Here is a 224,131-nt window from a genome sequence, read left to right on the forward strand (position 1 = left end):
TTCGGCGACACCGCGATCCACATGATCCTCTGGGAACACGTCTCCAGCCTTGGTGAAGCCATCGAGCAGGACAGTTCGCTGGCCCTGTTCGCCTTCCTCGAGCACTTCCCCTTCTCGGGCTTCATCTCGCTGATCGCCATCATCATGGTGGTGGTGTTCTTCGTCACCTCGGCGGACTCCGGCGCGTTGGTGGTGGACATGCTCGCCTCCGGCGGCCAGCAAGGCACTCCGGTCTGGCAACGCATCTTCTGGGCCGCATCCATGGGTGGGGTGGCCATCGCGCTGCTGCTCGCCGATGGCCTGACCGCGCTGCAGACGGCGACCATCGCCAGCGCCCTGCCCTTCACCATCGCGCTGCTGTGTTCGATGTGGGGTCTGCTCAAGGCGCTGCGCCTGGATGCCACGAAGCAGGGGCTGCGCTACCAGGCCCTGAGCACCTCGCCCAGCGCACCGCGCAGTGCCGGTGGCTGGCAACGTCGCCTGCGTACGCTGATGCTGTTCCCGCGACGCGCCCATGTGGTGCGCTTCATCACCGAAGTGGTGCGTCCGGCCTACGAGGACATCGCCGAGGAAATGCGCAAGCAGGGCTATGCGGTGGACATCAGCGAAGGTGATGATCGTCGCTTGCGCTTCGAGATCACCCACGAAGGCGAGCCAGACTTCATCTACGAAGTGCGCCCGCGGGCCTACGCCATGCCGAGCTTCGTCGCCACCAGCGAGGACGACGAGCGCGAGGAGCGCAAGTACTTCCGCGCCGAGGTGCATCTCAAGGAAGGCGGCCAGGATTATGACGTGATGGGCTGGAGCCGCGAGGATGTCATCAGTGACATCCTCGGCCAGTACGAGAAGCACATGCACTTCCTGCACATGGTTCGCTGAAGCCGAGCTGCGTCCTGGCGCCGGCCAGGACGCGGTCGATCAGTGTGCCAGGCCGGCTGCCAGTCGCTCGGCGCTCATGAAATGCAGCAGCTCGGCCAGCGGCAACGGCTGGCTGACCAGATAGCCCTGCACCTGCTGCGCGCCGAACTGGCGCAGCAGCTCGAGCTGCTCGGTGGTCTCGACACCCTCGGCCACCACATCCAGATCGAGGTTGTGCGCCAGGCCGACCATCGCCTGCACCAGCTGCGACTTCTCGGGCCGCACGACCATGCCGGCGACAAAGCTCTTGTCGATCTTCAGCAGGGTGATCGGCAGGCTGGACAGGTGCACGAACGACGAGAAGCCGGTGCCGAAATCGTCCAGCGAAAAGCGCACGCCGAGCTCGCCCAGCGCATGCATGGCGCTCTGCACCTGCTCGCTGCGGCGCATCACTGCGGTTTCGGTGAGTTCGAATTCCAGCCAGTGCGGGTCGATGCCGCGCTCGTCGATCAGCCGGTTGAGCGTCGGCAGCAACTGACTGTCCTGAAACTGGCGGAACGACAGGTTGATCGCCATGTGCAGTGAATCCGCGCCGCCCTCATGCAGGCTTTGCAGATCGCGCAGCGCGCGGGCGATCACCCAGTAGCCGAGCGGCACGATCAGGCCGCTCTCCTCAGCCATGGGAATGAAGGCATCCGGCCCCAGCAGCCCTCTTTCCGGGTGCAGCCAGCGCACCAGTGCCTCCAGTCCGACGATGCGCCCGCTTTCCAGGCACAGCCTCGGCTGGTAGTGCAGCTCCAGCTCACCGCGACGCAACGCACGGCGCAGCTCGCCTTCCTGATCGGCGAGGCTGCGCGCGCTGCGGCTGACCTGTTCATCGTAGAAACACCAGGTGCAACCCTGGGCCGCCTTGGCCTGGCGCATGGCGATCTGCGCGTGCCAGAGCAGCGGATCGGCGTCGATCCCCTCGCTGGCACGCGCCAGTCCGACGCTGCAGCCCAGCATCAGGCTCTCGCCCTCCACCCAGTAAGGCTCCGCCAGTGCTTCGACGATGCGATCGGCGACCGCCACAGCGCGCTCCGGATCGTTGCGGGTATCGAGCAGCAGGGCGAACTCGTCGCCGCCCAGCCGCGCCAGCATGTCGCCGACCTCCAGCTGCGCCTTGAGCCGCGCCACCACCTGCAGGATCAGGTGATCCCCGGCCTGGTGGCCGAGGGCATCGTTGACGTGGCGGAAGTTGTCGAGATCGAGATAGCCAAGCACCAGGTCCTGTTCCTGATGCTCGGCCAGGGCATCGAACAGCAGCGCCTGGAAGCCCTGGCGGTTGACGATGCCGGTATGCGGGTCCTGCTCGGCCAGCCTTTGCAAGGTTCCCTGCAGGTTGCAGCGCTCGCGCACGTAGCGCAGGCAGCGGCGCAACACCTCGGCACTGAGCTGGTCGCCCACCAGCCAGTCGACCGCGCCTTCCGGCATCTGCGTCGGTTCGTCGTCGAGCAGCAGGATCAGCGGCCAGGGGAAGCGTTCGGCGAGCGCCTGGCATTCCGGTGTCGCCAGCAGCAGGCAGGGCGTTTCCAGATACGCACTGGCCGTGTCCCAATCCGCCGCAATGATCAGCCGTTCCTTGCTGTGCGAGCCCTGCAGGCAGGCGCGCAGCCGCTCGGCCCATTCGGGTCGATCAGCCAACAGCAACAGCGGCATGGATTGAGCGGGCGCTGGCAAGCGGCCTCCGGACTCGGTGATTTGCAAGACGGGCGCTACACGCCCGATTTCCCGCACAGCCCTATGCAAACGCCCTGCCTCCTGCAGCGCGCACAAGACTAATCCATTATTTCGATCAGCCAAGCCCCAACTGCGACGATCGGTGATTTATTGAACCTGCAACGGGCCAGCATCGGCGCGGCAGCCTGTTAAACTCCCGCCCCCGCTTCGAATGACCTGAACACCATGTCCCGACTCAACCCTCGGCAGCAGGAAGCCGTGAACTACGTCGGCGGCCCACTTCTGGTGCTCGCCGGTGCCGGCTCCGGCAAGACCAGCGTGATCACCCGCAAGATCGCCTATCTGGTGCAGCATTGCGGCATCCAGGCCCGCCACATCGTCGCCATGACCTTCACCAACAAGGCCGCGCGCGAGATGAAGGAGCGTGTCGGCAGCCTGCTCAAGGGCGCCGAGGCACGCGGCCTGACCGTGTCCACCTTCCACAACCTGGGCATGAACATCATCCGCAAGGAATACGCACGGATGGGCTACAAGCCCGGCTTCTCGATCTTCGATGACGGCGACATCAAGGCGCTGCTCACCGACATCATGCAGAAGGAATATTCCGGGGACGATGGTGCCGACGAAATCAAGAACTACATCGACAGCTGGAAGAACGACCTGATCCTGCCCGACGAAGCCCTGGCCAACGCACGCAACCCCAAGGAGCAGACCGCCGCCATCGTCTATCTGCACTACCAGCGCACGCTCAAGGCGTACAACGCGGTGGACTTCAACGACCTGATCCTGCTGCCGGTGAAACTCTTCCAGGAGCACGCCGACATCCTGGAGAAATGGCAGAACCGCATCCGCTACCTGCTGGTGGACGAATACCAGGACACCAACGCCAGCCAGTACCTGCTGGTCAAATTGCTGGTCGGCATGCGCAACCAGTTCACCGTGGTCGGTGACGACGACCAGTCGATCTACGCCTGGCGCGGCGCGCGTCCGGAAAACCTGATGCTGCTGAAGGAGGACTACCCCTCACTGAAGGTGGTGATGCTGGAGCAGAACTACCGCTCCACCAGCCGAATCCTCAAGTGCGCCAACATCCTCATCGCCAACAACCCGCACGTGTTCGAGAAGCAGCTGTGGTCGGAGATGGGCCACGGCGACGAGATCCGCGTGATCCGCACGCGCAACGAGGACGCCGAGTGCGAGCGCGTGGCGCTTGAAATCCTCACCGAACACCTGCGTACTCAGCGCCCCTACAGCGACTTCGCCATCCTCTACCGCGGCAACTACCAGGCCAAGCTGATGGAGCTGAAGCTGCAGCACCACCAGATTCCCTATCGCCTGTCCGGCGGCACCAGCTTCTTCGCCCGCCAGGAGGTGAAGGACCTGATGAGCTACTTCCGCCTGCTGGTCAACCCGGACGACGACAACGCCTTCCTGCGGGTGATCAACGTGCCGCGCCGCGAGATCGGCTCTACCACCCTGGAGAAGCTCGGCAACTACGCCAGCGAGCGCGGCATCAGCATGTACGCCGCCGCTGACGAGATCGGCCTCGGCGCCCATCTGGACAGCCGCTACGCCGAGCGCCTGTCGCGCTTCAAGCACTGGATGGACAACGTGCGCCAGCAGTGCGCGCAGAACGACCCGATCGCCGCCATCCGCAGCATGGTGATGGACATCGACTACGAGAACTGGCTCAGGCAGAACGCCTCCAGCGACAAGGTGGCCGACGCGCGCATGGGCAACGTCTGGTTTCTCGTCGACGCGCTGAAGAGCACGCTGGACAAGGACGAAGACGGCGACATGACCATCGAGGACGCCATCGGCAAGCTGGTGCTGCGCGACATGCTCGAGCGTCAGCAGGAAGAGGAAGAAGGTGCCGAAGGCGTGCAGATGATGACCATGCACGCCTCCAAGGGCCTGGAATTTCCCTCGGTGTACATCATCGGCTTCGAGGAAGAAATCCTGCCGCACCGTTCCAGCATCGAGGCCGACACCATCGAGGAAGAGCGGCGCCTGGCCTATGTCGGCATCACCCGTGCCAAGCGCAACCTGGCGCTGACCTTTGCCGCCAAGCGCAAGCAGTACGGCGAGGTGATCGACTGCACGCCGAGCCGCTTCCTCGACGAGCTACCGCCGGAGGACCTGGTCTGGGAAGGCCAGGAAGACGCGCCGGTGGAGGTCAAGGCCGCGCGCGGCAACGACGCCCTGGCGGCGATGCGGGCGATGCTCAAGCGCTGATCGCAGCGCCTGGGTTCGAGGAGCGTTCAACGCCGGTTTGTATCCCGTCACCTAACCGCGGCATGCTTGGCCGATCGCGGTTTCTGGAGGGATTCGATGTACCACGGTGAACGCTTCAATGCCTGGACGCACCTGGTCGGTGCACTGCTGGCCTGTCTGGGCGCCATCTGGCTGCTGGCGCTGGCGGCGCTCGATGGCGAGCTGGCGAAGATCGTCAGTGCCGCGATTTACGGCCTCAGCCTGATCCTGCTCTACAGCATCTCGACGCTGTACCACAGCCTGCGCGGGCGGGCGAAGGTGGTCATGCGCAAGCTCGATCACCTGTCGATCTATCTGCTGATCGCCGGCAGCTACACGCCATTCTGTCTGGTCGCTCTGGCCGGCCCCTGGGGCTGGACGCTGTTCGGCATCGTCTGGGGCCTGGCGGTGATCGGCATGCTGCAGGAGATCAAGCCGCGCTCCGAGGCGCGGGTGCTGTCACTGGTGATCTACGCGGTGATGGGCTGGATCGTGCTGGTGGCGGTCAAGCCGCTGCTGGCGGCGCTCGGCGGTGCCGGCTTCGCCTGGCTGCTGGCCGGCGGCATCTGCTACACGGTGGGCATCGTGTTCTTCGTCTTCGACGACCGTTTCCGCCACTGGCATGGCATCTGGCACATCTTCGTGATGGTTGGCAGCCTGCTGCACTTCATCGCCATTCTGTTCTACGTGATCTGACTCAGCGCGGCTCCAGCGCCGCCGCGCTGCCGAGCACCGCTTCCAGCTCGCTCGCCGCGGCGCGCAGCCGTGGCACGAACTCCAGCAGCTGCGCCATCGAGCACCGAATCACCGGTGCATGGCTGAACAGGCAGGCCAGCAGCTCGCCGTCGGCATCACGCACCGGCACCGCACAGGCGACCATGCCGTCGAGGAACTCCTCGGAATCGGTGCCCAGCTGCTCTTCCCGCACCCGCGCCAGGTCGTCACGCAGCGCGCTGAGGTCGGTCAGGGTGTTGCGCGCCATCCGTTGCAGCGGCAGGCGCGGCAGCACTCGTTCCAGTTGCTCCGGCGGCAGCGAGGCGAGGTAGAGCTTGCCGCTGGCGGTGCACCAGAGCGGCGTGTGGCTGCCGATGGGCAGGTTGATCTGCAGCGGCCAGTTGGTCTGCACCCGGTCGAAATAGAGCATGTCCAGCCCATCGGGGATGGCCAGCCCACAGGTCTCGCCTATGGCTTCGGAGAGCTGGCGCAGGATCGCCTGGCGCAGCGCCTTGTGCCGGCTGCTGCGCAGAATGTTCAGCGCCGCGACATGCAGGCGCTCGCCCGGCAACAGCCCACCGCGCAGGCCGAACTGCAGGAAGCCTTCCTTTTCCAGCGTCTGCACCAGCCGGTGCGCGCTGGCCTTGGGAATGTCTAGCCGTTCGGCCAGGGCCGTCGGACTGAGCGGCTCCTTCGCCGCAGCGACCGCCTCGATGATTTCCAGCACGCGGGTGATGGAGGAGCCTTTCTCGCGGGGAATGCTGCGCATCGTCTGCCTTGTCGTTCAATGAGCTGAGCGCCCCGCAGGGCGCGCACGAGTGTAGCGACCGGCACCGTCTGTGCAACGGTGCCGCGCGGGTTACTTCATGGTCGGCATGGCGAACTCGGCACCGGCGCGGATACCGGTGGGCCAGCGGCGGGTCACGGTCTTCATGCGAGTGAAAAAGCGCACCCCATCCGGGCCGTGCATGTTCAGCGGACCGAATACCGAGCGCTTCCAGCCGCCGAAGCAGTGGAAGGCCATGGGCACGGGGATTGGCACGTTGACGCCGACCATGCCGACCTTGACGTTTTCCTCGAACTGCCGCGCGGTGTCGCCGTCGCGGGTGAAGATCGAGGTGCCATTGCCGTATTCATGGTCGTTGATCAGTTGCAGCGCCTCGTCGAAGCTCTTCACCCGCACCACAGCCAGCACCGGGCCGAAGATTTCCTCACGGTAGATGCGCATGCTCGGCGTGACACGGTCGAACAGCGTCGGGCCGACATAGAAGCCGTTCTCATGGCCCTCGACCTTGATGCCGCGACCGTCGCAGACCAGCGTCGCGCCCTCTTCCACGCCCAGATCGATATAGCCGCTGACCTTCTGCTGGTGCTCGCGGGTCACCAGCGGGCCCATGTGCGGCTCGGGCTCGATGCCCAGGCCCGGGCCGGTGCGCATCTGGCCGATCTCGTCTTTGAGCATGCCGACCAGCTTGTCCGCCACCTCGTCACCGACGCACACCGCCACGGAGATCGCCATGCAGCGCTCGCCGGCCGAGCCGAAGGCCGCGCCGATCAGCGAGCTGACCACCTGCTGCGGATCGGCGTCGGGCATCACCACCATGTGGTTTTTCGCTCCGCCCAGGGCCTGGCAGCGCTTGCCGTGGGCCGAGGCGGTGGCATAGATGTATTCGGCGATCGGCGTCGAGCCGACGAAGCTGACCGACTGCACGCGCTCGTCGGTGAGCAGCACGTCCACGGCTTCCTTGTCGCCGTTGACGATGTTCAGCACGCCGGCCGGCAGCCCGGCTTCGGCCAGCAGCTCGCCGAGCAACATGGTCGCGCTCGGGTCCTTTTCCGAGGGCTTGAGCACGAACGTGTTACCGCAGGCGATGGCCACCGGCAGCATCCACAGCGGCACCATCGCCGGGAAGTTGAACGGGGTGATGCCGACGCAGACGCCGAGCGGCTGCATCAGCGAGTTGGAATCGATGTCGCGACCGACATTGGAGGAGAACTCGCCCTTGAGCAGGTGCGGGATGCCGCAGGCGAACTCCACCACTTCCAGCCCGCGGGTGACTTCGCCCTGGGCGTCGGAAAAGACCTTGCCGTGCTCGCTGGTGATCAAGCGGGCGACGTCGTCACGACGTTTTTCGAGCAGCTCCTTGAACCGAAACATGACCCGCGCGCGCACCAACGGCGGGGTCTTCGACCAGCCTTCGAAGGCGGCTTGGGCGGCGGCGATGGCCTCGCGGGTTTCGTCTGCCGAGGACAGCGAAACGTACAGGCGCGGCTCGCCGGTGGCCGGATTGTAGACGGTGGCGTGGCGCTCGGAGCGGCCGGCAACGGCCTCGTTGTTGATCAGATTGCCGAGGGTCTGCATGGCTTCACTCCTGGTTCCAGACGGTTTCGTAGAGGTCGATGATTTCCGCTTCCGTGGGTACGCGCGGGTTGTTGCCCGGCGAGCCGGAGGCCAGCGCCTGGCGCGCCATGGTCTCGCGCAATTCGAAGAAGCGTTCGCGGGTGATGCCGAACTGTTCCGGGCTCGGCACTTTCAGTTCCTGATTGATTGCGCGCAGCTCGGCGAGCAGCTTGTCGTTCGCCACCTCGACGCTGTCGGTCTGCGCGGCGACGCCCATCGCCCGCGCGCAATCAGCGTAGCGCTCCGGCGCGGCGGGAATCGAGAAGGCGGTGATCGCCGGCAGCAGCATGGCGTTGGACAGCCCGTGCGGCACATGGAAGAAGGCACCGATCGGCCGGCTCATGCCGTGCACCAGCGCCACCGAGGCGTTGGAGAAGGCGATCCCGGCCAGCGTCGCGCCAAGCATCATGGCCTCGCGAGCGGCGCGGTCGCCCGGCTCGTGGAAGGCTGAGCGCAGATTCGGCGCCAGCAGACGCATGGCTTCAAGCGCCTGGGCATCGCTGTAGAGGCTGGCCTTGCGGCTGACATAGGCCTCGATGGCGTGGGTCAGTGCATCGATACCGGTGTCGGCGGTGACCCGCGGCGGCAAGGAGAGGGTGAGCTCGTAGTCGATCAGCGCGGCGATCGGCATGAAGCCGAGGCCCGCGCAGAGCATTTTCTCGTCGCTGGTCTCGTCGGTGATGATGGTGAAGCGCGTCGCCTCCGAGCCGGTGCCAGCAGTGGTGGGGATGGCGATCAGCGGCAGGCCGGCTTCGCTGACATCGCGTGGGAAGCGGTAGTCGCGCATCTCGCCGCCGAACTTGCCGAGTATGCCGATGGCCTTGGCCGAATCGATCGGGCTGCCGCCGCCGAGGGCGACGATGGAGTCGAAGTCGCCCTGACGGACCATTTCCACGCCCGCTCGAATCGAGGCAGCGGTCGGTTCGGGCAGGGTATCGGCGAAGCACTGGCTGGCGATGCCGGCCTCTTCCAGCTGACCGGCGATACGGGCGACATAGCCGAGCTCGACCATCATGCGGTCGGTGACGATCAGCGGGCGATTGCAGCCCAGCTCCTTCAGCACGCGGGCAAGTTGCTGGCTGGCGCCGGCGCCGACTTCCATCAGGCGCGGCAGGACGATGCGATGACTCATGGGCACTCTCCGAAAATGGACTGCCTGGCGAGCTGGCAGCTTCTTATTTTGAGACTCAATGTCTCACTATGAATTGGAGAGTAGGTAGAGCAAGCAGCCGCCGTCAACCCGAAACGAGACCTTTCGTCTCAGGGTCAGGGATGTGCTTATTGGAAAACGGGATCAGCGTGCGTTCAGCCGATCGCGAAGCTGAGTCGTTTGCTGGCGAAGGCGTTCACAAGCGGACTGCACATCGGCCCGCGCCTGGGCATCCAGCTCGTCCATATCAGCCTCGACATTGAGCAGCACGGCATCGACGCAGGCGCTCAGCAACAACACCGCCGCCTCGACATCACAGCGCAGCGACGGCTCGACCATCGGCAAGGCGCGCTCGGCGATGCCCAGTGCCTCCACGCAGGCATGTGCCGTCGCCAGCGGCACTGCGCAGGCCTGGCGCGACAAGTCAGGCTTCCGGCCTTCGTCGTCCTTCAGATAGTCGGAAAAGACCGCCACGTCATCATCGGCAAAGGCACCGGGACGACCAAGCAGTGATCGGGCTTCGGCCAGCAGCGCCTCGCAGGAAGCATCGCCGTGCGCCGCACTGACCCGCAGCGCCTTGACGATCAGCGCCACAGCGAGGTCAGCAGTCACCGCCGCGACCGCACCGCAGCCGGGTAAGGCGCGCTCGGCAACGGCATGGCGAAACTGCGCGAGGCTCAGCTGCCAGAGCCCCTGCCCCGCGCCCGGTCTGTCGGCTTCGGCCATCAGGCCGACTTGGCTCCGTCCCAATGCAGCAACACATCGAGCATGCGGTTGGAGAAGCCCCACTCGTTGTCGTACCAGGCCATCACCTTGACCAGCTCGCCCTGCACACGGGTCTGGCTGAGGTCGGCGACGCAGGACGCCGGGTAGCCGTTGAAGTCGCAGGAGACCAGCGCTTCCTCATTGCACTCCATGACACCGGCCGGCATCTTTTGCGCACCTTCGCGCAGGATCTGATTGATCGCCTCGACGCTGTCCGGCGCGTTCTCAGCGATGAAGGTCAGGTCGACCAGCGAGACGTTCGGCGTCGGCACCCGCACCGAGAGGCCGTCCAGACGCCCGGCCAGCTCCGGCAGCACCAGGCCGATAGCCTTGGCCGCACCGGTGGTGGACGGAATCATCGACAACGCCGCGGCGCGCGCGCGGTAGAGATCGCTGTGCGCCTTGTCCAGCAGGTTCTGGTCGTTGGTGTAGGAATGCACAGTGTTGAGCAGGCCCTGACGAATGCCGACTGCCTCGTGCAGCACCTTGGCCAGCGGCGCCAGGCAATTGGTGGTGCAGGAGGCATTGGAGACGACGCGCTGATCGCCGAGCAGCTGGTGGTTCACGCCGTAGACCACGGTCAGGTCGCCGCCATCCAGCGGGTGCGAGGCGAATACCCGACCTGCGCCCGCCTGTAGATGCTGCTCGATCAGCGCACGTTTCTTGAACTTGCCGGTGCACTCCAGCACCACATCCACGCCCAACTCCTTCCACGGCAGCTGGGTTGCATCGCGCTCGGCCAGCAGGCGGATCGCTTGGCCGCGCACCACCATTGACTCACCGTCCAGTTCCACCGGTTCGGGAAAGCGACCGAAGGTCGAATCGAAGCGCGTCAGATGCACCAGCGTTTTGTGGTCGCTGAGATCGTTGATGGCAACGACCTGTACCCGATCCTGCAATCCACGCTCGAACAGCGCTCGTACGACGGCGCGACCAATACGTCCATACCCATTGATGGCAATACGCAGCATGGCAAATCTCCTCGGAGGGGGTTGAAAGTCAGTAGTTAGCTTAGGCGGAGTATCCACCCTTGCGTTCATCGCCGAACGACCAGGATCAATTAAGTGGCGAACCCATGTGCCGTTGGCCAGTCGTAAACCTGACGAGGCGGCGGTGCAGGGCCGGCCGCGACCTGAGGCAAATCAGGGGGTGCGTAGCAATGAGCGAGACAACCCGAACACCGTGGTGGATGGGCGCGACCGTTTATCAGATCTACCCGCGATCCTTCGCCGACAGCAACGGCGACGGCATTGGCGACCTCAATGGCGTGCTGCGCCACCTCGATCATCTGCAGCAGCTGGGCGTCGATGCCCTCTGGCTATCGCCGATTTTTTGCTCACCGATGGCCGACGCCGGCTACGACATCAGCGACTATTGCGATATCGATCCGCTGTTCGGTTCGCTGGACGATATCGACCGGCTGATCACCGAAGCCCATGCGCGCGATATCCGTGTGCTGCTGGACTTCGTGCCCAATCACACCTCGGATGAGCATCCCTGGTTCGTCGAGTCGCGCAGTTCGCGGGACAACCCCAAGCGCGACTGGTACATCTGGCGTGACCAGCCGAACAACTGGCGCGCCGCGCTGGGTGCCGGCAGCGCCTGGACGTGGGACGAGCACACCCAGCAGTACTACCTGCACCTGTTCCTGGCCAAGCAGCCGGACCTCAACTGGCGCAACCCCGAGGTGGTCGAGGCCATGCACGACGTGCTGCGCTTCTGGCTCGACCGCGGCGTGGACGGCTTTCGTATCGACGTCATTCATTGCACCGGCAAGGACCCGAGCTTCGCCGACGACCCGCGCTGCGGGGCTGGCCAGCCGCTGTCGGACTTCAACGATCAGCCTTACAGCCACGAAGTCCTGCGCGGCCTGCGCAAGCTCGTCGACAGCTATCCTGGCGACCGCATGCTGGTGGGCGAGGTGAACATCCGCTCCACCGAGCGCGTGCTGCAGTACTACGGCGCTGGCGACGAGCTGCATCTGGCCTTTAACTTCAACCCGCTCGATGCGCCCTGGGACCCGGTGCTATTTCGTACCTGCATCCGCGAGGTCGAGCACTGGCTGCAGCCGGCCGGTGCCTGGCCGACGTGGGTGCTGTCCAATCACGACAACGTGCGCCAGCGCAGCCGTTATCAGGGCTCCGAGCGCGCCGCCCGGGCGGCTGCGGTAATGCTGCTGACGCTGCGCGGTACGCCTTTCATCTATCAGGGTGAGGAGTTGGGGCTGGAAGACGCGGTTATTACCGCCGAAACCCGAACCGACCCGGGCGGCCGCGACGGCTGCCGGGCACCGATCCCCTGGCAGGCCGAACCGCCACATGGCTGGCAAGGTGCAGAACCCTGGCTGCCCTTCCCGCCTGACGCCAACGAGCTGGCAGCCGAGCGGCAGACTGGTGAGGCGAACTCCATGCTCGCGCTCTACCAGCGCCTGCTGGCCACGCGCAAAGCCAGCCCGGCGCTGCATCACGGCGATTTCGAAGAGTTGCCTTCGCACCCCGAAGTGCTTGCCTACCGCCGGAATTTCGGCGACGACCGCCGTCTGGTCTGCATCAACTTCTCCGACCAGCTCCACGCTCATCCGCACGCTGGCGAATGGCAGGTCGAGATCGCCAGTGACGGCATCGGTGAAGGCGATCCCTACAACGGCACCCTAAAGCCAGGGCAGGCCGTCGTGCTGCGCCCAATGGAGAACTGAGCATGCGTCCACTCTGGTACCGCAACGCGGCGATCTATCAGATCGACCCCACTCTATTTCGTGACAGCAACGGCGACGGCTGCGGCGACCTGCGCGGTATCACCGAGCGCCTCGACTACATCCGCGGCCTCGGCTGCACGGCCGTATGGCTGATGCCGTTCTATCAATCGCCATTCGACGACGCGGGCTACGACATCACGGACCATCTACAGGTGGACGAACGCTTCGGTGATCTGGCCGACATCGTCGCGCTTTTGGAGAAGGCCGAAGAGCTGGGCCTGCACGTCATCATCGAGCTGGTAGTGCAGCACACCTCCATCCAGCACAAGTGGTTTCAAGAGGCGCGCCGCGACCGAGACTCGCCCTACCGCAACTACTACATCTGGGCCGACGAGCCCGACGACTTCATGGAGCCGATTTTCCCGACGGTCGAAGACAGCATCTGGACCTGGGACGAGGAAGCCGGCCAGTACTACCGCCATCTGTTCTACAAGCACGAGCCGGATCTTGACCTGACCAACCCGAAGGTCATCCACGAGATCGAGCGGATCATGTCGTTCTGGCTGCGTCTGGGTGTCTCCGGTTTCCGCATCGACGCCGCGGTGCACATGGTGCGCCAGGCCGGCGGCGGCGAACTGGAAAAGGGCTACTGGCTACTCGAACACATGCGCGACTTCGTGACCATGCGCCGGCCCGAGACCGTGCTGCTCGGTGAGATCGACACTGATCCGGAAAAATACGTCGAATACTTCGGCGACGAGGCCGATCGCGTCACTCTGCTGCTGGATTTCTGGACCAACAATCACCTGTTCCTGGCCCTGGCACGGCAGCAGGCCGAGCCGCTGGTGCGCGCCCTGAACAGCCAACCGCTGCCGCCCAGTCATTCGCAATACGCGCTGTGGATCCGCAACCACGACGAGCTGAGCCTCGACCGGCTGGAAGAGGATGAGCGCAAAGAGGTGATGGACACCTTCGCCCCCGACGAGAACATGCGCGCCTACGATCGCGGCATTCGCCGGAGGCTCGCGCCGATGCTCGACGGCGACGAGCGACGCATCGCGGCCACTCATGCGTTGCTGTTCTCGCTGCCCGGCACGCCGATCATCCGCTACGGCGAGGAAATCGGTATGGGCGATGACCTCGACCGCCCCGAGCGACTGGCCGTACGCACGCCCATGCAGTGGTCCAACGAACCCAACGCCGGGTTCTCCTGTACCAAAGGTGAGCTGGCCGCACCGGTGATCGACGAAGGGCCCTTCTCGTACGAGAAGATCAACGTGTTCGCCCAAACCCTGCGCAGCAACTCGCTGATGGCGCGCACCGGCAACATGATCCGCACCCGCATCGGCCTGCGCGAGATTGGCATCGGCAAGCGCACGACTGTCGAAGTGGATGATCCGGCGGTGTTCGCCATCCGCCACGACAACGGCTCCACGGTGCTGATGCTGGTCAATCTTGCCGACAAGGAAACCACCGTCGAGATCACCGAGGACGACCTTCAGGACATGGTCGATGTGCTCGCCGACTGCGATTACGGGCAGCCGGAAGGTTCGCCGCTGAAGATTCGCCTCGGGCCCTACGGCTATCGCTGGCTGCGGCGCAAGCAGCAACTGTTCGGATGAGGAGTGGCTGATGAATCTCGACGCAGCACAATGGCACGCCTGGCACGGCGCAACCTTTCCCGACGAAAGCTGGTACCGCGACGACGATGAACAGCTGTGTGCCATTGTCGGCGCCCCGCGGGTCGACCTGGTCTCGCGCGAGCGCTATGGCGATTTCATCCTGCAGTTCGAGTTCGCCCTACCGGTGGGCGGCAATTCCGGGGTCTTCTACCGCGTCGACGAAAGCGCCGGCCTCGCCTGGCACAGCGGGCCGGAAATGCAGCTGCTGGATGATGCCGTTCACCCCGACGGCGAAGAACCAACCACCCGCAACGGTGCCCTGTATGGCCTGCTCGCGCCCGAACAGGAAACCCGGGTCGAACCCGGCAGCTTCATGCACGCAGCGCTTGTCGTGCGCCAGGGTGCGGTCGAGCACTGGCTGGGCAATCGTATGGTGCTGAGTTATCGCCTGGACGACCCAGCCCTGCACACGCTGATCGAATCCAGCAAATTCGCCGACAAGCCGCTGTTCGCCAAGGCGCCAGCCGGGCATATCGTCCTGCAGCACCACGGCGAGGCGGTGCGCTTTCGCCGCCTGTCGATCGAAGCGCTGGGCTGAACGTCGGCCTTGGATCGGCACGCCGAATTGAGCGAGAATGCGCGGCTTTTCCAGGCTGCGAAACGCAGTGACGGCAGAAGCGCCCCGGCGCCAAGCGTCAGGCAAGCCGCGGCCGCCCACGCTTGAGGTAGCGTTCGTGGAACAGCTGAAAGATAAGATTCGCAGTCAGGGCATCGTGCTTTCCGACCGGGTACTCAAGGTCGACGCGTTCCTCAACCACCAGATCGATCCCGTGCTGATGCAGGCCATCGGGCAGGAATTCGCCCGCCTGTTCCGCGATGCCGGCGTCACCAAGATCGTCACCATCGAAGCCTCCGGCATTGCGCCGGCCGTCATGGCCGGCCTGGAGCTGGGCGTGCCGGTGATCTTCGCCCGCAAGCACCAGTCGCTGACGCTGCAGGACAACCTGCTAACCGCCACGGTCTATTCGTTCACCAAGCAGGTGGAAAGCACCATCGCCGTGTCCACCCAGCACCTGTCCTCGAACGACCGCGTGCTGATCATCGACGACTTTCTCGCCAACGGCAAAGCCGCCAAGGGCCTGATCTCGATCATCAACCAGGCCGGCGCCAGCATCGCCGGCCTTGGCATCGTCATCGAAAAGGCCTTCCAGGCCGGTCGTCAGGAGCTGGAAGAAGCCGGTTACCGCGTCGAGTCCCTGGCTCGCGTCGCCTCGCTGGCAGATGGGCAAGTGCAATTCATAGACTGAGTGCAGGTCATTGGCTGAGTGCAGGTCATAGTCCGGGCGCAGCTCAACCGACCGGTGGCGCGTCTGCGCGCCATAGCGCCACCAGCGCACCCTGCGTGCCTGCCAGCGGATCGCTGATGGGCACGCGGACTTGGGCAATTCGCTCACGCGCCTGATCATGGGTGGCCGCGTCAGGCCGCTGCATGTCGTACTGCTGGCCGACCGGATAACCCGCCACCACCTGAAAATCTGTGCTGGCCTCGAGCGCGCAATGCCCCGTCCCGGCCGGTAGCACCAGCGCGTCGCCCGCCTTCAGCTCGACCTCCTGACCGTTATCACCACCCAACATGATCCGCGCCCAGCCGCTGGCCACGCCGAGCGCTTCGTGGGCGGTGGGATGGTAGTCGTAAACCGTCCCACGCCAGGCAGACGGCCACAGATGGCTGTCAAACAGTCGCTCGAAGGCTTCTGCGGGGCTTGGTCCGGCCAATGGCAGCTGGCGGTAGATCAGCACCGGATGCGGGCTGTTGGGCGTGCGCCCGTCACTGGCCAGGTGCAGCTGTTCGGGTTGTGGTGCGGAACTGGGCATGCGGGGCTCCTCTGTCGTCACGGGAATCCGACCGGTAGGCCGTATCGAATTCGACTCGAGAGCTGCCTGCTTTGCTCACCGCAGAAACGACAAAGCCGCCCGGAGGCGGCTTTGCTGGTGACGCCTGGCGCTCGATCAGAGGCCGGACATGTGCTGGATAGCGGCCTTCAACTCGTCATCGGAGCAGTCGCCACAGGTGCCCTTCGGCGGCATGGCATTGATACCGCTGATGGCGTGCTTGAGCAGGCCGTCCAGACCACCGGCAGCATCGGCACGGGCCGTCCAGGCTGCACTGTCACCGGTCTTCGGCGCGTTCAGCAGGCCGGAGCCGTGGCAGGCAGTGCAGAACTTGCCGTACACGTCGGAACCGCTACGGGCGGCACCACCGGCGGCTGCGGCAGCGCCGGCACCAGCGGCTGCGCACTCTTCACCTTGAATACATACTTCGCCCACCGGCTTGAGGCGCTCGGCGATTGCTTCGTCGGTCGCAGCCTGAGCGCTCATTGCCCACAGGGCCAATACGGCAGTCTGTGCTACCAGGATCTTCTTAATCAGGTTCACCTTACACCCTCATTGTGGCTAGACACGCCCGCGGCCACGGTATCGCGAGCGGCGGTCAGTATAACGGCAAGCCATGCCAGCCGAAACAATACGAAAGGCCCGGCGTTTCTCCGCGACGCTTTGTCGCAGCGCAACTTTCGGATGAACCAAGGCCGCTGCGGTTAAAAGTTCGCCGGCGTCGTCGCGCTGATCAACCGTGCCGGCGCGTCGTACGGATTGCGGAAACGATGCGGCTTGCTGCTCTCGAAGTAGTAGCTATCGCCGCTCTCCAGCACGTACACCTGACCGTTCACGGTCAGCTCCAGACGGCCTTCGACCAGCATCCCGGCCTCCTCGCCCTGGTGCGAGAGCATGTCCATTCCAGTGTCGGAGCCCGGCGGATAGGTCTCGTCGAGAAAGGCGATGGCTCGTCCCGGATGCGCCTTGCCCACCAGTTTCATGCTCACCGCGCCGTCGGATATATCGATCAACTCGCCGGCCTTGTAGACCACCTGGGTGTCGCTGTCCTGCTCGAAGTCGGGGGAAAAGAACTCCACCAGCGACATGGGAATCCCACTCAGCACCTTCTTCAGCGAACTGATCGAGGGGCTGACGCTGTTCTTTTCGATCATGGAAATGGTGCTGTTGGTAACGCCGGCACGCTTGGCGAGTTCACGCTGGGACAGACCCTTGAGCTTGCGGATGGTTTGCAGTCGAACGCCAACGTCCAATACGGGAGCCCCCTTTCAAGAGCGATGCGAAGAGGGGGCTATCATGGCAATGGCGTTCAGAATTTACAACACTGGCTCCGGACGAGCCGTCGCCCGGCACGCGCGGCTCTCCCAAGGGTCAGAGGACCGGGCCGGCGAGATCTGGCATGGCAGCGACGACGGTGATCTCGACCCGCACATCCGGCGAATACATCAGGGCCTGAACCGTGGTCCGTGCCGGCGCCGTGCCCGGTGTGATCCATGCATCCCACACCTCGTTCATACCGGCGTAATCGGCGGCGATGTCCTTCAGGTGAATGGTTGCCGAAAGCAGGCGCGTCTTGCTGGTACCCGCCTCGTCCAGCAAGCGTTCGATGCTCGACAGCGTTTCGCGGGTCTGCTCGCGGATATCACCGGTCAGGTCATCGGCCAGTTGCCCGGAGAGATACACCGCGCCGTTGTGGATCACCGCTTCGCTATAGCGGGTTTCAGTGTGCAGCCGCCGGATGGGCATGTTTACGGGTCTCCTTGTGCTTGCCGTAACGGAAGATATCCAGCCCCTCGGTGCTGATCTGCGGACGCTTGGACGCCAGCAGGTCAGCGAGCACACGGCCGGAGCCGCACGCCATGGTCCAACCAAGGGTGCCATGGCCGGTATTGAGGAACAGGTTGCGATAGGGTGTCGCGCCGATGATCGGTGTGCCATCTGGCGTGGCCGGTCGCAGACCGGTCCAGAATACCGCGTCAGACGGATCGCCGCCCTGCGGATAGAGGTCGCCCACCACCATTTCCAGAGTTTCCCGCCGGCGCGGGTTGAGCGACAGATCATGCCCGGCGATCTCCGCCATGCCACCGACACGGATGCGCTGATCGAAGCGGGTGATGGCGACCTTGTAGGTTTCATCGAGTACGGTCGACTGCGGTGCCATCGCCGGATCGCTTATCGGTACGGTCAGCGAATAGCCCTTGAGCGGGTACACCGGTGCACGAATGCCCAGTGGCTTGAGCATCTGCGGGCTGTAGCTGCCGAGCGCCAGCACGTAGCGATCAGCCGTCTCCAGTTTGCCGTCGATCCACACACCGGCCAGCCGGTCGCCGGCGTAGTCGAGGCGTTGAATATTCTGTTCGAAACGGAACTCGACCCCGAGCGCCACGGCCATTTCCGCCAGGCGCGAGGTGAACATCTGGCAGTCGCCGGTCTGGTCATTGGGCAGCCGCAGCGCACCGCTGAGCTTGTGCGAAACCTTCGCCAGAGCCGGCTCTACCCGTGCAATGCCGGCGCGATCGAGCAGCTCGTAGGGCACTCCGGAGCGCTGCAGCACAGCGATGTCCTTGGCGGCGGCATCAAGCTGCGCCTGGGTGCGGAACAGCTGCGTGGTGCCGAGCTGACGACCTTCATAGGTGATGCCGGTTTCCGCGCGCAGCTCATCGAGGCAGTCACGGCTGTACTCGGACAGCCGCACCATGCGTTCCTTGTTCACCGCGTAGCGGGCCGCCGTGCAGTTACGCAGCATCTGCGCCATCCACAGATACTGGTCGACGTCACCGGTAAGCTTGATCGCCAGCGGCGCATGGCGCTGCAACAGCCATTTCATCGCCTTCAGCGGGACGCCAGGTGCCGCCCACGGCGAGGCATAGCCGGGCGAGACCTGCCCGGCATTGGCGAAGCTGGTCTCCATCGCCACCGCCGGCTGCCGGTCGACCACCACCACTTCGAAACCGGCCCGCGCCAGATAATAGGCGCTGGCAGTACCGACCACGCCGCTACCCAATACCAGTACACGCATTGCAGCCTCCCACCCGCTCGAACGGGCTTTTCCGGATCACTATTGAAACGGAGTATAAAAATGCTCAAGCAGTGTTATTCACCATATAAAAAGCTATCTTTGGCCGCTATTCACGCCATCGACGCTTTATTTGGAGGGCATATCCCTTGAGAACCCGGCATCAGACGCGCCGCGAACTGGACAAGATCGACCGCCACATCCTGCGCATCCTCCAAGCCGAAGGGCGACTGCCCTTCACCGAGCTGGGCGAACGCGTCGGCCTGTCGACCACGCCGTGCACCGAGCGGGTCCGGCGCCTGGAGCGCGAAGGCATCATCATGGGCTACTCGGCGCGGCTGAACCCGCAGCATCTGAAGGCGGGGCTGCTGGTATTCGTCGAGATCAGCCTGGCGTACAAGTCCGGCGACATCTTCGAGGAGTTCCGCCGCGCCGTGCTCAAGCTGCCCCACGTGCTCGAATGCCACCTGGTGTCCGGCGACTTCGATTACCTGGTAAAGGCGCGGATTTCGGAGATGGCCTCCTACCGCAAGTTGCTCGGCGACATCCTGCTGAAGCTGCCGCACGTTCGCGAATCGAAGAGCTATATCGTGATGGAAGAGATCAAGGAATCCCTCGACCTGCCGGTCCCGGACTAGAGCCGATGACGGCCAGTTCTGCAGCCTCGTCGGGCAGCCTGCGAGGCACCGCTGGTCATGCCTGGCTTTGCTCCGCGGCCTCGCTCCGGTCTACCCTAGGCGCATGCAGACCTCTCATGACACCTTGATGAATCACCGCGCATCCGCGCCGAACGGCGCCGTACATGCACCCTCCTACTATGCCGCGAGCGTCAATCGCGAACTGGCCTTCGAGCCGTTGCAGGGCGAGCAGCGGGCCGACGTATGCGTCGTCGGCGGTGGGTTCTCCGGCCTCAACACGGCCATCGAACTGGCCGAGCGGGGCCTCAGCGTCATCCTGCTGGAAGCGTACCGAATCGGCTGGGGCGCCAGCGGGCGCAACGGCGGGCAACTGATCCGCGGCGTCGGTCATGACGTCGAGCAGTTCAGCAAGATCCTCGGCGAAGAAGGCGTCGATGAACTCAAGCGCATGGGCTTCGAAGCCGTCGACATCGTCCGTCAGCGCATCGAGCGCTACGCCATCGACTGCGACCTGACCTGGGGCTATTGCGACCTGGCGACCAAGCCACGGCATCTGAAAGGCTTCGACGAGGAGTACTCCGACCTGCTGCGCCTCGGCTATCCGCATCCTCTGCAGCGCGTGTCGCGTCCCAACCTGGTCACGGTGGTGGGCTCGCAGCGTTACCTCGGCGGCCTGCTGGACATGGGCTCGGGCCACCTGCACCCGCTGAATCTGGCACTCGGCGAGGCGGCGGCGGCGCAGTCGCTGGGCGTGCGGCTGTTCGAGCAGTCGGCGGTCGAGCGCATCGAGTATGGCCCGCAGGTCAAGGTGCATACGGCTCAGGGCGTGGTGCACGCGGACAACCTGGTGCTGGCCTGCAACGCCTACCTCAACGGCCTGCAACCGAAGCTCGCCGGCAAGGTGCTGCCGGCCGGCAGCTACATCATCGCCACCGAGCGGCTGCCCGAGCCGCTCTGCCGCGAGCTGTTGCCGCAGAACATGGCAGTCTGCGATCAGCGCGTGGCGCTCGATTACTTCCGTCTCAGCGCCGATGGCCGTCTGCTGTTCGGCGGCGCCTGTCACTATTCCGGCCGTGACCCACAGGACATCGCCGCCTACATGCAGCCGAAGATGCTCGAGGTATTTCCGCAGCTGGTCGGCATCGGCATCGACTATCAGTGGGGCGGGATGATCGGCATCGGCGCCAACCGGCTGCCGCAGATCGGTCGCCTGGCTGAAAATCCCAACGTGTTCTACGCCCAGGCCTATTCCGGCCACGGGCTGAATGCCACGCACTTGGCCGGTCGCCTGCTTGCCGAAGCCATTGCCGGCCAGCAAAGCAGCGGCTTCGATCTGTTCGCCAAAGTGCCGCATCCGACCTTCCCCGGCGGACCGGCACTGCGCTCGCCACTGCTGGCGTTGGGCATGCTCTGGTATCGACTGAAGGACCGATTCTGAATTTTCGGACGAAGCGCAACGTCCAAGCATGAATGAAAGGATGCATACCCGGAGAAACCTTGCGCACTTACCTGACGCTCCTGCTGCTACTGCTGCTGGCCGGTTGTGCCAGCCACCCCACGCCAACCGAGTCCTATTCCGTGGCTCCGGACGCGTCGCCGCTTGGTCGGCGCATCCAGCAGCTCGCCACCGAGCACGCGTACGGCCACTCGGGTTTTCGCCTGCTACCGGAGAGCACCGAAGCCTTCGCCGCACGCACCGAGATGATCCGCGCGGCGCAGGTCAGCCTCGATATCCAGTACTACATCGTCCATGACGGCCTCACCACACGTGCGCTGATCGACGAAGTGCTGCAAGCCGCCGACCGCGGCGTGCGCGTGCGGCTGCTGCTGGATGACACCACCAGCCATGGCGAGGACTACCGCATCGGCACTCTGGCCGCGCACCCCAATATTCAGATCCGCGTCTTCAACCCGCTTCACCTCGGCCGCAGCAACGCCATCACCCGATCCATGGGACGCCTATTGCACCTTTCGCTGCAGCATCGGCGCATGCACAACAAGCTGATGCTGGTCGATGGCAGCCTGGCCGTCGTCGGTGGACGCAATCTCGGCGACGAGTACTTCGAGGCCGACCAGGCGATGAACTTCACCGACATTGATCTGCTTGGCGCCGGCCCGGTCGCCGAGCAACTCGGCAAGAGTTTCGACCGCTACTGGAACAACCAGCTGAGCGTGCCTATCCAGCATTTTCTCTGGTGGCAACCGAAACCGCGCCAGCTGGACAAGGCGCGCCAGCAGCTGAGCGACTATCTGCAGCAGGCCAAACAGGAAAACAGCGAGCAGTACCAGCGCCTGATGCAGTACAAGCAGGGCCCGCAATTGCAGCAGTGGCTGGACGAACTGATCTGGGCACCGGGCAGGGCGATGTGGGACGCGCCGGAAAAACTGCTCGCCGAAGGCGTACCGGCGGCATCGCTGCTGCTGACCACGCAACTTGCACCGACCATGCAGGCCGTGAGCAGCGAGCTGACACTGGTTTCGGCCTACTTCGTGCCGACCGATAGCGGCGTGGACTACCTGGCGGATCGCACCGGTGCGGGCGTGACCGTGCGTATCCTCACCAACTCACTGGAGGCCACTGACGTGCCGGCCGTGCATGGCGGCTATGCGCCCTACCGCGAGGCCATGCTGGAACTCGGCGTGCGCCTGTTCGAACTGCGCCGGCAGCCGGAGCAGGAAGCCTCTTACAGTTTTCTCGGCGAGTCGGAATCCAGCCTGCATAGCAAGGCAGCGGTATTCGACCAGCAAAAGGTTTTCATCGGCTCGCTGAATCTCGATCCGCGCTCGGTGCTGTGGAACACCGAGGTGGGGATTCTGGTGGAAAGCCACGAACTGGCCCGCGAGGTCCACCGCCTCACGCTGGAGGGTATGTCGCCGGCACTGAGCTACGAAGTTCGCCTGGTGGAGCGCGACGGCCGCAAGCAGCTCACGTGGATCGCAGAGGATGGCGGCCGGCTGCGCACCATCGAAAAGGAGCCAGGCGGGCTCTGGCGACGCTTCAACGCCTGGTTCGCCGACGTCATCGGCCTGGAGAAGATGCTTTAGTGGCCTGTTTGGTAAGTTCGGTTGGTCATTTCGGCGCCCATGGCCCGATACCGCGTTGCTGCTCCTTGCCATAGGCCCGCTATGACCCGTCGCAGCGCCTTGCCCCGGAGTCATGTTCAGCCGAACTTGCCTCAACCAACTCACCGCACAGGCCACTAGGTTCGCAACAAGCTGCCGCACGATGTCGTCCGTTTGGCTACAAGCCGTCACAAATCATTCTTTGGGGTGATACCACTCGGCCAGCAGTCCGTTAGGCTCCAGCGTGCTGCTGCCATGCACGCATAGCTTCTATAAAAATAAAAAGGAGCACGACAATGGACCGTTTAACTCGCTTCTGGCTATTGCTGATACTCGTAATGCTGCCCGGCTTTACCGAGGCGGCCCCGCCCGAAACCATCTCTGCGCTGCAGAACTTGCAGATCCACGCCAATCGCGCGACCAGCAGCCTGCTGCTCTACCGCGGCGAAGGCTTTCAGAAGGCGCACCTGTTGCGTCTGGAAGACGACATCCGCGCGCTGAATGCAGCCCTACTCAATGTCGCCAATCCCACCAGCGCCCTGCGCGAAAGCCACCAGGCGCTTCAGGCTCGGCTGCGCGAAGGCGCCGGCTTCGGCTACGAAGAGGACGACATGCCCTGGGGCTGGCCGCTGGAGATGAGCAAGGCACTGCGCGACTTCCTCACCGCCGTTCGCGCTCAGCAAGGGGCGGACGCTCAGGCCGAACTGCCGGCCAAGGTTGAATACCTGGCCGTTCAATACCTCAGCCGTGCCTACATCGGCTCGTTCGAGATCGCTCGCGAACAGCCGGACACCTATCTCGGGCAGGACGAGCGCCACCTGGTGCCGGCGATCGACGCTCAGCTGGCCGAACTGGATGGCAAGCGCGATCCCGCGCTGGCCAAACTCAAGACCCGCTGGGATTTCCTCAAGGTGGCGCTGGAAGACATGAACAGCGGCAGCAACAACTTCACCACCGCCTCAGGCCGGCCGTTCGCGCCAATCATGGTCGACCGCCATGCGCGCAGCCTCAGCGATCAGTGGATGGCGGCGAAGCCCTGACTCAGCCGTGGGCGGCTGAGTCGCGCAGACGCACAGGACCGACCCGCGCCTCGATGGCGAGGCGCAGCGGCTCGCGCAGACCGAGCATGAAACCAAGCTCGGCAGCGACGAACAAAGGCCCGATGATCAGCCCGGTGAGATCGTCGACGAACGCCGGCTTGCGACCCTCGAAGTAGTGCCCGATGAACTGGATGATCCAGCCGAGCACGAACAATCCCGCGCCAACGCCCAGCCACAGCGCCATCGTTGCGCCGGCCAGAACTGCGCCCAGCCATACGCAGAGCAGCAGCACGGCGCTCATCAGCAAGCCGTAACGCAGATCCAGGCGAAGGTAGAAAACCGCAGCGGCGAGCGACACCAGTGCCGCCGGGCTTAGCCACAACCCGGCCCATTCGATGCCCGGCCGCGACAGGAGGATCGCCACCGCCAGCACGATCAGCGGAATGCCGATGAAATGGGTCAGGAGGTTGCGTGGATCGCGATGATAGGCCGCGTACTGTGCCAAATGATCGGTGAGGGTCTTCATTGGCGGCATCTCCGGAAGTCGCGTCTCACCAAGCTTAGCCGGTCGCAGCGGCTGGAGCACCGCCGGACACAGGGCGATCGCGCCAACATCGGTGGTTGCCGGGCTATTGCTCGGGACGATAGCCCAGCCGCAAGCCGCCCCAGTGACGCCCACCGACCATGATCGGCACGGACAGGTCATGCATCAGCTCCCCGGTATCGCGACTGTAGGTCTGCAACAGCAGGCGGCGCTGATGACTGCCGCAGCGCCCGCCGGTGCGGTCGTTGAACAGGCGCTTGCTACGGCTCTTGACCCGGTCTATTTCCGGGTTGCCCACCGGTGGCTGGCTGAACGCGCGGTTGTGGGTCGGCACGTAGCCCTCCGGCGTCGTGGCGATGGCGTAGACCAATGCGGCATGCTTCTGCAGCACCGGCTCCTGAATCGCCGGCAAAACCTCGTCGGCATAGCGGTCGAAGCGGGTCTGATACTTCACCGGATCGGTATTGGCCTGCGCCCGGTAATTGCGGTCGAACAGGTCATCGAGACTGACGCGTCCGGCCTGGATATCGGCCTCGAAACGCGCGCTGATGGCCGCAGCCCCCTGACGCGCCAGGTCGAACATGGTCTGGTGATAATCGTCGAGCTGGACCTCGGCCAGTTGCTCGCTGGCGCTTTCGGCCTGAGCCACCAGGCGTTCCGCCGCCAGCTCGAGCTGGCGGGTCTGCTCCTCGCTGTCCAGGGCATCGGTACGCAGCTGATCGAGGGCGACGAACTGTCCGGTCAGGCGCTGATGGTTGTCGGCGGTGCCGGTGGTGATCTGCTCGACCTGGCTTTCGACGCTGCCGGCCAGTTCGGCGATGCCGCTGAGCTGCTCACCGGTGGTGGCGATCTGCTCGGCCGCGGCGTCCAGCTCGTTGCCTTGACGCTGGATGTAACTGACCACCGCTTCGCTCTGCTGGCGAATGTCGGCCACCATGCGACCGACCTCCTCGGTAGCGCTGGAGGTGCGCGCCGCCAGACTGCGTACTTCGTCGGCGACCACGGCAAAGCCGCGGCCGGCCTCACCGGCACGGGCGGCCTCGATGGCTGCGTTGAGAGCCAGCAGGTTAGTCTGGCTGGCAATGGACTGGATCACGTCGGTAATGCGGCGGATTTCCTCCGTCCGCGCCGAAAGCCCGTCAATCAGCTCGCGGCTGGCGTGGGTCTGAGCACTCAGTTGCTGCATGCGTTCGATGGCGCGCTGCAGTTCGGCTTGCCCGGTATCGCTGCGCTCGCGCACCGCTTGCGCGGCATCCAGTGTGTGGCGGGCCCGCTCGGCGCTGTCCTGCTCGGTGGCGGCGATAGCCTGGGCACCATTGGCGATTTCGCTGACGGCCTGCAGCTGTGACTTCAGGCGGATGGCCAGCTGCTCGGCGCTGAAGGCGACCTGAGCAGCCGACAGCGCGTTGTGACAGGTATTGCGCGAGAGATTCTTGGTCAGCTCGGCGAAGCTCTGTGGCGCCTCGTCGGCAGCCGTGGCGCCGCCGGCCACCGCCCCCCACGAGGTGAACCAGGGCCAGAGCGCCGCCAGCATCAGCAGCGCACCGGTCACCAGCAGGGGCGGTGCCAGCCAGTAATGCACGAGCAGCAGACCGATGATCAGCACGGCATGGAACACGGCGGCCTTCGGATGGCGGTAGGCGGGGCTCATGGTCGGCCTCTTGTTCTTGTCGGATTGATCCGACGTTGTACCCATACCCTCCAATAAAGAACAGTAGTGCCTTAGTAGCAACGTGCCGTCATCGGAGGCTTACTCCAGGCTTAACGGCCGCGCCCACACAAACTGAAGCGATGGACCTCCTTCTCCGAGCACCGCCGGTCGTCAGTCGGCAACCGGACGATCAGGCGCGGTCAGCGGCAGGCACAACCGCACGCGCCGGCGCAGCCAGGGACTGGGGCGATAACGTGCCTCGCCGCCATAGCAACCCTGCATCGCCTCAAGGATGGCGAGAATTCGGCCCGCACCGTAATGCTCGGCAAAGCCCAGCGGCCCTTTCGGATAGCCAAGCGCCAGGGTGATTGCGCGGTCGAGTATCTGCGGGTCGGCAATGCCCTTCTGCGCGCTCTCGCAACCGAGATTGACGATGCTCGCCACCACCCGCTGACTGACGAAGCCGGGCGAGTCGTTGATCACCTCCACCGGCACGCCATCGTGACTCAGGGCCTGTTGCGCCTGTGCCTCGAGCGCGGGGTCGAGCGCCGGTTGGCGCATCAGTACCCGGCGCCGATCGAAGTCAGCGAACAGGTCGAAGGCGATACTGCGGGTGGCGGGCAGATCAAGCCTGGCGATCATCGTGCTGGCATCCTCGCCCAGCGGGGTGATCAGGCAGATGGCGCGCTCCGACGGCGCCTCACCGGTTTCCAGCTGGGTACCGGCCTCGCGTAACAACGCCGCCAGCCGGCCACGCAATTCGGCATCCTGACTGTCCAGCCAGAACGGGCGCTCGACGACTATCGGCCGCCATTGCGGCTCCGGCGTGCGGATCTGCTGGCCGTTGTCGTAGCGGTAGTAACCCTGCCCGGTCTTGCGTCCGAGCAACCCCGCTGCGACCCGCTGCGCCGCCTGGTAAGACGGTGTATAGCGCGGGTCCTGATAGAACTGCTGATACACCGACTCCATCACTGCATGGGAAATATCCAGGCCGGTGAGATCGAACAGCTCGAACGGCCCCATGCGAAAGCCCGGCCCGTCGCGCAGGATGCGGTCGATCTGCTCGGCATCGGCGATACCCTCGGCAAGGATGCGCTGCGCCTCGGTGCTGTAGGCGCGACCGGCGTGATTGACCAGAAACCCGGGGGTATCCGGCGTGATTGCCGGAAAATGCCCAGCCTCTTCGGCCAGTTTGACCAGCCGCTCGATGACCTGCGGATCGCTGCGCTCACCGCGCACCACCTCCACCAGCTTCATCAGCGGTACCGGGTTGAAGAAGTGAAAACCGGCTACCCGCTCCGGGTGCTGGCAGGCCGCCGCGATGCGCGTGACCGAAAGCGACGAGGTGTTGGTCGCCAGCACCGCATCTTCGGCGAGCAGCGACTCCAGCTTGATGAAAAGCGCCTGCTTGGCCTCGAGATTTTCGACGATCGCCTCGATCACCAGATCGCAGCCGGACAGATCGGCCAGCGCGGGTGCAGCCTGCATGCGGGCCAGCGTGGCGTCGAGCTCGGCGATGCTCAGCCGCCCCTTGGCCACGCCGCGTTCTAGCAGCTCACGGTTGAAGCGCAGCGCCTCGCTGATCGACGCGCTGCGTGCATCGTGCAACCAGACCTGCTTGCCGGCGCTGGCGAACAACTGCGCGATCCCGCGGCCCATGGCGCCCGCGCCGACGATGCCGATACGCTCAAACATGCAAACCTCCTAACGAGCAATGCGATATTCCGCAGTGCGGAACAAGATTCCATCGAATTGACCATGAGCGTAAAGACTGCCAATCTCCAGCGCAAGTCAGCCGCCGAACCCGCTCGCTCATGTCCGATCAGCCCTATCCAGCCGCCACACTGCAACAGGTCGAAAGCTCGTTGACCGGGTTCTTCCAGGACCTCGGTTGCCACCTCAAGGAGTACGGCCCGGAGCGCGCGGTGGTCGAACTGCTGTTGTTGCCGCGCCACCTGAACAACGCCAGCAACCTGCACGGCGGCGTCACGGCGACCCTGCTGGACGTGGCGATGGGCCTCTGCGGGACCTGGGTGGAACAGCCGGAACAGCGCCGCGTGGCGACCACGCTGTCGATGAACGTCAGCTTCAGCGCACCGGCACCAGTCGGCAGCCGCATCCGCGCTGTCGCAGTCTGCCGCTCCGCCGGGCACAAGGTGTTCATGGCCAGCTGCGACCTGCTGGACGAGAAGGGCCACTTGCTGGCCTTCGGCGAAGGCGTATACAAGCGCGGCAAGCTGCGCAGCGAGCTGCCCTGAGCGATGCTTGCCCTGCTCCCGCTGGCGCTTGTCTGTGAGCTATTCGCGCTGGTAACGCGCCTGCCGCTGCTGAGTGTGGTCAGCGGTGCGCTATTGGTGCTTTTCTTCGCCTGGCACTGGCGCTCGCTGATGCCCTATCCGCGCCGGCTCGGGCTGGTCACGCTGGGGCTGTTCGCCTACTGGGCACTGCTCCGTGACCCCGACTGGCAGCAGACCCAGCGGATGCTCGGCGCCGCGGCCTACTACGGCGCGTTCATCGGCGCGCTCGGGCTTGCCCATTGCGCGGTCAGGAGGATGCCGCAACTTGGCGAGCTGCATCGATTGCTGTTGCGGCAACCTGTTTCCAGCCTCTACCCGAGCTATCTGTTCAGCACCTTTGCGATCAGCTCAGTGCTGAGCTTCGGCATGCTCAACCTAGTCTGCGGTTCACTGGAACGTTATCTGGATCGGCAGCCGTACAGCCCGACCCAGCGCCGCGAGGGCGCCAGGGGTGTGATGGTAACGGCCCTGCGCGGCTTCGCTCTGGTGCCCTTGCTGGCACCAACCAGCGTGGCAGTGGCGATCCTCACCCGCGAGTTGCCGGGTCTGAGCTGGAGCGCCCTGCTGCCATTCGGCCTGCTCTGCGGGGCAATCCTGCTTTTAGTGGGCTGGCCGATGGAAAACCATCGTCTGCGGCAGCTGCGAGAAACCGATGCCCCGGCAAGCGGCTCGAGCACTGCCGGGTCGGCAATGGGGCTGCGCAACCTGCTTTATGGCAGCGTGCTCGGCATCCTGCTGATCGCGCTGCTGGCCAGCCTGACCCCACTGTCGGCGACCCAGGCCGCCATGCTGCTGGTGCCGCTCGCGGTGGTCGGGCTGCTGCTGTATCAGGGTGGATCGCCAACAACGGTCTATGCCGAAGTACGCGACACCCTGGCCGGCATGCGCAACGAAACCTTCATCTTCGCCTGCTCGGCACTGCTTGGCGGCCTCACGGCTGCGCTGGTCCCGGTCGAACGACTCGCCAGCCACTTCAGCAGCACGCCGTTGGCGCTGTTCGGTCTTGGCAGTGCCGGCATGCTGGCGATGATTGCCCTGGCCCTGCTCGGTGTCGCGCCGATCATCTCCCTAAGCCTGTGCGCCGCACTGCTCGCGCAGCTGGCCGGACACGGCGTGGCGATCATGCAGCCGGCAGTGGCGCTGCTGATCGGCTTTTCGCTGGCCATGCTGCTGTCGCCCTATGGCCCCTCGGCACTGATGCTGGCGCGCCACGCGCAATTATCTCCGTGGCGCATCGCCTTCGGTTGGAACGGCCGTTTCGTGCTGCTGGTGCTCGGCCCACTGCTGCTGGTGCCGCTGCTGGCGTAGCGCTCACATCCAGCCGTGCTCGGCCATCGACAGGGGCTCGCCGTCACCGACGATGAAGTGATCGAGCACCCGCACATCAATCAGCGCCAACGCCTCTTTCAGCGTCAGGGTCAGCTGACGATCCGCCTGGCTCGGCTCGGCCACGCCCGATGGATGGTTGTGCGTGAGGATGACCGCCGCCGCATTCTGCGCAAGGGCACGTTTAACCACTTGCCGCGGGTAGACGCTGGCGCCATCGATGGTGCCGTGGAACAACACCTCGAAGGCCAGCACGCGATGCTTGGAGTCGAGAAACAGGCAGCCGAACAGTTCGTGCGGCTCATGCCGCAGCCGCGCCTTGAGGTAGTCGCGTACCGCCTGCGGCGACTCCAGTGCCGAATCGCGGCGCAGCCGCTCGGCCAGATGCCGGCGGCCCATCTCCAGCACCGCCTGCAGCTGGGCAAATTTCGCCGGCCCCAGGCCCAGATGCGCGCTGAACTGATCGAGCTCCGCCTCCAGCAACGCGCGCAGGCTGCCGAACTCGGCGAGCAGGTGTCGGGCCAGATCCACCGCGCTTTTGCCGGCAACCCCGGTGCGCAGGAATATCGCCAGCAATTCGGCATCGGAAAGCGCGGCAGCGCCCTGTTCGAGTAGCTTTTCCCGCGGCCGCTCCGCCGCCGGCCAGTCACGTATGCTCATGTCCTCTCCCTGTCGAGCAAGCCCACTTTTCCGCTGTGGGCGCTGTGCTATCTTAGCCCGTCATTTTTCCGGGGTATCGGGCGTGTTCTGACCTGGTTCTCACTCCGGAGAGTCCCTACGAGATTACAAGGCAGGCCTATGCAGCGGCTGTATCGTAAACGCATCGTCTTGGGCGTCGGCGGCGGTATCGCCGCTTACAAGAGCGCCGAACTGGTCCGTCGCCTGCGCGACCACGGTGCCGAAGTCCGGGTTGTTATGACCCAGGGCGGACGTGAGTTCATCACGCCTCTCACCCTGCAGGCGCTCTCCGGCCACCCGGTTCATCTGGATCTGCTCGACCCCGCCGCCGAAGCGGCGATGGGTCACATCGAACTGGCGCGCTGGGCCGACCTGGTGTTGATCGCGCCGGCCACCGCCGACCTCATGGCACGCCTGGCCCAAGGCGTCGCCAATGATCTACTGACCACCGTGGTGCTGGCGACCAATGCCCCGGTCGCCCTGGCGCCGGCCATGAACCAGGCCATGTGGGCCGACCCGGCCACTCAGGCCAATCGCGAATTGCTGTTGAAACGTGGCATTCGTCTGTTCGGCCCCGGCTCCGGCAGCCAGGCCTGCGGCGATGTCGGCATGGGCCGCATGCTCGAGGCCGACGAACTCGCCCAGGCCGCCGCGGACTGCTTCGCGACCGGCCTGCTGACGGGCAAGCACCTGCTGATCACTGCAGGTCCAACCCAGGAAAACATCGACCCGGTTCGCTACATCACCAACCACAGCTCCGGCAAGATGGGCTTCGCTCTGGCCGAGGCGGCCGCCGAGGCCGGTGCGCGGGTCACGCTGGTGACCGGCCCGGTGTTCCTGCCGACGCCCGATCGCGTGCAGCGCATCGACGTGGTCAGCGCCCGCGACATGCTTGCCGCGTGCGAAGCGGCGATGCCCTGCGACATTCTCGTCGCCGCAGCGGCGGTAGCCGACTACCGCCCGGAAGTGGTGGCACCGCACAAACTGAAGAAAGATCCCACGACCGGTGACGGCCTGCTGCTGCAGATGGTGCGCAACCCGGACATCCTCGCCACGCTGGCCAGCCGCACGGACCGTCCGTTCTGCGTCGGTTTCGCCGCAGAAACCGAGAATCTGCTGGAGTACGCCACGCGCAAGCTGCGCGACAAGAATCTCGATCTGATCGTCGCCAATGACGTGGCCAACCCCAGCATCGGCTTCAACAGCGAAGACAACGCCGTCAGCGTGATCGACCGCCAGCAACACGAAACCCGTTTCGGCCAGGCCAGCAAGGGACATATCGCCCGCGCGCTGGTGGCCTTCATTGCCGACCGCTACAAAGAGTCCTGACATGCACGCACTCCAAGCCAAGATTCTCGACCCTCGCCTCGGCCAGGAGTTCCCCCTTCCCGAATATGCGACACCGGGCTCTGCCGGCCTCGACCTGCGCGCCATGCTGCAGAGCGACACGGTGCTCGAGCCGGGCCAGACGCTGCTGATTCCCACCGGCATTGCCATCCACATCGGCGACCCGGGACTTGCGGCCCTGATCCTGCCGCGTTCGGGCCTGGGCCATAAGCACGGCATCGTGCTCGGCAACCTGGTCGGGCTGATCGACTCGGACTACCAGGGCGAGCTGATGGTGTCGTGCTGGAACCGCGGCCAGAGCGCCTTCACCATCGCCGTCGGCGAGCGTATTGCGCAGCTGATGCTGGTACCGGTGGTACAGGCCCGCTTCGAACTGGTCGACAGTTTCGACAGCAGCGACCGCGGCGCTGGCGGCTTCGGGCACTCCGGCAGCCACTGAGTCACCGCGCACCGCTTACCTTTCAGGATGATTCGAGGAGCTTCATGGCACTCTTCAAGCGCACCGCCAAGGATTCAGGCGTTCTGAACCCGGCCGACACCCGCAGCAAGCGCGGCGGTTTCACCCTCAAGCCATTGCTCGGTGGCCTCGCAGCCAGCCTGATCGGGCTCGGCGCCGCCGCCGCGCTGATCTGGCTCGGTCAGCAGGGCGCTCAGCAGCAGCAACAGACACAACTCGCCGAGGCCTGGAGCCAGAGTCAGGCAAGCGCATTGCAGCAGGCGCTGCGGCGGCTGCGTGCCGATACCCAGACAGCGGTGGAGCAGCAACGCCTGGTGGACGTCGTCCGTGCTGACACCGAGCTCAGACGCGAAGCCGAACAGCGCCTGCTGGAGTTGCCCGGCGTGGTCGACGCGCACCTCAATCCACGCGGCCGGGTGGTGCCGGACACCAGCCGCCCGGGCCCGCTGAACTTCGCTGCGCTCGATCTGCTACAGCGGGTCGAAGCAGGCCAGTCGGCCGCTCTGGAAGCCTACAAGGTCGACAACCGCTGGCTGCTCTACAGTGCGATTCCGCTGCGCGCCGAGGGTGAGCAGGCGATTCGCGGCACGCTGCTGCTGGTCAGCGATCTCCAGCACCTGTTCGCGACACTCCCGACGCTGCCCGACGAAGCCGGCCAGCTGCGACTGACCCAGCAATTCTCCGGCGCACCCGAACAGGTGCTGCTGCAGCGCGGCACCGCGGCCGACAATGCTTCGGCACTGACCCTCGCCAGCGGCAACGCCAACTGGAAGCTGGCCTACCTGCCCGGCGCCATCGATCAGCTGACCCTCATGCCGCTCCTCCTGCTCGCGGCCGCCCTGGTGGCGATTGCCGGCGTGCTGATCGGTCTGCAGCTGGTGCTCGGCGGCCAGCAGCGCAGGCTGCGCGAAGACGTGTTGCAGATGAGCCGCCTGCTACAGGAACTCTCCACCGGCAAGACCATCCAAATACCGGCCTTGAGCCTGCCGGTCCTCGACGCACTGGCCAGGAACATGGTCCGACTGCCTGTCCGCCAAGCTGGACCGGCTCCGACTCAGGCACCCGCCGCGGCTCCAGCCGTTCGGCCCGCCAAACCTACCGAGTACGTCGATCCGCGCTTGCCGGACACCGATATTCTCGACATCGATATTCTCGACGAGGACCAGGACATCTTCGGCCTCGACACCAAGGAGCGAGAACCCGCAATGAGCAGTGCCAAAGCCCCGAATTTGCCCGCCAGTATCTTCCGCGCCTACGACATCCGTGGCGTTGTCGGCGACAGCCTGACTACCGAGACCGCCTACTGGGTCGGCCGCGCCATCGGGTCCGAGAGCCTCGCCAAGGGTGAACCCAACGTTTCGGTTGGCCGCGACGGGCGCCTGTCCGGTCCCGAACTGGTCCAGCACCTCATTCAAGGTCTGCTCGACAGCGGCTGCGACGTCAGCGATATCGGCATGGTGCCGACGCCGGTGCTCTATTACGCCGCCAACATTCTCGCCGGCAAGTCCGGCGTGATGCTCACCGGCAGCCACAATCCGCCGGACTACAACGGCTTCAAGATCGTCATAGCCGGCGACACCCTGGCCAACGAACAGATCCAGACCCTGCGCAAGCGCATCGAAACCAACGACCTGTCCAGCGGCGTGGGCAAGGTCGAGCAGGTCGATGTACTGGAACGCTACTTCGAGCAGATTCGCAATGACATCGCCATGGCCAAGCCGATGAAGGTGGTGGTCGACTGCGGCAACGGCGTCGCCGGCGTCATCGCCCCGCGCATGATCGAAGCGCTGGGCTGCACCGTGGTCCCGCTGTACTGCGAGGTCGACGGCAACTTCCCCAACCACCATCCGGACCCGGGCAAGCCCGAGAACCTGGTCGACCTGATCGCCAAGGTGAAGTCGGAGAAGGCCGATCTCGGTCTGGCTTTCGACGGCGACGGCGACCGCGTCGGCGTGGTGACCAATGTCGGCACCATGATCTATGCCGACCGCCTGCTGATGCTCTTCGCCAAGGATGTGGTATCGCGCAATCCCGGCGCCGACATCATCTTCGACGTCAAATGCACCCGTCGCCTCACTCCGCTGATCAGCGGTTACGGCGGCCGGCCGGTGATGTGGAAGACCGGCCATTCGCTGATCAAGAAGAAGATGAAGGAGTCCGGCGCGCTGCTCGCTGGCGAAATGAGCGGGCACATCTTCTTCAAGGAACGCTGGTTCGGCTTCGACGACGGCATCTACAGCGCCGCGCGCCTGCTGGAAATCCTCAGCCAGGACAAGCGTGACGCCGAGCAGGTGTTCGCCGCATTCCCCTGCGATATCTCGACACCGGAGATCAACATCACGGTGACAGAGGAAAGCAAATTCACCATCATGGACGCCCTGCAACGTGACGCTCAGTGGGGCGAAGCCAACCTGATCACCCTCGACGGTGTACGGGTCGACTATCCCAAGGGCTGGGGCCTGATCCGCGCCTCGAACACCACACCGGTTCTGGTGCTGCGCTTCGAGGCCGACAGCGAGGAAGAACTCAGCCGCATTCAGGACGTTTTCCGCGCACAGCTGCTCAACGTTGCACCCGATCTCAAACTGCCGTTCTGATTTGCGGAGCCCTGCATGACCCTCAGCCGTGAAGCTGCCACCCAATTCGCCAAGGTACTTTCCGAGGCGCTGCCCTACATCCGCCGGTTCGTCGGCAAGACGCTGGTCATCAAGTACGGCGGCAACGCGATGGAAAGCGAGGAGCTGAAAACCGGCTTCGCGCGCGACATCGTGCTGATGAAGGCGGTCGGCATCAATCCGGTGGTGGTGCACGGTGGCGGTCCGCAGATCGGCGACCTGCTCAAGCGGCTGAACATCGAAAGCCACTTCATCGACGGCATGCGGGTCACCGACAGCCAGACCATGGACGTGGTGGAGATGGTTCTCGGCGGGCAGGTAAACAAAAGCATCGTCAGCCTGATCAACCAGCATGGCGGCAGCGCCATTGGCCTGACCGGCAAGGACGCCGGCCTGATCCGCGCCAAGAAGCTCAAGGCGACCCGCCAGACACCAGAGATGACCAAGCCGGAAATCATCGACATTGGCCATGTCGGCGAAGTCACCGGCGTCAATGCCGAGCTGCTGGAAATGCTGGTGCAGGGCAACTTCATCCCAGTAATCGCGCCGATTGGCGTGGGCGAGAACGGTGAGTCCTACAATATCAACGCCGACCTGGTCTCCGGTAAGGTGGCCGAGGCGCTGAAGGCCGAGAAGCTCATGCTGCTGACCAACATTGCCGGCCTGATGGACAAGCAGGGCAGCGTGCTGACCGGCCTGTCCACGGCCCAGGTCGACGCACTGATCGCCGACGGCACCATCTACGGCGGCATGCTGCCGAAGATCCGCTGCGCGCTGGAAGCGGTGCAAGGTGGTGTCAACAGCGCCCACATCATCGACGGTCGCGTACCCAACGCGGTATTGCTGGAGATCTTCACCGATGTCGGCGTCGGCACACTGATCACCAACAGCCAGGGTTGAAGCAGACGCAAAAGAAAAGGGAGCCTAGGCTCCCTTTTTTCATGCCGTGCCGTCAGCCAATCAGAGATCGATACGGAACGACTCGAGCATCGCCGGGATGCCCGGGAACATGCCGATACCCAGCATCACGGCGCAGAGCACGATGAAGACGATCGTCGGGATGACCCAACGATGCAGGTGGCTCAGGGACTGACCACGCTCCTTGTCACCGATCAGCCCGAGATTGTCGAGCAGCACCGTCAGCGACCAGCCGAACACCGGATTAACCAGCGCCGAGGAAAAGATCACGATGGCCGCCGACTGCGAGGTCTTGCCTTCACGGGTCATCTGCATACCGGCTTCCAGCAGCGGCAGGAACACGCCGACCATCAGCGCCACGCTCAGTACCGGCGGCCAGATCGCCAGATCCATCGGGTAACCCCAAAGCGCCGCAACCACACAGAGCAGGCCGGTGAGCAATGCACCGGCGGGAATCGGGCGCTTGGCGATGGCGGCCGGCACCATGAAGGTGCCCCAGGATGAGGCCAGGTTACCGCCACCCAGCGACGTCCCGACGATCTGTCGTGCCGCCGCAACGCACATGGTGTCATCGATGTTCATCAGCACCTTCTTCGCCTTCGGCGGATAGTTCAGCTGCTGGAACACACGATGCCCAAGGAAGTCCGGCGACCACATGGCTACCGCCAGCACGGCAAATGGCGCGACAGCAATGAAGTGATGCAGCTCGGGCAGACCGATCTGCCAGCCGGTAGTCTCGCCCCACCAGTACATCGGATTCAGGTTGGGCACACCCGGCTCGGTGGTGAACTCGAACGGAGCGCCCAATGCAAATGCGATCACGGCCGCCAGCGCCGAACCCAGCGGAATAGCCAGCCAGCGCATGCGGATATGTTCTAGATAGGCGTACATCACGATGGTGGCGAACACCACGATAAACGCGATGTAGCCCATGTCGAAGCTGTCGGCCCAACCGAACAGCTTCTTGATCTGCGAGGTAATGCCGATGAAACCCAGATACAGCAGCAATCCGCCACAAACACCATCACTAGTCAGACGCGCCAACAGACTGCCGCCCTTGAAGACACCGAGGGTGAAACCGAGCACACCCACCATGATCCCCAGCGCCATAGGATGCCCGCCCGATGCGACGATCAGGGGAATCAACGGAATCAGCGGGCCATGGGTCCCGGCCAGGTTGGCCGTGGGATTGAGGAAACCGGAGAACACCACGACAAACAGCAGAGCTGCGATCAGCATCTCGTAGCGCGCGTTCTCGATCACGAACTCGTTGGAAAGCCCCATCGGGCCGGCGAAAGCCGCAACAACAGCCGCCACCATGACGATCTTGCCGATGGTCGCCGCCATGGCCGGCACCCAATCTTCGTACTCGAAACGGTAGTCACGAAACGGCAGGTTTATTCCCCAGCGCTTCGGCGCCATGATCTCCAGTTCGTGCTCGAGGTATTCAGAGCGAGTCGCGAAATTTCCCTTCGGCTTGTGAAGCTCCCGATAACTGCGTAGGTCCCTACCATTCATGCTAGTCAGCCATACCGAAAAATTTGCGCCACGGTACAGACTGACCCCAAGCAACTCATCACGACCTTGAAACTATTGAGCTAGAGCGGTCTTTTGTGATAGCAAGCAAGCTATTTATCGAGCTATTGGCATAGCAAATAGCCACGCCAAGTATTTTGAAACAAGGGAACAGGGATCAGCGTTTTACTGCTTTTGCCCTAGCAGTTCGGCAATCCGCTGGCGATCACTGGCAAAGCTGACTTCCGCATCAGCGCGCGCCTTTTCGAAACGCTTGAGGTCGCGCTGCAGACTCTGCTCTTCCTTTTCAAGGTTCTCGATCTGCGCCAACAGGTTGCCCGGAACCTTGCGACCGGCGCGCTCATGGTTCGCCGCCTGCTTGCGCAAGCTCGCATGCTGGTTGCGTATCGACTGCAGGTTGCCGCGGGCCAAGCCCATCACGCTATCGAGCTCGGAAAGCTTGCGCGTTTCGGCCCGCTCCACATCCTCGACACTGGCATACAGACGCAGCAGCTGCGCATCCGATGCAGCACGGGCCTTCTGTGCCTGCAACCGGGCAAATTCCTCCGCGGTCGGTGCCGGCGGCACCTCGCGGACCACTCGCCCTTGCTCGTTGAGCACCTGATATCCACGCGAAATGTGTTGCGGCGGCACGCCATGGCGATCGAGTACGACCACGCCGCGGTCGTCCACATAGCGATACAGCTCGGCAGCCGAGGCCAATACCGGACATATGACTCCCAGCAGGAGCAACGTACGAGCGGCTACCGATTTACGCATGGCGCATTACCTACCCTGGGTCAGATTCCGTACTGCTCGCGATAAGCCTGTACCGCGGGCAGGTGCTGTTTCAGCTGAGCGTCGTCGGCGAGATATTCCAGCACTTGCTCAAGGGACACAATACTGATTACCGGCATTCGATAATCACGTTCAACTTCTTGAATCGCCGACAGCTCGCCCTGCCCTCTTTCCTGTCGATTCAAGGCGATGAGTACGCCGGCGGCCTCGGCTTTCTGCGCCTGGATGATCTGCATCACTTCGCGGATCGCGGTGCCGGCGGTGATCACGTCATCGACGATCAGCACACGCCCCGCCAGCGGTGCACCGACCAGCGTGCCACCCTCACCATGATCCTTGGCTTCCTTGCGGTTGAAGCACCAAGGCAGGTCGCGCTGATGCTGCTCGGACAGCGCGATGGCGGTGGCTGCGCCTAGCGGGATGCCCTTGTAGGCCGGGCCGAAGATGACGTCGAAATCCAGACCGCTCTCGATCACCGCCGAGGCGTAGAACCGCCCGAGCTGTGCCAACGCGCTGCCGCTGTTGAACAACCCGGCATTGAAAAAATAGGGGCTGATGCGTCCCGACTTGAGAGTGAACTCACCGAAACGCAGAACACCGCGTTCGATGGCGAAGCGAATGAACTCGCGCTGGTACGCCTGCATGAAGAAATTTCCCGGAAAACCACTGTTTTAGCTAATTGCGAAGAGCTTGGGTTATCATACACGCACGTGTTTTTAGGGGCCATTTATGCGGATCATCAGCGTCAACGTGAATGGCATTCAAGCGGCGGCACAGCGGGGATTGCTCAGCTGGCTGCAAGCGCAGAATGCCGATGTCATCTGCCTGCAAGATACCCGCGCCTCTGCCTTGGAACTCGACGATCCGGCCTATCAGCTGGACGGTTACTTTCTCTATGCCTGCGATGCCGAGATTCCGGAGCAGGGAGGCGTGGCGCTCTATTCCAGGCTGCAGCCGAAGGCCGTCATCACCGGACTGGGCTTCGAGACGGCGGATCGCTACGGGCGTTACCTGCAGGCGGATTTCGACAAGGTCAGCATCGCCAGCCTGTTGGTGCCGTCCGGCCACGGCGGCGATGCCAACCTGAACCACAAACTCAAGTTCATGGACGACTTCGCCCACTACCTGGACAAGCAGCGCCGCAAGCGCCGCGAGTACATCTATTGTGGCTCACTGTATGTCGCCCACCAGAAGCTGGACGTGAAGAACTGGCGCGATTGTCAGCAGGACCCAGGGTTTCTAGCGCCCGAGCGCGCCTGGCTGGACGAGATTTTCGGCAATATGGGCTATATCGACGCCCTGCGCGAAGTCAATCGCGAAGGCGATCTGTTCAGCTGGTGGCCGGACACCGAGCAGGCCGAAATGCTCAACCTCGGCTGGCGTTTCGACTACCAGATCCTGACATCCGGTCTACGCCGCTTCGTGCGCACTGCTCGCCTGCCACGGCAGCCACGCTTCTCCCAGCACGCGCCGCTGATCGTTGACTACGACTGGACGCTGAGCCTCTGAGGCTCAGCGGTTTGCCCTACTTGACCAGCCGCCAGCAGAACGGATAGCGGTAGGGCTTGCCCTCGTTGGCGCGAATGCCGGCGATAACCACCAGCACCAGCGCCACCACGCTCACCAACACCATTAGCGGAAAGCCTATGAGGATCCAGGCCAGCACGCCGCAGATCATCATCGCGATGCTGAAGGTCAGCTGAAAATTCAGCGCCTCCCTACCCTGCTGATCGACGAAGGGATCCATGTCCTTCTTCAGCTGCCAGACGATGAGCGGGCCGATCACATTGCCGATCATCGGCGCCAGAAACCAGAAGAACGCCGAGTAGTGGCAGAACATCGCCCACTGGCGCGCTTCGCGACTGGGTAACGGCACAAGATCCTGATCGGTCATTTCGCGCTACCTCTTGCTCAGTCCGCCAGCGCCGCGCGCTGTAGCTCGAACAGCTGGCGCACGCCATCATGGGCCAGAGCCAGCATCGCATTGAGCTCCTCAGGATGGAACGGTGCCCCCTCGGCCGTGCCCTGCACCTCGATAAAGCCGCCCGCGTCGGTCATCACCACGTTCAGATCGGTTTCGGCCGCCGAATCTTCCAGATAATCCAGATCCAGCACCGGCTCGCCCTGATAGATACCAACCGAAACCGCCGCGATCATCTGCTTGATCGGGTCGCCCGACTTCAGACCGCCACGTTTCTTTAGCACCTTGAGCGCATCGATCACCGCCACCATGGCACCGGTGATCGACGCCGTGCGCGTACCGCCGTCGGCCTGGATCACATCGCAGTCGATGAACAGCGTGTTCTCACCGAGCTTGCTCATGTCGAGCGCCGCACGCAACGAACGACCGATCAGGCGCTGGATTTCCAGGGTGCGCCCACCCTGCTTGCCGCGCGAGGCTTCACGCTGGTTACGCTCGCCCGTAGCGCGCGGCAGCATGCCGTACTCGGCGGTCAGCCAACCCTGCCCCTGCCCTTTCAGGAAACGCGGCACGCCGGACTCGATGCTGACCGTGCAGATCACCTTGGTGTCGCCGAACTCCACCAGCACCGAGCCCTCGGCATGCTTGGTGTAGTTGCGGGTGATGCGGATCGAGCGCAGCTGATCGGCGGCACGGCCACTGGGTCGCTTCATGTATAGGTCCTGCTAGATGGGAAATTGACCGGCATTATAGAGCCCATTGGCGCGGAAAAGGGTCGCGGCCGTCCGGCCATCGCTGCCGCGACACCCTGTTTTCCTTTACAATCCTTCGCCTTTCGCAGCCCGCAATCGAGAGGTATCCCCGATGGTCCACAGCATGACGGCCTTTGCCCGCAGCGAGCAGGCCGGCACCCATGGCACCCTCAGTTGGGAAATCCGCTCGGTCAATCATCGCTATCTCGAGCCGCACCTGCGCCTGCCGGACGCCTTCCGCGACCTCGAAGGCGCGGTTCGCGATGCCCTGCGCAAAGGCATCTCGCGCGGCAAGGTGGAATGCACTTTGCGCTTCGCCGAGGAAAACAACCGCACCGCCCTGCAGGTCGACCGCGAGCGCGCCAGCCAGTTGATCGCCGCCGCCGAAAGCGTTGCCGCACTGATCAGCCAACCCGCACCGATTGACCCGCTGCAGGTACTTGGCTGGCCGGGCGTACTGGTCGGCGACGCGGTCGACCCACAGACACTCAACCAGAGTGCCCTGCAGCTCTTCCACAGTGCGCTCGAGCAGCTCAAGGAAGGCCGCCGGCGTGAGGGCGACGAACTGGCCAAGCTGCTCAACGAGCGTCTGGACAGCATCCTCGAAGAAGTTGCCACGCTGCGCGAACAGGTGCCGCAGATGCTCGCAGCCCAGCGCCAGAAGGTGCTCGACCGCTTCAGCGAAATGCAGGCAGAGCTCGACCCACAGCGCCTCGAACAGGAGATGGTCCTGCTGGCACAGAAGAGTGACGTTGCCGAAGAACTGGACCGCCTGAACACCCATGTGACCGAAGTGCGACGGGTACTCAAGACCGGCGGCGCGGCCGGACGCCGGCTCGACTTCCTCATGCAGGAACTCAATCGCGAAGCCAACACCCTCGGCTCGAAAGCGTTCGACCCGCGCAGCACTCAGGCCGCGGTCAATCTCAAGGTATTGATCGAGCAGATGCGCGAGCAGGTGCAAAACCTCGAATAACCATCAGCCACCACAACGGCTGGTCTATTTTTGTCCCACAGCATTAACAGCGCTTTTCAGGAACCCGTCATGTCCGCCACCACCGGTACGCTTTATATCGTTTCCGCGCCTTCCGGGGCCGGCAAGACCAGCCTGGTCAAGGCGCTGGTCGATGCACAACCGCAGGTGCGGGTGTCGGTTTCCCATACCACCCGGGCCATGCGGCCGGGCGAGGTCGACGGCGTCAACTATCACTTCGTCAGCCGCGAGGATTTTCTCGCGCGACTGGAGCGCAACGAGTTTCTCGAGCATGCCGAAGTGTTCGGCAACCTGTACGGCACCTCCCAGCGCTGGTTGGAAGACACCCTGGCCGAAGGCTTCGACCTAATCCTGGAGATTGACTGGCAGGGCGCGCAGCAGGTGCGCCGCCTGATGCCCCAGGCCAAATCGATCTTCATCCTGCCACCGACCCAGGAAGCACTGCGCCAACGCCTCAACAACCGCGGCCAGGACAGTGACGAGATCATCGACAAGCGCATGCGCGAAGCGGTCAGCGAAATGAGCCACTACGTCGAATACGACTACCTGGTGATCAACGACGACTTCGCCCACGCCCTGATCGACCTGCAGTCGATCTTCCGCGCCAACCAACTGATACAGAAGACCCAGCAACAGCGCCACGCCCGCCTGCTTGGCGAATTGCTCGCGCAGGTCGGTTGACGCACAGCCCGCAGAAACAGCGCTTCCATTAAGGCTGGTGATTTTTTAGACTACTCCGTCCGCTCGCCCATTCGGGCACGCTCTACCGCTATTGATGAGGAACACCATGGCCCGCGTTACCGTTGAAGATTGCCTGGACAACGTCGATAACCGCTTCGAGCTGGTCATGCTCGCTACCAAGCGCTCGCGCCAGCTGGCCACCGGTGGCAAGGAGCCCAAGGTCGCATGGGAAAATGACAAGCCGACCGTCGTCGCCCTGCGCGAGATCGCTTCCGGCCTGGTCGACTACGATGTCATTGCACAAGACGAGATCGTTGACGACGAGCCTCTCTTCACCCAGTACGAGGAAGAGCCGAACGAGGCCATCTGAATAAATGCCAGGTCGAAGTCGAACCGATAACATCGAAGCCCGCTGGCAAGGAGCACTGTCTTGCCAGCCATAGACGCGCTTGCGGATCGCCTATCGACCTACCTCGGCCCGGATCAGGTCAATCTGGTCCGTCGTGCATATTTCTACGCCGAGCAGGCCCACGACGGTCAACGCCGGCGCAGCGGTGAAGCCTACGTCACCCATCCTCTCGCGGTAGCCAACATCCTCGCCGACATGCACATGGACCATCAGAGCCTGATGGCCGCGATGCTGCATGACGTCATCGAGGACACCGGCATTCCCAAGGACGCACTGGTCGCGCAGTTCGGCGAAACCGTTGCAGAACTGGTCGACGGGGTCAGCAAGCTGACCCAGATGAACTTCGAGACCAAGGCCGAAGCGCAGGCCGAGAACTTCCAGAAGATGGCCATGGCGATGGCCCGTGACATCCGCGTGATCCTGGTCAAGCTCGCCGACCGCCTGCACAACATGCGCACGCTGGAAGTACTGGCCGGCGAAAAGCGCCGCCGCATCGCCAAGGAAACCCTGGAGATCTACGCACCCATCGCCAACCGGCTGGGCATGCACACCATGCGCGTGGAGTTCGAGGATCTGGGCTTCAAGGCCATGCACCCGATGCGCTCGGAGCGCATCCGCGCCGCCGTACGCCGCGCCCGCGGCAACCGCAATGAGATCGTCGACAAGATCGAACAGTCGCTGATTCACTGCCTCGAACGCGAAGGGCTGGAAGGCGACGTACTGGGCCGCGAGAAGCACCTGTACAGCATCTACAAGAAGATGCGCGGCAAGCGCAAGGCGTTCCACGAGATCATGGACGTCTACGCCTTCCGCATCGTGGTGGACAAGGTCGACACCTGCTACCGCGTGCTCGGTGCGGTGCACAGCCTGTACAAGCCGCTGCCGGGCCGCTTCAAGGACTACATCGCGATCCCCAAGGCCAACGGCTACCAGTCCCTGCACACCACCCTGTTCGGCATGCACGGCGTGCCTATCGAGATCCAGATTCGCACCCGCGAGATGGAAGAGATGGCCAACAACGGCATCGCCGCGCACTGGCTATACAAGTCCCCCGAGGACGAAGTGCCAAAGGGCACCCACGCCCGCGCCCGCCAGTGGGTCAAGGGTGTACTGGAACTGCAGCAGCGCGCCGGCAACTCGCTGGAATTCATCGAGAGCGTGAAGATCGACCTGTTCCCCGACGAGGTCTACGTCTTCACCCCCAAGGGCCGCATCATGGAGATGCCCAAGGGTTCCACCGCCGTCGACTTCGCCTACGCGGTGCACACCGACGTCGGCAACACCTGCATCGCCTGCCGCGTCAACCGTCGCCTGGCGCCGCTGTCGCAACCACTGGAGAGTGGCTCGACGGTGGAGATCGTCACCGCACCAGGTGCGCGTCCGAATCCGGCCTGGCTGAATTTTGTCGTCACCGGCAAGGCACGCACGCATATCCGCCATGCGCTCAAACTGCAGCGTCGTTCGGAGTCGATCAACCTCGGCGAGCGCCTGCTGAGCAAGGCGCTCAGCGGCTTCGAGACCAGCCTGGACAAGATCAGCGCCGAGCGCATCCAGCAGGTACTGACCGAATACCACATGGAGTACGTCGAGGATCTGCTGGAGGATATCGGCCTGGGCAACCGCATGGCCTATGTGATCGCGCGCCGTCTGATATCGCACGACAATGAGGAAGCACCGGCACTCGAAGGTCCGTTGGCGATTCGCGGCACCGAAGGGCTGGTGCTGAACTACGCCAAGTGCTGTACGCCGATTCCCGGCGACCCCATCGTCGGGCATCTATCGGCCGGCAAGGGCATGGTCGTGCACCTGGAAACCTGTCGGAACATCGCCGATGTGCGGCACAACCCGGACAAGTGCATCCAGCTGTCCTGGTCGAAGGATGTCACCGGCGAGTTCAATGTCGAGCTCCGGGTCGAGCTGGAGCACCAGCGCGGCCTGATCGCCCTGCTCGCTGGCAGCGTCAATGCCGCCGACGGCAACATCGAGAAGATCGGCATGGACGAGCGCGACGGCCGCATCAGCGTCGTCCAGCTGGTGGTCAGCGTGCATGACCGCGTGCACCTGGCCCGAGTCATCAAGAAGCTGCGCGCGATCAAGGGCGTCACCCGCATTACCCGCGTCAAGGCCTGACCTCCTCCGTCGACTTCGACCTGTCTGCAAAACGCCACGGCTGGCCGCTCTCGCCATCAGCCATTATGCTGGCTGCCCGTTGCCCAACCCTCAGAGGAGTCTCCATGAGCAAGACCGTGATCAACACCGACAAGGCGCCGGCCGCCATTGGCACCTACTCCCAGGCCATCAAGGCCGGCAACACCGTCTACCTGTCCGGGCAGATCCCGCTGGATCCCAAGAGCATGGAGCTGGTGGAAGGTTTCGAAGCGCAGGCGGTGCAGGTTTTCGAGAACCTCAAGGCGGTGGCAGAAGCGGCTGGCGGCTCGCTGAAGGACATCGTCAAGCTCAACATCTTCCTTACCGACCTCGGCAACTTCGCCACCGTCAACGAGGTGATGAGCCGCTACTGCCAGCAGCCGTACCCGGCGCGTGCCGCCATCGGTGTCTCCGCGCTGCCCAAGGGTGCGCAGGTTGAAATGGACGCCGTTCTGGTCATCGACTGATCGGATCGTCTGTCGGCGCGGCGCCAGTCGCCGCGTCATCGACCTCAACGCACCAGAATTTCGACTCGCCGATTGCGCGGCTCGGCCGTGGCATCCGGCGTCGCTATCAGAAGATTGCGCTCGCCGTGGGATTCCACCCGCAACTCCATCGCTTCCAGCCCCTTGGTGCGCAACAGCTCGGCGACCGCTTGGGCGCGACGCAAACCGACCTGCTCGTTGGCCGCACGATGACCCAGCGTATCGGTATGGCCGATGACTGTTACCACCGGATAGTCCCGACGCTGGGCTGCCAGCAGAACGCTGTCCAGCAGTTGTTCAGTCGTGCTGTCCAACGCGCCGGATGGCGCGATATGAAGGCTAAATCGCTCGGGCAATGCCGGCTGGGCAGCCAGCGCCTTGTCGAAGTCCGCCTTGCGGCGCATGTCCGGTACGACATAGGCCTGACCGGTACCGGCAATTGCCATGCCCTGGCCAGACGCGTCCAGCCGACGCTGCCCTTCCTCTCCAAGCATCACACCACCGCGCCCACCACTGTCGTCCGCCAGCATCACGTAGGAATGCTGCGCGCAGCCCGCCACTGCCGTCATCGCCAGCAGCACCATCGTTTGCATCAGCGTAATCGGCTTCACGGGCTCACCTTCATCAACACCTGGCCACCGCGCACACCGATGCGGCCGTCCGGCGTGTCGACAGCGATGGCCTGTGGATCGAGGCGGGCCATGTCGCCCGCAATCAGGTTGAGCGTGCCGCGATTGAGCGTCGCGCGCAGGCGCAGCTCATCCAATGCCGGGGCGAAGCGATAGTCGTCGAGGGTCAGCTCGCTGTGCGGGCCGAACGCCAAAACACTGCCGTCGCCGAGGATCACCCCCAGCGCACCTTCGGCGCCGGTGCTCAAAGCCACACCCGGCACGATTGCCTGGCCGACCTTGGCGGCGTTGGTATAGCCGCGGCTGCTGATGTACGCAGCGCCTTCCACCCGCGCCACATGGCCTACCGGTTCGGGTAGGTTCTCGGCGTTGGTAGGCGCAATCCAGACGGCGGCGGCCATGCAGAAGGCACGTAGCATGTAGTTATTGAAGCAAGTCATCGAATTCTCGAATCGCCAGGAGTGCGGTTGGAGCGATACCGCTCCACTGGACTAAGGCAGTCCAAACCGGCAAAAAATCCCCTGCCGCTTCATTTTCCGGCGACTTGTTGATCGGACCGGTGCCACGCGACTACCCCAAGGTCGATGAGCTCGGCCAACAGGCGTTTATCAGAATCCGCCAGACGAAATCTAAGAGGCAGTGTGGGCAGGCCCCACGGCGGCAGCCTGCGTTAGCCAGATGCCTCACCGGCACGCCTCATTCATGCTTGGTAGTGATTCGATCCGATTGCAGGTAGAACTTGCCGAAGGGGTCGATCACCCGTCCCCCGGTAGCGTGAAACGCCTTCAGTTCACGTAACGCTGCGCCGCCTGCTGCAGCAGCCCTTCCTGCTTCATCTGGTCGAGGGTGCGCTGCAGCTTCTCGACGACTGCATCCGGCGTTTCCTTGTTCAGCGCCAGATAGAGGTCGACACGGCTCAGGGTCAGCGCCACGGCCAGCGGGCCGACGCCGGCCTGCTTCGCCTCGTATTCGCCGGAGGGGTTGGTGGTCGCCCACAGATCGAACTGACCGGCCTTCAGCTTGGCCGGGGTGTCGATCAGCGAACTCTGCACCTCGATGCCACGGTTGATCAGGTACTGACTGCCCACGCTGCCATCCTTCGAGCCGATTCGATACTGCTTGGCAACATCCAGGCTGGAGACCTGAATCTGGCTCTCCGGAGTCTTGAGCAGCACGATCTGGATCTCGCTGAGCGGACCGACCCACTTGTACTTGGGCTCGCGCTCGGGGGTACGGCTGAGGGAGAACACAGCGAAGCCCGGGGTCTTCTCGGCCAGCTGCTGCAGGCGGCTCCACGGGAAACGCAGCGTCATCGCATAGGGCACGCCCGCGCGCTTGAACAGAGCGGCCACCACCTCGGCATCAATGCCGCTGATCGCACCCTCCTTGGCGAAATTCTTGCCATCGTCGGCCATGCTGAACGGCGGGAAATTCTGCGTGAGCAGGTTGATGGTTTCCCCGTCGGCGCTGGCCGAGGCGATTGGCAGGAGGCTAATCAGCGCGCCCAGAAAAGCGCAGCGAAGATACTTCTTGTTGGTCGGCATGTTGAAGTCTCGGGTCGATCGGACGTTGTTTTTTCCGCACCGGCATCGGTTCCGGGCGGCTGTCGGCAGGTTCTTATTGCGCCCGGTTCGGGACAAGCGACCGCGCGGCGATGAACCCTAACAGGGCCTTGCGGGACAATCTCTCCGCCGGATCACTTACGTGAGATGCCGTGCTCCGCCAGTCCCGCCGGGCGTCGCGGCACGTCATCCGACGCACACTTTCGTTCCCCGCGCAGCCGGTCATTCGTCGAAAACCTGCTCTCCGTTCGTCGCGTAGCCGCCCCCATGGTGGCACTTGCCGTATTCTCGCCGGCTATCGGAGTCTGCCGATCCGAGACACAGTCGGGCATATAAATCGCATCCAACACATCCGAACTGTGGCGCGCCATGCAAATGGCGCCGCGGGGTTTCCCGCGAACAACTGTGGTCCGCCTCCTGGCGGTGGTTTGTCGAAACGTCGGGTTTCCCGATTGGATGTGAAATGAAAACACCCCGTCTGCTACAAGGTCGCCGCGGCCCTGTACTTCTTATTTTCCTGCTCCTGCTGATCGCCGCCAGCGTCGCCTATTGGCAGTTGCGCCCCAGCGCCCCGTCGACGCCAGCCACTGGCGCGGCGGCGAGCATGCTCGAAGCCTTGCAGGACTCCACCGAGCCCTGGCAGGCCAATCGCCGCGATATCTCGGTGCTGATGAACGATCTGCGTGGCGCCAGCATTGCCAGCGCCGCATTGGGTAAGGATGCGGTCTACGTCAGCTTGCACGAGGGCCTGCTCTACTGGGTGCCGGACCAGTCCGGACGCGTCGCGAGACTGCTGCTCGAGCAGTACGCGCAGAGCAGCGGCGAGCTGTTCCCGTTGGCGATGTTCCAGACCGACGCGGAAAAGCCGTTTTACAAGATCCTTCTGCCCTACTCACCGATCGCCCTGCTGCTGATTGGCGCGGCGGTGTTCTTCGCCATGAAGACCCGGAGCTTTGAAGTCCAGCGCAAGGGCAGCGGCGTGACCTTCGCTGATGTCATCGGCGCCGCCGAGGCCAAGCAGGCGCTCAGCGACGTCACCGCCTACCTGCGCGACCCCGCCGCCTACGCCCGTCTTGGCGCCCGCCCGCCAAAGGGCGTGCTGCTGACCGGCGAGCCCGGCACCGGCAAGACCCAGCTGGCCAAGGCGCTTGCGAGTGAATCGAATGCCAGCTTCATCCAGGTCACCGGCAGCGACTTCTCCTCGATGTATTTCGGCGTTGGCATCCAGAAGGTCAAGGCGCTGTTCCGCACCGCCCGCAAGCAGGCGCCGTGCATCATCTTCATCGACGAAATCGACGGCATCGGCAAGCGCGCCGAGCAGACACGTTCCAGCGATGCCGAAAGCAACCGCATCATCAACCAGTTCCTCGCCGAGATGGACGGCTTCGATGGCGCCGCCGGCGTGCTGGTGCTCGGCGCCACGAACTTCCCCAACTCGCTCGACCCGGCGCTGGTACGTGAAGGTCGTTTCGACCGCTCCATTGCCGTAGGCCTGCCAGGGCTCGATGATCGCGAAGCGCTGTTCCGCCTGTACGCCGGCAAGATCACTGCCGCGGCGGGTCTGGATTTCCCGCAACTGGCGCGCAACACCGTCGGTCTGACGCCGGCCGCGATCGCCTACATCGTCAACCATGCAGCGTTACTGGCAGCGCGCGGCGGGGCAAATCAGGTCGAAATGGCCCACTTCGTCGATGCCGTGGAAACCTGCCGCATCGGCGAACAACCCTCCGGCGTGACGCCGATGTCGCCGACCGATCGCAAGCGCATTGCCGTGCACGAGGCTGGCCACGCGCTGGTAGCGGCGGCGCTGAAGGTCGGCCGCGTTGAGAAGGTCACCATCCTGCCGCGTGGCCAGGCGCTGGGCGTGACCCTGGTGACGCCAGTGGAAGACAAGCGCCTGCACATGTATTCGGAACTGCGCAATCGCATCCAGATGCTGCTGGCCGGGCGCGGCGCCGAGCAGCTGTATTTCCACGAGGTATCGTCCGGTGCCGGGCAGGATCTGCAGGAAGCCTCGAAGATCGCCCTTTCCATGGTCGGAGCCCTCGGCATGGGCCCGCGCGGCTCGCTGCTGAGCCTGCAGGCCGTGCGCGACGCACATCTGGACAGCGATCCGCGCGAGGCGCTGGAAGCGGCCGACGAGCTGCTGCAGCAGCTCAATCAGGAGTGCCTGGGACTGCTGCAGAGGTTGAAACCGGCGCTCGACCACATCACCGAACGCCTGCTCGCGGTGGAAACCGTGCCTGGAGAAGAGGTGCTGGCGGCCATCGAACGGTTGCCCGTGCACCATCACGAAGCCAGTGTCAGCTCGATCATCGGCCATGCGCTGAACAGCATCGACCGCGTCGCGGCCAGTGCCATGGACAGCACCGACAGCTTCGAACTGTCGCCGGTGGTATCGAGCGAGCCGGAAGACGACGGCCCGACCCGGCTCTGAGCCGGAGGGCATAACGATCCCGGCGGACGGCACATCCGCTGGGATCAGTGCACGGCCGGCGCCACCTGCTGCAGCGTGGCGATGCCATCCAGGCGCCGCGACAACACGCCGAAACGTCGCCGGTATTGCGCCGGCGTGAGGCCGACCTTGCGCCGAAACAGTCGACCGAAGAAGCCGGCGTCCTGATAGCCGACCTCCCAGGCGATCGCTTCAACCGACAGCTCTCCGCTTTCCAGCAGTTGCTTGGCCTCCTCCAGCCGCAGGGTATGGATGTAATCCAGCGGCGTCAGTCCCGTGGCCAGGGCGAAGCGGCGCTGGAAGGTCCGTTCCGGCAGGCCGCTGATGCGCACCATGGCGCTCACCGGCGCCTCTTCCTCGTAATGCTGCGCGGCCCATTCCTGACAACGCGCGATCACCGGATCAGCCAGCTGGCCGGTGCGCATCATCGCGGCGTAGGCCAGCGGGCTCGTCGCATCCCAATCGAACAGGTTCATCCGCGCCACCTCCATCGCCTCCCGCGCACCGACGAAACGGGCGATGAGAAACAGTCCCAGCGCATGCCAGCTGCTGCCACTGCCGGACATCACCAGGCGCTGGCCGACGCCGGTGCCGACCAATGCCTTGTCCGGATGCCAGTGCACGTCCGGGTATTCGCGTCGCAGGCAATCGCAGTAGCCCCAGTGCGAAGTCCCTTCGCAGCCGGCCAAGAGCCCGGTGCGCGCCAGCAGCATCGCCCCGGAGCAGGCAGCGGCCAGCGTCGCGCCGGCCGCGTAGCGCTCGCACAGCCATTGCGCCTCGGGCGCGTAGCGATCATCCAGCGGCTCCCAGGGGCTGACCGCCAGGTTGCTGACAATCACCACATCGGTCGGCGGCGCATCGTCCAGACTGGCGTGAGGGTGGACCGGGATATCGTTGTAGACCCGCAGCGAGCGTCCGTCGCGGCTGACGATCAGCGGCAGGAAAGGCGACGCCACGTCGGCGCGGTGCAGCAGTTGCTGCCAGTCGCGACGGGCACCCAGCAGCAGATCGTAGAGGCCGAACAGCGTCGAGGCCGTACTGTCCGGCGTCGCCAGCAGGGCGACGGTCAGCGGCGGGCGTTCGGCGATCTCTGAGCGGGCCATGGCGGAAATAGCCGGTTTGTTTCCAGGATGACTGGGGTCCAACGTAAGCCAAACCCCGAGTATGGGCGCGTTGGCCGATGCCAACGAACCGGACTCATGGAGCATAGAACAATGAAAGACGCACACGGGTACCAACTGACCGGCTGCAATAGCGAGGCGCAGGCCCTGCTCGATCAGGCGCTCGCGCAGTTTCGCTGCCTGCACGCCGAATCGCTGGCGACCACCGAAGCCACACTGCAGGCCTCGCCGGAACTGGTCATGGGCCATGTCCTGCACGCCTGGCTCTACCTGCTCGGCACCGAAGCGGCCGCCCTGCCGGTGGCCCGCACCTCGTACGAGCACGCCTTGGAGCTGCCGCACAATGACCGCGAGGCCCGCCACCTGCAGGCGCTGCGGCAACTGCTGGATGGCCGCTGGCACGCCGCCGGACGCGTGCTGGAAGACCTCAGCATCGACTATCCCCACGACATGCTGGCGCTGCAGGCCGGACAGCAGATCGACTTTTTCACCGGCGATGCGCGCATGCTGCGCGACCGCATTGCCCGTGTGCTGCCGGACTGGTCACTGGAGCTGCCTGGCTATCATGCGTTGCTCGGCCTGTACGCGTTCGGGCTGGAAGAATGCGGCGACTATCGGCTCGCCGAGCGCTATGGCCGTGAAGCAATCGCCCTGCAACCCGCCGACGCCTGGGCACAGCACGCGGTCGCCCACGTTCTGGAAATGCAGGGACGGCGCGAGGAAGGCATCGCCTGGATGCGCGGCAATCCGGGCTGGCAGCAGGACAGTATGCTGGCGGTGCACAATTGGTGGCACCTGGCGTTGCACCACATCGAGCTCGACGATTGCGGCGCGGCCCTGGACCTGTTCGACGGCCCGGTGAATGGCCATCAGAGCCCCCTGGCGCTGGAGCTGATCGACGCCAGCGCACTGCTCTGGCGGCTGCAACTGCGTGGCGTGGATGTCGGCGACCGCTGGACTGGCGTGGCCGAGCGCTGGGCCGCGATGGCGGCGGACGGCAACTATGCGTTCAACGACTTTCACGCCGCCATGGCCTTCGCCTGCGCCGGCCGCGGCGACCTGCTGGGCCTGCTGCGCGCAGCCCAGCAACGGGCCTGCGCGCGGGACGATGACAATGCGCGCTTCACCACCCAGATCGGCGCCCCAGGCGTCGAGGCAGTAGTCGCCTTCGTCGAAGGCGACAACACGCGGTGTGTGGAGCGGCTGCGCTCGATCCGCAATCAGGCGCAGCGTTTCGGCGGCAGTCATGCACAACGCGACCTGGTCGACCAGACACTGATCGCCGCGGCCGAGCGCGGCGGTCAGCAGCGCCTTGCGCGCGCCCTGCAGCGCGAGCGCCAGCTACTTGCCGAACAGCGGCGCATGCAGTGAAAGGATGGCGCCCACGGGCGCCATCGCTGCTGGAGAATTAAGGCAACACCACCAGCCGGTTCGGCAGTTCGTTGCGTTCGTGGGTCTTCGGCACATGCTGCGCCAGCAGCGCCCCACTGGCTTCGATGCAGCCAAGAAAGCCTTCGAGCACCTGCCCCTGCTTCACCCGATCGGTGAAGCAGGCGACGACCGATTCCCAGGCGGCATTGTCGATGCGGCTGGAAATGCCGCGGTCGACCAGAATCTCCACATAGCGCTCTGCTTCGGAGACGAAGATCAACACTCCGGTGTCGCCTTCGGTGTGATGCAGATTGAGTTCGATGAACTGACGCCGCGCCAGATTGCAGGCACGCCAGTTGCGCACCGAACGGGGGATCAGATGGCTGGTCAGCGCCGGCATGCGGAACAGCACCGCGAGCACGATAAACGTTGCCCACTGCACCAGCAGCAGCTGCCATGCGCCAAGCCAGCCACTGAAGAACAGCAGCGCTCCGGGTAGCAGCAGCGCGATCAGGCCGGCCCACAGCAGCGGGATGTAGTGGTAGTCGTCGGCCTGCGCGGCCAGCACCGTGACCAGCTCGGCATCGGTGCTGCGCTCGACGCGCTCGATCGCTTCGGCTACCTGTTGCAGTTCGCTTTCGCTCAGTAAGGTCATCGTTCATCCATCATTGATTTACCAGCCGCCGGAAGCGCCACCGCCGCCGAAACCGCCGCCGCCCCCACCGAAGCCACCGCCGCCGAAACCACCACCACCGCCCCGCCCCATACCGCCAAGCAAGGCGCCCAGCAGCAAGGCACGACGACCACCACCGCGGCCACCGCGCCCCCCGCCGATAACGAAGATCGCCACCAGCATTAGGAAGAAACCGAGAATCCCGAGGCCGCCGGGTTGCTCCTGCACCATCGGCATCACCGGCCGCAGCTCGGCCGGCAGCGGGTCGCCGCCGAGCACGGTGACGATCGCCTCCGCACCTTCGGTGATCCCGGCCGTGAAGTCGCCGCGCTGGAATGCCGGCGCGATGATCCGGTTGATGATGACCGAGGACTGCGCGTCGGTGAGCCGGCCTTCCAGACCGTAGCCGACCTCGATGCGAATCTTGCGATCATCGCGCGCGACGATCAGCAGCGCACCGTTGTCCTCGCCCTTCTGGCCGATGCCCCAGGTACGGCCAAGCTCCAGACCGAATTCCTCGATGCTGCGCCCGCCCAGGTCCGGCACCGTGACAACGACAACCTGCTCACCGGTCGCCTGCTCGTGGCCGGCCAGCATGCTGGTCAGCCGCGCCTCGGCCTGGGTGTCGAGCAGCTCGGCACGATCGACCACGCGCCCGGTCAGCTCCGGGACCTCGGCTTCCTGGGCGACGAGGCTACCGGCCCAGAGCAGCAGGATCAGCAGTAGCGGAAACCTGGAGGTCATTGAAACTGCACTTGTGGCGCTTGCTCGGCATTCTCGGCGGTAGCCTCGAAGTTCTCGCGAATCGGCATGTCGCTGTACATCAGGGTGTGCCAGATACGACCGGGGAAGGTTCGAATCTCGGTGTTGTAGCGCTCGACCGCGGCGATGAAGTCGCGACGTGCCACCGCGATGCGGTTCTCGGTGCCTTCGAGCTGCGATTGCAGGGCAAGGAAGTTCTGATTGGATTTCAGATCCGGATAGCGCTCGGATACCGCCATCAGCCGGCTCAGGGCGCCGGTCAGCTGGTTCTGCGCCTGCTGGAACTGCTGCAGCTTCTGCGGATCATCCAGGGTGCTGGCATCGACCTGAATCGACGTGGCCTTGGCCCGCGCTTCCACCACCGCGGTGAGGGTTTCCTGCTCCTGACGGGCGAACCCCTTGACCGTCTCGACCAGGTTGGGAATCAGGTCGGCACGGCGCTGGTACTGGTTCTCCACCTGCGACCAGGCGGCCTTCACCTGCTCGTCATAGGTTGGGATGTTATTGACCCCGCAGCCGGCCAGAAGCCAGGACAGGAGGACGACAACCGTCAGTTGCCAGGTGTAGCGAAAACGCTGCGTATGCATGATGCGCTTGTCCATTCTGTTAACCAGTACTCAGATAAGAATAGCCAAACGCCATAAGAGTTCAGGCGCGAACAAAAAGCTCACAGCTCAAGCACGGATAACGGGTCTAAATGAGATGCCAGGGGGCGCGCGCCAACAGCGCCTTGCAACGTGTCTGCAGATGTCCATGCAGCAGCCGCACCGGCTTGCTCAACTGCGCGCGATGGGCGCAGAGCAGGCTGAGTGGCGCCGCCTCGCCAAGACAGTCCGGCAACAGCACCTGTAGACGGCCCGCGGCCACGTCGTCGGCAATGTCCAGCCAGGACTTGTAGGCCAGCCCGCTGCCGGCCAGCGCCCAGCGACGCACCACGTCGGCATCGTCACTGACCCGGTCACCCCTGACCTGCACGGTGACCGCCCGTCGTCCTTCCTGAAAGCACCAGCGGTCATGCACGCGCCCGGCGAGCATGAAGCGCAGGCAGTTGTGCGCCGCCAGCTCGTCCAGCCGTCGTGGCGCGCCGTGCCGTTGCAGGTAGGCAGGCGAAGCGCACAGCACCCGGCGGTTCTCGCCAGCGACCGGCAGCGCGACGAGGCTGGAATCCTCCGGCGCGCCATAGTGCAGGACGATGTCCACCGGCTGACGGAACAGATCGGTCAGCCCGTCGCCCAGCAGCAGGCGCACCTGCAACTGCGGATGACTCGCCTGGAATTCGTCGAGCCACGGCAGCAGCACGTTGCGCCCGAAGTCGGACGGCGCCGACAGCTGCAGCACACCACTGATCGCCTCGCGACCACCAGCGAGCGCCTGTGCCCCCTCGTCCAGGCTGGCCAGTGCCGCCCGGGCATGTAGCAGATAAGCCTCGCCCTCGGCGGTCAGACGCAGGCTGCGGGTGGAGCGCACGAACAGCCGCACACTCAGGCTCGCTTCCAGGCGCTTCAAGGCCGCACTGGCCACTGCGGGCGACACGTCGAGCCCGCGCGCGGCCGCGGAAAGGCTGCCGCTGTCGGCGGTACGGACGAACAGCTGCAGGTCGTCGATACGCAACATTTTCAAAATCCTGTTGAAAGAGCCTCGCTTATTACCCCGTTTTTCCGCCGCGTCAAATAGCTGAGCATGCCCTCCCACAGAACCCATACGGAGCAACAGAATGAAAGCGGTCGCCTACTTCGAATCCCTCGCCATCGACGATCCCCGTGCCCTGCAGGACGTGGAGCTACCAGAGCCGGTGCCCGGCCCGCGAGACCTGCTGGTGGAGGTGCGCGCCATCTCGGTCAACCCGGTAGACACCAAGGTACGCCGCAACACCCAGCCCGAGGCCGGTCAGCCGAAGGTGCTGGGCTGGGACGTCGCCGGCGTGGTGGTCGGGGTGGGCAGCGAAGTCAGCCTGTTCAAGGTCGGCGACGAGGTGTTCTACGCCGGCTCCATCGCCCGCGCGGGCGGCAACAGTGAACGCCATCTGGTGGACGAGCGCATCGTCGGACGCAAGCCGCAGAGCCTGAGCTTCGCCGAGGCCGCCGCACTGCCGCTGACCGCCATCACCGCCTGGGAGCTGCTGTTCGAACGCCTGCAACTGGTGGAAGGCCAGAGCGCCGGGCAGCAGCTGCTGATCGTCGGAGCCGCCGGCGGGGTCGGTTCGATCATGCTGCAGCTGGCCCGTCAGCTCACCGAGGTCAGCGTGATCGCCACCGCCTCGCGTCCGGAAACCCAGGCCTGGGCCCGCGAACTTGGCGCCCATCATGTCATCGACCATAGCCAGCCGTTGCACGCCGAGCTGCAGCGCGCCGGTTTCGCCAGCGTCAGCCATGTCGCCAGCCTGACCCAGACCGATCAGCACTTCGATCAGCTGGTCGAGGCGCTGACGCCGCAGGGCCGCCTGGCACTGATCGACGATCCAGCCCAGCCGCTGGACGTGATGAAGCTCAAGCGCAAGAGCCTGTCGCTGCACTGGGAACTGATGTTCACCCGCTCACTGTTCGAGACGCCGGATATGATCGAGCAACATCACCTGCTGCAGCGCGTCAGCCAGCTGGTTGATCTGGGCGTGCTGCGCACCACCCTCGGCGAGCACTTCGGCACCATCAACGCGGCCAATCTGCGCCGCGCCCATGCCCTGCTGGAAAGCGGCAAGGCCAAGGGCAAGATCGTGCTGGAAGGTTTCTGACAGCTTTTAGATAACCCCGGCCTGGCGCAGGCCGGCGATCTGCTCGTCATTCATGCCCAGCAGGCGCTGCAACAGCGCCTCGCTGTGCTCGCCGAGCAGTGGCGGCGGCATGCGGTAATCCACGGGTGAAGCAGACAGCCGCAGCGGGCTGGCCACCTGCGGCACGCTGCCGGCCAGCGGATGCGGCATCTCGACCCTGAGGCCGCGATGCTGCACCTGCGGGTCGGCGAATACCTGGGCCAGATCGTTGATCGGCCCGCAAGGCACGCCAGCCTGCTCCAGCGCACCGACCCATTCGGCCGTCGTACGGAACACCGTGACCTGGCGAATCAGCGGAATCAGGTCGGCGCGATGGGCGACCCGCGCGCGGTTCGTGGCGAAGCGCGGATCGTCCGCCCACTCCGATCTTCCGGCCACCTCGCAGAACTTGCGGAACTGACCATCGTTGCCGACCGTGAGAATGATGTCGCCGTCGGCGGTGGGGAAATCCTGGTAGGGCACGATGTTCGGATGAGCGTTGCCCATACGCTTCGGCGCCACGCCGGTGGTGAGGTAGTTGAGTGCCTGGTTGCCGAGGCAGGCGACCTGCACGTCGAGCAGCGCCGTATCGATATGCTGGCCTTCGCCGCTGCGTTCGCGATGTGCCAACGCGGCAAGCACGCCGACGGTGGCGTACAGCCCGGTGAGGATATCGGTCAGCGCCACACCGACCTTGACCGGCCCGGCGCCCTCCTCCGCATCGCTGCGGCCGGTCAGGCTCATCAGCCCGCCTAGGCCCTGAATCATGAAGTCGTAGCCGGCGCGAGTGGCATAAGGCCCGTCCTGGCCGAAGCCGGTGATCGAGCAATAGACCAGCCGCGGATTGATCGCCTTCAGACTGGCGTAGTCCAGACCATAGGCGGCCAGCCCGCCGACCTTGAAGTTCTCCAGCAGCACGTCGCACTGCGCCACCAGCTCGCGGATGATGCGCTGGCCCTCGGGCCGGGTGAAGTCGACGGTCAGCGACTGCTTGTTGCGGTTGGCGGTCAGGTAATAGGCCGCCTCCGAGGTGTTCTCGCCGTGCTGGTCCTTGAGATAGGGCGGGCCCCAGTGGCGGGTATCGTCGCCCGTGCCAGGGCGCTCGACCTTGATCACCTCGGCGCCGAGATCACCGAGGATCTGCCCGCACCAAGGCCCGGCGAGCACGCGGGACAGATCGAGAACGCGGATATGGGACAGGGCGCCGGGCATGGAAAACCTCACAGGCTATTGGAAGGTGAAAGCACCCTAGCCCGGTGGGAGAGGGCCGGGGTGAGGGAACCATGAGCAGTGCCAAGCACCCTCACTCCCAGCCCCTCTCCCAGAGGGAGAGGGGAGCAGTTTCAGAAGAACGCCTGAATGCCGGTCTGCGCGCGGCCGAGGATCAGCGCGTGCACATCGTGGGTGCCCTCGTAGGTGTTCACCACCTCCAGGTTGACCAGGTGCCGGGCCACGCCGAATTCGTCGCTGATGCCGTTGCCGCCGAGCATGTCGCGAGCCATGCGGGCGATATCCAGCGCCTTGCCGCAGCTGTTGCGCTTCATGATCGAGGTGATTTCCACCGCGGCGCTGCCCTCGTCCTTCATCCGGCCGAGGCGCAGGCAGCCTTGCAGGGCCAGGGTGATCTCGGTCTGCATGTCGGCCAGCTTCTTCTGGATCAGCTGGTTGGCAGCCAGCGGCCGGCCGAACTGCTGGCGGTCGAGCACGTACTGGCGCGCGGTGTGCCAGCAGAACTCGGCGGCGCCCAGCGCGCCCCAGCTGATGCCGTAGCGGGCACTGTTCAAGCAGGTGAACGGCCCCTTCAGCCCGCGCACATCGGGGAAGGCGTTCTCTTCCGGGCAGAACACGTTGTCCATGACGATCTCGCCGGTAATCGAGGCGCGCAGGCCAACCTTGCCGTGGATCGTCGGGGCGGACAGCCCTTCCCAGCCCTTTTCCAGCACGAAGCCGCGAATCTCGCCGGCGTCATCCTTGGCCCAGACCACGAACACATCGGCGATCGGGCTGTTGGTGATCCACATCTTGGCGCCGGACAGGCGATAACCACCATCGACCTTCTTCGCCCGGGTAACCATGCTGCCCGGGTCGGAACCGTGATTCGGTTCGGTCAGGCCGAAGCAGCCGATATATTCGCCGCTGGCGAGCTTTGGCAGGTACTTCTGCCGGGTCGCCTCGTTGCCGAACTCGAAGATCGGCACCATCACCAGCGAGGACTGCACACTCATCATCGAGCGGTAGCCCGAATCGATGCGCTCGACCTCGCGGGCGATCAGGCCGTAGCACACGTAGTTCAGCCCGCTACCACCGTAGGCTTCGGGGATGGTCGCGCCGAGCAGGCCGGTCTCGCCCATCTCGCGGAAGATCGCCGGGTCGGTGCGCTCATGGCGGAAGGCTTCCAGCACTCGCGGCGCCAGCTTGTCGGCGGCGAACTGCGCGGCGCTGTCACGCACCATGCGCTCTTCTTCGGTCAGCTGCTGCTCGAGCAGCAGCGGGTCGATCCAGTTGAAGCTTGCTTTGCCGGCCATTCGGGAGGCTCCTCTTGTTGTCTTCGGCACCGCGGGCGCGCGGGCGGGATGGGCTGATCCTAGGCGCCGCAACGGTGCGTCGCAAACGAGGATTTCGCACCGAGCTGTGCGTTTCGCTCACTCCGAGATAAGCTTTGGTCCGATTATCAGGCTCATCACGTGAGGTCTTTGCATAATGCGCCGCAAGATTCCCAGCACCGCCGCGCTGATCGCCTTCGAGGCCGCCGCCCGCCACGAGAGCTTCACCCGCGCAGCCGACGAGCTGGCGCTGACCCAGAGCGCCATCTGCCGGCAAATCGGCGGGCTGGAGGAATTCCTTGGCCTGGCGCTGTTCCGCCGTTCGCGGCGCGGCGTGAAGCTGACCGCCGCCGGCCAATCCTACGCCCGTCGCATCGCCGCGCAGCTGGACGCGGTGGAGCGCGACACGCTGTCGGTGATGGGCCAGCAGGGCGCCATGAGCCTGGAGCTGGCCGTGGTGCCGACCTTCGGCACCCAGTGGCTGGTACCGCGCCTCAGGCATTTCCAGGCGCTGCACCCGGAGATCACGGTGAACCTGACCAACCGCACCCGGCCCTTTCTCTTTGCCGATACCGAGTTCGATGCTGCCATCTACTTCGGCGATGCCGACTGGTCCGGTACCGAGGCGCACTACCTGATGCCCGAGGACCTGCAGCCAGTCTGCAGCCCCGCCCTGCTGCGCGACGCTCAGCCGTTCACGACCCAGGCCCTGAGCGAGCTGCCGCTGCTGCAGCAGACCACCCGGCCCTATGCCTGGCGCCAGTGGTTCGATTCGTTGGGGCTGAAAGTCGCCCGCGACATGACCGGCCCGCGGCTGGAGCTGTTCTCCATGCTGGCGCAGGCGGCCGAGCATGGCATGGGAGTAGCGCTGATCCCGCCGTTCCTGATCCAGCGCGAACTGGCCGAGGGGCGGCTGTTGCTGGCGCATCCGCACGCCTATCGCAGCGAGACGCGGGCGTACTACCTGATGATTCCCGAGCGCAAGGTGGAGTCGGCTGGGCTGGTCGCGTTCCGGGACTGGCTGAAGGAGGAGGCGAGGGTTTGGAGGGGCAAGCTCCTAACGAACTCATTGCCGCCCCAAGAGAATCAGGCAGCTAACCTTAATAGGCAGCCACTTATGGCCGTGCCGCCACGACAGGCTCAGGAATAAAGCCTTCGGCCGTCAACGTACGAATGACGCCCCGAAGCAGGTAGTTGTTCGTGAAGCCCAGGGTGTACTGACGGGAGTTGGGCTGAATCGGGACCAGCATTCGTCTGTCAACCAACTTCTTGATTTGATAGGTCCGTTGCGGCCCGTTCAGGTCAGGCATCGCATCCGCTAGGTCTCCAGACTTCGCCACTCCGCTGTCAGTGTCCAGAAGTCGACGAAGAATTGAGTGCTCCTGGCCGGTGATGTGTTCTCTCTCACGAGAGAAGGCGAGTGCCGGCTGCAGGATTCTGGCTTTAAGGTAGCCATAGTCACACAGCCGATCGAGCTTGCTCAGCTCTGTGAGGATGCCCTGGAGTACATAGATGCACCACCGTTCCAGACCTAGCTGTGTACCGCGATCAGCCTCGCCCAGCATCTCGTAGTAACGCTCACGATCATTGCAGAACACTGCAGTGGGGTTCAGCAGTCGACCGCCGGCGGAGACATCGAATCCGTACTTGATGAGCATCAGGTACGTCAACAAACGAACCACCCGGCCATTGCCATTGGCAAACGGGTGAATCCATCCGAATCGGTGGTGCGCGAGCGCCACTTTCATAAGGTGATACTTCTGCGGATCGTGAGCATTTATGAACGCCACCAACTCATCCATGTACCCAGCAACTTGCACGGCGTCCGGCGGAAGGTGCTTCGATTGCGCGATGCGAACCTGGGTCGTCCTGAACTGACCGGGATTCCGGTCTCCCTCTCTGTCGAGCCCCCCTACGGTAATGGCGTGCAATTCTCGAATGAGATGGAGGCTGACGTCGTCTCCTTCCTTGAAATGTTGCTCGATGAAGCTCATAGCTCTCTCGATGTTGGAGATTTCGCGCAGTTGATCGGTAGCCGTGTCATCTCCCTCCATCTTGCTTTCAACGTAATCAGCGAGAGTTGTGTGGTTGCCTTCAATGCGGGCAGACCCAAGGCTTTCCAAGATGTGGAAAACATTCTTGAGTTGGAAGAAAAGGCTTGCTGGAGTCGTACCCGCCAGCCTGTAGCGGCGTAGGTGCTCCAGCTCATTCAGGACATCGACAAGTGGTGAGTCAAAGGCTGGATTGAGGAGGGCCAAGTCGTAATGAGTGAAATCCGGCATGTTGAAAATCTCCAACCCGCTCAACAATTAAGTCGACACAATGCCACGCAAACCCGCAAAAATACTAGACAAGGCCTAGATTCAACCCACACCACAAGTCAACTCATGCATTCAGCGAACTTAAATTTGAGTTACGACCAAGTCAAAGCTGATCCGCTCAGGCATGGACGCCCTACGCGGTTTTCCACCCTACGGTTCTTGGCCGGACATGAGAAGGTGACGCGACAGGGTCACTTCTTCTTACGAGGCTTCAGATACTTCATCAATCCCTGAAACCACATCACCAGAGCCGGATTGCCCTGGATCTGGATGTCCTTGTTCTGAATTCCCTGCATGAACGCCAGCTGCTTGTTCTTCGCCGTCATGGTGGCGAAGCCATAGGCGGCATCCTTGAACCCCAGGGAGAAAGCCGGCTCGCTCGCCGGGCCGCGCTTGCTGGTGACGCGCTGGTTCTTCACCACGAAATGCCGGGCGACCTTGCCGTCCAGAGTGTGCAGCTGGAAGCTCAGGTCCTTATCGCCCAGCTGCTGCTGGAACTCGGGATTGGTGCGGCTGGCCTTGGCCATCAGGCGGCCCAGCATCCAAAGCAGAAAGCGGAATTTCATGACGTGTAGTCCCGACCGGTACGAGAGGAAGGCCGCATTGTAGTGGCTTGATCGGCGGGGGGAAGGACGGGTACGAACGGGTCCGGGGCGGACCGGCTGGTCAGGTTTACCCGGAGCCGATCGGCTCCGGGTCGGCGCAGCGTCAGTTGACGGCGTCTTTGAGCATCTTGCCCGGTTTGAACGCGACGGTATTGCTGGCCTTGATGGTTACCGGTTGCCCGGTCTGCGGGTTTTTCCCGGTGCGGGCACCACGGTGGCGCTGAACGAAGGTGCCGAAACCAACCAGGGTCACGCTGTCCTTGCGGTTCAGCGCGTTGGTGATTTCATCCAGCACGGCGTTGAGTACGCGATTGGCCTGGTCCTTGGACAGATCGGCCTTCTCGGCAATGGCTGCGGCGAGTTCCGGTTTACGCATTGGGAGCCTCTGAGACGTTTTTGTTGTTGTGTCCGTACTGTTCACAAGAACAGCGCTAAAGGCGCTGCAACAGCTCTAGGCTGGGGCAGACCCATGGAGAATGGCACGGCGCTAGCACCTGCGCCAGTCCCTGTAGGCGGCTCGCCAGCTCAGCCGGGGGACTTTAGCGACAGAATTTGCGGTAGTTCCGCCAGCACCGGCGGCAGCTGCTTGTTCAGCCCCAGCCGCTCCTGCACCGCCGCGCCCGTCAGGGCGTAGCCGAGCAGCTGCCCGGAAGCGCCGAGATAGAGCGCTTTGACATCATTACCCTCGGCCTCCACGGTCCAGCTGCCGACACTATCAAGCGCAGGCAGTGAGACCACCACCGGGCATGCCGGGGTCTTTACGGTGACCGGCATGGGGCCATAACTGACAAAGGTAGGATTGCCAAACAGCGTTTTAGCCAGGGCCCGCGCACCAGCCATGAGCGGCATCACGTAGAGCAGGTTCAACCCCTCCACTTCCGCACAATCGCCGAGGGCGTAGACGTGGGCCGCCGAGGTCTGCAGCAGACGATCAACGACGATGCCGCGCTTGACCTCAAGCCCCGCCTCGGCAGCCAGCTCGGTGCGCGGGCGCAGGCCAACGGCGCTGACCACCAGATCGCAGGCCAGGCGATTGCCATCGGAAAGCTGCGCCTGCAGGCCGTCGTCACTGCGTTCGAGGCGCTGCAGCGTGGCGCCCAGATGGAAGCGCGCGCCTATGCCCTCCAGGCCACGCCTTACCGCCTGGGCCGCCTGCAGCGGTAGCAGGCCGGGCATGACCTGCTCGCTCGGCGCGACCAGATCGACCTCGTGGCCGCCCAGCAGCAGGTCGTTGGCGAACTCGCAGCCGATCAGCCCGACACCGAGGATCAGCACGCGGCGCTTGCCGGCGACGGCGGCGCGGAAGCGGCCGTAATCGTGCAGGTCGTTGATCGGGAATACCGCGTCGGCGGCATCGCCTGCGACCGGCACCTGGATCGTCTGCGCCCCCCAGGCCAGTACCAGATCGCGATATGAGACCGGTTCATTGCCGATCCACACGCGCCGATTCGCCGGATCGAGGCGGGTGACGCGGGTATGGATGCGAATCTCGGCGTTCAGCTGCTCGGCCATGGCACCGGCGGTGGCCATGCCCAGGCTTTCGGCGTTCTTGTTGGCGGCGAAACCGGTGGACAGCAGCGGCTTGGAATAGGAGCGCCCGTCATCGGCGGTAATCAGCAACAGCGGCGTCTGCGTGTCCAGCTTGCGGAATTCACGGGCCAGGTTATAGCCGGCCAGGCCGGTGCCGATGATGACTACAGGTGCGCTCACGATCTTGTTCTCCAGAGAAGCGTTGCGAAAGCGATCAGCCGATGGCGATCATTTCGAAGTCCATCTTGCCGACACCGCAGTCCGGGCAAACCCAGTCTTCCGGCACGTCTTCCCAGGCAGTCCCGGGCGCGATGCCTTCTTCCGGTACGCCCAGCGCTTCGTCATAGATGTAGCCGCACACCACACATTGCCATTTCTTCATGGGTAACCTCGATGCTCTTTCGACTGCGACGCACGCTATACCAGAACAGCGCGCCGCACCAATCCCACAAATGAAAACGGGCGGCCTGGGCCGCCCGTCGCGCTTACCGCCAGGCTTAGCCTGCGGTACCCGCCAGCGGATCGCTGATGCCCATCACGTAGAACCCGATCAGGCCGATGGTGCCGGCCAGGATGAGGTAGTACAGGGTCGGCAGCATGGTCTTGCGCAGGGTGATCCCTTCGCGACCGAGCAGGCCTACCGTGGCCGAAGCCGCCACCACGTTGTGAATGGCGATCATGTTGCCCGCCGCCGCACCCACCGACTGCAGCGCCACCATCAGTGCACCAGACAGGCCGAGCAGCCCCGCGGTGTTGAACTGGAACTGCGACAGCATCAGGTTGGATACGGTGTTGGAACCGGCGATGAAGGCGCCCAGCGCACCGACTGCCGGAGCGAAGAACGGATAGACGCTACCCACGCTGTTGGCCACCAGCTGCGCCATGGCCACCGGCATGGACACCAGATCGGAGCCGTTCACGCCCGAGTTGATCAGGATCCGCACCATCGGGATAGTGAAGATCAGCACGAAGCCCGCGCCAAGCAGGGTCTTGCTCGACTCGGAAATCGCCGCGCCCAGTTCACCGGCCTTCATCCGATGCAGGAAGAAGGTGATCAGCACCACGATGCAGAGAATGCCACCCGGCAGGTACAGCGGCTCCAGCGTACCGGACACGCCGGTCTCACCGAGGATGTCCTTCCAGCCGAAGGTGAACGACATCAGCAGCGCCTTGAAGTCCGGGAATACCCGCGACGCCACCAGCAACGCGGCGAGCACCAGATACGGCGCCCAGGCCATCGGCACGGAGATCGGCGTCTTGCCGGCGACGTCCTCGATCTTCATCTCGATCTTGCCCATCCACTCGGATGGCCACTCGCTCGCCGGGGCGAAATCCCAGCTGTCCTTGGGCAGCAGGAAACCGGCCTTGGCCGCCGGCACGACGATGGCCAGACCGACCAGCGCACCGATCATCGACGGGAATTCCGGACCGAGGAACACGCCGGCCGCAGCATACGGAATGACGAAGGCCAGACCGGTGAACACCGCGAACGGCGCAATCGCCAGACCTTCGGTCCAGGATTTGTTGCGACCGAAGTAGCGGGTCATGATGCTGACCATGATCAGCGGCATGAGAATCCCGCACAGCGCATGAATGATCGCGACGCGCGAGAAGATCAGGTGGAAGAACACCTCCCAGTTACTGCCCACCGCTGCCAGCTGCTCGCTGATGCCGGTCTTGTCCAGACCCGCGCCGACGCCGACCAGAATCGGCGTGCCCACCGCGCCGAAGGATACCGGCGTGGACTGCACCATCATCCCCATGACCACTGCCGCCAGCGCTGGGAAGCCCAGCGCGACCATCAGCGGCGCCGCCACCGCGGCCGGGGTACCGAAGCCCGAGGCCCCCTCGATGAAGCAGCCGAACAGCCAGGCGACGATCAGCACCTGGACCCGACGGTCAGGGCTGACGTTGGAGAAGCCGCGCCGAATCGAACTGATTCCCCCGGAGTGTTTCAACGTGTTGAGCAGCAGAATCGCACCGAAGATGATCCAGAGGATCGCCGCGGTAAGGATCAGGCCCTGCAAGGTCGAGGCGATGACCCGGTTGAGGGTCATGTCCCAGGCCAGCAGGCCGATCACTGCAGTGAGGACGAAAACCAGCGGCATGGCGTACTTGGCCGGCCAGCGAAAGCCGATCAGCAGCACACCCGCCAGCACCAGCGGCACGAAGGCCAGGATGGACAGTAGTGTTTGACTCATTTGTTGGGTCCCTGCTTTTTTGTTGTGAACCGCTTCTATTGTGTCCGGGCATGCCCGGTGCCTCGCATGAAACGCCCCCTCACGGCGCGCCTCGCAGCGACCAGGCCGAAACCTCGTCGCTCATGCTCGAAAGCCCCGGGCGCCGTGGAGCGCCTGGGGCTTCTGTCCTTTACCGCATGCGCCGGGCTTCCGGCAGCACGCGGCTGATCCTGCCTGTCAGCCCTGGGCCGCCTTGAAACGCTGGCGCCAGGCGTGCAGCAGAGGCTCGGTATAACCGGCCGGCTGCTCGCGCCCCTTGAACACCAGATCACAGGCCGCCTGGAAGGCCGCCGACTGAGTGTAGTCGGCAGACATGGCGCGATAGAGCGGATCACCGGCATTCTGCTGGTCGACCACCTTGGCCATGCGCTCCAGGGTTTCCTGCACCTGCTCGCGGGTCACCACGCCATGGTGCAGCCAGTTGGCCACGTGCTGGCTGGAGATACGCAGGGTGGCGCGGTCCTCCATCAGGCCGACGTTGTGGATGTCCGGCACCTTGGAGCAGCCGACGCCCTGCTCGACCCAGCGCACCACGTAGCCGAGGATGCCCTGGCAGTTGTTGTCCAGCTCCTGCTGCTTCTCCTCAGCGCTCCACTTGTCCTCGGCGACCACCGGGATGGTCAGCAGGTCGTTGAGCAGCTGATCGCGCTCGGCGGCCAGATCAATCTTTTCCAGCTCGCTCTGCACGGCCTGCACGTTCACCTGGTGGTAATGCAGTGCATGCAGGGTGGCGCCGGTCGGCGACGGCACCCAGGCGGTGTTGGCACCGGATTTCGGATGGCCGATCTTCTGCTCGAGCATGGCCGCCATCAGGTCCGGCATGGCCCACATGCCCTTGCCGATCTGCGCCTTGCCGCGCAGGCCACAGGCCAGGCCGACCAGCACGTTGTTGCGCTCGTAGGACTGGATCCACGGAGTGGACTTCATGTCGCCCTTACGCAGCACAGGGCCGGCTTCCATGCAGGTGTGCATCTCGTCGCCGGTACGGTCGAGGAAGCCGGTATTGATGAAGGCCACGCGGTGCTTGGCGGCCGCGATGCAGGCCTTGAGGTTGGCGCTGGTACGGCGCTCCTCGTCCATGATGCCCATTTTCAGGGTATAGCGAGGCACACCGATCAGGTCCTCGACGCGACCGAACAGCTCGTCGGCGAAGGCGACTTCCTTCGGCCCGTGCATCTTCGGCTTGACGATGTAGACGCTGCCGGTGCGCGAGTTGCCCTTACGCTTGAGGTCATGCTTGGCGATCAGGCTGGTGAACACGCCGTCCATGATGCCTTCCGGGATCTCGCGACCGTCTTCCAACAGGATCGCCGGGTTGGTCATCAGGTGACCGACATTGCGGATGAACAACAGCGAGCGACCGTGCAGCTTCAGCTCACCACCATTGGGCGCGCTGTATTCGCGGTCCGGGTTCAGGCGGCGGACGAAGCTCGAACCACCCTTGGCGACTTCTTCGCTGAGGGTGCCCTGGGCGATGCCCAGCCAGTTGCGATAGGCCAGCACCTTGTCTTCGGCGTCGACTGCGGCGACCGAGTCCTCGCAATCGAGGATGGTGGAAACCGCGGATTCGACCAGCAGGTCCTTCACGCCGGCGGCATCGGTCTGGCCGATCGGGCTGTTCGGATCGATCTGGATTTCGACGTGCAAGCCGTTGTTCTTCAGCAGCACGGCCTTCGGCTCGACCGCTTCACCCTGGAAGCCGACGAACTTCTCAGGCTGCTGGAGCCCGGTGACGCTGCCGTTCTCCAGGGTGACCTTCAGTTGGCCATCCTGCACGCGGTAGGCGGTAGCGTCGGCGTGGCTGCCCTGCGCCAGCGGCGCGGCCTGATCGAGGAAGTTGCGCGCGTAGGCGATGACCTTGGCGCCACGGACTTCGTTGTAGCCCGGGCCCTTCTGCGCGCCGCCCTCTTCGGAGATGGCGTCGGTGCCGTAGAGCGCGTCGTACAGCGAGCCCCAACGAGCGTTGGCGGCGTTCAATGCATAGCGGGCGTTCATGATCGGCACCACCAGCTGCGGACCGGCCTGGGTGGCGATTTCGCTGTCGACGTTAGCGGTTTCGATCTTCACCTCACCCGGCACCGGCAGCAGGTAGCCGATGGATTCGAGGAAGGCGCGGTAAGCCGCCATGTCCTTGATCGGGCCCGGATTGGCCTTGTGCCAGCCGTCCAGCTCGACCTGCATGCGGTCGCGCTCGGCAAGCAGCTCGCGGTTCTTCGGCGCCAGGTCATGGACCAGAGTGTCCAGGCCCTGCCAGAAGGCGGCGGCTTCGATACCGGTGCCCGGCAGGACTTCGTCTTCGATGAAACGCTGCAGATTGGCCGCAACTTGCAGGCGGCCCAGGGTTACACGCTCGGTCATCAGTCGTTCTCCTTGTCTGTTCAGTTGGCCAGGGCAGCGACGCCGGCCTTGGCGATCTGGGCATCCTGCGCGGCGGTCACGCCGGAGACGCCGACCGAACCGATGACCTGACCGTCAACCACTACCGGCACGCCGCCTTCCAGCGAGCAGACCACCGGCGCGGAGAGGAAGGCGCTGCGGCCGCCGTTGACCATGTCTTCGTAACCCTTGGTTTCGCGACGGCCGAGGGCCGAGCTGCGGGCCTTCTCGGTGGCGATGTAGGAGGCGATCGGCGCACAGCCGTCCAGACGCTCCAGCGCCAGCGGGTGGCCGCCGTCGTCTGCGACGACGATGGTCACGGCCCAGCCGTTGGCCTGCGCTTCGGCACGGGCGGCGGCGAGGATGGTGGCGACTTCGGTCTGGCTCAGTACGGCTTTGCTTTTCATCTCGATTCTCCTGTCTTCGTAATTCGGTTGTTCATTGGCCGCCCGGACTGGGTGGCAGAACCATGAGGTATTGCTACTGCATCGATTCTTCGACCACTTCGATCCAGTGCTTGACCGGCGTACGCCCGGCACCATCGAGGTGGGTCTGGCAGCCGATGTTGGCGGTGACGATTACTTCCGGCTTGCCGCTCTCCAGCGCGTTGAGCTTGTTGTCGCGCAGCTGGTGGGAAATCTCCGGCTGGGTGATCGAATAGCTACCCGCCGAGCCACAGCACAGGTGCGCATCCGGCACCGCGGTGAGCTGGTAGCCCAGGCGGGTGAGCACGTCTTCGACCGCGCCGCCGAGCTTCTGTGCGTGCTGCAGGGTGCACGGGCAATGGAAGGCCATGCGCTTGTCGGCGCGCACATTGAGCTTTTCCAGCTCGGCGCTGCGCAGCACTTCGACCAGATCCTTGGCCAGCTCGCTGACCCGCGCGGCCTTGGCGGCGTAGGCCGGGTCATCCTTGAGCAGATGACCGTATTCCTTGACGAAGGCACCGCAGCCGCTGGCGGTCTGCACGATGGCTTCGGCACCAGCTTCGATGGCCGGCCACCAGGCGTCGATATTGCGCCGCGCCCGGTCCAGACCGGCATCCTGGGCGTTGAGGTGGTAGTCCACCGCGCCACAGCAGCCGGCTTCGCGCGCCGGGCTAACGCTGATGCCCAGGCGGTCGAGCACGCGTGCAGCAGCGGCGTTGGTGCTCGGCGACAGGCTCGGCTGCACGCAGCCTTCGAGCATCAGCACGCGGCGGCTGTGCATCACCTGCGGGCGCGGCTTGGCCGGGCGGATCTCGCGCGGCAGGTGATCCTTGAGCGAGGCCGGCATCAGCGGCTTCAGCGCGTTGCCGGCGCCCAGCAGAGCCTTGAACAGGCCGGGACGCGGGATCACCGTACGCAGGCCGCCGCGCACGATGCGCTCGCCCAGCGGGCGCTGCACCTGCTGCTCGATGAAGTCGCGGCCGATGTCCAGCAGGTTGTGGTACTTCACCCCGGACGGACAGGTGGTCTCGCAGTTGCGGCAGGTCAGGCAGCGGTCCAGGTGCAGCTGGGTGCTCTCGGTCACCTCGCCGCCTTCGAACATCTGCTTCATCAGATAGATGCGCCCGCGCGGGCCGTCCAGCTCGTCGCCCAGCAACTGGTAGGTCGGACAGGTGGCATTGCAGAAGCCGCAGTGCACGCAGGAGCGCAGGATGCTTTCGGCTTCCTCGGCGCGCGGCAACCGCTTGGCCGCTTCGCTCAGATTGGTTTGCATATCAGACCTCGGAATACATGCGGCCGGGGTTGAATATCCCCTGCGGATCCAGCGCTGCCTTGAGCTGGCGGTGATAGCGCAACAGCGGTGCCGACAGCGGCTGGAACGGATTGGTCGTGGCGCCTTCGCTGAAGCAGGTGGCGTGACCGCCGACTTCGATGGCGATGCCGCGGATGGTCACCGCGTCGGCATCGGACTTCAGCCAGCGCTGGGCGCCGGCCCAGTCCACCAGCTGATCGCCCGGCAGCGCCAGCACCGGCGTGTTGTTCGGCAGCGACAGGCGCCACAGCGGGCGCGGATCGGCAAAGAACGCCAGGCGCTGTTCGCGCAGGTCGTTCCAGTAGCCGGGGTCTAGACCCTCGCCACCGATACGCTCGCGCGCCGCGCCCACCGAGCCTTCGCCACCTTCCAGACGCAGGTGCAGCGCCTGGCCGTCATGGCTGGCGGCGCTGATCGGGATCGGCTGCTGGCCCCACTCGGCAAGCTTGAGCAGCGCGCGGTCGAGGTCGATTTCCAGACGCAGGCTGGTGCACAGGCGTGGCTTGGGCAGCACCTTGAGCGAGACTTCAGTAAGTACGCCGAGGCAACCAAAGCTGCCGGCCATCAGACGTGACAGGTCGTAGCCAGCGACATTCTTCATCACTTCGCCACCGAAACGCAGGTGCTTGCCCTGGCCGGTAATCACGCGCGAGCCGAGGACGAAATCACGCACCGAACCGCTCCACGGGCGACGCGGGCCGGACAGCCCGGCGGCGATCATGCCGCCAACCGTGGCACCTTCGCCGAAGTGCGGCGGCTCGCAAGGCAGCATCTGCCCGGCGGCATCCAGCGCGGCTTCCAGCTCCGTCAGCGACGTGCCGGCGCGAACGGTGACCACGAGCTCGGTAGGGTCATAGCTGACGATGCCGCGGTGCTCGCGGGTATCGAGCAGCACACCGTCGGCCTGCCGCCCGAGAAAGCTCTTGCTGCCGCTGCCCTGAATGCGCAGCGGCGTGTTGGCGGCAAGTGCCTGGTTGACCTGGTCCAGCAACTGCGCGCTGGCGTCGTTGGCGATTACGGACATCAGAAACGCTCCAGTTCAGGGAAAGGCAGCTGGCCGTTGTGGATGTGCATGCGGCCGAATTCGGCGCAGCGATGCAGGGTCGGGATGTTCTTGCCCGGATTGAGCAAGCCGCTCGGGTCGAAGGCCGCCTTCACCGCGTGGAACAGCGTCAGTTCGTCGGCGTTGAACTGCGAGCACATCTGATTGATCTTCTCGCGGCCGACGCCGTGTTCGCCGGTAATGCTGCCGCCGACCTTCACGCAGAGTTCGAGGATCTTGCCGCCCAGGTCTTCGGCGCGCTCCAGCTCACCGGGCTGGTTGGCATCAAAGAGAATCAGCGGGTGCATGTTGCCGTCGCCGGCATGGAACACGTTGGCCACGCGCAGGCCGAACTGCTCGGAGAGGTCGGAAATGCCTTTCAGCACGCCCGGCAGCTCGCGCCGCGGGATAGTGCCGTCCATGCAGTAGTAGTCCGGCGAGATGCGCCCGACCGCCGGGAAGGCGTTCTTGCGCCCGGCCCAGAAACGCACGCGCTCGGCTTCGTCCTTGGCCAGGCGCACTTCAGTGGCGCCGGCCAGTTTCAGCACTTCGCTGACCCTTGCGCAGTCGTCGTGCACGTCGGCTTCCACGCCGTCCAGCTCGCAGAGCAGGATGGCCTCGGCATCCACCGGGTAGCCGGCATGGATGAAGTCTTCAGCAGCGCGGATCGACAGGTTGTCCATCATTTCCAGGCCACCGGGGATGATGCCGGCGGCGATGATGTCGCCCACCGCACGCCCGGCCTTCTCCACCGAGTCGAAGGCGGCGAGCAGCACCTTGGCCACCTGCGGCTTGGGCAGCAGCTTGACCGTCACCTCGGTGACGATGCCGAGCATGCCTTCGGAGCCGGTGAACAGCGCCAGCAGGTCGAAGCCTGGCGAATCCAAGGCGTCGGAGCCGAGCGTCATGCGCTCGCCTTCGACGGTGAGGATGTCCACCTTGAGCAGGTTGTGCACGGTCAGGCCGTACTTCAGGCAATGCACACCGCCGGCATTCTCGGCGACGTTACCGCCAATGGAGCAGGCGATCTGCGACGAAGGGTCCGGCGCGTAGTACAGCTCATAGGGGGCCGCGGCCTGGGAGATCGCCAGGTTGCGCACGCCGGGCTGGACCCGAGCGAAGCGCCCAGCCGGGTCGACTTCGAGAATCTTGTTGAAACGCGCCATGACCAGCAGGATGCCCTGCTCCAGTGGCAGCGCGCCGCCAGACAGGCCGGTACCGGCGCCACGGGCAACCACCGGCACGCCGCGCTGATGGCAGAGCTTGAGCAGCGTCTCGACCTGCTCAATGCGCTCGGGCAGCACCACCAGCAGCGGCGCGGTGCGGTAGGCGGACAGCCCATCGCACTCGTAGGGCTTGAGGTCTTCGCTGCGGTGGAGGATGTCCAGGTCGGGCAACTGCGCCTGCAGCTCGGCCAGCAGGGCGGCCTTGTCGACCTTGGGCAACGCACCATCGACGCGTTCGTCGTAGAGAATGTTCATGGCAGGTTCCGGTTCTCGTGGGTTGCAGCCAGCGCGAACGACTGCGGTGGAATGACGCATCTTTAACGTCGAAGATGGTCCCCAGTCCATGACCTAGACAACTGGTCCTACCAGTTTTTTGTAGTCGCCCGATAAAAGGCACTACCGAATAGTCCTCCAGACTGCGCTGCTACTGGTATTCAGGCATTCAGGGTAAACTCCCGCCAAACTGGTCCTACCAGTGAGAGAACGAAGGACATGCAGAACGAAAACCACAATGACCGTCGTCAAGTCGCCGATGTCGTCGCCGAGCGTATCGAACGGCTGATCGTCGACGGCGTATTGAAGGTCGGCCAGGCGCTGCCATCGGAACGCCGCCTGTGCGAGAAGCTGGGCATTTCCCGCTCGGCGTTGCGCGAGGGCCTGCGGGTGCTGCGCGGGCGCGGCATCATCGAAACGTCCCAGGGCCGTGGCTCTTTCGTCGCCGAACTGTCCGGCAACCACGACGCCAGCCCGCTGATGCACCTGTTCAACTCGCAACCACGCACGCTCTACGACCTGCTGGAAGTACGCGCGCTGCTGGAAAGCGAGTCGGCGCGGCTGGCCGCCCTGCGCGGCACCGACGCGGATTTCGTGCTGCTCGGCCGCCGCTACGAGGAAATGCTCGCCGCCCACGCCAGCGAGGACGGCGCCGACCCCCGCGAGCACGCCCGCCTCGACCACGCGTTTCATCTGGCGATCTGCGAGGCCTCGCACAACCCGGTGCTGGTGCACACGCTGCAGTCGCTGACCGACCTGATGCTCAGCACGGTTTTCGCCTCGGTGAACAACCTCTACCACCGACCGGCACAGAAGCGCCAGATCGACCGCCAGCACTCGCGTCTCTATCACGCGGTGATCGAGCGTCTGCCGGAACAGGCCCAGCGTGCGGCACGCGACCATATCCACGGCATTCGCGACAACCTCAAGGAGATCGAGCAGGAGGAGCAGCGCCTGGTGCGCGCCACCATGCGTCTTGAAGGCTGGACCTGAGGCGTATGTAGCGTTTACCGAGCGCGGCTACAGCCTGGCCGGACAGCCCGCACCCGTGCCGCGCCCAAGTCGCATGCTAGACTCGCCGCTCTTTTCCGCTAGCTCTGACGCACCGTGTCCGAAATTCATGACTGGCTAAGTGCCGACCGCCTCCCCTCCCCCCTCGATCCCGCCCTGCACGACTGGCTCTACGTCGACAAGGGCTCGCTCACCCGCCGCCTGACCGAGCTGGCCGATGGCGCCTTCAGCGTGACGCCGCTACACGAAGCCTGGCAGCCCCTGCGCGCCGACGAGTGCGCCGCGCTTGGCGTTCCGGCCGACAGCGAGGGCTGGGTGCGTGAGGTCTATCTGTGCGGTCAAGGCCAGCCCTGGGTGTTCGCCCGCAGCGTCGCCGCGCGAGCGCAGCTGGAGGACTCCGGCCTCGACCTGCAGCGCCTGGGCAATCGTTCCCTGGGTGAGCTGTTGTTCAGCGATCCGCCCTTTGCCCGCGGCACGCTCGAGGCCTGTCATTACCCCGCGCGCTGGCTACCGGATGCGTGCCGTGTCGACGGCCTCTGGGCGCGGCGCTCGTGCTTCCGCCAGAATCGGCTCGGCGTGCTGGTCGCCGAGGTGTTCCTCCCCGAGCTGTGGCAGGCCGCCGCCGTCACGCCCTGAGCGCGCCGCTCTGCATGCCCCCTTCCGCCAAGGAGAGCCGTTGATGTATCTGAAACTGCTGCAATCGTGCAATCGCCTGCACCCGCGCGCCTGGGACTTCATCCAGCTGATGCGCCTGGACCGGCCCATCGGCACCTATCTGCTGTTATGGCCGACGCTGTGGGCGCTGTGGATCGCTGCCGAAGGCGTGCCCAACGCGAAGAACCTGTTCATCTTCGTCACCGGCGTGATCCTCATGCGCGCCGCCGGCTGCGTGGTCAACGACTTCGCCGACCGCAACTTCGATGGCCACGTGCAACGCACCCAGGCGCGCCCCATGGCCACCGGCAAGATCAGCTCGCGCGAGGCCTGGACGCTGTTCGCCGTGCTGGTGGGCCTGAGCTTCGGCCTGGTGCTGCTGACCAACGCGACCACCGTCTACCTGTCCTTCGGCGCCCTGGCGCTGGCCGCCTGCTACCCGTTCATGAAACGCTACACCTTCTATCCGCAGGTGGTGCTCGGCGCGGCCTTCTCCTGGGGCATGCCGATGGCCTTCACCGCGGAGACCGGCAGCCTGCCGCCCGAGGCCTGGCTGTTGTTCATTGCCAATCTGCTGTGGACGGTGGCCTACGACACCTACTACGCCATGGCCGACCGCGAGGACGACCTGAAGATTGGCATCAAGTCCACCGCCATCCTCTTCGGCGAAGCGGACCGCGTCATCATCGTCACCCTGCAGGGCCTGGCGCTGTTCTGCCTGCTCCTTGCCGGCGTGCGCTTCGAGCTAGGCCAGTGGTTCCACCTCGGGCTGGTGGTCGCCGCCGGCTGCTTCGCCTGGGAGTTCTGGAAAACCCAATCGCGCAAACCGCAGATCTGCTTCAAGGCGTTCCTGCACAACCACTGGGCAGGACTGGCGATCTTGGCGGGCATCGTGCTGGACTACGCTACCAAGGCTTAAGCCCAGGCGCGCCGGGCTAGAGCGCCGGAGCACGGCAGCCTGTTGCCGTCTGCCTGTCACATGGCTGCAATAATTCCGTTATCTAATGCCGGACGACAAGAACAGACCCGAGGCTTGACCATGAACGGCAAGAGCATACTGATCGTCGATGACGAGGCGCCGATCCGGGAGATGATCGTCGTCGCCCTGGAAATGGCCGGCTATGACTGTCTCGAAGCAGAGAACACCCAGCAGGCCCACGCGCTGATCATCGACCGCAAGCCGGATCTGATCCTGCTTGACTGGATGCTGCCCGGCACTTCCGGCATCGAACTGGCCCGCCGCCTCAAGCGTGACGAGCTGACCGCAGACACGCCAATCATCATGCTTACCGCCAAGGGTGAAGAGGACAACAAGATTCAGGGCCTGGAAGTCGGCGCCGACGACTACATAACCAAACCCTTCTCACCGCGCGAGCTGGTAGCGCGCCTGAAGGCCGTGCTGCGCCGTGCGACGCCGGTGGACAGCGAATCGCCGATCGAGATCGGTGGCCTGCTGCTCGACCCGGTCAGCCACCGCGTCACCATCGACGGCAAACCGGCCGAAATGGGCCCCACCGAATACCGTCTGCTGCAATTCTTCATGACCCACCAGGAGCGCGCCTACACCCGCAGCCAGCTGCTCGATCAGGTCTGGGGCGGCAATGTCTATGTCGAGGAGCGCACTGTCGATGTGCATATCCGTCGGCTGCGCAAGGCGCTCGGTGAGGCCTACGAGAACCTGGTGCAGACGGTACGCGGCACCGGTTATCGTTTCTCCAGCAAAAGCTGAGCGCGCCGGGTGAGCATGCGTCCCAGCGTCATCCATCCCATCATCGCCACCTCTCTGGAGTGCATCGGTTGAATCAGGACTGGCAAGGAGCCCTCGTGCGTCGCCTGCTGCTTCTGCTGGGCGGCTGCCTGCTGCTGGGACTGCTGACCGGCGAATATGCCTGGGCGCTGGTCCTTGGCCTGACCGGCTACCTGATCTGGACCCTGCGCCAGCTGCTGCGCCTGCAGCGCTGGCTGCGGCGTGCCGACCCGGACGAAGCGCCGCCGGATTCGGCCGGCATCTGGGGCGATATCTTCGATAGCCTCTACCAGCTGCAGCGCCGCGACCTGCGCCTGCGCGGCGAACTGCAAGGCATCATCGATCGCGCCCAGGGCTCTACCGCCGCACTCAAGGATGCGGTGATCATGCTCGACAGCGATGGCAATCTGGAATGGTGGAACCCCGCCGCCAACCGCCTGCTGGGGCTGAAGAAGCCGCAGGACGCTGGTCACCCGATCGGCAACCTGGTGCGTCATCCGGCCTTCAAGGAGTACTTCGACGGCGGCAACTATGACCAGCCGCTGGAGCTGGCCTCTCCCGTCGATGACCGCATTCGCCTGCAGTTCAACATCACTCGATACGGCAACCGCGAGCACCTGCTGCTGGTCCGCGACGTCACCCGCCTGCACCAGCTGGAGCAGATGCGCAAAGACTTCGTCGCCAACGTATCCCACGAGCTGCGCACGCCGCTCACCGTCATCGCCGGCTATCTGGAAACCCTGCTGGAAAACGCCGATGCGGTGAACCCGCGCTGGCTCCGGGCGCTGCAGCAGATGAATCAGCAGGCCGGGCGCATGCAGCACCTGCTCAACGACCTACTCCTGCTGGCTCGTCTGGAAACCAGCAGTCGCCCGACCGACAACCAGCCGGTGGCGGTGGGCCTGCTGCTGCAATCGATCATCAGCGATGCCCGCGCACTATCTGGCAGCCGCGGCCACCTGATCAGCCTCGATGCCGACCCGGCGCTGCTGCTCAAGGGCAGCGAGACGGAGCTGCGCAGCGCCTTCTCCAACCTGGTGTTCAATGCGGTGAAGTACACACCCGATGGCGGCAGTGTGCATGTGCGCTGGTGGGCCGACGAGGTCGGTGCGCACCTCAGTGTCGAGGACAGCGGTATCGGCATCGAGCAGAAGCATTTGCCACGCCTGACCGAGCGTTTCTACCGCGTCGACTCCAGCCGTGCCAGCAGCACCGGCGGCACGGGACTGGGGCTGGCCATCGTCAAGCACGTGCTGCTGCGCCACCAGGGCCGCCTGGATATCAGCAGTACACCTGGCCAAGGCAGCCGCTTCTCCTGCCACTTCCAGAACAGCCAGGTGTCCGAACGCTGACCCGCTGCCAGCGCGAGCCGGAAAAATCCCGGCTCATCGCTTGAAAAGCCGGCCCGCCGCCGCCATCCTGTCGCGATCATTGGCTACCCGACCCCTTCATGGACCCCTCCCCCAGTTACGCCGCCTCGTCCTATTTCGCCGATTTCGGTCTGATTCTCTTTGCCCTGTTCCTCGTGCTGCTCAACGGCTTCTTCGTTGCCGCCGAGTTCGCCATGGTCAAGCTGCGCTCCACCAAGGTGGAAGCGATTGCCAGCCGGCACGGCTGGCGCGGGCACATTCTGCGCACCGTTCACGCTCAGCTCGACGCCTACCTTTCGGCCTGCCAGCTAGGCATCACACTGGCTTCGCTCGGCCTCGGTTGGGTCGGCGAGCCGGCGTTCGCGCACCTGCTCGAACCGCTGCTGGCCAGCATCGGCATCCAGTCCCAGGCGCTGGTGCACGGCATCGCTTTCTTCACTGCCTTCTTCATCATTTCCTACCTGCATATCGTGGTTGGTGAGCTGGCACCGAAGTCTTGGGCGATCCGCAAGCCGGAGCTGCTATCGCTGTGGACGGCCGTTCCGCTGTACCTGTTCTACTGGCTGATGTACCCGGCCATCTACCTGCTCAATGCCAGTGCCAACGCCATTCTCCGCATTGCCGGCCAGGGCGAGCCGGGGGCGCACCACGATCATCACTACAGCCGCGACGAGCTCAAGCTGATCCTGCATTCCAACCGCGCCCGCGACCCCGGCAACCAGCAGATCCAGGTGCTGGCCTCGGCGGTGGAAATGAGCGAGCTGGAAGTCGTTGACTGGGCAAACTCCCGCGAGGACCTGCTGCAACTCGAGCACGATGCGCCGCTGAGCGAGGTCCTCGAGGTCATTCGCCGCCACAAGTACAGCCGCTACCCTGTCTACGACAACCAGCAGGGCGAGTACGTCGGCTTGCTGCACATCAAGGATCTGCTGCTGGCGCTGGCCGCCGATGATCACCTGCCCGAGCACTTCTGCCTGAACGAGCTGCTGCGCCCACTGGAACGGGTGTCCAAGCACATGCCGCTGGCCAGCCTGCTCGAGCAGTTTCGTCAGGGAGGGGCGCATTTCGTACTGGTCGAGGAAGGCGACCACAAGGTGATTGGCTTCCTGACCATGGAAGACGTGCTCGAAGTGCTGGTTGGCGACATCCAGGACGAACATCGCAAGACCGAACGCGGCGTGCTTGCCTACCAGCCCGGCAAGCTGCTGGTCCGCGGCGACACCCCGCTGTTCAAGCTGGAGCGCCTGCTGGAGATCGATCTCGATCACGTCGAGGCTGAAACCCTTGCCGGTCTGGTTTACGAGACGCTGAAACGTGTCCCCGATGAAGACGAAGTGCTTCAGGTCGATGGCCTGCAGATAGTCATCAAGAAGATGCGCGGACCGAAGATCGTCTTGGCCAAGGTCCTTCGTTTTCCGGGATAGATCGCCCGCCATTGCTGGCCAACCATAGTTACCTTTTCGTTTACATACCGCTCGCTAATCCTTGATTTACAAGTATTAACGACCGCCCATCGTGATACGCAGAATTATTTTCAGACAGCGCCAGTCCACGCCATAGGCGGCTCGCTTGAGCCGCCACCGATTTCTTATCGAATGACGATGGAGCTTCCCGCATGCGCATCAATGGTTTGACTACCACAACCGCCTTGGCCCTGTGCCTGGCAGCCACCTCCCAGGCTTTCGCTCAATCGGCCACCGGCCCGATCTCCACGTTCGGCGTCATTGGCTCGCACAATCAGTACAAGCTGACCGTGAACGACGAAAGCGACAAGGAGCGCCTCAACCAGGGCGGGCTGTACTACAACTTCGGCAACAAGATGACCGGACAGGAAGGCTTCATCTACCAGGCCGGAATCGAAGGTCAGTACCGTGAAAAAGACGATGTGGAATATCTGTCCGCTCGCGCCGATCTCGACCTGGGCCTGCGCGCAGCCCTGAGTACCAACAACTATGTCGACCTGATTGTCGGCGGCGGCTACGACTGGGGACGCATCGAGCAGGATGACGTGCGCGTCGGCATATTCGAGGAAGACGTCAAGCTGACCACCCGCTCGCCATTCGCCAAGGCAGGTATCGGCTACAACTACCTGACGCCCGACTACACCGTGCGCCTTGAAGTGGGCGCCCGCTATTCCATTGAAGCGGACAGCAAGCTGAAGGTTGGCGGCGAAAGCGACACCGTCGACCTCAAGGACAAGGTCAACCCCTACGGTGAGCTGAGCGTGCTGTGGAACAAGGGCATCAACAACATGCCAATCAGCACCAGCCTGTACTACACCCAGACCCGCTACGAGATCGACAGTGACAGCGAGTTTGCCGAAAACAGCAAGCTCAAGCAGGAACAGGTCGGTTTGAAGGTCGGCCTGGCATTCTGAGTTGCTGAAATTGCCGACCTGTCATAAACGGACCGGTGAGCGGCCAGCGCGGCTACTCACCCCCCACGGCGAAATTCGGCAGGCTGTTGACCGGCTGCGAGAAGTCGAAGGGAATCGACTCGATCGCCAGGCCGACGTTGCGCTGCACCACGAAGTGCAGGTGCGGCCCGGTGCTGTTGCCGGTATTGCCGGAACGCGCGATACGCGTACCACTCTCGACGCGCTGTCCCTCGCGCACCGCTACCGACCCTTTCATCAGGTGCAGGTAGACGCCCATGGTGCCGTCGTCATGCATGATGCGCACGAAGTTGCCGGCCGGATTGTTGCCCCGCCCGCTCTGCTCGTTCTCGATCTTCACCACCATGCCGCCGCGCGCGGAGACGATGGGCGTGCCTTCGGGCATGGCGATGTCGACCGCATAGCGGCCCTTCGGCGTGAAATGGCTGTACTGGCCGTTGGCGCCCTGGGTCAGGCGGAACGGACCGCCGCGCCATGGCAGCGGATACTTGTAAGGTTTGGGCAGCAGGCGCGGATCGCCTAAGGCATGGCGAAGCTTGGGCGTGTATTTGAGTGGCTTGCTGGCATCGCGCGGGGCCAGCGTGGCCAGCCGAATCTGACTGCGCGGCGGCAATACCCAACGAATCGGCTTGGCCGGTGCGCCGACGGCATTGACGACGTTTTCCAGCTTCAGCTCGATATCGACCGGCGCGAACAGGTCGTTACGCACCAGCAGCGTCTCGCCCGCCGCGTGCTTGCGGGTTTCCAGTTTGACCTGGGTGTCGAGCTTTTCCACCATGCGGTCACTGAAGACGAAAACCTGCGCGCCAGGCGCAGCCTGGTCGCTGTAGGTCACGACCCCATTGGCGTCGGTGTATTTGTAGATGGTCAGGGCCAGCGCCGGCGTAGCCAGCAGCGGCAGCCCGAGCAACAGAAGAATGCGCCCCAGCATAACGGCAGTTTCTAGTGGTTATAGTGTTGGAGCGGGAAGACTAGCAGTGCCGAAGAACCTGTGCGAGCCACCGACCGTCGGGGTGTGATGCTCGTCAGTTTGTCTGCGTGGCCAGGCGCCGAACGGTCACCTGGCCGGGTCGAATCAGGCGCCTGGAACGAAGTGCCGCTGCGCGGTACCACGGGCGATCAGGCGCGACAGGTAGTCCATCTTCTGCGGATCGCGATCAACGAAGCGGAACGACAGCTGCAGCCACTCGCTGTCGGGCTTGGGTTCGAACGCGGCGACGGCATGCAGGTAGCCATTGAGACGGGCGACCTCACCGCCCTCGCCCTGCTCGAGATCGAGCACGGCGCTTTCCAGCACCTGCGGCAACTGCTCGCCGCGTTTGACCACCAGCAGCGCTTCCTTGAGGCTCAGCGCCTTGATCACGCAGGCGACACTGCCGTTGGCCAGGCGCAACTGGCCCTGCCCGCGACCAGACGCGGCACCGGCTGGTGCGCTGGCAGGCGCTGCACTGGGCTGAATCAGCGGCGAGGCCTTGGCGTCGGCGGCCGGAGCGGCGGGTCGTACCACCTCGGCCTTGCCGCCCGTCAGCGCGGCCAGCGAGTCGTTGGCCATGCCGGTCGCCAGAGTTCGCGTCGGCGCGCTGGCGGCCAGGGCATCCAGCTTGCCGGCGCGGCCGAGGGCCTTGCGTACCTTGCTGGTGAGCTGTTCGTTGGAAAACGGCTTGCCGATGAAATCCGAAACGCCGGCCTGAATGGCCTGTACCACGTTCTCCTTGTCGCCACGGCTGGTGACCATGATGAACGGCGTGGTCTTCAGCGCATCCTGCGTGCGGCACCAGGTCAGCAGCTCCAGACCTGACATCTCCGGCATTTCCCAATCACAGAGGATCAGGTCGAAGCGCTCACGGCTGAGTATTTGCTGGGCCTTGCGCCCGTTGACCGCATCCTCGATGCGAATGCCGGGAAAGTGACTACGGAGCGCCTTCTTCACCAGATCCCTGATAAAGGGCGCGTCATCCACCACCAGCACACTGACCTTGCTCATCCTTAACTCCTGCTCGAATGCCGGCAAGCATAGCCGCAGGATCGGATCGACAAAAGCACGAGTGGCCATTGCCCGTGAAGTTGTTGCGCCCGATCAACCCAGCGACGCGGGTCACGGGCGGGACATGCCCCCGCGGCCACGGCATACTTGCGCCTTTCGCCAGCTTCGCGAGGCCGCCCATGCTTCAGCACAATCGGGTTCAGCACATTCTTGTCGCCCACGATCTCAGCCCGGACGCCGATCTCGCGCTGCAACGTGCCGCCGGCCTGGCGCGCCAGACCGGTGCTCGCATCAGCCTGCTTTACGTACTCGACGAGCGCGACGCCGGGAGCGACGAACAGCAGGCACGCGCACTCCTGCAGCAACGCCTGCAGGAGAACGGGCTGGGTCAGCTCGAACCCTGGATTCGCCGCGGGCAGCCGGTGGAGGAGATCCTCACCCAGGCCGAGGGGCTGGAGGCCGATCTGCTGGTGCTGGGCCGCCATCACAAGGGGTCGAGCCAGGGATTCGCCGGCACCACGCTGGAGCGCGTCATGCTGGAAAGCCGGGCGCCGCTGTTGCTGGCTATCACCCCGGCAGAGGCCCCGTATCATCGCGCCGTGGCTGCGCTGGATTTCTCCCGCTGCGCCACGCGCGCCATGCACTGCGCCTGGGAGTTGCTGGGCGAAGGTGCCGAGCTGCACGCTCTGCACATCGACGAGATGGCCGAAGTACACGGCCCCGATTACGAAGGTCTGTCGCTGCAGCAGGAGCTGTTCGACCAGCTGATCGAAGATATCCAGCCGCAGCTGCCGGATACCGGCGCGCTGCTGAGCTACAGCCTGCATCAGGGCGAGCGCAACAATTGCATGGACGAGGCGCTACGCGACCTGCAACCGCAGCTGCTGGCCCTTGGCAGTCACAGCCGCGGTGAACTGAGCAGCGCTCTGCTTGGCAGCCTCGCCCGGCAGTTTATCGACAACCCGCCCTGCGACATCCTGATCGCGCGCTGAAGCGCATCTCTGCCCGCCTGCGCCCGACGGCTCGGGTGCATGCAGGCACAGCATCACTGATCGGCACGCCACCATCAGGTTGCGTCCTTGCAAACCCCTGCTACGTTTAGAGCCAGAACAACAATAAGAAGAAGACGCCCATGAGCCTCGCTTCGACTCGTTTCTGGTCCCGCTTTCCAGCTCCCATCTCTGCGACTTTCCACGACGACGTGATGCCCCGCGCACGAGTGCGTTCGCCGTGCGTGCATCAATGCCTGGCCGCTGCATTCAGCCCGCCGGCGATCCACGGCATTGCGCGCCTGACCGTCTGCCCAGCTTTCCCCTAACCCGCCCATACGGACCGCTTCGCATGGGGCGAACCCGTATGCCGAGCAAACCGTGCAAGGAGATACGCATGAAGCTTTCAGCAATCGCAGCGGCAACCCTGACGGCAGTGGTCGCCGTACCCGCCTCGGCCGAGATTTCCGACGGCAAGGTGAAGATCGGCATCCTCAACGACCAGTCCGGCGTGTATGCCGATTTCGGCGGCAAGTGGTCGTTCGAGGCAGCGAAGATGGCTGCAGAGGACTTTGGCGGCAAGGTACTCGACGCGCCCATCGAGATCGTCACCGCCGATCACCAGAACAAGCCGGACATCGCCTCCAACATCTCGCGGCAGTGGTACGACCGCGAGCAGGTCGACTCGATCATGGAGCTGACCACGTCCTCGGTGGCGCTGGCGGTACAGGGCATTTCCAAGAGCAAGAAGAAGATTAACCTGGTGACCGGCGCCGCCACCACGGAGCTGACCGGCAAGCAGTGCTCACCCTATGGCTTCCACTGGGCCTATGACACCCATGCGCTGGCGGTCGGCACTGGCGGCGCACTGGTTTCCCAGGGTGGCGACAGCTGGTATTTCCTCACCGCCGACTACGCCTTCGGCTACTCGCTGGAAGAGCAGACTGGCAAGTTCGTCAAATCCAAGGGCGGCGAAATCAAGGGCGCGGTACGCCATCCGCTGGCGAGCACCGATTACTCGTCGTTCCTCTTGCAGGCGCAATCCTCCGGCGCCAAGGTCATCGGCCTGGCCAACGCTGGCCTGGACACCGCCAACAGCATCAAGCAGGCCGCCGAGTTCGGCATCGTCGCCGGCGGCCAGCGCCTCGCCGCGCTGCTCTTTACCCTCGCCGAAGTGCACGGCCTGGGCCTCGACGCCGCCCAGGGCCTGACCCTGACCGAAAGTTTCTACTGGGACCGCGACGACAAATCCCGCGAGTTCGGCGAACGCTTCTTCAAGCGCACCGGCCGTATGCCGAACATGGTCCACGCCGGCACCTACTCCGGCGTCATGCAGTACCTCAAGGCGATCGAGAAGGCCGGCACCGACGCCACCGAGCCGGTCGCCAAGGCGATGCACGAGATGCCGGTGGACGACGTTTTCGCGCGCAACGCCAAGGTAGGCGCCAATGGCCGACTGATCAGCGACGTCTACCTGATGGAAGTGAAAAAGCCTGAGGAAAGCAAGCGCGCCTGGGACTACTACAAGGTGCTGGCCACGGTGCCGGGCGACGAGGCCTACATCAAGCCGGCCGATAGCGGCTGTGAACTGGTCGGGCAGTGAGCATGGCTGCAGCGCAAAGCCTAAACGCCGGCGGACCGACCGCCGGCACAGCCACGGACGCGCCGGTCATGCTCTCGGCGCGAGGTCTACGCAAGGAGTTCGGCGGCTTCGTCGCCGTCAACAACGTCGACCTGGACGTGCGCCATGCACAGGTGCACGCCCTGATCGGTCCCAACGGTGCTGGCAAGACCACGGTGTTCAACCTGCTGACCAAGTTCCTGCAGCCCACCAGCGGCAGCATTCGCCTGCTCGACCATGACATCACCCGCACCGACCCGGCCAAGGTGGCACGCATGGGGCTGGTGCGCTCGTTCCAGATCTCGGCGGTATTCCCGCACCTTAGCGTGCTGGACAACGTGCGCGTTGCCCTGCAGCGGCCGGGCGGGCTGGCTACGCAGTTCTGGCTGCCGATGCGCTCGCTCAACCGCCTCAACGAGCGCGCCATGCAGCTGATCGAGTCGGTCGGCCTGGCCGACAAGCGCAACGAGCTGGCGGCTGATCTCTCCTACGGTCGCAAACGCGTGCTGGAGATCGCCACCACCCTGGCGCTGGAGCCCAAGGTATTGCTGCTGGACGAGCCCATGGCCGGCATGGGCCACGAAGACGTGCATGTGGTGGCAGAGATCATCCGCGAGGTCGCCACCCAGCGCGCGGTGCTGATGGTCGAGCACAACCTCAAGGTGGTCGCCGACCTCTGCCATCAGGTGACCGTGTTGCAGCGCGGCGAAATCCTTACCTCCGGCGACTACCGCACGGTCAGCCAGGACGAGCGCGTACGCGTGGCCTACATGGGGACCGACGATGACTGAACCCTTGCTCAGCGTGCGCGACCTCAACGCCTGGTATGGCGAAAGCCATGCCCTGCACGGCATCGACCTCGACGTGCACCAGGGCGAGACGGTGACCCTGCTCGGCCGCAACGGCGTCGGCAAGACCACCGCGCTACGCTCGATCGTCGGCATCATCCGCAAGCGCAGCGGCAGCATCCGCTTCGACGGCAAGGACATGCTGCGCGTACCGCTGCACCGCACCGCCCGCCACGGCATCGGCTACGTTCCGGAGGAACGCGGCATCTTTTCCACCCTCACCGTCGAGGAAAACCTCACCCTACCGCCGGTGATCGCCAAGGGCGGCATGACCCTGGCTGAGATCTACCAGCTGTTCCCCAACCTAGAGGAGCGCCGCAAGAGCCCCGGCACCAAGCTTTCCGGTGGCGAGCAGCAGATGCTGGCCATGGCGCGCATCCTGCGCACGGGCGCCAAGCTGCTGCTGCTAGACGAACCCACCGAAGGCCTGGCACCGGTAATCATCCAGCGCATCGGCGAGGTGCTGCAGACGCTCAAGCAGCGCGGCATGACCATCCTGCTGGTCGAACAGAACTTCCGCTTCGCCAGCAAGGTGGCCGACCGCTTCTATGTGGTCGATCACGGCAAGGTCATCGATTCGTTCGACGTCGCCGATCTGCCCGGCCGCATGACCACGCTCAACGAAGCCCTGGGGGTCTGATGACGACGATTTTCGATGTACCGATCCAGGCGTTCCTCGGCCAGCTCTTGATCGGTCTGATCAACGGCTCGTTCTACGCCATGCTCAGCCTGGGCCTGGCGATCATCTTCGGCATGCTGAAGATCATCAACTTCGCCCACGGTGCGCAGTACATGATCGGCGCCTTCGCCGGCTACCTGCTGCTGGCCACCCTGGGCATCGGCTACTGGCCGGCGCTGATCCTTGCGCCGATCGTCGTCGGCCTGTGCAGCGCGGTGATCGAGCGCCTGGCGCTATCACGGCTGTACAACCTCGATCACCTCTACAGCCTGCTTTTCACCTTCGGCCTGGCGCTCGCCCTCGAAGGCGCGTTCCGCTACTTCTACGGCTCCTCCGGGCAGCCCTACGCCGTGCCGAAAGAACTGGCCGGCGGCTACAACCTGGGCTTCATGTTCCTGCCCAAGTACCGCGCCTGGGTGGTGCTGGCCTCACTGGTGATCTGCATCGCCAGCTGGCTGCTGATCGAGAAGACCAAGCTCGGCGCCTACCTGCGCGCCGCCACGGAAAACCCGACGCTGGTGCGCACCTTCGGCATCAACGTGCCGCTGTTGCTGACCTTTACCTACGGCATGGGCGCAGCGCTGGCCGGCCTGGCCGGCATGCTCGCCGCGCCGATCTACCAGGTCAGCCCGCTGATGGGTTCGAACCTGATCATCGTGGTGTTCGCGGTGGTGGTGGTCGGCGGCATGGGCTCGATTCTCGGTGCGATCATTACCGGCTACATGCTCGGCATCCTCGAGGGGCTGACCAAGGTGTTCTATCCGGAGGCTTCCAACATCGTGATCTTCGTGATCATGGCGATCGTACTGCTGGTGCGCCCGGCCGGCCTGATGGGGAGGGACGCCTGATGAACAGCCAGGTGAACGTCACGCCGACCACCAAACGCCCGCTGCTGCGCCTGGAGACCGTGCTGATCCTGATCGGCGTGGTCGCGCTGGCACTGGCACCGTTCTACTTCTACCCGATCTTCCTGATGAAGGTGCTGTGCTTCGCCCTCTTCGCCTGCGCCTTCAACCTGCTGCTCGGCTATACCGGCATCCTCTCCTTCGGCCACGCGGCGTTCTTCGGCGGCGCGGCGTATTTCACCGCCCACGCGGTGAAGGAATGGGGGCTGCCTCCGGAGTTGGGCATTCTCGTCGGCGTCGCCGGCGCGGCGTTTCTCGGGCTGATCATCGGCTTCCTGGCGATCCGCCGGCAGGGCATCTACTCGACGATGATCACCCTGGCGCTGTCGCAGATGTTCTTTTTCTTCTGCCTGCAGGCTTCGTTCACCCACGGCGAGGACGGCATTCAGAACATCCCGCGCGGGCACCTGTTCGGCTTCATCGATCTCGAGGAGCCGCTGTACATGTACTTCTTCGTGCTGTCGGTGTTTCTCGCCGGGATGCTGCTGATCTGGCGCGTGATCCACTCGCCGTACGGCATGATCCTGCGCTCGATCCGCGAGAACGAGAACCGCGCCATCTCGCTGGGCTATTCGGTGTCGCGTTACAAGCTCGGCGCCTTCGTCATGTCCGCCGCGCTGGCGGGGCTGGCCGGCGGGCTGAAGGCACTGGTGTTCCAGTTCGCCACGCTGACCGATGTCAGCTGGCAGATGTCCGGCGAGGTGGTGCTGATGACCTTGCTCGGCGGTATTGGCACGCTGGTCGGCCCGGTTTTTGGCGCGGCGCTGGTGACCACGCTGGGCAATTACTTCGCCACATCGGAGCTACCGGTGACGCTGGTCACCGGCATCATCTTCATGGTCTGCGTACTGGTGTTCCGGCGCGGGATGATCGGCGAACTCTATGCCTCGCGGCTGGGCAAGAAGCTGGAGCGGCGCCCTGAGGACTGAAGCCGAACCGGCTCAGCCGTTCGCTTCGAGCAGTTCATGCAGTTCGACGAACTGCTGGCTCAGCTTGTGCCGCGGGTCCAGGTAAACCAGCGGCGTGCAGGCCTGGTGCGACTCGCGCATCTTCACCGAACTCATCAGGTAGACCGGTAGCACCGGAAGACCCTCGCTCAGCAGTTCATCGATCATTTGCTGCGGCAGCGCGGCACGCGGCTGGAACTGATTGACCACGATGCCCTCGACCTCGAGCGTCTCGTTGTGGTCTTCCTTCATCTCCTCGATCTCGTCGAGCAGGCTGTACAGCGCCTGGCGGGAAAAGCTGTCGCAGTCGAAGGGAATCAGGCAGCGATCAGCTGCGATAAGCGCAGAGACCGTATAAAAATTCAGCGCCGGCGGGGTGTCGAGGTAAATCCGGTCATAGTCCTCTGCAAGACCGTCGAGCAATTTTCGCAGCTTGTTGATCTTGTGCTTGGCCTCCAGCTTGGGCTGCAGGTCGGCCAGCTCTGCCGTCGCGCTGATCAAATGCAGATTGTCGAAGGCCGTTTCTAGAATGGGCGGGCGCGCCTTCTTGCCAGCGGTACCGCCGGCGAGAATCTGCTTGAAGAAATCGGCGATGCCGGTGGGAATGTCATCGCCGGTCAGCCCGGTCAGGTAATGCGTGGAGTTGGCCTGGGCGTCCAGATCCACCAGCAGCGTGCGGTAGCCCTGCGATGCACTGACCGCTGCCAGGTTGCAGGCGATGCTCGACTTGCCGACACCGCCCTTCTGATTGAACACGACCCTACGCATGATTCGCCTCCCGACAGTCCCTGAGCGGTCGAGTCTATACGGCAAACATGACAGCCGGGTTATCCACGACGGCAAAACCGACCAAAGTCAGACGGCAACGGGTGCCTTGATGTGCGGATGCGCTTCGTAGCCAACCAGTTCGAAGTCCTCGAAGCGGAAGGCGAACAGGTCCTTCACGTCCGGATTGAGCTTCATGGTCGGCAGCGGCAGCGGCTCGCGGGTCAGCTGCAGGTCGGCCTGCTCCAGGTGATTGGCGTACAGATGGCAGTCGCCGCCGCTCCAGATGAACTCGCCCGGTTGCAGGTCGCAGACCTGCGCCACCATCAGCGTCAGCAGCGCATAGCTGGCGATGTTGAACGGCACGCCGAGGAAGATATCCGCCGAGCGCTGGTACAGCTGGCAGCTGAGCTTGCCGTCGGCGACGTAGAACTGGAACAACGCGTGGCATGGCGGCAACGCCATCTGCTCGACCAGCGCCGGGTTCCAGGCCGAAACGATCAGGCGGCGCGAATCCGGGTTCTTCTTGATCATCGCCAACAGGTTGGCGATCTGGTCGATGGATTCACCGTTCGGCGCCGGCCAGGAGCGCCACTGATAGCCGTAGACCGGGCCCAACTCGCCGTTCTCGTCGGCCCACTCGTCCCAGATGCGCACGCCGTTTTCCTTCAGGTACTTGATATTGGTGTCGCCCTGAAGAAACCACAGCAGCTCGTGGATGATGGATTTGAGGTGGCACTTCTTAGTGGTGACCAGCGGAAAGCCTTCGGCCAGATCGAAACGCATCTGATGGCCGAACACGCTGTAGGTGCCGGTGCCAGTGCGGTCGGTCTTGAAGGTGCCGTGTTCGCGCACGTGGCGCATCAGGTCGAGGTACTGTTTCATCGATTGGCTCGAAGCAGGCGCCGAAGCGCGGTGAAAAAAGGCTGCGCGAATAGTAAAAGGCCTGCGCCCCGCTTGTCGCCCTTATGGCGACAGGCAGGGCAACGGAATCAGGCCGGAGCCCGGCCGGCGTCGCGGCGATAGGCCCAGGCGATCATCCCGGCACCGAGCAGCACCATTGGCACGCAGAGCAGCTGGCCCATGGTCAGCCAGCCGAACGCCAGGTAGCCCAGCTGTGCATCCGGCACACGGACGAACTCGACGATGAAGCGGAAGATGCCGTAGCACACCGCGAACAGTCCGGAGACCGCCATGGTCGGCCGCGGCTTGCGCGAATAGAACCAGAGGATCAGGAACAGCGCGACGCCCTCCAGGGCGAACTGATAGAGCTGCGACGGGTGCCGCGCCAGTAGCTGCGGGTCGGTCGGGAAGACCATCGCCCAGGGCACATCGGTGGCCTTGCCCCACAGCTCGGCGTTGATGAAGTTGCCGATTCGTCCGGCGCCCAGACCGATCGGCACGAACGGCGCGATGAAGTCCATCAGCTCGAAGAAGCTCTTGCCGTTGCGCCGGGCGAAGATCCAGCTGCACAGCAGCACGCCGATCAGGCCGCCGTGGAAGGACATGCCGCCCTTCCACACCTGCAGGATCAGGCTCGGCTGGTTGATGTAGGCGGCCAGGTCATAGAACAGCACATAACCCAGACGGCCACCGACGATTACCCCCATGGCCACCCAGAACACCAGGTCGGAGAGCTTGTCCTTCGGCCACTCGGGTGCGAAGCGCTGCACCCGCAGCGAAGCCAGCCACCAGGCGCCGCCGATGCCGATCAGGTACATCAGGCCGTACCAGTGAATCTGCAAGGGGCCGATGGCGACGGCCACCGGATCGATCTGCGGATAGGGCAGCATCCGTTACTCCTCAAACCAGAAAATTGATGCCGACGCTCAGCAGCAGCAGAGCGAACAGCCGTTTCAGAACATTGGCCGACAGACGATGCGCCAGCTTCGCACCCAGTCTGGCGAAGAACATGCTGGTTGCCGCGATGCCGAGCACGGCCGGCAGATAGACGAAGCCCAGACTCCAGTCAGGCAGTTGCGCCTCGTGCCAGCCGACCACCATGAAGCTCAGCGCCCCGGCAATGGCGATCGGCAGGCCGCACGCCGCGGAAGTCGCCACCGCCTGCTGCATCGGCACGCTGCGCCAGGTCAGATAGGGCACAGACAGCGAGCCGCCACCGATGCCGAAAATCGCCGAAGCCCAGCCGATCACCACGCCCACCAGCGACAGCTCCGGCCGTCCCGGCGCCTGGCCGGTGGCCTTGGGCCGCAGGTCGAAGCCCATCTGCACCGCCATCGCCAGGGCGAACACACCGATGATCTTCTGCAGCATCGGACCCTGGATCGCCGCCGCGGTCAGGCTGCCCAGAGCAGCGCCAAGGAGGATGCCAAAGGTCATCCACAGCACCATCGGCCAGCGCACCGCACCCTTGCGATGGTGGGTGAGAATTGAATTGACCGAGGTGAAGACGATGGTAGCCAGGGATGTCCCAACAGCCAGGTGGGTGAGGATTTCCTGAGAGAATCCCTGCGCGCTGAAACTGAATACCAGCACCGGTACGATGATCAGCCCGCCGCCCACGCCAAACAGCCCGGCCAGCACTCCGGCGAAGCCGCCAAGCAGCAGATACAGCAGAAACTCCATGTGCCCCGTCCCGGCGAAACAAAGCGGCATGTTAGCGGAAAATGCGCCCGCCCCGCGCGCCCGACGTTGACCGCTAAAACCCGGCAGTGGCTCATACGCCGGTCGCGCCTGTACTCTTGGCGGTCCGGACATAGTTTGGCCTTCCCATGTGCCTGATCGTTTTCGCCTGGCGCCCCGGCCACACCCAACCGCTGGTGGTAGCCGCCAACCGCGACGAGTTCCACGCCCGCCCGAGCCTGCCGCTGGGGCACTGGGAGGATGCACCATGGATCGTCGGCGGGCGCGACCTGCAGGCAGGCGGCACCTGGATGGGCGTCACCAGCGGCGGACGCTTCGCCGCACTGACCAACATTCGCGCACCCGGCCAGGTGATCGGCTCACGTTCACGCGGCGAGCTGCCGGAACAGTACCTGCGCGGAAACTTGCCGCCGGCTGACTACCTCGCCGAGCTGACCGGCCGCCGCGCCGACTACGCCGGCTTCAACCTGCTGGTCGGCGATCGGCAGGCACTCTGGCACCTGAACTCACGCAGCGGTGAGGCGACGGAGTTGCAGCCCGGAATCTACGGCCTGTCCAACGCCAGCCTCGACACGCCCTGGCCCAAGCTGAGAAAAGCCCGCGCAGCACTGGCGACCAACCTTGACCCGGCGACTCCTGAGAACCTGCTCGCCCTGCTGGCGGACCCAAGCCCAGCGGCCGAGCATGAACTGCCGCAGACCGGCGTGCCGCTGGAATGGGAAAGGCGGCTGTCGAGCGTCTTCATCGCCAGCCCGGAGTACGGCACGCGCGCCAGCACAGCGCTGATCCGTCATGCCGATGGAGCGCTGGACATCCTGGAGCGTAGTTTCGGCCCGGACGGCCCAGTGGGCGAGGTGCGCTACCGCCACCCGCCAACGAGCTGATTGGCGAGCGGCGGATTGCTCAGACGGCGGCGGACGGGTTGATCAGCTTGCTCAGGCCGAGGTTGCGCAAGGTCAGCTGGACCGTGCTGTGGATGACCTGCGGGCTGTCCAGCAGCATGACCCGCGCCAGCAGCTGCTGAGCAGTATCCATGCTGATCTGACGCAGCAGCCATTTCACCTTGGGCAGGTTGGTAGCGTTCATCGACAGGCTGTCGAAGCCCATAGCCAGCAGCAGCATGGCCGCCGCCGGGTCGCCCGCCATCTCGCCGCAGATGCTCACCGGCTTGCCCTCGCCATGGGCTTCCTTGACCACGCGCTGCAGCGCCTCGAGCACGGCCGGATGCAGATAGTCGTAGAGATCGGCGACCCGCGGATTGTTGCGATCCACCGCCAGCAGGTACTGCGTGAGGTCGTTCGAGCCGACCGAGATGAAGTCCACCATGCGCGCCAGCTCGCGCGTCAGGTAGACCGCCGCCGGCACTTCGATCATGACGCCGACCGGCGGCATGATCACGTCCAGCCCCTCGTCGCGCACCTCGCACCAGGCACGGTGAATCAGATGCAGCGCCTCTTCCAGTTCGCGGATGCCGGAAATCATCGGCAAGAGGATGCGCAGGTTGTTCAGCCCGGCGCTGGCCTTGAGCATGGCGCGGGTCTGCAGCAGGAATATCTCGGGGTGGTCGAGGGTGACGCGGATACCGCGCCAGCCGAGGAACGGGTTTTCCTCCTTGATCGGGAAGTACGGCAGGCACTTGTCGCCGCCGATGTCGAGGCTGCGCATGGTTACCGGCAGCGGATGGAAGGCTTCCAGCTGCTCGCGGTAGATCGCCATCTGCTCCTTCTCGCTTGGGAAGCGCTCCTTGATCATGAACGGCACTTCGGTGCGATACAGACCGACGCCCTCGGCGCCGCGCTCCTGCGCGCGCACCACATCGGCGAGCAGGCCGGTATTCACCCACAGCGGAATGCGATGACCGTCGGTGGTCTCGCACGGCAGCTCGCGCAGCACGTCGAGCCCGGCGGAGAGCTGGCGCTCCTGCTCGGCCAGCACTTCATACTGCTCGCGCAGGACCTTGCCCGGGTTGGTGATGATCTCGCCGCGATAGCCGTCGATGATCAGCTCGATGCCGTCGACCTTGGAATACGGCAGGTCGACCGCGCCCATCACCGTGGGAATGCCCATGGCACGGGCGAGAATGGCGACGTGGGAGTTGCTCGAGCCGAGCACCGAAACCATGCCCACCAGCTTGCCCTCGGGCACCTCGCCGAGCATCGCCGGCGAGAGCTCCTCACTGACCAGGATGGTCTTGTCGGGATAGGTCAGCGTCTGCTGACGCGCCTCCTGCAGGTAGGAAAGCAGGCGCCGGCCGATGTCCTTGACGTCCGATGCGCGCTCGCGCAGGTAGGCGTCGTCCATCATCTCGAAGCGCCGCACGTGTTCGCTGACCACCTGGCGCAGCGCGCCCTGCGCCCACTGACCAGTACGGATGACCTTGGTCACTTCGCCGCCCAGGGCGGAGTCGTCGAGCATCATCAGGTATACATCGAACAGCGCGCGCTCTTCCTTGCGCATCTGCGTGGCGAGCTTTTCCGAGAGAGTGCGCATGTCGGCGCGCACGGCCTCCAGCGCAGCTTCGAAGAGCGTCAGCTCGGCATCGATGTTGTCGATGTTCTTGTCCGGCACCACATCCAGATCAGCCGGCGGCAGCACCACCACGGCGGTTCCGACGCCGGCGCCTGGCGCACCCGGAATGCCGATGAAGCGGGTTTCCTGGATGCCCTTGCCTTGCCGGCCAAGCCCGCGGATCGAACCGGTCGCCTCGGCATGGGCGATAACACCGGCAAGCTGCGCGCTCATGGTGACGAGGAAGGCTTCTTCACCCTCGTCGAACTGGCGGCGTTCCTTCTGCTGGATGACCAGTACGCCCATCACCCGACGGTGGTGGATGATCGGCGCACCGAGAAAGGAGGCATAGCGTTCCTCGCCGGTTTCGGCGAAGTAGCGATAGCGTGGGTGTTCGGAGGCGTGTTCGAGGTTGAGCGGCTCTTCGCGGGTGCCGACCAGGCCGACCAGGCCTTCGTTGGGCGCCATGCTGACCTTGCCGATGGCGCGCTTGTTGAGGCCTTCGGTGGCCATCAGGACGAAGCGTTCGGTTTCCGGATCGAGCAGATAGACCGAGCAGACCTGGCTACCCATGGCCTCCCTGACTCTCAGCACGATGATGCCCAACGCCGCCTTGAGGTCCTTGGCGGCATTCACTTCCTGGACAATCTTGCGCAGCGTGCCGAGCATGCTCAGAGGCTTTCTCCCCGAATCTCAGTCCCGCACCGGTAAACGCGGTGCGAGTTCTTTAAGTGCGCGACGATAGACCTCGCGCTTGAAGGTGACCACCTGTCCCAGCGGGTACCAGTAGCTGACCCAGCGCCAGCCGTCGAACTCCGGCTTGCCGGTCAGGTCCATGCGTACACGCTCTTCGGCGCTGGTCAGGCGCAGCAGGAACCATTTCTGTTTCTGTCCGATGCACAGCGGCTGGCTATGGGTACGCACCAGGCGTTGCGGCAGACGATAGCGCAACCAGCCACGGGTGCAGGCGAGGATATTCACATCCTGCTCTTCCAGGCCGACTTCTTCGTTGAGTTCGCGAAACAGGGCTTCTTCCGGCGTTTCACGGGCGTTGATCCCGCCTTGCGGGAACTGCCAGGCATCCTGATTGATCCGCCTGGCCCACAGCACCTGACCGACATCGTTGGTCAAGATGATGCCGACGTTCGGGCGAAAACCATCGGAGTCGATCACGGCATACAACCTCGCAGACGCATGTCGCGGCATTGTTCCACAAAACCGCGATAAGCCGAAAGCACGGCAAGCCGCCGTTCGGCACGTACCCGCGCGCTCGGCGAGGGGCCGCCCGAGGCTGCGCGCAAGACGCTGCAACCGGTATGCTTGGGGCTGCCCTGACCATCATCGAGGAAAACATCCGTGCGCCTGGCTCTATTCGATCTCGACAACACCCTGCTGGCCGGTGACAGCGACCACGCCTGGGGCGAATACCTCTGCCAGCGCGGCATCGTCGATCCGACCCAGTACAAGGCACGCAACGACGCCTTCTATCAGGATTACCTGGCCGGCAATCTCGACGTGCACGCCTATCAGAATTTCTGCCAGGAACTGCTCGGCCGCAGCGAGATGGCGCAGCTGCAGCAGTGGCACGACGAATTCATGCAGGATTTCATCGAGCCCATCGTGCTGAGCAAGGGCGAGGCCCTGCTACGCCAGCATCTGGAGGCGGGCGACAAGGTAGTGATCATCACCGCCACCAATCGCTTCATCACCGGGCCGATCGCTGCACGCCTGGGCGTCGATACCCTGCTGGCGACCGAATGCGAGATGCGTGACGGGCGCTACACCGGTCGTCTAACCGACATCCCCTGCTTCCAGGAAGGCAAGGTCCAGCGCATCGAGCGCTGGCTGGCGGAAACCGAGCAGACTCTCGAAGACGCCTATTTCTACAGCGACTCACGCAACGACCTGCCGCTGCTGCAGCGCGTCCCTCACCCAGTGGCGGTGGATCCGGACCCGGTGCTGCGCGACTTCGCCACCGAACGTGGCTGGCAGATCATCTCGCTGCGCTGAGCCAGCGCAGCAGTCATGCCCGAGCCGGTCGAATCAGACCGGCTTGGCGCCCATCAGGGCGGTGATGGCAATCAGCACGACCAGCACCAGCACAGCATAGATGCCGGCGTTACGCGCCGCAGTGGCGTTGCCCGGCGCCTGCCAGGCGGCAAGACGCCCGGCCAGCAGCAGAACCAGCGGGATCAGCACGAGGAACAGCACGGAGCTGGCCAGCAACCAGAACTGGCCCAGCGGCCACCCGGCCAAATGTGTCAGCCACCAGCCGGTCACCGGCAGCGACAGGCCGATCACGGCCAGCAGCGGCAAGGACAGTCGGCGGGTGCGCTGCAGCTTGCGTTGCAGCACAGCCTGATCGCCACCGCGGCCGGCCTTCCACAGCATCAGCAGATGCACGATGACACCCAGCAACAACAGCACCGCCGTCGCACCATGAATGATTCTGAGGGTGAGGTAGTGGTCCATTTGCCTTCCTTTAGGTTCGCTTAGCCGAGAAACAGCTTGTAAGCCGGATTCTCGCTTTCGTCCCAGTAGCGGTAGCCGATCTTGTCCAGCGCGGCCGGTACCAGATGGCGCTCGTCGGCCGGCACCTGCAGCCCCGCAACTACCCGGCCGTCGGCGGCACCATGGTTGCGGTAATGGAACATCGAGATGTTCCAGCGCCCGCCGAGTTTGTTGAGAAAGTTGAACAGCGCGCCGGGGCGCTCGGGAAACTCGAAGCGCAGCACCATCTCGTTGCTGACGCCGGCGGCGTGGCCACCGACCATGTGCCGCGTGTGCAGCTTGGCGAGCTCGTTATCCGTGAGGTCGAGCACCGGAAAGCCCTTGTCGCGCAGCCCCTGCACGAGCGCCGCACGCGGGTCGTTCTCAGGGTGCGTCTGCACGCCGACGAAGATGTGCGCCTCGCGGTCGGTGTGGAAACGGTAGTTGAACTCGGTGATCTGGCGTTTGCCGATCGCCTCGCAGAAGGCCTTGAAGCTGCCCGGCTGCTCGGGGATGGTGACGGCGATGATCGCCTCGCGCTTCTCGCCCAGCTCGGCGCGCTCGGCGACGTGGCGCAGGCGGTCGAAATTGACGTTGGCGCCGGAGTCGATGCCCACCAGCACCTGGCCGCTGATGCCTTCGCGCTCGACGTATTTCTTGATCCCGGCCACGGCCAGCGCACCTGCCGGCTCGGTGATCGAGCGGGTATCGTCGTAGATATCCTTGATCGCCGCGCAGATCTCGTCGGTACTGACGGTGATCACTTCGTCGACATGATCCTTGCAGAGCTCGAAGGTGTGCTGACCGATCTGCGCCACCGCCACGCCGTCGGCGAACAGCCCGACCTGCTCGAGCACCACACGCTCGCCAGCGGCCATTGCGGCCTGCAGACAATTGGAGTCGTCCGGCTCGACGCCGATCACCTTGGTCTCTGGGTAGAGGTACTTCACGTAGGCGGCGATGCCAGCCACCAGGCCGCCGCCGCCCACCGGAACGAAGATCGCGTCGATCGGCCCCTGGTGCTGACGGAGGATCTCCATCGCCACGGTACCCTGCCCGGCGATCACATCGGGATCGTCATAGGGGTGGATATAGACGTAGCCTTTCTCTTCCACCAGCTTCAGCGAGTAGGCCAGCGCCTCGGGGAAGGCATCGCCATGCAGCACCACCTTGCCGCCGCGGGCACGTACGCCCTGGACCTTCAGCTCCGGCGTGGTTCGCGGCATGACGATGGTGGCCTTGATCCCCAGCTGCTTGGCCGCCAGCGCAACGCCTTGGGCGTGATTGCCAGCCGATGCCGTGACCACGCCACGCGCCAGCTCCTCGGCGGACAGCTGCGCCAGCTTGTTGTAGGCGCCGCGGACCTTGAAGGAGAACACCGGCTGCAGATCCTCGCGCTTGAGCAGAATCTGGTTGCCGATTCGTTCGGAAAGCTGGCGGGCGGGCTGCAGCGGGGTTTCGATGGCGACGTCGTAGACGCGGGAAGTGAGGATCTTCTTGACGTAATGTTCGAGCATTCTGGCTGTCTTGGCAGGCATTGCGAGGGAACGAGGAGTCTACCCCCCGCACGCCCCCGGCGACCACCGGCAATCCACCACGGCTTCGGCATGACAAGACCCGCCGCCGGCAGAGGGCTATAATCCGAGCCTTCGTCTTTCCCGCCCGGATTCCCGCCATGACCCAGGATCAGCTCAAGCAGGCCGTCGCCCAGGCCGCCGTCGACCATATCGTCCCGCACCTCAGCGATCGCAGCATCATTGGCGTCGGCACTGGCTCCACCGCCAACTTCTTCATCGACCTGCTGGCCAAGCACAAGGGCTTCTTCGACGGCGCCGTGGCCAGCTCCGAAGCCACCGCCGAGCGTCTGAAGCAGCACGGCATCCCGGTCTACGACCTGAACTCGGTGAGCGAACTGGAGTTCTATGTCGACGGCGCCGACGAGGCGAACAAGCACCTGGAGCTGATCAAGGGCGGTGGCGCCGCCCTGACCCGCGAGAAGATCGTCGCCGCGGTAGCCAAGACCTTCATCTGCATCGCCGACGGCAGCAAGCTGGTCGAGCAGCTGGGCGCCTTCCCGCTGCCGGTGGAAGTCATCCCGATGGCGCGCAGTCATGTTGCCCGCGAGCTGGTCAAGCTCGGCGGCGACCCGGTCTACCGCGACGGCGTGGTCACCGACAACGGCAACGTCATCCTCGACGTGCACAACCTGATGATCGGCTTCGCGCCGGAACTGGAAGGCAAGATCAACGACATCGTCGGCGTGGTCTGCAACGGCCTGTTCGCCATGCGCCCGGCGGATTTGCTACTGCTCGGCACCAAGGACGGCGTGCAGACACTCAAGCGCTGATCCGCCGCGGCGAAGCGCAACGGCGCGACGCCGAACTGGCGACTACGCTTTAGGTGCGCTGCGACGAGTCCGCCGCAGCTCATCACAGGAGGTGTCGCCATGTCCGGCAAATTCCAGTTGAAGAAATCCAGCAACGGCCAGTTCCATTTCAATCTTCTGGCCGGCAACGGTCAGGTCATCCTGTCCAGCGAGCAGTACAAGGCCCATGCCTCGGCGCTCAACGGCATCGATTCGGTGCGCAAGAACACGGTGCGCGAAGGTGCGTTCGAGGTCAAGGAGTCGAGCAACGGCAAGTACTTTTTCGTGCTCAAGGCAACCAACGGGCAGGTCATCGGCCAGAGTCAGATGTACGCCAGCCTGCACAGTGCCGAGCAGGGTTGCGACTCGGTACTACGCCACGCACCGAATGCCGCCCTGCAGGACGAAAGCGCGTCGGCCGCCTGACCGCCTTCAAAGCCGGTGATCGAGGCGGTAACCGATCACCTGGCCTGCTTGCTGAACACGTAGAACAGGTTCGGCTCGCTGACTACATACAGCGTGCCGTCCGGCCCCATCGCGATGCCTTCCGCCTGCGGCACATCCTGTTCCAGCCCATGCTTGCCGGCGTTCAGTGCCAGGCTGCTGAGTGGTTGGCCCTTGCTTCCCAATTCGACCACCAGCCGCGATTCGTCGGACAGCGCCAGCAGATGTCCGCTGCGCTCATCGAACTGCAAACTGGACAGATCACGCACGAACAGTCTGGCTTCGTGTTCATTGATATGTACTGCTGGCGTTTCGGCAGAATAGGGAAAGCCCGCGATTTCAAAAATCTTGACCGGGTTGCGCTCTTTAGCGACGAACAGGCGTCCGCCGGCCGTATCGTACGCGAGGCCCTCGAAGCCCTTGTTGCCGTTGAGGTCGATGCCCAGCGAAAGCTGTGAGGCGTGCGTGGCATCAATAATGGTCGTCTGCTCGTCGACTTCGACCCGAAACAGGCGCTGCCGGCGCTCGTCGCTGATCACATACACGCCGGCAGAGATGTACTCGACAGCCTCCGGGTCGCCGAAGCCAACGAGCGGGATCGCGCGCAGCAGATCGCCCTCCAGGCTGAGTTCGAGCAGGTGTGGATTGCCATTGGTGACGGCGATCAGACTGTTGCGATCCGGGTCGAAAGTCAGCGCCGAGAGATCGTCGTCGATTCCTTCGACCACCTTGCCCTGGATCGTCACCTGGTAATCCGGCAGCCACAATGAGGCGTCCTCCGCCGGTTCACCGCGATGCCACTGGTTGAGATGGAACCAGCCACGCTCGAACAGGCGGTAATGAATGCCGGCAGCGACGGCCAGCAACAGCGCCACAGCCAATGATGCCGCCGTAAACAATTTCAACGCACGCATAGAGACCTACTGTTGTTCTGATGGGCGAGCGATTGTCTTCAGTCAGGCTTACACCAAGCTTAATGCGGCCATTCAGCGCCTGCGGCTGAATACGTAGAAGCGGTTGGGCTCGCCGACCACGTAGATGTTGCCTTCGCCATCCATCGCCACACCTTCGGCCTGCTCGATCCCATGTACCAACCCATTGAGTCCGCCGAACAGGCTGATGAAGCTGCGCGGCTTGCCCTGCAGGTCCAGCTCCACCAGCAGCCGCGACTCGTCGGAAAGCATCAGCGTGTGGCCGCTGCGCGGGTCGATGGCGACGGAGGAAATGTCACGAACCAGCAGCCGTTGCCCGGGCACGGCCTGCAGCGCCCCGGCGGCGCCGTCCTCGCCGGGGAATGGGAGCTCGAACAGGCCCTGCGGATCACGTTCCTTGGCCAGCAGCAGGCGCTGCGTACGCGGGTTCCAGGCCAGTCCCTCGAAGCCCTTGTTGCCGGCATCGGCGAAGCCCAGGTCATAGCTGGCCAGATCATCGAGATCGAGGCTTTCCACGCCGGGCTCCAGACGGAACACCGCCACCAGCCGACGGCGCTCATCGACGATCGCCAGACGGCCGTCACCCAGGGCCTCCACCGCCTCGGGATCGGCGAAGCCGGTCAGCACGACGCGCCGCAGCACGACGCCAGCCGGGGTGAACTCGACCAGTTGTTCGCCGGTTACGGTGAACAGCGTGCCGGTCAGGGGATTCCAGGTCAGTCCTGAAGTTTCCTCGTCTTCCAGGCCGGCCAGGGTGGTTTCCAGGGTCAACTCGTAATCCGGCAGCCAGATGCTGGCTGCACGCTGTTCGGCGCTGACCGAACGCTCACCCCAGTACAGCTGCAGCTGATCGTCCCAGTGCAGCAGGCGCGTGGCGACGAGCAGCGCTATAAAAAGCAACAGCAGGATGGCGGCGACGATCAGACGCCAGCGGGAATAACGAACGGGCATGAACAGCGCTCCGGCGGAAGGTGCCGGATTACAACACGAGAGCGGTTCGCACAGAAGCAGCAGACGCGGCGGGTTTGCCCCGCCGCGCGCAGGTCAGATCACGCGGCTTTCGAAACGCGACAGCCCGATCAACTCCAGCACCAGTTGATCGCCCTGCTTGAGCGGGCCGACACCGGCCGGCGTGCCGGTCAGCACAACGTCGCCCGGCTGCAGACTGAAATGCCCGGCAATGTGCTGCAGCAGCGGCAGGATGGCATTGAGCATCTGGCTGCTGTTGCCGTCCTGGCGGACTTCGCCGTTGATGGTCAGGCGGATGCCGATGTCGCCCAGATCCTCCACCGCATCGCCCGGCACGAACGGCGCCAGCACGCAGGCGCCGTCGAAGCTCTTGGCGATTTCCCACGGATGGCCCTTTTCCTTCAGCTTCGCCTGCACGTCGCGCAAGGTCAGGTCCAGCGCCGGGGCGAAGCCGGAGATGGCATCGCGCACCTCTTCCTCGTTCGGTTTGCGCGACAGCGGCTTGCCGATCAGCACGGCGATTTCCGCTTCGTAATGCACGGCGCCGCGGTCGCTCGGAACGCTGAAGCCGTCGTCCAGCGGCACCGTGCAGCTGCCGGCCTTGATGAACAGCAGCGGCTCGGTCGGCACCGGGTTATTCAGTTCCTTGGCGTGCTCGGCATAGTTGCGGCCAATGCAGACCACCTTACCCAGCGGATAGTGGATCGGCGTGCCATCGGTGTAGTGGTGCTGGTAGCTCATCGAAGACTCCTGGTAATCCGTGGGCCGTTCAGGCCGCGAAAATCTTGCCCGGGTTCATGATCCCGTTGGGGTCGAACACCGCCTTGACTGCCTTCATGTACTCGATTTCCGCCGGCGAACGGCTGTATTCGAGATAGTCGCGCTTGGTCATGCCGACGCCGTGTTCGGCGGAGATCGAGCCGTTGTACTTCTGTACGGTTTCGAACACCCACTTGTTCACCGTGGCGCACTTGCCGAAGAACTCGTCCTTGTCCATCGCATCGGGCTTGAGGATGTTCAGGTGCAGGTTGCCGTCGCCGATGTGGCCGAACCAGACGATCTCGAAGTCCGGGTAGTGCTCGCCGACGATGGCGTCGATCTCCTTGAGGAAGGCCGGCACCTTGGCGATGGTCACCGAGATGTCGTTCTTGTACGGCGTCCAGTGACTGATGGTCTCGGAGATGTACTCGCGCAGCTTCCACAGGTTCTGCAGCTGCTGCTCGCTCTGGCTCATCACGCCATCGAGCACCCAGCCCTGCTCGACGCAATGCTCGAAGGTCGCCAGCGCCTGATCGGCGCGCTCCTCGGTGGTGGCCTCGAATTCCAGCAGCGCGTAGAACGGGCAGTCGGTTTCGAACGGCGCCGGCACGTCGCCACGCGCCAGCACCTTGGCCAGCGCCTTGTCGGAGAAGAACTCGAAGGCGGTCAGGTCCAGCTTGTCCTGGAAGGCGTGCAGCACCGGCATGATCGAATCGAAATCCGGGGTGCCCAGCACCAGCGCAGTGAGGTTGGTCGGCTGGCGCTCCAGGCGCATGGTGGCCTCGACCACGAAACCCAGGGTGCCCTCGGCACCGATGAACAGCTGGCGCAGGTCGTAGCCGGTGGCGTTCTTGATCAGATCCTTGTTCAGTTCGAGCACGTCGCCCTTGCCAGTTACCACCTTCATGCCGGCGACCCAGTTGCGGGTCATGCCGTAGCGAATCACCTTGATGCCACCGGCGTTGGTGCCGATGTTGCCGCCAACCTGGCTGGAGCCGGCGGAGGCGAAGTCCACCGGGTAGTACAGCCCCTTGTCCTCGGCGAACTGCTGCAGCTGCGCAGTGACCACGCCCGGCTGGCAGACGGCGGTGCGATCCATCTCGTTGAATTGGAGAATCTGGTTCATGTAGTCGAACGACACCACCACCTCGCCATTGGCCGCCACGGCCGCTGCGGAAAGCCCGGTGCGACCGCCCGAAGGCACCAGCGCGACCTTGCGCTCGTTGGCCCAGCGCACGATGGCCTGAACCTGCTCGATGCTCTTGGGAAAGACGATGGCCGAGGGCGCCGGAGCGAAATGCTTGGTCCAGTCCTTGCCGTAGGCATTCAGCGAATCGGCGTCGGTCAGCACTTTGCCGGGCTCGACCAGGGTTTTCAGCTCATCGATCAGGGCGGGGTCGGTCATCACGGGAACTCTCATACGATTCATGGTCACCCTGAGCACGCTTCAGCACAGGGGTGGGGGTGTTTCGCGGGGCTCGTATGCTAGCATACGCACCCCTTTGAAACGTGCCTCGGCAGACTCCCGACACCGCTAATGACGGGTCGGCCAGCCTTCGCTGGACACTTCAGTCCTATCCTTCGGCCTTAAGGTTTTAATGCAGATGAGCCAGACCTCTCTCGACAAGAGCAAGATCAAGTTTCTTCTTCTCGAAGGCGTGCACCAGAACGCCGTCGACACCCTCAAGGCGGCCGGCTACACCAACATCGAGTACCTCAAGGGCGCGCTGTCCACCGAGGAGCTGAAGGAGAAGATCGCCGACGCCCATTTCATCGGCATCCGCTCGCGCACCCAGCTCACCGAGGAAGTCTTCGAGGCCGCCAAGAAGCTGATCGCCGTCGGCTGTTTCTGCATCGGCACCAACCAGGTCGACCTGAACGCTGCCCGCGAACGCGGCATCGCGGTGTTCAACGCGCCCTACTCCAACACCCGTTCGGTGGCTGAACTGGTGCTGGCCGAAGCCATCCTGCTCTTGCGCGGCATTCCGGAAAAGAACGCCTCCTGCCATCGCGGCGGCTGGATCAAGTCGGCGGCCAACTCCTTCGAAATCCGCGGCAAGAAGCTCGGCATCATCGGCTACGGCTCCATCGGCACGCAGCTGTCGGTACTGGCCGAAGCGCTGGGCATGCAGGTCTTCTTCTATGACGTGGTGACCAAGCTGCCGCTGGGCAATGCCACCCAGATCGGCTCGCTGTACGAGCTGCTGGGCATGTGCGACATCGTCTCGCTGCACGTTCCGGAGCTGCCGTCCACCCAGTGGATGATCGGCGAGAAGGAAATCCGCGCCATGAAGAAAGGCGCCATCCTGATCAACGCCGCCCGCGGCACCGTAGTCGAGCTGGATCACCTGGCCGCCGCGATCAAGGACGAGCACCTGATCGGCGCCGCCATCGACGTATTCCCGGTCGAGCCGAAGTCCAACGACGAGGAATTCGAAAGCCCGCTGCGTGGCCTGGACCGCGTGATCCTGACCCCGCACATCGGCGGTTCGACCGCCGAAGCGCAAGCCAACATCGGCCTGGAAGTCGCCGAGAAGCTGGTCAAGTACAGCGACAACGGCACCTCGGTGTCCTCGGTCAACTTCCCGGAAGTCGCCCTGCCGTCGCACCCGGGCAAGCACCGCCTGCTGCACATCCACCAGAACATTCCGGGTGTGATGAGCGAGATAAACAAGGTCTTCGCCGACAACGGCATCAACATCTGCGGCCAGTTCCTGCAGACCAACGAGAAGGTCGGCTACGTCGTCATCGACGTGGACAAGGAGTACTCCGACCTGGCGCTGGAAAAGCTGCAGCACGTCAACGGCACCATCCGCAGCCGCGTGCTGTTCTGATTCGCTGACGCGGTGCGTTGAAAGGGAGGCTTCGGCCTCCCTTTTTCGTTCATGCGCACTGACTCAACCCGAGCGCTCTCCGCTAGCTGCGCAGCACCCGATTACCCGCAGCATCGACATCCGCCCCTGGCTGCTCGTCACGCGGCTCGGGCGTCGGCGGCACATCGGTCTCGATTGGCGCCTGGCGCGGCTGCAGCACCGGTGCTTCGATCTGTTCCATCTCGTCCGATTGCTGATCCGACTGCGGCCGCGGCTCGCGGTTGTCCAGCGGATGTTGACGCGCCTTTTCCGGATTGGTCGGCCCGGTAGTCTCGGCCAGGGCGCTCGTTGCGCCCAGCAGTGGCACCAGCAGAATGCTCATACGCAGCAGGTCCATCGTGCACCTCCCGATCTTTGCTCTTGCAGGTTCGGCACGCCGGCACCGACAAAGGTTTCCGCACAACTGCCGGCAACGGCCGAGCGGTCAGGCTGAACGCAGAACGGCCCGGCAAGCTGAGCCTGCCGGGCCGTTCAGGTGCAACCGATGGATCAGTAGGCGCCGCGTTCACCGCCCTCGCCGCCCGTACCGGTCGTACCCTGCTTACCAGCCGCACCATCGCCGCCAGCATCGACGCCGGTACCGTGATCGCTACCGTGTGTGGTCGCCGGGCGCTCAGTCTCGTCCGGCATCTTGCCGGTATCGGAGGTCGAATCCATTCCGTTGCCCGTGCCGCCCATGGTTCCAGGCTGCTCGGTACTGTGTCCCTTCGAATCACGGTGGCCGGTATCGGCGCCGGTACTGGTATTGCCGGCAGCGAATGCCGCGCTGGAAAGCAGTCCCGCCAGGGTGAATGCCGCAATCTTGTGCATGTTCATGATGACTCCTGCATATTTTCAGGGGGTTCATGTAATCCGGCAGCGGGACGGGTCAGGGGTTTCGTCGTCAGCATTTACAAAACGTGACAGCCCTGTAGAACGCCCGGCCAGAGCGGCTAGGCACTAGGACCGTCGGTCGCCTGCGGCCGGTCACCGAGCAGATCCTCAACGTAGAGCATGCGCACCAGCACCATGCCGACAGCTGCCAGTGGCGTCGCCAGCAGCAGACCCAGAGTACCGGCCAGAAGGCCGAACAGAAGTTGCACGGCGATGGTCAGCGCCGGCGGAACCGAGACGATGCGCTGCTGCATCCACGGCGTGAACACATAACTTTCCAAGGCCTGGATGAACAGATAGAGCGCGGCGACGTAGAGCACCGTGCGCCCGCCCTCCAGCGATGCCAGCAGGAGCGCCGGGATCACCGCCAGCACCGGACCGATATTGGGAATGAACGACAGCAGACCGGCGATCAGGCCGAGCACCAGCGCCAGCTCGATGCCCAGCAGCCACAGACCGAGCGTGGTCAGCACGCCGATCAGCAGCATTTCCAGCAGCTTGGCCAGCAGCCAGGCCCGCAATGTCGAGCCGCTTTCGTCGAGCACCTCCGCTGCGCGCGGTCGATAGCCCAGCGGAATCAGCTTCAGCAGCCCGCGCACGTATATCTGCGGATTGATGGCGAGGCAGATGCCGATGGCGAAGGCAATGGCGAAGCTGCTCAGCGCACCGACGATCGAGCCCATCACCTTGGTGACCACGCTGAACGCGCTAGAGCCGTCGGGCAGCGAGTCCTCCAGGCGTTCGCGCTGCTGCAGCAGTTCATTCGCCCAAGGCAACTGCTCGGCACGCTCACGCAGGCGCTCCACGGCCTCGGGCAGCGAATCGGAGAGCGCATCGGCCTGTTCGGCGATGCTCGGCGCGACCAGCCAGCCGCCGCCCCCCAGGCCGAGCAGCAAGAGCACGAAGAACACCGCCATGGACAGATTGTAGGACAGCGCCGTCTTGCTGCAGAGCCAGCGGCTCACGCCGTGAATCAGCACACCGAAAAGAATCGAGGCGAACAGCAGCAGGATGAAATCGAACGCCAGCCAGGCGACGATGCTCAGCAGCACCACGACGGCCAGCACCGCGGCCTGCACAATCGTGCGATTGGCGACCGTCTTGGCATCGTTCTGCGGTGTCGACGTGGACATGATGCTCCCCCTCGTGAGTACAAGAGGTACGACAGACCGCGCCGCGCATTAATTCAGCTGTTGCCGCCAATCAGCGCAGCAGCTGCCAGAGCGAGGCGCCGACGCCGGCCATGCTCTCGCCCGCCACCAGGCCAGCCGCGGCGACAATCACGAAGCGCTCGCCGAGACTGCGCCAGCGTGACGCGAAGGCCCAGGCGAGCACGGCACCGAAGGTCATCATCAGCGAAATCGACGCCGGAATGATGAATGCCAGGCCGAGCGCCGCGGAGCTCGGCAACCAGCGCAGCCGGCGTTCGGGCAGCAGCCCTTCCAGCGTCCCGAGCAGCACCCCGCAGAGCGCACCAGCGAGCATCGCCCAGCGAATGTCGGCAGCGAGCGCGCCCAGGCCGCCGGTCAAGGCTTCGGCCACTGCTTTCCAGGTGGCAACCGCCGGAGCCGGCCATTCGGGTGTGATCAGCATGCTCTGTGGATCGGGAATCAGCAGCTGATAGGCCAGTACGCCGACCACGCTGCCGAGCAGAATGCCGAAGCACTGCGCCAGCGCCTGACGCCCCGGCGCAGCGCCGATGGCATGCCCGACCTTGAAGTCGTTGAGCAGATCGGTGCACTGCCCCGCCGCGCCACCGGCGGTGTTGGCGCTCATCAGATTGACCGGCACCTGGCCCGGGGCGAACACGCCGAAGCTCAGCTGCGACAGCTGGCCGATGGCGCCGATCGGCGGAATCCCGGTCGCGCCGACGACCCGCGCGGCAACCATCGCCAGCAGCAGCGCCAGCGGAATCGACAGCGCCGCCAGCCAGGGGTCGATGCCGAACAGGCTGACCTGCAGCGCCAGCACCAGTCCTACCGACAGCGCAAAACCGGCCGCTGGCCAGCCGTGCGGGCGCCGCAGCACCGGCCGCCGGCGTGTCATTGGCGAGCGTGAGCGCAGCAGGCGCAGGCCCAGCGAGGTCAGCGTCGCGCAGACCATCAGGCTCACGCCCGGCCACAACAGCCATTCGATCAGCGCGGCGAACTGCGGCCCCTGGGCGGCAGCCGGCAAGCGCACCAGTCCCTCGGCCAGCAGCCAGGGCGCGATCAGGCCCCAGGCCAGCACGGCGCCGAGCAGCAGCGACAGGCCGACGCGCAACCCGATGATGCCGCCGAAGCCGAGCAACAGCAGCGAGGGTTCGAAGCTGAACGTCAGGCGTTCCAGCTGCGCCGAAGGGGCCCAGCGCGGCAGCGTCCAGAAAAAGATATCGACCAGTTTGCTCCCGGCGGCCAGCACGGCGGCACCGCCCAGTACCCAGAGCCGGCGCCCGGCCTCGGCGCCATGACTGTAGATCTGCTGCAACGTCGCCAGGGTCGCCATGCCCTCGGGAAAGCGCAGCCCCGACTCGACGATCAGCGAGGGTCGCAGGTACCAGGCCACCCAGACCCCGAGAAAACTCACCGAGAACACCCAGGCCATCAGCGGCAGGCTGTCCAGCTGCTGACCGGTGAGCAGGGTATAGGCGGGAATCGGTGCCACCAGCCCGCCGGAGATGATCGAGGCGCAGGACGAGGCGGCGGTCTGGTTGATGTTGCTTTCCAGCAGCGACCAGCGCGGGCGGCCGAACGCGACGGCAATGCTCTGCCAGAACGCGAAGCCGATCAGCAGCGCGATGATCGACATATTGAACGACCAGCCGATCTTGAGGCCCGAGTAGACATTCGACGGTGCCAGCAGCGCACCCAGCAGCAGACCGGTGAGCAAGGCACGCAGGGTCAGTTCACGAGACGAAACGGCAGAGGTGGTCGCGATCATTCCCCTACCTTAGCAGCCGCCCGGTGCAAAAACGCGCGCCCTTTCCGATGCCTCGCGTTCGACCTGGCGGAGTTGTGCACGTGCTGGCTGGATAATGCCCGTTCGCCATCTCTCGGCTGAACTTCGCTGCAAGGTGCTGGTCGTTTAGTAACTTTTTAATCAATCACGCCCGACTGACTAGGTACCGAACATGGACGCGGAGCTTACACGGGACACATCCTCCCCAACTGTCACGCTGTTAACCGGCAATGAACTGCTTGGGTTGTTCTTTCGCCACTTTCTAGGCGAACAGGCGCAAGTCGAAGTTGCGCTGACCGGACTGCAATCACCGGACAATCGCGGAGCCGACCTGTTTCTGGTCGACGCCGGCCATAGCGAAGCCGAACAGATATCCAGCCTGATCGACCAGCTCGACGAGCACACACCGGTGGCGCTGGTGAATATCGTCCCCGAGCAGGCCGAGCAGCTGGTCGAAAGACACCCGGTGATTCGCGGGGTGTTCTACAGCCACGCCACCCGCGAGCACCTGCTCGAGGGCATCCGCGTGCTGCTCAAGGGTGGCGACTGGCTGCCACGGGTCCTCACCGAGAGGCTGCTGGGCCAGTGGCGGCGCATGCGCCAGCTCGCTGAAACCAAGTCCAGCCTGACGCTGCGCGAGCGCGAGATCCTGAGCCTCGCCGGCAAGGGGCTGTCGAATGCGGAAATCGCCGAGCAGCTGTGCCTCAGCCCGCACACGATCAAGAGTCATATCCACAATCTGCTGCGCAAGATCGGCGCCTCCAATCGGGCCGAGGCGGCGTACCTGCTGCGTAGTCATCTCGACTGGGACAAGTCCTGTAGCGCTTGAGTAGCGTCCCGCAGCGACGGGCGGCCTAACGGAACGTCACTGAGACGCTCTGGCACGGTGCGAAAGCGTCACGCCCGTGCCAGGCATTAATCCCGAGCGAATTGCTCGTGCTACGTCTTTTACATCATCCGATGGATGTTCAAGGGTGTCCGCCGCGTTCAAGAATCGCGACCACTGTCATCCGGTACACGCCAATGGCCCGTTACGCCCTGCCCCGCGCCACATCACTGTCTGCCCTGGTTGCCTGCTTGGCCTGCGCGCCGCTGATGGCCGCCGACCTGATGGACAACGGCGATCTTTCACCCCTTGGCACCACCGCCACCCAGCTTGCGGTTCAGCTGACCGACGCCAGAGCCGCCTATATTCAGCAGCTCGGCCAGGGCAACCTCGCCGAGCTGACTCAGAACGGCCAGGCGTTGAGCGCGCAGATGCTGCAGCAGGGCGGCGATCAGGAAGCCTTTATCCTGCAGCACGGCGATAACCTGATGGCGGTCATCGAGCAGGTCGGCCAGGGCAACTACGCCGAAATCCGCCAGACCGGCAGCGACAACCAGGCCAGCATTAGCCAGTACGGCGCCTATAACGATGCGCGCATCGAGCAGACCGGCCAGGGCCTGCACAGCGCGGTGACGCAATACGGCGTCGGCCAGCAGATCAATATCGTGCAGGGTCGCTAGCGATCAGGAGAGTTCATGTTCAAGCCTACGGCAATTGCCACCCTGCTCACCCTCGCCGCCACTCAGGCCATGGCGCAGAACAGCATCGAACTGGAGCAGGTCGGCACGGACAATGTCGCCGAGCTGCAACAGATCGGCCTGGTCGAGTCCAGCACCATGGACGTCAGCCAGATCGGCAACCTCAACACCGCCAGCATTACGCAGATCGGCGAGGCCTACTTCAAGGTCGCCAACCTGCAGCAGATCGGTAACGCCAACGTCGCCACCATCGAACAGACCGGACGTACCAGCACGGTCGATGCCAGCAGCATCGGCAACGGCAACCAGATCACCGGCAGCCAGACCGCCTTCGTCACCGCACAGATCGAGCAGCGCGGCGACGACAACGTGCTGACCTTCGACCAGCAGGGCTACTTTGAAGGGTCGCGGATGATCGTGTCCCAGGACGGTCTGGGCAACCTGGCCGACATTTACCAGGGCGACGGCAATCGCATGAACATCGCCCAGGCCGGCACCTACAACATCGCCGAGATTCAGCAGAACGACTACCACAACGAACTCGACTTCACCCAGAGCGGCGACAGCAACCGGCTGACGGTCGACCAGAACGGCTTCGGCGGCCGCATCAGTGGCTCGTCGACCGGCAGCGGTAACAGCGTCGACATCGCCCAGAGCTTCATGTCCAACCAGGCCACGGTGATCCAGAACGGCAACGACAACCTGGCGAGCATCGAACAGGGCAACTACGGTCATCAGGCCACCATCACCCAACTGGGCAGCGCCAACGAGGCGATGATCCGCCAGAGCCTGCCGGCCAATGACTTCACCCGCCTGCCCGGCGTCGCGACGATCCACCAGAGCGGCACCGGCAACAGCGCCACCATCGTCCAGCAGTAGCGCAACTACCCTCCAGCCACGGACCGGCTTCAACGGAAACAGAACGGATGCTGACCATGACCCTCACCACTTGGCTGCTCGCAGCCACCCCCGCCCCTGCCGATGCACCGGTAGCCGTCAGTTTCGAGCTGCAACCGGCCGAGCAAAGCCGGCTTTCGCTCGCCCTGTGCTTCAAGGGCAGCGGGCAGCAGGTCCGCTTTCGTCTGAAGGTGCGCTCCAGTGGCAGGGCCGGCAATGCCCAGACCGCGCAGAGCGGCACGCTGATCGCCACCCCGACGCAGCAATGCCCGCTGAACAACCGCCTCGGCATCGCTGACGACACCCGTGTCGAGGCCGAGCTGCAGTGGTGGATCGACGATGCCGAGCAGCCGCCGATCCTGCGCAGCTACCCGGACGACGACGCCGATGTGGGCGACGAAAGCGAGCCGGAACAGATCGCGTGAAGGCCGAAAGCGGACCGACGGCGCACCAGGTGGCGCTCGTTCAGCGCAGGTTCAGCTGGGGTTCAGCCCGACTGACCGAACGGCACTCCCGCACGGCCCTGGCCGCTGCTAGAGTTCGCTGCCGAGCTATCTGCAGCCCATTGGAGGGCGCATGTCACTGGATGACCGCAAGAAACTCGTCCGTCAGCACATCGACCTGACCTGGAACCGCGGGCGCCTGGCGCTGGCCGAGCACCTGCACAGCAAGGATTTTCTCTACAAGAGCTCCTTCATCGGCCGGCCGCTCGCCAGCGCCGAGTTTCTCGACATGGTCCGGCAGATCCGCCACGCCATGCCGGAACTGGAAGTGGTGGTCGAGGAATGCATCGCCGAAGGCAACCGGGTGGTCACCTGGAGCACGCTGATCGGCACCATCGAGCAGCCGGCGTTCGGCTATCCGCCCAGCGACAAGGTGCTCAGCATTTCTGCCATGGCCTTCTGGAGCATCACCCCGACCCAGCAGGTGCAGGAAATCTGCACCATGTTCGACATGGAAAGCTTTCGCGCCCAGCTGGGCCTGGATACCCGGCCCTACGCCGAAAAAGCCCTGCCCTGATCCGATCGCTCACCACAGCCAGCCGAGCCACAACAGCGCCACCAGCAGCCAGGCGCTTAGGGTCAGCGCGCCGCGTTCCCACTGCCGATTCCAGCGCCGTTCGCGCGCCCGCCAGCGGTTCCGCTCGAGCTGCATCCCAGGTACTGGCAATGGCGGCTGGCGCAGCAGGCGGGTGAGATACAGCGATGCCCACAGTGCAGGATTGGGCAACTGCGCCAGCCGCGACGGCACCCTCCAGCCACGGCGCAGCGCCAGCAGCGTCAGACCCAGAGCTGCCAGCAGCGGCCAGAGCGCCGACCACAGGCCCGCGGGATACACCCCAGCCAGCAGCGCTTCGCGCATGGTCGGCCAAAACCAGGGCACGGATAGCGACGCCATGCTGAGCAGCGCCCACGGCAACCACTGGCCGAGCGGCGCGCGTGCACTGGCGTGCTGCTGGTCGCGCCACATCAGCCAGAGCGCGCGCCAGAGCAGCAACGCGGTGACGAAGCTGGCCAGGGTCAGCCAGGGCAACCAGGCGACGAAGGCGCTTTCATGCCAGGCCTCTTTCAGCAGGTACTTCACTGCCGCGCCGCTGGTGAACGGCGCGCCCATGATCGCCAGCGCCGGCAGCATCAGCAGCACCCAGCCCAGACGCGACAGCCGCCCTTCGTGGACCATCCCGGCGGCGAGGAACAGCGCGCCCTTGGCCAGCCCGTGATGCACGCCGAACAGCACCAGCACCGTCAGCAGCGCCGCAGACGGCGCCTCCGGGCTCCAGGCCAGTGCCAGGATCATCAGCATCCAGCCCATCTGGCTCACCGAGGACCAGGCCAGCACCGCCTTGGACTTGGCCGCGCACAGCCCCAGCGCAGCCGCATAGAGCGCGCCGAACAGGCCGGCGATCAGCAGCGGCGTGCTCCAGGCCGCCAGCGTCGGATCGCTCTCCGGCAGGCAGCGCCAGATGCCGAGAATGCCGGCCTTGAGCATCGCCCCGGAGAGTACCGCGCTGGCGGATGCCGGGGCCTGCGGATGGGCCAGCGGCAGCCAGACGTGCAGCGGCCAGAACCCAGCCTTCAGGCCGAGCCCGAGCACCAGCAGGGCCAGGGTCAGGTGGTCGATCGGCTGCGCCTGCCAGGTGGCGAAGTCGAAGGCCTGTTCGGTGCTGTGACTGCGCAGCAACAGCCCGGCGAGCAGCAGCATCTCGCCGCAGATCGCCAGTTGCAGATAGAGACGTCCGGCCCGCCGCGGTCCCGGTCCACCGCGCTGCACGATCAACCCGTAGGCCGCGAGGCTCATGGCGCTGAAGCCGAGGTAGAAGCTCAATGCGTCGGTGGCGATGATCAGCAGCAGATTGCCGGCCAGCGCCAGTTGCCAGAACGCCCAGAAGCGCAGCCGCTTCCGATCGGTGGCCAGGCTGCTGTTGGCAAAGATCGCCGCGCAACTCCAGAGCACGGCGGTAAAGCCCAGCCAGGCGCGGGTCAGCGTATCGCTGGCGCCCCAGCGCACACCCTCCCAGAGCCACGGCAACTCCAACGCTGGTGGCGGTTGCAGCGCAGCCAGCAGCGCCGGCGCACAGGCCAGCCACAGCCACGGCAGGCTGCGTTCGCGCAGCCACAACAGCAGAACGCCGCCGAGCAGCGGTGCGAAGGGCACCAGCAACCAGAGCCAGGCGTTCATATGGCGAACTCCCGCTCGACGATCAACTGGCTCCAGCCCAGCGGGCTGAGCGCGGTGGCCGCCAGCAGGCCGACCAGCAGCGACAGTAGCGCCGTGAGCAGCGGCGGCAGCAACAGCATCCAATGGGTTTCGAAACGCTCATCGGCCCAGCGGTTCTGGTGCCAGTCCGCCGGCTCGGCGAACCAGCCCCGCCACAGCAGCGGCAGGAAGTAGGCAGCGTTCAGCAGCGCCGAACCGAGCAGCACCAGCAGCACCCAGTCCTGACCGACCTCCAGCGCGCCGAGGCCGAGCGTCCATTTGCTGATGAAGCCGGCAATCGGCGGAATGCCAATCATGCCCAATGCGCCGATGGAGAACGCCGTCATGGTCCAGGGCATGCGCCGGCCGACGCCGTCCATCTCGCGGATGCGGTGAATGCCCAGGGTCTCGGCGAAATTGCCCGCGCAATAGAACAGCGTGACCTTCATCAGCCCCTGATGGACCAGATGCACCAGGCCGCCCACCGCCGCGATCGGCCCGAGCAGCGCGACGCCAAGCGTCACGTAGGACACCTGGCTGATGGTCGAGTAGGCCAGGCGCTTCTTCAGCTCCTGCTGCTGCAAGGCGCGCAGTGAGCCGTAGAGAATGGTCGCCGCCGCCAGCCAGAGCAGCGGCGTGGTGAGATCCAGCTGGGTCAGCGCCTCGGCGCCGAAGACGTCGTAGACCACCCGCACGATGCCGAAGGCCCCGGCCTTCACTACCGCCACCGCATGCAGCAGCGCACTGACTGGTGCCGGGGCGACCATCGCCTGCGGCAGCCAGCCGTGCAGCGGGATCAGCGCCGCCTTCACGCCAAGGCCGAGAATCAGCAGGGCGAAGGCCACGCGCAGCCCGACGTCATGCTCGCCGACTGCGTCCAGCAGGTAGCCGGCGGCCTGGAAATCCGGCGTGCCGGCCAGGCTGTGCAGCAAGGCCACGCCCATCAGCACCAGCGACCCACCACCGACGGTGTAGGCCAGATAGACGCGCCCCGCGGCGAGCGACTCCGGCGTGCCGCGATGCACCACCAGCGGAAAGGTGGCCAGGGTCAGCAGTTCGTAGAACAGCAGGAAGCTGACCAGATTGCCCGCCAGCGCCAGGCCCACCGTGGCGCTTACGCAAAGGCTGAAGTAGCCGAAGAAGCGCGAGCGCAGCGGCGAGTTTTCCAGGTAGCCGATGGCATAGATCGTCGTCACCGCCCACAGCAGGGATGACAGCGCGACGAATAGCAAGGCCAGCGCATCGGCCTGCAGTACCAGCGGCACGCCCGGCAACAATGGCACGCTGAAGCGGTACTCGCTGCCCTGGCTGACGCCATAGAGCATGCTGCCGACCAGCACCAGCTTGAGCGTCACGCCGAGCAGGTTGAGGGTCACACGCAGGCGCTGCTGGTCCTCGCGCAGGCCGAAGATCACCAGGCCCGGCAGCAGCGAGCTGAGCACGATGCCCAATGGCAGAAACGCATGCCAGCTCATCGCCCGAGCCCTCCCAGCCAGAGCAGCAGCGGCTCGCTGATCAGCGCCAGCCCCCAGACCAGCAGCGCCGGCAGCAACGCCAGCCACTGCGCCAGACGGTCGGCATGAATGCTCGGTGGATTCGGCCGGGCACGGTCGAAGCCGTGGGCGACGACGCGGAACACGTAGGCCGCCGACATCAGCGTGCCGAGCAAAACACCCAGCGCCCAGGGCCAGTGCTGCGGCCGTTCGAACAGCGGCTGCAACAACAGCCACTTGGCCAGGAAACCGCCACTGGGCGGCAGACCGATCAGGCTGCCGCCGGCCACGGCGAACGCCGCCAGGGCGATCGGCACGTTCTGACTCGCGCCTTTCATGCCGCTCACCCGCTTGCTGCCGAGGATGCTTTGCAACTCGCCGGCCGCGAGGAACATCGAAACCTTGGCCAGCCCGTGGGCCAGCACGAACAGCCACAGGGCCGCATGCAGGCGCGGTTCGTCCAGATGCAGCAACAGCCCCAGCGCCAGCAGCGCGTAGCCCAGCTGGGCGACCGTCGAGTAGGCCACCAGCGTCTTCAGTCGCGGCGCGCGCAGCGCCGACCAGCCGCCGCCGACCAGCGCCAGCACACCGGCGGCGCCGAACAGCAGGCCGGCGTCGCGGCCGAATTCAGCCGGGGCAATCTCGCTCCAGATCAGCCAGAGGATGTACAGCGGCCCCTTGACCACCAGTGCCGAGAGCAGCGCGCTGACCGCAGTCGGTGCCGCGGCGTGGGCCGGCGGCAACCACAGGTGCAGCGGCCACAGCGCGGCCTTGAGCATCAGCCCGAGGGTCATCAGCAGCAGCGCCAGATGGGTCACACCATCAGCTTCGGTCAGTTGCGCCAGCACGGCCAGATCGAGCACGCCGTAGCGCCCGTAGATCAGCGCCACACCGAGCAGGTAGGCCAGCGAGCCAGCCAGCGACAGCAGCAGGTAGTTCAGCGCCGGCTTCCAGGCCTTGCGCCCGGCCAGCGACACCAGCGCCACCGCGACCAGGCTGAGCAACTCCAGCGTCACGTAGAGGTTGAACAGGTCCGCCGACAGCCACAGCGCGGCCAGTGCCGCGTGCAGCAGGCAGGACAATGGCCAGTAATCCTGATTTCCGGCGGCATGGGCGATGCGCGCCGCGTACAGCGCCACCAGCAGGTGCAGCCCGGACGTGAACACCAGCAGCAGCGCGGCCAGTGGGGTCAGGCGGAAACGGATCGCCAACCCCGCCTCCCAGCCACCGACCAGCAGGCTGCGCTCGCCATGATCAAGCACCACCTGCAGCGCCATGATTGCTGCCACCAGCGCGCCCAGGCTCAGCGCGATCACCCAGCGGCCACTGCGCTCCGGGCGCAGCAGGATCAGCAGCAAGGCACCGGCCAGGGGCAGCAGCAGGCTGACCAGGGCGGCGTTCATCGCTCGTGCTCCTTCGACGCGGCCAGTGCACTGCTCAGGCGCAACGCCAGGGCGGTCGCACTCACCGCCACCACCAGCCCGGTGACCACCAGCGCCACCAGCAGCGGATCGCTCGGGTCGTGGCGCGCCGCCAGGGCGATCATCACCAGAAACACACCGCTGCCCATCAGGTTGATGGCAATGATTCGCCGCAGCGCATGGCGCAATGTGAGCAACCCGTGCAGGCCGAGCAGCCAGAGGGCGAAGCCGACGGCGATCCAGAACAGCGTGGCGCTCATTGCTGCGGCTCCGGGTCGTCGCCGATCACCAGCAGGCTCAGGCTGACGGCGATGGAGAGTGTCGCCGCGGCCTCGATGACGACGATCAGCGGCTTGGCCCAGCCGGTCGGGTACTGCAACCAGCCATCGCCAAACCAGGCGCAGGCTGCTGCCACCGCGACGAACAGCAGCAGGCCGATCAGCACCAGCAGGCGCAGCGGCCAGAAGCCCCAGCGCAACGCCGGCAACGCACCGGCCAGACGCAGCAGGACGATGCCGGAGGCCAGCAGCGCGCCGGCCTGGAAGGCACCGCCGGGCGAGGCGGCACCGCGCCAGAGTACATAGCCGCCGGCCAGCACCAGCAGCGGCGCGAGTGTTCGGCCCCAGGCGCGCAGCATAGGCCAGGGCTCGCTCAGCTGCGGCTGCAGCGATCCGAGCTGCCGAGCACCGAGCAGGGCCAGGAGCAGGACGGCCAGCTCGAGCAAGGTGTCCCAGGCGCGGAAATTGAGCAGCACCGCCGTGACCGGATGCTCGACGCCGCTCTGCGCCAGCGCGGCATCGATCTGCGTCGGCACGCTCGGTTGCAGTTCGGCCAGCGGCGCTAGCTGCGGCAACACCATCAGCAGGAGCGGCAGCACCACCGCCACCGCGGCCAGACGCCGGTGGCGCGACAGCTGCGGCTCGCTGCCGGCCCGTGGCTGGCGCGCCAGCGCGGCGAACAGCAGCACACCGGTCAGCCCGGCGCCGATGGCGGCCTCGGCCAGCGCCAGGTCGGCCGCGCCCAGTCGCGCCCAGACCAGCGCCAGCACCAGACCGAAGGCGATGAACAGCAACACGCCGGCATACAGCTGGCGCACATGCAGCGCGCCACCGGCCAGACCGAGCAGCAACAGGCCGAGGACCGCATCCAGCAGCCAGTCAGTCATCGCCGTCATCCTCGTCGGACTGACGAGCCAGCAGCTGACAGGCGGTGGCGCCGGAGGCCAGCACCAGCAGCCAGATCAGCAGCATCTGCGCGACTTCCAGCACGCCGCCGGCGCGCAGCGACAGGCCGGCGACTACCAGGCCGAGGCCGAGGGTGTCGGCCTTGGTCAGCGCATGCAGGCGACTCAGGGTATCGGGAAAGCGCAGCAGGCCGATGCTGCCGGCAGCGAAGAACCCCAGCCCACCGGCCAGCAGCAGCCAGCTGAAGAGGTCGAGCAGTTCACTCATGGCGGCTACGTCGCAGCAGCTGTACCAGAGCGGCGCTGATCATCGCCGCCAACAGCGCCAGCACCAGCGCCGCATCGCGCAGTGCCGGCGAGCCATGCCACTGCGCCAGCACCAGCAGCAGCGCCGTGCCGGTGGTGCCGAACAGCTGCACGGCAAGCAGCCGGTCGACCCGCCGCGGGCCGAGCAGTACGCGCCACAGGCCAATGATCAGGGTCAGCAGCAGAAGTGCGCAGAACACTGCCATCAAGGCCGCCCATCCACGCCAAGCAGCCGCTCCAGGCGCCGTTCCAGTTCGGCCACGGTGGCTTGCCAGGGCAGGCGCTCATCCAGCACGTGCACACGCATCTCGTCGGCATCGACTCGCGACGCCAGGGTCCCGGGCAACAGCCCGACCATCGCCGAGAGCAACAGGCGCACCCGCGGCGACTGGCTGGTGAGCGGATAGGGATGCCACGCCGGCTGCAGCGGACAGCGTGGCTGCAGCGCACGCCGCGCCACGTCCCAGCCACCGAGCAGCATGTGCTTGAGAAAGAAGCCGAGAAACGCCGGCAGCGCCGCCAGGCGCAAGGTCATCGGGCGCAGGCCGAGCCAGAGGCTCAGCGCGACGGCCAGGGTGATCGTCGGCACACCCAGCACCCAGCCCTGCCCGGCAGCGAACAGTGCCCAGAGTGCGGTGTAGAGCAGTGACCAGAAGAGTGCGTCGGTGGCTCCGCGACGCCATGCGGCCTGAGTCATCACAACCTCCTTGGCATTCCGATCTTTGTTACAAGTCGAGGCCAAGAGTTCGCCGCTGTCCACCAAACACCGCGAAGAGCCTTGTATCAGCAGATTGCCGTTCGGCCTGGCCAGCGGTGCTGCACCGCCTGTTTCTCCCAGCTGCGGCGCGTGGCAGGCTCAGCACAGGTGTCTCAGGAACCAGTCACCGGCCAGCCGTGCCACCTCTTCCAACGTGCCGTGCTCCTCGAACAGATGCGTCGCGCCAGGCACCATCACCAGCTGATGCACGCACTGCAGGCGTGCAGCCGCCGCTCGGTTCAGCTCCAGCACTTCGAGGTCGCCGCTGCCGACGAGGAACAGCGAGGCCGCCTTGACCCGCGCCAGCGACAGATCCGCCAGGTCGACCCGGCCGCCACGCGAGACCACCGCGGCGATGTCCGCCGGACGCGAAGCCGCGGTGGTCAGCGCCGCAGCGGCGCCGGTGCTGCTGCCGAACAGACCGATGCGCAGCTCGTGCAAGCGCGCATCGCTGCTCAGCTGGTCGACCACGCCACTGAGGCGCTGACTGAGCAGCGGGATGTCGAAACGCAGCTGGCGAGTGATCTCGTCGATGGGTTGCTCGTGCTTGGTGAGCAGATCGAAGAGCAAGGTCGCCAACCCCATTTCGTTGAAGCAATGCGCCACGCTGCGGTTGCGCGGGCTATGCCGGCTGCTGCCGCTGCCGTGGACGAACACCACCAGACCGGTGGCCGCAGGCGGCAGGCACAGCTCGCCGTGCAGGCGTGCCTTGCCGAGCGTGAAGCGCATGGGTGTCACCGCAAGCGCGGTCATGCCGCCTGCCCTCCCTGGGTCCACGCGCGCTGCAGCAGCTCCACCACCTGACGGTCGGGGGTCTGCTCGAAATGCTCGTACCAGCGGCCGATGGCATACAGGTCATGGGGTACATGCAGGCAGACGACGCGATCCGCCAGTTTTTCCAGCTGCGCGATGCTCTGCGCAGCCGCCACCGGCACCGCAACGGTGATGCACGTCGCGCCCAGGTGGCGCACCGCCTGCACCGCGGCGCGCATGGTCGCGCCGGTCGCCAGCCCGTCGTCCACCAGGATCACGGCACGCCCGGCGATGAGCGGCGGCGGTCGTTCACCGCGATAGGCCTGTTCGCGCCGCTGCAGCTCGTGGGTTTCCTGGGCGATGGTGCCGTCGATCTCGGCCCTGGAGACGTGGATGTACTGCACGATGTCGTCGTTCATCACACGCACGCCGCCGCTGGCGATGGCGCCCATAGCCAGTTCGCGATTGCCCGGCGTGCCGAGTTTGCGCACAACCAGAATGTCCAGCTCGAGGCCCAGCCGCTGTGCCACCTCGAATGCTACCGGCACACCGCCGCGCGGCAATGCCAGGACCAGCGCATCGCGCCAGTCGGCATCCTCCGCCAGGCGCTCGGCCAGCGCCACACCTGCCTGGACTCGATCGTAAAAGGGGATCTTGAAGGTCATGGCAGGCTCCTTGGTTCCGGCACGGGCTGTATTGGAGTCTGGCTCAAGAATCGAGTGCCGGCAGGCCATCTGCGACGAACAACCCGTTTGACTGCCGGGCTTCGCGCACCGCCGATCGGAACGGATGTGGCCAAGATTACAAATTCGTTGCCGCCGGCCCTCTGACGCCATTAAAGTGCCATCACCCGTTGCCGATAACCCGGGCAGACCCGTCGAATGTGCTGCCACTGCGACGGCGGCCAATGCCTGGGATGGATGATCAATGACCGAGAAGAACAACAAACCGGCGCCATGGCGTATGCGCAGCACCCTGCTGATGACGGTCAGCCTGCTGTTTCCCTCAACTCCCGTGCACGCGGCCGAACACCTGACGCTGCTAACCTGGGAGGAATACCTCAGCGAAGCGGTGATCGAACGCTGGCAAGCCGAAACCGGGGTCGAGATCAGGCAGATCTACTTCGATAGCGGCGACAAGCGCGACGAAGTCCTCGCCAAGCCCGAGCATCAGATCGATATCGCCCTGACGGAGCTGATCAGCGCCTCGCGCTTTGGCGCCCGCGGCCTGCTGGACCCGATCGACGACAAGCAGCTGCCGACGCTGCGTCATGTCCCGCAACGCTGGCGCAACAGCTGCGGGCGCTACGGCGTGCCCTACCTGTGGGGCACGCTCGGCATCGCCTATCGCAGCGACCGCCTGGAAAGCGCGCCACGATCCTGGAAGGACCTGCTGCAACCGGCTCGCGCCGACGAGCCACACATCATCATGATGGAGGACCACGAGGACATCCTCGCCAGTCCGCTGATCCTGCAGAACCATTCGATCAACACCTCGAACAACGACGAACTCAAGGCCGCCTTCGATCTGCTCATGGCCCAGTCCAGCGCCGTGCTGACCTACGAGTACGTGATCACTTCACTGCGCAGCCAGCGCTACCTCGACCAGGCCGACATGGCCCTGGCCTACAGCGGCGACCAGCAGGTGCTCAACGAAGTCGAAGGGGTCGACGGCGAGCCCTGGCGCTACGTAGTGCCCGAAGAGGGCACGCTGCTCTGGGTCGATTGCCTGTCGATACCGACCGGCACCGCGAAGAAGGCGCTGGCGCGGCGCTTCCTCGACTTCCTCCAGCAGCCGGAAATCGCCGCCCTGAATGCCGCCGATCTGGGCGTCGCCACACCGAACGCTGCGGCGCGGGCACTGCTGCCGGCGGATATCCGCGCGGATTCGACCATCTACCCGGCGGAAGCGGTACTGGAGAGAAGCCAGGTCTACGAGACGCGACCGCTGGAGGGCACGCAGACGCGGCGGCGCATCATCAGTGCACTGATCAACGCCCATGACGCTAGGTAAACGCACGCTGCTGGTGATCTTTCCGGTCATTCTGATCATCCAGCTGGTTGCCTCGACCACCGCCTACCTGACCCAGCGCGCCTCGCTGCTGGGGCTGGAGCAGGCGCGCCTGGAGCAGCAGCTCTCGGCGCTGACCTCCGCCTACCTGGACTATGAGGCGTTCAATCGCAGCGTGCTCTACTCGATCATGGATAGCGAGGCGCTGCTGCTGTTCCTGCGCGAGTCGGACACCGACTTTCGCAACGACACCCTCGGGCTGCGCATCCAGCAGAGCATCCGCTCGCTATCCAATACCGAGCTGACCTTCGTTTCCCTCGCCGTCGTGCAGCCCGATGGCAGGCCGGCCTACTACTTCGAAAGCAGCCTGTCGCCATTCGCCTCGATGAATGCGAGCCAGCAGCGTATCGTCAGCGAAGCCAGACGGTCTTCGGCATCCGGCAACACCCTCTACGTCGAGCAGGCCAATGACGACCCGCTGCTGATGAACGCCGACTTCATCCTGCCGGCCTCCAGCAGCCGGCCACTGCCAAGCCAGCGCGCCGAGGCCTTCGCCATTCAGCTGGCGGTGCGCCCGGAGCGCTTCCTCAAGCTCAAGCGCAGCCTGGAAAGCGAATACGGTGCGCCTGTCGAAATCTCCGACGAGCCGTTGCCGGCGGTCGCCGGGTTGTCCGCCGGGGTTTCGCTGTCGCGTTCGCTGCATGCTCGGCTGACACCGGCGTCGCACTACACCGCCGAGCGCCTGCAGACCCTGGGGCTCGCCTTCATCGCCGGCGGCGCGCTTATTTGCCTGATCTCCATCGGCCTGCTGCTGTGGCTGATCCGCCGTTCCATTACCGGCCCCATCAGCCAGCTGGACGACCAGCTCACCGACCTGCTGCTGTGCAAGCGCGACGCGCTCGACGAGCCGACCGATGGCGGCGAGATCGGCCGGCTGACGGTGAACATGAAGACCCTGCACGACCGCAACACCGAGGCGCTGCAACGCATCCGCGAAATATCCTGGGAGGACAGCCTGACCCAGGTCAGCAACCGGGCGCACTTCGGCGTGCTGGCCAATGCCATGTACGAGCAGTGCATGCGCAAGCACAAGCGGCTGGCGCTGCTGTTTCTCGATCTGGACAACTTCAAGCAGGTCAACGACCAGCACGGCCACGATGCCGGCGACGCTCTGCTGCGAATCTTCGCCCAGCGTGCCCGCGGCGTGCTCGAACGGCATCGCACCGACTACCCGCAGACGGAAACGGCCCTGGCGCGCCTGTCCGGCGACGAGTTCGCCATCCTGCTGCTGAGCGAAACCGGCGACGGCGGCCTGCAGCAACTGTGCGACGCGCTGCTCGGCCTCTGCCGCGGCGGGTTTCGTCTGGAGGATCGCCTGTATCCGGTCAGCGTCAGCATCGGCACCGCCTGCTACCCGGAAGATGCGGACTCGATCACCCAGCTGCTCACCCGCGCCGACACCGCCATGTACCAGGCCAAGGCCGAGGGCAAGAACACCGCGGTGGCCTTCAGCGGCGAGCTGGAGCGACGCAACGAGCGAATCCGCCTGATCGAAGACCAGCTGCGCGAGCTCGACGGCGACGACCAGCTGCGCCTGGTCTACATGCCGGCGCTGGATCGCGAAGGCGCAGTGGTCAGTTGCGAAGTGCTGCTGCGCTGGCATTCACCAATCCTCGGGACGGTATCGCCCGGCGAGTTCATCCCCATCGCCGAGCGCGCCGGGCTGTTCCCGAAGATTGACAGCTGGGTCATCGATCATGCACTGGCGGAGTACCCGAAGCTGGTGCAGCTGTTCGGCGAAGGGGTGCTGCTGGCGATCAACGTGTCCTCCGCGCAGCTCAACGACGACCGCATCTGCCGCTACCTGGTCGAGCGCGCCGCACACCATGGCGTCGCGCCGGGCCGAATCGAGATCGAGCTGACCGAGACCTACGCCGCCGAGCTGTGCAAGAACACCATGGAAGTGGTCCAGGCCATTCGCCGCGCGGGCTTCCGCGTCGCCATCGACGACTTCGGCGTCGGCTATACCTCGATCCAGCAGCTGCTCGAGTACCCCGCCGACACCATCAAGCTGGACATGGCGATCATCACGCGGCTGACCCGCCCGGAAATGCAGCAGAGCCTGAGTGCCCTCATCGCCTTCTGCCACGCCCAGGGCAAGCGCGTGAATGCCGAGGGCGTCGACAACATGGAAAAACAGTCGGCACTGCTGCAGGCCGGCTGCGACCTGTTCCAGGGCTACCTGATCTCGCCGCCGCGCTCGCTGGCGGCACTGGAGGACTGGATGGCGGTACGCAACCGCGCCCAGGGCGCGCTGCGTCTGGAACAGCTGACGCCATCGGCTAGCCCGCTAGCCAACCCGGCAGCAGTCAGCAGCGACTACTAGATGGAATCCTCCTCGGCAGCCCCGGCAGGATTGGCGCGCGTCGACATGGCGAGGATTTCCGGCACCACGTCGCGCGCGAACACATCGTGCAGCCGGCGCAGCTCGGCGAACGGGTCGGGATGATGGTCGACGCGGATATCCCACAGCGGGTACTCCTCGTTATCGACCACATACACCGTTGCCGATGACTCGCCATGGCGATCGCCGCCCTGGGCATCGCCGGCGGCGATCGCCTCCATCAAACGCTCCACCAGCGGCAGGTGTGCGCTGCGCTCATAGGCTTCGCAGGCGGCCTCCAGCACCTCGCGCCCCTTGAGCCGGTTACCCTGCACACAGAACTGTTCGCCGGCGATCGAGCCCGCCCAGGGCAGGCACTTCTCTCCAGTCCAGCAGGCCGTGCGGCCCTTGCTGTCGATCACCGCGCACTGGCGCTGGCTCATACAGGGATCGGTGCACCGCAGCCGCTCCAGCACCTCGGCCGCCGGGCTGAACTGGCGCAGGAAACGCAGGCCGTCGATACCCAGGTACGGATTGATCTGTGCCTGGGTCGCCACCGCCCCCACATGGGCCGCCGCGTGGGTCAACAACTTGCCCACCGCGGGCATCGCCGTGGCCGCGGCCACGCCGAACTGACCGGTGCGCGGGCAGCGGGCGATGATGGAAAAGGTCATGGGCGTGCTCTCTGGATTCGTCAGGGCTTAGGCCCGGGCCGAGCGGCAAACGTTCAGAGCGGGCGGCTCACTCAGGCAATTCGACACTGACCTTGATCGCCGAATACCAGGCCGTGACCGCGGCGATATCCTCGTCACTCAGCCCGGAGGCGATGACGCTCATCTGCGGATGCTTGCGCTCACCGGAGCGAAAGGCCTGCAGCTGGCACGCCAGGTACAGCTCGCCGTTGCCGGCCAGGTTCGGTGCATCGGCGACCGTGGCGATGCCATCGATGCCGTGGCACGCGGCGCACATCTTGGCCTTGGTCTTGGCAGCGGTCAGATCGGCCGCCAGCGCCGGAAGGCAGGCGCTGCCCACCAGCAATGCCAGCACCAGGAATAGCCACCGCTTGAAATCCATCGACATGCAGAAATCCTCGAATGACGCCGGCTACCGCGAACGGCAGCCCGGCGCAGCGGCAAAGCGGCTCACTTGCCCTGGAAGGAGATGCGGTAGATGGCCCCAGCGGTGTCGTCGCTGACCAGCAGCGAGCCGTCCTTGAGCTGCGCGACATCGACGATGCGGCCGTAGTACTCGCCGGTTTCCTCGTCCAGCCAGCCTTCGGCGAAGGGCACCGTCTCGCCGGACGGACCGCTGCCATCGGCCTCGAACGGCGTGAACATCACCCGTGCGCCAGCCGGCACGGTGCGGTTCCAGCTGCCGCGCTGGGCGCTGAACAGGCCGCCGCGGTACTGCTCGGGAAACTGCTTGCCGGTATAGAACATCAGACCCATGTCGGCGGCATGAGCGGTGGTTTCCACTACCGGCGAAGTCAGGCCCTCGGGCGGGGTCTCGTCGGCGTACTCGTTGGTGCGCACCTGGCCACCGCCGTACCAGGGCATGCCGAAGCGCATGCCTGCCTCTGGCGCATGGTTGATTTCGCCCGGCGGCGTATCGTCGCCCATGCCGTCGACCTGGTTGTCGGTAAACCACAGCTCCTTGCTGGTCGGGTTATAGGTGATGCCCACGGAGTTGCGCACACCGGTGGCGTAGACCTCGCGTTTGCTGCCGTCGCGCTCCATGCGCACGATGCCGCCGATGCCGTGCTTGGCGTACAGGTCGAGCTTGTCCTTGGGTGGCACGTTGTGTGGCTGGCCGAGGGAGATGGTGAGCTTGTTGTCCGGGCCCACGGCACAGACCCGCGCCCCGTGGTTGTAGCTCTCCTCGTCCTTTGGGATCAGCTCGCCGGTCGGCACCACGATGTCCGCTGCCACGTCCGGCCCCTCGTAGAAGAACTCCGCCGCCGGGAACACCAGCACGCGGTTGTGCTCGGCGACGAAGAGGAAGCCGTCCGGGCTGAAGCAGGGGCCGGGCTGGGTGAAGGAAATCGCCGGAGCGAAGCGCTTCACTTCATCGGCCGTGCGGTTCTTGGTGCGGTCGGTGACCGTCCACAGATCGGTCTTGCGGGTGCCGACGAACACGACCCCGCTGGAAGGCCCAACCGCCATATGACGGGCATCCGGAACTATGGCGTAGAGATCAATGCGAAAACCCTCCGGCAGCTTGATGCGCTTGAGGTTGTCGCGGATGGCGTCGGCGGTGGGTCCATCCTGGGGGATGGTCTTCATGTCAAGCGACTGGCCGGTGGTCTTCATCGAGCGCATGCGCTCCAGTGCTTCATCACTGGTCGGTGCCGCAATCGCAACGGCACAGCTCATCGCGAGCAGGGCGCTCAGGGTCAGGCAGGGAATCTTCATGGCACGCACCTCAGGGCACCGCCGCGCGGGGCGGTCATCTTGTTGTTATGGCGTTCCCGGCGACGAGCTGCGCACCGGGCATGCGGCTAGCTGCCTGCTTCAGCGTAGCGGCCGCCTGGCCATTTACCACTTGAGGTGCCGTGCGGTGTGGATCAACCCTGGCGCAGCGAAAGGCCCTTGAGGAAATTGCGCAGCAGCTGATCGCCGCAGGCGCGGTAGTTGCTGTGGCCGGGCTTGCGGAACAGCGCGCCGAGTTCGGATTTCGACAGCTGCAAGTCGGCGGCATGCAGGATCGCCTGCAGGTCTTCGTCGCGCAGCTCGAAGGCCACCCGCAGTTTTTTCAGGATCTGGTTGTTGCTGACCGGCAGCTCCAGCGGCGGTGCCGGACGGCTTTCGTCCTTGCCGCGCTTGAAGTAGATCAGCCCGTCGAGAAAACGGGCCATCGCTTCGTCCGGGCATTCCTGATAGCCGTCCTCGTCCTCGCGGCTGAGCCAGGCGCGAACCTCGGCCTCGTCCACCGTGCAGCCACCCAGGGCGGCAATTTCGGCCATCTGTGCATCACTGGCCTTGAGGGTGTAGCGCAGGCTGCGCAGGACGTCGTTATTGAGCATGTTCGCTCCTCACTGAGAAAAGGCCGGCAGTGTGCGCTTTCGGGCGCCCTGCGGCGAGTCCGATCAACCGTCTTCACGCTCGCCGAGGCGACGGTACAACGTGCGCCGGCCGATGCCGAGCAGGGCCGCGGCGCGGCGCTTGTTGCCGTCCACCAGCTTCAGCACATGCTCGATATAACGCAGCTCCAGCTCCTCCAGAGTCGGTAGCAGCGGGCCATCGCTGAGCTGAGCGAGCAGTTCGGCGCCGGCACTGCGCGCCTTGTCATCACGATAGTCGGCGATGCGGCTGGGCAGGTGCTCCAGCTCGATGCTGCGCCCGTGGCAGAAGGTCACCGCACGCTCGATGGCGTTCTGCAGTTCGCGCACGTTGCCCGGGAACGGATAGCGTCGCAGCTGCGCCAGTGCCGCCGGCGCGATGCCGCGCACCGGTCGCCCGCTGCGCGCGGCAAAGTGGGCGACGAAGCCGGCGGCCAGCAGTTCGAGGTCCTCCTCGCGATCACGCAGCGGCGGCACCTGCAGGATGAAGGTTTCCAGGCGGAAGAACAGGTCCTCGCGGAAGGCCTCACGGCCGGCCTCGGTTTCCAGCGGGCGGTTGCTCGCCGCGATGATGCGCACATCCACGCTCAGCTCACGCTCGGCACCCACCGGGCGGATCGTGCCTTCCTGCAGCACGCGCAGGAGCTTGGCCTGCAGCGGCAGCGGCATCTCGCCGATCTCGTCGAGAAACAGCGTGCCACCGTCGGCCTGCTGGAAAAGTCCCTTGTGCGCGCGGTTGGCGCCGGTGAAGGCGCCAGAGACATGGCCGAAGAATTCGCTTTCCAGCAATTCGGCCGGCAGCCCGGCGCAGTTGATCGCAAGGAATGGCCCTCTGGCACGTTCGCTTTCCGCATGCACGGCGCGGGCGACCAGCTCCTTGCCGGTGCCGCTCTCGCCGATCACCAGCACCGGCCCCTCGGCGCGGGCAAGCTGGCGGATCTGATCGAACAAGCCGCGCATAACCCGGCTACGGCCGAGCATGCCGTGGAAGCGATCATCACTGAGCAGCTGCTGGAAGCGCCGCACCTCATCGCGCAGGCGGCGCGTCTCCAGCGCGCGGGCCACCGCCAGGGCGAAGTGCTCGAGGTCCAGCGGCTTGGTGAGGAACTCGTCGGCGCCTTCCTTGAGCGCCGCTACCGCCTGCTGAATGCTGCCGAACGCGGTGATCACCAGGAATGCCGGCGCCGCCTGCATCGTCCTGACCCGTCGCAACAGCGCCATGCCATCGGCACCGGGCAGGCGCAAATCGCTGACCACCAGCGCCGGCTCCCAGCTTTCCAGCGAGCCGACCGCCTCCTCCGCACTGGCCAGCGCACGCACCTGCAGGCCGCGGTCTTCCAGCTCCTCGACCAGCAACTGGCGCAGGCTGTCGTCGTCCTCGACCAACAGGACCCGATCCTGCGTCACTTCAGTCATGCTCGACCTCCTCGTCGATCAATGGCAATGCGATACGGAAGGCCGCGCCCGGCAGGCCGCCGTCGACCAGTTCGATACGTCCGCCACACTCGCTGACCACGCCATGGGCCACTGCCAGTCCCAGTCCGCTGCCTTCATCCACCGGCTTGGTGGTGAAGAACGGCTCGAACAGCGCGGCTCGGTTCGACTCGGCAATGCCGGGACCGTCGTCCTCGACCTGCAACATCAGCTCGGCACCAGCGCGCCACCAGCGCAGGCGCACCAATCCGCCAGGGCTGGCCTGGGCGGCATTGCGTAGCAGATTGGTCAGCGCCTGCTCGAAACGCGGCGGGTCGACCCGGCAGTACAGGGTTTGCGCCGGTGCCTGCAGCTCCAGACGGACCTGCAGCGCAGCCAGCTCATCGGCCACCGCCGCGGCTGCCGAATGCGCCAGCACCTCGGCGGGCACCTTGCGCAGCGGCGAGCCTGCGGCGCGGCCGAAATCCAGCAGCTGGCGGACGATGGCACTGAGCCGCGCCACCTGCTGGCGAATCTGCAACAGCGCGCGGCGATGGGTTTCGCCCAGCTCGTCGTCGCGCAACACGCGCTGCGCCTTGCCGTCGATCACACTGAGCGGGCTTCCCAGCTCATGCGCGACGCCAGCCGCTAGCCGTCCCACTGCCGCCAGTTGCTGACTCTGGCGCAGGCGTGCCTGCAACTGCTCTTCGCGGGCCTGCTGCTCGGCCACCTGGCGCTCGGCGGTGGCGATGCTGTCGAGCATCTGATTCAAGGCGCCGGAGAGCACGACAATCTCCTGCGGCCCGCTGCGCGGTGCACGATGCTCGCGCTCGCCGGCCGCGACGCGCTCCATGCTGCGCGCCAGCTGCTGCAGATGCTTGCCCACCGCGGAGCGGTGACCGAGCAGGATCACCACCAGCGCCACCCCGGCGAGCAAGCCGCCCAGGCCCGCGGCGATCAGGCGCAGGCGGCGGATGTCCTGCTCGAAATCGCCCCAGCGCCGGGTCACCTGCAGCAGGCCATTGATCTGCCCGCCACTTTCCTCCAGCGGAACGAAGTAGGAATAAACCGGGCGGCCATTGATGCGCTGATAGGTGCCGGTCAGCTCGCCGCCGGCGGTGAGCTGCTGGATCGCCGACTCGTCCTGATCCGGTTCCACCGCACCGGCATAGGCCGCGAGCTTGCCATCGCGGTCGTAAACATAGGCGCCATACACGCGACCGACGCCGAGCACCGATTCCAGCACCTGCTGCAGGGTGCGCTCGTGGTTCTTCTCCAGGCTGGCGCTGAGCGGCAGGCGCACCGCTCGCGCCACCAGCTCGACCTCGGCCTGCAGGCGCCGCTCGCTGCTGCGCTCGACCGTCCAGAGCACCACCGAACTGAAGCCGAACATGATCGCCATGAGCGGCACGATGACCTTGAGCAGAAGCGCGCCACGCAGGCTCGCCGGGCGCTGCCAGATTGATACATGTGTCATACCGGCACACTACATGACCTCGCCACGAGGGGCCACCGCGCGGCGATGAAATGGACAATTAGTTATTTATCAATTGGTTATGCGATAGATGAATACCTGGCACGGCTGCTGCACTGTTGAAGGCGTCTTTAACCGAAGCAGGAATGAACATGACCCAGCACAACGCTCGTCTCGCCTTCGCCGGAATCTTCTCGCTATTCCTCGGCCTGGCTGCCCCCCTTGCATCGGCGCAATCAGCCAACCCGGCCCCCACCGCGCAGCCGGCGGCCGGCGCACAGGCCCAGCAGTTCGGTGAGAAAAAACTGGAAAGCTTCGCCGAGTCGCTCGGCGAGATCATGGAGATCCGCGAGGAATTCACCGGCAAGCTGCAGAAGACCGAAGACGCCGACAAGGCCCGCGATCTTCAGCAGCAGGCCAACGAGAAGATGCTCGGCGTGATCGAGGAAAACGACATCAGCATCGACGAATACAATGCCATAAACGAAGCCGTGCAGACCGACCCGGAACTGCGCAATCGTGTGATCGCGATGATGCAGCAGTGATACACCACTGACGCCGCGCGGCGCTGCCTGAGGCAGCTCGCGCAGGGTAACGAGAAAGCCCCGTTTGGCTGATGCCGGCGGGGCTTCCTGCGTCTGGATGCCAGAACCCTGAAGTTGCTGGATTCAAATGGGTATCTGACGGGAATAACCGGCCGGGCGACCTCCCCAGGCCCTCATTCAGCAAGGCCTATCGCCCTTGGAGCCACTCCCACGCGGATGCACCACCGAACAGGCTAGCGTGCCGCCGACTCAACAGCCGCGGTCTACAGAGGCAAGACGCGCGCGAAAGTCGAAGTAGTGTTCGATCACCCGCTGCGGGGCCTCTACCTGCGGGTAGTGACCGATGCCCTCCAGCAGCACGGTGTCGGGCGTCGGAATCAGCTCGCGGTAGCGCGCCACCATGTGCGCACCAGAGATCGGATCAGCCGCGCCGTCGATCACCCGCAACGGCACATTGCAGCGCTGCATGGCCGTAACCCAGCGCTCGCGTTGCCTGGCCCGCTCGGGCATGTAGCGGATCAGCCGGTGCATCACCGCCGGTCCGTCGCTCTCGGCGATCAGTCGCCAGTAATCGTCCAGCTCAGCGTCGCTCGGCTGCGTCTGCGCACCGAACACCCGGCCGAAGGTCGCCCCGAGCGTACGCCGCGAGAACAGCCTGCCCAGCAGGAAGCCGAACGGCCCGAGCAGCAGTTTCTGCACCCGTACCGGATGATGGGTTTCAGGGAACAGCCCGCCATTGAGGAACACGCAACTGGCCAGCGCGATGCGCCCTTCGCAATGCCGCGCCAGCAGCTCCTGAGCGACGCTGTCGCCATAGTCATGCGCCAGCACATGGATCGCACCGTCTATACCCAGCTCCGCCAGCAGCGCCTGCTGCAGATCGGCCTGCTCGATCAGACTGTAAGCGTGCCCGCGCGGCTTGGCCGAATAGCCGAAGCCGAGCATGTCGCAGGCAATCAGCCGATAGCGCGCCGCCAGCGGCTGCCAGACCTTGTGCCAGTCCCAGCTGGCGGTGGGAAATCCATGGATCAGCAGCAGCGGCTCACCTTCGCCAGCCGTCCAGTAGCGGATGCGATTGCCGCCAAAATCGAACTCGCGAGCGCTGGCGCGCCACGTATCCAGTGCTATGCCGTCGGTGCTACTCATTCGTTTTTCTTGTTTTCGTGGAGACGAAGCCAGTCTAGCGGGCCGGTGTGGCATGACGACTTGCCGTGCCGGCCAGCTTGGTGGCCCGGCGAGTCAGCTGGGCGCTGCTGGGAGGAAAAGGGGGGCGAATCAATGGTTCTGCATACGCGGAAAACGCCATTACTGCGACGGAACCAAGGTTCGCCCAGCCCCTCTCGGTCGCCTGGAACGGTTACCGCCCGACCGCGCCACCAGGTCAGTTCACGGCTGCCCCGCCATGATCCGGGCCACCTCGCCTTCGGCCTGCAGATGCTCGAAGGCGGCCTGGGTGCGCAGCACGGTGTCGTCGTCGGTCTGGCGGCTGTAGGCCATGTAGAGCTGCGTCGAGGTGTGCGGGCTGAAGACCTTCACGACCGTGGCCGGGTCGACGCCGGCCTCGGCGCACAGGGCGAGCATGTCGTGCTCGGGCATCGGCACCAGGTCGACCTGGCCGTTGACCAGGCGTTTGAAGTTGTCGCTGTTGTGCGCACTCACCACGATCTTGCTGAAGCCGTTGGCCTGCAGGTACTGGTGCCGGACGTCGTCGCGCATGACGCCGATCCGGTAGGCCTTGGCCGCCTCCAGGTCCGGCACCCGGATATCGTCCCGCTCGCTGAGTTTGTAGAAGTGGTAGTCGATGCGCATGATCTCGCCGACCCAGCGGAACAGCGCTTCGCGTTCGGAGGTGCGTGCGATCAGGTAGATCAGTACGCCGGGCTCGCGCAGGGCCATGTCATACGCCCGCGCCCACGGGTAGAGGCTGACCTGGTAGTCGTTGAGGCCGGCGCGCTGCAGGGTGGCCTCGACGACCCGGCTCGCCGTGCCGGCTACCTTGCCGTTCTCCAGGTAGCTGTAGGCGGTGTCTTCGGTCACCACGCGCAGCGGACCGGCGTTGGCCGTGGTGGTGCCGAGCAACGCAAGGAAGAAAGCGGTCCAGGCAAACGGATGCATCATGCAGTCCTCATGCGATCAGGCGGAAATGCAGTTGCGCCCGTGGGTCTTGGCCCGATAGAGGGCCTCGTCCGCGCGGTGCAGCAGTTGGTCGAATTGGTCCATGGTGTCCGGATCGAGCACGGCCAGACCGATGCTGAAGGTCACGTAGGGTGAAACGGCGGAAGCCTCGTGGGGCAACTCGCGCTCGGCCAGGCGTTGCTGCAGGCGCACCGCCGCCCGCCGCGCGGCCTCGGCATCGACGCCGGGCAGCAGCACGACGAATTCCTCGCCGCCAAGCCGCGCGACCACCTCGCCGGCGCGGGCGAACACGGACTGCAGCGTGTCGGCGACCATTCGCAGGCACTGGTCGCCCTGGGCATGACCGTAGTGGTCGTTGTAGCGCTTGAAGAAATCCACGTCGCACATCAGCACCGCCAGCGGCTGGTCCTGACGCAGGGCACGGCGGAATTCGACTTCCTTGATCTCGTCGAACTGGCGCCGGTTGGCCAGTCCGGTAAGCGGATCGCTGCGCGACAGCTCTTCCAGTTGCACATTGGCGGCGCGCAGTTCGGCAGTGCGCTCTTCAACCAGCTCGGCAAGGCGGTCCCGGTGTGCGGCCAGGGCCAGCTCATCCTGGTGCTGGCGCTCGAGATAGGCCGAGAGTTTCGCCTGCAGGCTGTTGACGCCGCCTTCCAGCAGGCTCAGCTCGTCGTGCCGCTTCGGCGAACGATCAAGGCGCAGGCTGCGATCGAGATTGTCCGGCGTCAGCCGCGTCAGATGACGGGCAATGCGCCGCACATGCAGGGTGACTGTGCGGTTGAACATCCACATGATCAGCCCGGCCAGCAACAGCGACTGGATGACCTGGGTAATGACGATGTCGTAGACCTCGGCAAGCATGCGCTCCCAGAGCAGTTCTTCATTGCCTTCGAGCACCAGCTCGCCCACCGTCTCACTGGCGCCGGCGTAGGGTTCGTAGCTCAACTGATGCTGCAGGCGCGGCGCGCGGTGCTCGGCCGGCTGCTCACCCCGTTGCCGCTGAACCAGTTCCGGCTCGCGGCCGGCGCGGATGATCCGCAGCTCGACGCGGCCGATGGGCGCGGCCTGCACCACGCTGTCGAGCTGCGAATGCAGGGAATCACTGTCCATTTCCCAGATCGCCTTGGACAGGGTGCTGCGGAACACCTGATCGATCAGTGCCAACTCGGCGTTCATCTCCGCCAGGTTGTTCTGCCAGGCGGTCCAGGTCCGCAGCCCGACGGTGGCGAGGGTGAACAGCAGGCAGAAACCGAGGGTGGCCAGCACCAGCCGGCGGCCGAGCGAACCCACCGGCCGCGGCACCGGCTCGCTGATCGTGGTGGTTGAGTCGTCGTTCATTTCAGCCATTTCGCGACAATCGCGTCGTAGCGCCCATCGGCCCGCACGCGAGCCAGCGCCTGGCGGAAGCGCTCGACGACCTCATCCGGAGTGTCGCGACTGAACGCCATGCACAGGCCATCCGCACCGCCAAGGTCGTCCAGGCTCAGCTGCGGCACCGCCGCCTCGTTCGGATCGCCACTGGCCTGACGCACCAGGTAATGGGCATTGAGTTCGTTGGATATCCACAGATCCACCCGCCCCGCCTTGAGCTTCTGGTAGTTGTGCTCGTACTTGTTGCTCGACTGCAGGTTGCGGCCGACGGCGAAGCCCTTGTCGATCAGATACTGCTCGCCGACATCCGCCTTGACCGTGGCGATCTGGTATTGCCGGGCATCGTCCAGGGTTTTCAGGTCGAACTCGGTGCCGGGCAGCGAGAACAGGAACCAGCGGGTCGGCGCGATCACCCCGACCCACTTGAACAACGGTTCGCGCTGCGGTGTGCGGGCGATGGAATAGATCAGCACGTTCTCGTTGTTCAAGGCGATGTCATAGGCACGGGCCCAGGGCATGGAACGGATGCGCACGTCCTCGCCGGCCTCCTCCAGCACCGCCTTCACCACCTCGGTGCCCATGCCGGTCAGCTCGCCATCGACGGTCATGTTGTAGGGCGGCAGCTCTTCGGTGACCGCGGTGATTGCATGGGCATAGGTGAGCGCGCTATAGACCCCGGACACTAGCAGGACAAGGGCGACGCTCAGATCGCGGAGCCAGGACGAACGCATGCAGTGTCCTCGGAGGGATGCCGGCATCGGGGGCAGGCCACTAGAATCAATCAGATACCCCCTTTCTCGGCGCCAGCCCATCACACTTGAGCAGATGGGCGTGCCCGTCCACAGCTCTCCGACGTATGGCGAGCCCGGTGGGGGCGGGAATGTGGGGGAAGAGGCGCCGCTCACATGGCGTAGATCGCCGGGCCAGCTTGTTCAACCGTCAGCCGGGCTATATCACGCGTTATGCGGTACACCCACGGTTCCCGCTCAGGGCCGCTGTCGCTTGTGCTCGAACGCCTCTACGCAGGCAGGCAAGTCATAGAAGCGAGGCGCACCGCCGGCCCGGTTGCCGTTTTCACCGGCGGTCTTGCGCCGACATTCGGTCTCGGCTCGACTGTTGCGGGTCGTTCTCATGCAGTCCTGAAACGCCGCTTCGCGCAGCGGCGCCAGCTTCGCCTCCCGGGCCGACTCGCAACGCTGGTCGAGCTCGGCCTGGCGCCTGTCGAACGCCTCCCTGTCCTTCTGGAAACCGGCCTGCGCCTGTGTCGCCAACACAGCCAGCAGCACCGTAGCCAACAATCCCTGTTTCATCGAATCGCTCCTTTGAATACCGGTGGCGAGCATGGCGCGGCGGTGGCGGCTTAACAAGCAGCCGCGAGATGTGGCCGCGGGCAAAAGTCTTACGGCACACCTTCCGAGCGTTCAAACCCGCGCCCGCACCTGCCGCGGGCTGATGCCGAACTGGCGTTTGAACGCCGTGGCGAAGTTGGCCGGACTGTTGTAGCCGGCGCGCCAGGCCGCCTCGTTGACGCTGGCACCTTCACATTCCAATGCCTCCCGCGCCAGTTGCAGTCGGCGGGCACGCTGGTACTCGAACACGGTCATGCCCTTGAACAGGCGAAACTGCCGCTGCAGCGTGGTGGCATTGACGCCCATCTCCCGGGCGATGCGCTCCAGCGTCCAGTCGTCGGCCTCACCGCTGTCGAGGAGCGCGAGGAGGCGTTGCAGACGACGGTACTCCTGCGGGCGCAGGCCCTGTTCCGCCGACGCCGAGCCATCACCCAGGCTGATCAGTGCTTCGCAGGCGATGTCCAGTGCGCGGCTTTCCAGGTACAGGCCCTGAAGCAGCGCGCCATAGCCGGGCGGGTTGAGCATCTGCTCGGCCAGGGTCAGCAGCCGCGCCGAGGGCTTCCAGATGCGCGGCGTCAGATGACTGTCCATGAAGCGGCGGATCGCGGCATCACTCGAGTCGACACCCTCCCCGCGCCCTTCGAACCAGTCCGGCGTCAGGCTAACCACCAGCTTGCGGATATGACTGCCGCGGCGCGCCTGGCGGCGGAACAGCACGGGCTCGTTCATCGAAACCGCCACGCCCTCGGGGGCTCGCTGCGACGCCGACTGACCGAGCGTCAGCGACAGATCGCCATAGCTGACCCGGCTCTGGCCCTGCAGAAAGAGCACGAACGATACCCGCGGACCAACCACGTTTTCGGTGACGAAATCCTGCAGCTCTTCGCAATCGGACCAGTGCAGCGACAGGCCATCCCGCAGCTGCGCCCACTTCACCCGGCCGTAGAGCAGGCGGTCGTCATCCTCGTTGGGCAGGCGCAGCCCCGGCCTGCTCATGGCCGGCAACTCATCGCCACGAATGATGTGATCGGCTTGATTCATGCGGCGCTGCGCCTCGAACTGACGGGATTGCAAAGCAAATGTTCGGCCCCGCAAAGGTTCGCGGAGCGGCTGGGTGGCAGACTACGCGCCGACATCTTTTGATGCAAATCATTATCATTAAGAAGCGCGAACGTTTGCCAACACGTCGCCGCCGCTGCGACAGGAGCCGCCCATGGACAGAATTCTCCGCACCTCAAGCCTCAGACCATTGCTGCTCGCCGGCCTGCTCGCCCCGTTTCCGTTGAGCGCCCTGGCGCAGAGTGTCGCCGCTCAGGCCGAGCCGGTGCAGCTGGAGAGCATCACCGTCGAAGGCAACCGCCTGTACGACATGCCGTCTTCGGAGCAAAGCGGAGGCTACACCGTGCCGGCCGCAACCGTCGGCACCAAGACGCCGGCCGAACTGCGCGACATTCCGCAGTCGATCAGCGTGTACACCAGCGATTACATCCGCGACCGCCAGTTCGTGAACCTCGATGACCTGGCCAAGTACTCAACCGGCCTGCGCACCCTGAGCAACGACAGCGGGCGCTCGTCGATCTATGCGCGCGGCTACGAGTACGACGAATTCAACATCGATGGCCTGCCCGCGCCGATGGCCAGCATCAACGGTACGCTGCCGTCGCTGTCGCCGTTCGATCGGGTCGAGGTCATGCGCGGGCCGTCCGGGCTGTTCAACAGCACCAGCGAGATGGGTGGCATCGTCAACATGGTGCGCAAGCGCCCGACCCGCGAATTCCAGGGCAGCCTGACCGGGCGCTACGGCAGCTGGGACACCCATTACCTGGAAGCCGACCTGTCCGGCCCGCTCGACGAGCAGGGGCGCGTGCGCGGCCGTACGGTCATCTCCCGCGCCGACACCAACGGCGAGGTCGACTACAACGCCAACACCAGCGAGAGCTTCTATGGCGCGCTGGACATCGACTTGTCCGACGCCACCGTCATGTCTTTCGGGCTGATTCACCAGACCAAGGACATCCTTCCGCACAACGGCTATCCGGCCGCCATCGACGGCAGCCTGGAAGACTTCAGTCGCTCAACCTACCTGGGCGCCGACTGGGGGGATTTCGACAGCCGCGGCACCGACGTCGTCGCCGAGCTGACCCATCGCTTCGACAATGGCGGCTACGGTCGCGTGGCGGTGCGCGGCTCCAGGCGCGCGACCGATTACCTCTATGCCTTCACCGCGCGCAACGTCAACAGCGGCGCGACCAGCCTGGCCTACACCGCCCGCGATCTGGAGCAGGACACCCTCGCCGTGGATGCCAACTACAGCCAGCCGTTCGAGCTGCTCGGGCAGGTCAGCGAGTTTGTCATCGGCAGCGATTTCAAACGCTACGAGACCGAGTATGCGGACGCCCGCGGCAATCTCGGCGCCATCGACGTCGCCAGCTACCAGCCGGGCGACACCAGCAAGCCGAACGTCACCTTCGGTACGCCGACCGAAACCGACGAGCGCGAAGCCGGCCTCTACGCCAAGCTGACCTTCCGCCCGATCCAGCGCCTGGCGCTGATCGGCGGCGCGCGGGTCAGCAGCTTCGAAGGCGAGAACAGCAGCGCCACGCAGGATGTGCGCGAGTCCGGCTATGTCACGCCCTACGGCGGCCTGGTGTTCGATCTGGATGACCAGCACTCTCTCTACGCCAGCTACTCGCAGGTATTCAAGCCGCAGAGCGAGGCCGGTGTCGACGGTCGCATCATCGACCCGCGCGAAGGCGAGCAGTACGAGGTGGGCATCAAGGGCAGCTATTTCGGCGGCGACCTCAATGCGCGCATCACCGCCTTCCAGCTCACCGACGAGAACCGCGCGGCCGGCGCCATCGATGACAGTGGCGCGCCGATCAGCGGCGTCTACGAGGCCACCGGCAAGACCCGCATCCGCGGTGGCGAACTGGAAATCAGCGGCTACCTGACCCCCGACTGGGAAGTGCTGGCCGGCTACACCTATATGAAAACCGAGAACCTGGCCGGTGACGACTACGCGCTCTTCGCGCTGATGCCCCAGCACCAGGCCTCGCTGTGGACCAAGTACACCCTGCCCGGCGGTGCCCTGCGCGGCCTGGGGATCGGTGGTGGCGTGACCGCGATGAGCGACTACTACATCGAACGCGCCGGCAGCCCGCGCCTCAGCGCACCGGGTTATGCAGTGGTGGATGCCAAGCTGTCCTACCCGATCACCGACAAGCTGACCGGCACCTTCGACGTGAACAACCTGCTCGACCGCAAATACGTTTCCCGGGTTGGCAGCGTCGGCACCTTCAACTTCTACGGCCCGTCGCGCAGCTTCACGGTGGGCGCCCGTTACGAGTTCTGATCCACCTGGCCGCCTGCGCCCGTAGGCGTCGGCGGCTGACTTCCGGAGATCACCATGCCCCAGTTTCACGCCCAGGTGGCGACACCCCGCGCGTCACGCAACATGATGCGGCTGTGCAAACACTTCGCGCACAAGGCCGAAGTCCAGCTGGACGAACGTCAGGCGCAGGTCGAATTCGCCTTCGGCCAGTGCCTGATGCTCGCCGATGACGAGCGACTGCTGATCGACTGCCAGGCCGAGGCCGGCGAGGCGGAAAAGCGCCTGCGCTTCGTTATCGACGACCACCTCCACCGCTTTTCCGGCGAGGAAGCACTGAAGGTGAACTGGCTGGACGGGCCACTGCCGCCACGCCACAGGCAGGTCGAGCCATGAAAGGCGCCCTGCTCGCCCTGCTCGCCAGTCTGGGGCTTGCCGCAGTACAGGCACACGCCGGGGAAGAAGCCGGCTGGCAGCCGGTTCGACTGCCGCACAGCAATCAGCGTGACCTGCATTCGCAACGCACTGGCAAGAACTACCGCATCTTCGTCTCTGCGCCGCGACACGCGCCTCCGCCGGGTGGCTATCCGGTGCTCTATGTGCTGGATGGCAACGCCCTGTTTCCGGGGCTGGCGATCCAGGCCCAGGCCCTGGAGGATCGGCCCGACCCTAATCTTCGCGATTCGGTACTGGTGGTCGGCATCGGCTACCCCGGCGAGGCCCTGTACGACTTCAAGGCGCGCGCCGAGGATTACACGCCCAAAGCCGACGATCGCCAGCGCCTGCCGAGCCGCGAACCGTCGCCATCGGGCGGTGCCGATGACTTTCTGGCCTTTATCGAGCACGAACTCAAACCCCTGATCGCCAAGCGCTACCCGGTAGACGCGCGACGGCAGACGCTGTTCGGCCATTCCTACGGCGGCCTGTTCACCCTCTACACACTGTTCACCAAGCCGCAGGCATTTCAGGGCTATGTGGCCGCCAGTCCGTCGATCTGGTGGTACCAGGGCTACGTCGAACGCACGCTCGAAGCGTTCGAACGGCAGCTCGCGGACCAGCCTGTCGCCGCGCGCCTGCTGGTCACCGCTGGCGGTGCCGAAGAGCCGGCGGCGGATGCCGCCATGGACGACCCGCGCCAGCGCCATATGGCCGAGCGGCGCATGGTCGGCAATGCCCGGGACCTGGTCGACCGTCTGCGCCGGCTGTCCAGCCACGGCCTGCACAGCGAATTCCAGCTGTTTCCGGGAGCCAACCACGGCACCAACGCCGCACACAGCTCGGTCGTGGCACTGGCGTTGGCGGCCGCGATCGGGCGCCAGCCATCCCGCGATCAGGACGACTGAGGATGACGAAAGCGACGAGAACCGACCGGTCAGCCGGCCAGGGCAAGTGCAGGCAAATGCCCGGTGCTAGAGTCGGCGCTGCCTTTTCCATCACTGGAGACACCATGCGTCCTCTTTTCAATGCCCTGCTGCTGGCCCTGCCACTCTCGCTCTCTTCACTGGCCTTTGCCGCCGAATCGCCTGCCGGCCGCTGGCAGACCATCGACGATGAAACCGGCAAGCCCAAGTCCATCGTCGAAATCCAGCAGGCCGCTGACGGCACGCTGAGCGGCAAGGTCGCTGAAATCCTGAAATCGGATCACGGGCCGAACCCGGTCTGCAGCGAATGCGACGGAGAGCGCAAGGATCAGCCCATCACCGGCATGACCATTCTCTGGGAGCTCAAGCCGGACGGCGAACAGGCCTGGAGCGATGGCACCATCCTCGACCCGGCCAAGGGCAAGACCTACCGCGCCAAGGCCAGGCTGGTCGAAGGCGGCGACAAGCTGGAAGTCCGCGGCTACATCGGCATCGAGGCGCTGGGCCGTACGCAGACCTGGATTCGCCAGTAACCTCGCTCGGCATCCGAGAGCCGGACCGCCGCCCGGCTCCCGGACTGCACGGTGGCGCCAGGCCAGGGTCGAACCCTGCATGCACTCACTTGCCCTGCGCCTCCTGCACCCATCGAGCCCCCGCCCTCGCCGCGCACTCTGCCTGGCGATGTTGTTCCTTCTCTGCCCCCTGGCAGTCGCCGATACCCGGCTGACCGCCGTGCTCGCGCAGGCCGAGCGCCTGGAGCAGCTGCAAACCCTGATCATCGCCCAGCGTGGCGAGATCCTTGCCGAGCGCGGTTACCGCGGCCATCGCACGACCACGCCGAGCAACATCAAATCCGCGTCCAAATCGGTGATTTCCGCACTGGTCGGCATCGCCATCGACAAGGGCGTCATCGAGAGCGTCGAGCAGCCCATTGCGGAGCTGCTGCCAGCCGACCTGCCCGGCAAGCCCGATCCACGTCTGCAGCAGGTGACGGTTGGCAACCTGCTGAGCATGCAGGCCGGGCTCGGATCGACCTCCGGGCGCAATTACGGCGCCTGGGTGGCGAGTCGCAACTGGGTTCGCGCCGCGCTGGCACGTCCGTTCGAGGCCGACCCCGGCACGGCGATGATCTATTCGACGGGCTCCAGCCATCTGCTCTCGGCCATCCTCACGCGGCGCACCGGCAAATCCACATTGCAGCTGGCGCGACAGTGGCTGGCGCCGCTCGACGGCTTCGCCATCAGCGCCTGGACGCGCGACCCGCAGGGCATCTACCTGGGCGGCAACGAGATGGCGATGACGCCAAGCTCGCTGTTGGCCTTTGGCGAGCTCTACCGCCGCGGCGGGCTCAGCGCATCCGGCGAGCGATTGCTGTCGCAGGACTGGATAGAAGCGTCCTGGACACCCCGCACCCGCTCGCGCTACACCGGGCACGGCTACGGCTATGGCTGGTTCATCACCGAGCTGGGCGGAGCAGCGGTGCGCTATGGCTGGGGCTATGGCGGGCAGATGATCTTCGTGGTGCCGGGCCTCGAGATGACGGTGGTGATGACCTCCAACACCCAGCAGCCCTCCAGCGGCGCCATGGGGCATCGCGACGCGCTGCACCGGCTGCTCGGCGAGATCATCGGCGCGCTGCGGCTCGCAGAAGCCCCCGGTTCGAATAACTCAACCCTCTCATGGCTGCAGGCCCGAGCTAGGCGAATGCAACGAAGCCTGCCCTGCAAATCGCGTTGCCATTCCGAAATCGTCCTTTGCGACGAACGGAGCGCCTCCGCCCGCATGCCGGCTCAAGTTACTTTCTCGCCAAGCCGACAACTGGGGTAAGCCTCGGCCATGCCATGGTCTTCCAACATCGCTCACCACGCGCGCCCCATTGAAGCAGGTTCGTCACCATGAATATCAAGCAAAAACTGATATGGGCGTTTTTGACCATCGCGTCGGTGCCCGTCATAGCCGTCGCCATCGTCGTCATCCTTAATGTCAGGAGCGATGCACGGCAGCAATTTGTGGATAGCAGTAGCCGCGAAATGCGCCAGGTCGAGAACGCGATGAACCTCTTCTTCGAAGGCATCGAACAAAACGTTGCCTACCTCGCCGCCTTGCCCGAGATTACCGAGGCCCGCGACCTGAAAGATTTCACCACTGCGGACGCGGCCTCAACGCCACTGCCGGAGAGTAATCGCAGGCTGCTCGGGTTGTTCGACCATTTCGCCAAAACCCATCCTGCGACCGCCTACCTGTCGCTCGGTCACACAGATGGCTCCTACGCGGGCTGGCCGGAAGACCCACGCATGAGTAACTACGATCCTCGCGTTCGCCCCTGGTACAAGGAGGCGATGGCCAAGCCCGGACAGATCGTGCAGAGCAGCGTTTACTATTGGGCTCAGGACGATGTGGTGCTGATCAACAGTGGCCACACCGTCACTAATGCTCAAGGCGAGATAGTCGGCGTGTTTGGTCTCGATGTGTCGCTCAATCAACTGACCTATCTGGTCAAGCAGATCAAGTTGGGCGAAAGCGGCTATCTCATGCTGGTGGAGAAAGGCGGCAACGTACTGGCTGACCCCAGCAACCCCAAGCACAACTTCAAGTCACTCTCAGAACTGGGCGGCGCCTACGCCGAGCTAGCCAATGCCAAAGGCTTGCTTGAAGTGGAAATCAACGGCACCACCTATATGGCCAACGTATGGTCGTCAGAGAAGCTCGGCTGGCAGTTCATCGGTCTGATCGAGCGCGACGAGGTCATGTCCCGCGCCAACAGCCTGACCCTTCAGATCGCCATCGTCGCAGCCGTATTGGCGATCGCTTTTGCCATGATAGGCGCCGCCTTCGCAGGCCTGATCGTACGTCCCATTCGCAGCGTGGCCGGTGGTCTGGAAGGAATCGCCCAAGGCGAGGGCGATCTCACGCACAGCCTTGACGTGAGAGGCAAAGACGAAACAGCGGTGCTTGCGCGCTGGTTCAATCAATTCCTGGGCGCGATTCGCAACCTGATACAGCGCATCAGCAACGCATCCACCGATCTGAGCGCCGCCTCCGACAGTGCGACGCGGGTTGCCGCCGACATGCATGATGCCGCTGAGCGTCAGCGCGGAGCGGTCGAATTGGTGTCAACCGCCTTCAACGAAATGGTCGCAACCGCCAATGAAGTAGCTCGATCCTGCAGCGGAGCAGCCACTTCGGCTGACGCAGGGCAGCGGCAGGTTCACGACGGCCAACATCAGATCGACGAGGCTACTGGCAGCGTCTCCCAGCTGAGCGAAAACCTGCTTCACTCAACCCAGTCCATGCAGGAGCTCGAACAGGACAGCCGCAACATCAACACCATTCTCGACACCATTCGCTCAATCGCCGAACAGACAAACCTGCTAGCACTCAACGCTGCCATCGAAGCAGCTCGCGCCGGCGAACAGGGACGGGGCTTCGCCGTGGTGGCGGACGAAGTTCGCGCCTTGGCAAAGCGTACGGCCGACTCAACCGGTGAAATCGACGGCCTTCTTGGCGGTCTCGCCAAGCGCACTCAGGATGTAACCAAGCAGATGCAAAGCAGCTTGGAAATGTCGCAAGCCAGTGTCGCGCGGATACAGAAGGCTCGCGACAGTTTTGAGCATATACGCGGCTCAGTTGACCATATTCGCGACCAGAACGCGCAGATTGCAACAGCAGCGGAAGAACAACATCAGGTTGCCGAGGACATCCACCGGCACATCACGCAGATTCATGAAGATGCCCTGTTGGTAGAGCAACTGGCTGGCTCCGCACAAGCCGATTCAAAGCGCCTGTCAGACATGTCTGGGGAACTGCGCGGTCTGGTTGGACGCTTTCGTACCTGAGAAGCGTAGCGTCAGCCCTGCACCAGCCTTTGCAACGCGGCGCGGTCCAGGCAGCGATAGCGAAACGAGGGCCGGCCGATCTGCCCGTAGTGAAAGGATTCTTCCAGCAGCTGTGCATCGCTCAGATGCTTGAGGTACTTGCGTACCGACACGCGCGACATGCCGGTGGCAGACAGCAGCGTTTCGCTGGTGAAACCGTCCTCGTCCAGCGCCAGGATCGCCTGCGCCACCTGCGCCAGCGATGCCGGTGTCAGCCCCTTGGGCAGGTCGCCGGGGCGGCGCAGGTCGGTGGCGGGCGCCTGGCTGAACAGCCGGTCGATATCGCCCTGGCCGAGCTGATCCGGCAGGCGGGACAGCGCATCGCGGGCACGGCGGCAGGCCTCGACCGCATCGCGGAAGCGCTCGAAACTGAACGGTTTGACCAGGTAATCCCGCGCGCCGAGGCGTTGCGCCGCGCGCACGGTCTCGATCTCCGAAGCGGCGGTGATCAGCACGGCATCGGTGTTGCGGTCCTGCGCGCGCAGATGGCGCAGCACCTCCAGCCCGGAGCGATTGCGCAGGTAGACGTCGAGCAGAAGCAGGTCCACCGCCTCGCGCTCCAGCAACTCGAGCGCGGCCGGCACGCTCTCGCACTGGCCGACCAGCTCGACGCCCTCGAGCCGGGCCAGGTAATCGACGTTCAGGCGCATGACCATCGGGTCGTCCTCGACGATCAGCACGCGCATGACTGCTTTCATGATTCGACGTCTCCCGCGGCGCTCCGATAGGGCAATTCAACCTCGAACAGGCTGCCACGACCGGCCTCGGAATACACCGCCAGGCTGCCGCCCCAGGCCTCGACCTGTTCCTGCACCGCGGCCAGGCCGATGCCACGCCGCTCGCCCTTGGTGGATACGCCGCGCTGGAAGATCTGCTCGCGCACTGCGGCTTCGATTCCGCCACCGCTGTCCTGCACGTGCAGCGAGAGCAGCGCTTCGTCGTAGTCCAGCGTCAGGTTGACCCGTCGCTCGTCCTCGTCGGCCACCGCTTCGAAGGCGTTCTCCAGCAGGTTGCCGAGGATGGTCACCAGGCCATGGATCTGCTCGGGCACGGCGGCCGGCACCGGGTGTTCGACATCCACCTGAAAGAGGATGCCGCGCTCGCGGGCCTCGCTCTGCTTGCCGAGCAGAAAGCCCGCCAGCACCGGTTCACCGATCCCCTCGACCAGTGATGTCGCCGGCGCCAGCTGGTGATCGGCGAGGTCGCGCAGATAGGCGCGCAGGGCATCCAGATCACCCATCTGTGCCAGCCCGAGCAGCACGTGCAGCTTGTTCTTGAATTCGTGGGTCGCCGCCCGCAGCGCTTCGGCATAGCGGCTGACACCGGTCAGCTGCTCGGCCAGGGCGTTGACTTCGCTCTTGTCGCGGAAGGTCGCGATGGCGCCGATCACCCGGCCCTGATGACGGATCGGCGCACGATTGGCGAGGATCGCCCGACCGTTGAGGCTGAACTCACGATCCCGCTGCTCGGTTGCGCTGGCCAGCACCTCGGGCAGGCCACTGTTGGGCAAGTATTCGGCGATCGGCCGGCCCAGCGGTGGTTTGCCGAGGCCGGTGCTGGCCAGCAGGCGCTCGGCGGCGGGGTTGACCAGGGTGATGCGCGCCTGGTCGTCGACCGCCAGAACGCCTTCGCGCACCGAGGCCAGCATCGCCTGACGCTCCTCCACCAGCCAGGTGATCTCATAGGGTTCCAGCCCCAGCAGCACGCGCTTGATATAGCGTGCCAGCAGGTGCGCACCGAGGGCGGTGACCAGCATCAACGCCAGTACACCGAGCACCACGCCGCGCTGATGAGCCTTGAGCAGCTCGCCGAGCGAAGCCAGGGTGACCCCCACCGAGACGGCACCGAGCACCGCTCCCTCGTCGTTCAGCACCGGAGCGAAACCGCGAATACTGCGCCCCAGACTGCCATCGGCACGCGAGGCATAGGTCTCGCCGGTCAGCGCCGGGCCTTCGTCGTCACCGCGAAAGGCCTGGCCGATGCGGGCAGGCTCCGGGTGCGTCAGGCGCTGGGCACGCGGGTTCATCACCACGATGAAGTCCACGCCCAGGCGCTGGCGCAGGCCATCGATGTCCCGTTGCAGCGGATTACCGGGACTGAAGTCGACATCCGGGCTGGCCAGCGCTCGCTGCACATCGGTGCGTGCGGCCACGCTCTGCGCCAGGTTGGTCACCCGCGAAGCCTGCCCCTCTTCGAGGGTGTCCTGCAGCTGCACGTTGAACAGCCAGAGGGCGAGCGCCAGCGCCAGCACCACCATGACGGCGACCAGCAGCGAGATCAGCGTATTCAGGCGCAAGCGCACAGCCATCACTCCAGTGCATGAGCGGACGCTCGACGCGCCGCGCTAGAGGGCCGGATCGAGCCAGCCCGGGGCTCCAGGGTCAAGCTCGGCTCCACTTTTTTTAGTTTCGTAATGGTTTTTTAACTTCGCCAAACATTGGCCGCGAAGCATCTCTGCTTAAGGTAGCCCCGGCGTGGTTGTCCGACTGCGCATTCGCAAACATCACCCGTACGTGCGCCGCCTGGCCGCCACGTTCGAAGGAGTACAACAATGAATCGGACCACGCTGAGCGCTGCCGTGCCTGAAGGCAGCCCGAACATTCCCCTGCTGTCCCAACGCATCTTCAACCTGCCGTTGCCTCTGTTCGCCATCGCCTTGCTCGTCATGGCCGCCGCCATCACTACCGACACGCTGCCCAGCGGCATGATCGGCGCGCTGCTGGTGATGATGCTGCTCGGCGAGCTGCTTGGCTTCGCCGGTGACCGCCTACCGATCATCAAGACCTACCTCGGCGGCGGCGCGATCCTCGCGCTGTTCGGCGCCGCGGCGATGGTCTATTTCGGCTGGCTGCCGACAGCCGTGGCCGATGACGTCGCCAGCTTCATGAAGGGCGGCGGCTTTCTCGACTTCTATATCGCCGCGCTGATCACCGGCAGCATCCTCGGCATGGACGCCAAGGTGCTGGTCAAGGTCGGCTCGCGCTACGCGTTGCCGCTGCTCTGCTCGGTGCTGTTCGCCGCGCTGTTCGCCATGGCCGTGGGCGCGCTGCTGGGTTTCTCGCCGCAGGATGCGGTGGTGGTCATCGCCATGCCCATCATGGGCGGCGGCATGGGCGCCGGCGCGGTACCGATGAGCCAGATCTACGAGCAGCTGCTCGGCCAGCCGGCCAGCTACTACATCTCGATCCTGGTGCCGGCCCTGGCGCTGGGCAACGTCTTCGCGATCATCATCGCCGGGCTGCTCAATGGCCTCGGCAACCGCTATCCATCGCTGACCGGCAACGGCCAGATGATGCCCGGCGTGGACGTCAACGAGAAGGAAGGGGCTATCACCCTGCCGGCGCTGGGCGTCGGTCTGGTCGCGGCGCTGAGCTTCTTCGTCGCCGGGCAGATTCTCGGCGAGTTCGTGCCGCTGCATCCCTACGCCCTGATGATCGTGCTGGTGGCGCTGCTCAAGGTGACCAATCTGGTGCCCGAGTCGATCAACGACGCCGCCTCCCAGTGGTTCCGCTTCGTCGCGCGCAACTGGACGTTCGCCCTGCTGTTCGGCATCGGCGTGGCCTTCACCGACCTCGGTCAGGTGATCGACGCCATCTCGCTGACCTATGTGCTGATCGTTTTCGCCGTGGTCGCCGGTGCGGCATTCGGCGCGGGCCTGGTAGGCAAACTGGTGGGCTTCTACCCGATTGAATCGGCGATCACCGCCGGGCTGTGCATGGCCAACATGGGCGGCACCGGCGATGTCGCGGTATTGTCCGCCGCGCGTCGCATGTCGCTGATGCCCTTCGCACAGATATCCTCGCGCCTGGGCGGCGCGCTGATCCTGCTGATCTCCAGCGTGGTGGTGCCGCTGTTCTTTACCTGAGCGACGGTGATCCTGGAATGAAAAAGCCCCGGCCTTGCGGTCGGGGCTTTTTTGTTCGGCGAACGGGCTGCGTCAACCGCGGAAGTAGTTGACCCGCCGATTCAGCTCCTCGGCCAGCATGGTCAGGTCCTGGCTGGAGGACGCCACCTGATTCGATGCAGCGGAACTGGCGACAGTCGAGTCGTGGATGCGCGTGACGCTCTGGTTGACCTCTTCCGCCACCGCGCTCTGCTCCTCGGAAGCCGTCGCGATCTGCGCGTTCATCTCGTTGATCGAGCCCACTTCCTGACGAATCTTGGTCAGCGCATTTTCCGCCTGCAGCGTCTGTTCGACGGTCTGCTGCGCCAGCAGCTTGCTCGACTGCATTACCTCCACCGCCCTGCCAGCGCCAGCCTGCAGCGAGGCGATCATCTCGCTGATCTCGCTGGACGACAGCTGCGTGCGGTTGGCCAGCGAGCGCACCTCGTCGGCCACCACCGCGAAACCACGGCCATGCTCGCCGGCACGGGCCGCCTCGATTGCGGCGTTGAGCGCGAGCAGGTTGGTCTGCTCGGCGATGGCGGTGATGACCTGCAGGATCTTCTCGATGTCGCCGCTTTGCGCCGAGACCTGATTGACGGTTTCGGTCGCGCTCTCCAGCACCTTGGCCAGGTTATGGATGGAGATGGCCGTCTCGCCGACGATCCGCGTACCGGTCTCGACCTGCTCGTCGGCGCTCTTCGCCGCAGCCGCGGCACGGGCGGCGAAGCTCGCGACCTCGTTCACCGTCGTGGCCATCTGGTTGATCGCCGTGGCGACCTGCTCAGCCTCGGCCGACTGGTGCTGGATCTGCTGATTGCTGTTCGCCGATGAGGTACGCAATTCACCCGAGGCGACGCCGACGCCAACGGCGGCCGCGCGCACCTCGGCGATGATCGAGGTCAGCCGGCTGGCCATCTTCGCCGTCGCACCCATGACGCTGTCTGGGTACGGGGTGACGATCACCTGGCCGAGATCGCCGTTGGCCAGATTGCCGATCACACGGGCCACCTCGTCGGGTTCGGCACCGAGGGTCGAACGCAGCTTGCGGATGATCACCACGGCGATGGCCACACCCAGCAGAACCGCTACGCCGGTCACCGCGACGATGAGCGCGAGGAAGCCGCTGGCGGTTTCGCGGACCACGGTCACGTCCTGATTGATGCTCGATTCCTGGTGATCGATGAACGCGTTGATCAGCCGCAGCCACTCGCTATAGGCCCCGGCGACGTTTTCCAGGAGGAATTCGTAGGCGCGCTCCGAGCCCTCGCTGAAGCGCAGTTCGACCACCTGCTGGGTCAGCGCGTTGGTCTTCGCCTCGATGGTCTCGATCTGCAGCATCAGCTGGCGCTCGAGGGCATCGGCGGAGGGCTGCGCAAGCATCGCCTTCATCGGCTGCGCCGAATCGGCATACAGCTGCGCCAATCGTTCGATTTCCGCCACCTGCTGCCGGGCGAACGCCGGATCGGCCGCACTGACTGCGTCCCGCACGGCAATCGCGCGGTCATGCACGCTGCCGCGGAAGTTGATCGCATAGCGCTGCTTCAGGCCGGCCTGCGAGCTGATCTGGCTCATGCTCCGGTCGATGATGTCGACTTTGAGCGCACTGACCACGGCGACCGCCACCATCAGCGCCAGGATCACCAGAAACCCCAGGCCCAGGCGCATGGATACCGACATCTGCTTGTTCATCGAACACTCCTCTAGCCAGACTGCGAGGCAGCCATTCAGTCAGTCGTTGATGCTCCGAGCGATACTCAGAGCGGGGCAAAACTTGTACAACATAATGTCACCGTGACATCACCTGTACAAGTTTTATCGACGAACTGCCGGCCGAAAGCGGCGGAATAAGAGCGCTCCAGTGTTCGCAGTGAAATATCGCAGGCTCAAATACGCTGCTTGCAGAGGTCCTGTACAATTTTTCTGAAATCGCCCACCGGTCAGTGTGACAACTGTCTCGATCACCACACCGGAGCACCGGGCCCGGCAATCGCCAGACAGCAAAAAGGCGCCCGAAGGCGCCTTTCTGTGGTCTCGCAACGGTGTCAGACCTTGCTGCGCTCGAAGCGCTTGCGGTCGTTCTCGTTGAGGTACTTCTTGCGCAGGCGGATCGACTTCGGCGTCACTTCGACCAGCTCGTCGTCAGCAATGAGCATCCATGTTGTCGTGATCCATGCCGGCGATGCCGTTCGGAGGCTGGCGTAGACGATCGGGAAGTCGAGGCTCGTCGGTGGCGACGAGGTTGTCGAACAGGTCGAAGATCTGGCATATGGCCCAGTCAGGTCGCGCGCCCAGACGGTAGATTTTGTTCACCACGACGATCGAACCAAGCCGGGCTTGAAAGCCTTCTGGGTCACGAAACGGGCCTGAATGATCGCAATATTCGCCACACGTCGCCGACGCGTTAAGCCCATCGCCCCGCCCGACAAACAACGGAACCCGCGAACACGACATGAACTGTCGTGCGGCTGCGCCATGCTTGATTCCGGCTCCCGCCGTCAGAGATGACGGCTACGCGCCAGCTGTCACTTGCCAATACCCGCTCGGCTCGCAACCAGCCATAAACCCAGCAGAGGAATCCAGCATGAAAAACATTCATGCCATGATCGGTCTCGTTGTAGTTCTCCGCAAAGCCTATGCGTTTCATGACGAATTTCGTCAGCTCAAGGAGAAGGACAAGTGGTCCGCCAGATGAAGCCAGCGGAATGCGGAAACCATCGGCTGAAACGAATCATGGCGAGTAGCCATCAAGCAGGATAAGCTGGCTATATTCGTGGCGTCACGTATCTGGCAGTTACAGGAAATATGTAAGGTAGTAACCCATGTCCGAAGCGGAGGATACGCTACTCAGGTTGTTCACTTTGTTGCGCCTGATTCCCGAATACCCAAGATATGTTTCCTCTCCCACGCTGCTGGAAAAACTGCACGAGCGTGGATTCTCGGTGGATCTGCGCACCGTCCAGCGGGACCTGAATCGACTCTCCATCCCCTTCTCGCTGATCAGTGATGAAAGTAGTGGCCGTTATCGCTGGAGTCACACCAAGGACACCCCGCTCGACCTCAGAGACATGGAGCCGTCGACGGCACTCGCGCTCGTCCTGGCCGAAAGTCATCTGAAGAGCTTGCTGCCGCAGTCGGTCATCAATCTGTTGGGTCCGCAGTTCAACAAGGCACGCAATTACTTGGAAGACCTCGGCCAGAACGATCTCGCACACTGGGCGCGCCGTGTGCGTGCCCATCCCAACGACAAGGCCCTGCTGCCCGCCCAGGTGCATGCCGCTGTCTGGCGAGAAGTGTCGACCGCCCTGCTGGAGCGCCGGCGGCTCAGGGTCTCCTACCTCAGCCGGAGCAAGGCCGAGCGCAAGGAGCTGCTGCTGCACCCCGCTGGCCTGGTTTCCCGTCACTCCATCAGCTACCTGATAGGCACCGTCGACGGCTATGGCGACCTTAGCCAGTTCGCGATGCATCGCATTCAGCAGGCTGAATGCCTGGAGGTCGCCGCCGATTGCAGCGAGCCCCTCGTTGTCGACCATTACATCCGAAACGGCCTCAATGCCTCGCCCCTGATAGACGATGTGGAACTGGTAGCGGACGTGTCACCACAGATCGCCTGGCTCCTCAAGGAAACCCTGCTGAGCACCGACCAGAGCCTGGAACCACTTGCCGAGGGCGACTGGCAGCGCCTGCGCGCTCGGGTCCCGCAGGATCAGGAAACGCTCTGGTGGATCTTCGGGCTGAACGACAACATCCAGGTTCACGAACCGACGGTATGGCAAACACAGATCCGCTCCAAACTGGAACTGATGCGTCGTCGCTACGAAGCGACGGCGCCGACCCTCAAGGCAACACCATGAACGAGCTCTGGCAACACCTGGAAGCCTGGCTGGCCACATATGACCCGGCTCGCCAGGCAGACCTCAACCCTCCGGCTGACGACACCGCCATAGCGGCTCTGGAACAGCTGCTGGGCAAGCCCTTGCCCGCTGACTTCACCGCCTGCCTGAAAGTCCATGATGGCCAGCGTGGGCAGGCCGGCTGGCTGTTCGACGACTACGAATTCCTCTCGAGCCGGCAGATCACGCTGAGCTGGTCCGCCTGGACGGCCCTGCTGGAAGGTGGTGACTTCGCCGCGCGTACCCCCGAATCCGATACCGGCATCAGAGCGTCCTGGTGGGACAAGGCATGGCTGCCCTTCGCCTCCGACGGCGGCGGCGATTATCTGTGCCTGGACCTCGCTCCGGCCGATCAGGGCCATTACGGGCAGGTGATCGAGGTACTTCACGACATGCCCCAGCGCACGCTACTCGCACCCTCCTTCGCCGACTGGTTCGGTAATTTCATCATGCGCAAGACCGCCTGAGATAACTCCCATGGAACCTACGCTCACCACGATGACGCGCGAGCAGCGCCTGCAGAAGCTGTTCGACGACTGCCAGCAGCAGGTACTTTCCCAAGTCATCGGCACGTTCGGCCTGTCCACCGCCATGTTCAAGGACGTCGACCGCAACGGCGGGAACGTCACCACGCTTCATAACTTCGCGCGCGAAGACGACGACTACGTCGCTACCGACTCCGACAAGAAACTCCACGAACACTCGCGCAAGAAGTACGACAAGCAGGTACGCGCGGAGTACGAGATCAAGACGCAGGAAAACGCCGATACGGCAGGCGGAAAAACCTGGAATGACAAGCGCGACGAGCGGATAGCCCAATCCCGGGACGAGTACACCGGACAAACCGTGCGCGCCGACGGCACAGTGGAGCTGAAGAACGGCGAAGAAGCGCGTGCCGAACTGGATCACGTCGTCTCCATTTCGGAAACGCACAGTGACCCCAAAATGCATCTCGCACTTGGGCAGGTGTCCGAGGACGGCGAGACCGTAGACGTCAGCCGCATTCGTGAAGTGGTCAACAGCGATGAGAACCTGGCCCTTACCAACCAGCCCCTCAACGGGTCGAAAGGCGACGAGGACCTGCGCGAGTGGGCTGCCAAGGAACGTGAGAACGGCGAAACCAACGCGCAGAAATTCGGCGCGGATGAGGAACTGATCCAGGAAAAACACGATACTGCCCGCAAGCACATCGATAGCACGGCGAACCGGGCACTGCTCAAGAAGCAGGCCACGGAGCTGCTTGCTACGGGCGGCAAACAGGCCGCTTTGATGGGGGCTCGCCAAGCGCTTGGCATGTTGCTGACCGAGTTGGTCAACGCTCTGTTCAACGAGGTGAAAGCGCTCATCCGGCATGGCGTCGAACTGGGTGAGTCGCTTTTGAGGAAGATCAGCCAGCGCCTGATGCATGTGGCCGAACAGGTGGCACGGAAGGTGCCGACGGCGCTCTCGCAGATGATCCAGGGTGGTGTCAGCGGTTTCGTCAGCAACCTGCTGACCTTCCTGCTGAACAACTTCCTGTCCACCGCCAAGCGCTTCGTCAGCATGATCCGCGAAGGCCTGCTTGGCCTGTTCCGTGCGGCCAGGATGATGCTCTTTCCACCTGCACACATGACCCAGGCCCAGGCCCTGCAGGAAGGCCTCAAGCTTCTCGGCACCGTGGTGATCAGTTCGGTGGGCATCCTGCTGTCGGAAACTGTCGCCACCTTCATGGCCACCATTCCCTTTCTCAAGCCCTTCGCCGACTTGCTCACGCCCGTGCTGGTAGGCATCGCCAGCGGCCTGCTGTCGGCGTTTCTGGCGTACCAGATCGACTGCCTCTTCGATCGCCATGCCCGGGGGGAGCGCCTGCTCGACGAACTGATAGCAGATGCAGCGAGGCGAGAGGTCTTTGCCGCCGAACTGGTGACGCTATCCGAAGCGTCGCTCGGCAATGTCGAGCGCTATACCCAATCGATCGAGCTGTACCGCCAGACGGGCGCAACCTTGGGCAATGCAGGCATTGCATCAGCCGCAGCACTGGCCAGCCTCGACAGCGCCGTGGCCAGCACCCGAGAACAGGTCGAGAAAAGCCGACGCATGATCAATTACATCAACGAGAGCCAGGCAGAAATCGAAGAATTCCTGAAACCCCTCTGAACCAGCCCACGCGGGCTCATCGCGCGAAGGGCGTGATGCACCGCGTATTCGACCGCCCCAACCCATGCAGCCTCGACAGGACAGCCAATGCCCCTCGAAACCACAGCGCCCGCCGTCACCAAGTCCGGCGCGGAAAACTCCCAAGAACTGCAGATCGTGCAGGCATTTTCCAACCTGAGCGTGCCCGAGCGAATCATCCAGCAGAGCAACATCAAGGAACTGCTGCACGGCCTCAACGACGACCAGCAGAAGGTCCAGTCCGAAGCCAAGCGCCTGGCCAAGCTCAGGCAGGAGAAAAAAGAGGGAAACTTCGTCGGCAACTGGTTCTACGGTCGCAGCGACAAGATCCAGGAAGCACAGTTGGACCTCAACGCCTCGATCGGTCAACTGACGCAGAAATCGTCCCAGTTACTGGTGGTCAACACCGCCATCTCAAAGGTACTGAGCGACCAGCAGATTCTGCTGTTGCAACAGCAGAATCTGCTGAAGAAGCAGGCTGAAGAACTCCAGGCGCAGAACGAGAGAATCCTTGCGCAACAGATTCAGCTGGGCGAACAACAGGACGCGATCAATGCCGCGAATCAGGGACTTCTGGAAGCCAAGGGCCTGACTCAGGAGCAGGCACAGAAACTGGTGGGCTGCGTACGTCTCGTGACCGAAGCCGAACAGCGGATCGACAGCGCCGGCCAGGCATTGCGCAACAACCTGGAACAGCAGATGGAGGAAGTTGAAAAGCACTGTCTGAATCGCTTGGCGGCGGGGCTCGATGAGGTGGAGCGGCGCCAGGTGGAAAACGAAAGGCGCCTGGCCGATGCGATGGACGTACAGGCGCAGCAGAACCGCACCGAGTTCACCCAACTGGCAGAGGAAAACCAGACGTTTCACAAGCAGCTTCTGCAGGATGCACAAGCGTTCGAGGTGCAACAGAGCGAACGAGCTGCCTCACAGGACAGCCGCATCGCTACGCTGAGCGAACAGCATGCCGCCCAGGCTGAAAGGCAGGACCAGTGGCAGCTGGCTCATAGCCACAGCATGCAGGAACGAATCGAAGCCCACGAAGCCGACGTCAAGCATCGCTCAGCGGCAATGGAAGAATCCCTGGTCCGGTCACTCGAAAGCCAGCGTGAAAACCTGACGAATTCACAGGAGCAGTTGGCCGACCATCTGAGCGCTCTGGTGGCCAAGCAAGCGTTGAGCCTGTCGCATCAGCGCCTGGTGCTCGTCGGCGCCACCGTGTTGTCCATCGCCTCGCTGGGATGGCAGGCAGCGCAGCACTGGGCACTACTCTGAAGCGACGCGGCACGGCCTGGGTAGCCAGTTCCGTCTTTCGCCGCGCAGCGGCGAGAGCGGAGCGTGCACCGCAAGCCCCATACCCGACAGCCGTTCTAGCACCCTGCTGGTCGCGCGGTTTTCTGAGACAACTGAGCCATCGACCGCGCTAGCTGGCGCAGGCCGTCTCTATCTTGCTGCTCGGTGGACATCTCATCCTCTATTTCACGCCGTATCTAGCGACGATGCTTGGAACGACCGACGTTTCCACGGTGAGCGGACTGCCCTTGCTGATCGGCCTGGCGGCTCTGGGCGGCTATCTGGGCAACCGGCTGGCCGAGCGCGTCGGCCTCGTCTAGCCATGGTGATTTTTCTCACCTTCTGCCTGGCACTGCGACATTCCGCTGAGCTTGCACAGCGCCATCTTCATCCCGAGCGTGATGCCCTGGAGACCATCAGCTGTATGGTTTCTCCGGTCGTGCAAAGCTTCCGGCTCCATAGCGCCCCAGCCAGCAGCAGTACCGGAGCCTCCCTGAACACCTCGGTGAGGCACCTTGGGATGGGCCTGGGTGCGGCTATCGGCGGGCTCGTCATTGCGCTTGCTGACGTTGGCTGGCCCCCTGGATCGGTCTTGGCCTGACGGTACCGGCATTACTCTGTAATTGGCGCTGCTACCTACTAGAGAAGCGCTGCCCAAGGCCCGACCGAAGTGTTGATGCCAGCCTGCCATTCGCTCCTTTGATCAAAACCATGCCCCATAGGATCTAAGGCCAGGCACCGCCTGGATTGCAATCAAGCCTAAAACAACAAAGGCGCCCGAAGGCGCCTTTGTCTTACTGCAACAGTGTTTAGACCTTGCTGCGCTCGAAGCGCTTGCGGTCGTTCTCGTTGAGGTACTTCTTGCGCAGTCGGATCGACTTCGGCGTCACTTCCACCAGCTCGTCGTCGGCGATGAATTCCAGCGCCTGCTCGAGGGTGAACTTGATCGGCGGAACCAGGGCGATGACTTCGTCCTTGCCGGAAGCGCGCATGTTGTCGAGCTTCTTGCCCTTGGTGGGGTTGAGCACCAGGTCGTTGTCACGGCTGTTGATGCCGCACAGCTGGCCTTCGTAGATCTCGTCGCCCGGCGCCAGGAACAGCTTGCCGCGCGCCTGCAGTGTTTCCAGCGAGTAGGTCAGTGCGGTACCGGTAGCCATCGAAACCAGCACGCCGTTCTGGCGGTTGGTCACTTCGCCGGCCTTGATCGGGCCGTAGTGACTGAAGGTCGAGGTCAGGATGCCGCTACCCGAGGTCATGGTCAGGAAGTTGTTACGGAAGCCGATCAGGCCGCGCGCCGGGATGGTGTATTCCAGGCGTACACGGCCCTTGCCATCCGGAACCATGTTGCTCAGGTCGCCCTTACGCAGGCCCATCTGCTCCATCACCGGACCCTGGTGCTGCTCCTCGATGTCGATGGTGACGTTCTCGTACGGCTCCTGCTTGTCGCCGGCCTCGTTCTCGATGATCACCACTTCCGGGCGGCCTACGGCCAGCTCGAAACCTTCACGACGCATGGTTTCGATCAGTACCGAAAGGTGCAGCTCGCCACGACCGGAAACCTTGAACTTCTCAGGGCTGTCGCCCGGCTCGACGCGCAGGGCGACGTTGTGCAGCAGTTCCTTCTCCAGACGGTCCTTGATGTTGCGGCTGGTGACGAACTTGCCTTCCTTGCCGGCGAACGGCGAGTCGTTGACCTGGAAGGTCATGCTCACGGTCGGCTGGTCGACGGTCAGCGGCGGCAGGGCCTCGACGGCGTTCTGGTCGCACAGGGTGTCGGAGATGTACAGCTCGTCCATGCCGGATACGCAGACGATGTCGCCAGCTTCGGCTTCCTGGACTTCAACGCGCTGCAGACCGGAGTGGCCCATGATCTTCAGGATGCGGCCGTTGCGCTTCTTGCCGTCAGCACCGATGGCGGTAACCGGGCTGTTGGCCTTGATGGTGCCGCGAGCGATGCGGCCGATGCCGATCACGCCGAGGAAGCTGTTGTAGTCCAGCTGCGAGATCTGCATCTGGAAAGGACCGTCGAGGTCTACTTTCGGCGACGGAACGTGGTCGATGATGGCCTGGAACAGGGCATCCATGTTGTCGTCCATCTTCTCGTGGTCCATGCCGGCAATGCCGTTCAGGGCACTGGCGTAGACGATCGGGAAGTCCAGCTGCTCGTCGGTGGCGCCGAGGTTGTCGAACAGGTCGAAGATCTGGTCGATAACCCAGTCAGGACGCGCGCCCGGACGGTCGATCTTGTTCACCACGACGATCGGACGCAGGCCGGCCTTGAAGGCCTTCTGGGTCACGAAGCGCGTCTGCGGCATGGGGCCGTCCTGGGCGTCGACCACCAGCAGTACGGAGTCGACCATGCTCATCACGCGCTCGACTTCACCGCCGAAGTCGGCGTGGCCGGGGGTGTCGACGATGTTGATGTTGTAGCCGTTCCACTTCAGCGCGGTGTTCTTCGCCAGGATGGTGATGCCGCGTTCCTTTTCCTGGTCGTTGGAGTCCATCACGCGCTCGTTTTCCAGCTCCTTGCGGTCCAGGGTGCCGGACAGACGCAGCAGCTTGTCGACGAGGGTGGTCTTGCCATGGTCAACGTGGGCGATGATGGCGATGTTGCGTAGATTCTCGATCACTGATTCTTTTCTCTGTAGATAGCTTCGAGCTGAGGCTGGAAGCTGGAAGTAGTCCGGACGAAGACAGTCTGTCCGAGGGTTGTACGGCCTGGCCTTGCGATCAGTGCCGGTCGGGAGGGCGGTGGCGGATGCTACCGCCAAGCAGCCCCGGCTGTTTCACCGATGAGTCAGGCCGGACGATAGACGCGTACATTGACATGCCCCTCGCTCAGCAGATGGTGAGCATGCAGGCGGCTCATGACACCTTTGTCGCAATACAGCAGGTACTGGCGGTTTTCATCCAGCTCCTTGAAGCGGTTGTTCAGTGCATAGAACGGCAGCGTCTGAACTTCGATGCCCGGCAGCTCGAGCGGTTCGTCCTCGGCGGCATCGGGGTGACGAATGTCGAGGATGACCTGGCCAGCGCTCGGCTCGACGACTTCTTCCACCTGCAAATCCTGGCCCAGCTCGTCGATCACGCGGTCGATGGCAACCTGGCGGGCATTCGCCAGCGCACGTTCCAGGATAGCCATGTCGAACTGCTTTTCTTCATGCTCGATACGATAGCGCTTGGCCTTGGTGGTCGGGTTCACCGAGATCACGCCGCAGTACTCGGGCATGTTCTTGGCAAACTCGGCGGTGCCGATCTCGAAGGCGGTGTCGATGATGTCCTGCTTGTGGCTGGCGATCAGCGGGCGCAGCACCAGCATGTCGGTGGCCGAGTCGATTACCGAGAGGTTCGGCAGGGTCTGGCTGGAGACCTGCGAGATCGCCTCGCCGGTAACCAGCGCGTCGATGTGCAGGCGCTCGGCGATCTGCGTCGAGACGCGCAGCATCATGCGCTTGAGGACGACACCCATCTGGCTGTTGTCGACCTTCTGCAGGATTTCGCCGACCACTTCCTCGAACGGCACGCTGATGAACAGCACACGGTGCGAGCTGCCGTACTTCTTCCACAGATAATGAGCGACTTCCATCACGCCCAGCTCGTGGGCACGCCCGCCGAGATTGAAGAAGCAGAAATGCGTCATCAGCCCGCGGCGCATCATCTGATAGGCGGCGACGGTGGAATCGAAACCACCGGACATCAATACCAGCGTCTGCTCCAGAGCGCCCAGCGGGTAGCCGCCGATGCCGTCATGCTGCTCGTGCACGACGAACAGGCGCTGGTCGCGGATCTCCATGCGCACTTCGACTTCCGGTGTTTTCAGCGAAATACCGGCGGCGCCGCACTGCTGGCGCAGCTGGCTGCCAACGTGGCGCTCGACGTCCATGGAGCTGAACGGATGCTTGCCGGCACGCTTGCAGCGCACGGCGAAGATCTTGCCCGGCAGGCGCTCGGCGTAGTGCGCCTTGCATCTGGCGACGATGTCGTCGAGATCGCCCAGCGGGTACTCGTGCACTTCCAGGCAATGGGCGATGCCGGGCGTGCAGCGCAGGCGCTCGATCATCTCGCGCAGCAGCTTCGGCTCGCTGCGCACGGTTTCCACCTCGATGTTGTCCCACACGCCCTCGACCCGCAGGTCGGGATCGAGCTCGCGCAGCACGGTGCGGATGTTCTTCGCCAATTGGCGAATGAAGCCCTTGCGCACCGGCGGGCTCTTGATGGTGATTTCGGGGAAAACCTTGACGATCAGCTTCATGGAAACAGCGCGGCGCCGATGTGGCAGGAAAAGAGGGGCGCGGAGTATAGCGGAAACTGCTCAACATTTAACCGCTTTCTTCAAACGCAGCAGAACGCACCAAAAGAATGCACATTACCGGCGAGCCGCACCAATACCGCGCATCAATCCAGTGCAGCAGCTACGCTTTGAGACGCGCAAACGCTGCCGCAGCGCTGCCAGCGGCCTGCAGTCCCAAGAAAGAGCACTGGCATGCAATTTGCTCCCTTGTGAGGCAGGTCGCCTTGGCGGAACATCGCCGCCCGGCTTCACCCTGATTCGGAAGCTCACTGTCACGCTTCCACCACTTGGAGAACACCATGTCGAAGTCGCTTCAACTGATCAAAGATTACGATGTGAAGTGGATTGATCTGCGCTTCACCGATACCAAAGGCAAGCAGCACCACGTCACCGTTCCGGCTCGTGATGCCCAGGATGAAGACTTCTTCGAGCACGGCAAGATGTTCGACGGCTCCTCCATCCATGGCTGGAAAGGCATCGAAGCCTCCGACATGATCCTGATGCCGGTCGACGAAACCGCCGTGCTGGATCCGTTCACCGAAGAGCCGACCCTGATCCTGGTCTGCGACATCGTCGAGCCGAGCACCATGCAGGGCTACGATCGCGATCCGCGCTCCATCGCCAAGCGCGCCGAAGAGTTCCTGAAAGGCACCGGCATCGGTGACACCGTATTCGTCGGCCCGGAGCCGGAGTTCTTCATCTTCGACCAGGTCAAGTTCAAGTCGGACATCTCCGGCTCGATGTTCAAGATCTACTCCGAGCAGGGCTCCTGGATGACCGACCAGGACGTCGAAGGCGGCAACAAGGGCCACCGCCCGGCCGTCAAGGGCGGCTACTTCCCGGTTCCGCCGTGCGATCACGACCACGAAATCCGTACCGCCATGTGCAACGCCATGGAAGAAATGGGCCTGGTCGTCGAGGTTCACCACCACGAAGTGGCGACTGCCGGTCAGAACGAGATCGGCGTGAAGTTCAACACCCTGGTTGCCAAGGCTGACGAAGTTCAGACCCTGAAGTACTGCGTACACAACGTCGCCGACGCCTATGGCAAGACCGCGACCTTCATGCCGAAGCCGCTGTATGGCGACAACGGTTCGGGTATGCACGTACACATGTCCATCTCCAAGGATGGCAAGAACACCTTCGCTGGCGAAGGCTATGCCGGCCTGTCCGAGACCGCCCTGTACTTCATCGGCGGCATCATCAAGCACGGCAAGGCGCTGAACGGTTTCACCAACCCGTCGACCAACTCCTACAAGCGTCTGGTCCCGGGCTTCGAAGCACCGGTCATGCTGGCCTACTCGGCCCGCAACCGTTCCGCCTCGATCCGTATTCCGTACGTTTCCAGCCCGAAAGCCCGTCGTATCGAAGCGCGCTTCCCGGACCCGGCTGCCAACCCGTACCTGTGCTTCGCTGCACTGCTGATGGCTGGCCTGGACGGCATCCAGAACAAGATCCATCCTGGCGATGCAGCCGACAAGAACCTGTACGACCTGCCGCCGGAAGAAGGCAAGCTGATCCCGCAGGTGTGCGGCAGCCTGAAGGAAGCCCTCGAAGAGCTGGACAAGGGCCGCGCGTTCCTGACCAAGGGCGGCGTGTTCTCTGACGAGTTCATCGATGCCTACATCGAGCTGAAGTCCGAGGAAGAGATCAAGGTGCGCACCTTCGTGCACCCGCTGGAATACGACCTGTACTACAGCGTCTGATCCAGCTCGCGTGACAGGAAGGCCACCCTCGGGTGGCCTTCTTCGTTTCTGCAGTCCGGCGGCGGTTCGTGCAGCTTGTCACGCCTCGCAAATCCCACCGATCGCACTTGCCTGCAACTCGGCGCAGTGCAAGGCTTCGGCAGTCCAACTCCGCGGAGTCTCCCATGCGTAGCGCACTGTTCAGCCTGCTGTTCATTCTCAGCCTTCCGGCCTTCGCCGAGATCTACAAGTACACCGATGCACAAGGCAATACGGTGTTCACCAATCAGCCACCGGAGGGTGTCCAGGCCGATACCGTCGACCTGCCGCCAGCCAATACGGTAAATATCCGCACGCCCGAACCGCCGCCACCACTGCCGGACAGCCAGCAGACGCAGTCGGCCCCTTACCAGACACTGATGCTGAGCGGGATTCCCGATGAAGAAGCCCTGCGCGCCAACAACGGCACCTTCGTCGTCAGCGCGCTGCTGGAGCCGCCGCTACGACCCGGCCACAGCTTGCGCTTCGTGCTGGACGGCATTCCCCAGGCTGCCGCCAGTGCCGCAACCTCGCTGCAACTGAACAATGTCGAGCGGGGCGAGCACCGTCTACACATCGAGGTGCTGAGCGGCGAGAAGGTCATCCAGCGCAGCCAGCCGGAGCTGTTCACTGTGCAACGGGTGAATACCTCCAGCCCGGCATTGCGTCCGAAGCCTCCGAGGCCTGCTCCTTGATCATCCTGCGGCAGACCCTGGCCGTCGCACTGCTGGCGGCCGCCCTGCCCTGCCTTGCCGGCGTCTACTCCTATGTCGACGTCGAGGGCAATCGGGTCTTCACCGATCGCCCGGCCGGCGAGGCGGCCGAAGAAGTACACCTCAAGCCGTCCAACAGCATGCCTGCGCCGCCGATGTCGGCCGCACGCCCTACGGAACCGGCAGCACCGAAAGCCGCGAGCATCATCTATCAGTTGCGCATCCTCAGCCCGACGGCGGACGAAGCGATCCGCAACAACGCCGGCAATGTCAGCGTCACCGTGCAGGCCGAACCGACGCTACACCCCGGCCACGCCTATCAGGTACTGCTCGATGACCAGCCGTTCGGCGCACCCGGCGAACAGACTTCCTTCGCCTTGAGTAACGTCGATCGTGGCACCCATCAGCTGGCGGTGGCTGTCGTGGATGAACAGGAGCGCGTCCTGCAACGCACCGCGAACCAGCCCTTTCACCTGATACGCACCTCGCTGGCCCAGCGGCGCATGGTCAATCCTTGCCAGAAGGCCGATTACGGCGTTCGCCCGGAATGCCCGCTAAAGGACAAGCCGGTAGAAAAACGCGACATTCCCTTCGTGCCCTTTCTATGATCATGGGGTGCACCTGTTTGGTGCGCCCATCAGGTGAGCGGATCGCTCGTCACCAATTTGGGTCACCGGACAGCCCGTAGGGCTGCAGCATCACGCCGATCCGCGCCGCAATGGCGCGTTTGGTTTGGTTCTTGCATTTCCTGCCTGAACTTCCGGACGCAGACCAGCCATGATCAACGAAGCCCTGCAACGCCTGCTGATCGACAATCTGACTACCGCGACGCTGTTGCTCAACTCGCGCCTGCGCCTGGAGTACATGAACCCGGCTGCCGAAATGCTGCTGGCCGTCAGCGGCCAACGCAGCCACGGACAGTTCATCAGCGAGCTGTTCACCGAGTCGCCGGAAGCCCTGGCGGCCCTGCGCCAGGCGGTTGAAGAAGCCCATCCGTTCACCAAGCGCGAAGCCACCCTGACCTCCGCCACCGGCCAGACACTGACCGTGGACTACGCGGTGACCCCGGTACTGACCCGGCAGGAAACCATGCTGTTGCTGGAAGTGCTGCCGCGCGACCGCCTGCTGCGCATCACCAAGGAAGAGGCCCAGCTGTCCAAGCAGGAAACCACCAAGATGCTGGTGCGCGGCCTGGCCCACGAGATCAAGAATCCGCTGGGCGGCATTCGCGGTGCGGCACAACTGCTGGCCCGCGAGCTACCCGAAGAACACCTGAAGGACTACACCGAAGTCATCATCGAGGAGGCCGACCGCCTGCGTAATCTGGTCGACCGCATGCTCGGCTCTAACAAGCTGCCGTCACTGTCGATGACCAACATTCACGAAGTGCTCGAACATGTCGCCAGCCTGATCGAGGCGGAATGCCAGGGAAGCATCATTTTGGTGCGCGATTACGACCCAAGCATTCCCGAAGTCCTGATGGACCGCGAACAGATGATCCAGGCCGTGCTCAATATCATGCGCAACGCCATGCAGGCACTGGCCGGGCAGAACGAGCTGGGCCTCGGCCGTCTCACCCTGCGCACCCGCACACTGCGGCAGTTCACCATCGGCCATATTCGTCATCGCCTGGTGACACGCATCGAGATCATCGACAACGGCCCGGGGATTCCCGCCGAACTGCAGAACACGCTCTTCTACCCGATGGTCAGCGGCCGCCCGGACGGAACCGGCCTGGGCCTTGCCATCACCCAGAACATCATCAGTCAGCACCAGGGTCTGATCGAATGCGAGAGCCATCCTGGCCACACCGTGTTCTCGATCTTCCTACCGCTGGAACAAGGAGCCACATCAGCATGAGCCGAAGCGAAAACGTCTGGATCGTCGACGACGACCGCTCCATCCGCTGGGTCCTGGAAAAGGCCCTGCAACAGGAAGGCATGGCCACGCAGAGCTTCGACAGCGCCGACGGTGTGCTGGCCCGCCTCGCCCGCCAGCAGCCGGATGTGATCATCTCCGACATCCGCATGCCCGGCCTCAGCGGTCTGGACATGCTCTCGCAGATCCGCGAGCAGTACCCTCGCCTGCCGGTGATCATCATGACCGCGCATTCGGATCTGGACAGCGCGGTGGCCTCCTACCAGGGCGGCGCCTTCGAATACCTGCCCAAGCCGTTCGACGTCGACGACGCCGTCTCGCTGGTCAAGCGCGCCAATCAGCACGCCCAGGAGCAGCAGAACCAGCAGGAACCGGCCAACCGCCACCACACCCCGGAGATCATCGGCGAGGCGCCGGCGATGCAGGAGGTGTTCCGCGCCATCGGCCGGCTCAGCCATTCCAACATCACCGTACTGATCAACGGCGAGTCCGGCACCGGCAAGGAGCTGGTGGCCCATGCCCTGCACCGCCACAGCCCGCGTTCGGCGTCGCCATTCATCGCGCTGAACATGGCGGCTATCCCCAAGGATCTGATGGAGTCGGAGCTGTTCGGCCACGAGAAAGGCGCCTTCACCGGTGCGGCCAATCAGCGCCGCGGCCGCTTCGAGCAGGCCGACGGCGGCACCCTGTTTCTCGACGAGATCGGCGACATGCCGGCCGATACGCAGACCCGCCTGCTGCGCGTGCTGGCCGATGGCGAATTCTACCGGGTCGGCGGCCACACGCCGGTACGCGTCGACGTGCGCATCATCGCCGCCACGCACCAGGACCTGGAAACGCTGGTGCAGGCCGGCAAGTTCCGCGAGGACCTGTTCCACCGCCTGAACGTCATCCGCATCCACATTCCACGCCTATCCGATCGTCGAGAGGACATCCCGGCACTCGCCGAGCACTTCCTCGCCAGCGCCGCGCAGGAGCTCTCGGTGGAAACCAAGGTGCTCAAGCCGGAAACCAAGGAATACCTGCAGCACCTGCCCTGGCCGGGCAACGTGCGCCAGCTGGAGAACACCTGCCGCTGGATCACGGTGATGGCATCCGGCCGCGAAGTGCATGTCGACGACCTGCCGCCGGAGCTGCTCAACCAGCAGGCCGAGGCACAGCCCGCGCACAACTGGGAACAGGCGCTGCGCAACTGGTCCGATCAGGCCCTGGCGCGCGGCCAGAGCAACCTGCTCGACGAGGCGGTGCCAGCCTTCGAACGCATCATGATCGAGACCGCGCTCAAGCACACCGCCGGTCGCCGCCGCGACGCCGCGCTGCTGCTCGGCTGGGGTCGCAACACCCTGACGCGCAAGATCAAGGAGCTGGGCATGCGCGTCGATGGCAGCGATGACGATGACGGTGACGACAGCTGAACGCGGCTGACACCACACCGAGCGTACCGATGAACCCCGCACTTGGAGGGGTTCATCGTTTTTAGCGCCCTGCCAAGGGCGTCACCTGGATCATGGCTGCTTGTCGGCCGCCACCTGCACGGCGATACGCCAGCCACTATCGTGGCGTTCACCGTGCCATTGCCCCAGCAGTCGCCGCGCCGCCACCAGATGCAGCAACAGGCCTTTCCCGGTCTGCTGCACGCGCCAGGCCACTGGCATGCCGTCGATCTGCAGCTGTCCGGATTGCGGCTCGCCCTCGGCCTGGAACAGCAGGGCGAACGCCCCTTCGAGGTGCTCGTCATATACCTCGGGCTCGCGGTCGAACTGCAACGAAAGGCCTTGCGGCTGCACCTCCACCAGTGCCAGTTGCACCGGCCCCGGCGCGGTGAGCCGGCCGATCATCAGCCCCACCAGCAGCCCGATCAGCACCAGCGAACCGAAAAAGGTCCGGCGTATGCGGCGCATCGGGTCCTGCGCCCCGGTAGAATGCCGCCGGTCTTCAACCTCGGTGCTGCGCATGTTTCACGTGATCCTGTTCCAACCGGAAATTCCGCCCAATACCGGCAACATTATCAGGCTCTGCGCCAATACCGGCTGCCACCTGCACCTGATCGAGCCGCTGGGTTACGAGCTGGACGACAAGCGCCTGCGCCGCGCCGGCCTCGACTACCACGAGTACGCCACGCTGGAGCGCCACGCCGACCTGCCGAGCTGCCTCGCGCGGATCGGCATCGACGCCGCAAACGCAGACGGCCCGCGGCTGTTCGCATTCACCACCAAGGGCTCGCAGCCGTTTCACGAGGTGCACTACCGACGCGGCGACGCCTTGCTGTTCGGCCCCGAAAGCCGCGGCCTGCCGCCGGAGATCCGCGACGCACTGCCCAACGAGCAACGCCTGCGCCTGCCGATGCGCCCCGACAGCCGCAGCCTGAACCTGTCCAACACCGTGGCCGTCGCGGTGTACGAGGCCTGGCGCCAGCACAGCTTCGCCATGGAGTGAGCGGTACAACCTTGTGACAAAGGGTCCTGAACGATCCGCCGTGGTCCCCGTCGTAAACAGACAAGCTCCCTTGGCAGCAGGAGAAACGACGTGTCCCAGACCAAGTTCAGGCCCTACCACGCGCCCGCGGGCGGCTGGGGGGTCAGCCTACTCCGTCGCCAACATCCTGCTGCGTGAGCGCGTTTCGCCGGCCGGTATCGGTCTGCTGCTCAAGCAGAATAAACCTATCGACGGTTTCGCCTGTGTCAGTTGCGCCTGGGCCAAGCCGCATCCGTCACGACTACTGTCCTTCTGCGAGAACGGCGCCAAGGCGACTGCGTGGGAAACCACGTCGCTGCGCTGCGGCCCGGAATTCTTTGCCAGGCACAGCGTTAGCGAACTGCTCAACTGGAGCGACTACGATCTCGAGCAGCAGGGCCGGCTGACCCAGCCGCTGCGCTACGACGCCGCCAGCGATCACTATCAGCCGGTCAGCTGGGATGAAGCTTTCGCCGAGATCGGTGCCGAGCTCAAGGCCATGGCCGATCCCAATCAGGTGGTGTTCTACATGTCCGGCCGCGCGGCGCTGGAAACGGCCTACATGTATGGCCTGCTGGCGCGGCTGTACGGCACCAACAACCTGCCGGACAGCTCCAACATGTGCCACGAGAGCACCTCGGTGGCGCTGCCGGAGAGCATCGGCGTGCCGGTGGCGACCGTCACCCTGAACGATTTTGAGCACACCGACGGGCTGTTCTTCTTCGGCCACAACACCGGCACCTCCAGCCCGCGGATGCTGCATCAGTTGCAGGAAGCCCGTGAGCGCGGCGCGCAGATCGTCACCTTCAATCCGCTGCGCGAGCGCGGGCTGGAGCGCTTCGTCAATCCACAGTCACCGCGCGAAATGCTCACACCAGACAGCACGGTGATCAGCACCCAGTATCACCAGCTCGCCATCGGCGGCGACATGGCCGCCATCGCCGGCATGTGCAAGGCGCTGTTCGAAATGGACGACCAGGCCGTCGCCGAGGGTCGCAAGCGCGTGCTCGACGTGGACTTCATCGAGCAGCACACCCATGGCTTCGAGGATTTCGAACAGCGCATCCGCAGCTACAGTTGGGCGCAGCTGGAACGCCGTTCGGGGCTCAGCCGCGCCGCGCTGGAAGCGGCAGCGACCGTCTATGCACGCTGCGGACGGGTGATTGCGCCTTATGGCATGGGCCTGACCCAGCACCGCTACGGTGTGCAGACCATCCAGATGCTGGTCAACCTGCTGCTGTTGCGCGGCAACATCGGCAAGGAAGGCGCAGGTATCCTACCGGTGCGCGGTCACTCCAACGTGCAGGGGCAGCGCACCGTCGGCATCACCGAAAAGGCGGCAAAGGTGCCGGCGGACAACCTGCGCCGGCAGTTCGGCTTCGAGCCGCCAAGCGATGACGGCGTGAACACCGTGGAGGCTTGCGAGGGCATTCTCGATGGCAGCATCCGTGGCTTCATCGGCCTGGGTGGCAACTTCGTCCGCGCCATTCCCGACACCCTGCAGATGGAGCCGGCCTGGCGTAGGCTGCGGCTGTCGGTGCAGGTGTCGACCAAGCTCAATCGCAACCACCTGATCACCGGCGAGGTGTCCTACATCCTGCCCTGCCTGGGGCGCACCGAGATCGACCGTCAGGCCACCGGCGAGCAGCGTCACACCACCGAGGACAGCACCGGCTGTATCCGGGCCTGGTGCGGGGCCGCCGAGCCGGCCGGCGAACTGTTGTTATCGGAGCCGGCAATCATCGCGCGGCTGGCCAAGGCCACACTGACACCCAACCCGATGCTGGACTGGGACGCCTGGGTCGCGGACTACAGCCTGATACGCGACGCCATTGCCGAGAGCTACCCGGAGATCTTCCACGACTTTAACGTGCGCATGATGGAGCCCGGCGGCTTTCATCGCCCGCTTGGCGCCAGCGAGCGACGCTGGGATACCGAGTCCGGCAAGGCCAACTTCATCAACCCGCCATCGCTGGTTGCCGACCCCGACACCGAAGATGACGGCCACGAGCAGCACGACGTGCTGCAGATGATGACGCTGCGCAGCAACGACCAGTTCAACACCACCGTCTACGGCTACGACGACCGCTTCCGCGGCATCCATGGCACTCGCGCGGTGATCCTGATGAACCGCAACGACATCGTCCGCCTCGGCCTGGCCGAAGGCGACCGCATCGAGGCGATCACCGTGGTCGACGATGGCGTGCACCGCGCGGTCAGCCCGTTGCGGGTCACGCCGTACGATATCCCCGAAGGCTGCTGCGCCGGCTATTACCCGGAATGCAACGCGCTGCTGCCGGTCTGGCACCATGCCGAACGCAGCAAGGTGCCGGCGGCCAAATCGATTCCGGTGCGCCTGCGCAAGCTGATCGCCGCGTCGGTTGCCGGCGACGTGCCGCGCCAGCCCAGTCGCCCGCAGCGCAGCGAACAACCCGGGCCGGCCTAGCGCCTCGTGCAGACCACGGCTGTCGATGAACCTCGCCGACAGCCGTTGAAAAGCCGGCAGCAGTCCCCCATATCAACCGCATTCGGGCATTCATCGCCCCGCAGTGTGGAGATTTTCCTTTGACCACCATCGTTTCAGTACGCCGCAACGGCAAAGTCGTCATGGGCGGCGACGGCCAGGTTTCCCTGGGCAACACCGTCATGAAAGGCAACGCCAAGAAGGTCCGCCGCCTCTATCACGGCCAGGTTCTGGCGGGCTTCGCCGGCGCGACCGCCGACGCCTTCACCCTCTTCGAACGCTTCGAAGGGCAGCTGGAGAAACATCAGGGTCACCTGGTCCGCGCCGCCGTCGAGCTGGCCAAGGACTGGCGTACCGACCGTTCCCTGAGTCGCCTGGAAGCCATGCTGGCGGTGGCCAACAAGGACGCCTCGCTGATCATCACCGGCAATGGCGACGTGGTGCAGCCCGAGGACGACCTGATCGCCATGGGTTCGGGCGGCGGTTTCGCCCAGGCCGCGGCCAAGGCGCTGCTGCTCAAGGCCGGCGCCGACATGTCGGCCCAGGAAATCGCCGAGACGGCGCTGAACATCGCCGGCAGCATCTGCGTATTCACCAATCAGAATCTGACCATAGAGGAGCTGGACAGCGCGATCTGACAGGTCGATGAAAACCTAGCTGCGTTGCCTCGCCAAGGTTTTTCAAGCCGCCTGTTGTACCCCGCCCAGCCTTCCGGAGTAACGAAACAATGTCCATGACGCCCCGCGAGATCGTCCACGAACTCAACCGCCATATCATCGGCCAGGACGACGCCAAGCGTGCCGTCGCCATCGCCCTGCGCAATCGCTGGCGGCGCATGCAGCTGCCGGCCGAGCTGCGCCAGGAAGTCACCCCGAAGAACATCCTGATGATCGGCCCGACCGGCGTCGGCAAGACCGAGATCGCCCGCCGCCTGGCCAAGCTCGCCAATGCGCCCTTCCTGAAAGTGGAAGCGACCAAGTTCACCGAGGTCGGCTATGTCGGCCGCGACGTCGAGTCGATCATCCGCGACCTGGCCGATGCAGCCTTGAAAATGCTGCGTGAGCAGGAGGTGCACAAGATGCGCCACCGCGCCGAGGACGCCGCCGAGGAACGCATTCTCGACGCCCTGCTGCCGCCGGCACGTCCGGTGGGCTTCTCCGAGGAGCCAATGCAGCCGAGCGATTCCAACACCCGCCAGCTGTTCCGCAAGCGCCTGCGCGAAGGCCAGCTGGATGACAAGGAAATCGACATCGAGGTCGCCGAAAGCCCGGCCGGCGTGGAAATCATGGCACCGCCCGGCATGGAGGAGATGACCAACCAGCTGCAGAACCTCTTCGCCAACATGGGCAAGGGCAAGAAGAAGAGCCGCAAGCTGAAGATCAAGGAAGCCTTCAAGCTGATCCGCGACGAAGAAGCCGCGCGCCTGGTCAACGAAGAAGACCTCAAGGCCCGCGCCCTGGAAGCGGTCGAGCAGCACGGCATCGTCTTCATCGACGAGATCGATAAGGTCGCCAAGCGCGGCAACACCAGCGGCGCCGATGTCTCCCGCGAGGGCGTGCAGCGCGACCTGCTGCCGCTGATCGAAGGCTGCACGGTCAACACAAAACTCGGCATGGTCAAGACCGACCACATCCTCTTCATCGCCTCCGGCGCCTTCCACCTGTCCAAGCCCAGCGACCTGGTGCCGGAACTGCAGGGTCGCCTGCCGATCCGTGTCGAGCTCAAGGCGCTGTCACCGGAAGACTTCGAGCGCATCCTCACCGAGCCGCACGCGGCGCTCACCGAGCAGTACCGCGAGCTGCTGAAGACCGAAGGCCTGCACGTCGAATTCCTCGAAGATGGCATCAAACGCATCGCCGAGATCGCCTGGCAGGTCAACGAAAAGACCGAGAACATCGGTGCGCGTCGCCTGCACACGCTGCTCGAGCGCCTGCTGGAGGAGGTTTCCTTCAGCGCTGCCGATATCGCCGCCAAGCAGGACGGCGAGGCGATCCGCATCGACGCTGCCTACGTCAACGAGCATCTCGGCGAGCTGGCGCAGGACGAAGACCTGTCGCGCTACATCCTCTAACCTTCGCGGCCGTGGCAATCGCCACGGCCGGTTCTTCCGGAGCGTTGCATGCGCATCCCTACCGCAATCAAGCTGCACAAGGCGTCGAAAACCCTGGAGCTGGAATATGGCAGCGACGAGCGCCATGTGCTGTCTGCCGAATTCCTGCGCGTGCATTCACCCTCGGCCGAGGTGCAGGGCCACGGTAATCCGGTGCTGCAGACCGGCAAGCTGAACGTAGGCCTGGAGCAGATCGAACCGGCCGGCCAGTACGCGCTGAAGCTGGCCTTCAGCGACGGCCATGACAGCGGCCTGTTCACCTGGGATTACCTGGAGCGCCTGGCGCTGAACCAGCAGACGTTGTGGGAGGACTATCTCGCGGCGCTGGCGGCCGCCGGCAAGTCGCGCGACCCAAATGAATCAGTCGTCAAGCTGATGTTGTGAGGGCGAAGCCGTAGGGTGGATCACGCTTCACCGATCCACCGGGTGACGATCCACCGGGTGACGATCCACCGGGTGGCGGCCCACCGATTAGAGCCGCGGTGGATGTAAAAAGCGACACTCACCCTACGCCCGGCACCTTATCGAGGCGCCCGCCAGGCTGACCGCCAGCTTAGGCCAGCGCCTTGTCCAGTGCCCGCTCGATCTGCCCCTGAATGCTGCTACCCATGGCCGAGAGCAGCAGGCCGAGGTTGAGCAGGACCTTGACGCTGTCCTCGTAGACTTCGATACGCCCATCCGCGCCGCTGCGCTTGACTGCCAGCACATCGCCCTGCCACTGACAGCTCACACCGAACTCGCGAGCCAGGCGCGCAGCCAGTTCGTCGGCCTTCTCGCGTGCGGCCTCGCGGCCAAGATTGTGGGTACGTTCGACAATGATCTGGGCCATGAGGACTCCTGGCTGCGCCCGAAAAGGCGCGCACTATAGCAAAGCGGCGCCGTCGATCGCCTGGCCGCCCCGCCTGCTCATGCCAGTGAACTCTCTGTCCCACCGGCCTGTCGCCGCCAGCGCCATCCTGCGACATGTCGCCGCTAGCCCTTTTGCCCGCGACCGCCAGCTCGACGCTTATCAGCCGCCTATTTAGGTTTAGAATGCCGGGCACATTCTTTCCGGCGAAAGTGACATGACCGACCCTCGCAAAGCGCATGACGCAGAACCGACCACCCATTTCGGCTACAAGAACGTGCCGGAAAGCCAGAAGGCGCAGAAGGTGGCCGAGGTGTTCCACTCCGTGGCCGCCAAGTACGACCTGATGAACGACCTGATGTCCGGTGGCGTGCATCGCCTGTGGAAGCGCTTCACCATCGAGCTGTCCGGCGCCCGCCACGGCAATCGCATCCTGGACATCGCCGGCGGCACCGGTGACCTGACCCGCCAGTTCTCGCGCATCGTCGGCCCCACCGGCGAGGTGGTGCTGGCCGACATCAATGCTTCGATGCTCAAGGTCGGCCGCGACAAGCTGCTGGACAAGGGCGTGGCCGGCAACGTCAGGTTCGTTCAGGCCGATGCCGAGAAGCTGCCCTTCCCGGACAATCACTTCGACGTGGTCACCATCGCCTTCGGCCTGCGCAACGTGACGCACAAGGAAGACGCAATCGCGTCGATGCTGCGCGTGCTCAAGCCGGGCGGCCGCCTGCTGGTACTGGAATTCTCCAAGCCGACCAACCAGCTGTTTTCCAAGGCCTACGACGCCTACTCGTTCAGCCTGCTGCCGATGATGGGCAAGCTGATCACCAACGACGCCGAGAGCTATCGCTACCTGGCCGAGTCGATCCGCATGCACCCGGATCAGGAAACGCTCAAAGGCATGATGGAGACCGCCGGTTTCGAGCGCGTCAGCTATCACAACATGACCGGCGGCATCGTCGCCCTGCACCGCGGCATCAAACCCTGATGTTGCGCGCTGCCCTGCTGGCCGGTGCCGAGCGTGGCATCAATCGCGTCCTGCGCCTGGACCCCACGGCATTGCCGCGACTGGCACGCCTGAGCGGCCGGATCATCGAGATCGACTGCACGGCGCCGGCCTGGCGGCTGTTCATCCTTGCCGACGACGAAGGCCTGCGCCTGGCCAGCAACTGGGGCGCGGATGCCGATTGCCGCCTGCGCGCGCCTGCGAGCAGCCTCTTGCGCCTGGCCGTCAGCCGCAACAAGACCGCCGTGCTGCATGGCCCCGAGGTCGAGATCGACGGCGACAGTGGGCTGCTGATGAACCTCGCTGAGGCGCTGCAGGATCTGGAGCTGGACTGGGAATACGAAATTTCCCGCTGGCTCGGCCCGGTCGGCGCACAACTGCTCGGCTCCAGCCTGCGCAGCCCAGTGGACTGGGTACGCGACAGCGCCGACTCGCTGCGTCAGGACCTTGCCGACTACCTCAGCGAGGAATCGCGGATGCTGGTCGGCCAAGCCGAAGCCCAGGCGCGTTTCGACGAGCTGGATGACATGAAACTTGCCCTCGACCGACTCGAAGCCCGCATCGAGCGCCTCGCCCTCAACCTGAATCCAGATCACCCCGAATGAAGCTGTTCGCCGCCGCACGCCGCCTGTTTCGCATCCTGCTGGTGGTGATCCGCTACCGCCTCGATGACATCATCCTCGACCTGCCGATGCCCTGGTGGTTGCGCGCCACCAGCTACCTGCTGCCCTGGCGCTGGATTCCGCGACGCCACAGCGAGCTGTCGCGCGGCGCACGCCTGCGTCTGGCACTGGAGGGCCTGGGGCCGATCTTCATCAAGTTCGGGCAGATCCTCTCCACCCGCCGTGACCTGCTGCCGCCGGATATCGCCGAAGAGCTGGCGATGCTGCAGGACCGCGTGCCGCCCTTCGATTCAGCCGTCGCCACGGCACTCATCGAGCGCCAGCTGGGCGCTCCGGTAGGGGAAATCTTCGCCCGTTTCGACAGCAGACCGCTGGCCTCCGCATCGGTGGCGCAGGTGCACGCGGCCAAGCTGCGTTCCGGCGAGGAAGTGGTGGTCAAGGTGGTGCGCCCGAACCTCCGGCCAATCATCAGCCAGGATCTGGCCTGGCTGTTCATGCTGGCCAACAGCGCCGAGCGCATTTCCATCGACGCGCGCCGCCTGCACCTGGTGGAAGTGGTCGACGACTACGCCAAGACCATCTACGACGAGCTCGACCTGCTGCGCGAAGCGGCCAACGCCAGCCAGCTCAAGCGCAACTTCGAGGGCTCGGCGCTGCTTTACGTGCCGCAGGTGTACTGGGACTACTGCCGCCCGCAGGTGCTGGTGATGGAACGCATCTACGGCGTACCGGTGACCGACATGGCTGGGCTGGCGCGACAGAACACCGACATGCGCCAGCTGGCCGAGCGCGGGGTGGAGATTTTCTTCACCCAGGTGTTCCGCGACAGCTTCTTCCACGCCGACATGCACCCCGGCAACATCTTCGTCAGCACCCACCAGCCCTGGAGCCCGCAGTACATCGCGGTGGACTTCGGCATCGTCGGCAGCCTGACGCCCGAGGACCAGGATTATCTGGCGCGCAACCTGATGGCCTTCTTCAAGCGCGACTACCGCAAGGTCGCGCAGCTGCACATCGATTCGGGCTGGGTGCCGGCGGAAACCAAGGTCAACGAATTCGAGGCCGCGATCCGCACCGTCTGCGAGCCAATCTTCGAGAAGCCGCTGAAGGACATCTCCTTCGGCCAGCTGCTGGTGCGCCTGTTCCAGGTGGCGCGACGCTTCAACATGGAGGTGCAGCCACAGCTGGTATTGCTGCAGAAGACCCTGCTCAACATCGAAGGTCTCGGCCGTGAGCTGTACCCGGATCTCGACCTCTGGAGCACCGGCCAGCCATACCTCGAGCGCTGGATGCGCGAGCGCATGAGCCCCAAGCAGCTGATCAAGAACGTGCACGCGCAGATTGAACAACTGCCGCACCTGGCCAACATGACCCGCGAGCTGCTCGAGCGCATGGCGCACCCGCACGCGAACAACCCACCGCCGCCCTGGCGCGAGCGTCACCACGGCTGGCCGCTGCGTCTGATCGGCGCCGTACTGCTCGGCAGCGGCGCGACCCTGGCGGCCAGCGCCGACAGCCTGACCGCCGTAACCGCCTGGCCGGCGTGGGTGATGCTGGTAGCCGGCACCTTCATCGTGGTGCGCCGATAGCCATCCCTGGTGCAGGCTGGCACACTTGGCCCATTGAGCGGAGAATCCGATGAACTGGCTGGACGAAATCAACTGGAACGCCGACGGTCTGGTGCCGGCGATCGCCCAGGACCACAAGACCGGCCGCGTGCTGATGATGGCCTGGATGAATCGCGAAGCCCTGACGCTGACTGCGCAGGAAAACCGCGCCATCTACTGGTCGCGTTCGCGTAACCGGCTTTGGCGCAAGGGCGAGGAGTCCGGACATGTGCAGCAGCTGCACGAGCTGCGCCTGGACTGTGACGCCGACGTGATCATCCTGATGGTCGAGCAGATCGGCGGCATCGCCTGTCACACCGGTCGGGAAAGCTGCTTCTACCGCGTTTTCGAAAACGGCGCCTGGAAGGTCGTCGAGCCGGTCCTCAAGGACCCGCACGCCATCTATGCGGAGCACAAGCATGAGTGACACCCTGACCCGTCTGGCCGAGGTGCTGGAAGCCCGCAAAGGCGCGGCGCCGGACAGCTCCTACGTTGCCAGCCTGTACCACAAGGGCCTGAACAAGATTCTTGAGAAGGTCGGCGAGGAATCGGTGGAAACCATTCTCGCCGCCAAGGACGCCGCCGTCAGTGGCGACTCCAGCGACCTGATCTACGAAACCGCTGACCTCTGGTTCCACAGCTTGGTCATGCTCGCCGCGCTCGGCCAGCACCCCCAGGCCGTGCTGGATGAACTGGATCGACGCTTCGGTCTCTCCGGACACGCGGAAAAAGCCGCGCGTCCGCAAACCTGATTCACATCGGAGATATCACCATGGGTTTTGGCGGCATCAGCATCTGGCAACTCCTGATCATTCTGCTCATCGTCATCATGTTGTTCGGCACCAAGCGCCTCAAGGGCCTGGGCTCCGACCTCGGTGATGCGATCAAGGGCTTCCGCAAATCCATGGGCACCGACGAGGAAAAGCCCGGCGTCGAAGACAAGCAGAACCAGACCATTGACGCGCAGGCGCGCAAGGTCGAAGAACCGACCAAGAAAGACCAGTGATAACGTTCCATGCGGCCGAGCGGCGACCTTCGCTGCCCGGCCGCTCTCCCTATTGATGTGAGCACGTCCTGATGTTCGATATCGGTTTCACCGAACTGCTACTGGTCGGCCTGGTGGCATTGATGGTGCTCGGGCCGGAACGCCTGCCCGGTGCGGTTCGCACCACGGGACTGTGGGTTGGCCGGCTGAAACGCAGCTTCAGCAACATCAAGGCCGAGGTGGAGCGCGAGATCGGTGCCGACGAGATCCGTCGGCAGCTGCATAACGAGCGCATCCTCGACCTGGAGCGGGAAATGAAGCAAAGCATCATGCCACCGACTTCGACCACCAGCTCGAGCACCACCACGCCACCGCCGACCGAAAACACGGCGAGCGAAACTGTGGACAGTACCGGCGCCGCCGTTACGCCCAGCCCCAGCCCGGAAGTGCCGCCAGCTGCACCTGTTGCTGAACCTGCACCTACCCCTCGCCCCGACAGATCGCCAGAACCATGAGCCAGTCTTCCATCGATGATCAGGAAATGCCCCTGATCGCTCATCTGACCGAACTGCGCAAGCGCCTGCTGCGCTGCGTCGTGGCCATCGGCGTGTTGTTCGGCGGGCTGTTCTACTTCTCCCAGCAGATCTACGCGCTGGTCGCCGCACCGCTGCGCGCCTATCTACCGGAAGGCGCGACGATGATCGCCACCGGCGTCGCCTCGCCCTTCCTGACACCGTTCAAGCTGACCTTGATGGTCGCGCTGTTCCTGTCGATGCCGATCATCCTGTACCAGATATGGGGCTTCATCGCCCCAGGCCTGTACAAGCACGAAAAGCGCATCGCCGTGCCGCTGCTGGTGTCGAGCATTTTCCTGTTCTACGCCGGCATGGCCTTCGCCTATTTCGTCGTGTTCCCGATCATGTTCGGCTTCTTCGCCAGCGTGACGCCGGAAGGCGTGGCGATGATGACGGACATCGGCCAGTACCTGGACTTCGTGCTCACGCTGTTCTTCGCCTTCGGCGTGGCATTCGAGATTCCAGTGGCGACCTTCCTGCTGATCTGGGTAGGCATGGTCGACGTCGCCACCCTGCGCAAGAGCCGACCCTATGTGGTCGTCGGCTGCTTTGCCGTCGGCATGGTGCTGACGCCACCGGACGTGTTCTCTCAGTCTTTGCTGGCGATACCGATGTGGCTGTTGTTCGAAGCCGGGGTGATCTGCGGCAGCATGATCAAGACGCGTGAAGCGCAGTTCCGTGGCGATGCCGAGGAAGAGCCTGCAGAAACCGGCGACCAGCCCCCCGCGCCGCGTCCGTGAACCTGCTGCTGCTCGACACGGCCGACTTCGTCGCCGCCGACCGCATACTGTTGCGTGATCGCCGCCTGACCCATCTGCAGCAGGTCCATCGTGCCGAGGCGGGCGAGCAGCTCAGGGTCGGCCGGGTGGGCGGCGGCATGGGCAGCGGACAGCTCCTGCGCCTGGATGCCCACGAGGCAGAGCTGCAGGTCAGCTTCGACCAACCACCGCCGGCGAAGCTGCCGGTGACCCTGCTACTGGCGCTTCCACGACCTAAGATGCTGCGCCGCGTGCTGCAGACCGTGGCCGCCATGGGCGTGCCGCGGCTGGTATTGCTCAACAGCTATCGCGTCGAGAAAAGCTTCTGGCAAACGCCATTCCTCGAGCCCGCCGCCATCCACGAGCAGCTGATCCTCGGCCTGGAACAGGCGCGTGACACCGTCCTGCCGGAGGTCATTATCGAGAAGCGCTTCAAGCCCTTCGTCGAGGATCGCCTGCCTCAGCTTGCCGCAGACACCCTGGGGCTGGTCGGCCATCCCGGCGATTTTCCCCATTGCCCCCGTGCCGTAACGCAGCCTGTCACCCTGGCGATCGGCCCGGAAGGCGGCTGGATTCCCTACGAGGTGGACAAACTGGCCGCGGCCGGTCTGCAGCCGGTCCAGCTGGGCGAGCGCATCCTGCGCGTGGAAACGGCGGTCAGCGCCCTGCTTGCCCGGCTGTTCTGAGCCTGAACGGCTGACGCACTACCTTCGCCGCTCGCCGCCCGGCCGATGCGCCCCGATGAACGTAACGCACCCACCCGGTGCAAGGGAGTCACAGATAAGGACTGCTCACGCTTCAGCGCGTCTGCGCTGCGGCCTCGACACTCCAACGAATCCCTAAAAGAGCCGTTCTTGCCATGCGACCATTGACCATCGACATGCACCGTCTGGAGTACGCTCTGGATGGACGCGACAGCGCCGAGTACTACCTGGACCTTGAAAGCGGTGCCATCCGCGCCGTTTTTCCCCGCGAGCCAGCCCCCGGTGTCATGGAGAAATACGACGTACAGCAGGATCGCTATCTGCACATCGAACCGCTGGAGCTCGGGCAATCCATGGCGATGCGTGAGGCCTTCCTCTTCACCCAACACGACCCGATCGCCCACGCGGTGCTGAGCAGTGCGCTGAACGGCCGCAAGCCGCTGCGCACCTTCGACTTCAAGCTGGAGGATTTCCCTGCGGTGAGAGAGGCCTGGCTGGACTACCAGACCGTGCAGCTGCGCGAGTACGCGATCACCTGGCTGCGCGAGAACGACCTGGAACCGGTCCGGCACTGATTCACGCGCGTCAGCTTTCGAGGAGAAAGGTCACCGGACCGTCGTTGACCAGATGCACCTGCATCTCGGCGCCGAAACGCCCGCAGGCCACCTGTGGATGCTGCTGGCGCGCCTGGGCCAGCAGGTAGTCGTAGAGCGCTTCGCCGTGCGCTGGTGGCGCGGCGCTGGAGAAACTCGGCCGCAGCCCGCTGCGGGTGTCGGCCGCCAGGGTGAACTGCGATACCAGCAGCAGACCACCGTCGATATCCTTCAGCGAGCGATTCATCTTGCCCTGCTCGTCGCTGAAGACGCGGTAGTTGAGCAGCTTGTGCAACAGCTTGTCGGCGCGGGCATGATCGTCCTCGCGCTCGACGCCCACCAATACCAGCAGCCCCTGATCGATGGCACCGACCACCTCGCCTGCGACCTCGACCCGTGCCTGACGGACACGCTGGATCAATGCTTTCATCGCTGGGCGGCTCCGTCAGGCGTCTGTCGGAGGCAGATCGAGCAAGCGGTGGGCGATCTCACCGGTCGCCCGAATCAGCGCATCGGTAATGCCTAGCTCCGCCGCCGAATGCCCGGCGTCGCGAATGATCTGCAACTCGCTGTTCGGCCACGCCTGATGCAGCGCCCAGGCATTGTCCAGCGGGCAGATGGCATCGTAACGGCCGTGCACGATAATGCCCGGCAGGTGGGCGATCTTCGGCATGTCGCGCAAGAGCTGATCCGGCTCGAGAAAGGCCTGATTGACGAAGTAGTGGCATTCGATCCGCGCCATCGACAGCGCCCGGTGCGCATCGGCAAACCGCTCGACCACGTTGTGATTCGGCCGCAGCGTGGCGGTGCGACCTTCCCAGCAGGACCACGCCTTGGCGGCGTGCATTTGGGCGATCTGGTCGTTGCCGGTGAGACGGCGGTAGAACGCTTGCATCAGATCGTCGCGTTCCTCCAGCGGAATCGGCGAGAGGAAGTCCTGCCAGTAGTCCGGGAAGAGCCGGCTGGCGCCTTCCTGATAGAACCAGGCGAGGTCCTGCGGACGGCAGAGGAAGATGCCTCGCAGGATCAGCGCATGCACATGCTCGGGATAGCGCTGGGCGTAGGCCAGGGAGAGCGTCGAGCCCCAGGAACCACCAAACAGCACCCACTTGTCGATGCCCAGATGCTCGCGGATGCGCTGCATGTCGGCGATCAGATGTGCGGTGGTGTTGTTCTCCAGGCTGGCATGGGGCGTCGAGCGTCCGCAGCCACGCTGATCGAAGGTGATGATGCGGTACAGGGTCGGATCAAAGAAGCGGCGGCTGAGGGCATCGCAGCCGCCGCCGGGACCACCATGGACGAACAATACGGGCAGACCATCCGGCGACCCACTCTCGTCGACATAGAGCACATGCGGTTCTTCCACCGCCAGCTCGTGTCGGGCGTAGGGTTTGATCTCCGGATACAAGGTCTGCATGGCACACTCCTGATCTGCGGCGGGCCGGCTGGCCCCCATGACGTTAGCGGCATCATAACGAGGTTCACGGAGTTGAGCATGTCAGCATGGAAAATAGCGGCACTGGCGCTATTAATGACTCTGGCCGGCTGCGGCCGGGACGACCCGGAAGCAGCGCTGCAGCAGGCCGCCGAGCAGTTGCAGACGACCCTGGAGAACAAGCAGGTCGGCGACCTGATGGAACTGCTGCACGCAGATTTCCAGGCGCAGCGGCAGTACGATCAGGAATGGGCGCGGCGCACGGCAACACTGATGTTCCTGCGCCATCGCAATGTCCGGGTAATCGCCCTCAGCCAGCGCAGCTGGGTCGATCCGACCTATCCCGATCGCGGCCATACCGAGGCACAGGTGACGCTCGCCGGCGCCGAATCACTCCTGCCGCAGCAGGCGGGGCATTATCAGGTCAGACTCGAGTGGCGCCAGGACCGAGGCGAATGGCAGCTGGCGCGTCTGGAATGGGACTGAGCAGGCCAAACGATTACTGGCGCCAGATCAGTTCGCTGGTGTCGTAACCGCGCCGTTCGGCCTCGGAGAGCAGGCGATCGCGGGTCGCCTGGTCGACCTCGGTGTCCCGCGCATGCAGCCAGAGATACTTGCGATCCGGGCTGCCGACCAGCGCAGTGCTATAGCCCTCGTCCAGATAGAGCACCCAGTAGTGGCCCTTGGTCAGACCGGGAAAGAGCCGGCTGAACCAGTTGTCGAAGCGCACCCACAGCCGATCGGTAATACCGGCTTCCTGCGGCACCGCTTCGCCTTTGGCTTCCTGCCAGTCGCCGTCTTCTGTTTCGCAACGGTTGGTCACCGCCACGCTGCCATCGGCCTGCAACTGGTAATTCGCTTCGGAGCGTATGCAATTGCGCTGAAAGAACATCGGCAAGCGCGCCAGCTCGTACCAGGTCCCCTGATAGCGTTGAAGGTCGACCTCGCCGACCGTTTCAGGGGGCTGTTCGCGCCCGCCTCCTGCGCAGCCGCTCAACAGCATCAGGCACAGCAGGGCAACGACACTCGCACGCATGGGATATCTCCTGAGTTACATCAGCAGTTATTTCAGCCCCTTGCCGGAAAACATCATCACCTTGTCGCCGGCGAACTGGACGCTGATGAAGCGATTCTTCTCTCCCCAGGTGCAGCTCGACATCCCCAGCGCCCCGGCGCATTCGGAGGGTTTGCCGAGCAACTGCTCGACTTCCACCCGTTCCATGCCGGGCTTGAGCTTGGCGAAGTTTTCCTGGGTGATCGGACTGCAGGCAGCCAGCAGGACGACGCAGGCAATCAGCAATGGGGTACGTAATGGCATATCGAGCTCCTTGCTTGTTCTAAGGTTCAATGCCCCGCGGAAGCGGTGCCGCGGAGCGTTGGCCGGAAATGGCATCCGCGCTCAGAAGGACGAGCCCGGCTGTTCCAGAAATAGTCGCTCGGCGTCACTGGACTCGCGGCCGAGAATTGCATTGCGATGCGGGAAGCGACCGAAGCGGGAGATCACCTCGCGGTGGCGCTCGGCATAGTCGAGAAAGCCGACGAACAGCGGTTGTTCAGCCTCGTCGGCGATGTCGCGCAAGGCAGTGAACTGCGCGACGGCCAGATCCTGGGTTGCCAGGTTCTCCGCGTGCTCCAGCACCAGGTAGATGAACACGCGCTGGATCGGCGCCAACAGCATGTCGCCGCCGTGGGCCAGGCCATCGCGAACCAGGTACTGGGCGCGCTCGTCGCCGGCGAAAGCCTTCGGCGTGTTGCGATGGATCATGCGCGGCAGCTGATCGAGCAGCAGCACCAGTGCGAGCCAGCCCTCGGGCAATTCGGCCCAGTCCTGCAGCTCGCCGTTCAGAGCCTGTTCGACCAGTGCGCCGAAGCGCTGGCGCGCCTCGTCGTCCTGTTCTGCGCGATAGCCAAACCAGAGTCGCTGCTTTTCAGCCGCGATCTCGCTGGCGCTGGTGCCCTGGCCGAACCACCAGTGGAGCAAGTCCTGCCAGGGCGCCTGCATCGGTCAGCCCTGGTGGTAGCCGGTGACGCGCTCGACTTCTTCCTTCGAACCGAGGAACACCGGCACGCGCTGGTGCAGGGACTCCGGCTGAATTTCCAGGATGCGCTGCGTACCGTTGGTGGCGGCGCCGCCGGCCTGCTCGACGATCATCGCCATCGGGTTGGCCTCGTACATCAGGCGCAGCTTGCCGGCCATGGAAGGGTCGCGGTTGTCACGCGGGTACATGAACAGGCCGCCGCGGGTGAGGATGCGATGCACGTCGGCCACCATCGAGGCGATCCAGCGCATGTTGTAGTTCTTGCCCAGCGGGCCGTCCTTGCCGGCCAGCAGCTCGCCGACATAGCGCTGCACCGGCTCTTCCCAGTGGCGCTGGTTGGACATGTTGATGGCGAATTCGGCGGTGCTCTGCGGAACGCTGAGGTTCTCGTGGGTAAGCACGAAGCTGCCCAGCTCACGATCCAGGGTGAAGCCCATCACGCCGTGGCCGAGAGTCAGAATCAACATGGTCTGCGGGCCGTAGATGGCGTAGCCGGCGGCAACCTGCTTGGTCCCCGGCTGCAGGAAGGCTTCCTCGCCGAGTGCGTCATTCTGACTGAAACAGGCATCCGGGCAGCGCAGCACGGAGAAGATGGTGCCGACCGAGACGTTGACGTCGATATTGCTCGAGCCGTCCAGCGGATCGAAGACCAGCAGATAGGCACCCTTCGGGTACTTGCCGGGAATCTGGTAGGCGTTGTCCATTTCCTCGGACGCCATGCCGGCCAGGTGGCCGCCCCACTCGTTTGCCTCCAGCAGGATTTCGTTGGAGAGCACGTCGAGCTTCTTCTGCACTTCGCCCTGGATGTTCTCGCTGTCGGCGCTACCCAGTACGCCACCGAGGGCGCCCTTGGATACCGCGTGGCTGATTTCCTTGCACGCTCGTGCCACGACCTCGATGAGAAAGCGCAGATCAGCAGGCGTGTTGTTACTGCGAGTCTGCTCGATGAGGTAGCGACTGAGGGTTACGCGTGACATGGAAATGACTCCGGAGGAAGGATAAACCCGCGCAGTTTAGCAGGCCGTAGGAAAACTAACTCCCCTCAGACAGGTCCGCCCCCTGCAGAGTTCAGCGAAGCGGCGGCCAGATTGCCAGCACGGTCGGCAACCCTCGCCATTTGCGGCTGCGCGCCGGCGGATGCCTCCCGGCGCGCCGGCCATCACAGCACTTTCCAGATCTCCCGGGCGTACTCGCGAATGGTGCGGTCCGACGAAAACCAGCCGGTGCGGGCGGTGTTCAGCACGGAGGAACGCCACCAGCGTGCCGGATCACGCCAGCACTCCTCGACATCCAGCTGCGCCTGCCAGTAAGCCTCGAAATCGGCGCAGACCATGAAGGTGTCGTGCCAGCTGATGCCATCCACCAGTCCGGTGTAGCGGCCCGGATCACCCGGCGAGAAGGCACCGCCACGAATCGCCGAGAGCACTTCGCTGAGCCGCGGCGACGCGCCGATGATGGCTTCGGCGTTGTACTCGTTGGCCTGCTTGCGCACATTCACCTGTTGCGCGGTGAGGCCGAAGATGAACATGTGCTCAAGGCCGATCTGCTCGCTCATCTCCACGTTGGCGCCGTCCAGGGTGCCGATGGTCAGCGCCCCGTTGAGGGCGAATTTCATGTTGCTGGTACCCGAAGCCTCCAGGCCGGCGGTGGAAATCTGCTCCGACAGGTCCGCCGCCGGGATGATGTCCTCGGCCAGACTGACGTTGTAGTTGGGTAGGAACACCACCTTGAGCAGGCCGCGCACGGTGGGGTCGGCATTGATGGTATTGGCGATGTCGTTGGTCAGCTTGATGATCAGCTTGGCCTGGTGATAGCTCGCCGCCGCCTTGCCGGCGAAGATCTTCACCCGCGGCACCCAGTTGCCGCCCGGATCGGAGCGAATCGCCTGGTACAACGCGACGGTGTGCAGCAGGTTGAGCAACTGGCGCTTGTACTCGTGGATGCGTTTGACGTGGACGTCGAATAGCGCGGCCGGGTCGACGCTGATGCCCAGCCGCTCCTGGATCACATTAGCCAGATGACGCTTGTTGGCCAGCCGCTGTTCGGCGAAGCGCTGGCGGAACGCGGCCTGTTCGGCAAAGGGTTCGAGCTCGCGCAGGCGGGTTTCCGGCTCATCGAGCACTTCCTCGCCGACATGCTCCACCAGCAACTGGGTCAGCTGCGGATTGGCCTGGTAGAGCCAGCGGCGGAAGGTAATACCGTTGGTCTTGCTGTTGATCCGCTGCGGGTAAAGGCTGTGCAGATCGGTGAACACGGTATTGCGCATCAGCTGGGTGTGCAGCCCGGATACGCCATTGGTGCTGTGCGAACCGAGGAAGGCCAGATTGCCCATGCGCACCCGGCGACCGTGATCTTCCTCGATCAGCGATACCGAGCGCAGCAGCTCGGCATCGTGGACGCCGCGCTCGCGCAGCTGGTCGAGATGGTAGGCGTTGATCAGGTAGATGATCTGCATGTGCCGCGGCAGCAGGCGCTCCATCAGGCCCACCGGCCAGGTTTCCAGCGCTTCGGGCAGCAGCGTGTGGTTGGTGTAGGACAGCGTGGCCGTCGTCAGCCGCCAGGCGTGCTGCCACCCGTAGCTGTGCACGTCGACCAGCAGGCGCATCAGCTCGGCCACGGCAATCGCCGGATGGGTGTCGTTGAGCTGGATGGCGGTGTACTCGGGCAGGCTGTCCAGCGAACCGCGCTGCTTGATGTGGCGACGCAGCAGGTCCTGCAGCGAGGCGGCGACGAAGAAATACTCTTGGCGCAGGCGCAACTCCTGCCCGGCCTCGGTGCTATCGGCCGGATAGAGCACCCGTGAAATGCTTTCGGCGCGGGCCTCTTCGGCCGCTGCACCGATATGGTCACCGGCGTTGAAGCGCGCCAGATGGAAATCCGCCTCGGGTCGCGCACGCCAGAGGCGCAGCGTGTTCACCCCGGCGCCGCGCCAACCGACGATGGGGGTGTCATAGGCGATCGCCCGTACCCCTTCGGCCCAGTGCCAGAAGTGCTGGACCTCGCCTTTCTCGTTGGTGGCCGCCGTGACGCTGCCGCCGAAGCCGATCAGATACTTCACCTCGGAGCGCTCGAACTCCCAGGGGTTGCCGAAATCCAGCCAGGTCTCGGTCTGCTCGTGTTGCCAGCCATCGACGATGGCCTGGCGGAACAGGCCGTGGTCATAACGGATGCCGTAACCATGGGAGACCACGCCGAGGGTCGCCATGCTCTCCATGAAGCAGGCCGCGAGCCGGCCGAGGCCGCCATTGCCGAGCGCCGCGTCAGGCTCCAGCAGGCGGATGCGTTCGATATCCACGTCGAGCCCGGCGAGCGCTTCACGCGCCACGTCGAACAGGCCGAGGTTGCTCAGGCTGTCGACCAGCAGGCGGCCGATGAGAAACTCCAGAGAGAGGTAATAAACCCGCTTCTGCCCGCTGGTGTAAGCCTCGCGCGTGCAATCCATCCAGCGGTCGATGGTGCTGTCGCGAGTAGCCAAGGCTACCGCATGGAACCAGTCGTAATCGGAGGCGTTCTCCGGATCCTTGCCAACCGAGTAGGTGAGCTTGCGCAACACTCGCTCACGGAAAGCGGCAATTTCTTCAGCGGTGGCAATGGCTGTTTCCTGCGTCATGGACAGACCTCGGTTAGCGAAGACACACAAGAGGGACTCGCGGCAGCCATGCCCGTTCACCTCCATTCGACATTCCAGAAAAAGCGTTGCAGGTTTCCTTTACATCTGCGCTACCGCCCGTCCGGTCGCCGCCGTCGGAAGACGCTGGCAATCGCCGCGCGACTCGTTATGATCCGCGCGCCCGAACGCACCGAAGACTGCCCGTGAAGACAAGATTGATCGCCTCCGCCGACCCGGAACGCCTGGAAACCTGGGTGCGCTACAGCGCCGGCCTGTGCCGCGACTGCCATGCGACCTGCTGCACCCTGCCGGTGGAGGTACGCATCGACGACCTGATCCGGCTGGACCTGGTCGATGCCTTCGAGCGCGACGAGCCGGCGAAGAACATCGCCAAGCGCCTGAGCAAGGCGGGCATCGTCGAGCACTTCAATCACAAGCACGAGATCTTCACGCTGACCCGCCTGACCAATGGCGACTGTCTCTATCTGGACCGCAAGACGCGGCTTTGCACGGTCTATGCCAAGCGCCCGGACACCTGCCGCAACCACCCGCGTATCGGCCCGCGCCCAGGTTATTGCGCCTACCGAAGCAAAACCGCCGGCTGACGCGGCGCACCATCGGATATCGCCGCTGCACCCTCCAGCACCGATGCGGAACACCGCAGACAGCAGCGCGGCGTGCCCGGATTCGTCGCCACGGATAGCCTGAACGGACTGGCCAAAGCGTGACTCAGGAGTCATGCTTGGCGTCTGTCTGTATCTTCGTAACGTTTAGGAACCTCCCCGGCATGAGCCGCGATAGCCGCTACCTGGAAGCCATCCTCCATCACGACATTCCGCTGACCCGCTCGCTCGGGCTGCGCGTCGAGCAGTGGGAAAACCACGAGTTGCGCCTGCAGGTACCGCTGCAGCCGAACATCAACCACAAGAGCAGTATGTTCGGCGGCAGTCTGTATTGCGCTTCGGTGCTCGCAGGCTGGGGCTGGCTGCATCTGCGGCTGCGCGAGGCGGGCATCGAGGATGGGCACATCGTCATCCACGAAGGGCAGATCGAGTACCCGCTGCCGGTGGTCGACGATGCAATCGCCATCTGTTCAGCGCCGAGCCCCGAGGCCTGGGAGCGCTTCGAATCGATCTATCGTCGCCGTGGCCGTTCGCGGCTGGAGCTGAAAAGCCGCATCCTGGCGGCCGACGGCCGTGACGCGGTGCGCTTCACCGGGCAGTTCGTGCTGCACAAATAAGCGAAGGATTACATTGCACGCGTCTGCGGCGGCTTGCTCAGTCGGCGCAATGCCCGCTCCAGGCAGGCGCGCCGGGATTACTCGCGATTGGCCAGTTCGATCAGCCAGTCGCGCCAGCCGACGCCTCTGGGCAGGGCCAGGAAAGATGGGTTCAGATAGCTTTCCCGCGCGTCATAGCGCAGCGCCGCACCACTGACATCCAGCACCTCGCCACCGGCACCTTCCAGCACCCCCTGCGCGGCAGCGGTATCCCACTGCGAGGTCGGCGCCAGGCGCGGGTAGCAGTCCGCAGCACCTTCGGCCAGCAGGCAGAATTTCAGCGAACTGCCGACATTCGCCAGCGCCAGCTCACCGAAACGTTCGCCCAGACGACTCAACAGCTGCTCCTGCGCCGGACTGCTGTGGCGCCGGCTGGCGACCACGGTAAACGCTTGCTCCGGTTGCTGGCGCACGCGCAGCGGCTGAGTCGCGCCGGACACTTCGCTGCGCCAGGCGCCGAAATCCTCGCCACCGTAGTAACAGCGTCCGGATGCCGGAATGCCGACCACGCCGAAGCGCACCTTGCCTGCCTCGATCAGCGCGACGTTGACCGTGAACTCCTCGCTGCCGGCGATGAATTCCTTAGTGCCATCCAGCGGGTCAACCAGCCACCAGCGCGTCCAGCCGGCGCGCTCGCTCAGCGGCACCTCGCAATCCTCCTCGGACAGCACCGGGATGGCGCTATCCAGCGCCATCAGGCCGTCCAGCAACACCTGATGCGCCGCCATATCGGCGACGGTCACCGGCGATTCGTCGGTCTTGGTCTGGACATCCAGCTCGCTGCGCCAGTGCGGCAGGATCGCCTCGCCCGCCTGACGCACCAGATCGATGACCGACGACAGATAGGGATGACTCATTGGCCGAACTCTCCGCGCTGGGTCAACAGATCCTTGGCCAGGTACAACGCGGCCAATGCGCGCCCCTCGCTGAACTGCGGATGCTGCACCAGACTGGACAGTTCGTGCAGGTTGACCTTGTCGAGCCGCATCGGCTCCGGCTCGTCGCCGGGCAGCTGCTCCGGATACAGATCGCGCGCCAGCACCACCTGAATCTTCTGGCTCATGTAACCGGGCGACAACGACAGCTCGGTGAGCAGCTCCAGGCGGCGCGCGCCGAAGCCGGCCTCCTCCTTGAGTTCGCGGTTGGCCGCTTCGAGTACGTCTTCACCCGGCTCGATCAGGCCCTTGGGCAGCGACAGCTCATAGGTGTCGGTGCCGCCGCAATATTCCTCGACCAGCAGTGCATTCTCCGCATCGGCCAGCGCCACGATCATTACCGCGCCGTAACCGCTGCCCTTGCCAACCAGGCGTTCATAGGTGCGCTCGACACCATTGGAAAAACGCAGCTGCAGCTCCTCGACACGGAACAGTCGGCTGCTAGCGACGATCTCACGGGCTAGCACGGTGGGTTTCTGGCGCATGGGAAACTCCTGGAAACGCGAGCGGCTATCATAACCCGGCTTTTTGCGCTGGCCGTGAGTGCTTTGCGACCAGCTGACCGACGCCGTCCCGTCCATACACCGCTGACGCGAGCCCGCACATGACCGCCAACCTGCCCTGGTCCGACATCGATACCGTCCTGCTCGACATGGACGGCACGCTGCTGGACCTCCATTTCGACAATCATTTCTGGCTCGAACTGCTGCCGCAACGCTACGCCGAGCTGCACGGCATAAGCCGCGCCATGGCCGAGCTGGAACTGGCACCACTGTTCAACGAGCACGTCGGCAAACTCACCTGGTATTGCCTGGACTACTGGACCCGCGAACTCAACCTGCCGATCCGCGACATGAAACGCGAGATCGCCGAGCTGATCGCCCTTCGACCAAATGCCGACGAATTTCTCGCCGCGTTGCGCCATACCGGCAAGCGCGTGGTGCTGATCACCAATGCGCACCGCGACTCGTTGTCGCTGAAGCTGGAGAAGATCGAACTGGCGCCCTGGTTCGACCGCCTGATCAGCTCCCACGACTACGGCTATCCGAAGGAGGAGCCGCAATTCTGGCACGCACTGCGCCAGGATCTGGAGTTCGAGCCCGCACGCGCCCTGTTCATCGACGATAGCCTGCCGATCCTGCGCAGTGCGCAGCGCTTCGGCATTGTGCATCTGCTGGCGGTGCGCGAGCCGGACAGTCGCCGCGCACCGAAGGACACCGAGGAATTCGCCGCGGTTGACGATTACCTCGACCTGATCCGCAGCCTGCACGGCGGTCCAGCGTGACGGCTGGCGCTGCCTTCGGCAGCCGGAAGCTTTACACTACGCAACAGTTGCCGTCGGCGGGAACCGGCTCAGGACGAGCCCGGGCCGGCACGCATCGAAACAGCGCAGCGGTGCGCAGCACATGCCCTGCCGCTCGTAGTTCGCCCACGGATGATCGATAGGAAGCAACATGGCAGCAGTAGGCGCCGAATTCTGGCCCCATAGTCACAGCGAGATGAGCGAGCGAATCCGCCGGCATGACTGGGGTGCGACTGCGCTCGGAACTCCTGACGCCTGGCCGGCTTCGCTACGGCTGCTGCTGGACACCATTCTCGAAGCGCCCCTGCCGATGTGCATCCTCTGGGGCGACCAGGCGCTGCAGTTGTACAACGACGCCCACGCCGCACTGATCGGCGATCGCCACCCGGCCGAACTCGGCCAGCCCGCTTGCCACCGCTGGGGCGCGACCTGGGCACTGCTGGAGCCGGCCTGCGACACTGCCCGGCGCGGTGAGCCACGAGTGCTGCGCAATCAGCAACTGGTCATCGAACGCGATGGCGCTCCGGTGGAAGCCTGGTTCGACCTCGCCCTGAGCCCCATTCGCAACGCCTCGCACGGCATCGGCGGCCTGCTGCTGTGCCTCAGCGAAACCAGCGAACGCGTGCGCACCGAAACCCGCCTGTCGCAGACCGCCCTGCACTACAAACTCAGCGCGGAGGTGCACCGCGCCAGCGAACAGCGCCTGCAACTGGCGCTCGAGGCCAGCGATCTGATCGGCATCTGGGACTGGGCCATCCAGGCCAGCGAGATTCCGGCGGGGGCTGAGCTTTCCCGCATCCTGCCGGTGGCCCAGTCCGGGCCGAACGGCCTGAGCAGCGAAGCCTTTTTCGATCATGTCCATCCCGACGACGTGCCACGCCTGCGCACTGCGCTGGAGCGCTGCATCGTCGAGCGCGGTACGCTCGACGAGCGCTACAGGCTGCGCAGCGACGATGGCGTCACCCGTTGGGCGCTGGCGCGCGGGCGCTGCCATTGCGACGAGCAGGGCTGGCCACAGCGCTTCCCCGGCGCAGTGATGAACATCACCGGACAGCAGGCCAGCGAAGATGCCCTGCGCCAGAGCGAAGCCGAGTTGAAGATGGTCACCGACGCTCTGCCGGTGCTCATCGGCTACGTCGACGCCGAGGAACGTTTTCGCTTCAACAATCGCTACTACTCCGACTGGTTCGGCCATTCGACCGAATGGCTGCTGGGCAAGACCGCCCGCGAAGTGCTCGGTGAACGCGGCTATGCCGAGCGCCAGGCAAGCATCCGTGACGCCCTCGCCGGCCGCGACGTGACCTTCGAGGCCCATAGCCCGCACCGTGACGGCCAGCCCCGACGCATGCTGGTGCACTACCTGCCGCGCCGCGACGGCCAGGGCAACGTGCTCGGCTTCTTCGTCATGGCACTGGATGTCACCGAGCGCTGGCGCGCCGAACAGGCGCTGCGCGAACTCAACGAGACGCTGGAAAGCCGTATTCAGGAGCGCACCCAGGCACTGGCGGAAGTCTACGAACGCCTGCTCAAGGAAATGGCCAGCCGCGAGCAGGCACAGGAAGCGCTGCGTCAGGCGCAGAAGATGGAAGCAGTCGGCCAGCTGACCGGCGGCATCGCCCACGACTTCAACAACATGCTGACCGGCATCATCGGCGGCCTGGACCTGATCCAGCGCTACATCCAGTCCGGCCGCCACGGCGAAACCCAGCGCTTCATCGATGCCGCGGTCACCTCGGCCAATCGCGCCGCGGCCCTGACCCACCGCCTGCTCGCCTTCGCCCGGCGCCAGCCGCTGAATCTCAAGCGCGTCGAGCTGAACCAGCTGATCGAGTCGATGCACGACCTGCTCAGCCGCACGCTGGGCAGCCACATCCACATCCGCAATCAGTTGCAGCAAGGTCTGTGGCCGGTTTCCAGCGACGAAAACCAGCTGGAAAGCGCGCTGCTCAACCTGGTCATCAACGCCCGCGACGCCATGGCTGGCGGCGGCACCCTGCTGCTGGAAACTCGCAATGTCGAACTGTACAGGCAAGGCGATGTGGGCGACCTGGCCGCCGGGCGCTACGTCATCCTCTGCCTGACAGACAGTGGCTGCGGCATGAGCCCCAAGGTGCTGGCCAGCGTCTTCGAACCGTTCTTCACCACCAAACCCATCGGCCAGGGCACCGGGCTCGGACTTTCCATGGTCTACGGCTTCACCCGGCAGGCCGGCGGCCATATCCAGATCGCCAGCGAACCGGGCGAAGGCACCCAGGTCAGCCTGTACCTTCCCGTATTCGAGGACCAAGGCGTCAGCGTCGCGCCAGCCGGCGAAGACGACGGCCCGCTTCAGGCCCAGCAAGGTGAAACCGTGCTGGTGGTCGAGGATGATCCGGCGGTGCGCCTGCTGGTCATCGACGTGCTACAGATGCTCGGCTATCAGACGCTGGAAGCCGCCGACGGCAATGCGGCGATCCGCCTGCTTGAGAGCACGCCCACCATCGACATGCTGGTCACCGATGTCGGACTGCCCGGCATGAACGGCCGGCAACTGGCGGATGTCGCGCGCCAGCATCGTCCCGAGCTGCCGGTGCTGTTTATGACCGGCTATGCCAAGCAGGCCGCCAGCGCGGACTTCCTCGAACCGGGCATGGACATGATCAGCAAGCCGTTCAACCTCGATGCGCTGGCCAAGCGCGTACGCGACATGCTGGCGGATAACGACCAACGGTGAATCGTCCGCAGCCGGCTGGGGTCATAACCCTATCCACCGGCGGCGAGCATGCACTGCAGTTGCAGCGATGCAGAATGCCGGTCTCGTCAGACCTCTTGGCCTGTGCGGTGAGTGGGTTGAGGCAAGTTCGGATGTAAATGGCCGAGACAAGGCGCTGCGACGAGTCATAGCGGGTTATGGCAAGGAGCAGCAACCCAGTATCGGGGCCATGGACGCCGAAATTGACCAACCGAACCGGCCAAACAGGCGACTAACTGGACCGAATCGCCGATGAACGCCCCGTCTCGCCTGAATGCCGGCGTCGCCGCTGCCGCGCAACCACCTGCCGGCGCCAGCCAGCGCTACTGCTACCAGCCGATCGACGATGTCGCACAATGCGCAGTCGATCTTGCCGAGGAGTGCGCGCTGGCGATTGCCTACAACGGGCTGAGCCAGGCGGTGATGATGATCTCGCCGGCCGATCTGGAAGATTTCGTGGTTGGCTTCAGCCTGGCCAATGGCTTCGTCGAGTCGCTGGATGATATCTACGACATTCGCCTGCACGGCAGCGGCAGTGCGCGGCGCGCCGAATTGGACATCGCCAGCCGCGCGTTCTGGCGCCTCAAGCAGCAACGCCGCCAGCTACCCGGCAACAGCAGCTGCGGGCTCTGCGGGGTCGAAGCGCTGGAGCAGGCACTGCCGCGCCTGCCGGTCATGCCGGCAGCGCCGCTGCCGCCCTCGCACTGGTTGCAGAACCTGCGTCAACGTATCGAAGCGTTTCAACCGCTGGGGCGCTACTGCGGGGCGGTGCACGCCGCATTGTTCATGGACGCCAACGGCGAGATCCGCCTGGGCCGCGAGGATATCGGGCGGCATAACGCGCTGGACAAGCTGATCGGTGCCATGGCCCGCTCCGGCTGTGCAGCGGCCGGTGGCCTGGCGATCGTCACCAGCCGCTGCAGCCTGGAGCTGGTGCAGAAAGTGCAGCGGGCCGGGATTCCAGCGCTGGTGAGCCTGTCTTCACCCACCGGCCTGGCCGCCCAGTGGGCGCAGCGACATAACCTCAACCTCATCCACCTGCCACAGCACAGCCCGCCGCGGATCTACAGCCCTGCCGCAGCGGTGCGCGCGCAAGGCTGATGCTGATTCCGAGCGGGTAAAGGCGCTGCGCTCAGGCCCCACAAGCGACTTGAGACCATTCGAAACGTGCTCTTGTTCCTTAGCGAAATCAAATAGTTAGCAAACGCCAACCGGATCACGCATTTCATCGGATCGCTCTTGCGGCAAGCGCAGCGGCGCGTGAGGATCGCGGCGCAATCCACATACGGGATCACTCCATGAAGTACGCCTCGATTTTCCTGTTGTCCACCAGTCTGCTCAGCGCGGCAGCGTTCGCAGGGAGCAACACCGAAGCTGCCGTCGGCGGCGCGCTTGGCGGTGCACTGGGTTCAGTGGTGGGAGAGCATCTGGGGGGCTCGACCGGCGCCACCATCGGTGCCGGCGTTGGCGGCGCGGCTGGCGGCATGGTCGGTGCGGACAAACGCAGCCGCACCGAAGCGGCCATTGGTGGTGGCCTCGGCGCCGCTGGCGGTAATGTCATCGGCCAGCAGGTCGGTGGCAGCACGGGTGGGCTGATCGGCGCAGCCGTGGGCGGCGGCGCTGGCGGCGCGATCGGTAATGCCTACGGCGACGATGATGATGACTACCGGCGTGACCGTCGCTATCGGGATGATCGCCGCTACTACGGCCATCCAGGCAAAGCCAAAGGTCATTACAAGCACAAACACAAGCATCACTGAGGGCCGCAGACGGCAGGCATTGCCGTCTCGCAGCGCCACCGCATCGCCCGGACCGGCCCAGCCGCTCCGGGCGATCTCGTTTTTACGGCTTCTGCTGTATGCGCCGAGCGGGTTAGCTCAAGGCTTCCAGCGCGGCGCGCAAGCGCCCGGGAATGGCGACGGGACGGTTGCTTGCGCGTTCGACGAAGACATGCACGAAGCGGCCCGCGGCGCAGGCCTCCTGCTCACCCTCGCGGAAGATAGCCAGCTCGTATTGCACCGACGAGTTGCCCAGCCTGGCCACCCGCAGGCCGACCTCGATGACGTCCGGATAAGCGATCGACGCAAAGTAGTCGCAGGCGGAGCTGACCACGAAACCGACGATCTCACCGCCCTGGATATCCAGCCCGCCCTGCTGGATCAGATAGTTGTTCACCGCGGTATCGAAGAAACCGTAATAGACGACGTTGTTCACGTGGCCATAGATATCGTTGTCGTGCCAGCGCGTGGTGATCGGCTGGAAATGCCGGTAATCGTGGCGCAGGTGCTTAGGTTGCTCAGGCATGGGTGGTTTCCGCGTGCAGTAGTAAAAAGGCGCTCAATACGCCGCCTGATAGATTGCCAGCGCATCGGCTTCGGTGACTTCGCGCGGGTTGTTGACCAGCAGGCGCTGCTGCAGCATCGCCTCCTTGGCCAGCTGCGGCAGCATCTCCTCCGGCACGCCGGCATCGCGCAGCCGGGTCGGCAGGCCAACGCGTGCGCTCATCTGCTCGAACTCCTCGATCAGCTGTTCGGCGTAGGTCGAAGGGTCGTCCGTGCGCAGTCGGTCGCCGAGGATGATCGGCGCCAGCTCGCCGTAATGCGTGGTCGCCGCGCTGACGTTGAATCGCAGCACCTGCGGCAGTACCAGCGCGTTCGACAGCCCGTGCGGGATATGGAAATTGCCACCCAGCGGATAGGCCAGGGCATGCACCGCCGCTACTGGCGCATTGGCGAACGCCTGCCCTGCCAGGCACGCGCCGAGCAGCATGGCCTGACGCGCCTCCCGGTTGCTGCCTTTGTGCACCGCCTCGTCGAGGTTCGCCGCCAGCAGGCGCAGCGCCTCGCGAGCCAACAGGTCGGACATGGGGTTTTTCTTGAGCGCGCTGGTATAGGCCTCGATGGCGTGCACCATGGCGTCGATGCCAGTCGCTGCGGTGACTGCAGGCGGCAGGCCAAGGGTGAGGTCGGCATCCAGCAATGCCAGATCGGGCAGCAACAGGGTCGATACCACACCCATCTTGGTCGTCTCGCCGGTGGTGATGATGGCGATCTGCGTGACTTCCGAGCCGGTGCCGGCGGTGGTCGGCACCTGAATAAGCGGCAGGCGCTGGCCCTTGGCATTGCCGACCCCGTAGATATCCTGCAGCGATTGGGCACAGGCCGGATGCGCCAGCAACGCCACCAGCTTGGCGACGTCCATGGAGCTGCCACCGCCGAAACCGATGATGAGATCGGCTCCCACTGCCCGAGCCTGCTCCACCGCCGTCATGACGATGTGTTCCGGCGGATCGGCGATGACCTGATCGTAGATCGCAACTGCCAAGCCTTCGCTTTCGAAGCCAGGCAAGACATCATTGAGCAGGCCGAAACGGGTGATGCCCGGATCGGTGACGACCAATACGGAACGCGCCCCGCGCTCCTTGCAGAGGCTAGCCAAACGGCGAGAAGAGCCGGGCTCACAGATCAATTGCGCGGTTGTGGCAAAGCTGAACGGATGCATGCTGCCTCCTGACTGTTTTTATTCGGCTTTGGCAAAGGCAGTCAACGTGAAAAAAGCGCCCTCACCCCAGCCCTCTCCCGGAGGGAGAGGGGGTAGTTCTGTGTTGTTGCCCAACCGCGGGGCCTGGCCCTCACTCGGTCGACCCCCTCTCCCCTTTGGGGAGAGGTGTAGTGGTGAGGGGCTGTCGCACTCGCCCTTCCAACCTCACTCAAAACGCAAAATCCGTCTCCGGCAGCGCCATCAAACATTCGGCCCCACCCTGAATCGCTTCCCGATGCGGACTGGCCCGCGGCAGTACACGACGCAGATAGAAGTCCGCACTGCCCAGTTTGGCCTGATAGAACGCCTCTTCACCGGTCCCCTGCTCCAGCGCATCCTGTGCGCTCGCCGCGGCCTGCAGCCACAGCCCGGCCAACAAGACATAGGCGGAGTACTGGAGGAAATCCACCGAAACCGCGCCGATCTCCTGCGGATCGCGCCCGGTCGCCGCAATGATCTCGGCACTCAGCTCGCGCCATTCGCCGATACGTGCCTGCACCTTGCTGGCCATGTCGTGCAGTGCCGGCCGGTCGATCTGCCGATCACAGACCTCGCTGAACTCCGCCTGCAACGCCGACAACTCCGCGCCGCCATCGCCGAGCAGCTTGCGGCGGATGTAGTCCAGCGCCTGGATGCCATTGGTGCCCTCGTAGAGCTGGGTGATGCGGCTGTCGCGCATCAACTGCTCCATGCCCCACTCGCGGATATAGCCGTGGCCACCGTAGACCTGCACGCCGAGGCTGGCGACTTCCTGGCCCATATCGGTGAAGAACGCCTTGACGATCGGAATCAGCAGCGCCGCGCGCTTGCTCGCCGCCTTGCGATAAGTCGGCTCGGGATGGCCGTGTTCGAGGTCCAGCTGCCGGGCGCAGTAGGCGGCCAGCATGCGGCTGCCTTCGACCAGAGTCTTCTGCGTCAGCAGCATGCGCCGCACGTCCGGATGCACGATGATCGGGTCAGCCACTTTGTCCGGGTGCTGCGCGCCAGCCAGTCCGCGCGATTGCAGACGCTCACGAGCATAGGCAAGCGAACCCTGATAGGCCTGCTCGGCGATCCCAAGGCCCTGCAGCCCCACCTGGAAACGCGCGTCATTCATCATGGTGAACATGCACGCCAGTCCCTGGTTGGGCTCGCCGACGACCCAGCCGGTGGCGCCATCGAAGTTCATCACGCAGGTCGCCGCACCCTTGATGCCCATCTTGTGCTCGACGGCACCACAGGACAGCGCGTTGCGAACGCCCGGCGTGCCATCGGCGTTGGCGATGAACTTGGGGACCAGCAGCAGGCTGATGCCTTTAACACCGGCCGGTGCATCCGGCAGGCGCGCCAGCACCAGATGCACGATGTTCTCGCTCATGTCGTGCTCGCCGCCGGAGATGAAGATCTTGCTGCCGCTGACCTTGTAGCTACCGTCCGCCTGGGGTTCGGCCCGGGTGCGCAGCAGCGCGAGGTCGGTGCCAGCCTGGGGCTCGGTGAGGCACATGGTGCCGCTCCAACTGCCGCTGACCAGCTTTTCCAGATAGGCATTTTTCAACTCGTCGCTGCCGTGCTTGTACAGCGCCAGCACCGCGCCCTCGGTGAGGCCCGAGTAGATGCGGAAGGACAGGGACGCGCCCATCAGCATCTCGTGGAAATTGCAGGCCACCAATTGCGGAAAGCCCTGACCACCGTACTCGGTCGGCCCGGTCATGCTCGCCCAGCCGTTGTCGACGTACTGTTTGTAGGCCTCGACGAAACCCTGCGGTGTGCGGACCTCACCGTTTTCCAGGGTCACGCCCTCTTCGTCGCTGTTGCGATTCAGCGGCGCGATCTCGCCGCCGGTGTAGCGCGCCGCTTCTTCCAGCACGCCGTCGATCAGCTCGCGGTCCAGGCCGTTACCGAGCAGCTCGCAATGTCCGGTGGCGTCGAACAGCTCGTGCAGCACGAAGCGCATGTCACGCAGGGGAGCCTTGTATTCCATGCTCAAGCCTCCTTCTTGTGGTCGGCGAAGCGGCCGCCAAGAGTGGCCAGGCTGTCGATCACCTCGGCAGGCTTCCAGTGCTCGCCGTGCTGCTGGGCCAAGGCATTCAGGCGATCACGAATGGCCGGCAGCCCCTGACGATCGGCCCAGGTCATCGGCCCACCGACTTCGGCCGGGAAGCCGTAACCGTAGAGGTAGACGGTGTCGATATCGGCGCTGGACTCAGCCATGCCTTCCTCGAGGATCTTCGCACCTTCGTTGACGAGTGCCAGCAGGCAGCGCTCGAGGATTTCCTCACTGCCAATCTCGCGACGCTCATAGCCGAGCCGCTCGGACTCACGCTGCACCAGCGCATCCACTTCAGGATCGTGCTCGGCCTGGCGACTGCCCTCGGCGTAGCGGTAGTAGCCCATGCGCGATTTCTGGCCGAAGCGGCCCAGTTCACAGAGACGATTGTCGACCTGCACCTCAGGCTCATCCTGGCCCTTGCCAGACAGTTCACGGGCGCGCCACTCCAGATCGATGCCGACCACGTCGTACATGCGGAACGGGCCCATGGCGAAACCGAAGCCCTGCAGCGCGGCGTCCACCTGATGCGGGTAGGCGCCTTCGAGCAGCATCATCCGCGCCTCGCGCACGTAGGTGGCGAGCATGCGGTTGCCGATGAAGCCCTGGCAGTTGCCGGCGATCACGCTGACCTTGCCCATGCGCTTGCCGAGTTCAGTGGACGCCTTGAGGACGGCTTTGGAGGTCTCCGCGCCGCGGACGATTTCCAGCAATTTCATGATGTGTGCCGGGCTGAAGAAGTGCAGCCCCACCACCTGCTCCGGGCGTCCGGTAACGGCGGCAATGGCGTCGATGTCCAGTGCCGAGGTGTTGCTGGCGAGAATGCCTGTGGGCTTAACGATGCGGTCCAGTTCGCGGAAGATGGTCTGCTTTAGCTTGAGGTTCTCGTAAACGGCTTCGATCACCAGATCGACATCGGCTAACGCCTGATAATCGGCCGCTTTGCTGATGCAGGCGCGACGTGCAGCCGCCTGAGTCTCGTCGATCCGCCCCTGGCGGACGTTATGCGCGTAGGTGTCGGCCACGACGCCCAACGCCTGCTCCAGCATCTCGGAATTGTTGTCCAGCCACAGCACCTGCACACCGGTGTTGGCCAGGCTCATGACGATACCGCGGCCCATGGTGCCCGCGCCGATCACGGCGGCGGTCTGGATATCGAAGCGGTCTTGGCTCATTGCAGATGTCCTCGTTGCAAGGCTGGAAAAACTGGAGACCAACCATAGACGAAGACGCTACTATTTTTGAAATTTAGTCTTGTGATGTTTCGGATTCATCGAATGAATACCTACAACTTCGACCTCAACCTGCTCCGCGTGCTGGATGCCCTGCTGCGCGAGCGCAACGTCTCGCGTGCCGCCGAGCGCCTGTCGTTAAGCCAGCCGGCGGTCAGCAATGCCCTGGCCCGCTTGCGCGAACTACTCGACGACCCGTTGCTGGTGCGTGCCGGCCGAGCCATGCAGCCGACACCAAGGGCGCTGGCACTGGAAGCTCCGATCCGCCACGCGCTGCAGCAGATCGAGCACAGCCTGATTGCCGGCGAAGCCTTCGATCCGGCGCGCAGCCACCAGCGTTTCCGCATCGCCGTGACCGACTATGTGGAGCTGATCTGCATGCCCGCGCTGATGCGGCGCCTGGCCGAGCACGCACCCGGCATCCAGCTGGCGATCCAGCACCTGACGCCGACGCTGCCAGTCGAAGCGCTGGACAACGGCGAGGTCGACCTGGTGCTCGGGCGCTTTCTCGAGGTGCCGTCACGCTTTCACGTACGTCGCTGGGCCAGCGAGACGCTGCAGGTGGCGGTGCGGCGCGACCACCCGCTGCTGACGGCGGGGCTGGATCTGGATGCCTTTCTGCGCCTGCGTCACCTGTGGGTGCATGGTGGCCAGACCCGCGGCATGGTCGACCAGTGGCTGGAAGCCCAAGGGCTTGAACGCAAGGTCGTCTACACCACGCCGAACTACCTGCAGGCCGCGCATATCGTCGCCAGCAGCGACCTCGCTGCCGTACTGCCGACCCAGTTGGCGCGCTATTTCGCCACGCTGCTACCCCTGCAAACCTTCGATCTGCCGTTCGATCTCGGCACCTTCGCGCTGGATATCGTCAGCGTCGCACAGCGACAGAACGACTCGGCGCTGCAATGGCTGATCGAACAGATCGACGCCGTGGCGCCTGGCTGAGGCGCGAATCGAGCGCAACGAATCTCACGCCTGGCTAATATCCATTTGCTAGTATCTCCCAGCTTTTCCGTCGGGAATTTCCCGAAAGCAGGCGACTGCGGCCGGCTGCGCGGAACATCGCAGCAAGGTGGATATCTACTCTTGCTAATGCGCCATGGTGAACATGGACGATCAAATCAAATCCGGAGCTAGACCTATGGCGGCCCTGCTGCAACGTACCACCGACACCATCACTCGCAATCAGGCCGAACTGCTCAGCAGCTGGAAGTCCGACCTGCAGAATCTGGGCGGCTATCACAACGTCAAGCCCGAAGAACTGGCCCAGCAGACCGTCGACTTCATCCGTCAGCTGATCAGCGGAACGGCAGACGGCTCGGCCGATATCAACGGTCCGGCCTGGGACAGCATGCGCCTGTACCTGGAAAAACTCTCGCGCAGCCGCGCCCTGCTTGGCATGGATTCGCAACAGACCGCTGGTTTCATCTTCGCCATCAAGCGTCCGCTGATGACCCTGCTGCAGAGCGAATACGCCAACGAACCGGCAGTATTCGCCGAGCAGCTGTGGGCGGTATCCGAGCTGATCGACAGCCTCGGGCTTTACACCGTGCGCACCTTCCAGAAGTCCCGCGAAGAAGTGATCAAGCGTCAGCAGGAAGAGTTGCTGGAGCTGTCGACCCCGGTGGTCAAGCTGTGGGACGGCGTGCTCGCCCTGCCGATGATCGGCACCCTCGACTCGCAGCGCACCCAGGTGGTGATGGAGTCGCTGCTGCAGCGCATCGTCGATACCGGTTCGGAAATCGCCATCATCGATATCACCGGTGTGCCGACGGTCGACACCCTGGTCGCCCAACATCTGCTGAAGACGGTCACCGCGATTCGCCTGATGGGTGCCGACTGCATCATCAGCGGCGTGCGTCCACAGATCGCGCAGACCATCGTGCACCTGGGCCTGGACCTGCAAGGCATCGTCACCAAGGCCAGCCTGGCCGACGCCCTGGCCCTGGCCCTGCGCCGTTCCGGCCTCACCGTGACGAAGGCCGTCTAATGGATCGCATACCCATTCTGCGGATGGGCGAGTTTCTGCTCGTCACCATCCAGGTCGACATGCACGACCAACTGGCGATGACCCTGCAGGACGACCTGGCCGAACGCATCAGCGCGACGTCGGCAAAGGCCGTGCTGATCGATATCTCCGCACTGGACATGGTCGACTCCTTCATCGGCCGCATGATCGGCACCATCTCCGGCCTGTCACGGATCATGGACGCCGAGACCGTGGTAGTCGGCATGCAACCGGCCGTGGCCATCACCCTGGTCGAACTCGGCCTCGACCTCCCCGGCGTCAGCACCGCGTTGAACGTCGAGCGCGGCATGCAGCTGCTGCGCGCCCGCGTGGCCGCGCAATGATCGTGCGCAGCAGCGGCAGCCAGCCGGTGCGCCTCGAACAGGATGTCGTGCTGGCGCGGCAGACCGTGCGCAAGCTGACCCAGGAATGCGCCATGCGCCTGATCGACCAGACCAAGCTGGTCACCGCGGTCAGCGAGCTGGCGCGCAACACCGTGGTCTACGGTGGCGGCGGCGACATGGACTGGCAGCTGATCGAGGACGGCACGCGGGTCGGCGTACGCCTGACCTTCCGCGACGAAGGCCCGGGCATCGCCGACATCAAACTGGCCATGACCGACGGCTGGACGTCCGGTAGCGGCCTCGGCCTGGGCCTGACCGGCGCCAAGCGGCTGGTTGACGAGTTCGAACTCGACAGCACGGTCGGCGCGGGCACCCGAATCACCATCACGCGGTGGACATGAACGTTCAGGGAAGCGTCACCCAGGTCCTGCTGATCGAAGACAACAGCCAGATCGGCCACGCCCGCCGGGTCGCCCAGCGGCTGGCCGAACAGCACGACTTCGACACCAACGATGCCGGGCGCGTCGCCCTGCTCGCCACCGAGCTGGGCAGTAACCTGCTCAAGCACGCCGGGCGCGGCGAACTGCACCTTCGCGTAATTCCTGGACGAGAGGGGCGCGGCGTCGAAATCATCGCGGTCGACCGCGGACCGGGCTTCGACCTCGATCAATGCCTGACCGACGGATTTTCCACCCGCGGCACCCAGGGCATCGGGCTCGGCGCGCTGGCGCGTCAGGCCCAGGTGTTCGATGCCTATTCCGATACCCGCGGCTCGGTGGTGCTGGCGCAGCTGTTTCCTCGCGGCGCGCAGCCGCCGCCGTGGCGCTACGGCGTCAGTCAGCATCCCTATCCAGGCGAAACAGCCTGTGGCGACGCCTGGCAGCTGGCCTTCGATGGGCAGCGCTGCAGTGCCCTGGTCATCGATGGCATCGGCCATGGCGAGCTTGCCCAGCAGGCCGCGCTGGCAGGTGCGGTGGCGTTTGCAGAATCCCCACTGGATTCCCCCTTCGCCCTGTTCAGCAACATGCACCAGGCGATGAACGGCACTCGCGGCGGCGCCGCAGCCATCGCGCACTTCGACGGCCAGCGTCAGACGCTGGATTTCGCCGGCATCGGCAATATCGGCGCCAGCCTGATCGCTAGCGAGGGCTCGCGTGGCCTGGCCTCGCATCCCGGCATCGTCGGCGTGCGCTTTCGCAAGGCGCATGTCTTCGACTACCCGCTGGGCGAGGCGCGGCTCCTGGTGCTCTACAGCGATGGCCTGCAAACACGCTGGAATCTGCGCGACTACCCCGGTCTCGTTCACCGTCACCCGGCCATCATTGCCGCACTGCTGCATCGCGACTTCTGCCGCGGTCGCGACGACGTGACCGTGCTGGCACTCAATCTGGAGGCTCCCCGTGGCTGATCCGACGTCCCCCGAGACCGGCGACGCCGGCCAGCTCGAACAGCTGCGCCGGGCGAATGAATCGCTGCGCGCCGAACTGGAAGAAACCAATCAGGGTGTACTGGCGCTGTATGCCGAGCTGGACACCCAGGCCGAGCAGCTGCGCCAGGCCTCGGACCTGAAGAGTCGCTTTCTGTCGTACATGAGCCACGAGTTCCGTACGCCGCTGGGCTCGATCCTCAGCATCACCCGCCTGCTCAGCGACGAACTGGACGGCCCGTTGAGCCCGGAACAGCACACGCAGGTGCGTTTCGTCAGCTCGGCCGCCAGCGAGCTGAGCGAAATGGTCGATGATCTGCTCGACCTGGCCAAGATCGAAGCCGGCCGCGTCAGCATTTCCCCGGCCTGGTTCGACATGCTCGACTTGTTCTCGGCGTTGCGCGGCATGTTCCGCCCCATCGTCGAGGGCTCGCCGATCGACCTCATCTTCGAAGAGCCCGAAGGCATTCCGCGGCTCTATACCGATGACAAGAAGCTGGCGCAGATCCTGCGCAACTTCATCTCCAACGCGGTGAAGTTCACGCCTCAGGGGGTGGTGCGCGTGTCGGCACGGATGGAAAACCCGCAGCAGGTCCGCTTCGCCGTCAGCGACACCGGTATCGGCATTGCCCCCGAGCTGCACGACCGGCTTTTCGAAGATTTCGCCCAGGTCGACTCACCGCTGCAGAAGCGCCTGCGCGGAACCGGCCTCGGCCTGGCGTTATGCAAGCGTTTCGCCGAACTGCTCGGCGGCCGTGTCGGTGTGGAAAGCGAACCAGGCAAGGGCTCAGAGTTCTATGTAGTTCTGCCTCTGGCGATTGATACGGAGCCTTCCGATGGAGCGTGACAGCCGTCTGTTGATCGTCGACGACAACGCGCCGACGCGCTATGCGATGCGCCGGGTACTGGAACGCCATGGCTATCAGGTGCTGGAAGCCGGCACTGGCAGCGAAGGCCTGGAACTGGTGGCCAACGCCGCGCCGGATGCGCTGATCCTCGACGTCAACCTGCCGGACATGAGCGGCTTCGACATCGCCCGCCAGCTGCGCGCCGATGCGAACACCGCCCTGCTGCCGCTGATTCACGTGTCCGCCGCCTCCATCGAGACCAACGACATCATCACCGGCCTCGATGCCGGCGGCGATGCCTACCTGATCCACCCGGTCGATCCCGACGTGCTGCTGGCGACGCTGCGCACCCTGCTGCGGGTGCGCGATACCGAGCGCGCACTGCGTGACAGCGAGGCGCGCTTCCGGGAAATCTTCTTCCATGTCGCCGCGCCCATCGCGGTGCTCGACGCCGAGTTGCAGCTGCACGAGTGCAATCACGCGTTCGAACTGCTGATTGGCGGTGCCAGCCCGGCTTCGCCCCTGTCGCAAAGCGTCGCCGCCGGGCAGGAGACGATTCTCGCCGAGCTGAGCGCACATCTTCAGGCCGGCGAGCGCTGGCATACGCCGCTGCAAATGCAGGTCAACGGCGAGACCCGCGAGACCGAGTGGCAGATTTCCCCGTACCGCGCACAGGGCCTGGGCCTGGTGTTCGTTGAGGACGTAACCGAACAGCGTCTGCGTGAACGCGCACAGCACCAGGAAATCGCGACTACCACCAGTCAGCTCGCCCACGAGGTCGCCGAGCGAGCGCGCACCGAAGAGCAGCTGCTGCAGGCGCAGAAGATGGACGCCCTGGGCAAACTCACTGGCGGTATCGCCCACGACTTCAACAACCTGCTCACCGGCATCATCACCGGCATCGAGCTGATGAAGCAGCGCATCATCGAAGGCCGCGCCGACAGCGTGCTGCGCTTTGCCGATGCCTCGCTCAGCTCGGCGCGCAGTGCAGCGTCGCTGACCAATCGCCTGCTGGCATTCGCTCGCAAACAGCCGCTGGATGCGCGGGCGCTGGATATCAACGAACGCATTCGCTCGCTGCAAGACCTGCTGCGGCGCACCATCGGCGAACGCATCACGCTGACCTTCGACTTCACCGCCGAGCCCGCGGTGGCGCGCGTGGACGTCAGCCAGTTCGAGAGCGCCCTGCTCAATCTGGTGATCAACGCCCGCGATGCGTTGCCCGAAGGCGGGCATATCCGCATCAGTACGTTCCCTTCGGATGGCGGCCAGAAGGCGGAACTCGCGCCAGGGCGCTACATCGGGCTGTGCGTGAGCGATGACGGAACGGGTATCGATCCCGGCGTGCTGGACAAGGTCTTCGATCCCTTTTTTACCACCAAGCCGCAGGGCCGCGGCACAGGGCTGGGGCTATCGAGCATCTACGGGTTTGCCCTGCAGTCGGGTGGCGATGCGAGCATTCGCAGCACGCTCGGCGCCGGAACCGAAGTCACCCTCCTGCTGCCCGCCGCCAACGGCGAACAGGCAGCGACGCCTGCCGCAGCGCCGGATAGTTCGATGCGGCTGGCCGGCCACGAGCACGTGCTGGTGGTGGAAGACATGCCCAGCGTGCGCATGCTGATCGCCGAGACACTGATCGAAGCCGGCTACCGCTGCAGCCAGGCGGGCGACGTGGAAACCGCCCAGTCTCTGCTCGAGGCCGACCCGTCGATTGACTTGCTGCTGAGCGATGTCGGGCTACCCCGTCTTTCCGGTCGCCAGCTGGCCGAATGGGCACGCCGCGAGCGTCCGACACTGCCGGTGGTGCTGATGACCGGCTATGCGGAGGGCGCATCCAGTCGCGAGGGATTTGTCGATGAGCGCATGGAGCTGGTGCTCAAGCCGTTCGAAGGTGCAGACCTGCTGATCAAGATCCGCGGCCTGCTCGACGAAGCCTGACGTTGCCGACCGGCCATCCACCGCCGCTTAAAAATCACCGATCTGCGCTTGATGCGCATGGCGCGGGCAACAAAAAATGGCCTGTGTCAAGGCCCTGCGCACAAGCTGTGAGGGACAAAAATTATATGTGAGACATTAGGTTAGCGCTTCCTGCGAGTGGCTTCGGGACGGGCGACAACGCTTGCTGGGGGCCACATAGGAGCATCGGGAAAACTAGCCGGGGCGTGCTGCATCGTCGAGAATGACGGCTGCACGATCAACCTGTCATTCGATGATAGTGCAAAGCTTCGACACGATCGATAGTGGCTCACGCCGAAAGTCGCAGTGGTCACCGGCATCGCCGTGATATGAAAAAGCTGGCTGGCAACAGGGGGCGAGATGGTTATGACAAGCAATGCGATTCCGTGGGGGCCGATCCGATCCACTCTGACCGAAAAGTTCAGTTTTGGTGATATCAAACAGATCGTTGGATACGGCGATCTGGACATGTCCCGTCTCGCGCACCTTGAACAAAAGTCACAGAATGGCGCGTCGAAGTCTCAGCTTCTGAGCGAGATCGACAAACAGGTCGGTGCGATGGATGACAAGCGCCGTAACGCTTTCGTCTCCATCTGTTGCGAAGAAATGATGCGCCGCAGGCCCGATGTCGTAGAGGAGCTGGATCGAGTGCTCTCTCGCGTAGGCTGGAAGTTCTCCGGGACGTCCCTCGTCCCCATCGAGATATTCGATATCGCAGAGCTGGCCGAAATCCCCGAGGTGGCGCATGCGGATATCCAGAAAGCGGCAAGCAGGTTGCGCGATGGCGACTTGAGTGGCGCTCTCTCGGCAGCCTGTGGAGCCCTGGATGCTGTGACCAGCGACATCTATGGTCGGTATGGCTTAGGCGATGCCGGAAAGGCATCGTTCCAGGAGCGCATCAAGAAGTCCATCGACGCCTTGAAGGTGAAAGACGGTCTGGTGCGCGAGCTGACCGAAATCGGATGGTCTGAATCTGACTACAAGCCACTGTCCGCGAACATCGAAGGTTCATTGAATCAAGCAGCGTTCGTAATGCAAAAGCTGCGTTCCGACATGGGCGATGTTCATGGAACGAAGCCCGTCATCAACGCACTGGTTTATGACTCCATTAAGTGGTCATCCTTGCTGCTGAGAGTCTTGGCGCTCCGTTAGAGGCCGTATTTGCGTTGCGTTCTTGCGCACCTTCGTGCCACGGCGAAATTCTCGATCCCCCGCCATAAATGCCTCCAGCATGTGTGGAATCAGCGTCGTCGCATCGACGGTTTCGCCGTAGGTCTGCGCGTGCAGCGCGGCGTAGCGGTCAAGGTCGGCTTTCAGGCTAGCCGGGCATGAGAATGTGACCTTGGTGCTCTCGGTCTTGGGCAGCGGCCCGAGCCGCAGTTTGCGCGTCGTCATCGTGAAGTCCCCCGATTGAAGAACAACGGCTGGTACGGTCGCAGCACCAGATCCCGGTTGACGATGATGCGCACCGGTAGGCCCGGCCGCTCCGTCAGCGTGGGCTGGATGTTGAGGTTGCGCCGGGTCATCTCCTGGCCGACCTGATTGATGCTGTCCTGCGCGCTGTCGCGCCCGGCGATAATGACGCGATCACCGTTCTGTCGATTCTCCGGCGCGGCCAGCTCGGCACCGACGCCCAGCAGCGTGGTCAACACAGCGCCGGCGAAGATGCGATCCCAATGCCAATCGACGCCATCCTCCAGGCCGGCGTAGCCGGCCGGGTCAGTGCCGGCCAGGTTGTCAAGCGTGAGCGAGGACGTGTCGGGCAGGATGATCCGGTTCCAGACGACTTGAACGCGGCTCTGCCCGTAGCTGACCTGGCTGTTGTAGCGACCGAGGATGCGCGAACCCTGCGGGATCAGCAGAAACTTGCCCGTGGCCGTGTCATAGATCGGCTCCGTGACCGTGGCGATCACGTCGCCCGGTAGATCGGAGTTGATGCCCGTCACCAAGGCGCCTGCGATCACCGTGCCGGCCATCACTTGATACGGCGATGCAGGCATTTGCAGGTCGCCGGAATTACGGGTTTCCGTGGTTCCGGCTTGCTGGAACGCCTCCTTCTGGTCTTGCCTGTTCTGCACAGCCGTGGGGTCGGCGGGCTGGGCCGCCGTTGAGGCCGGCCCGGCAGCCATCGGGTCGAACGCCGCATTGGCGGAGAAGCCCGGAGCAGCGGCGGCCTGCGACTGCGCCACCGGCGCGGCGTTCTGCGCACCCGAGCGGAAGAACACGGACGATGCTGCGGCAGCTTCGGCTTCCTTGCGCAGCGCATCGTTCGGGTCGTGACCGGGAGCCGCGTAGGCGGCTGCCACCGGCTGCTGCGACTTCACGATGGCCGGGCCGAGATCGCCCGGCAGCGGCGGCCCCAGCTCGGGAACGGTGGGCGGCAAGGGCGGCGGCAGTTTGGAGTAGTCCGTCGGCAGCGCATCCAGCCCTTCCGACTTCGAGACTCGATCGACATTGTAAAGCTCGGTCTGCTCGCTGGCTCCACGCCGCTGCGGTTGCAGCGACCACATCAGCGCGCCGAGCACGGCGACCGACAGGCCGCCGGCGAGGATGGCCAGCGTGCGCCGGTTCAGGCGCGTAACCGGACGCGGCTGGGCACGCAGCGCCACCGCCTCGGGCGCCACCTTGCCCGCCTGCGGAGCGACAAGGTCGGGAGTGTCATCCTGGCTCATGGTCAGTTCCTCCGCGCCACGCCATCGGTGCGCTCAATCCGCACCACGTCGCCGCCATCGCCGCCCAGCCGCAGTTCGGCCGCGCCGAATAGGCGATCCACGATGTAGTACGGCGAGCGGAAACGGTAGTTCACCAGTTGCCCGTCACCCTGCGCGCCGATGACGAACAGCGGCGGCAGCTCGCCCTGGGCGATGCCCGCCGGAAACTGGATATAGACCTTCTCGCCGTCATCGAAGGCGCGCAGCGGCTTCCACGGCGGGTTGCTCCCCGACACGGCGTAGCGGAAGCGGATCTTTTCCAGCGATAGGCCAGTATCGACTGGCGCGGCGGCGCTGGCCGCCTGCGCCTGGCGCTGCAAGGCCAGCATCCGGTCGCGTGGATAGTCCCAGGATACCGAGGCCATCCACGCCTTTTCCGTAGAGGTCAGTTCCAGCAGGTAGGTGCGTCGGCTGGTGGTGATGACCAAATTGGTTTTCAGGCCCGAGCGGGTGGGCTTGACCAGCACGTTGACGCGCAACGCCTCGCCGCTGCCGCTGGACGTGTCGCCGACGATCCAGCGCACGGTGTCGCCAGCGGCGACCGTCACCAGTTCCTCGCCAGGCTGGAGCGAAACCACGGTGACGCGCCCCGGTGCCGCATAGACCTGATACAACGCGCCGTCGCTATACGGCCACACCTGAATCGCGTTGACGTAGCCCTCGCGGGTCGGCGCGATGCGCGCTTCTGCATTGGCGCGCGAGACGCGCACCTTCTCGTCGGCCGGCTCTGGCACGGGCGCTGCCTCGTCCACGTCCGGTAGCGGCTTCAATTGCGCCGGCAGCGCCAGCGGCTCGGGCACGGCGACGACTTCCACCGGCTTGGGCGGTTCGGGCAGGGGCTGCGCCTGCACCGGTTCATCGAGCGAGATGGTCGGCGGCGGCTTGCCCTGCGAGGCGCAGCCCGACAGGGCCGCGAACATCAGCACGAAAGCGTAAAAGCGGAAAGGCAGGTTCATGGCTTGGCTCCTTCGGAAGAATCCAGTTCGCGGCTCCACGACAGGCCGTTGACGTAGATCCCCAGCGGGTTCTTGCGCAGGCGCTGTTCGGTGCGCGGGGTTTGCAGGACGGTTGAAAGCACGGCGTTCCAGCGTTCGGTGCCGGTGGGTGCGCCGTTGACATACCGCTGCTCTGTCCAGCGCACGTTGAAAGACGTGTCGCTGGCGCGAACCACACTGGTGATCTGCACCGTCACCGATTCGCGGCCAATACGGGCGAACGGGTTATTGCTGCGGGCGTAGTCGTTGAGCACGGCTGCGCCCTTGTCCGTGGTGTAGTCGTAGGCGTCGAGCCAGTTCTGCCGCACCACGATGGGGTCGATGGACAATGATCGAACCAGTGTGATGAAGCGCGCGATGTGGTGCGCCGTCTGCGCGTCGTTGGGCCGGTACGGCGTGGCCGCTTCGCCCACGGCGCGTACCTGGCCGGCGTTGTCCACTTCCACCACGTAGGGCGTGACGATGGACTGCGCCGAGCGCCAGACCAGGCCGCCGGCCATCAGCAGCGCCAGGACCAGGCAGCCGAAGGCCATCAGCCGCCAGTTCTTCGCCTGCACGCGGGCCGAGCCGATACGCTCGTCCCACACCTGCGCGGCGGATTGGTAGGGGGTGGCAGGCTGCGGCGTGTCGGCATAGCGCACCTGCGGTCGCTTGAATCGCATGGTCGTTTCTCCTTATGAATCGGAATCGCGCAGGCTCGGGCCTTGCGCCGAGCCGCCGCCGTCGCCACCGCGCAACGTGTGAGCGGTGGTGGTCGCGGCATGGGTCATCTGCTGGCGGCGGTGCAGGCGCTTGGCCCAGGCCGGTTGCTTCTGCCCGGCGGCGGCTGGGGCATCGCCTTCGGCTGCGCTCCCTTGGGCGGCGGCGCCGCTGGCCGCTGCCGCACCGTCACCAGAGGCCGGTGCCGCGCCGTCGGCGCGGAAAGCGGCTGCCGTCCGGTCTTTGAGCGAGCGCGCCCCGGCGGCGGCCTGCGCGCCGGTCTTGGCGACATTGCCCAAGCCGGCCATCGCGCCCTTGGCGCCGCCGCCCGCAGCGGCGGAACCGGCCTGGAACGCCGAGCGTGCGCTACTGGCTGCCGACGTGGCGGCACGCGCACCGGCGCCGGCCAGCTTCGCGGCTGCCGGCGCCATGCGTGCCCCGGCCACGACCGCACCGCCCACGCCCGTCGCGGCGGCGCCGATGGCAACGGCCGTACCGGCAGCGCCGACTGCTGCGCCCGCCATCGCGCCCGCGCCAAGCTGTGGCGCACCGGACACGAGACCCGTGGCGATGCCCGGCCCGAAGATGCCCAGCGCCAGCAGCGCAAGCGAGGCCAGCATCACCACCAGGGCATGGTCGATGGATGGCTCATCCGGCACGGTCTGGAACTCTGCGAACAGGCCCGAACCGATACCGACTATCACGGCGAGTACCAGCACCTTGATACCCGCCGACACCACGTTGCCGAGCACCTTTTCCGCGAGGAACGAGGTCTTGTTCCAGAGCGCGAACGGCACCAGCACGAAGCCGGCGAGCGTGGTTAGCTTGAACTCAATAAGGGTTATGAAAAGCTGGATCGCCAGCACGAAGAAGCAGAGGATGACGACCAGCCACGCCAGGAACATCACCACGATGGGGTCGATGTTCACGAACACCTCGGGGAACCCCGCCATGTCGCCGATCTGTTCCAGAATCGGCGCACCCGCGTCGATGCCGGTTTTCGCCAACCGCCCCGGTTGCAGGAAGTTCTCCATCGTGATGGCCGAGCCGGTGGCCGTCAGGCCCAGGCCGGCGAATGACCGGAACACGATGCCGGACAGCCAGTTGAAGTTGCCGATGATGTAGGCGAAGGCGCCGACATAGAGCACCTTGCGCAGCAGCTTGGCGATCACGTCTTCGCCCTGGCCGGTCGCGTGGCTCATGGCCCAATACAGGCCGGCGATGGTCATGTCGATGACGATGAGCGTGGCGGTCAGGAACGCCACTTCGCCTTGCAGTAGCCCAAAGCCGGAGTCAATGTAGCGCGAGAACGTGTCGAGGAAGCGGTCGATGATGGTCACGTCGTTCATGGCGCGTCCTCCACGGCTGGCTCATCGACGCTCGGCAGAATCGGCGGCAGGTCGGCCAGCGTCCGGTATTCGTCCGGCCCGGTCTGGCCGGCGAAGAAGCGCCGCCGGAACGCTTCAGCGGCGGCGCGGCAGGCGTCCTCTCCCACCGTTTGCCGATCGGCTGCACATTGCGCACGCAATGCCTTGAGCCGCACGGGATCGGTGGTCAAGGTGTCGGCCAGGTCTTCGGCCTGCTGCTGGCCGCACGCGGTCAGCAGCAGGGCCAGCAGCGAAGCCGACAGGACGAGGACGCATCGCATGGCTGTCTCCCATCAGTTGCCGTAGAAGTCCACGCGCTGCGGCGTATAAGGCGTGCCGGTGCCAAGGAAGCGCCGCCGCACTTCGCGGGCGCGCTCGGTGGCCGCCGCCTGCCGCGCCAGTTCCAGCGAGGCCGCCCGGTCTTGCGTGATCTGGAGCTGTTGCGCCTGGATGGACTGCTTGGCCTGCAAGGCCAGCAGCTGGTTGGTCGCCTGCATGGCTTGCAAGGCGCCGGTGGCGGACTGGCTCTGGCTGACCAGATCGGCCAGCGCGCTTTCGTCTTGGGTCAGGTTCTGCGACACCTGGGCTTGCATCCGCATGGCGGTGTGCAAGCCGTTCAGGCTGTTCTGCCAGCGTTCGCGGGCGTCCTGGGCCATGCGGTCGCCGCTGACGGTGGCGGCGTACTGCTCGGGGTACAGGCGTGCGAATTCCCGATCCATGTTCGTCACATCAAAGGCCAGCCCCTGCGCCTCGGCGATCAGGCGTTCGGTGGTGGCGAGCGTCGAGCGCAGACGATTGACGATGTTGAAGTCCAGATGCGCAAGGTTGCGCGCCTGGTTCATCAACATCTGTGCTTCGTTCTGAAGCTGGTTGATCTGGTTGTTGATCTGCTCCAGCGTGCGAACGGCCGTCAGCGTGTTCTGCACGAAGTTCGACGGATCGAACACGGTGATCGCCGCCGCCGGCTGCGCGAGCATTAGCGAGACGGACAGCGCGGCAGCGAGCGAGGCGGACAGCAAATGGGGCTTGGTCTTCATGGCGAAACCTCCAGTGGTTGGGCGTTGAGGAACGAAGCGGCCGCCGGTGCGGACGGCAGCAGGTCGGCGGCCCAATCGAGGCCGCGATGGCGCAGCCAGGCGCCGGCGAAGCCGGGTGCGCCGGTCTGCGCCAGCACGCGGTCTATGTCGCGTTGGTCTTGCGGTGTGGATGCGCCCGCGAACGCGAACGCGGTCGGCCCCAGGTCGAGGTCGAACAGGCGATTGCCGAGGCGCGATTGGTAGTAGTAGTCGCGCTTGGGCTGCGCGGTGGCGACGATTTCGATTTGCCGGCTGTTGAGGCCGAAGCCCTCGTAGATCGTGCGAATCTGCGGCTCGGTGGCCTGCGGGTTGGGCAAGAAAATCCTGCTCGCGCAGCTTTCGATGATGGCTGGCGCGATGGTCGAATCCTTGATGTCGGCCAGTGATTGCGTAGCGAAGATGACGCTGACGTTCTTCTTGCGCAGCGTCTTGAGCCATTGGCGGATGCGGGCCGCGAAAGACGGCTCATCGAGGAACAACCACGCTTCATCCAGAATCAGCAGCGTGGGTGCGCCATCGAAACGCTCGTCGAAGCGGGCGAACAGGTAGCGCAGCACCGCTTGCACTGCGGCGGGGCTGTGCATCAGTTCTTCCATCTCGAAGCCCTGCACGTCGCCGCTGCCCAGCCGGTCACGGTCGGCGTCCAGCAGCTTGCCGTGTGCGCCGCCAAGCACATACGGCGACAGCGCCTGTCGCAGCGCATTCGATTGCAGCAGCACGGAAAGCCCGGTCAGCGTGCGCTGTTGCACCGGCGCACCGGCGAGGCTGCCCAACGCCGACCAGATGGCCGCTTTCTCGTCGGGGCCGACGGTCACGCCTTCGTGCAGCAGCCGGCCTTCCACCCATTCAGCCGCCCAGGTGCGGTAGCCCTCGCCGTCGATACGGGCTAAGGGCTGAAAAGCGATGCCGCCATCGGCGCCCAGGTCGTAGTGCTCACCGCCCAGACCCAGGATGGTGGCGCGCATGGAGCGCCCCATGTCGAAGGCGAAGATCCGTGAGCCGAAGTAGCGCCGGAACTGCATCGCCAGGATGGCAAGCAGTACCGACTTGCCCATGCCGGTCGGCCCCGCGACGAGGGTATGGCCCACGTCGCCGATGTGCGTCACCAATCGGAACGGCGTCGCGCCATCGGTGCGGGTGACGATCAGCGGCGGGCCGTCGAGGTGGTCGTTCTTCTCCGGCCCGGCCCATACCGCCGACAGCGGCATCATGTGCGCCAGGTTCAGTGTCGAGACGATGGGCTGGCGCACGTTCGCGTAGGCGTTGCCGGGGATTGAGGACAGCCACGCATCGACGGCGTTCAGCGTTTCGGGGATGGTGACGAACCCGCGCCCTTGGATGACGCGCTCCACCATGCGCAGCTTCTCGTCGGCCACGACCGGATCGGCATCGAGCACCGTCACTGTGGTGGTGAGATAGCCGAACGCGACTTGATCGCTGCCCAGCTCCTGCAAGGCAGCATCGGCGTCGGCGGCCTTGTTACTGGCGTCGGTATCCACCAGCGGCGATTCCTGCTGGAAGATGGTTTCGCGCAGCAGCGCCACCACGTTCTTGCGCTTGGCGAACCACTGGCGGCGAAGGCGACCGAGTTCCTTTTCCGCCTCAGCTTTGTCCATGCAGAGAAATCGCGTACTCCAGCGGTAGCCAAAGCCCAGGCGGTTGAGGTCGTCGAGAATCCCCGGCCAGGTCGAGGTCGGGAAGCCTCGCACCGACACCACGCGCAGGTGCTGGTCGCCCAGCGTGGGCGCCAGGCCACCGACCAGTGCCGAATCGGCCAGCAGTGCGTCCAGATGGAAAGGCACCTCGGGAACGCTGATGCGATAGCGCTGCGTCGAGACGGTTGCGTGCAGGTAGGTCAGCGTCTGGCTGTCGTCCAGCCAGGCGATTTCCGGCATCACGCCGTCGAGCAGGTCGAACACGCGATCGGTTTCCGCCACGAAGGCATCGAGGCGGCCGCGCCAATCCACGCCATCGCCCGGCGCGTTCTCGTAGAGCAGCTTCGCGGCGCGGGCGCGGGATTCCTCGGGCGGCAGGAACGCCACCGTCAGGTGATAGGCGCTCTCGAAATGATGTCCCGATTCCTCGAAGGCGGCGCGGCGTTCTTCATCGACGAGCCAGGACAACGGTTCGGCGAAGTCGGAATGCGGATAGTCGGCGGCGGATTGGCGCTCTGCCTCGATGAACAAGGCCCAGCCAGAACCCAGCCGGCGCAGCGCGTTGTTGAGCCGTGCAGACGCGGCGATCAGCTCGCCTTGCGTGGCACTGTCCAGATCGGGGCCGCGAAAGCGTGCCGTGCGTTGGAAACTGCCGTCTTTGTTCAAGACGACGCCGGGCGCGACCAGCCCGGCCCACGGCAGCCAGTCGGCGAGCAAGGCCGGGCGCTGGCGGTATTCGGCAAGGTTCAGCATCGCGGGATTCCCCTACACGTCGAGCAGCGGTTTGTGCTTGATGTGGCGGGCGAAGACCTGCATGAACTGCGGATCGACGCGCGCGCCCCACACCGCCAGCGAATGGCCGACGAGCCAGAGCACCAGCCCCGGAATCCACAGTTGCAGGCCCAGGCCCACGGCAGCGGCGAGCGTGCCGTTGGCAATCGCCACGGTGCGCGGCGCACCGCCCATCAGAATCGGCTCGGTCAGCGATCGGTGCAGCGGCACCTCGAAGCCGGGAAGATCGCTGGCCGCGTTCATACGACGGCCCCGCCGGAGAAGCTGAAGAACGACAGGAAGAACGAGGATGCGGCGAACGCGATGCTCAGTCCGAACACGATCTGGATGAGCTTGCGGAAGCCGCCCGACGTGTCGCCGAAGGCCAGCGTCAAGCCCGTGGCGATGATGATGATGACCGCGACGATGCGGGCCACCGGCCCTTGGATCGACTCCAGGATGGATTGCAGCGGGCCTTCCCAGGGCATCGAGGAACCGGCGGCCTGCGCCGTGCCCGCCAGCAAGAGCATCAGCGCGGCCAGCAGCAGCCCTTGTCCGGCGGGACGGGCCAGGCAGCGCAACCGTGCCAGCATGGGCAGCCGAGAAAGCGGATTTACGGAAAGACGGAAAGCATCAACGGGCGTCATGGCAGTTCTCCAGAGGGTTGGTCAGGGGACGGGGAAGGCGCAGCGGCGGCGGCTGCATGAAGAACCGGCGGCAGCTCGGGAAACGGCACTTCCAGCGCATCCGCCAGCCGGTAGCCCGCGCCGTCGAAGCCATTGAGGCGAGCGATGCTTTCAACGCGGCGCTTGCGGCCACGTCCGGCGATGTGGATGACGACGTTGACCGCCTCGGCGATCAGCGCACGAGGCGGGTTCACGGCCACTTCGAGAATCAGTTGCTCCAGCCGCAGCAGCGCGCCCAGCGCGGAGCCGGCGTGGATCGTGGCGACGCCGCCAGGGTGGCCGGTGCCCCACACCTTGATGAGATCCAGCGCTTCGCCGCCGCGTACTTCGCCGACGACGACGCGATCCGGGCGCAGACGCATCGTGGCGCGCACCAGCTCCTGCATCGACACCACGCCTACTCGGGTGCGCAGCGGCACATGGTCACGGGCTACGCATTGCAGCTCGATGGTGTCTTCGAGCACCAGCACGCGGTCGCCAGTGGCGGCGATCTCAGCCAGCAAGGCATTGGCGAGGGTGGTCTTGCCGGTACTGGTGCCGCCGGCGATCAGTACGTTCTGGCGATCGCGTACGGCGCGGCGCAGGAAGTCCGCCTGGCCGTCGGTCAGGATGCCGTCGGCCACATACTGATCCAGGCCGATGATGTTCACGGCGCGCTTGCGCAGCGCGAAGGCCGGGCCGGGCGCGGCGGGCGGCAAGATGCCCTCGAAGCGTTCGCCGGTTTCCGGCAGTTCGGCGGTTAGCAGCGGCTGGCCGCGATGCACTTCCGCGCCGACGTGCGCAGCCACCAGGCGGATGATGCGTTCGCCATCGGCTTCGGGCAGTTCCACGCCCAGCGGCGTGCGGCCCGACGACAGCCGATCCACCCATAGGGTGCGGTCGGGATTGAGCATGATTTCCACCACGTCCGGGTCTTCGAGCGCGGCGGCAATCAGCGGCCCCATTGCTGTTCGCAGCATCTGGATGCGGCGATCCAGCGAAGTCGCGGCCGACGAACGCGGCTCGGGCGGGATCTGCGGAACGGCGCTCATGAGGCACGCTCCTGCGCTTCGACCTGGGCCGCCGCGTCATCCATTCGCATCGGATCGGGATGCAGTTCTTCCACCACGTCGCGCACAAGGCTGCGGCCGCGCAGCAGGTGGCGGCCGAGTTGTTCGACGAACTGCTCGAAGCGTGCCTTGCCCTGGGCACGGGCGGCTTCCTGATGTGCCTCGGGCACGGGTGTACTGACGGTCAGGAAGTAGCGGACGAACAGCGCCAGCGTTTCGATCTGGATGTTCTGGTCGCGCTCCAGGCGCTCGGTCTGGCGCGACAGCCGATCCAGCCGCTTGGCGATGGCCGCCTCGCGCTGGTCGCCCGCGTCGGGAGACAGCCAGGACGCCAAGGCAGCGGCAACGATGCTGGACTTCGACACGCCTTTCTTGGCGGCCAGTTCTTCTAGACGCTTGGCGTGCTCGTGCTGGATGAACAGGTTGAGGCGGTATTGGCTCATAAGTTGATTCCGTCGTTAGGGTCGAGGGAAGCCAGCCGGGCCGTGCGTTGCATGGCCGGATCGAGCTGGCCGGGAGGCGCGGCAAAGGCAGGCAGCGGCAAGTCGTCGTCGTCATCGAGCAGCGCCAGGTCGTTGGCGGCTGGCGCTTGTTCGGGGTGGTACTCGGCAACCTCGGATAGCTCCGGCTGCCGGCGCGGGCCACCGTCGTCGGTGCCGCCCAGGCCATCGGCGGGTGCCACGGCCGGCGCGGCAGGCACGGCCGGAATCGCCAGGCCGCTCCAGTCGTCGGGGCGCGATGGCGGCGCGTCGGCGTACTGCCCGTCCGCCAGCGGGGGCGGCGGCAGCACGCGGCGCTTGAAATTGGCGTCGGCGTAGTAGCGCAGTTTCTTCGCCCGAATAGGCGCGACGCTGGACACCATCACCACGGCGTCATCTGGCGGAAGCTGCATCACTTCGCCTGGGGTGAGCAGCGGACGTGCGGTTTCCTGCCGGGACACCATCAGATGCCCGAGCCACGGCGCAAGCCGATGGCCGGCGTAGTTGCGCTGCGCGCGCAGCTCGGTGGCCGTGCCCAGCGTTTCGGAAATGCGCTTGGCCGTGCGTTCGTCGTTGGTGGCGAAGGTCACACGCACATGGCAGTTGTCCAGAATCGAATGGTTCTGGCCGTAGGCTTTGTCGATCTGGTTGAGCGACTGCGCGATGAGGAAGCTGCGGATGCCGTAGCCGGCCATGAAGGCCAACGCCGTCTCGAAGAAGTCCAAGCGGCCCAGCGCCGGAAATTCATCGAGCATCAGCAGCAGCTTGTGGCGGCGCTCGATGCCGTCGCTGCCATCGAGCGATTCGGTGAGGCGCCGGCCGATCTGGTTGAGGATCAGCCGGATCAGCGGCTTGGTGCGGCTGATGTCCGAAGGCGGCACCACCAGATACAGCGACACCGGATGCTCGGAAGCAATCAGATCGGCGATACGCCAGTCGCAGCGCGAGGTGACTTCGGCCACCGTGGGATCGCGGTACAGACCCAGGAACGACATGGTGGTGCTCAGGACGCCGGAGCGTTCGTTGTCCGACTTGTTGAGCACTTCGCGCGCAGCGGAGGCCACCACCGGATGCGGGCCATCGCCGAGGTGGGGCGTGGTCATCATCCGGTGCAAGGTCAGCTCGAAGGGGCTGGCCGGGTCGGACAGGAAGTTGGCGACGCCGCGCAGCGTCTTGTCCTTGCCCGCATAGAGCACGTGCAGGATGGCGCCCACCAGCAGCGCATGCGAGGTTTTCTCCCAGTGGTTGCGCTTCTCCAGCGCCCCTTCGGGATCGACCAGGATGTCGGCGATGTTCTGCACGTCGCGCACTTCATGCGCACCGCGCCGCACTTCCAGCAGCGGGTTGTAGGCCGCCGACTTGGCATCGGTGGGGTTGAACAGCAAGCAATGCGAGAAGCGCGAACGCCAGCCAGCCGTAATCTGCCAGTTCTCGCCCTTGATGTCGTGGATGACGGCCGAGGCAGGCCACGACAGCAGCGTCGGCACCACCAGGCCCACGCCTTTGCCCGAGCGCGTGGGTGCGAAGGACAGGACGTGTTCCGGGCCTTCATGCCGCAGGTACTGGCGATCATGCTGGCCGAGGAACACACCGGCCGGCTGCGTCAGGCCCGCCTTGCGGATGTCGGCGGCATCGGCCCAACGCGCCGAACCGTAGGTCGTGACCAGCTTGGCCTGCCGTGAACGCCACACCGACATGGCGATGGCGACCAGCACGGCCAGTAGGCCGCTACCGCCGGCAATCGCACCGCCTACGTCGAAAATGTGCGGCGCATAGGCATCGAAGAAGAACCACCACTCGAACAGTCGCCACGGGTGATAGACCGGCGTACCAAAGAAGTCGAACCAGGGCGAGCCAAGACGTACTTGATGTCCGAGAGCGGCCGCTGTCCATTGCGTTGCACTCCATACGCCGGCGATCACGATGCTGAAAACAGCGGCGATCTGCCCGAACAGCACGCCCTGACCTTGCATGACTGGCCTCCGATTTCTCCTGCGCTGATTCCTCGCTCACACGCGGCACAAGGACGTGCCGCATGGCGTGAGGATCGGTGCCGGGTCGGTGCCGGTCAAAGACCGTTATCGGAAGAAAGGTCGAGTAATTGGAAAGAATTAGGGCCGCATCGGGCCAAGGAAAAACGCCGCAAGCGAAGGCGCATTGCGGCGTGTCGGGCAGAAAATGAAAAGTTCGTGGCGAATCGCCAGCGATCAGAACTTGGGCGGGTTCTCCGGCGGCGTATAAGGTGTGTTGCCATCACCATAAAACCGCTTGCGCGTGGCCTCGGCTACCCGGTTGCACAACACGTCGCCGAGCGTGGCGCGATCGGTCTTGCACTGCTGTCGCAGCTCTTTCAGGCGCACGGGATCGGATGCCAGTTCTTCAACGGTTGGCACGCTTTCCGTCTTTGGCGTATCGGCGGGGCCGCAGGCGGTCAGCACCACGGCCAGCGAAAACAGCATTGCCTTCTTCATGGCTTGGGTTCCTCCGGGGGATCAGGGATATGGCCTGGCGCTGGCCTGGCATCTTCGGGGGACTCGATGGCCTGCACGCGCTCGATGAAGCGGGCCAGCGTTTTCGAGGGTTCGCCATCCAGGCGCAGCAGATAGGTCGTGAGCAGCGGCGAGCGTCCCGCCAGCGGCCGTGCCACCACGCCTTGCTCCCGGCTGGCGGTGATATGCGCGGCGCCAGTCAAGCCCAGGGCGAAGCCTGCGGAGACCAGCGCCATCATCAGGTCGCAGGACGCCACCCGCTCGGCCACCAAGGGTTCCATGTCCACGCGGCGCAGCACACGATCCACCTGCCGGGCATGCCCCTCGCACGCCTGCGGATCGCACAGCACCAGCGGGTAGCGCAGCAGTTCTTCCAAAGGAATGCGTTTGTGGGCCAGCAGGGGATGCCGCGCTGGCACAGCCACCATCAGCGGATCGCTCCAGACGGGCAAGGCGACGATGCCATCGCCGACTTCATCGGCACGGGCGAACCCTACGTCATACAGGTCGTCGTGCAGCCCCTTGATCTGCTGTGACAACGGCACTTCGAAGAAACGAATTTCGACTTCCGGTTCCTCCTGTCGGCACAGTGCCAGCAAGGCAGGTAGCCGCGAAGGCGTGATGCCATCGGACAAAGCGATACGCAACTGGCCGTGAAAGCCATTGGCGGCCGCCTTCACGCTGTCCCGTGCCTGCTGCAAGGCGGAGAAGATGCGTGGCACATGATCCAGGAACAGCTTGCCCGCACGGGTCAATCGGGTGCTGCGCGTGGTGCGGGCGAACAGCACCACGCCCAGTTCTTCTTCCAGTTCTTTGATGGCCCGTGACAGCGGCGACTGCTCGATATGCAGCCGCTCCGCCGCACGGGCGAAGTGGAGTTCTTCGGCTACGGCCAGGAAACAACGCAGATGGCGCAATTCCATCACGCCACCTCTTTATGCTGGGAAGCGAAAGGGTTTCGAGACAGCCGTACCATAAGGCGTCCTAATGAGCGAAAAAGTGCATTCCTCCATCGACGGGAATCACAGCGCCGGTGATGTAACGAGCCAAAGGTGAAGCAAGAAACGCCACTAAATGGCCTATATCTTCCGGTTCACCGAAATACCCAATGGGAATATTGCGAGTAATGAAGTCCCGTCTGCTTTCCTCGGTTGGATGGAGCCTGCTCAACACTTGGGCGCTGTTGATCCGTCCAGGAGCAATCGTATTGACCGTGACTCCCTGCGCGGCCACGTCGCAGGAAAGTCCTTTGGCCCAAAGATGCAGGGCGGCTTTGGCAGCCGTGGCAGCATTCAGCGAGCGAGGCTCCATCGAGCCGCTGATACTGATGATGCGACCCCACTGACGTACACGCATCGTTGGAAGGATGGCTTGGGTCAACCGCCGCGCAGCGGTGAAGTTGAGCGCAAACGCTTCTTCCCAGTCCTCATCAGATGCTGACAATTCCGTTGGGCGTGAACCGCCAGCGCAGTTGACCAGGATGTCGATGTGACCAAGGGCTGTCGCCGCTTCGGCGGCAATGCGCGCGACATCGGCTGCGTCTGTCACATCACCGCTGACGACAATGGGAACTTGCTCACTGGAGGCTTCGATTTGTGAAGCAACCCGTTCCAACTGATCGTCCCTGCGCGCGGTGACGGCTATGCGGGTGCCTTCATCGGCGAGCAGGCGTGCAACACCCGCACCTATGCCACTGCTTGCGCCGGTGATAAGCGCCGTTCGTCCTCTTAAGTTCAATTCCACCGTGTCCTCCTATGAAATGGCAGGAGTCCGGCCTACGGGATGCGGCTGTGTGCCTTGCAACCTGCGCGCCAAACTGTTCCATGTATTTTATTGAGAACCATTGCTTGATAAACTACCTTTAAGTTTCATAACTTAAAACTGTGGGTTCACAATGGATCTGTTGGACAGCATGAAGGTGTACGTCCTTACGGTGGAGAAAGGCAGTCTGAGCGGGGCTGCCGCTACGTTGGGCGTCTCCGCAACAATGGCAGGCAAGCATCTGCGGTCACTGGAAGCGCGCCTGGGAATGCAGTTGCTTAACCGAACGACGCGGCGGCAGCATCTAACCTCGTTCGGTGAGGACTACTACACGAGATGCAAAGAGATTCTGCGCTTGGTAGCGGAGACAGATGCGCAGGCCCAGCACCAGAAATTAGCACCTGCTGGCAAGCTGCGCATCACGGCGCCCGTTATCTTCGGGACACACGCATTGATGCCTGCCTTGGCGATCTATATGGCGCGTTATCCAGAAATCGCACTCGATGTAGTCCTTTCTGATCGCGTGGTGGATTTAGCCGAAGAGGGGTTCGAGGCCGCCATTCGCATTGGAGAGTTACCGGAGAATGCGCCTCTGGTCGCAAGGCCGCTTACTCCATACAGCCTGACGATGTGCGCTTCCCCGGGATACTTGGCGCATCAGGGCATACCGGAAACAGTGGAAGACCTGCAGCATCACGAATGCCTATCGTTCAGCCCGACAGCCTTGTCCTATTGGCTTGGCACTGGTGAGGACGTGCGTCGTCGATCAGTGTCGGGAAGATTGCAGATAAACAACGGCCAGGCACTCCGCATTGCTGCACTCAATGGCATGGGCATCGTCTTGCAATCCACCCTTCTGTTGGAAGAGGACATTCAAGCTGGCCGTTTGATTCAATTGTTTCCCGAGCAAGGTCTGCCGAGCCGACCGATGAGCGTTGTTTACCTTCCTGACCGCTACCATTCGACCAAGCTACGTAGTTTTGTGGCGTTTCTCATGGAGCACTTCCCGCCAATGGCCCGCGTGTAGTGCCTGCACCTAACAACTCAGCTTATTGAGAGATTGCGCTGCCGCCCGATTTCCCATGACACTCCACTGCCGCGCACCGTCGCTGCAAGCTGCTGCCCCAGCCGCTGTTCAATCACCGGACGCCACGGCACAAGCGAGAAGCCCATGCCGTCGTCCAGCATCGCGTACCGCCCGCTGGCGAGCATGACCGAGCGCCGGTAGATGCCGGCTACGCGCTGTCCGTCCGCCACTGGGCGATGTGACAGTCCGGTTTCGGCGGCAATGTCCTTTCCAACTTGCGCCAGCTCCCGGTTGTGCAGCGTCGCCAGCAGGTTGCGGGCGAGGATCACGCGCTGGCCGCGCCGCTGGGCCAAGCCCTGTTCTTCAAGGAAATCGGCGCGCTGCTGCATGGCCTGCTTGGCCTCGCCGCCAAAGCCCAGGTCGCCCAGCCCCTTGCCGCCGCCGATCAACTGCTGATCCAGCCAGGTGGCGCCGATCATGCGGGCCTGCCGCTCGATGGGCAGGTGCGATTTCAGCTCCACGGCTACGCCACCGAGGCGCTGCGCGTCGTACTGGCGGCCACGCTCGGCCAGGTCGTCCGGCACCTTCCATAAACCATCGGCCACGCGCTCGACGATGCCAGCGCGGCGCAGGGCTTCCAGCCGGCGAACATGGGCCGCAACGACTTCCTGTGGGTCGCGTCCGGCCTTGGCCCGGCCTTGCTCGATCGCCAAGTGGTGATCGGCGCGGTAAGGGCCATCGCTCGCCAGCGCGGCGATGTTCTTGTCGGCCGCCCGCACCTCGGCGGAACCGCGCACCTCCACCACCGCGCCGGTGGGATAGTTCGCCAGCTCGTCGCGGGCGTTGAGCGCGACGTAGTGGGCCTTGCCGTCCACGCCGTCGATGACCAAATATCCCCGGTCGTGCAGCTCGTCGGCCAGCCCCTTGGCGGCCACGCGGCCGATAACGGTGCGGCCGTCGTCTCCCGGCTCGAACACCTCCAGTTCGCGCGGCTGGCCACTCATGGCCCGCTGCATCGTGCGGATGATGTCGCCACGCTCGCCCAGGGCGCGCAAGGTCTTCTCTGCATCGGCATGGACGGCCCAGGTGCCGGGCTGCATCTCGTCGGCCAGGCCAAGCCGCTGCAAGCGTTGCAGGCGGCCGATCAGCAGCAGGCGCTGGCGTTGCAGCCGGGGCTCGTTGAAGCGTTCGATCTGCACACGGCCATCCTCGCCGGCCTCGCGTTGCAGCGTGCGGTCGAGGCTCGTCCACCGTTCTTGCTCTACCTCGCGCTGCAAGGTCTGCTGGATCTCCAGTTCGGTACGCGGCCCCAGCCATTCCGTCGCCAGCTCGGCGGCGCGATGGCGGAAGCCATGGGCGATGTAGTCGCCGGCGATGATGAGGTCTTTGCCGGTGTCGTCGCGTCCGCGCACGATCAAATGCGTGTGCGGGTTGTCGGTGTTCCAGTGATCGACCGCCACCCAATCCAGCCGCGTCCCCAGGTCGGCTTCCATCCGGTTCACCAGATGCCGGGTGTACGTGCGCAGGTCGTCCAGCTCGGCGCCGTCTTCCGGGGAGACGATGAAGCGGAAATGGTGCCGGTCGTCGGCGGCCCGCTCCTTGAAGGCATCAAGGTCGGTTTCGTCGGTCTGCAGCCCGTAGGCCCGTCCAGGTTCGCCATCGCGGCCCGCGCCGTCGCGCTCGATGTAGCGCAGGTGCTTGGCGAGCGACTGTGGGCTGGCGTTGCGCTGATTGACCAGCAGGGTCTTGATGGTCACGCGCCGCGACATGGGCGTCAGCTTCGCACCCGCGAAACGCGCCGCCGTGTGGCCGCGCCCAAGCCGTGAGCCGGGACGCTGGCCAGCGCGTGCGCCGCTGCCACCGGCTACGGAATGGCGCATCGAGGACTTGCCGCCGCTGGCCTTGCCAGCCTGCTTGAGCACCTTGGAAACGAAGCTCTGGCCCTGGCCTTTGCCCCGGTTCTTCGGGGCGCTGGGGCGCACCCGGAAATCGTCGTCGCGGCGGTCGGTCATGGCCTCGCTCCCTGCAAGCTCTGGCGTGTCCTGTCGTGCGAAGCACGCGGACATGCCTGCATTGGCGCGGGCCTTGCGCCGAACGCGGCACGGCGGCGCAGCCGCTCCGTGCCGCGCCACCCCCATGTGCAGACAGGCTTTCGACGCGGCCCGGTGCCGCGTCCTTTTGTCTTGCCTTCCGCCGTTGCCCTTCGCTGTCGCTCCGGGCGTCGGCGGCCCGGCGGCGCTGTGCTGCTTGCAGCCAGCCCGCCGGCGAACGCGCCAATGGCCGCAGGCCAGGCGCGTTCGAGGCAAGACGCCTGCACGTTGGACGGCTGCGCCGGAGACGCCGCGAAGTGCGGTGCGAATGCACACGCACTGCACGCGCGACGACATGGTGGCAGCAGCCGGAACGGCATGCCCGATGGCACGATGAGATGCACGGCACCATGCAGCGAATCGGCAGCCATCATGGGCGTGTCTCCAGCCAGACCGGATGCGCGACGCCGATCACAGAAGATGCGCTGACCGGG

At 64.5% G+C, this 224,131-nt stretch carries 220 protein-coding genes and 2 pseudogenes (2 of these 222 running past the window's edge); 101 read left to right on the forward strand and 121 right to left on the reverse strand.

The features are described 5' to 3' along the window. Positions 1-879: the 3' end of a BCCT family transporter gene (locus CW305_RS12745; RefSeq protein ID WP_014821771.1), read on the forward strand. Its footprint begins 1,095 nt before the window's first position; 879 of the gene's 1,974 nt are visible here — the last part of the coding sequence; its start codon lies beyond the left edge, outside the window; its stop codon occupies positions 877-879. 39 nt (positions 880-918) lie between these two features. Here CW305_RS12745 and CW305_RS12750 read toward each other — a convergent pair whose 3' ends face one another. Continuing rightward, positions 919-2,556: a putative bifunctional diguanylate cyclase/phosphodiesterase gene (locus CW305_RS12750; protein ID WP_104098057.1), complete on the reverse strand. Its 1,638-nt coding sequence runs from the start codon at positions 2,554-2,556 to the stop codon at positions 919-921. A gap of 246 nt (positions 2,557-2,802) precedes the next feature. Here CW305_RS12750 and rep point away from each other — a divergent pair, with 246 nt between their 5' ends. Continuing rightward, positions 2,803-4,812 (forward strand): DNA helicase Rep, encoded by a 2,010-nt coding sequence (gene rep / locus CW305_RS12755; RefSeq protein WP_014821773.1) that lies wholly within the window; start codon positions 2,803-2,805, stop codon positions 4,810-4,812. 96 nt (positions 4,813-4,908) lie between these two features. Beyond that, positions 4,909-5,526: a PAQR family membrane homeostasis protein TrhA gene (gene trhA, locus CW305_RS12760; protein WP_104098058.1), complete on the forward strand. Its 618-nt coding sequence runs from the start codon at positions 4,909-4,911 to the stop codon at positions 5,524-5,526. Position 5,527: 1 nt separating this feature from the next. Here the strand turns inward: trhA and CW305_RS12765 are convergent, their stop codons facing one another. The 5 genes from CW305_RS12765 to gap all read right to left on the reverse strand — a co-directional run bounded on the left by CW305_RS12765 (position 5,528) and on the right by gap (position 10,831). Continuing rightward, positions 5,528-6,313: an IclR family transcriptional regulator gene (locus CW305_RS12765; RefSeq protein ID WP_104098059.1), complete on the reverse strand. Its 786-nt coding sequence runs from the start codon at positions 6,311-6,313 to the stop codon at positions 5,528-5,530. Between the two features lie 90 nt (positions 6,314-6,403). Beyond that, complete coding sequence (locus CW305_RS12770; RefSeq protein ID WP_104098060.1) at positions 6,404-7,906, reverse strand: CoA-acylating methylmalonate-semialdehyde dehydrogenase; 1,503 nt, start codon at positions 7,904-7,906, stop codon at positions 6,404-6,406. 4 nt (positions 7,907-7,910) lie between these two features. Beyond that, positions 7,911-9,077 (reverse strand): iron-containing alcohol dehydrogenase, encoded by a 1,167-nt coding sequence (locus tag CW305_RS12775; RefSeq protein WP_104098061.1) that lies wholly within the window; start codon positions 9,075-9,077, stop codon positions 7,911-7,913. A 162-nt stretch (positions 9,078-9,239) separates the two neighbouring features. After that, on the reverse strand, positions 9,240-9,821 hold the full coding sequence (locus tag CW305_RS12780) for a cyclodeaminase/cyclohydrolase family protein (protein ID WP_104098062.1): 582 nt from the start codon (positions 9,819-9,821) through the stop codon (positions 9,240-9,242). Then, positions 9,821-10,831, reverse strand: a complete 1,011-nt coding sequence (gene gap, locus CW305_RS12785; RefSeq protein WP_104098063.1) for a type I glyceraldehyde-3-phosphate dehydrogenase — start codon at positions 10,829-10,831, stop codon at positions 9,821-9,823. Before gap ends, CW305_RS12780 begins: the two co-directional genes overlap by 1 nt. A 188-nt stretch (positions 10,832-11,019) precedes the next feature. Here gap and CW305_RS12790 point away from each other — a divergent pair, with 188 nt between their 5' ends. From CW305_RS12790 to CW305_RS12805, 4 genes are all read left to right on the forward strand, one after another. Further along, positions 11,020-12,555, forward strand: coding sequence for an alpha-amylase family glycosyl hydrolase (locus CW305_RS12790; protein ID WP_104098064.1), 1,536 nt, complete (start codon positions 11,020-11,022; stop codon positions 12,553-12,555). Positions 12,556-12,557: 2 nt separating this feature from the next. Continuing rightward, the gene (locus CW305_RS12795) at positions 12,558-14,177 is read left to right on the forward strand and encodes an alpha-amylase family protein (protein ID WP_014821781.1); all 1,620 of its coding nucleotides are present in this window, start codon (positions 12,558-12,560) and stop codon (positions 14,175-14,177) included. Between the two features lie 10 nt (positions 14,178-14,187). After that, positions 14,188-14,775 (forward strand): 3-keto-disaccharide hydrolase, encoded by a 588-nt coding sequence (locus tag CW305_RS12800; protein WP_014821782.1) that lies wholly within the window; start codon positions 14,188-14,190, stop codon positions 14,773-14,775. A 136-nt stretch (positions 14,776-14,911) separates the two neighbouring features. Next, positions 14,912-15,484, forward strand: coding sequence for a xanthine phosphoribosyltransferase (locus tag CW305_RS12805; protein ID WP_003297838.1), 573 nt, complete (start codon positions 14,912-14,914; stop codon positions 15,482-15,484). Between the two features lie 43 nt (positions 15,485-15,527). Here CW305_RS12805 and CW305_RS12810 read toward each other — a convergent pair whose 3' ends face one another. From CW305_RS12810 to dadA, 5 genes are all read right to left on the reverse strand, one after another. After that, positions 15,528-16,052 (reverse strand): DNA-binding protein, encoded by a 525-nt coding sequence (locus CW305_RS12810; protein WP_104098065.1) that lies wholly within the window; start codon positions 16,050-16,052, stop codon positions 15,528-15,530. Positions 16,053-16,187: 135 nt separating this feature from the next. Then, positions 16,188-16,613 (reverse strand): c-type cytochrome, encoded by a 426-nt coding sequence (locus CW305_RS12815; RefSeq protein ID WP_014821785.1) that lies wholly within the window; start codon positions 16,611-16,613, stop codon positions 16,188-16,190. 161 nt (positions 16,614-16,774) lie between these two features. Then, on the reverse strand, positions 16,775-17,323 hold the full coding sequence (locus tag CW305_RS12820; protein ID WP_003297842.1) for a cupin domain-containing protein: 549 nt from the start codon (positions 17,321-17,323) through the stop codon (positions 16,775-16,777). A gap of 118 nt (positions 17,324-17,441) precedes the next feature. Beyond that, positions 17,442-17,816, reverse strand: a complete 375-nt coding sequence (locus CW305_RS12825; protein WP_003297843.1) for a RidA family protein — start codon at positions 17,814-17,816, stop codon at positions 17,442-17,444. Further along, positions 17,791-19,089 (reverse strand): D-amino acid dehydrogenase, encoded by a 1,299-nt coding sequence (dadA, locus tag CW305_RS12830; RefSeq protein WP_104098066.1) that lies wholly within the window; start codon positions 19,087-19,089, stop codon positions 17,791-17,793. Before dadA ends, CW305_RS12825 begins: the two co-directional genes overlap by 26 nt. 146 nt (positions 19,090-19,235) lie before the next feature. On the opposite strand from dadA, the gene CW305_RS12835 reads away from it, so the two are divergent. The 4 genes from CW305_RS12835 (at position 19,236) to CW305_RS12850 (ending at position 23,827) form a co-directional block, all read left to right on the forward strand. Continuing rightward, positions 19,236-19,724, forward strand: a complete 489-nt coding sequence (locus CW305_RS12835) for an Lrp/AsnC ligand binding domain-containing protein (RefSeq protein WP_003295466.1) — start codon at positions 19,236-19,238, stop codon at positions 19,722-19,724. A 127-nt stretch (positions 19,725-19,851) separates the two neighbouring features. Further along, entirely contained in the window at positions 19,852-21,162 is a 1,311-nt protein-coding gene (locus CW305_RS12840) for an NAD(P)/FAD-dependent oxidoreductase (protein WP_104098067.1), read from the forward strand. A 59-nt stretch (positions 21,163-21,221) separates the two neighbouring features. Next, positions 21,222-22,769 (forward strand): phospholipase D family protein, encoded by a 1,548-nt coding sequence (locus CW305_RS12845; protein WP_104098068.1) that lies wholly within the window; start codon positions 21,222-21,224, stop codon positions 22,767-22,769. A 314-nt stretch (positions 22,770-23,083) separates the two neighbouring features. Next, positions 23,084-23,827, forward strand: coding sequence for a hypothetical protein (locus CW305_RS12850; protein WP_023444590.1), 744 nt, complete (start codon positions 23,084-23,086; stop codon positions 23,825-23,827). 1 nt (position 23,828) lies between these two features. Here the strand turns inward: CW305_RS12850 and CW305_RS12855 are convergent, their stop codons facing one another. From CW305_RS12855 to CW305_RS12865, 3 genes are all read right to left on the reverse strand, one after another. Further along, entirely contained in the window at positions 23,829-24,353 is a 525-nt protein-coding gene (locus tag CW305_RS12855; protein WP_023444589.1) for an Mpo1 family 2-hydroxy fatty acid dioxygenase, read from the reverse strand. Positions 24,354-24,456: 103 nt separating this feature from the next. Continuing rightward, positions 24,457-26,022 carry a methyl-accepting chemotaxis protein gene (locus tag CW305_RS12860; RefSeq protein ID WP_104098069.1) on the reverse strand — a complete coding sequence of 522 codons (1,566 nt, stop codon included), beginning with the start codon at positions 26,020-26,022 and terminating at the stop codon, positions 24,457-24,459. Between the two features lie 171 nt (positions 26,023-26,193). Beyond that, on the reverse strand, positions 26,194-27,717 hold the full coding sequence (locus tag CW305_RS12865) for a 3-hydroxyacyl-CoA dehydrogenase (RefSeq protein ID WP_104098070.1): 1,524 nt from the start codon (positions 27,715-27,717) through the stop codon (positions 26,194-26,196). A 119-nt stretch (positions 27,718-27,836) separates the two neighbouring features. On the opposite strand from CW305_RS12865, the gene CW305_RS12870 reads away from it, so the two are divergent. After that, entirely contained in the window at positions 27,837-28,280 is a 444-nt protein-coding gene (locus tag CW305_RS12870) for a PaaI family thioesterase (protein ID WP_104098071.1), read from the forward strand. 3 nt (positions 28,281-28,283) lie between these two features. Beyond that, complete coding sequence (locus tag CW305_RS12875; RefSeq protein ID WP_104098072.1) at positions 28,284-29,627, forward strand: hypothetical protein; 1,344 nt, start codon at positions 28,284-28,286, stop codon at positions 29,625-29,627. 3 nt (positions 29,628-29,630) lie between these two features. Here CW305_RS12875 and radC read toward each other — a convergent pair whose 3' ends face one another. Further along, on the reverse strand, positions 29,631-30,305 hold the full coding sequence (gene radC, locus CW305_RS12880; RefSeq protein ID WP_104098073.1) for a RadC family protein: 675 nt from the start codon (positions 30,303-30,305) through the stop codon (positions 29,631-29,633). A gap of 138 nt (positions 30,306-30,443) precedes the next feature. Between radC and coaBC the strand changes: the two genes are divergently transcribed. The 4 genes from coaBC to argB are packed head-to-tail and all read left to right on the forward strand — an operon-like array spanning position 30,444 to position 35,642. Beyond that, complete coding sequence (gene coaBC / locus CW305_RS12885; RefSeq protein WP_014821797.1) at positions 30,444-31,652, forward strand: bifunctional phosphopantothenoylcysteine decarboxylase/phosphopantothenate--cysteine ligase CoaBC; 1,209 nt, start codon at positions 30,444-30,446, stop codon at positions 31,650-31,652. A gap of 1 nt (position 31,653) precedes the next feature. Beyond that, positions 31,654-32,109 (forward strand): dUTP diphosphatase, encoded by a 456-nt coding sequence (dut, locus tag CW305_RS12890; protein WP_044314670.1) that lies wholly within the window; start codon positions 31,654-31,656, stop codon positions 32,107-32,109. Positions 32,110-32,153: 44 nt separating this feature from the next. Next, positions 32,154-34,724 carry a phosphohexomutase domain-containing protein gene (locus CW305_RS23925; protein ID WP_104098074.1) on the forward strand — a complete coding sequence of 857 codons (2,571 nt, stop codon included), beginning with the start codon at positions 32,154-32,156 and terminating at the stop codon, positions 34,722-34,724. Positions 34,725-34,739: 15 nt separating this feature from the next. Continuing rightward, positions 34,740-35,642, forward strand: coding sequence for an acetylglutamate kinase (argB, locus tag CW305_RS12900; RefSeq protein WP_104098075.1), 903 nt, complete (start codon positions 34,740-34,742; stop codon positions 35,640-35,642). Positions 35,643-35,702: 60 nt separating this feature from the next. Here the strand turns inward: argB and CW305_RS12905 are convergent, their stop codons facing one another. The 3 genes from CW305_RS12905 to pyrE form a co-directional block, all read right to left on the reverse strand. Beyond that, complete coding sequence (locus tag CW305_RS12905; RefSeq protein WP_080902081.1) at positions 35,703-37,178, reverse strand: DUF3360 family protein; 1,476 nt, start codon at positions 37,176-37,178, stop codon at positions 35,703-35,705. Positions 37,179-37,361: 183 nt separating this feature from the next. After that, positions 37,362-37,955 carry a DUF4124 domain-containing protein gene (locus tag CW305_RS12910; RefSeq protein ID WP_224742652.1) on the reverse strand — a complete coding sequence of 198 codons (594 nt, stop codon included), beginning with the start codon at positions 37,953-37,955 and terminating at the stop codon, positions 37,362-37,364. A 20-nt stretch (positions 37,956-37,975) separates the two neighbouring features. Next, positions 37,976-38,617: an orotate phosphoribosyltransferase gene (gene pyrE / locus CW305_RS12915; RefSeq protein ID WP_104098076.1), complete on the reverse strand. Its 642-nt coding sequence runs from the start codon at positions 38,615-38,617 to the stop codon at positions 37,976-37,978. Between the two features lie 85 nt (positions 38,618-38,702). On the opposite strand from pyrE, the gene CW305_RS12920 reads away from it, so the two are divergent. Further along, positions 38,703-39,482 (forward strand): exodeoxyribonuclease III, encoded by a 780-nt coding sequence (locus tag CW305_RS12920; protein WP_014821803.1) that lies wholly within the window; start codon positions 38,703-38,705, stop codon positions 39,480-39,482. A 16-nt stretch (positions 39,483-39,498) separates the two neighbouring features. On the opposite strand, the gene CW305_RS12925 is transcribed toward CW305_RS12920, so the two are convergent. Next, a complete protein-coding gene (locus tag CW305_RS12925; RefSeq protein WP_046618397.1) occupies positions 39,499-39,867 on the reverse strand; it encodes a DUF4870 domain-containing protein in 369 nt (122 codons plus the stop codon). Between the two features lie 17 nt (positions 39,868-39,884). Further along, on the reverse strand, positions 39,885-40,607 hold the full coding sequence (gene rph, locus CW305_RS12930) for a ribonuclease PH (RefSeq protein WP_014821805.1): 723 nt from the start codon (positions 40,605-40,607) through the stop codon (positions 39,885-39,887). A 151-nt stretch (positions 40,608-40,758) separates the two neighbouring features. Here rph and CW305_RS12935 point away from each other — a divergent pair, with 151 nt between their 5' ends. From CW305_RS12935 to CW305_RS12955, 5 genes are all read left to right on the forward strand, one after another. Beyond that, a complete protein-coding gene (locus CW305_RS12935) occupies positions 40,759-41,622 on the forward strand; it encodes a YicC/YloC family endoribonuclease (RefSeq protein WP_023444578.1) in 864 nt (287 codons plus the stop codon). 69 nt (positions 41,623-41,691) lie between these two features. Beyond that, the gene (gmk, locus tag CW305_RS12940) at positions 41,692-42,321 is read left to right on the forward strand and encodes a guanylate kinase (protein WP_014821807.1); all 630 of its coding nucleotides are present in this window, start codon (positions 41,692-41,694) and stop codon (positions 42,319-42,321) included. A gap of 106 nt (positions 42,322-42,427) precedes the next feature. Beyond that, entirely contained in the window at positions 42,428-42,691 is a 264-nt protein-coding gene (rpoZ, locus tag CW305_RS12945) for a DNA-directed RNA polymerase subunit omega (RefSeq protein ID WP_003283345.1), read from the forward strand. A gap of 60 nt (positions 42,692-42,751) precedes the next feature. Then, the gene (gene spoT, locus CW305_RS12950) at positions 42,752-44,860 is read left to right on the forward strand and encodes a bifunctional GTP diphosphokinase/guanosine-3',5'-bis pyrophosphate 3'-pyrophosphohydrolase (protein ID WP_023444577.1); all 2,109 of its coding nucleotides are present in this window, start codon (positions 42,752-42,754) and stop codon (positions 44,858-44,860) included. Positions 44,861-44,964: 104 nt separating this feature from the next. Next, entirely contained in the window at positions 44,965-45,345 is a 381-nt protein-coding gene (locus CW305_RS12955) for a RidA family protein (protein ID WP_014821809.1), read from the forward strand. 44 nt (positions 45,346-45,389) lie between these two features. Here CW305_RS12955 and CW305_RS12960 read toward each other — a convergent pair whose 3' ends face one another. The 3 genes from CW305_RS12960 to CW305_RS12970 all read right to left on the reverse strand — a co-directional run bounded on the left by CW305_RS12960 (position 45,390) and on the right by CW305_RS12970 (position 47,536). Continuing rightward, positions 45,390-45,956, reverse strand: coding sequence for an OmpA family protein (locus CW305_RS12960; RefSeq protein ID WP_104098205.1), 567 nt, complete (start codon positions 45,954-45,956; stop codon positions 45,390-45,392). A gap of 14 nt (positions 45,957-45,970) precedes the next feature. Continuing rightward, a complete protein-coding gene (locus CW305_RS12965) occupies positions 45,971-46,432 on the reverse strand; it encodes a FecR domain-containing protein (protein ID WP_023444575.1) in 462 nt (153 codons plus the stop codon). A 345-nt stretch (positions 46,433-46,777) separates the two neighbouring features. Continuing rightward, positions 46,778-47,536, reverse strand: coding sequence for a substrate-binding periplasmic protein (locus tag CW305_RS12970; protein ID WP_044314676.1), 759 nt, complete (start codon positions 47,534-47,536; stop codon positions 46,778-46,780). A gap of 481 nt (positions 47,537-48,017) precedes the next feature. On the opposite strand from CW305_RS12970, the gene CW305_RS12975 reads away from it, so the two are divergent. Next, complete coding sequence (locus tag CW305_RS12975) at positions 48,018-49,991, forward strand: AAA family ATPase (RefSeq protein ID WP_104098077.1); 1,974 nt, start codon at positions 48,018-48,020, stop codon at positions 49,989-49,991. A 44-nt stretch (positions 49,992-50,035) separates the two neighbouring features. Here the strand turns inward: CW305_RS12975 and CW305_RS12980 are convergent, their stop codons facing one another. Next, on the reverse strand, positions 50,036-51,112 hold the full coding sequence (locus CW305_RS12980; RefSeq protein ID WP_104098078.1) for a GlxA family transcriptional regulator: 1,077 nt from the start codon (positions 51,110-51,112) through the stop codon (positions 50,036-50,038). Between the two features lie 111 nt (positions 51,113-51,223). Here CW305_RS12980 and CW305_RS12985 point away from each other — a divergent pair, with 111 nt between their 5' ends. Then, positions 51,224-52,501, forward strand: coding sequence for a tetratricopeptide repeat protein (locus CW305_RS12985; protein WP_104098079.1), 1,278 nt, complete (start codon positions 51,224-51,226; stop codon positions 52,499-52,501). A gap of 37 nt (positions 52,502-52,538) precedes the next feature. Here the strand turns inward: CW305_RS12985 and CW305_RS12990 are convergent, their stop codons facing one another. The 4 genes from CW305_RS12990 to CW305_RS13005 form a co-directional block, all read right to left on the reverse strand. Beyond that, on the reverse strand, positions 52,539-53,156 hold the full coding sequence (locus CW305_RS12990; protein ID WP_101276167.1) for a TPM domain-containing protein: 618 nt from the start codon (positions 53,154-53,156) through the stop codon (positions 52,539-52,541). An 18-nt stretch (positions 53,157-53,174) separates the two neighbouring features. Continuing rightward, a complete protein-coding gene (locus CW305_RS12995; RefSeq protein WP_041015212.1) occupies positions 53,175-53,918 on the reverse strand; it encodes a TPM domain-containing protein in 744 nt (247 codons plus the stop codon). Next, the gene (locus CW305_RS13000; protein WP_031297351.1) at positions 53,915-54,523 is read right to left on the reverse strand and encodes a LemA family protein; all 609 of its coding nucleotides are present in this window, start codon (positions 54,521-54,523) and stop codon (positions 53,915-53,917) included. Before CW305_RS13000 ends, CW305_RS12995 begins: the two co-directional genes overlap by 4 nt. A 106-nt stretch (positions 54,524-54,629) precedes the next feature. Continuing rightward, positions 54,630-55,550 carry a LysR family transcriptional regulator gene (locus CW305_RS13005; RefSeq protein ID WP_104098080.1) on the reverse strand — a complete coding sequence of 307 codons (921 nt, stop codon included), beginning with the start codon at positions 55,548-55,550 and terminating at the stop codon, positions 54,630-54,632. A gap of 100 nt (positions 55,551-55,650) precedes the next feature. Here CW305_RS13005 and CW305_RS13010 point away from each other — a divergent pair, with 100 nt between their 5' ends. Then, entirely contained in the window at positions 55,651-56,664 is a 1,014-nt protein-coding gene (locus tag CW305_RS13010; RefSeq protein WP_104098081.1) for a zinc-binding alcohol dehydrogenase family protein, read from the forward strand. Positions 56,665-56,670: 6 nt separating this feature from the next. On the opposite strand, the gene CW305_RS13015 is transcribed toward CW305_RS13010, so the two are convergent. Both CW305_RS13015 and CW305_RS13020 read right to left on the reverse strand, forming a co-directional pair. Then, positions 56,671-57,894 (reverse strand): CaiB/BaiF CoA transferase family protein, encoded by a 1,224-nt coding sequence (locus CW305_RS13015; RefSeq protein WP_014821821.1) that lies wholly within the window; start codon positions 57,892-57,894, stop codon positions 56,671-56,673. A gap of 131 nt (positions 57,895-58,025) precedes the next feature. Further along, positions 58,026-59,207 (reverse strand): acyl-CoA dehydrogenase, encoded by a 1,182-nt coding sequence (locus CW305_RS13020; protein WP_104098082.1) that lies wholly within the window; start codon positions 59,205-59,207, stop codon positions 58,026-58,028. Positions 59,208-59,382: 175 nt separating this feature from the next. Between CW305_RS13020 and CW305_RS13025 the strand changes: the two genes are divergently transcribed. After that, positions 59,383-60,375, forward strand: a complete 993-nt coding sequence (locus tag CW305_RS13025) for a LysR family transcriptional regulator (RefSeq protein ID WP_245890995.1) — start codon at positions 59,383-59,385, stop codon at positions 60,373-60,375. Here the strand turns inward: CW305_RS13025 and CW305_RS13030 are convergent. The 11 genes from CW305_RS13030 to glcD all read right to left on the reverse strand — a co-directional run bounded on the left by CW305_RS13030 (position 60,341) and on the right by glcD (position 72,557). Then, positions 60,341-61,507 (reverse strand): Fic family protein, encoded by a 1,167-nt coding sequence (locus tag CW305_RS13030; RefSeq protein ID WP_104098083.1) that lies wholly within the window; start codon positions 61,505-61,507, stop codon positions 60,341-60,343. The genes CW305_RS13025 and CW305_RS13030 overlap by 35 nt on opposite strands. Positions 61,508-61,737: 230 nt before the next feature. After that, positions 61,738-62,112: an SCP2 sterol-binding domain-containing protein gene (locus CW305_RS13035; RefSeq protein ID WP_041015218.1), complete on the reverse strand. Its 375-nt coding sequence runs from the start codon at positions 62,110-62,112 to the stop codon at positions 61,738-61,740. A gap of 142 nt (positions 62,113-62,254) precedes the next feature. Beyond that, positions 62,255-62,527, reverse strand: coding sequence for an HU family DNA-binding protein (locus CW305_RS13040; RefSeq protein ID WP_003283322.1), 273 nt, complete (start codon positions 62,525-62,527; stop codon positions 62,255-62,257). A 149-nt stretch (positions 62,528-62,676) separates the two neighbouring features. After that, the gene (locus CW305_RS13045) at positions 62,677-63,861 is read right to left on the reverse strand and encodes an NAD(P)/FAD-dependent oxidoreductase (protein ID WP_104098084.1); all 1,185 of its coding nucleotides are present in this window, start codon (positions 63,859-63,861) and stop codon (positions 62,677-62,679) included. 34 nt (positions 63,862-63,895) lie between these two features. Then, a complete protein-coding gene (gene rd, locus CW305_RS13050) occupies positions 63,896-64,063 on the reverse strand; it encodes a rubredoxin (RefSeq protein ID WP_003283319.1) in 168 nt (55 codons plus the stop codon). A 115-nt stretch (positions 64,064-64,178) separates the two neighbouring features. Then, entirely contained in the window at positions 64,179-65,882 is a 1,704-nt protein-coding gene (locus tag CW305_RS13055; protein ID WP_104098085.1) for an L-lactate permease, read from the reverse strand. 216 nt (positions 65,883-66,098) lie between these two features. Then, the gene (locus CW305_RS13060; protein WP_104098086.1) at positions 66,099-68,279 is read right to left on the reverse strand and encodes a malate synthase G; all 2,181 of its coding nucleotides are present in this window, start codon (positions 68,277-68,279) and stop codon (positions 66,099-66,101) included. 20 nt (positions 68,280-68,299) lie between these two features. Beyond that, positions 68,300-68,704, reverse strand: coding sequence for a heme-binding protein (locus CW305_RS13065; protein WP_015278494.1), 405 nt, complete (start codon positions 68,702-68,704; stop codon positions 68,300-68,302). A 73-nt stretch (positions 68,705-68,777) separates the two neighbouring features. After that, positions 68,778-69,995, reverse strand: coding sequence for a glycolate oxidase subunit GlcF (gene glcF, locus CW305_RS13070; RefSeq protein ID WP_104098087.1), 1,218 nt, complete (start codon positions 69,993-69,995; stop codon positions 68,778-68,780). 1 nt (position 69,996) lies between these two features. Beyond that, positions 69,997-71,058 (reverse strand): glycolate oxidase subunit GlcE, encoded by a 1,062-nt coding sequence (gene glcE / locus CW305_RS13075; protein ID WP_104098088.1) that lies wholly within the window; start codon positions 71,056-71,058, stop codon positions 69,997-69,999. After that, the gene (gene glcD / locus CW305_RS13080; protein WP_042927862.1) at positions 71,058-72,557 is read right to left on the reverse strand and encodes a glycolate oxidase subunit GlcD; all 1,500 of its coding nucleotides are present in this window, start codon (positions 72,555-72,557) and stop codon (positions 71,058-71,060) included. The genes glcE and glcD overlap by 1 nt, the downstream gene beginning before the upstream one ends. A gap of 237 nt (positions 72,558-72,794) precedes the next feature. Here glcD and glcC point away from each other — a divergent pair, with 237 nt between their 5' ends. The 7 genes from glcC (at position 72,795) to CW305_RS13115 (ending at position 79,734) form a co-directional block, all read left to right on the forward strand. Next, positions 72,795-73,568 carry a transcriptional regulator GlcC gene (gene glcC / locus CW305_RS13085; RefSeq protein ID WP_041015224.1) on the forward strand — a complete coding sequence of 258 codons (774 nt, stop codon included), beginning with the start codon at positions 72,795-72,797 and terminating at the stop codon, positions 73,566-73,568. A 114-nt stretch (positions 73,569-73,682) separates the two neighbouring features. After that, entirely contained in the window at positions 73,683-74,222 is a 540-nt protein-coding gene (locus CW305_RS13090) for a chorismate--pyruvate lyase family protein (RefSeq protein ID WP_003297912.1), read from the forward strand. Between the two features lie 43 nt (positions 74,223-74,265). Next, complete coding sequence (gene ubiA, locus CW305_RS13095) at positions 74,266-75,159, forward strand: 4-hydroxybenzoate octaprenyltransferase (RefSeq protein ID WP_023444555.1); 894 nt, start codon at positions 74,266-74,268, stop codon at positions 75,157-75,159. 120 nt (positions 75,160-75,279) lie between these two features. After that, positions 75,280-75,969, forward strand: a complete 690-nt coding sequence (gene phoB / locus CW305_RS13100; protein ID WP_003283304.1) for a phosphate regulon transcriptional regulator PhoB — start codon at positions 75,280-75,282, stop codon at positions 75,967-75,969. Positions 75,970-76,037: 68 nt separating this feature from the next. Further along, the gene (gene phoR / locus CW305_RS13105; protein ID WP_044314423.1) at positions 76,038-77,339 is read left to right on the forward strand and encodes a phosphate regulon sensor histidine kinase PhoR; all 1,302 of its coding nucleotides are present in this window, start codon (positions 76,038-76,040) and stop codon (positions 77,337-77,339) included. Positions 77,340-77,437: 98 nt separating this feature from the next. Beyond that, the gene (locus CW305_RS13110; RefSeq protein WP_023444552.1) at positions 77,438-78,781 is read left to right on the forward strand and encodes a hemolysin family protein; all 1,344 of its coding nucleotides are present in this window, start codon (positions 77,438-77,440) and stop codon (positions 78,779-78,781) included. Positions 78,782-78,972: 191 nt separating this feature from the next. Then, positions 78,973-79,734, forward strand: a complete 762-nt coding sequence (locus CW305_RS13115; protein ID WP_042927857.1) for an outer membrane beta-barrel protein — start codon at positions 78,973-78,975, stop codon at positions 79,732-79,734. Positions 79,735-79,786: 52 nt separating this feature from the next. Here CW305_RS13115 and CW305_RS13120 read toward each other — a convergent pair whose 3' ends face one another. Together CW305_RS13120 and CW305_RS13125 are read right to left on the reverse strand one after the other, a co-directional pair. Then, positions 79,787-80,683 (reverse strand): peptidoglycan DD-metalloendopeptidase family protein, encoded by an 897-nt coding sequence (locus tag CW305_RS13120; RefSeq protein WP_023444550.1) that lies wholly within the window; start codon positions 80,681-80,683, stop codon positions 79,787-79,789. A 144-nt stretch (positions 80,684-80,827) separates the two neighbouring features. Further along, positions 80,828-81,736 (reverse strand): response regulator, encoded by a 909-nt coding sequence (locus tag CW305_RS13125; RefSeq protein WP_023444549.1) that lies wholly within the window; start codon positions 81,734-81,736, stop codon positions 80,828-80,830. Positions 81,737-81,915: 179 nt separating this feature from the next. Between CW305_RS13125 and CW305_RS13130 the strand changes: the two genes are divergently transcribed. The 6 genes from CW305_RS13130 to CW305_RS13155 all read left to right on the forward strand — a co-directional run bounded on the left by CW305_RS13130 (position 81,916) and on the right by CW305_RS13155 (position 87,707). Next, on the forward strand, positions 81,916-82,728 hold the full coding sequence (locus CW305_RS13130; protein WP_023444548.1) for a universal stress protein: 813 nt from the start codon (positions 81,916-81,918) through the stop codon (positions 82,726-82,728). Between the two features lie 394 nt (positions 82,729-83,122). Next, positions 83,123-84,328, forward strand: a complete 1,206-nt coding sequence (locus CW305_RS13135; protein ID WP_044314421.1) for an ABC transporter substrate-binding protein — start codon at positions 83,123-83,125, stop codon at positions 84,326-84,328. A gap of 2 nt (positions 84,329-84,330) precedes the next feature. Then, on the forward strand, positions 84,331-85,137 hold the full coding sequence (locus CW305_RS13140) for an ABC transporter ATP-binding protein (RefSeq protein WP_104098089.1): 807 nt from the start codon (positions 84,331-84,333) through the stop codon (positions 85,135-85,137). Beyond that, on the forward strand, positions 85,130-85,834 hold the full coding sequence (locus CW305_RS13145) for an ABC transporter ATP-binding protein (RefSeq protein WP_104098090.1): 705 nt from the start codon (positions 85,130-85,132) through the stop codon (positions 85,832-85,834). Before CW305_RS13140 ends, CW305_RS13145 begins: the two co-directional genes overlap by 8 nt. Continuing rightward, the gene (locus tag CW305_RS13150) at positions 85,834-86,721 is read left to right on the forward strand and encodes a branched-chain amino acid ABC transporter permease (protein WP_104098091.1); all 888 of its coding nucleotides are present in this window, start codon (positions 85,834-85,836) and stop codon (positions 86,719-86,721) included. The genes CW305_RS13145 and CW305_RS13150 overlap by 1 nt, the downstream gene beginning before the upstream one ends. Continuing rightward, entirely contained in the window at positions 86,721-87,707 is a 987-nt protein-coding gene (locus CW305_RS13155; protein ID WP_104098092.1) for a branched-chain amino acid ABC transporter permease, read from the forward strand. Before CW305_RS13150 ends, CW305_RS13155 begins: the two co-directional genes overlap by 1 nt. 12 nt (positions 87,708-87,719) lie before the next feature. On the opposite strand, the gene CW305_RS13160 is transcribed toward CW305_RS13155, so the two are convergent. The 4 genes from CW305_RS13160 to CW305_RS13175 form a co-directional block, all read right to left on the reverse strand. Continuing rightward, positions 87,720-88,493, reverse strand: coding sequence for a ParA family protein (locus tag CW305_RS13160; protein ID WP_041015235.1), 774 nt, complete (start codon positions 88,491-88,493; stop codon positions 87,720-87,722). An 87-nt stretch (positions 88,494-88,580) separates the two neighbouring features. After that, positions 88,581-89,375 (reverse strand): thymidylate synthase, encoded by a 795-nt coding sequence (locus CW305_RS13165; RefSeq protein ID WP_014821842.1) that lies wholly within the window; start codon positions 89,373-89,375, stop codon positions 88,581-88,583. A 107-nt stretch (positions 89,376-89,482) separates the two neighbouring features. Continuing rightward, positions 89,483-90,283 (reverse strand): prolipoprotein diacylglyceryl transferase, encoded by an 801-nt coding sequence (gene lgt, locus CW305_RS13170; protein ID WP_104098093.1) that lies wholly within the window; start codon positions 90,281-90,283, stop codon positions 89,483-89,485. Positions 90,284-90,293: 10 nt separating this feature from the next. Then, positions 90,294-91,076, reverse strand: a complete 783-nt coding sequence (locus tag CW305_RS13175; protein WP_104098094.1) for a sulfite exporter TauE/SafE family protein — start codon at positions 91,074-91,076, stop codon at positions 90,294-90,296. Between the two features lie 146 nt (positions 91,077-91,222). On the opposite strand from CW305_RS13175, the gene CW305_RS13180 reads away from it, so the two are divergent. Beyond that, positions 91,223-91,978, forward strand: a complete 756-nt coding sequence (locus CW305_RS13180) for an NRDE family protein (RefSeq protein ID WP_104098095.1) — start codon at positions 91,223-91,225, stop codon at positions 91,976-91,978. Between the two features lie 19 nt (positions 91,979-91,997). On the opposite strand, the gene ptsP is transcribed toward CW305_RS13180, so the two are convergent. Next, positions 91,998-94,271, reverse strand: a complete 2,274-nt coding sequence (gene ptsP, locus CW305_RS13185; RefSeq protein ID WP_014821846.1) for a phosphoenolpyruvate--protein phosphotransferase — start codon at positions 94,269-94,271, stop codon at positions 91,998-92,000. A 24-nt stretch (positions 94,272-94,295) separates the two neighbouring features. Continuing rightward, positions 94,296-94,775: an RNA pyrophosphohydrolase gene (locus CW305_RS13190; protein WP_014821847.1), complete on the reverse strand. Its 480-nt coding sequence runs from the start codon at positions 94,773-94,775 to the stop codon at positions 94,296-94,298. 183 nt (positions 94,776-94,958) lie between these two features. Here CW305_RS13190 and CW305_RS13195 point away from each other — a divergent pair, with 183 nt between their 5' ends. Beyond that, complete coding sequence (locus CW305_RS13195; protein WP_014821848.1) at positions 94,959-95,612, forward strand: histidinol-phosphatase; 654 nt, start codon at positions 94,959-94,961, stop codon at positions 95,610-95,612. A 33-nt stretch (positions 95,613-95,645) separates the two neighbouring features. Here the strand turns inward: CW305_RS13195 and CW305_RS13200 are convergent, their stop codons facing one another. Both CW305_RS13200 and ilvA read right to left on the reverse strand, forming a co-directional pair. Then, positions 95,646-96,074 carry a DUF2269 family protein gene (locus tag CW305_RS13200; protein ID WP_023444537.1) on the reverse strand — a complete coding sequence of 143 codons (429 nt, stop codon included), beginning with the start codon at positions 96,072-96,074 and terminating at the stop codon, positions 95,646-95,648. A gap of 20 nt (positions 96,075-96,094) precedes the next feature. Further along, the gene (ilvA, locus tag CW305_RS13205) at positions 96,095-97,609 is read right to left on the reverse strand and encodes a threonine ammonia-lyase, biosynthetic (protein WP_245890996.1); all 1,515 of its coding nucleotides are present in this window, start codon (positions 97,607-97,609) and stop codon (positions 96,095-96,097) included. 158 nt (positions 97,610-97,767) lie between these two features. Here ilvA and rpiA point away from each other — a divergent pair, with 158 nt between their 5' ends. Both rpiA and CW305_RS13215 read left to right on the forward strand, forming a co-directional pair. Next, complete coding sequence (gene rpiA / locus CW305_RS13210) at positions 97,768-98,439, forward strand: ribose-5-phosphate isomerase RpiA (protein WP_014821851.1); 672 nt, start codon at positions 97,768-97,770, stop codon at positions 98,437-98,439. A 99-nt stretch (positions 98,440-98,538) separates the two neighbouring features. Beyond that, a complete protein-coding gene (locus tag CW305_RS13215) occupies positions 98,539-98,883 on the forward strand; it encodes a YegP family protein (RefSeq protein ID WP_104098097.1) in 345 nt (114 codons plus the stop codon). A 35-nt stretch (positions 98,884-98,918) separates the two neighbouring features. On the opposite strand, the gene CW305_RS13220 is transcribed toward CW305_RS13215, so the two are convergent. The 4 genes from CW305_RS13220 to CW305_RS13235 form a co-directional block, all read right to left on the reverse strand. After that, positions 98,919-99,815: an SdiA-regulated domain-containing protein gene (locus CW305_RS13220; RefSeq protein WP_104098098.1), complete on the reverse strand. Its 897-nt coding sequence runs from the start codon at positions 99,813-99,815 to the stop codon at positions 98,919-98,921. 72 nt (positions 99,816-99,887) lie between these two features. Beyond that, positions 99,888-100,784, reverse strand: coding sequence for an SdiA-regulated domain-containing protein (locus tag CW305_RS13225; protein WP_104098099.1), 897 nt, complete (start codon positions 100,782-100,784; stop codon positions 99,888-99,890). A 93-nt stretch (positions 100,785-100,877) separates the two neighbouring features. Then, on the reverse strand, positions 100,878-101,543 hold the full coding sequence (locus CW305_RS13230) for a fumarylacetoacetate hydrolase family protein (protein WP_104098100.1): 666 nt from the start codon (positions 101,541-101,543) through the stop codon (positions 100,878-100,880). Between the two features lie 28 nt (positions 101,544-101,571). Beyond that, complete coding sequence (locus CW305_RS13235; RefSeq protein WP_104098101.1) at positions 101,572-102,966, reverse strand: FAD-binding oxidoreductase; 1,395 nt, start codon at positions 102,964-102,966, stop codon at positions 101,572-101,574. A 199-nt stretch (positions 102,967-103,165) separates the two neighbouring features. On the opposite strand from CW305_RS13235, the gene serA reads away from it, so the two are divergent. Then, a complete protein-coding gene (serA, locus tag CW305_RS13240) occupies positions 103,166-104,395 on the forward strand; it encodes a phosphoglycerate dehydrogenase (protein WP_103456062.1) in 1,230 nt (409 codons plus the stop codon). Positions 104,396-104,477: 82 nt separating this feature from the next. On the opposite strand, the gene CW305_RS13245 is transcribed toward serA, so the two are convergent. The 4 genes from CW305_RS13245 to CW305_RS13260 all read right to left on the reverse strand — a co-directional run bounded on the left by CW305_RS13245 (position 104,478) and on the right by CW305_RS13260 (position 108,226). Continuing rightward, on the reverse strand, positions 104,478-104,771 hold the full coding sequence (locus CW305_RS13245) for a hypothetical protein (protein WP_104098102.1): 294 nt from the start codon (positions 104,769-104,771) through the stop codon (positions 104,478-104,480). Positions 104,772-104,923: 152 nt separating this feature from the next. Beyond that, positions 104,924-105,250, reverse strand: coding sequence for a hypothetical protein (locus tag CW305_RS13250; RefSeq protein WP_104098103.1), 327 nt, complete (start codon positions 105,248-105,250; stop codon positions 104,924-104,926). A 116-nt stretch (positions 105,251-105,366) separates the two neighbouring features. After that, on the reverse strand, positions 105,367-106,440 hold the full coding sequence (locus tag CW305_RS13255) for an AI-2E family transporter (RefSeq protein WP_104098104.1): 1,074 nt from the start codon (positions 106,438-106,440) through the stop codon (positions 105,367-105,369). A gap of 70 nt (positions 106,441-106,510) precedes the next feature. Continuing rightward, complete coding sequence (locus CW305_RS13260) at positions 106,511-108,226, reverse strand: OPT family oligopeptide transporter (RefSeq protein ID WP_104098105.1); 1,716 nt, start codon at positions 108,224-108,226, stop codon at positions 106,511-106,513. A 262-nt stretch (positions 108,227-108,488) separates the two neighbouring features. Here CW305_RS13260 and CW305_RS13265 point away from each other — a divergent pair, with 262 nt between their 5' ends. From CW305_RS13265 to CW305_RS13285, 5 genes are all read left to right on the forward strand, one after another. Beyond that, positions 108,489-109,073 carry a helix-turn-helix transcriptional regulator gene (locus CW305_RS13265; protein WP_041015247.1) on the forward strand — a complete coding sequence of 195 codons (585 nt, stop codon included), beginning with the start codon at positions 108,489-108,491 and terminating at the stop codon, positions 109,071-109,073. Between the two features lie 194 nt (positions 109,074-109,267). Further along, positions 109,268-109,750: a curli production assembly protein CsgB gene (locus CW305_RS13270; protein ID WP_104098106.1), complete on the forward strand. Its 483-nt coding sequence runs from the start codon at positions 109,268-109,270 to the stop codon at positions 109,748-109,750. 15 nt (positions 109,751-109,765) lie between these two features. Beyond that, positions 109,766-110,647 (forward strand): hypothetical protein, encoded by an 882-nt coding sequence (locus tag CW305_RS13275; protein WP_104098107.1) that lies wholly within the window; start codon positions 109,766-109,768, stop codon positions 110,645-110,647. A gap of 47 nt (positions 110,648-110,694) precedes the next feature. Further along, positions 110,695-111,090 carry a hypothetical protein gene (locus tag CW305_RS13280; RefSeq protein WP_041015250.1) on the forward strand — a complete coding sequence of 132 codons (396 nt, stop codon included), beginning with the start codon at positions 110,695-110,697 and terminating at the stop codon, positions 111,088-111,090. Between the two features lie 151 nt (positions 111,091-111,241). Then, positions 111,242-111,685, forward strand: coding sequence for a ketosteroid isomerase-related protein (locus CW305_RS13285; RefSeq protein ID WP_044315835.1), 444 nt, complete (start codon positions 111,242-111,244; stop codon positions 111,683-111,685). 9 nt (positions 111,686-111,694) lie between these two features. Here the strand turns inward: CW305_RS13285 and CW305_RS13290 are convergent, their stop codons facing one another. The 10 genes from CW305_RS13290 to CW305_RS23590 all read right to left on the reverse strand — a co-directional run bounded on the left by CW305_RS13290 (position 111,695) and on the right by CW305_RS23590 (position 119,940). After that, a complete protein-coding gene (locus CW305_RS13290) occupies positions 111,695-113,344 on the reverse strand; it encodes a complex I subunit 5 family protein (protein WP_104098108.1) in 1,650 nt (549 codons plus the stop codon). Then, complete coding sequence (locus CW305_RS13295; RefSeq protein ID WP_101276239.1) at positions 113,341-114,837, reverse strand: complex I subunit 5 family protein; 1,497 nt, start codon at positions 114,835-114,837, stop codon at positions 113,341-113,343. The genes CW305_RS13290 and CW305_RS13295 overlap by 4 nt, the downstream gene beginning before the upstream one ends. Continuing rightward, on the reverse strand, positions 114,834-116,258 hold the full coding sequence (locus CW305_RS13300; protein WP_104098109.1) for a complex I subunit 5 family protein: 1,425 nt from the start codon (positions 116,256-116,258) through the stop codon (positions 114,834-114,836). The genes CW305_RS13295 and CW305_RS13300 overlap by 4 nt, the downstream gene beginning before the upstream one ends. Next, positions 116,255-116,536, reverse strand: a complete 282-nt coding sequence (locus CW305_RS13305; protein ID WP_041015255.1) for an NADH-quinone oxidoreductase subunit K — start codon at positions 116,534-116,536, stop codon at positions 116,255-116,257. The genes CW305_RS13300 and CW305_RS13305 overlap by 4 nt, the downstream gene beginning before the upstream one ends. Then, positions 116,533-117,441, reverse strand: a complete 909-nt coding sequence (locus tag CW305_RS13310; protein WP_104098110.1) for a hydrogenase subunit MbhD domain-containing protein — start codon at positions 117,439-117,441, stop codon at positions 116,533-116,535. Before CW305_RS13310 ends, CW305_RS13305 begins: the two co-directional genes overlap by 4 nt. After that, positions 117,434-117,727, reverse strand: coding sequence for a cation:proton antiporter (locus tag CW305_RS13315; protein WP_104098111.1), 294 nt, complete (start codon positions 117,725-117,727; stop codon positions 117,434-117,436). The genes CW305_RS13310 and CW305_RS13315 overlap by 8 nt, the downstream gene beginning before the upstream one ends. Then, positions 117,720-117,971 (reverse strand): MrpF/PhaF family protein, encoded by a 252-nt coding sequence (locus tag CW305_RS13320; RefSeq protein WP_104098112.1) that lies wholly within the window; start codon positions 117,969-117,971, stop codon positions 117,720-117,722. Before CW305_RS13320 ends, CW305_RS13315 begins: the two co-directional genes overlap by 8 nt. Then, on the reverse strand, positions 117,971-118,462 hold the full coding sequence (locus CW305_RS13325) for a Na+/H+ antiporter subunit E (RefSeq protein ID WP_042925412.1): 492 nt from the start codon (positions 118,460-118,462) through the stop codon (positions 117,971-117,973). The genes CW305_RS13320 and CW305_RS13325 overlap by 1 nt, the downstream gene beginning before the upstream one ends. A gap of 159 nt (positions 118,463-118,621) precedes the next feature. Continuing rightward, on the reverse strand, positions 118,622-119,275 hold the full coding sequence (locus CW305_RS23585) for a dienelactone hydrolase family protein (protein ID WP_201775185.1): 654 nt from the start codon (positions 119,273-119,275) through the stop codon (positions 118,622-118,624). Next, the gene (locus CW305_RS23590) at positions 119,272-119,940 is read right to left on the reverse strand and encodes a phosphoribosyltransferase (RefSeq protein WP_044314689.1); all 669 of its coding nucleotides are present in this window, start codon (positions 119,938-119,940) and stop codon (positions 119,272-119,274) included. Before CW305_RS23590 ends, CW305_RS23585 begins: the two co-directional genes overlap by 4 nt. Before the next feature lie 262 nt (positions 119,941-120,202). On the opposite strand from CW305_RS23590, the gene CW305_RS13335 reads away from it, so the two are divergent. Then, positions 120,203-121,288: an ABC transporter substrate-binding protein gene (locus CW305_RS13335; RefSeq protein ID WP_023444513.1), complete on the forward strand. Its 1,086-nt coding sequence runs from the start codon at positions 120,203-120,205 to the stop codon at positions 121,286-121,288. Beyond that, on the forward strand, positions 121,275-123,671 hold the full coding sequence (locus CW305_RS13340; RefSeq protein WP_104098113.1) for a putative bifunctional diguanylate cyclase/phosphodiesterase: 2,397 nt from the start codon (positions 121,275-121,277) through the stop codon (positions 123,669-123,671). Before CW305_RS13335 ends, CW305_RS13340 begins: the two co-directional genes overlap by 14 nt. Here CW305_RS13340 and CW305_RS13345 read toward each other — a convergent pair. From CW305_RS13345 to CW305_RS13370, 6 genes are all read right to left on the reverse strand, one after another. Continuing rightward, the gene (locus CW305_RS13345) at positions 123,668-124,342 is read right to left on the reverse strand and encodes a DUF1028 domain-containing protein (RefSeq protein WP_104098114.1); all 675 of its coding nucleotides are present in this window, start codon (positions 124,340-124,342) and stop codon (positions 123,668-123,670) included. The two genes, CW305_RS13340 and CW305_RS13345, sit on opposite strands and share 4 nt — an antisense overlap. A gap of 67 nt (positions 124,343-124,409) precedes the next feature. Further along, complete coding sequence (locus tag CW305_RS13350) at positions 124,410-124,748, reverse strand: c-type cytochrome (protein ID WP_104098115.1); 339 nt, start codon at positions 124,746-124,748, stop codon at positions 124,410-124,412. A 62-nt stretch (positions 124,749-124,810) separates the two neighbouring features. Next, complete coding sequence (locus tag CW305_RS13355) at positions 124,811-126,079, reverse strand: PQQ-dependent sugar dehydrogenase (RefSeq protein WP_104098116.1); 1,269 nt, start codon at positions 126,077-126,079, stop codon at positions 124,811-124,813. 152 nt (positions 126,080-126,231) lie between these two features. Continuing rightward, complete coding sequence (locus CW305_RS13360) at positions 126,232-126,690, reverse strand: YehS family protein (protein WP_014821882.1); 459 nt, start codon at positions 126,688-126,690, stop codon at positions 126,232-126,234. 63 nt (positions 126,691-126,753) lie between these two features. Then, a complete protein-coding gene (locus CW305_RS13365) occupies positions 126,754-128,142 on the reverse strand; it encodes a sigma-54-dependent transcriptional regulator (RefSeq protein ID WP_104098117.1) in 1,389 nt (462 codons plus the stop codon). Beyond that, positions 128,135-129,616: an ATP-binding protein gene (locus tag CW305_RS13370; RefSeq protein ID WP_104098118.1), complete on the reverse strand. Its 1,482-nt coding sequence runs from the start codon at positions 129,614-129,616 to the stop codon at positions 128,135-128,137. Before CW305_RS13370 ends, CW305_RS13365 begins: the two co-directional genes overlap by 8 nt. A gap of 149 nt (positions 129,617-129,765) precedes the next feature. Between CW305_RS13370 and CW305_RS13375 the strand changes: the two genes are divergently transcribed. Next, a complete protein-coding gene (locus CW305_RS13375) occupies positions 129,766-130,158 on the forward strand; it encodes a DUF4168 domain-containing protein (protein ID WP_041015267.1) in 393 nt (130 codons plus the stop codon). 249 nt (positions 130,159-130,407) lie between these two features. Here the strand turns inward: CW305_RS13375 and CW305_RS13380 are convergent, their stop codons facing one another. From CW305_RS13380 to CW305_RS13405, 6 genes are all read right to left on the reverse strand, one after another. After that, complete coding sequence (locus tag CW305_RS13380) at positions 130,408-131,304, reverse strand: alpha/beta fold hydrolase (RefSeq protein WP_104098119.1); 897 nt, start codon at positions 131,302-131,304, stop codon at positions 130,408-130,410. Between the two features lie 240 nt (positions 131,305-131,544). Continuing rightward, positions 131,545-132,276, reverse strand: coding sequence for a substrate-binding periplasmic protein (locus CW305_RS13385; protein WP_104098120.1), 732 nt, complete (start codon positions 132,274-132,276; stop codon positions 131,545-131,547). A 15-nt stretch (positions 132,277-132,291) separates the two neighbouring features. Then, complete coding sequence (locus tag CW305_RS13390; protein WP_014821888.1) at positions 132,292-133,632, reverse strand: GGDEF domain-containing protein; 1,341 nt, start codon at positions 133,630-133,632, stop codon at positions 132,292-132,294. Next, entirely contained in the window at positions 133,629-134,396 is a 768-nt protein-coding gene (locus tag CW305_RS13395; protein WP_102832981.1) for a substrate-binding periplasmic protein, read from the reverse strand. Before CW305_RS13395 ends, CW305_RS13390 begins: the two co-directional genes overlap by 4 nt. 255 nt (positions 134,397-134,651) lie before the next feature. Then, a complete protein-coding gene (locus tag CW305_RS13400; RefSeq protein ID WP_014821890.1) occupies positions 134,652-134,975 on the reverse strand; it encodes a hypothetical protein in 324 nt (107 codons plus the stop codon). A 111-nt stretch (positions 134,976-135,086) separates the two neighbouring features. Further along, the gene (locus CW305_RS13405; protein WP_104098206.1) at positions 135,087-136,055 is read right to left on the reverse strand and encodes a helix-turn-helix transcriptional regulator; all 969 of its coding nucleotides are present in this window, start codon (positions 136,053-136,055) and stop codon (positions 135,087-135,089) included. Positions 136,056-136,227: 172 nt separating this feature from the next. Between CW305_RS13405 and CW305_RS13410 the strand changes: the two genes are divergently transcribed. From CW305_RS13410 to CW305_RS13435, 6 genes are all read left to right on the forward strand, one after another. Then, entirely contained in the window at positions 136,228-138,366 is a 2,139-nt protein-coding gene (locus tag CW305_RS13410) for a TonB-dependent siderophore receptor (RefSeq protein ID WP_104098121.1), read from the forward strand. Between the two features lie 54 nt (positions 138,367-138,420). Further along, on the forward strand, positions 138,421-138,738 hold the full coding sequence (locus CW305_RS13415; RefSeq protein WP_104098122.1) for a DUF2218 domain-containing protein: 318 nt from the start codon (positions 138,421-138,423) through the stop codon (positions 138,736-138,738). Next, entirely contained in the window at positions 138,735-139,685 is a 951-nt protein-coding gene (locus CW305_RS13420) for an alpha/beta hydrolase (protein ID WP_104098123.1), read from the forward strand. The genes CW305_RS13415 and CW305_RS13420 overlap by 4 nt, the downstream gene beginning before the upstream one ends. 104 nt (positions 139,686-139,789) lie before the next feature. Further along, positions 139,790-140,236: a DUF2147 domain-containing protein gene (locus tag CW305_RS13425; protein WP_104098124.1), complete on the forward strand. Its 447-nt coding sequence runs from the start codon at positions 139,790-139,792 to the stop codon at positions 140,234-140,236. Positions 140,237-140,315: 79 nt separating this feature from the next. Further along, the gene (locus CW305_RS13430; protein WP_245890997.1) at positions 140,316-141,530 is read left to right on the forward strand and encodes a serine hydrolase domain-containing protein; all 1,215 of its coding nucleotides are present in this window, start codon (positions 140,316-140,318) and stop codon (positions 141,528-141,530) included. Between the two features lie 68 nt (positions 141,531-141,598). Further along, positions 141,599-143,539 carry a methyl-accepting chemotaxis protein gene (locus CW305_RS13435; protein WP_044315367.1) on the forward strand — a complete coding sequence of 647 codons (1,941 nt, stop codon included), beginning with the start codon at positions 141,599-141,601 and terminating at the stop codon, positions 143,537-143,539. A gap of 11 nt (positions 143,540-143,550) precedes the next feature. Here CW305_RS13435 and CW305_RS13440 read toward each other — a convergent pair whose 3' ends face one another. Together CW305_RS13440 and dcuS are read right to left on the reverse strand one after the other, a co-directional pair. Further along, entirely contained in the window at positions 143,551-144,276 is a 726-nt protein-coding gene (locus tag CW305_RS13440; RefSeq protein WP_044315368.1) for a response regulator, read from the reverse strand. Next, positions 144,273-145,880 (reverse strand): DcuS/MalK family sensor histidine kinase, encoded by a 1,608-nt coding sequence (dcuS, locus tag CW305_RS13445; RefSeq protein ID WP_104098207.1) that lies wholly within the window; start codon positions 145,878-145,880, stop codon positions 144,273-144,275. Before dcuS ends, CW305_RS13440 begins: the two co-directional genes overlap by 4 nt. A 249-nt stretch (positions 145,881-146,129) precedes the next feature. On the opposite strand from dcuS, the gene CW305_RS13450 reads away from it, so the two are divergent. After that, complete coding sequence (locus CW305_RS13450; RefSeq protein ID WP_104098125.1) at positions 146,130-147,443, forward strand: 2-hydroxycarboxylate transporter family protein; 1,314 nt, start codon at positions 146,130-146,132, stop codon at positions 147,441-147,443. Between the two features lie 72 nt (positions 147,444-147,515). Here CW305_RS13450 and CW305_RS13455 read toward each other — a convergent pair whose 3' ends face one another. The 3 genes and pseudogenes from CW305_RS13455 to CW305_RS13460 all read right to left on the reverse strand — a co-directional run. Beyond that, positions 147,516-149,153 (reverse strand): methyl-accepting chemotaxis protein, encoded by a 1,638-nt coding sequence (locus CW305_RS13455; RefSeq protein ID WP_104098126.1) that lies wholly within the window; start codon positions 149,151-149,153, stop codon positions 147,516-147,518. 353 nt (positions 149,154-149,506) lie between these two features. Then, the gene (locus tag CW305_RS23930; protein WP_332823398.1) at positions 149,507-149,611 is read right to left on the reverse strand and encodes a hypothetical protein; all 105 of its coding nucleotides are present in this window, start codon (positions 149,609-149,611) and stop codon (positions 149,507-149,509) included. A gap of 4 nt (positions 149,612-149,615) precedes the next feature. Beyond that, positions 149,616-149,830 (reverse strand): annotated as a pseudogene (locus CW305_RS13460) (translational GTPase TypA); the annotation flags it as partial. A gap of 453 nt (positions 149,831-150,283) precedes the next feature. Here CW305_RS13460 and CW305_RS13465 point away from each other — a divergent pair. The 5 genes from CW305_RS13465 (at position 150,284) to CW305_RS23450 (ending at position 155,118) form a co-directional block, all read left to right on the forward strand. Next, positions 150,284-151,315, forward strand: a complete 1,032-nt coding sequence (locus tag CW305_RS13465; protein ID WP_023444485.1) for a helix-turn-helix transcriptional regulator — start codon at positions 150,284-150,286, stop codon at positions 151,313-151,315. Then, a complete protein-coding gene (locus CW305_RS13470; RefSeq protein WP_023444484.1) occupies positions 151,312-151,821 on the forward strand; it encodes an SMI1/KNR4 family protein in 510 nt (169 codons plus the stop codon). Before CW305_RS13465 ends, CW305_RS13470 begins: the two co-directional genes overlap by 4 nt. Positions 151,822-151,831: 10 nt before the next feature. Beyond that, the gene (locus CW305_RS13475) at positions 151,832-153,490 is read left to right on the forward strand and encodes a hypothetical protein (RefSeq protein ID WP_031298464.1); all 1,659 of its coding nucleotides are present in this window, start codon (positions 151,832-151,834) and stop codon (positions 153,488-153,490) included. An 87-nt stretch (positions 153,491-153,577) separates the two neighbouring features. After that, entirely contained in the window at positions 153,578-154,780 is a 1,203-nt protein-coding gene (locus tag CW305_RS13480; RefSeq protein WP_023447096.1) for a coiled-coil domain-containing protein, read from the forward strand. Between the two features lie 173 nt (positions 154,781-154,953). Beyond that, entirely contained in the window at positions 154,954-155,118 is a 165-nt protein-coding gene (locus tag CW305_RS23450) for a hypothetical protein (RefSeq protein WP_023447095.1), read from the forward strand. Positions 155,119-155,607: 489 nt separating this feature from the next. Here CW305_RS23450 and typA read toward each other — a convergent pair whose 3' ends face one another. After that, positions 155,608-157,428, reverse strand: a complete 1,821-nt coding sequence (gene typA / locus CW305_RS13485) for a translational GTPase TypA (RefSeq protein WP_104098127.1) — start codon at positions 157,426-157,428, stop codon at positions 155,608-155,610. A gap of 167 nt (positions 157,429-157,595) precedes the next feature. Then, a complete protein-coding gene (gene thiI / locus CW305_RS13490; protein WP_104098128.1) occupies positions 157,596-159,050 on the reverse strand; it encodes a tRNA uracil 4-sulfurtransferase ThiI in 1,455 nt (484 codons plus the stop codon). A gap of 338 nt (positions 159,051-159,388) precedes the next feature. Here thiI and glnA point away from each other — a divergent pair, with 338 nt between their 5' ends. The 5 genes from glnA to ntrC all read left to right on the forward strand — a co-directional run bounded on the left by glnA (position 159,389) and on the right by ntrC (position 164,819). Continuing rightward, positions 159,389-160,795 carry a glutamate--ammonia ligase gene (gene glnA, locus CW305_RS13495; protein ID WP_014821904.1) on the forward strand — a complete coding sequence of 469 codons (1,407 nt, stop codon included), beginning with the start codon at positions 159,389-159,391 and terminating at the stop codon, positions 160,793-160,795. Between the two features lie 164 nt (positions 160,796-160,959). Beyond that, positions 160,960-161,508 (forward strand): DUF4124 domain-containing protein, encoded by a 549-nt coding sequence (locus CW305_RS13500; protein ID WP_104098129.1) that lies wholly within the window; start codon positions 160,960-160,962, stop codon positions 161,506-161,508. Next, on the forward strand, positions 161,505-162,134 hold the full coding sequence (locus tag CW305_RS13505) for a DUF4124 domain-containing protein (RefSeq protein WP_104098130.1): 630 nt from the start codon (positions 161,505-161,507) through the stop codon (positions 162,132-162,134). The genes CW305_RS13500 and CW305_RS13505 overlap by 4 nt, the downstream gene beginning before the upstream one ends. Positions 162,135-162,303: 169 nt before the next feature. Beyond that, positions 162,304-163,386 (forward strand): nitrogen regulation protein NR(II), encoded by a 1,083-nt coding sequence (gene glnL / locus CW305_RS13510; RefSeq protein ID WP_046618528.1) that lies wholly within the window; start codon positions 162,304-162,306, stop codon positions 163,384-163,386. Further along, a complete protein-coding gene (gene ntrC / locus CW305_RS13515; RefSeq protein ID WP_014821908.1) occupies positions 163,383-164,819 on the forward strand; it encodes a nitrogen regulation protein NR(I) in 1,437 nt (478 codons plus the stop codon). The genes glnL and ntrC overlap by 4 nt, the downstream gene beginning before the upstream one ends. A gap of 90 nt (positions 164,820-164,909) precedes the next feature. On the opposite strand, the gene CW305_RS13520 is transcribed toward ntrC, so the two are convergent. Continuing rightward, positions 164,910-165,359, reverse strand: coding sequence for a hypothetical protein (locus CW305_RS13520; protein WP_104098131.1), 450 nt, complete (start codon positions 165,357-165,359; stop codon positions 164,910-164,912). Between CW305_RS13520 and CW305_RS13525 the strand changes: the two genes are divergently transcribed. From CW305_RS13525 to CW305_RS13545, 5 genes and pseudogenes are all read left to right on the forward strand, one after another. Next, on the forward strand, positions 165,358-165,840 hold the full coding sequence (locus CW305_RS13525; protein WP_041015358.1) for a tRNA (cytidine(34)-2'-O)-methyltransferase: 483 nt from the start codon (positions 165,358-165,360) through the stop codon (positions 165,838-165,840). The genes CW305_RS13520 and CW305_RS13525 overlap by 2 nt on opposite strands. 90 nt (positions 165,841-165,930) lie before the next feature. Then, positions 165,931-168,304, forward strand: a pseudogene (locus CW305_RS13530) (FdhF/YdeP family oxidoreductase). Between the two features lie 119 nt (positions 168,305-168,423). After that, positions 168,424-168,960 (forward strand): ATP-dependent protease subunit HslV, encoded by a 537-nt coding sequence (gene hslV / locus CW305_RS13535; protein ID WP_014821912.1) that lies wholly within the window; start codon positions 168,424-168,426, stop codon positions 168,958-168,960. 89 nt (positions 168,961-169,049) lie between these two features. After that, entirely contained in the window at positions 169,050-170,393 is a 1,344-nt protein-coding gene (gene hslU, locus CW305_RS13540) for an ATP-dependent protease ATPase subunit HslU (RefSeq protein ID WP_014821913.1), read from the forward strand. Positions 170,394-170,441: 48 nt separating this feature from the next. Then, a complete protein-coding gene (locus CW305_RS13545; RefSeq protein WP_104098132.1) occupies positions 170,442-170,816 on the forward strand; it encodes a gamma-butyrobetaine hydroxylase family protein in 375 nt (124 codons plus the stop codon). 169 nt (positions 170,817-170,985) lie between these two features. On the opposite strand, the gene CW305_RS13550 is transcribed toward CW305_RS13545, so the two are convergent. Further along, entirely contained in the window at positions 170,986-171,261 is a 276-nt protein-coding gene (locus tag CW305_RS13550; protein ID WP_014821915.1) for a polyhydroxyalkanoic acid system family protein, read from the reverse strand. A 235-nt stretch (positions 171,262-171,496) separates the two neighbouring features. Here CW305_RS13550 and ubiE point away from each other — a divergent pair, with 235 nt between their 5' ends. The 10 genes from ubiE (at position 171,497) to CW305_RS13600 (ending at position 178,112) form a co-directional block, all read left to right on the forward strand. After that, a complete protein-coding gene (gene ubiE, locus CW305_RS13555; RefSeq protein WP_014821916.1) occupies positions 171,497-172,267 on the forward strand; it encodes a bifunctional demethylmenaquinone methyltransferase/2-methoxy-6-polyprenyl-1,4-benzoquinol methylase UbiE in 771 nt (256 codons plus the stop codon). Then, positions 172,267-172,890, forward strand: coding sequence for a ubiquinone biosynthesis accessory factor UbiJ (locus tag CW305_RS13560; protein ID WP_104098133.1), 624 nt, complete (start codon positions 172,267-172,269; stop codon positions 172,888-172,890). Before ubiE ends, CW305_RS13560 begins: the two co-directional genes overlap by 1 nt. Next, on the forward strand, positions 172,887-174,497 hold the full coding sequence (ubiB, locus tag CW305_RS13565; protein WP_104098134.1) for a ubiquinone biosynthesis regulatory protein kinase UbiB: 1,611 nt from the start codon (positions 172,887-172,889) through the stop codon (positions 174,495-174,497). The genes CW305_RS13560 and ubiB overlap by 4 nt, the downstream gene beginning before the upstream one ends. A gap of 49 nt (positions 174,498-174,546) precedes the next feature. Next, entirely contained in the window at positions 174,547-174,942 is a 396-nt protein-coding gene (gene hisI / locus CW305_RS13570) for a phosphoribosyl-AMP cyclohydrolase (RefSeq protein WP_014821918.1), read from the forward strand. Continuing rightward, positions 174,935-175,267, forward strand: a complete 333-nt coding sequence (locus tag CW305_RS13575) for a phosphoribosyl-ATP diphosphatase (RefSeq protein WP_011911574.1) — start codon at positions 174,935-174,937, stop codon at positions 175,265-175,267. Before hisI ends, CW305_RS13575 begins: the two co-directional genes overlap by 8 nt. A 20-nt stretch (positions 175,268-175,287) precedes the next feature. Further along, positions 175,288-175,521, forward strand: a complete 234-nt coding sequence (gene tatA, locus CW305_RS13580; RefSeq protein WP_014821919.1) for a twin-arginine translocase TatA/TatE family subunit — start codon at positions 175,288-175,290, stop codon at positions 175,519-175,521. Between the two features lie 71 nt (positions 175,522-175,592). Beyond that, positions 175,593-176,015 carry a Sec-independent protein translocase protein TatB gene (tatB, locus tag CW305_RS13585; RefSeq protein WP_104098135.1) on the forward strand — a complete coding sequence of 141 codons (423 nt, stop codon included), beginning with the start codon at positions 175,593-175,595 and terminating at the stop codon, positions 176,013-176,015. After that, positions 176,012-176,815, forward strand: a complete 804-nt coding sequence (tatC, locus tag CW305_RS13590) for a twin-arginine translocase subunit TatC (RefSeq protein WP_104098136.1) — start codon at positions 176,012-176,014, stop codon at positions 176,813-176,815. Before tatB ends, tatC begins: the two co-directional genes overlap by 4 nt. Beyond that, complete coding sequence (locus CW305_RS13595; protein WP_104098137.1) at positions 176,812-177,519, forward strand: 16S rRNA (uracil(1498)-N(3))-methyltransferase; 708 nt, start codon at positions 176,812-176,814, stop codon at positions 177,517-177,519. The genes tatC and CW305_RS13595 overlap by 4 nt, the downstream gene beginning before the upstream one ends. 173 nt (positions 177,520-177,692) lie before the next feature. Further along, positions 177,693-178,112: a UPF0158 family protein gene (locus CW305_RS13600; protein ID WP_104098138.1), complete on the forward strand. Its 420-nt coding sequence runs from the start codon at positions 177,693-177,695 to the stop codon at positions 178,110-178,112. Between the two features lie 10 nt (positions 178,113-178,122). Here CW305_RS13600 and dtd read toward each other — a convergent pair whose 3' ends face one another. Both dtd and pip read right to left on the reverse strand, forming a co-directional pair. Continuing rightward, positions 178,123-178,560 carry a D-aminoacyl-tRNA deacylase gene (gene dtd / locus CW305_RS13605; RefSeq protein WP_003303036.1) on the reverse strand — a complete coding sequence of 146 codons (438 nt, stop codon included), beginning with the start codon at positions 178,558-178,560 and terminating at the stop codon, positions 178,123-178,125. 15 nt (positions 178,561-178,575) lie between these two features. Continuing rightward, a complete protein-coding gene (gene pip / locus CW305_RS13610) occupies positions 178,576-179,547 on the reverse strand; it encodes a prolyl aminopeptidase (RefSeq protein WP_014821925.1) in 972 nt (323 codons plus the stop codon). Between the two features lie 78 nt (positions 179,548-179,625). On the opposite strand from pip, the gene CW305_RS13615 reads away from it, so the two are divergent. Next, positions 179,626-180,051, forward strand: coding sequence for a hypothetical protein (locus CW305_RS13615; RefSeq protein ID WP_041754610.1), 426 nt, complete (start codon positions 179,626-179,628; stop codon positions 180,049-180,051). Positions 180,052-180,064: 13 nt separating this feature from the next. Here the strand turns inward: CW305_RS13615 and CW305_RS13620 are convergent, their stop codons facing one another. From CW305_RS13620 to CW305_RS13640, 5 genes are all read right to left on the reverse strand, one after another. After that, positions 180,065-180,601, reverse strand: coding sequence for a lipocalin family protein (locus tag CW305_RS13620; RefSeq protein WP_104098139.1), 537 nt, complete (start codon positions 180,599-180,601; stop codon positions 180,065-180,067). 27 nt (positions 180,602-180,628) lie between these two features. After that, the gene (gene bamE, locus CW305_RS13625; protein ID WP_014821928.1) at positions 180,629-180,883 is read right to left on the reverse strand and encodes an outer membrane protein assembly factor BamE domain-containing protein; all 255 of its coding nucleotides are present in this window, start codon (positions 180,881-180,883) and stop codon (positions 180,629-180,631) included. An 81-nt stretch (positions 180,884-180,964) separates the two neighbouring features. Beyond that, entirely contained in the window at positions 180,965-181,567 is a 603-nt protein-coding gene (locus CW305_RS13630) for a DUF924 family protein (protein ID WP_104098140.1), read from the reverse strand. 3 nt (positions 181,568-181,570) lie between these two features. Further along, positions 181,571-182,581, reverse strand: coding sequence for a class 1 fructose-bisphosphatase (locus tag CW305_RS13635; RefSeq protein ID WP_014821930.1), 1,011 nt, complete (start codon positions 182,579-182,581; stop codon positions 181,571-181,573). Between the two features lie 182 nt (positions 182,582-182,763). Next, on the reverse strand, positions 182,764-185,214 hold the full coding sequence (locus CW305_RS13640) for a glycogen/starch/alpha-glucan phosphorylase (protein ID WP_031298456.1): 2,451 nt from the start codon (positions 185,212-185,214) through the stop codon (positions 182,764-182,766). Positions 185,215-185,411: 197 nt separating this feature from the next. Between CW305_RS13640 and CW305_RS13645 the strand changes: the two genes are divergently transcribed. Further along, a complete protein-coding gene (locus CW305_RS13645) occupies positions 185,412-185,819 on the forward strand; it encodes a YkgJ family cysteine cluster protein (protein ID WP_230358060.1) in 408 nt (135 codons plus the stop codon). Positions 185,820-186,001: 182 nt separating this feature from the next. Beyond that, positions 186,002-186,454, forward strand: coding sequence for a thioesterase domain-containing protein (locus CW305_RS13650; RefSeq protein WP_003303048.1), 453 nt, complete (start codon positions 186,002-186,004; stop codon positions 186,452-186,454). A gap of 77 nt (positions 186,455-186,531) precedes the next feature. Here CW305_RS13650 and cysQ read toward each other — a convergent pair whose 3' ends face one another. Together cysQ and nudE are read right to left on the reverse strand one after the other, a co-directional pair. Further along, positions 186,532-187,350, reverse strand: a complete 819-nt coding sequence (cysQ, locus tag CW305_RS13655; protein ID WP_023447070.1) for a 3'(2'),5'-bisphosphate nucleotidase CysQ — start codon at positions 187,348-187,350, stop codon at positions 186,532-186,534. Next, the gene (nudE, locus tag CW305_RS13660; RefSeq protein WP_041015291.1) at positions 187,347-187,913 is read right to left on the reverse strand and encodes an ADP compounds hydrolase NudE; all 567 of its coding nucleotides are present in this window, start codon (positions 187,911-187,913) and stop codon (positions 187,347-187,349) included. Before nudE ends, cysQ begins: the two co-directional genes overlap by 4 nt. A 119-nt stretch (positions 187,914-188,032) precedes the next feature. Between nudE and yrfG the strand changes: the two genes are divergently transcribed. From yrfG to CW305_RS13680, 4 genes are all read left to right on the forward strand, one after another. Continuing rightward, positions 188,033-188,713: a GMP/IMP nucleotidase gene (yrfG, locus tag CW305_RS13665; RefSeq protein WP_023447069.1), complete on the forward strand. Its 681-nt coding sequence runs from the start codon at positions 188,033-188,035 to the stop codon at positions 188,711-188,713. A gap of 169 nt (positions 188,714-188,882) precedes the next feature. Further along, positions 188,883-191,444 carry a PAS domain-containing hybrid sensor histidine kinase/response regulator gene (locus CW305_RS13670; protein WP_104098141.1) on the forward strand — a complete coding sequence of 854 codons (2,562 nt, stop codon included), beginning with the start codon at positions 188,883-188,885 and terminating at the stop codon, positions 191,442-191,444. Between the two features lie 270 nt (positions 191,445-191,714). After that, complete coding sequence (fdhD, locus tag CW305_RS13675) at positions 191,715-192,563, forward strand: formate dehydrogenase accessory sulfurtransferase FdhD (protein ID WP_104098142.1); 849 nt, start codon at positions 191,715-191,717, stop codon at positions 192,561-192,563. A 197-nt stretch (positions 192,564-192,760) separates the two neighbouring features. Then, the gene (locus tag CW305_RS13680; protein WP_003303059.1) at positions 192,761-193,222 is read left to right on the forward strand and encodes a glycine zipper domain-containing protein; all 462 of its coding nucleotides are present in this window, start codon (positions 192,761-192,763) and stop codon (positions 193,220-193,222) included. A 112-nt stretch (positions 193,223-193,334) separates the two neighbouring features. Here CW305_RS13680 and CW305_RS13685 read toward each other — a convergent pair whose 3' ends face one another. From CW305_RS13685 to CW305_RS13700, 4 genes are all read right to left on the reverse strand, one after another. Further along, positions 193,335-193,766: an acyl-CoA thioesterase gene (locus CW305_RS13685; protein ID WP_014821938.1), complete on the reverse strand. Its 432-nt coding sequence runs from the start codon at positions 193,764-193,766 to the stop codon at positions 193,335-193,337. 33 nt (positions 193,767-193,799) lie between these two features. After that, positions 193,800-194,963: an iron-containing alcohol dehydrogenase gene (locus CW305_RS13690; protein ID WP_014821939.1), complete on the reverse strand. Its 1,164-nt coding sequence runs from the start codon at positions 194,961-194,963 to the stop codon at positions 193,800-193,802. A gap of 208 nt (positions 194,964-195,171) precedes the next feature. Then, positions 195,172-196,962 carry an acyl-CoA dehydrogenase C-terminal domain-containing protein gene (locus tag CW305_RS13695; protein WP_104098143.1) on the reverse strand — a complete coding sequence of 597 codons (1,791 nt, stop codon included), beginning with the start codon at positions 196,960-196,962 and terminating at the stop codon, positions 195,172-195,174. Positions 196,963-196,964: 2 nt separating this feature from the next. Beyond that, positions 196,965-198,203: a 3-hydroxyacyl-CoA dehydrogenase gene (locus CW305_RS13700; RefSeq protein ID WP_104098144.1), complete on the reverse strand. Its 1,239-nt coding sequence runs from the start codon at positions 198,201-198,203 to the stop codon at positions 196,965-196,967. A gap of 102 nt (positions 198,204-198,305) precedes the next feature. On the opposite strand from CW305_RS13700, the gene CW305_RS13705 reads away from it, so the two are divergent. From CW305_RS13705 to CW305_RS13740, 8 genes are all read left to right on the forward strand, one after another. Further along, the gene (locus tag CW305_RS13705) at positions 198,306-199,205 is read left to right on the forward strand and encodes a LysR family transcriptional regulator (protein ID WP_104098145.1); all 900 of its coding nucleotides are present in this window, start codon (positions 198,306-198,308) and stop codon (positions 199,203-199,205) included. A gap of 196 nt (positions 199,206-199,401) precedes the next feature. Beyond that, positions 199,402-200,250, forward strand: a complete 849-nt coding sequence (locus CW305_RS13710; RefSeq protein WP_014821943.1) for an STAS domain-containing protein — start codon at positions 199,402-199,404, stop codon at positions 200,248-200,250. After that, positions 200,250-200,612, forward strand: coding sequence for an STAS domain-containing protein (locus tag CW305_RS13715; RefSeq protein ID WP_014821944.1), 363 nt, complete (start codon positions 200,250-200,252; stop codon positions 200,610-200,612). Before CW305_RS13710 ends, CW305_RS13715 begins: the two co-directional genes overlap by 1 nt. Then, the gene (locus CW305_RS13720; RefSeq protein ID WP_003281109.1) at positions 200,609-201,013 is read left to right on the forward strand and encodes an ATP-binding protein; all 405 of its coding nucleotides are present in this window, start codon (positions 200,609-200,611) and stop codon (positions 201,011-201,013) included. The genes CW305_RS13715 and CW305_RS13720 overlap by 4 nt, the downstream gene beginning before the upstream one ends. Continuing rightward, positions 201,010-202,020 (forward strand): ATP-binding protein, encoded by a 1,011-nt coding sequence (locus tag CW305_RS13725; protein ID WP_023447059.1) that lies wholly within the window; start codon positions 201,010-201,012, stop codon positions 202,018-202,020. The genes CW305_RS13720 and CW305_RS13725 overlap by 4 nt, the downstream gene beginning before the upstream one ends. Further along, on the forward strand, positions 202,013-202,885 hold the full coding sequence (locus tag CW305_RS13730; RefSeq protein ID WP_014821947.1) for a sensor histidine kinase: 873 nt from the start codon (positions 202,013-202,015) through the stop codon (positions 202,883-202,885). Before CW305_RS13725 ends, CW305_RS13730 begins: the two co-directional genes overlap by 8 nt. Beyond that, complete coding sequence (locus tag CW305_RS13735) at positions 202,875-204,824, forward strand: response regulator (protein ID WP_104098146.1); 1,950 nt, start codon at positions 202,875-202,877, stop codon at positions 204,822-204,824. Before CW305_RS13730 ends, CW305_RS13735 begins: the two co-directional genes overlap by 11 nt. A gap of 384 nt (positions 204,825-205,208) precedes the next feature. Continuing rightward, positions 205,209-205,994 carry a hypothetical protein gene (locus tag CW305_RS13740; RefSeq protein ID WP_031632593.1) on the forward strand — a complete coding sequence of 262 codons (786 nt, stop codon included), beginning with the start codon at positions 205,209-205,211 and terminating at the stop codon, positions 205,992-205,994. Here CW305_RS13740 and CW305_RS13745 read toward each other — a convergent pair. From CW305_RS13745 to CW305_RS13820, 16 genes are all read right to left on the reverse strand, one after another. Further along, positions 205,959-206,237, reverse strand: coding sequence for a DUF2274 domain-containing protein (locus CW305_RS13745; RefSeq protein ID WP_023104052.1), 279 nt, complete (start codon positions 206,235-206,237; stop codon positions 205,959-205,961). The two genes, CW305_RS13740 and CW305_RS13745, sit on opposite strands and share 36 nt — an antisense overlap. Further along, entirely contained in the window at positions 206,234-207,514 is a 1,281-nt protein-coding gene (locus tag CW305_RS13750; protein ID WP_037044881.1) for a TraB/TrbI/VirB10 family type IV secretion system protein, read from the reverse strand. Before CW305_RS13750 ends, CW305_RS13745 begins: the two co-directional genes overlap by 4 nt. Positions 207,515-207,516: 2 nt before the next feature. After that, positions 207,517-208,509, reverse strand: a complete 993-nt coding sequence (gene trbG, locus CW305_RS13755; RefSeq protein ID WP_104098147.1) for a P-type conjugative transfer protein TrbG — start codon at positions 208,507-208,509, stop codon at positions 207,517-207,519. After that, positions 208,506-209,210 carry a conjugal transfer protein TrbF gene (gene trbF / locus CW305_RS13760; RefSeq protein WP_089502894.1) on the reverse strand — a complete coding sequence of 235 codons (705 nt, stop codon included), beginning with the start codon at positions 209,208-209,210 and terminating at the stop codon, positions 208,506-208,508. Before trbF ends, trbG begins: the two co-directional genes overlap by 4 nt. Before the next feature lie 12 nt (positions 209,211-209,222). After that, positions 209,223-210,596 carry a P-type conjugative transfer protein TrbL gene (gene trbL / locus CW305_RS13765; RefSeq protein WP_104098148.1) on the reverse strand — a complete coding sequence of 458 codons (1,374 nt, stop codon included), beginning with the start codon at positions 210,594-210,596 and terminating at the stop codon, positions 209,223-209,225. Then, entirely contained in the window at positions 210,593-210,895 is a 303-nt protein-coding gene (locus tag CW305_RS13770) for a hypothetical protein (protein ID WP_037044974.1), read from the reverse strand. The genes trbL and CW305_RS13770 overlap by 4 nt, the downstream gene beginning before the upstream one ends. A 12-nt stretch (positions 210,896-210,907) precedes the next feature. Then, the gene (gene trbJ / locus CW305_RS13775) at positions 210,908-211,651 is read right to left on the reverse strand and encodes a P-type conjugative transfer protein TrbJ (protein ID WP_104098149.1); all 744 of its coding nucleotides are present in this window, start codon (positions 211,649-211,651) and stop codon (positions 210,908-210,910) included. Next, positions 211,648-214,098, reverse strand: a complete 2,451-nt coding sequence (gene trbE / locus CW305_RS13780; protein ID WP_104098150.1) for a conjugal transfer protein TrbE — start codon at positions 214,096-214,098, stop codon at positions 211,648-211,650. Before trbE ends, trbJ begins: the two co-directional genes overlap by 4 nt. 12 nt (positions 214,099-214,110) lie before the next feature. Then, positions 214,111-214,380 carry a VirB3 family type IV secretion system protein gene (locus CW305_RS13785; RefSeq protein ID WP_104098151.1) on the reverse strand — a complete coding sequence of 90 codons (270 nt, stop codon included), beginning with the start codon at positions 214,378-214,380 and terminating at the stop codon, positions 214,111-214,113. Then, positions 214,377-214,763, reverse strand: a complete 387-nt coding sequence (locus CW305_RS13790) for a TrbC/VirB2 family type IV secretion system protein (RefSeq protein WP_044316549.1) — start codon at positions 214,761-214,763, stop codon at positions 214,377-214,379. Before CW305_RS13790 ends, CW305_RS13785 begins: the two co-directional genes overlap by 4 nt. Then, positions 214,760-215,833 carry a P-type conjugative transfer ATPase TrbB gene (gene trbB, locus CW305_RS13795; protein WP_104098152.1) on the reverse strand — a complete coding sequence of 358 codons (1,074 nt, stop codon included), beginning with the start codon at positions 215,831-215,833 and terminating at the stop codon, positions 214,760-214,762. Before trbB ends, CW305_RS13790 begins: the two co-directional genes overlap by 4 nt. After that, positions 215,830-216,294, reverse strand: a complete 465-nt coding sequence (locus CW305_RS13800; protein WP_104098153.1) for a CopG family transcriptional regulator — start codon at positions 216,292-216,294, stop codon at positions 215,830-215,832. Before CW305_RS13800 ends, trbB begins: the two co-directional genes overlap by 4 nt. Next, on the reverse strand, positions 216,291-218,303 hold the full coding sequence (locus CW305_RS13805) for a conjugal transfer protein TraG (protein WP_104098154.1): 2,013 nt from the start codon (positions 218,301-218,303) through the stop codon (positions 216,291-216,293). The genes CW305_RS13800 and CW305_RS13805 overlap by 4 nt, the downstream gene beginning before the upstream one ends. 234 nt (positions 218,304-218,537) lie before the next feature. Continuing rightward, complete coding sequence (locus CW305_RS13810; protein ID WP_033938320.1) at positions 218,538-218,801, reverse strand: EexN family lipoprotein; 264 nt, start codon at positions 218,799-218,801, stop codon at positions 218,538-218,540. Then, positions 218,798-219,742, reverse strand: coding sequence for a LysR family transcriptional regulator (locus CW305_RS13815; RefSeq protein WP_044316559.1), 945 nt, complete (start codon positions 219,740-219,742; stop codon positions 218,798-218,800). Before CW305_RS13815 ends, CW305_RS13810 begins: the two co-directional genes overlap by 4 nt. A gap of 61 nt (positions 219,743-219,803) precedes the next feature. Then, on the reverse strand, positions 219,804-220,562 hold the full coding sequence (locus tag CW305_RS13820; RefSeq protein ID WP_037039090.1) for an SDR family NAD(P)-dependent oxidoreductase: 759 nt from the start codon (positions 220,560-220,562) through the stop codon (positions 219,804-219,806). 151 nt (positions 220,563-220,713) lie between these two features. Between CW305_RS13820 and CW305_RS13825 the strand changes: the two genes are divergently transcribed. After that, the gene (locus tag CW305_RS13825; RefSeq protein ID WP_033938353.1) at positions 220,714-221,607 is read left to right on the forward strand and encodes a LysR family transcriptional regulator; all 894 of its coding nucleotides are present in this window, start codon (positions 220,714-220,716) and stop codon (positions 221,605-221,607) included. A 17-nt stretch (positions 221,608-221,624) separates the two neighbouring features. Here CW305_RS13825 and CW305_RS13830 read toward each other — a convergent pair whose 3' ends face one another. Together CW305_RS13830 and CW305_RS13840 are read right to left on the reverse strand one after the other, a co-directional pair. Beyond that, positions 221,625-223,619: a relaxase/mobilization nuclease domain-containing protein gene (locus tag CW305_RS13830; protein ID WP_044316560.1), complete on the reverse strand. Its 1,995-nt coding sequence runs from the start codon at positions 223,617-223,619 to the stop codon at positions 221,625-221,627. Between the two features lie 448 nt (positions 223,620-224,067). Beyond that, positions 224,068-224,131: the end of a S26 family signal peptidase gene (locus tag CW305_RS13840; RefSeq protein ID WP_058201264.1), read on the reverse strand. Its footprint extends 524 nt past the window's final position; the window shows 64 of its 588 coding nt (coding positions 525-588); its start codon lies beyond the right edge, outside the window; its stop codon occupies positions 224,068-224,070.

Source organism: Stutzerimonas kunmingensis (assembly GCF_002929225.1).
GTDB lineage: Bacteria > Pseudomonadota > Gammaproteobacteria > Pseudomonadales > Pseudomonadaceae > Stutzerimonas.

Excerpts from the sequence above, each read along its gene's own strand:
- CW305_RS12750 (WP_104098057.1), bottom strand. The coding sequence starts at position 2,556 with ATGCCGCTGTTGCTGTTGGCTGATCGACCCGAATGGGCCGAGCGGCTG.
- rep (WP_014821773.1), top strand. The coding sequence starts at position 2,803 with ATGTCCCGACTCAACCCTCGGCAGCAGGAAGCCGTGAACTACGTCGGC.
- trhA (WP_104098058.1), top strand. The coding sequence starts at position 4,909 with ATGTACCACGGTGAACGCTTCAATGCCTGGACGCACCTGGTCGGTGCA.
- CW305_RS12765 (WP_104098059.1), bottom strand. The coding sequence starts at position 6,313 with ATGCGCAGCATTCCCCGCGAGAAAGGCTCCTCCATCACCCGCGTGCTG.
- CW305_RS12770 (WP_104098060.1), bottom strand. The coding sequence starts at position 7,906 with ATGCAGACCCTCGGCAATCTGATCAACAACGAGGCCGTTGCCGGCCGC.
- CW305_RS12775 (WP_104098061.1), bottom strand. The coding sequence starts at position 9,077 with ATGAGTCATCGCATCGTCCTGCCGCGCCTGATGGAAGTCGGCGCCGGC.
- CW305_RS12780 (WP_104098062.1), bottom strand. The coding sequence starts at position 9,821 with ATGGCCGAAGCCGACAGACCGGGCGCGGGGCAGGGGCTCTGGCAGCTG.
- gap (WP_104098063.1), bottom strand. The coding sequence starts at position 10,831 with ATGCTGCGTATTGCCATCAATGGGTATGGACGTATTGGTCGCGCCGTC.
- CW305_RS12790 (WP_104098064.1), top strand. The coding sequence starts at position 11,020 with ATGAGCGAGACAACCCGAACACCGTGGTGGATGGGCGCGACCGTTTAT.
- CW305_RS12795 (WP_014821781.1), top strand. The coding sequence starts at position 12,558 with ATGCGTCCACTCTGGTACCGCAACGCGGCGATCTATCAGATCGACCCC.
- CW305_RS12800 (WP_014821782.1), top strand. The coding sequence starts at position 14,188 with ATGAATCTCGACGCAGCACAATGGCACGCCTGGCACGGCGCAACCTTT.
- CW305_RS12810 (WP_104098065.1), bottom strand. The coding sequence starts at position 16,052 with ATGCCCAGTTCCGCACCACAACCCGAACAGCTGCACCTGGCCAGTGAC.
- CW305_RS12825 (WP_003297843.1), bottom strand. The coding sequence starts at position 17,816 with ATGCCCATCCGGCGGCTGCACACTGAAACCCGCTATAGCGAAGCGGTG.
- dadA (WP_104098066.1), bottom strand. The coding sequence starts at position 19,089 with ATGCGTGTACTGGTATTGGGTAGCGGCGTGGTCGGTACTGCCAGCGCC.
- CW305_RS12840 (WP_104098067.1), top strand. The coding sequence starts at position 19,852 with ATGAATCACCGCGCATCCGCGCCGAACGGCGCCGTACATGCACCCTCC.
- CW305_RS12850 (WP_023444590.1), top strand. The coding sequence starts at position 23,084 with ATGGACCGTTTAACTCGCTTCTGGCTATTGCTGATACTCGTAATGCTG.
- CW305_RS12855 (WP_023444589.1), bottom strand. The coding sequence starts at position 24,353 with ATGAAGACCCTCACCGATCATTTGGCACAGTACGCGGCCTATCATCGC.
- CW305_RS12860 (WP_104098069.1), bottom strand. The coding sequence starts at position 26,022 with ATGAGCCCCGCCTACCGCCATCCGAAGGCCGCCGTGTTCCATGCCGTG.
- CW305_RS12865 (WP_104098070.1), bottom strand. The coding sequence starts at position 27,717 with ATGTTTGAGCGTATCGGCATCGTCGGCGCGGGCGCCATGGGCCGCGGG.
- CW305_RS12870 (WP_104098071.1), top strand. The coding sequence starts at position 27,837 with ATGTCCGATCAGCCCTATCCAGCCGCCACACTGCAACAGGTCGAAAGC.
- CW305_RS12875 (WP_104098072.1), top strand. The coding sequence starts at position 28,284 with ATGCTTGCCCTGCTCCCGCTGGCGCTTGTCTGTGAGCTATTCGCGCTG.
- radC (WP_104098073.1), bottom strand. The coding sequence starts at position 30,305 with ATGAGCATACGTGACTGGCCGGCGGCGGAGCGGCCGCGGGAAAAGCTA.
- coaBC (WP_014821797.1), top strand. The coding sequence starts at position 30,444 with ATGCAGCGGCTGTATCGTAAACGCATCGTCTTGGGCGTCGGCGGCGGT.
- dut (WP_044314670.1), top strand. The coding sequence starts at position 31,654 with ATGCACGCACTCCAAGCCAAGATTCTCGACCCTCGCCTCGGCCAGGAG.
- CW305_RS23925 (WP_104098074.1), top strand. The coding sequence starts at position 32,154 with ATGGCACTCTTCAAGCGCACCGCCAAGGATTCAGGCGTTCTGAACCCG.
- argB (WP_104098075.1), top strand. The coding sequence starts at position 34,740 with ATGACCCTCAGCCGTGAAGCTGCCACCCAATTCGCCAAGGTACTTTCC.
- CW305_RS12905 (WP_080902081.1), bottom strand. The coding sequence starts at position 37,178 with ATGAATGGTAGGGACCTACGCAGTTATCGGGAGCTTCACAAGCCGAAG.
- CW305_RS12910 (WP_224742652.1), bottom strand. The coding sequence starts at position 37,955 with ATGCGTAAATCGGTAGCCGCTCGTACGTTGCTCCTGCTGGGAGTCATA.
- pyrE (WP_104098076.1), bottom strand. The coding sequence starts at position 38,617 with ATGCAGGCGTACCAGCGCGAGTTCATTCGCTTCGCCATCGAACGCGGT.
- CW305_RS12920 (WP_014821803.1), top strand. The coding sequence starts at position 38,703 with ATGCGGATCATCAGCGTCAACGTGAATGGCATTCAAGCGGCGGCACAG.
- CW305_RS12925 (WP_046618397.1), bottom strand. The coding sequence starts at position 39,867 with ATGACCGATCAGGATCTTGTGCCGTTACCCAGTCGCGAAGCGCGCCAG.
- rph (WP_014821805.1), bottom strand. The coding sequence starts at position 40,607 with ATGAAGCGACCCAGTGGCCGTGCCGCCGATCAGCTGCGCTCGATCCGC.
- CW305_RS12935 (WP_023444578.1), top strand. The coding sequence starts at position 40,759 with ATGGTCCACAGCATGACGGCCTTTGCCCGCAGCGAGCAGGCCGGCACC.
- gmk (WP_014821807.1), top strand. The coding sequence starts at position 41,692 with ATGTCCGCCACCACCGGTACGCTTTATATCGTTTCCGCGCCTTCCGGG.
- rpoZ (WP_003283345.1), top strand. The coding sequence starts at position 42,428 with ATGGCCCGCGTTACCGTTGAAGATTGCCTGGACAACGTCGATAACCGC.
- CW305_RS12955 (WP_014821809.1), top strand. The coding sequence starts at position 44,965 with ATGAGCAAGACCGTGATCAACACCGACAAGGCGCCGGCCGCCATTGGC.
- CW305_RS12960 (WP_104098205.1), bottom strand. The coding sequence starts at position 45,956 with ATGCAAACGATGGTGCTGCTGGCGATGACGGCAGTGGCGGGCTGCGCG.
- CW305_RS12965 (WP_023444575.1), bottom strand. The coding sequence starts at position 46,432 with ATGACTTGCTTCAATAACTACATGCTACGTGCCTTCTGCATGGCCGCC.
- CW305_RS12970 (WP_044314676.1), bottom strand. The coding sequence starts at position 47,536 with ATGCCGACCAACAAGAAGTATCTTCGCTGCGCTTTTCTGGGCGCGCTG.
- CW305_RS12975 (WP_104098077.1), top strand. The coding sequence starts at position 48,018 with ATGAAAACACCCCGTCTGCTACAAGGTCGCCGCGGCCCTGTACTTCTT.
- CW305_RS12980 (WP_104098078.1), bottom strand. The coding sequence starts at position 51,112 with ATGGCCCGCTCAGAGATCGCCGAACGCCCGCCGCTGACCGTCGCCCTG.
- CW305_RS12985 (WP_104098079.1), top strand. The coding sequence starts at position 51,224 with ATGAAAGACGCACACGGGTACCAACTGACCGGCTGCAATAGCGAGGCG.
- CW305_RS12990 (WP_101276167.1), bottom strand. The coding sequence starts at position 53,156 with ATGACCTTACTGAGCGAAAGCGAACTGCAACAGGTAGCCGAAGCGATC.
- CW305_RS12995 (WP_041015212.1), bottom strand. The coding sequence starts at position 53,918 with ATGACCTCCAGGTTTCCGCTACTGCTGATCCTGCTGCTCTGGGCCGGT.
- CW305_RS13000 (WP_031297351.1), bottom strand. The coding sequence starts at position 54,523 with ATGCATACGCAGCGTTTTCGCTACACCTGGCAACTGACGGTTGTCGTC.
- CW305_RS13005 (WP_104098080.1), bottom strand. The coding sequence starts at position 55,550 with ATGTTGCGTATCGACGACCTGCAGCTGTTCGTCCGTACCGCCGACAGC.
- CW305_RS13010 (WP_104098081.1), top strand. The coding sequence starts at position 55,651 with ATGAAAGCGGTCGCCTACTTCGAATCCCTCGCCATCGACGATCCCCGT.
- CW305_RS13015 (WP_014821821.1), bottom strand. The coding sequence starts at position 57,894 with ATGCCCGGCGCCCTGTCCCATATCCGCGTTCTCGATCTGTCCCGCGTG.
- CW305_RS13020 (WP_104098082.1), bottom strand. The coding sequence starts at position 59,207 with ATGGCCGGCAAAGCAAGCTTCAACTGGATCGACCCGCTGCTGCTCGAG.
- CW305_RS13025 (WP_245890995.1), top strand. The coding sequence starts at position 59,383 with ATGCGCCGCAAGATTCCCAGCACCGCCGCGCTGATCGCCTTCGAGGCC.
- CW305_RS13030 (WP_104098083.1), bottom strand. The coding sequence starts at position 61,507 with ATGCCGGATTTCACTCATTACGACTTGGCCCTCCTCAATCCAGCCTTT.
- CW305_RS13035 (WP_041015218.1), bottom strand. The coding sequence starts at position 62,112 with ATGAAATTCCGCTTTCTGCTTTGGATGCTGGGCCGCCTGATGGCCAAG.
- CW305_RS13040 (WP_003283322.1), bottom strand. The coding sequence starts at position 62,527 with ATGCGTAAACCGGAACTCGCCGCAGCCATTGCCGAGAAGGCCGATCTG.
- rd (WP_003283319.1), bottom strand. The coding sequence starts at position 64,063 with ATGAAGAAATGGCAATGTGTGGTGTGCGGCTACATCTATGACGAAGCG.
- CW305_RS13055 (WP_104098085.1), bottom strand. The coding sequence starts at position 65,882 with ATGAGTCAAACACTACTGTCCATCCTGGCCTTCGTGCCGCTGGTGCTG.
- CW305_RS13060 (WP_104098086.1), bottom strand. The coding sequence starts at position 68,279 with ATGACCGAGCGTGTAACCCTGGGCCGCCTGCAAGTTGCGGCCAATCTG.
- CW305_RS13065 (WP_015278494.1), bottom strand. The coding sequence starts at position 68,704 with ATGAAAAGCAAAGCCGTACTGAGCCAGACCGAAGTCGCCACCATCCTC.
- glcF (WP_104098087.1), bottom strand. The coding sequence starts at position 69,995 with ATGCAAACCAATCTGAGCGAAGCGGCCAAGCGGTTGCCGCGCGCCGAG.
- glcE (WP_104098088.1), bottom strand. The coding sequence starts at position 71,058 with ATGTCCGTAATCGCCAACGACGCCAGCGCGCAGTTGCTGGACCAGGTC.
- glcD (WP_042927862.1), bottom strand. The coding sequence starts at position 72,557 with ATGAACATTCTCTACGACGAACGCGTCGATGGTGCGTTGCCCAAGGTC.
- glcC (WP_041015224.1), top strand. The coding sequence starts at position 72,795 with ATGCAGAACGAAAACCACAATGACCGTCGTCAAGTCGCCGATGTCGTC.
- ubiA (WP_023444555.1), top strand. The coding sequence starts at position 74,266 with ATGTATCTGAAACTGCTGCAATCGTGCAATCGCCTGCACCCGCGCGCC.
- phoB (WP_003283304.1), top strand. The coding sequence starts at position 75,280 with ATGAACGGCAAGAGCATACTGATCGTCGATGACGAGGCGCCGATCCGG.
- CW305_RS13110 (WP_023444552.1), top strand. The coding sequence starts at position 77,438 with ATGGACCCCTCCCCCAGTTACGCCGCCTCGTCCTATTTCGCCGATTTC.
- CW305_RS13115 (WP_042927857.1), top strand. The coding sequence starts at position 78,973 with ATGCGCATCAATGGTTTGACTACCACAACCGCCTTGGCCCTGTGCCTG.
- CW305_RS13120 (WP_023444550.1), bottom strand. The coding sequence starts at position 80,683 with ATGCTGGGGCGCATTCTTCTGTTGCTCGGGCTGCCGCTGCTGGCTACG.
- CW305_RS13125 (WP_023444549.1), bottom strand. The coding sequence starts at position 81,736 with ATGAGCAAGGTCAGTGTGCTGGTGGTGGATGACGCGCCCTTTATCAGG.
- CW305_RS13130 (WP_023444548.1), top strand. The coding sequence starts at position 81,916 with ATGCTTCAGCACAATCGGGTTCAGCACATTCTTGTCGCCCACGATCTC.
- CW305_RS13135 (WP_044314421.1), top strand. The coding sequence starts at position 83,123 with ATGAAGCTTTCAGCAATCGCAGCGGCAACCCTGACGGCAGTGGTCGCC.
- CW305_RS13140 (WP_104098089.1), top strand. The coding sequence starts at position 84,331 with ATGGCTGCAGCGCAAAGCCTAAACGCCGGCGGACCGACCGCCGGCACA.
- CW305_RS13145 (WP_104098090.1), top strand. The coding sequence starts at position 85,130 with ATGACTGAACCCTTGCTCAGCGTGCGCGACCTCAACGCCTGGTATGGC.
- CW305_RS13150 (WP_104098091.1), top strand. The coding sequence starts at position 85,834 with ATGACGACGATTTTCGATGTACCGATCCAGGCGTTCCTCGGCCAGCTC.
- CW305_RS13155 (WP_104098092.1), top strand. The coding sequence starts at position 86,721 with ATGAACAGCCAGGTGAACGTCACGCCGACCACCAAACGCCCGCTGCTG.
- CW305_RS13160 (WP_041015235.1), bottom strand. The coding sequence starts at position 88,493 with ATGCGTAGGGTCGTGTTCAATCAGAAGGGCGGTGTCGGCAAGTCGAGC.
- CW305_RS13165 (WP_014821842.1), bottom strand. The coding sequence starts at position 89,375 with ATGAAACAGTACCTCGACCTGATGCGCCACGTGCGCGAACACGGCACC.
- lgt (WP_104098093.1), bottom strand. The coding sequence starts at position 90,283 with ATGCTGCCCTATCCGCAGATCGATCCGGTGGCCGTCGCCATCGGCCCC.
- CW305_RS13175 (WP_104098094.1), bottom strand. The coding sequence starts at position 91,076 with ATGGAGTTTCTGCTGTATCTGCTGCTTGGCGGCTTCGCCGGAGTGCTG.
- CW305_RS13180 (WP_104098095.1), top strand. The coding sequence starts at position 91,223 with ATGTGCCTGATCGTTTTCGCCTGGCGCCCCGGCCACACCCAACCGCTG.
- ptsP (WP_014821846.1), bottom strand. The coding sequence starts at position 94,271 with ATGCTCGGCACGCTGCGCAAGATTGTCCAGGAAGTGAATGCCGCCAAG.
- CW305_RS13200 (WP_023444537.1), bottom strand. The coding sequence starts at position 96,074 with ATGGACCACTACCTCACCCTCAGAATCATTCATGGTGCGACGGCGGTG.
- ilvA (WP_245890996.1), bottom strand. The coding sequence starts at position 97,609 with ATGCTCGAACATTACGTCAAGAAGATCCTCACTTCCCGCGTCTACGAC.
- rpiA (WP_014821851.1), top strand. The coding sequence starts at position 97,768 with ATGACCCAGGATCAGCTCAAGCAGGCCGTCGCCCAGGCCGCCGTCGAC.
- CW305_RS13215 (WP_104098097.1), top strand. The coding sequence starts at position 98,539 with ATGTCCGGCAAATTCCAGTTGAAGAAATCCAGCAACGGCCAGTTCCAT.
- CW305_RS13220 (WP_104098098.1), bottom strand. The coding sequence starts at position 99,815 with ATGCGTGCGTTGAAATTGTTTACGGCGGCATCATTGGCTGTGGCGCTG.
- CW305_RS13225 (WP_104098099.1), bottom strand. The coding sequence starts at position 100,784 with ATGCCCGTTCGTTATTCCCGCTGGCGTCTGATCGTCGCCGCCATCCTG.
- CW305_RS13230 (WP_104098100.1), bottom strand. The coding sequence starts at position 101,543 with ATGAGCTACCAGCACCACTACACCGATGGCACGCCGATCCACTATCCG.
- CW305_RS13235 (WP_104098101.1), bottom strand. The coding sequence starts at position 102,966 with ATGACCGACCCCGCCCTGATCGATGAGCTGAAAACCCTGGTCGAGCCC.
- serA (WP_103456062.1), top strand. The coding sequence starts at position 103,166 with ATGAGCCAGACCTCTCTCGACAAGAGCAAGATCAAGTTTCTTCTTCTC.
- CW305_RS13245 (WP_104098102.1), bottom strand. The coding sequence starts at position 104,771 with ATGGACCTGCTGCGTATGAGCATTCTGCTGGTGCCACTGCTGGGCGCA.
- CW305_RS13250 (WP_104098103.1), bottom strand. The coding sequence starts at position 105,250 with ATGAACATGCACAAGATTGCGGCATTCACCCTGGCGGGACTGCTTTCC.
- CW305_RS13255 (WP_104098104.1), bottom strand. The coding sequence starts at position 106,440 with ATGTCCACGTCGACACCGCAGAACGATGCCAAGACGGTCGCCAATCGC.
- CW305_RS13260 (WP_104098105.1), bottom strand. The coding sequence starts at position 108,226 with ATGATCGCGACCACCTCTGCCGTTTCGTCTCGTGAACTGACCCTGCGT.
- CW305_RS13270 (WP_104098106.1), top strand. The coding sequence starts at position 109,268 with ATGGCCCGTTACGCCCTGCCCCGCGCCACATCACTGTCTGCCCTGGTT.
- CW305_RS13275 (WP_104098107.1), top strand. The coding sequence starts at position 109,766 with ATGTTCAAGCCTACGGCAATTGCCACCCTGCTCACCCTCGCCGCCACT.
- CW305_RS13280 (WP_041015250.1), top strand. The coding sequence starts at position 110,695 with ATGCTGACCATGACCCTCACCACTTGGCTGCTCGCAGCCACCCCCGCC.
- CW305_RS13285 (WP_044315835.1), top strand. The coding sequence starts at position 111,242 with ATGTCACTGGATGACCGCAAGAAACTCGTCCGTCAGCACATCGACCTG.
- CW305_RS13290 (WP_104098108.1), bottom strand. The coding sequence starts at position 113,344 with ATGAACGCCTGGCTCTGGTTGCTGGTGCCCTTCGCACCGCTGCTCGGC.
- CW305_RS13295 (WP_101276239.1), bottom strand. The coding sequence starts at position 114,837 with ATGAGCTGGCATGCGTTTCTGCCATTGGGCATCGTGCTCAGCTCGCTG.
- CW305_RS13300 (WP_104098109.1), bottom strand. The coding sequence starts at position 116,258 with ATGAACGCCGCCCTGGTCAGCCTGCTGCTGCCCCTGGCCGGTGCCTTG.
- CW305_RS13305 (WP_041015255.1), bottom strand. The coding sequence starts at position 116,536 with ATGAGCGCCACGCTGTTCTGGATCGCCGTCGGCTTCGCCCTCTGGCTG.
- CW305_RS13310 (WP_104098110.1), bottom strand. The coding sequence starts at position 117,441 with ATGACTGACTGGCTGCTGGATGCGGTCCTCGGCCTGTTGCTGCTCGGT.
- CW305_RS13315 (WP_104098111.1), bottom strand. The coding sequence starts at position 117,727 with ATGAGTGAACTGCTCGACCTCTTCAGCTGGCTGCTGCTGGCCGGTGGG.
- CW305_RS13320 (WP_104098112.1), bottom strand. The coding sequence starts at position 117,971 with ATGGCAGTGTTCTGCGCACTTCTGCTGCTGACCCTGATCATTGGCCTG.
- CW305_RS13325 (WP_042925412.1), bottom strand. The coding sequence starts at position 118,462 with ATGACTCAGGCCGCATGGCGTCGCGGAGCCACCGACGCACTCTTCTGG.
- CW305_RS23585 (WP_201775185.1), bottom strand. The coding sequence starts at position 119,275 with ATGACCGCGCTTGCGGTGACACCCATGCGCTTCACGCTCGGCAAGGCA.
- CW305_RS23590 (WP_044314689.1), bottom strand. The coding sequence starts at position 119,940 with ATGACCTTCAAGATCCCCTTTTACGATCGAGTCCAGGCAGGTGTGGCG.
- CW305_RS13335 (WP_023444513.1), top strand. The coding sequence starts at position 120,203 with ATGACCGAGAAGAACAACAAACCGGCGCCATGGCGTATGCGCAGCACC.
- CW305_RS13340 (WP_104098113.1), top strand. The coding sequence starts at position 121,275 with ATGACGCTAGGTAAACGCACGCTGCTGGTGATCTTTCCGGTCATTCTG.
- CW305_RS13345 (WP_104098114.1), bottom strand. The coding sequence starts at position 124,342 with ATGACCTTTTCCATCATCGCCCGCTGCCCGCGCACCGGTCAGTTCGGC.
- CW305_RS13350 (WP_104098115.1), bottom strand. The coding sequence starts at position 124,748 with ATGTCGATGGATTTCAAGCGGTGGCTATTCCTGGTGCTGGCATTGCTG.
- CW305_RS13355 (WP_104098116.1), bottom strand. The coding sequence starts at position 126,079 with ATGAAGATTCCCTGCCTGACCCTGAGCGCCCTGCTCGCGATGAGCTGT.
- CW305_RS13360 (WP_014821882.1), bottom strand. The coding sequence starts at position 126,690 with ATGCTCAATAACGACGTCCTGCGCAGCCTGCGCTACACCCTCAAGGCC.
- CW305_RS13365 (WP_104098117.1), bottom strand. The coding sequence starts at position 128,142 with ATGACTGAAGTGACGCAGGATCGGGTCCTGTTGGTCGAGGACGACGAC.
- CW305_RS13370 (WP_104098118.1), bottom strand. The coding sequence starts at position 129,616 with ATGACACATGTATCAATCTGGCAGCGCCCGGCGAGCCTGCGTGGCGCG.
- CW305_RS13375 (WP_041015267.1), top strand. The coding sequence starts at position 129,766 with ATGACCCAGCACAACGCTCGTCTCGCCTTCGCCGGAATCTTCTCGCTA.
- CW305_RS13380 (WP_104098119.1), bottom strand. The coding sequence starts at position 131,304 with ATGAGTAGCACCGACGGCATAGCACTGGATACGTGGCGCGCCAGCGCT.
- CW305_RS13385 (WP_104098120.1), bottom strand. The coding sequence starts at position 132,276 with ATGATGCATCCGTTTGCCTGGACCGCTTTCTTCCTTGCGTTGCTCGGC.
- CW305_RS13390 (WP_014821888.1), bottom strand. The coding sequence starts at position 133,632 with ATGAACGACGACTCAACCACCACGATCAGCGAGCCGGTGCCGCGGCCG.
- CW305_RS13395 (WP_102832981.1), bottom strand. The coding sequence starts at position 134,396 with ATGCGTTCGTCCTGGCTCCGCGATCTGAGCGTCGCCCTTGTCCTGCTA.
- CW305_RS13400 (WP_014821890.1), bottom strand. The coding sequence starts at position 134,975 with ATGAAACAGGGATTGTTGGCTACGGTGCTGCTGGCTGTGTTGGCGACA.
- CW305_RS13405 (WP_104098206.1), bottom strand. The coding sequence starts at position 136,055 with ATGAATCAAGCCGATCACATCATTCGTGGCGATGAGTTGCCGGCCATG.
- CW305_RS13410 (WP_104098121.1), top strand. The coding sequence starts at position 136,228 with ATGGACAGAATTCTCCGCACCTCAAGCCTCAGACCATTGCTGCTCGCC.
- CW305_RS13415 (WP_104098122.1), top strand. The coding sequence starts at position 138,421 with ATGCCCCAGTTTCACGCCCAGGTGGCGACACCCCGCGCGTCACGCAAC.
- CW305_RS13420 (WP_104098123.1), top strand. The coding sequence starts at position 138,735 with ATGAAAGGCGCCCTGCTCGCCCTGCTCGCCAGTCTGGGGCTTGCCGCA.
- CW305_RS13425 (WP_104098124.1), top strand. The coding sequence starts at position 139,790 with ATGCGTCCTCTTTTCAATGCCCTGCTGCTGGCCCTGCCACTCTCGCTC.
- CW305_RS13430 (WP_245890997.1), top strand. The coding sequence starts at position 140,316 with ATGCACTCACTTGCCCTGCGCCTCCTGCACCCATCGAGCCCCCGCCCT.
- CW305_RS13435 (WP_044315367.1), top strand. The coding sequence starts at position 141,599 with ATGAATATCAAGCAAAAACTGATATGGGCGTTTTTGACCATCGCGTCG.
- CW305_RS13440 (WP_044315368.1), bottom strand. The coding sequence starts at position 144,276 with ATGAAAGCAGTCATGCGCGTGCTGATCGTCGAGGACGACCCGATGGTC.
- CW305_RS13450 (WP_104098125.1), top strand. The coding sequence starts at position 146,130 with ATGAATCGGACCACGCTGAGCGCTGCCGTGCCTGAAGGCAGCCCGAAC.
- CW305_RS13455 (WP_104098126.1), bottom strand. The coding sequence starts at position 149,153 with ATGAACAAGCAGATGTCGGTATCCATGCGCCTGGGCCTGGGGTTTCTG.
- CW305_RS13465 (WP_023444485.1), top strand. The coding sequence starts at position 150,284 with ATGTCCGAAGCGGAGGATACGCTACTCAGGTTGTTCACTTTGTTGCGC.
- CW305_RS13470 (WP_023444484.1), top strand. The coding sequence starts at position 151,312 with ATGAACGAGCTCTGGCAACACCTGGAAGCCTGGCTGGCCACATATGAC.
- CW305_RS13475 (WP_031298464.1), top strand. The coding sequence starts at position 151,832 with ATGGAACCTACGCTCACCACGATGACGCGCGAGCAGCGCCTGCAGAAG.
- CW305_RS13480 (WP_023447096.1), top strand. The coding sequence starts at position 153,578 with ATGCCCCTCGAAACCACAGCGCCCGCCGTCACCAAGTCCGGCGCGGAA.
- thiI (WP_104098128.1), bottom strand. The coding sequence starts at position 159,050 with ATGAAGCTGATCGTCAAGGTTTTCCCCGAAATCACCATCAAGAGCCCG.
- glnA (WP_014821904.1), top strand. The coding sequence starts at position 159,389 with ATGTCGAAGTCGCTTCAACTGATCAAAGATTACGATGTGAAGTGGATT.
- CW305_RS13500 (WP_104098129.1), top strand. The coding sequence starts at position 160,960 with ATGCGTAGCGCACTGTTCAGCCTGCTGTTCATTCTCAGCCTTCCGGCC.
- glnL (WP_046618528.1), top strand. The coding sequence starts at position 162,304 with ATGATCAACGAAGCCCTGCAACGCCTGCTGATCGACAATCTGACTACC.
- ntrC (WP_014821908.1), top strand. The coding sequence starts at position 163,383 with ATGAGCCGAAGCGAAAACGTCTGGATCGTCGACGACGACCGCTCCATC.
- CW305_RS13525 (WP_041015358.1), top strand. The coding sequence starts at position 165,358 with ATGTTTCACGTGATCCTGTTCCAACCGGAAATTCCGCCCAATACCGGC.
- CW305_RS13520 (WP_104098131.1), bottom strand. The coding sequence starts at position 165,359 with ATGCGCAGCACCGAGGTTGAAGACCGGCGGCATTCTACCGGGGCGCAG.
- hslU (WP_014821913.1), top strand. The coding sequence starts at position 169,050 with ATGTCCATGACGCCCCGCGAGATCGTCCACGAACTCAACCGCCATATC.
- CW305_RS13545 (WP_104098132.1), top strand. The coding sequence starts at position 170,442 with ATGCGCATCCCTACCGCAATCAAGCTGCACAAGGCGTCGAAAACCCTG.
- CW305_RS13550 (WP_014821915.1), bottom strand. The coding sequence starts at position 171,261 with ATGGCCCAGATCATTGTCGAACGTACCCACAATCTTGGCCGCGAGGCC.
- ubiE (WP_014821916.1), top strand. The coding sequence starts at position 171,497 with ATGACCGACCCTCGCAAAGCGCATGACGCAGAACCGACCACCCATTTC.
- CW305_RS13560 (WP_104098133.1), top strand. The coding sequence starts at position 172,267 with ATGTTGCGCGCTGCCCTGCTGGCCGGTGCCGAGCGTGGCATCAATCGC.
- ubiB (WP_104098134.1), top strand. The coding sequence starts at position 172,887 with ATGAAGCTGTTCGCCGCCGCACGCCGCCTGTTTCGCATCCTGCTGGTG.
- hisI (WP_014821918.1), top strand. The coding sequence starts at position 174,547 with ATGAACTGGCTGGACGAAATCAACTGGAACGCCGACGGTCTGGTGCCG.
- CW305_RS13575 (WP_011911574.1), top strand. The coding sequence starts at position 174,935 with ATGAGTGACACCCTGACCCGTCTGGCCGAGGTGCTGGAAGCCCGCAAA.
- tatA (WP_014821919.1), top strand. The coding sequence starts at position 175,288 with ATGGGTTTTGGCGGCATCAGCATCTGGCAACTCCTGATCATTCTGCTC.
- tatB (WP_104098135.1), top strand. The coding sequence starts at position 175,593 with ATGTTCGATATCGGTTTCACCGAACTGCTACTGGTCGGCCTGGTGGCA.
- tatC (WP_104098136.1), top strand. The coding sequence starts at position 176,012 with ATGAGCCAGTCTTCCATCGATGATCAGGAAATGCCCCTGATCGCTCAT.
- CW305_RS13600 (WP_104098138.1), top strand. The coding sequence starts at position 177,693 with ATGCGACCATTGACCATCGACATGCACCGTCTGGAGTACGCTCTGGAT.
- dtd (WP_003303036.1), bottom strand. The coding sequence starts at position 178,560 with ATGAAAGCATTGATCCAGCGTGTCCGTCAGGCACGGGTCGAGGTCGCA.
- pip (WP_014821925.1), bottom strand. The coding sequence starts at position 179,547 with ATGCAGACCTTGTATCCGGAGATCAAACCCTACGCCCGACACGAGCTG.
- CW305_RS13615 (WP_041754610.1), top strand. The coding sequence starts at position 179,626 with ATGTCAGCATGGAAAATAGCGGCACTGGCGCTATTAATGACTCTGGCC.
- CW305_RS13620 (WP_104098139.1), bottom strand. The coding sequence starts at position 180,601 with ATGCGTGCGAGTGTCGTTGCCCTGCTGTGCCTGATGCTGTTGAGCGGC.
- bamE (WP_014821928.1), bottom strand. The coding sequence starts at position 180,883 with ATGCCATTACGTACCCCATTGCTGATTGCCTGCGTCGTCCTGCTGGCT.
- CW305_RS13630 (WP_104098140.1), bottom strand. The coding sequence starts at position 181,567 with ATGCAGGCGCCCTGGCAGGACTTGCTCCACTGGTGGTTCGGCCAGGGC.
- CW305_RS13635 (WP_014821930.1), bottom strand. The coding sequence starts at position 182,581 with ATGTCACGCGTAACCCTCAGTCGCTACCTCATCGAGCAGACTCGCAGT.
- CW305_RS13640 (WP_031298456.1), bottom strand. The coding sequence starts at position 185,214 with ATGACGCAGGAAACAGCCATTGCCACCGCTGAAGAAATTGCCGCTTTC.
- CW305_RS13650 (WP_003303048.1), top strand. The coding sequence starts at position 186,002 with ATGAGCCGCGATAGCCGCTACCTGGAAGCCATCCTCCATCACGACATT.
- cysQ (WP_023447070.1), bottom strand. The coding sequence starts at position 187,350 with ATGAGTCATCCCTATCTGTCGTCGGTCATCGATCTGGTGCGTCAGGCG.
- nudE (WP_041015291.1), bottom strand. The coding sequence starts at position 187,913 with ATGCGCCAGAAACCCACCGTGCTAGCCCGTGAGATCGTCGCTAGCAGC.
- yrfG (WP_023447069.1), top strand. The coding sequence starts at position 188,033 with ATGACCGCCAACCTGCCCTGGTCCGACATCGATACCGTCCTGCTCGAC.
- CW305_RS13670 (WP_104098141.1), top strand. The coding sequence starts at position 188,883 with ATGGCAGCAGTAGGCGCCGAATTCTGGCCCCATAGTCACAGCGAGATG.
- fdhD (WP_104098142.1), top strand. The coding sequence starts at position 191,715 with ATGAACGCCCCGTCTCGCCTGAATGCCGGCGTCGCCGCTGCCGCGCAA.
- CW305_RS13680 (WP_003303059.1), top strand. The coding sequence starts at position 192,761 with ATGAAGTACGCCTCGATTTTCCTGTTGTCCACCAGTCTGCTCAGCGCG.
- CW305_RS13685 (WP_014821938.1), bottom strand. The coding sequence starts at position 193,766 with ATGCCTGAGCAACCTAAGCACCTGCGCCACGATTACCGGCATTTCCAG.
- CW305_RS13690 (WP_014821939.1), bottom strand. The coding sequence starts at position 194,963 with ATGCATCCGTTCAGCTTTGCCACAACCGCGCAATTGATCTGTGAGCCC.
- CW305_RS13695 (WP_104098143.1), bottom strand. The coding sequence starts at position 196,962 with ATGGAATACAAGGCTCCCCTGCGTGACATGCGCTTCGTGCTGCACGAG.
- CW305_RS13700 (WP_104098144.1), bottom strand. The coding sequence starts at position 198,203 with ATGAGCCAAGACCGCTTCGATATCCAGACCGCCGCCGTGATCGGCGCG.
- CW305_RS13705 (WP_104098145.1), top strand. The coding sequence starts at position 198,306 with ATGAATACCTACAACTTCGACCTCAACCTGCTCCGCGTGCTGGATGCC.
- CW305_RS13710 (WP_014821943.1), top strand. The coding sequence starts at position 199,402 with ATGGCGGCCCTGCTGCAACGTACCACCGACACCATCACTCGCAATCAG.
- CW305_RS13715 (WP_014821944.1), top strand. The coding sequence starts at position 200,250 with ATGGATCGCATACCCATTCTGCGGATGGGCGAGTTTCTGCTCGTCACC.
- CW305_RS13720 (WP_003281109.1), top strand. The coding sequence starts at position 200,609 with ATGATCGTGCGCAGCAGCGGCAGCCAGCCGGTGCGCCTCGAACAGGAT.
- CW305_RS13725 (WP_023447059.1), top strand. The coding sequence starts at position 201,010 with ATGAACGTTCAGGGAAGCGTCACCCAGGTCCTGCTGATCGAAGACAAC.
- CW305_RS13735 (WP_104098146.1), top strand. The coding sequence starts at position 202,875 with ATGGAGCGTGACAGCCGTCTGTTGATCGTCGACGACAACGCGCCGACG.
- CW305_RS13740 (WP_031632593.1), top strand. The coding sequence starts at position 205,209 with ATGACAAGCAATGCGATTCCGTGGGGGCCGATCCGATCCACTCTGACC.
- CW305_RS13745 (WP_023104052.1), bottom strand. The coding sequence starts at position 206,237 with ATGACGACGCGCAAACTGCGGCTCGGGCCGCTGCCCAAGACCGAGAGC.
- CW305_RS13750 (WP_037044881.1), bottom strand. The coding sequence starts at position 207,514 with ATGAGCCAGGATGACACTCCCGACCTTGTCGCTCCGCAGGCGGGCAAG.
- trbG (WP_104098147.1), bottom strand. The coding sequence starts at position 208,509 with ATGAACCTGCCTTTCCGCTTTTACGCTTTCGTGCTGATGTTCGCGGCC.
- trbF (WP_089502894.1), bottom strand. The coding sequence starts at position 209,210 with ATGCGATTCAAGCGACCGCAGGTGCGCTATGCCGACACGCCGCAGCCT.
- trbL (WP_104098148.1), bottom strand. The coding sequence starts at position 210,596 with ATGAACGACGTGACCATCATCGACCGCTTCCTCGACACGTTCTCGCGC.
- CW305_RS13770 (WP_037044974.1), bottom strand. The coding sequence starts at position 210,895 with ATGCGATGCGTCCTCGTCCTGTCGGCTTCGCTGCTGGCCCTGCTGCTG.
- trbJ (WP_104098149.1), bottom strand. The coding sequence starts at position 211,651 with ATGAAGACCAAGCCCCATTTGCTGTCCGCCTCGCTCGCTGCCGCGCTG.
- trbE (WP_104098150.1), bottom strand. The coding sequence starts at position 214,098 with ATGCTGAACCTTGCCGAATACCGCCAGCGCCCGGCCTTGCTCGCCGAC.
- CW305_RS13785 (WP_104098151.1), bottom strand. The coding sequence starts at position 214,380 with ATGAACGCGGCCAGCGATCTTCCCGGCTTCGAGGTGCCGCTGCACCGA.
- CW305_RS13790 (WP_044316549.1), bottom strand. The coding sequence starts at position 214,763 with ATGACGCCCGTTGATGCTTTCCGTCTTTCCGTAAATCCGCTTTCTCGG.
- trbB (WP_104098152.1), bottom strand. The coding sequence starts at position 215,833 with ATGAGCGCCGTTCCGCAGATCCCGCCCGAGCCGCGTTCGTCGGCCGCG.
- CW305_RS13800 (WP_104098153.1), bottom strand. The coding sequence starts at position 216,294 with ATGAGCCAATACCGCCTCAACCTGTTCATCCAGCACGAGCACGCCAAG.
- CW305_RS13805 (WP_104098154.1), bottom strand. The coding sequence starts at position 218,303 with ATGCAAGGTCAGGGCGTGCTGTTCGGGCAGATCGCCGCTGTTTTCAGC.
- CW305_RS13810 (WP_033938320.1), bottom strand. The coding sequence starts at position 218,801 with ATGAAGAAGGCAATGCTGTTTTCGCTGGCCGTGGTGCTGACCGCCTGC.
- CW305_RS13815 (WP_044316559.1), bottom strand. The coding sequence starts at position 219,742 with ATGGAATTGCGCCATCTGCGTTGTTTCCTGGCCGTAGCCGAAGAACTC.
- CW305_RS13825 (WP_033938353.1), top strand. The coding sequence starts at position 220,714 with ATGGATCTGTTGGACAGCATGAAGGTGTACGTCCTTACGGTGGAGAAA.
- CW305_RS13830 (WP_044316560.1), bottom strand. The coding sequence starts at position 223,619 with ATGACCGACCGCCGCGACGACGATTTCCGGGTGCGCCCCAGCGCCCCG.